At 60.3% G+C, this 230,206-nt stretch carries 201 protein-coding genes, 3 pseudogenes and 1 riboswitch (1 of these 205 running past the window's edge); of the genes and pseudogenes, 90 read left to right on the top strand and 114 right to left on the bottom strand.

The window, feature by feature from the left end:
- Positions 1 to 307: 307 nt before the first annotated feature.
- Both OKW98_RS09325 and OKW98_RS09320 read right to left on the bottom strand, forming a co-directional pair.
- On the bottom strand, positions 308 to 1,555 hold the full coding sequence (locus OKW98_RS09325) for a winged helix-turn-helix domain-containing protein (RefSeq protein WP_265388899.1): 1,248 nt from the start codon (positions 1,553 to 1,555) through the stop codon (positions 308 to 310).
- A gap of 49 nt (positions 1,556 to 1,604) precedes the next feature.
- The gene (locus OKW98_RS09320; protein WP_265388898.1) at positions 1,605 to 1,838 is read right to left on the bottom strand and encodes a DUF1127 domain-containing protein; all 234 of its coding nucleotides are present in this window, start codon (positions 1,836 to 1,838) and stop codon (positions 1,605 to 1,607) included.
- A 96-nt stretch (positions 1,839 to 1,934) separates the two neighbouring features.
- On the opposite strand from OKW98_RS09320, the gene OKW98_RS09315 reads away from it, so the two are divergent.
- Positions 1,935 to 2,789, top strand: a complete 855-nt coding sequence (locus OKW98_RS09315; RefSeq protein WP_065993052.1) for a LysR substrate-binding domain-containing protein — start codon at positions 1,935 to 1,937, stop codon at positions 2,787 to 2,789.
- A 24-nt stretch (positions 2,790 to 2,813) separates the two neighbouring features.
- Here the strand turns inward: OKW98_RS09315 and OKW98_RS09310 are convergent, their stop codons facing one another.
- On the bottom strand, positions 2,814 to 3,521 hold the full coding sequence (locus tag OKW98_RS09310; RefSeq protein ID WP_416148446.1) for a sulfite exporter TauE/SafE family protein: 708 nt from the start codon (positions 3,519 to 3,521) through the stop codon (positions 2,814 to 2,816).
- Between the two features lie 252 nt (positions 3,522 to 3,773).
- On the opposite strand from OKW98_RS09310, the gene OKW98_RS09305 reads away from it, so the two are divergent.
- The 3 genes from OKW98_RS09305 (at position 3,774) to OKW98_RS09295 (ending at position 5,904) form a co-directional block, all read left to right on the top strand.
- Entirely contained in the window at positions 3,774 to 4,247 is a 474-nt protein-coding gene (locus OKW98_RS09305; protein WP_265388897.1) for a MarR family winged helix-turn-helix transcriptional regulator, read from the top strand.
- A gap of 167 nt (positions 4,248 to 4,414) precedes the next feature.
- Positions 4,415 to 4,834 carry an organic hydroperoxide resistance protein gene (locus OKW98_RS09300; protein WP_265388896.1) on the top strand — a complete coding sequence of 140 codons (420 nt, stop codon included), beginning with the start codon at positions 4,415 to 4,417 and terminating at the stop codon, positions 4,832 to 4,834.
- Between the two features lie 50 nt (positions 4,835 to 4,884).
- On the top strand, positions 4,885 to 5,904 hold the full coding sequence (locus tag OKW98_RS09295; protein ID WP_265388895.1) for an alpha/beta hydrolase: 1,020 nt from the start codon (positions 4,885 to 4,887) through the stop codon (positions 5,902 to 5,904).
- Between the two features lie 291 nt (positions 5,905 to 6,195).
- Here OKW98_RS09295 and OKW98_RS09290 read toward each other — a convergent pair whose 3' ends face one another.
- Together OKW98_RS09290 and earP are read right to left on the bottom strand one after the other, a co-directional pair.
- Positions 6,196 to 6,765, bottom strand: coding sequence for an elongation factor P (locus OKW98_RS09290; protein ID WP_265388894.1), 570 nt, complete (start codon positions 6,763 to 6,765; stop codon positions 6,196 to 6,198).
- 87 nt (positions 6,766 to 6,852) lie between these two features.
- Positions 6,853 to 7,998 (bottom strand): elongation factor P maturation arginine rhamnosyltransferase EarP, encoded by a 1,146-nt coding sequence (gene earP / locus OKW98_RS09285; RefSeq protein WP_265388893.1) that lies wholly within the window; start codon positions 7,996 to 7,998, stop codon positions 6,853 to 6,855.
- Between the two features lie 123 nt (positions 7,999 to 8,121).
- Here earP and OKW98_RS09280 point away from each other — a divergent pair, with 123 nt between their 5' ends.
- The 12 genes from OKW98_RS09280 to OKW98_RS09225 all read left to right on the top strand — a co-directional run bounded on the left by OKW98_RS09280 (position 8,122) and on the right by OKW98_RS09225 (position 19,922).
- Positions 8,122 to 8,517: a hypothetical protein gene (locus OKW98_RS09280; protein WP_265388892.1), complete on the top strand. Its 396-nt coding sequence runs from the start codon at positions 8,122 to 8,124 to the stop codon at positions 8,515 to 8,517.
- A 54-nt stretch (positions 8,518 to 8,571) separates the two neighbouring features.
- Positions 8,572 to 9,054, top strand: a complete 483-nt coding sequence (locus OKW98_RS09275) for a GreA/GreB family elongation factor (RefSeq protein ID WP_265389690.1) — start codon at positions 8,572 to 8,574, stop codon at positions 9,052 to 9,054.
- Positions 9,055 to 9,178: 124 nt separating this feature from the next.
- On the top strand, positions 9,179 to 9,385 hold the full coding sequence (locus tag OKW98_RS09270; protein WP_065993044.1) for a hypothetical protein: 207 nt from the start codon (positions 9,179 to 9,181) through the stop codon (positions 9,383 to 9,385).
- Positions 9,386 to 9,487: 102 nt separating this feature from the next.
- A complete protein-coding gene (locus OKW98_RS09265) occupies positions 9,488 to 10,042 on the top strand; it encodes a DUF1003 domain-containing protein (RefSeq protein ID WP_265388891.1) in 555 nt (184 codons plus the stop codon).
- An 818-nt stretch (positions 10,043 to 10,860) separates the two neighbouring features.
- On the top strand, positions 10,861 to 11,664 hold the full coding sequence (gene dkgB / locus OKW98_RS09260; RefSeq protein ID WP_265388890.1) for a 2,5-didehydrogluconate reductase DkgB: 804 nt from the start codon (positions 10,861 to 10,863) through the stop codon (positions 11,662 to 11,664).
- 330 nt (positions 11,665 to 11,994) lie between these two features.
- Positions 11,995 to 12,732, top strand: a complete 738-nt coding sequence (locus OKW98_RS09255; RefSeq protein WP_074888288.1) for a FadR/GntR family transcriptional regulator — start codon at positions 11,995 to 11,997, stop codon at positions 12,730 to 12,732.
- A complete protein-coding gene (locus OKW98_RS09250) occupies positions 12,729 to 13,733 on the top strand; it encodes an ABC transporter ATP-binding protein (RefSeq protein WP_074888291.1) in 1,005 nt (334 codons plus the stop codon). Before OKW98_RS09255 ends, OKW98_RS09250 begins: the two co-directional genes overlap by 4 nt.
- Positions 13,730 to 14,863 carry an ABC transporter ATP-binding protein gene (locus OKW98_RS09245; protein WP_265388889.1) on the top strand — a complete coding sequence of 378 codons (1,134 nt, stop codon included), beginning with the start codon at positions 13,730 to 13,732 and terminating at the stop codon, positions 14,861 to 14,863. Before OKW98_RS09250 ends, OKW98_RS09245 begins: the two co-directional genes overlap by 4 nt.
- The gene (locus OKW98_RS09240; RefSeq protein ID WP_265388888.1) at positions 14,860 to 16,359 is read left to right on the top strand and encodes an ABC transporter substrate-binding protein; all 1,500 of its coding nucleotides are present in this window, start codon (positions 14,860 to 14,862) and stop codon (positions 16,357 to 16,359) included. The genes OKW98_RS09245 and OKW98_RS09240 overlap by 4 nt, the downstream gene beginning before the upstream one ends.
- A gap of 43 nt (positions 16,360 to 16,402) precedes the next feature.
- On the top strand, positions 16,403 to 17,347 hold the full coding sequence (locus OKW98_RS09235) for an ABC transporter permease (RefSeq protein ID WP_037011865.1): 945 nt from the start codon (positions 16,403 to 16,405) through the stop codon (positions 17,345 to 17,347).
- Complete coding sequence (locus tag OKW98_RS09230) at positions 17,347 to 18,255, top strand: ABC transporter permease (RefSeq protein ID WP_265388887.1); 909 nt, start codon at positions 17,347 to 17,349, stop codon at positions 18,253 to 18,255. The genes OKW98_RS09235 and OKW98_RS09230 overlap by 1 nt, the downstream gene beginning before the upstream one ends.
- A gap of 71 nt (positions 18,256 to 18,326) precedes the next feature.
- Entirely contained in the window at positions 18,327 to 19,922 is a 1,596-nt protein-coding gene (locus tag OKW98_RS09225) for a gamma-glutamyltransferase family protein (RefSeq protein WP_265388886.1), read from the top strand.
- A 1,060-nt stretch (positions 19,923 to 20,982) separates the two neighbouring features.
- Here the strand turns inward: OKW98_RS09225 and OKW98_RS09220 are convergent.
- The 3 genes from OKW98_RS09220 to OKW98_RS09210 all read right to left on the bottom strand — a co-directional run bounded on the left by OKW98_RS09220 (position 20,983) and on the right by OKW98_RS09210 (position 23,314).
- Positions 20,983 to 21,333, bottom strand: a complete 351-nt coding sequence (locus OKW98_RS09220) for a DUF202 domain-containing protein (RefSeq protein WP_265388885.1) — start codon at positions 21,331 to 21,333, stop codon at positions 20,983 to 20,985.
- Positions 21,330 to 21,758, bottom strand: coding sequence for a YidH family protein (locus tag OKW98_RS09215; RefSeq protein ID WP_416148229.1), 429 nt, complete (start codon positions 21,756 to 21,758; stop codon positions 21,330 to 21,332). Before OKW98_RS09215 ends, OKW98_RS09220 begins: the two co-directional genes overlap by 4 nt.
- A 245-nt stretch (positions 21,759 to 22,003) precedes the next feature.
- Positions 22,004 to 23,314 (bottom strand): L-fuconate dehydratase, encoded by a 1,311-nt coding sequence (locus tag OKW98_RS09210; protein ID WP_265388884.1) that lies wholly within the window; start codon positions 23,312 to 23,314, stop codon positions 22,004 to 22,006.
- Positions 23,315 to 23,421: 107 nt separating this feature from the next.
- Here OKW98_RS09210 and OKW98_RS09205 point away from each other — a divergent pair, with 107 nt between their 5' ends.
- From OKW98_RS09205 to OKW98_RS09190, 4 genes are all read left to right on the top strand, one after another.
- Positions 23,422 to 24,384 carry a LysR family transcriptional regulator gene (locus OKW98_RS09205; RefSeq protein WP_265388883.1) on the top strand — a complete coding sequence of 321 codons (963 nt, stop codon included), beginning with the start codon at positions 23,422 to 23,424 and terminating at the stop codon, positions 24,382 to 24,384.
- Positions 24,385 to 24,679: 295 nt separating this feature from the next.
- Positions 24,680 to 26,233 (top strand): UxaA family hydrolase, encoded by a 1,554-nt coding sequence (locus OKW98_RS09200; RefSeq protein WP_265388882.1) that lies wholly within the window; start codon positions 24,680 to 24,682, stop codon positions 26,231 to 26,233.
- A 612-nt stretch (positions 26,234 to 26,845) separates the two neighbouring features.
- Positions 26,846 to 28,171, top strand: a complete 1,326-nt coding sequence (locus OKW98_RS09195) for an MFS transporter (protein ID WP_265388881.1) — start codon at positions 26,846 to 26,848, stop codon at positions 28,169 to 28,171.
- A gap of 442 nt (positions 28,172 to 28,613) precedes the next feature.
- A complete protein-coding gene (locus OKW98_RS09190; RefSeq protein ID WP_265388880.1) occupies positions 28,614 to 30,125 on the top strand; it encodes a diguanylate cyclase in 1,512 nt (503 codons plus the stop codon).
- Here OKW98_RS09190 and OKW98_RS09185 read toward each other — a convergent pair.
- The 3 genes from OKW98_RS09185 to OKW98_RS09175 all read right to left on the bottom strand — a co-directional run bounded on the left by OKW98_RS09185 (position 30,103) and on the right by OKW98_RS09175 (position 33,117).
- Positions 30,103 to 30,885 (bottom strand): DeoR/GlpR family DNA-binding transcription regulator, encoded by a 783-nt coding sequence (locus OKW98_RS09185; RefSeq protein WP_265388879.1) that lies wholly within the window; start codon positions 30,883 to 30,885, stop codon positions 30,103 to 30,105. The genes OKW98_RS09190 and OKW98_RS09185 overlap by 23 nt on opposite strands.
- A gap of 67 nt (positions 30,886 to 30,952) precedes the next feature.
- Positions 30,953 to 31,516, bottom strand: a complete 564-nt coding sequence (locus tag OKW98_RS09180) for a GNAT family N-acetyltransferase (protein ID WP_265388878.1) — start codon at positions 31,514 to 31,516, stop codon at positions 30,953 to 30,955.
- 323 nt (positions 31,517 to 31,839) lie between these two features.
- On the bottom strand, positions 31,840 to 33,117 hold the full coding sequence (locus OKW98_RS09175) for a serine/threonine transporter (RefSeq protein ID WP_265388877.1): 1,278 nt from the start codon (positions 33,115 to 33,117) through the stop codon (positions 31,840 to 31,842).
- A gap of 355 nt (positions 33,118 to 33,472) precedes the next feature.
- Between OKW98_RS09175 and OKW98_RS09170 the strand changes: the two genes are divergently transcribed.
- Positions 33,473 to 33,922 (top strand): SgcJ/EcaC family oxidoreductase, encoded by a 450-nt coding sequence (locus tag OKW98_RS09170; protein WP_265388876.1) that lies wholly within the window; start codon positions 33,473 to 33,475, stop codon positions 33,920 to 33,922.
- 71 nt (positions 33,923 to 33,993) lie between these two features.
- On the opposite strand, the gene OKW98_RS09165 is transcribed toward OKW98_RS09170, so the two are convergent.
- Together OKW98_RS09165 and OKW98_RS09160 are read right to left on the bottom strand one after the other, a co-directional pair.
- The gene (locus tag OKW98_RS09165) at positions 33,994 to 35,328 is read right to left on the bottom strand and encodes an ATP-binding protein (RefSeq protein WP_265388875.1); all 1,335 of its coding nucleotides are present in this window, start codon (positions 35,326 to 35,328) and stop codon (positions 33,994 to 33,996) included.
- Positions 35,325 to 36,008: a response regulator gene (locus OKW98_RS09160; protein WP_265388874.1), complete on the bottom strand. Its 684-nt coding sequence runs from the start codon at positions 36,006 to 36,008 to the stop codon at positions 35,325 to 35,327. The genes OKW98_RS09165 and OKW98_RS09160 overlap by 4 nt, the downstream gene beginning before the upstream one ends.
- A 153-nt stretch (positions 36,009 to 36,161) precedes the next feature.
- On the opposite strand from OKW98_RS09160, the gene dsbD reads away from it, so the two are divergent.
- The 4 genes from dsbD (at position 36,162) to OKW98_RS09140 (ending at position 40,289) form a co-directional block, all read left to right on the top strand.
- On the top strand, positions 36,162 to 37,937 hold the full coding sequence (gene dsbD, locus OKW98_RS09155) for a protein-disulfide reductase DsbD (RefSeq protein ID WP_265388873.1): 1,776 nt from the start codon (positions 36,162 to 36,164) through the stop codon (positions 37,935 to 37,937).
- Entirely contained in the window at positions 37,937 to 38,797 is an 861-nt protein-coding gene (locus OKW98_RS09150; protein ID WP_265388872.1) for a TlpA family protein disulfide reductase, read from the top strand. The genes dsbD and OKW98_RS09150 overlap by 1 nt, the downstream gene beginning before the upstream one ends.
- 11 nt (positions 38,798 to 38,808) lie before the next feature.
- On the top strand, positions 38,809 to 39,576 hold the full coding sequence (dsbG, locus tag OKW98_RS09145; protein WP_265388871.1) for a thiol:disulfide interchange protein DsbG: 768 nt from the start codon (positions 38,809 to 38,811) through the stop codon (positions 39,574 to 39,576).
- A 149-nt stretch (positions 39,577 to 39,725) separates the two neighbouring features.
- Positions 39,726 to 40,289 (top strand): TetR/AcrR family transcriptional regulator, encoded by a 564-nt coding sequence (locus tag OKW98_RS09140; RefSeq protein ID WP_265388870.1) that lies wholly within the window; start codon positions 39,726 to 39,728, stop codon positions 40,287 to 40,289.
- A gap of 84 nt (positions 40,290 to 40,373) precedes the next feature.
- Here OKW98_RS09140 and fabF read toward each other — a convergent pair whose 3' ends face one another.
- From fabF to mtnA, 16 genes are all read right to left on the bottom strand, one after another.
- On the bottom strand, positions 40,374 to 41,648 hold the full coding sequence (gene fabF / locus OKW98_RS09135) for a beta-ketoacyl-ACP synthase II (RefSeq protein WP_265388869.1): 1,275 nt from the start codon (positions 41,646 to 41,648) through the stop codon (positions 40,374 to 40,376).
- Positions 41,649 to 41,853: 205 nt separating this feature from the next.
- Positions 41,854 to 42,198: a ComEA family DNA-binding protein gene (locus tag OKW98_RS09130; RefSeq protein ID WP_265388868.1), complete on the bottom strand. Its 345-nt coding sequence runs from the start codon at positions 42,196 to 42,198 to the stop codon at positions 41,854 to 41,856.
- A 197-nt stretch (positions 42,199 to 42,395) separates the two neighbouring features.
- Positions 42,396 to 44,390, bottom strand: a complete 1,995-nt coding sequence (locus OKW98_RS09125) for a polysaccharide biosynthesis protein (RefSeq protein ID WP_265389688.1) — start codon at positions 44,388 to 44,390, stop codon at positions 42,396 to 42,398.
- A gap of 109 nt (positions 44,391 to 44,499) precedes the next feature.
- Positions 44,500 to 45,516, bottom strand: coding sequence for an MraY family glycosyltransferase (locus tag OKW98_RS09120; protein WP_265388867.1), 1,017 nt, complete (start codon positions 45,514 to 45,516; stop codon positions 44,500 to 44,502).
- Positions 45,513 to 46,481: a UDP-glucose 4-epimerase family protein gene (locus OKW98_RS09115; RefSeq protein WP_265388866.1), complete on the bottom strand. Its 969-nt coding sequence runs from the start codon at positions 46,479 to 46,481 to the stop codon at positions 45,513 to 45,515. The genes OKW98_RS09120 and OKW98_RS09115 overlap by 4 nt, the downstream gene beginning before the upstream one ends.
- A 123-nt stretch (positions 46,482 to 46,604) precedes the next feature.
- A complete protein-coding gene (locus OKW98_RS09110) occupies positions 46,605 to 47,978 on the bottom strand; it encodes a phosphomannomutase (protein WP_265388865.1) in 1,374 nt (457 codons plus the stop codon).
- Positions 47,979 to 48,174: 196 nt separating this feature from the next.
- Positions 48,175 to 48,414: a LapA family protein gene (locus OKW98_RS09105; protein ID WP_265388864.1), complete on the bottom strand. Its 240-nt coding sequence runs from the start codon at positions 48,412 to 48,414 to the stop codon at positions 48,175 to 48,177.
- Between the two features lie 17 nt (positions 48,415 to 48,431).
- On the bottom strand, positions 48,432 to 48,731 hold the full coding sequence (ihfB, locus tag OKW98_RS09100) for an integration host factor subunit beta (RefSeq protein WP_037011901.1): 300 nt from the start codon (positions 48,729 to 48,731) through the stop codon (positions 48,432 to 48,434).
- A gap of 202 nt (positions 48,732 to 48,933) precedes the next feature.
- Positions 48,934 to 50,625: a 30S ribosomal protein S1 gene (gene rpsA, locus OKW98_RS09095; RefSeq protein ID WP_065992985.1), complete on the bottom strand. Its 1,692-nt coding sequence runs from the start codon at positions 50,623 to 50,625 to the stop codon at positions 48,934 to 48,936.
- Positions 50,626 to 50,746: 121 nt separating this feature from the next.
- Positions 50,747 to 51,436: a (d)CMP kinase gene (gene cmk, locus OKW98_RS09090; protein ID WP_265388863.1), complete on the bottom strand. Its 690-nt coding sequence runs from the start codon at positions 51,434 to 51,436 to the stop codon at positions 50,747 to 50,749.
- Positions 51,433 to 53,640, bottom strand: coding sequence for a bifunctional prephenate dehydrogenase/3-phosphoshikimate 1-carboxyvinyltransferase (locus OKW98_RS09085; RefSeq protein WP_265389687.1), 2,208 nt, complete (start codon positions 53,638 to 53,640; stop codon positions 51,433 to 51,435). Before OKW98_RS09085 ends, cmk begins: the two co-directional genes overlap by 4 nt.
- A gap of 28 nt (positions 53,641 to 53,668) precedes the next feature.
- A complete protein-coding gene (gene hisC / locus OKW98_RS09080) occupies positions 53,669 to 54,781 on the bottom strand; it encodes a histidinol-phosphate transaminase (protein ID WP_265388862.1) in 1,113 nt (370 codons plus the stop codon).
- 54 nt (positions 54,782 to 54,835) lie between these two features.
- Positions 54,836 to 55,930, bottom strand: a complete 1,095-nt coding sequence (pheA, locus tag OKW98_RS09075; RefSeq protein ID WP_265388861.1) for a prephenate dehydratase — start codon at positions 55,928 to 55,930, stop codon at positions 54,836 to 54,838.
- Positions 55,930 to 57,015 carry a 3-phosphoserine/phosphohydroxythreonine transaminase gene (serC, locus tag OKW98_RS09070; RefSeq protein WP_265388860.1) on the bottom strand — a complete coding sequence of 362 codons (1,086 nt, stop codon included), beginning with the start codon at positions 57,013 to 57,015 and terminating at the stop codon, positions 55,930 to 55,932. Before serC ends, pheA begins: the two co-directional genes overlap by 1 nt.
- A gap of 258 nt (positions 57,016 to 57,273) precedes the next feature.
- Positions 57,274 to 60,084: a DNA gyrase subunit A gene (gene gyrA / locus OKW98_RS09065; protein WP_265388859.1), complete on the bottom strand. Its 2,811-nt coding sequence runs from the start codon at positions 60,082 to 60,084 to the stop codon at positions 57,274 to 57,276.
- Positions 60,085 to 60,389: 305 nt separating this feature from the next.
- Positions 60,390 to 61,466, bottom strand: a complete 1,077-nt coding sequence (gene mtnA, locus OKW98_RS09060) for an S-methyl-5-thioribose-1-phosphate isomerase (protein ID WP_265388858.1) — start codon at positions 61,464 to 61,466, stop codon at positions 60,390 to 60,392.
- Between the two features lie 164 nt (positions 61,467 to 61,630).
- On the opposite strand from mtnA, the gene OKW98_RS09055 reads away from it, so the two are divergent.
- The 5 genes from OKW98_RS09055 (at position 61,631) to OKW98_RS09035 (ending at position 66,431) form a co-directional block, all read left to right on the top strand.
- Positions 61,631 to 62,971: a TRZ/ATZ family hydrolase gene (locus OKW98_RS09055; RefSeq protein WP_265388857.1), complete on the top strand. Its 1,341-nt coding sequence runs from the start codon at positions 61,631 to 61,633 to the stop codon at positions 62,969 to 62,971.
- A gap of 59 nt (positions 62,972 to 63,030) precedes the next feature.
- Positions 63,031 to 63,729, top strand: a complete 699-nt coding sequence (ubiG, locus tag OKW98_RS09050) for a bifunctional 2-polyprenyl-6-hydroxyphenol methylase/3-demethylubiquinol 3-O-methyltransferase UbiG (protein ID WP_265388856.1) — start codon at positions 63,031 to 63,033, stop codon at positions 63,727 to 63,729.
- Between the two features lie 3 nt (positions 63,730 to 63,732).
- Positions 63,733 to 64,404, top strand: coding sequence for an N-acetylmuramic acid 6-phosphate phosphatase MupP (mupP, locus tag OKW98_RS09045; protein WP_265388855.1), 672 nt, complete (start codon positions 63,733 to 63,735; stop codon positions 64,402 to 64,404).
- A gap of 59 nt (positions 64,405 to 64,463) precedes the next feature.
- Positions 64,464 to 65,210 carry a YciK family oxidoreductase gene (locus OKW98_RS09040; protein WP_265388854.1) on the top strand — a complete coding sequence of 249 codons (747 nt, stop codon included), beginning with the start codon at positions 64,464 to 64,466 and terminating at the stop codon, positions 65,208 to 65,210.
- A gap of 294 nt (positions 65,211 to 65,504) precedes the next feature.
- Positions 65,505 to 66,431, top strand: coding sequence for a GGDEF domain-containing protein (locus OKW98_RS09035; protein WP_265388853.1), 927 nt, complete (start codon positions 65,505 to 65,507; stop codon positions 66,429 to 66,431).
- A 4-nt stretch (positions 66,432 to 66,435) separates the two neighbouring features.
- Here the strand turns inward: OKW98_RS09035 and OKW98_RS09030 are convergent, their stop codons facing one another.
- The 7 genes from OKW98_RS09030 to OKW98_RS09000 form a co-directional block, all read right to left on the bottom strand.
- The gene (locus tag OKW98_RS09030) at positions 66,436 to 67,233 is read right to left on the bottom strand and encodes a TenA family transcriptional regulator (protein WP_265388852.1); all 798 of its coding nucleotides are present in this window, start codon (positions 67,231 to 67,233) and stop codon (positions 66,436 to 66,438) included.
- A gap of 35 nt (positions 67,234 to 67,268) precedes the next feature.
- Positions 67,269 to 69,734 carry an EAL domain-containing protein gene (locus OKW98_RS09025; RefSeq protein WP_265388851.1) on the bottom strand — a complete coding sequence of 822 codons (2,466 nt, stop codon included), beginning with the start codon at positions 69,732 to 69,734 and terminating at the stop codon, positions 67,269 to 67,271.
- A 271-nt stretch (positions 69,735 to 70,005) separates the two neighbouring features.
- Positions 70,006 to 71,892: an ABC transporter ATP-binding protein gene (locus OKW98_RS09020; RefSeq protein ID WP_265388850.1), complete on the bottom strand. Its 1,887-nt coding sequence runs from the start codon at positions 71,890 to 71,892 to the stop codon at positions 70,006 to 70,008.
- Positions 71,840 to 72,475, bottom strand: coding sequence for a DsbA family protein (locus OKW98_RS09015; protein WP_265388849.1), 636 nt, complete (start codon positions 72,473 to 72,475; stop codon positions 71,840 to 71,842). The genes OKW98_RS09020 and OKW98_RS09015 overlap by 53 nt, the downstream gene beginning before the upstream one ends.
- Before the next feature lie 3 nt (positions 72,476 to 72,478).
- The gene (locus tag OKW98_RS09010; RefSeq protein WP_265388848.1) at positions 72,479 to 73,450 is read right to left on the bottom strand and encodes a rhodanese-related sulfurtransferase; all 972 of its coding nucleotides are present in this window, start codon (positions 73,448 to 73,450) and stop codon (positions 72,479 to 72,481) included.
- 277 nt (positions 73,451 to 73,727) lie between these two features.
- Positions 73,728 to 74,024, bottom strand: a complete 297-nt coding sequence (locus tag OKW98_RS09005) for a BolA family protein (RefSeq protein ID WP_065992949.1) — start codon at positions 74,022 to 74,024, stop codon at positions 73,728 to 73,730.
- Positions 74,025 to 74,036: 12 nt separating this feature from the next.
- A complete protein-coding gene (locus tag OKW98_RS09000) occupies positions 74,037 to 74,573 on the bottom strand; it encodes a DUF2059 domain-containing protein (RefSeq protein WP_265388847.1) in 537 nt (178 codons plus the stop codon).
- A gap of 261 nt (positions 74,574 to 74,834) precedes the next feature.
- Here OKW98_RS09000 and OKW98_RS08995 point away from each other — a divergent pair, with 261 nt between their 5' ends.
- From OKW98_RS08995 to OKW98_RS08985, 3 genes are all read left to right on the top strand, one after another.
- The gene (locus OKW98_RS08995; protein ID WP_265388846.1) at positions 74,835 to 76,229 is read left to right on the top strand and encodes a class II fumarate hydratase; all 1,395 of its coding nucleotides are present in this window, start codon (positions 74,835 to 74,837) and stop codon (positions 76,227 to 76,229) included.
- Complete coding sequence (locus tag OKW98_RS08990; RefSeq protein ID WP_265388845.1) at positions 76,222 to 76,836, top strand: NAD(P)H-dependent oxidoreductase; 615 nt, start codon at positions 76,222 to 76,224, stop codon at positions 76,834 to 76,836. The genes OKW98_RS08995 and OKW98_RS08990 overlap by 8 nt, the downstream gene beginning before the upstream one ends.
- Positions 76,837 to 77,126: 290 nt before the next feature.
- Positions 77,127 to 77,348 (top strand): DUF6316 family protein, encoded by a 222-nt coding sequence (locus tag OKW98_RS08985; RefSeq protein WP_265388844.1) that lies wholly within the window; start codon positions 77,127 to 77,129, stop codon positions 77,346 to 77,348.
- A gap of 12 nt (positions 77,349 to 77,360) precedes the next feature.
- Here OKW98_RS08985 and OKW98_RS08980 read toward each other — a convergent pair whose 3' ends face one another.
- Complete coding sequence (locus OKW98_RS08980; protein ID WP_265388843.1) at positions 77,361 to 77,951, bottom strand: tRNA-uridine aminocarboxypropyltransferase; 591 nt, start codon at positions 77,949 to 77,951, stop codon at positions 77,361 to 77,363.
- Positions 77,952 to 77,961: 10 nt separating this feature from the next.
- On the bottom strand, positions 77,962 to 78,855 hold the full coding sequence (locus tag OKW98_RS08975) for a LysR family transcriptional regulator (protein ID WP_265388842.1): 894 nt from the start codon (positions 78,853 to 78,855) through the stop codon (positions 77,962 to 77,964).
- A gap of 166 nt (positions 78,856 to 79,021) precedes the next feature.
- On the opposite strand from OKW98_RS08975, the gene speB reads away from it, so the two are divergent.
- A complete protein-coding gene (gene speB, locus OKW98_RS08970; protein ID WP_265388841.1) occupies positions 79,022 to 79,972 on the top strand; it encodes an agmatinase in 951 nt (316 codons plus the stop codon).
- A gap of 560 nt (positions 79,973 to 80,532) precedes the next feature.
- On the top strand, positions 80,533 to 80,796 hold the full coding sequence (locus OKW98_RS08965) for a hypothetical protein (protein WP_265388840.1): 264 nt from the start codon (positions 80,533 to 80,535) through the stop codon (positions 80,794 to 80,796).
- Between the two features lie 124 nt (positions 80,797 to 80,920).
- On the opposite strand, the gene OKW98_RS08960 is transcribed toward OKW98_RS08965, so the two are convergent.
- From OKW98_RS08960 to rmuC, 3 genes are all read right to left on the bottom strand, one after another.
- Positions 80,921 to 81,046 (bottom strand): PA1414 family protein, encoded by a 126-nt coding sequence (locus tag OKW98_RS08960; protein WP_265388839.1) that lies wholly within the window; start codon positions 81,044 to 81,046, stop codon positions 80,921 to 80,923.
- Positions 81,047 to 81,228: 182 nt separating this feature from the next.
- Positions 81,229 to 82,680, bottom strand: a complete 1,452-nt coding sequence (locus OKW98_RS08955) for an NCS1 family nucleobase:cation symporter-1 (RefSeq protein ID WP_265388838.1) — start codon at positions 82,678 to 82,680, stop codon at positions 81,229 to 81,231.
- A 362-nt stretch (positions 82,681 to 83,042) separates the two neighbouring features.
- The gene (gene rmuC, locus OKW98_RS08950) at positions 83,043 to 84,407 is read right to left on the bottom strand and encodes a DNA recombination protein RmuC (RefSeq protein WP_265389686.1); all 1,365 of its coding nucleotides are present in this window, start codon (positions 84,405 to 84,407) and stop codon (positions 83,043 to 83,045) included.
- A gap of 1,079 nt (positions 84,408 to 85,486) precedes the next feature.
- Between rmuC and OKW98_RS08945 the strand changes: the two genes are divergently transcribed.
- From OKW98_RS08945 to OKW98_RS08935, 3 genes are all read left to right on the top strand, one after another.
- Positions 85,487 to 85,711, top strand: coding sequence for a hypothetical protein (locus OKW98_RS08945; protein ID WP_065992924.1), 225 nt, complete (start codon positions 85,487 to 85,489; stop codon positions 85,709 to 85,711).
- Positions 85,712 to 86,002: 291 nt separating this feature from the next.
- Entirely contained in the window at positions 86,003 to 86,494 is a 492-nt protein-coding gene (locus tag OKW98_RS08940) for a hypothetical protein (protein ID WP_265388837.1), read from the top strand.
- A 138-nt stretch (positions 86,495 to 86,632) separates the two neighbouring features.
- Positions 86,633 to 87,925, top strand: a complete 1,293-nt coding sequence (locus OKW98_RS08935; RefSeq protein WP_265388836.1) for an OmpP1/FadL family transporter — start codon at positions 86,633 to 86,635, stop codon at positions 87,923 to 87,925.
- Between the two features lie 110 nt (positions 87,926 to 88,035).
- On the opposite strand, the gene OKW98_RS08930 is transcribed toward OKW98_RS08935, so the two are convergent.
- From OKW98_RS08930 to OKW98_RS08845, 18 genes are all read right to left on the bottom strand, one after another.
- Positions 88,036 to 88,587: a glutathione peroxidase gene (locus OKW98_RS08930; RefSeq protein ID WP_265388835.1), complete on the bottom strand. Its 552-nt coding sequence runs from the start codon at positions 88,585 to 88,587 to the stop codon at positions 88,036 to 88,038.
- Between the two features lie 96 nt (positions 88,588 to 88,683).
- A complete protein-coding gene (locus OKW98_RS08925) occupies positions 88,684 to 89,631 on the bottom strand; it encodes a GlxA family transcriptional regulator (RefSeq protein WP_265388834.1) in 948 nt (315 codons plus the stop codon).
- Between the two features lie 226 nt (positions 89,632 to 89,857).
- Complete coding sequence (locus OKW98_RS08920) at positions 89,858 to 90,595, bottom strand: adenosylcobinamide-GDP ribazoletransferase (RefSeq protein WP_265388833.1); 738 nt, start codon at positions 90,593 to 90,595, stop codon at positions 89,858 to 89,860.
- The gene (gene cobC / locus OKW98_RS08915; RefSeq protein WP_133776356.1) at positions 90,596 to 91,168 is read right to left on the bottom strand and encodes an alpha-ribazole phosphatase family protein; all 573 of its coding nucleotides are present in this window, start codon (positions 91,166 to 91,168) and stop codon (positions 90,596 to 90,598) included.
- Positions 91,165 to 92,217 (bottom strand): nicotinate-nucleotide--dimethylbenzimidazole phosphoribosyltransferase, encoded by a 1,053-nt coding sequence (gene cobT / locus OKW98_RS08910; protein WP_265388832.1) that lies wholly within the window; start codon positions 92,215 to 92,217, stop codon positions 91,165 to 91,167. The genes cobC and cobT overlap by 4 nt, the downstream gene beginning before the upstream one ends.
- Entirely contained in the window at positions 92,214 to 92,735 is a 522-nt protein-coding gene (gene cobU / locus OKW98_RS08905; RefSeq protein ID WP_265388831.1) for a bifunctional adenosylcobinamide kinase/adenosylcobinamide-phosphate guanylyltransferase, read from the bottom strand. The genes cobT and cobU overlap by 4 nt, the downstream gene beginning before the upstream one ends.
- Positions 92,735 to 94,204 carry a cobyric acid synthase gene (locus tag OKW98_RS08900; protein ID WP_265388830.1) on the bottom strand — a complete coding sequence of 490 codons (1,470 nt, stop codon included), beginning with the start codon at positions 94,202 to 94,204 and terminating at the stop codon, positions 92,735 to 92,737. Before OKW98_RS08900 ends, cobU begins: the two co-directional genes overlap by 1 nt.
- Positions 94,201 to 95,193: a threonine-phosphate decarboxylase CobD gene (gene cobD / locus OKW98_RS08895; RefSeq protein WP_265388829.1), complete on the bottom strand. Its 993-nt coding sequence runs from the start codon at positions 95,191 to 95,193 to the stop codon at positions 94,201 to 94,203. The genes OKW98_RS08900 and cobD overlap by 4 nt, the downstream gene beginning before the upstream one ends.
- Positions 95,186 to 96,094, bottom strand: a complete 909-nt coding sequence (gene cbiB, locus OKW98_RS08890; protein ID WP_265388828.1) for an adenosylcobinamide-phosphate synthase CbiB — start codon at positions 96,092 to 96,094, stop codon at positions 95,186 to 95,188. The genes cobD and cbiB overlap by 8 nt, the downstream gene beginning before the upstream one ends.
- Positions 96,091 to 96,741, bottom strand: a complete 651-nt coding sequence (gene bluB / locus OKW98_RS08885) for a 5,6-dimethylbenzimidazole synthase (protein ID WP_265388827.1) — start codon at positions 96,739 to 96,741, stop codon at positions 96,091 to 96,093. The genes cbiB and bluB overlap by 4 nt, the downstream gene beginning before the upstream one ends.
- Positions 96,742 to 96,751: 10 nt before the next feature.
- A complete protein-coding gene (locus OKW98_RS08880; RefSeq protein ID WP_265388826.1) occupies positions 96,752 to 98,053 on the bottom strand; it encodes a cobyrinate a,c-diamide synthase in 1,302 nt (433 codons plus the stop codon).
- Positions 98,050 to 98,661, bottom strand: a complete 612-nt coding sequence (gene cobO / locus OKW98_RS08875) for a cob(I)yrinic acid a,c-diamide adenosyltransferase (RefSeq protein WP_265388825.1) — start codon at positions 98,659 to 98,661, stop codon at positions 98,050 to 98,052. The genes OKW98_RS08880 and cobO overlap by 4 nt, the downstream gene beginning before the upstream one ends.
- 106 nt (positions 98,662 to 98,767) lie before the next feature.
- Positions 98,768 to 98,994: riboswitch (cobalamin riboswitch) on the bottom strand.
- Positions 98,995 to 99,522: 528 nt separating this feature from the next.
- A complete protein-coding gene (locus OKW98_RS08870; protein ID WP_265388824.1) occupies positions 99,523 to 100,059 on the bottom strand; it encodes a C40 family peptidase in 537 nt (178 codons plus the stop codon).
- 88 nt (positions 100,060 to 100,147) lie between these two features.
- Positions 100,148 to 100,861 (bottom strand): C40 family peptidase, encoded by a 714-nt coding sequence (locus tag OKW98_RS08865; RefSeq protein ID WP_265388823.1) that lies wholly within the window; start codon positions 100,859 to 100,861, stop codon positions 100,148 to 100,150.
- Positions 100,862 to 100,927: 66 nt separating this feature from the next.
- The gene (locus tag OKW98_RS08860) at positions 100,928 to 101,701 is read right to left on the bottom strand and encodes an NAD-dependent deacylase (protein ID WP_265388822.1); all 774 of its coding nucleotides are present in this window, start codon (positions 101,699 to 101,701) and stop codon (positions 100,928 to 100,930) included.
- An 8-nt stretch (positions 101,702 to 101,709) separates the two neighbouring features.
- Positions 101,710 to 102,414 (bottom strand): DnaA regulatory inactivator Hda, encoded by a 705-nt coding sequence (gene hda / locus OKW98_RS08855; protein ID WP_133776345.1) that lies wholly within the window; start codon positions 102,412 to 102,414, stop codon positions 101,710 to 101,712.
- Between the two features lie 333 nt (positions 102,415 to 102,747).
- Entirely contained in the window at positions 102,748 to 103,821 is a 1,074-nt protein-coding gene (locus tag OKW98_RS08850) for an AI-2E family transporter (RefSeq protein ID WP_265388821.1), read from the bottom strand.
- Between the two features lie 54 nt (positions 103,822 to 103,875).
- Positions 103,876 to 104,937, bottom strand: coding sequence for a DUF2066 domain-containing protein (locus OKW98_RS08845; RefSeq protein WP_265389685.1), 1,062 nt, complete (start codon positions 104,935 to 104,937; stop codon positions 103,876 to 103,878).
- A 332-nt stretch (positions 104,938 to 105,269) separates the two neighbouring features.
- Here OKW98_RS08845 and purM point away from each other — a divergent pair, with 332 nt between their 5' ends.
- From purM to OKW98_RS08825, 4 genes are all read left to right on the top strand, one after another.
- Complete coding sequence (gene purM / locus OKW98_RS08840; RefSeq protein ID WP_265388820.1) at positions 105,270 to 106,328, top strand: phosphoribosylformylglycinamidine cyclo-ligase; 1,059 nt, start codon at positions 105,270 to 105,272, stop codon at positions 106,326 to 106,328.
- Positions 106,329 to 106,336: 8 nt separating this feature from the next.
- Positions 106,337 to 106,987: a phosphoribosylglycinamide formyltransferase gene (purN, locus tag OKW98_RS08835; RefSeq protein WP_265389684.1), complete on the top strand. Its 651-nt coding sequence runs from the start codon at positions 106,337 to 106,339 to the stop codon at positions 106,985 to 106,987.
- A gap of 8 nt (positions 106,988 to 106,995) precedes the next feature.
- A complete protein-coding gene (locus OKW98_RS08830; protein WP_265388819.1) occupies positions 106,996 to 107,712 on the top strand; it encodes a DUF3108 domain-containing protein in 717 nt (238 codons plus the stop codon).
- 783 nt (positions 107,713 to 108,495) lie between these two features.
- Positions 108,496 to 108,684, top strand: a complete 189-nt coding sequence (locus OKW98_RS08825) for a hypothetical protein (protein ID WP_108120469.1) — start codon at positions 108,496 to 108,498, stop codon at positions 108,682 to 108,684.
- A 283-nt stretch (positions 108,685 to 108,967) separates the two neighbouring features.
- Here the strand turns inward: OKW98_RS08825 and OKW98_RS08820 are convergent, their stop codons facing one another.
- The 8 genes and pseudogenes from OKW98_RS08820 to OKW98_RS08785 all read right to left on the bottom strand — a co-directional run bounded on the left by OKW98_RS08820 (position 108,968) and on the right by OKW98_RS08785 (position 119,226).
- On the bottom strand, positions 108,968 to 109,510 hold the full coding sequence (locus OKW98_RS08820) for a DUF2058 domain-containing protein (RefSeq protein ID WP_265388818.1): 543 nt from the start codon (positions 109,508 to 109,510) through the stop codon (positions 108,968 to 108,970).
- 26 nt (positions 109,511 to 109,536) lie between these two features.
- The gene (mazG, locus tag OKW98_RS08815) at positions 109,537 to 110,370 is read right to left on the bottom strand and encodes a nucleoside triphosphate pyrophosphohydrolase (RefSeq protein WP_265388817.1); all 834 of its coding nucleotides are present in this window, start codon (positions 110,368 to 110,370) and stop codon (positions 109,537 to 109,539) included.
- 92 nt (positions 110,371 to 110,462) lie between these two features.
- Positions 110,463 to 112,706 (bottom strand): GTP diphosphokinase, encoded by a 2,244-nt coding sequence (gene relA, locus OKW98_RS08810; protein ID WP_265388816.1) that lies wholly within the window; start codon positions 112,704 to 112,706, stop codon positions 110,463 to 110,465.
- A gap of 156 nt (positions 112,707 to 112,862) precedes the next feature.
- Positions 112,863 to 114,218 carry a 23S rRNA (uracil(1939)-C(5))-methyltransferase RlmD gene (gene rlmD, locus OKW98_RS08805; RefSeq protein WP_265388814.1) on the bottom strand — a complete coding sequence of 452 codons (1,356 nt, stop codon included), beginning with the start codon at positions 114,216 to 114,218 and terminating at the stop codon, positions 112,863 to 112,865.
- Positions 114,218 to 115,120 carry a cysteine synthase CysM gene (cysM, locus tag OKW98_RS08800; protein ID WP_265388813.1) on the bottom strand — a complete coding sequence of 301 codons (903 nt, stop codon included), beginning with the start codon at positions 115,118 to 115,120 and terminating at the stop codon, positions 114,218 to 114,220. Before cysM ends, rlmD begins: the two co-directional genes overlap by 1 nt.
- Before the next feature lie 234 nt (positions 115,121 to 115,354).
- On the bottom strand, positions 115,355 to 116,734 hold the full coding sequence (locus OKW98_RS08795) for a sensor histidine kinase (protein ID WP_265388812.1): 1,380 nt from the start codon (positions 116,732 to 116,734) through the stop codon (positions 115,355 to 115,357).
- Between the two features lie 8 nt (positions 116,735 to 116,742).
- Entirely contained in the window at positions 116,743 to 117,489 is a 747-nt protein-coding gene (locus OKW98_RS08790; RefSeq protein WP_265388811.1) for a response regulator transcription factor, read from the bottom strand.
- A 634-nt stretch (positions 117,490 to 118,123) separates the two neighbouring features.
- A pseudogene (locus OKW98_RS08785) lies at positions 118,124 to 119,226 on the bottom strand (IS110 family transposase).
- A gap of 287 nt (positions 119,227 to 119,513) precedes the next feature.
- Here OKW98_RS08785 and OKW98_RS08780 point away from each other — a divergent pair.
- From OKW98_RS08780 to OKW98_RS08760, 5 genes are all read left to right on the top strand, one after another.
- A complete protein-coding gene (locus OKW98_RS08780) occupies positions 119,514 to 122,267 on the top strand; it encodes a response regulator (RefSeq protein WP_265389683.1) in 2,754 nt (917 codons plus the stop codon).
- A gap of 211 nt (positions 122,268 to 122,478) precedes the next feature.
- Positions 122,479 to 123,465 carry a 2-hydroxyacid dehydrogenase gene (locus tag OKW98_RS08775; protein WP_265388810.1) on the top strand — a complete coding sequence of 329 codons (987 nt, stop codon included), beginning with the start codon at positions 122,479 to 122,481 and terminating at the stop codon, positions 123,463 to 123,465.
- Positions 123,466 to 123,550: 85 nt separating this feature from the next.
- Positions 123,551 to 123,988, top strand: a complete 438-nt coding sequence (locus OKW98_RS08770; RefSeq protein ID WP_265388809.1) for a hypothetical protein — start codon at positions 123,551 to 123,553, stop codon at positions 123,986 to 123,988.
- A complete protein-coding gene (locus OKW98_RS08765) occupies positions 123,985 to 124,389 on the top strand; it encodes an META domain-containing protein (protein WP_265388808.1) in 405 nt (134 codons plus the stop codon). The genes OKW98_RS08770 and OKW98_RS08765 overlap by 4 nt, the downstream gene beginning before the upstream one ends.
- Before the next feature lie 234 nt (positions 124,390 to 124,623).
- On the top strand, positions 124,624 to 126,543 hold the full coding sequence (locus tag OKW98_RS08760) for an ATP-binding protein (protein WP_265388807.1): 1,920 nt from the start codon (positions 124,624 to 124,626) through the stop codon (positions 126,541 to 126,543).
- Between the two features lie 29 nt (positions 126,544 to 126,572).
- Here OKW98_RS08760 and OKW98_RS08755 read toward each other — a convergent pair whose 3' ends face one another.
- The 3 genes from OKW98_RS08755 to OKW98_RS08745 all read right to left on the bottom strand — a co-directional run bounded on the left by OKW98_RS08755 (position 126,573) and on the right by OKW98_RS08745 (position 130,035).
- Positions 126,573 to 127,127, bottom strand: coding sequence for an ankyrin repeat domain-containing protein (locus OKW98_RS08755; protein ID WP_265388806.1), 555 nt, complete (start codon positions 127,125 to 127,127; stop codon positions 126,573 to 126,575).
- A gap of 70 nt (positions 127,128 to 127,197) precedes the next feature.
- On the bottom strand, positions 127,198 to 128,673 hold the full coding sequence (katB, locus tag OKW98_RS08750) for a catalase KatB (protein WP_265389682.1): 1,476 nt from the start codon (positions 128,671 to 128,673) through the stop codon (positions 127,198 to 127,200).
- Positions 128,674 to 128,907: 234 nt separating this feature from the next.
- Positions 128,908 to 130,035 (bottom strand): acyltransferase family protein, encoded by a 1,128-nt coding sequence (locus tag OKW98_RS08745; protein WP_265388805.1) that lies wholly within the window; start codon positions 130,033 to 130,035, stop codon positions 128,908 to 128,910.
- Between the two features lie 283 nt (positions 130,036 to 130,318).
- On the opposite strand from OKW98_RS08745, the gene OKW98_RS08740 reads away from it, so the two are divergent.
- Together OKW98_RS08740 and OKW98_RS08735 are read left to right on the top strand one after the other, a co-directional pair.
- Positions 130,319 to 130,534, top strand: a complete 216-nt coding sequence (locus tag OKW98_RS08740) for a hypothetical protein (RefSeq protein WP_265388804.1) — start codon at positions 130,319 to 130,321, stop codon at positions 130,532 to 130,534.
- Positions 130,531 to 130,716 (top strand): hypothetical protein, encoded by a 186-nt coding sequence (locus OKW98_RS08735; protein WP_265388803.1) that lies wholly within the window; start codon positions 130,531 to 130,533, stop codon positions 130,714 to 130,716. Before OKW98_RS08740 ends, OKW98_RS08735 begins: the two co-directional genes overlap by 4 nt.
- A gap of 46 nt (positions 130,717 to 130,762) precedes the next feature.
- Here the strand turns inward: OKW98_RS08735 and OKW98_RS08730 are convergent, their stop codons facing one another.
- On the bottom strand, positions 130,763 to 132,574 hold the full coding sequence (locus tag OKW98_RS08730) for an ABC transporter ATP-binding protein (protein WP_265388802.1): 1,812 nt from the start codon (positions 132,572 to 132,574) through the stop codon (positions 130,763 to 130,765).
- A gap of 246 nt (positions 132,575 to 132,820) precedes the next feature.
- On the opposite strand from OKW98_RS08730, the gene OKW98_RS27465 reads away from it, so the two are divergent.
- Positions 132,821 to 133,198, top strand: coding sequence for a response regulator (locus OKW98_RS27465; RefSeq protein WP_416148206.1), 378 nt, complete (start codon positions 132,821 to 132,823; stop codon positions 133,196 to 133,198).
- Positions 133,199 to 133,311: 113 nt separating this feature from the next.
- Here OKW98_RS27465 and OKW98_RS27460 read toward each other — a convergent pair.
- The 5 genes and pseudogenes from OKW98_RS27460 to OKW98_RS08705 all read right to left on the bottom strand — a co-directional run.
- Positions 133,312 to 133,548, bottom strand: a pseudogene (locus OKW98_RS27460) (methyl-accepting chemotaxis protein); the annotation flags it as partial.
- Positions 133,549 to 133,596: 48 nt separating this feature from the next.
- A pseudogene (locus OKW98_RS27455) lies at positions 133,597 to 134,316 on the bottom strand (PAS domain-containing protein); the annotation flags it as partial.
- A 568-nt stretch (positions 134,317 to 134,884) separates the two neighbouring features.
- Positions 134,885 to 135,325, bottom strand: coding sequence for a DUF421 domain-containing protein (locus OKW98_RS08715; protein WP_265388801.1), 441 nt, complete (start codon positions 135,323 to 135,325; stop codon positions 134,885 to 134,887).
- 7 nt (positions 135,326 to 135,332) lie between these two features.
- A complete protein-coding gene (locus tag OKW98_RS08710; RefSeq protein WP_265388800.1) occupies positions 135,333 to 135,845 on the bottom strand; it encodes a hypothetical protein in 513 nt (170 codons plus the stop codon).
- A gap of 199 nt (positions 135,846 to 136,044) precedes the next feature.
- Complete coding sequence (locus OKW98_RS08705) at positions 136,045 to 136,656, bottom strand: glutathione S-transferase (protein ID WP_265388799.1); 612 nt, start codon at positions 136,654 to 136,656, stop codon at positions 136,045 to 136,047.
- 802 nt (positions 136,657 to 137,458) lie between these two features.
- Between OKW98_RS08705 and OKW98_RS08700 the strand changes: the two genes are divergently transcribed.
- Entirely contained in the window at positions 137,459 to 139,054 is a 1,596-nt protein-coding gene (locus tag OKW98_RS08700) for an AAA family ATPase (protein WP_416148443.1), read from the top strand.
- Entirely contained in the window at positions 139,051 to 140,319 is a 1,269-nt protein-coding gene (locus OKW98_RS08695) for an McrC family protein (RefSeq protein WP_265388798.1), read from the top strand. Before OKW98_RS08700 ends, OKW98_RS08695 begins: the two co-directional genes overlap by 4 nt.
- Positions 140,320 to 140,956: 637 nt before the next feature.
- On the opposite strand, the gene OKW98_RS08690 is transcribed toward OKW98_RS08695, so the two are convergent.
- Positions 140,957 to 141,577: a tyrosine-type recombinase/integrase gene (locus tag OKW98_RS08690; RefSeq protein ID WP_265388797.1), complete on the bottom strand. Its 621-nt coding sequence runs from the start codon at positions 141,575 to 141,577 to the stop codon at positions 140,957 to 140,959.
- A 207-nt stretch (positions 141,578 to 141,784) separates the two neighbouring features.
- On the opposite strand from OKW98_RS08690, the gene OKW98_RS08685 reads away from it, so the two are divergent.
- Positions 141,785 to 142,102, top strand: a complete 318-nt coding sequence (locus tag OKW98_RS08685) for a hypothetical protein (RefSeq protein WP_416148203.1) — start codon at positions 141,785 to 141,787, stop codon at positions 142,100 to 142,102.
- An 816-nt stretch (positions 142,103 to 142,918) separates the two neighbouring features.
- On the opposite strand, the gene OKW98_RS08680 is transcribed toward OKW98_RS08685, so the two are convergent.
- The 5 genes from OKW98_RS08680 to OKW98_RS08660 all read right to left on the bottom strand — a co-directional run bounded on the left by OKW98_RS08680 (position 142,919) and on the right by OKW98_RS08660 (position 146,044).
- Positions 142,919 to 143,185 carry a hypothetical protein gene (locus OKW98_RS08680; RefSeq protein ID WP_265388795.1) on the bottom strand — a complete coding sequence of 89 codons (267 nt, stop codon included), beginning with the start codon at positions 143,183 to 143,185 and terminating at the stop codon, positions 142,919 to 142,921.
- A gap of 316 nt (positions 143,186 to 143,501) precedes the next feature.
- The gene (locus OKW98_RS08675; protein ID WP_265388794.1) at positions 143,502 to 143,930 is read right to left on the bottom strand and encodes a TOBE domain-containing protein; all 429 of its coding nucleotides are present in this window, start codon (positions 143,928 to 143,930) and stop codon (positions 143,502 to 143,504) included.
- A 91-nt stretch (positions 143,931 to 144,021) separates the two neighbouring features.
- Complete coding sequence (locus OKW98_RS08670; RefSeq protein WP_265388793.1) at positions 144,022 to 144,375, bottom strand: gamma-glutamylcyclotransferase family protein; 354 nt, start codon at positions 144,373 to 144,375, stop codon at positions 144,022 to 144,024.
- A gap of 27 nt (positions 144,376 to 144,402) precedes the next feature.
- Complete coding sequence (locus tag OKW98_RS08665) at positions 144,403 to 145,062, bottom strand: M24 family metallopeptidase (protein WP_265388792.1); 660 nt, start codon at positions 145,060 to 145,062, stop codon at positions 144,403 to 144,405.
- A 94-nt stretch (positions 145,063 to 145,156) separates the two neighbouring features.
- Positions 145,157 to 146,044 (bottom strand): LysR family transcriptional regulator, encoded by an 888-nt coding sequence (locus OKW98_RS08660; RefSeq protein WP_265388791.1) that lies wholly within the window; start codon positions 146,042 to 146,044, stop codon positions 145,157 to 145,159.
- Positions 146,045 to 146,198: 154 nt separating this feature from the next.
- Here OKW98_RS08660 and OKW98_RS08655 point away from each other — a divergent pair, with 154 nt between their 5' ends.
- Positions 146,199 to 147,245: an aromatic ring-hydroxylating dioxygenase subunit alpha gene (locus OKW98_RS08655; RefSeq protein ID WP_322114171.1), complete on the top strand. Its 1,047-nt coding sequence runs from the start codon at positions 146,199 to 146,201 to the stop codon at positions 147,243 to 147,245.
- A gap of 244 nt (positions 147,246 to 147,489) precedes the next feature.
- Positions 147,490 to 148,215, top strand: coding sequence for a PDR/VanB family oxidoreductase (locus OKW98_RS08650; protein ID WP_265388790.1), 726 nt, complete (start codon positions 147,490 to 147,492; stop codon positions 148,213 to 148,215).
- A gap of 153 nt (positions 148,216 to 148,368) precedes the next feature.
- Here OKW98_RS08650 and lysA read toward each other — a convergent pair whose 3' ends face one another.
- From lysA to OKW98_RS08635, 3 genes are read right to left on the bottom strand one after another with little or no spacing between them, the layout of a single operon-like run.
- Complete coding sequence (gene lysA, locus OKW98_RS08645; protein ID WP_265388789.1) at positions 148,369 to 149,607, bottom strand: diaminopimelate decarboxylase; 1,239 nt, start codon at positions 149,605 to 149,607, stop codon at positions 148,369 to 148,371.
- Position 149,608: 1 nt separating this feature from the next.
- On the bottom strand, positions 149,609 to 150,484 hold the full coding sequence (locus tag OKW98_RS08640; protein ID WP_265388788.1) for a DMT family transporter: 876 nt from the start codon (positions 150,482 to 150,484) through the stop codon (positions 149,609 to 149,611).
- Positions 150,484 to 151,767 (bottom strand): lysine N(6)-hydroxylase/L-ornithine N(5)-oxygenase family protein, encoded by a 1,284-nt coding sequence (locus OKW98_RS08635; RefSeq protein WP_265388787.1) that lies wholly within the window; start codon positions 151,765 to 151,767, stop codon positions 150,484 to 150,486. Before OKW98_RS08635 ends, OKW98_RS08640 begins: the two co-directional genes overlap by 1 nt.
- Before the next feature lie 155 nt (positions 151,768 to 151,922).
- On the opposite strand from OKW98_RS08635, the gene OKW98_RS08630 reads away from it, so the two are divergent.
- Positions 151,923 to 152,906 carry a LysR family transcriptional regulator gene (locus OKW98_RS08630; protein WP_003419163.1) on the top strand — a complete coding sequence of 328 codons (984 nt, stop codon included), beginning with the start codon at positions 151,923 to 151,925 and terminating at the stop codon, positions 152,904 to 152,906.
- A 368-nt stretch (positions 152,907 to 153,274) separates the two neighbouring features.
- Here OKW98_RS08630 and OKW98_RS08625 read toward each other — a convergent pair.
- Positions 153,275 to 154,830, bottom strand: a protein-coding gene (locus OKW98_RS08625) for an IS3 family transposase (protein WP_265387146.1) whose coding sequence is annotated in 2 segments (ribosomal slippage) — positions 153,275 to 154,368 and positions 154,368 to 154,830 — 1,557 coding nt in all. Because the reading frame shifts where the segments join, the coding sequence is not laid out codon by codon here.
- 501 nt (positions 154,831 to 155,331) lie between these two features.
- Between OKW98_RS08625 and OKW98_RS08620 the strand changes: the two genes are divergently transcribed.
- Complete coding sequence (locus OKW98_RS08620; protein ID WP_265388786.1) at positions 155,332 to 155,544, top strand: GNAT family N-acetyltransferase; 213 nt, start codon at positions 155,332 to 155,334, stop codon at positions 155,542 to 155,544.
- A gap of 44 nt (positions 155,545 to 155,588) precedes the next feature.
- Here OKW98_RS08620 and OKW98_RS08615 read toward each other — a convergent pair whose 3' ends face one another.
- Positions 155,589 to 156,056 carry a TlpA family protein disulfide reductase gene (locus OKW98_RS08615; RefSeq protein ID WP_265388785.1) on the bottom strand — a complete coding sequence of 156 codons (468 nt, stop codon included), beginning with the start codon at positions 156,054 to 156,056 and terminating at the stop codon, positions 155,589 to 155,591.
- A gap of 135 nt (positions 156,057 to 156,191) precedes the next feature.
- On the opposite strand from OKW98_RS08615, the gene arsC reads away from it, so the two are divergent.
- The 16 genes from arsC to OKW98_RS08535 all read left to right on the top strand — a co-directional run bounded on the left by arsC (position 156,192) and on the right by OKW98_RS08535 (position 171,638).
- A complete protein-coding gene (arsC, locus tag OKW98_RS08610; protein ID WP_265388784.1) occupies positions 156,192 to 156,545 on the top strand; it encodes an arsenate reductase (glutaredoxin) in 354 nt (117 codons plus the stop codon).
- A complete protein-coding gene (gene wrbA / locus OKW98_RS08605) occupies positions 156,542 to 157,147 on the top strand; it encodes an NAD(P)H:quinone oxidoreductase (RefSeq protein WP_265388783.1) in 606 nt (201 codons plus the stop codon). The genes arsC and wrbA overlap by 4 nt, the downstream gene beginning before the upstream one ends.
- A gap of 258 nt (positions 157,148 to 157,405) precedes the next feature.
- Positions 157,406 to 158,077, top strand: a complete 672-nt coding sequence (locus OKW98_RS08600; protein ID WP_065992830.1) for a DNA-3-methyladenine glycosylase I — start codon at positions 157,406 to 157,408, stop codon at positions 158,075 to 158,077.
- A gap of 99 nt (positions 158,078 to 158,176) precedes the next feature.
- Positions 158,177 to 158,851, top strand: coding sequence for a GntR family transcriptional regulator (locus OKW98_RS08595; RefSeq protein ID WP_265389679.1), 675 nt, complete (start codon positions 158,177 to 158,179; stop codon positions 158,849 to 158,851).
- Between the two features lie 410 nt (positions 158,852 to 159,261).
- Positions 159,262 to 160,212, top strand: coding sequence for a 4-hydroxyproline epimerase (locus OKW98_RS08590; protein ID WP_265388782.1), 951 nt, complete (start codon positions 159,262 to 159,264; stop codon positions 160,210 to 160,212).
- Positions 160,209 to 161,345 (top strand): NAD(P)/FAD-dependent oxidoreductase, encoded by a 1,137-nt coding sequence (locus OKW98_RS08585; protein WP_265388781.1) that lies wholly within the window; start codon positions 160,209 to 160,211, stop codon positions 161,343 to 161,345. The genes OKW98_RS08590 and OKW98_RS08585 overlap by 4 nt, the downstream gene beginning before the upstream one ends.
- The gene (locus tag OKW98_RS08580; protein WP_237254670.1) at positions 161,338 to 161,574 is read left to right on the top strand and encodes a (2Fe-2S)-binding protein; all 237 of its coding nucleotides are present in this window, start codon (positions 161,338 to 161,340) and stop codon (positions 161,572 to 161,574) included. The genes OKW98_RS08585 and OKW98_RS08580 overlap by 8 nt, the downstream gene beginning before the upstream one ends.
- 8 nt (positions 161,575 to 161,582) lie before the next feature.
- Positions 161,583 to 162,848: an NAD(P)/FAD-dependent oxidoreductase gene (locus OKW98_RS08575; protein ID WP_265389678.1), complete on the top strand. Its 1,266-nt coding sequence runs from the start codon at positions 161,583 to 161,585 to the stop codon at positions 162,846 to 162,848.
- A 75-nt stretch (positions 162,849 to 162,923) separates the two neighbouring features.
- Positions 162,924 to 163,679 carry an AraC family transcriptional regulator gene (locus OKW98_RS08570; protein WP_265388780.1) on the top strand — a complete coding sequence of 252 codons (756 nt, stop codon included), beginning with the start codon at positions 162,924 to 162,926 and terminating at the stop codon, positions 163,677 to 163,679.
- Positions 163,680 to 164,095: 416 nt separating this feature from the next.
- Positions 164,096 to 164,905, top strand: coding sequence for a transporter substrate-binding domain-containing protein (locus OKW98_RS08565; protein WP_265388779.1), 810 nt, complete (start codon positions 164,096 to 164,098; stop codon positions 164,903 to 164,905).
- A gap of 376 nt (positions 164,906 to 165,281) precedes the next feature.
- Positions 165,282 to 167,054, top strand: a complete 1,773-nt coding sequence (locus tag OKW98_RS08560; protein ID WP_265388778.1) for an aconitase X — start codon at positions 165,282 to 165,284, stop codon at positions 167,052 to 167,054.
- Positions 167,047 to 167,712, top strand: coding sequence for an amino acid ABC transporter permease (locus OKW98_RS08555; protein WP_133777001.1), 666 nt, complete (start codon positions 167,047 to 167,049; stop codon positions 167,710 to 167,712). Before OKW98_RS08560 ends, OKW98_RS08555 begins: the two co-directional genes overlap by 8 nt.
- 10 nt (positions 167,713 to 167,722) lie before the next feature.
- On the top strand, positions 167,723 to 168,373 hold the full coding sequence (locus OKW98_RS08550) for an amino acid ABC transporter permease (protein WP_265388777.1): 651 nt from the start codon (positions 167,723 to 167,725) through the stop codon (positions 168,371 to 168,373).
- On the top strand, positions 168,366 to 169,088 hold the full coding sequence (locus OKW98_RS08545; RefSeq protein WP_265388776.1) for an amino acid ABC transporter ATP-binding protein: 723 nt from the start codon (positions 168,366 to 168,368) through the stop codon (positions 169,086 to 169,088). The genes OKW98_RS08550 and OKW98_RS08545 overlap by 8 nt, the downstream gene beginning before the upstream one ends.
- A gap of 348 nt (positions 169,089 to 169,436) precedes the next feature.
- Positions 169,437 to 170,474: a trans-3-hydroxy-L-proline dehydratase gene (locus tag OKW98_RS08540; RefSeq protein ID WP_265388775.1), complete on the top strand. Its 1,038-nt coding sequence runs from the start codon at positions 169,437 to 169,439 to the stop codon at positions 170,472 to 170,474.
- 246 nt (positions 170,475 to 170,720) lie between these two features.
- A complete protein-coding gene (locus OKW98_RS08535; protein ID WP_265388774.1) occupies positions 170,721 to 171,638 on the top strand; it encodes a dihydrodipicolinate synthase family protein in 918 nt (305 codons plus the stop codon).
- A gap of 171 nt (positions 171,639 to 171,809) precedes the next feature.
- Here OKW98_RS08535 and ttcA read toward each other — a convergent pair whose 3' ends face one another.
- Complete coding sequence (gene ttcA, locus OKW98_RS08530; RefSeq protein ID WP_265388773.1) at positions 171,810 to 172,634, bottom strand: tRNA 2-thiocytidine(32) synthetase TtcA; 825 nt, start codon at positions 172,632 to 172,634, stop codon at positions 171,810 to 171,812.
- Between the two features lie 427 nt (positions 172,635 to 173,061).
- Between ttcA and OKW98_RS08525 the strand changes: the two genes are divergently transcribed.
- On the top strand, positions 173,062 to 173,664 hold the full coding sequence (locus OKW98_RS08525) for a Yip1 family protein (RefSeq protein WP_265388772.1): 603 nt from the start codon (positions 173,062 to 173,064) through the stop codon (positions 173,662 to 173,664).
- 83 nt (positions 173,665 to 173,747) lie between these two features.
- Entirely contained in the window at positions 173,748 to 174,242 is a 495-nt protein-coding gene (locus OKW98_RS08520; protein ID WP_265388771.1) for a SprT family zinc-dependent metalloprotease, read from the top strand.
- A gap of 865 nt (positions 174,243 to 175,107) precedes the next feature.
- On the opposite strand, the gene OKW98_RS08515 is transcribed toward OKW98_RS08520, so the two are convergent.
- The 4 genes from OKW98_RS08515 to OKW98_RS08500 all read right to left on the bottom strand — a co-directional run bounded on the left by OKW98_RS08515 (position 175,108) and on the right by OKW98_RS08500 (position 179,333).
- A complete protein-coding gene (locus tag OKW98_RS08515) occupies positions 175,108 to 176,445 on the bottom strand; it encodes a dicarboxylate/amino acid:cation symporter (RefSeq protein ID WP_265388770.1) in 1,338 nt (445 codons plus the stop codon).
- A gap of 298 nt (positions 176,446 to 176,743) precedes the next feature.
- A complete protein-coding gene (locus OKW98_RS08510; RefSeq protein ID WP_265388769.1) occupies positions 176,744 to 178,087 on the bottom strand; it encodes an ATP-binding protein in 1,344 nt (447 codons plus the stop codon).
- Complete coding sequence (locus OKW98_RS08505; RefSeq protein ID WP_133777011.1) at positions 178,084 to 178,761, bottom strand: response regulator transcription factor; 678 nt, start codon at positions 178,759 to 178,761, stop codon at positions 178,084 to 178,086. The genes OKW98_RS08510 and OKW98_RS08505 overlap by 4 nt, the downstream gene beginning before the upstream one ends.
- Before the next feature lie 143 nt (positions 178,762 to 178,904).
- The gene (locus OKW98_RS08500) at positions 178,905 to 179,333 is read right to left on the bottom strand and encodes a hypothetical protein (protein ID WP_265389865.1); all 429 of its coding nucleotides are present in this window, start codon (positions 179,331 to 179,333) and stop codon (positions 178,905 to 178,907) included.
- 1,433 nt (positions 179,334 to 180,766) lie between these two features.
- Here OKW98_RS08500 and OKW98_RS08495 point away from each other — a divergent pair.
- The 5 genes from OKW98_RS08495 (at position 180,767) to OKW98_RS08480 (ending at position 184,887) form a co-directional block, all read left to right on the top strand.
- Positions 180,767 to 181,069 carry a transposase gene (locus tag OKW98_RS08495; RefSeq protein ID WP_241090298.1) on the top strand — a complete coding sequence of 101 codons (303 nt, stop codon included), beginning with the start codon at positions 180,767 to 180,769 and terminating at the stop codon, positions 181,067 to 181,069.
- 47 nt (positions 181,070 to 181,116) lie between these two features.
- Positions 181,117 to 181,488 (top strand): IS3 family transposase, encoded by a 372-nt coding sequence (locus OKW98_RS27450; RefSeq protein WP_416148196.1) that lies wholly within the window; start codon positions 181,117 to 181,119, stop codon positions 181,486 to 181,488.
- Positions 181,469 to 183,024 (top strand): IS3 family transposase gene (locus tag OKW98_RS08490; RefSeq protein ID WP_265387146.1). Its coding sequence is split into 2 segments (ribosomal slippage): positions 181,469 to 181,931 and positions 181,931 to 183,024, totalling 1,557 coding nucleotides; the frame shifts between segments, so codons are not numbered across the junction. Before OKW98_RS27450 ends, OKW98_RS08490 begins: the two co-directional genes overlap by 20 nt.
- 61 nt (positions 183,025 to 183,085) lie before the next feature.
- The gene (locus OKW98_RS08485; protein ID WP_265388768.1) at positions 183,086 to 183,574 is read left to right on the top strand and encodes an IS3 family transposase; all 489 of its coding nucleotides are present in this window, start codon (positions 183,086 to 183,088) and stop codon (positions 183,572 to 183,574) included.
- A gap of 587 nt (positions 183,575 to 184,161) precedes the next feature.
- The gene (locus OKW98_RS08480; protein WP_265388767.1) at positions 184,162 to 184,887 is read left to right on the top strand and encodes a 4'-phosphopantetheinyl transferase family protein; all 726 of its coding nucleotides are present in this window, start codon (positions 184,162 to 184,164) and stop codon (positions 184,885 to 184,887) included.
- Here the strand turns inward: OKW98_RS08480 and fhuF are convergent.
- Genes fhuF through OKW98_RS08465 form a run of 3 tightly spaced genes read right to left on the bottom strand, consistent with a single transcriptional unit; the run spans position 184,838 to position 187,950 of the window.
- Complete coding sequence (gene fhuF, locus OKW98_RS08475) at positions 184,838 to 185,611, bottom strand: siderophore-iron reductase FhuF (protein WP_416148194.1); 774 nt, start codon at positions 185,609 to 185,611, stop codon at positions 184,838 to 184,840. The two genes, OKW98_RS08480 and fhuF, sit on opposite strands and share 50 nt — an antisense overlap.
- Positions 185,569 to 187,209 (bottom strand): ATP-binding protein, encoded by a 1,641-nt coding sequence (locus OKW98_RS08470; RefSeq protein WP_265388765.1) that lies wholly within the window; start codon positions 187,207 to 187,209, stop codon positions 185,569 to 185,571. The genes fhuF and OKW98_RS08470 overlap by 43 nt, the downstream gene beginning before the upstream one ends.
- Before the next feature lie 3 nt (positions 187,210 to 187,212).
- Complete coding sequence (locus OKW98_RS08465; RefSeq protein ID WP_265388764.1) at positions 187,213 to 187,950, bottom strand: response regulator; 738 nt, start codon at positions 187,948 to 187,950, stop codon at positions 187,213 to 187,215.
- Between the two features lie 2,362 nt (positions 187,951 to 190,312).
- On the opposite strand from OKW98_RS08465, the gene OKW98_RS08460 reads away from it, so the two are divergent.
- The 4 genes from OKW98_RS08460 (at position 190,313) to OKW98_RS08445 (ending at position 196,088) form a co-directional block, all read left to right on the top strand.
- A complete protein-coding gene (locus OKW98_RS08460; RefSeq protein WP_265388763.1) occupies positions 190,313 to 193,228 on the top strand; it encodes a ribonucleoside-diphosphate reductase subunit alpha in 2,916 nt (971 codons plus the stop codon).
- Between the two features lie 152 nt (positions 193,229 to 193,380).
- A complete protein-coding gene (locus OKW98_RS08455) occupies positions 193,381 to 193,551 on the top strand; it encodes a YhfG family protein (RefSeq protein WP_265388762.1) in 171 nt (56 codons plus the stop codon).
- Positions 193,551 to 194,165 (top strand): putative adenosine monophosphate-protein transferase Fic, encoded by a 615-nt coding sequence (locus OKW98_RS08450; RefSeq protein WP_265388761.1) that lies wholly within the window; start codon positions 193,551 to 193,553, stop codon positions 194,163 to 194,165. Before OKW98_RS08455 ends, OKW98_RS08450 begins: the two co-directional genes overlap by 1 nt.
- A gap of 675 nt (positions 194,166 to 194,840) precedes the next feature.
- Positions 194,841 to 196,088: a ribonucleotide-diphosphate reductase subunit beta gene (locus OKW98_RS08445; RefSeq protein ID WP_133777019.1), complete on the top strand. Its 1,248-nt coding sequence runs from the start codon at positions 194,841 to 194,843 to the stop codon at positions 196,086 to 196,088.
- A 67-nt stretch (positions 196,089 to 196,155) separates the two neighbouring features.
- Here OKW98_RS08445 and OKW98_RS08440 read toward each other — a convergent pair whose 3' ends face one another.
- The 9 genes from OKW98_RS08440 to dcm form a co-directional block, all read right to left on the bottom strand.
- Positions 196,156 to 197,607, bottom strand: a complete 1,452-nt coding sequence (locus tag OKW98_RS08440) for an MvaI/BcnI family restriction endonuclease (protein WP_265388760.1) — start codon at positions 197,605 to 197,607, stop codon at positions 196,156 to 196,158.
- Positions 197,608 to 198,117: 510 nt separating this feature from the next.
- Positions 198,118 to 199,095, bottom strand: a complete 978-nt coding sequence (locus OKW98_RS08435) for an IS5 family transposase (RefSeq protein ID WP_265385849.1) — start codon at positions 199,093 to 199,095, stop codon at positions 198,118 to 198,120.
- A 564-nt stretch (positions 199,096 to 199,659) separates the two neighbouring features.
- A complete protein-coding gene (locus OKW98_RS08430) occupies positions 199,660 to 200,421 on the bottom strand; it encodes a DUF6339 family protein (protein ID WP_265388759.1) in 762 nt (253 codons plus the stop codon).
- Positions 200,421 to 201,329 carry a hypothetical protein gene (locus OKW98_RS08425; RefSeq protein ID WP_265388758.1) on the bottom strand — a complete coding sequence of 303 codons (909 nt, stop codon included), beginning with the start codon at positions 201,327 to 201,329 and terminating at the stop codon, positions 200,421 to 200,423. The genes OKW98_RS08430 and OKW98_RS08425 overlap by 1 nt, the downstream gene beginning before the upstream one ends.
- Positions 201,326 to 203,176 carry a hypothetical protein gene (locus tag OKW98_RS08420; RefSeq protein ID WP_265388757.1) on the bottom strand — a complete coding sequence of 617 codons (1,851 nt, stop codon included), beginning with the start codon at positions 203,174 to 203,176 and terminating at the stop codon, positions 201,326 to 201,328. Before OKW98_RS08420 ends, OKW98_RS08425 begins: the two co-directional genes overlap by 4 nt.
- Positions 203,173 to 204,165 (bottom strand): PD-(D/E)XK motif protein, encoded by a 993-nt coding sequence (locus OKW98_RS08415; protein WP_265388756.1) that lies wholly within the window; start codon positions 204,163 to 204,165, stop codon positions 203,173 to 203,175. The genes OKW98_RS08420 and OKW98_RS08415 overlap by 4 nt, the downstream gene beginning before the upstream one ends.
- On the bottom strand, positions 204,158 to 206,788 hold the full coding sequence (locus tag OKW98_RS08410; protein WP_265388755.1) for a Z1 domain-containing protein: 2,631 nt from the start codon (positions 206,786 to 206,788) through the stop codon (positions 204,158 to 204,160). The genes OKW98_RS08415 and OKW98_RS08410 overlap by 8 nt, the downstream gene beginning before the upstream one ends.
- A gap of 553 nt (positions 206,789 to 207,341) precedes the next feature.
- Entirely contained in the window at positions 207,342 to 207,821 is a 480-nt protein-coding gene (locus OKW98_RS08405) for a very short patch repair endonuclease (RefSeq protein WP_265388754.1), read from the bottom strand.
- 58 nt (positions 207,822 to 207,879) lie between these two features.
- On the bottom strand, positions 207,880 to 209,307 hold the full coding sequence (gene dcm, locus OKW98_RS08400; RefSeq protein WP_322114181.1) for a DNA (cytosine-5-)-methyltransferase: 1,428 nt from the start codon (positions 209,305 to 209,307) through the stop codon (positions 207,880 to 207,882).
- Positions 209,308 to 209,726: 419 nt separating this feature from the next.
- Between dcm and OKW98_RS08395 the strand changes: the two genes are divergently transcribed.
- Positions 209,727 to 210,713 carry a restriction endonuclease gene (locus tag OKW98_RS08395; RefSeq protein ID WP_265388753.1) on the top strand — a complete coding sequence of 329 codons (987 nt, stop codon included), beginning with the start codon at positions 209,727 to 209,729 and terminating at the stop codon, positions 210,711 to 210,713.
- A gap of 490 nt (positions 210,714 to 211,203) precedes the next feature.
- Here the strand turns inward: OKW98_RS08395 and OKW98_RS08390 are convergent, their stop codons facing one another.
- Together OKW98_RS08390 and OKW98_RS08385 are read right to left on the bottom strand one after the other, a co-directional pair.
- Positions 211,204 to 212,457: a glycine hydroxymethyltransferase gene (locus OKW98_RS08390; RefSeq protein WP_265388752.1), complete on the bottom strand. Its 1,254-nt coding sequence runs from the start codon at positions 212,455 to 212,457 to the stop codon at positions 211,204 to 211,206.
- Positions 212,458 to 212,493: 36 nt separating this feature from the next.
- Entirely contained in the window at positions 212,494 to 213,231 is a 738-nt protein-coding gene (locus OKW98_RS08385) for a GntR family transcriptional regulator (RefSeq protein ID WP_265388751.1), read from the bottom strand.
- Positions 213,232 to 213,391: 160 nt separating this feature from the next.
- Between OKW98_RS08385 and OKW98_RS08380 the strand changes: the two genes are divergently transcribed.
- From OKW98_RS08380 to OKW98_RS08370, 3 genes are all read left to right on the top strand, one after another.
- The gene (locus OKW98_RS08380) at positions 213,392 to 214,603 is read left to right on the top strand and encodes a pyridoxal-phosphate-dependent aminotransferase family protein (protein ID WP_265388750.1); all 1,212 of its coding nucleotides are present in this window, start codon (positions 213,392 to 213,394) and stop codon (positions 214,601 to 214,603) included.
- Positions 214,604 to 214,704: 101 nt separating this feature from the next.
- Positions 214,705 to 216,003 carry an MFS transporter gene (locus OKW98_RS08375; RefSeq protein WP_265388749.1) on the top strand — a complete coding sequence of 433 codons (1,299 nt, stop codon included), beginning with the start codon at positions 214,705 to 214,707 and terminating at the stop codon, positions 216,001 to 216,003.
- Between the two features lie 77 nt (positions 216,004 to 216,080).
- Positions 216,081 to 216,845: a 2-keto-4-pentenoate hydratase gene (locus OKW98_RS08370; protein WP_265388748.1), complete on the top strand. Its 765-nt coding sequence runs from the start codon at positions 216,081 to 216,083 to the stop codon at positions 216,843 to 216,845.
- A gap of 64 nt (positions 216,846 to 216,909) precedes the next feature.
- Here the strand turns inward: OKW98_RS08370 and OKW98_RS08365 are convergent, their stop codons facing one another.
- Positions 216,910 to 218,586 carry an NAD-dependent malic enzyme gene (locus tag OKW98_RS08365; RefSeq protein ID WP_265388747.1) on the bottom strand — a complete coding sequence of 559 codons (1,677 nt, stop codon included), beginning with the start codon at positions 218,584 to 218,586 and terminating at the stop codon, positions 216,910 to 216,912.
- 692 nt (positions 218,587 to 219,278) lie between these two features.
- Here OKW98_RS08365 and OKW98_RS08360 point away from each other — a divergent pair.
- Positions 219,279 to 219,863 (top strand): polyribonucleotide nucleotidyltransferase, encoded by a 585-nt coding sequence (locus OKW98_RS08360; RefSeq protein WP_265388746.1) that lies wholly within the window; start codon positions 219,279 to 219,281, stop codon positions 219,861 to 219,863.
- A gap of 94 nt (positions 219,864 to 219,957) precedes the next feature.
- On the opposite strand, the gene OKW98_RS08355 is transcribed toward OKW98_RS08360, so the two are convergent.
- Both OKW98_RS08355 and OKW98_RS08350 read right to left on the bottom strand, forming a co-directional pair.
- On the bottom strand, positions 219,958 to 221,127 hold the full coding sequence (locus OKW98_RS08355) for an RsiV family protein (RefSeq protein WP_265388745.1): 1,170 nt from the start codon (positions 221,125 to 221,127) through the stop codon (positions 219,958 to 219,960).
- 105 nt (positions 221,128 to 221,232) lie between these two features.
- Positions 221,233 to 221,868 (bottom strand): LysE family translocator, encoded by a 636-nt coding sequence (locus OKW98_RS08350; protein WP_265388744.1) that lies wholly within the window; start codon positions 221,866 to 221,868, stop codon positions 221,233 to 221,235.
- 305 nt (positions 221,869 to 222,173) lie between these two features.
- Here OKW98_RS08350 and OKW98_RS08345 point away from each other — a divergent pair, with 305 nt between their 5' ends.
- On the top strand, positions 222,174 to 223,253 hold the full coding sequence (locus tag OKW98_RS08345; RefSeq protein ID WP_265388743.1) for a diguanylate cyclase: 1,080 nt from the start codon (positions 222,174 to 222,176) through the stop codon (positions 223,251 to 223,253).
- A gap of 32 nt (positions 223,254 to 223,285) precedes the next feature.
- Here the strand turns inward: OKW98_RS08345 and OKW98_RS08340 are convergent, their stop codons facing one another.
- The 5 genes from OKW98_RS08340 to OKW98_RS08320 all read right to left on the bottom strand — a co-directional run.
- Positions 223,286 to 224,005 carry a hypothetical protein gene (locus OKW98_RS08340; protein ID WP_265388742.1) on the bottom strand — a complete coding sequence of 240 codons (720 nt, stop codon included), beginning with the start codon at positions 224,003 to 224,005 and terminating at the stop codon, positions 223,286 to 223,288.
- Between the two features lie 189 nt (positions 224,006 to 224,194).
- A complete protein-coding gene (locus tag OKW98_RS08335) occupies positions 224,195 to 224,467 on the bottom strand; it encodes a helix-turn-helix domain-containing protein (RefSeq protein WP_265388741.1) in 273 nt (90 codons plus the stop codon).
- Positions 224,468 to 224,860: 393 nt separating this feature from the next.
- Positions 224,861 to 226,180 carry an MFS transporter gene (locus OKW98_RS08330; protein WP_265388740.1) on the bottom strand — a complete coding sequence of 440 codons (1,320 nt, stop codon included), beginning with the start codon at positions 226,178 to 226,180 and terminating at the stop codon, positions 224,861 to 224,863.
- 115 nt (positions 226,181 to 226,295) lie between these two features.
- Positions 226,296 to 228,467, bottom strand: coding sequence for a TonB-dependent siderophore receptor (locus OKW98_RS08325; protein WP_265388739.1), 2,172 nt, complete (start codon positions 228,465 to 228,467; stop codon positions 226,296 to 226,298).
- 673 nt (positions 228,468 to 229,140) lie between these two features.
- On the bottom strand, positions 229,141 to 230,206 hold the 3' portion of the coding sequence (locus tag OKW98_RS08320) for a PQQ-dependent sugar dehydrogenase (RefSeq protein WP_265388738.1). The gene runs 116 nt beyond the window's last position; only the last 1,066 of its 1,182 coding nucleotides appear in the window; its start codon lies off the right edge, out of view; it ends in the stop codon at positions 229,141 to 229,143.

Genomic DNA, 230,206 nt, shown 5'->3' with positions numbered 1-230,206 from the left:
TTGGCTGAATGCTGCATCGAATCTGTAGGAGCCGGCTTGCTGGCGAAAAGGGACTGTCAGGCAGAGCTGCAGCGCCGGAAAGTTTTTTCGCGGGCAAGCGCGCTCCTACAGTCGCCGGCGAGGCGTGCGTCCAGTCAGCGGGGCCGGCGGCGGAATCCCCGGCGCGTTCCCGGCTAAAGCCGGTCCCACTAACGGCGCGCTGTTTTCTGTAGGACTGGCTTTAGCCGGGAAAGCGCCGGATGTCACACCATAGAATTGAGGGTGCCCGCGCTGGCCCGTTCCCGGCTAAAGCCGGTCCTACGTTCCGTTACAGGTGGTCAAGACCGTTAGCGGCGAACGCCTCCCGCAAGCGTGCCGCACTGGTGCGCTGGCAGTTGATCAGCACGTGTGGCAGTTCCAGCCAGTTCGCCAGTTGCCGAAGGTGCAACGCGAGGGCGTGCATGCCTTCGTCATCCAGTCCGGGCTGCTCTTCGTGCACCCCATGAACCGCCAAACGCCCCGCCGCCCTTTCGGCACGCAGGTCGATGCGCGCGGCGATGCGTTCGTTGTGCAGAAACGGCAGCACGTAATAGCCGTAAACCCGTTTGTGCGCCGGGGTGTAGATCTCCAGCCGGTAGTGAAATTCGAACAGCCGCTCCGTCCGCGCCCGCTCCCAGATCAGGGAATCGAAGGGTGACAGCAACGCGCTGGCCAAAACCTTGCGCGGCACCGTCAGCCCGGGAAGTGTGTACGCCGGCTGCTTCCAGCCCTGCACCTGCACGAGCTGAACCGCGCCCTCCTCCACCAGTTCCGCCAACCCGCGCTTCGCCGGTGCCGGGTCCTGTCGAAAATAATCGCGCACGTCCTTTTCGGTACCGACACCCAGCGCCTTTACGGCGTGCAGCAGCAAGCTGCGCTGGGCATCGGTTTCGCCGATCACGGGGTGATTGACGATCGCCGACGGCAGAACGCGCTCGGGCAAATCGTACAGCCGCTCGAAACCGCGACGGCCGGCGACCGTGACCTCACCCGCTGCAAACAACCATTCCAGCGCATGCTTTTCGGCGCTCCAGTCCCACCAGGGTCCGGCGCGATCCTGACGGGTGCTGATACTGCCCGCACCCAACGCACCCTGTTCGCGAACGGTCTGCAACACGCGGGCGATAGTGCTCTGCTGCTCGCGGCCGAACTTCGCCAGTTGCTGATAAATGCCCTCGCCCCGAGCCGCGCGCTGCATCCGCCAGCGCATCAACGGGTACAGTTCGACGGGCAGCAACGACGCCTCATGCCCCCAATACTCGAACAGCTTGCGTTGCCGACCCTGGCTCCACGCCGCCTGCTCCAGCAATGTGCGCGGGTAAGGGCCGAGCCGGGAAAAGAGTGGCAAGTAGTGCGATCGCACCAGCGCGTTGACCGAGTCAATCTGCAGCACGCCGAGCCGTTCGATCAGTTGCGTGACGTGCGCCGCCTTGATCGTCGCAGGCGGCTGGCGATTGTTGAAGCCCTGGGCCACCAGCGACAGCTGGCGCGCGTGCTTGAGGGAAAGTGGCGGGTGGATCGGCGGTTCGACGGGCATTACGACCTCCATGGCAGTGCCCAACGCTAACCGATCACCCGCTGCGCTGTCAGCGCTTCATCGGGTCATCCCAGAAAGGACGCTCCACTTCTTCGTAGACATCCGCCCGACTCAGGCCCATGTCCTTCAGCGCGTCTTCGCTCATCGTGGCCAGTTCGACACGCTGCCGATGCAGCGTGCGCCAGCGAGCCACCTGTGCCACAAACGCTTTCCACCAACGTTCCGGCGCGGCTTCCCGCGACAGAGGTTTTGCGACCAGCACGTAACCTTTTTGACCTTTCATCGTCTTGCCCTCCTGTGGGGATGGGCAGATTCTCTCGCCGCGCCTAAGATCAATCCAACGAATGTTTCTTATGCACTGCATCTGGGAGATTGATGCATGACCACCTATCCGAGTATCGACAGCGAGCTGCTGCGCACCTTTGTCGCGATCGCCGATGAAGGCGGTTACACCAAGGCCGGCGAAGTGGTGAACCGCACGCAGTCGGCCGTGAGCATGCAGATGAAGCGGCTGGAGGAGGACGTGGTGCGGCGCCCGTTGTTTCTGAAAGACGGCCGCACCATCAGCTTCACGGCGGAAGGCCAGGTGTTGCTGGGCTACGCGCGACGGATCCTGAAACTGCACAGCGAAGTTTTCAATACCCTGCGCGAGCCGCACATGGTCGGCACGGTGAAGATCGGCACGCCGGACGATTACGTGATGCGCTTTCTGCCGGGAATTTTGCAGCGCTTTGCCCAGGCCTATCCGCTGGTGCAGGTGGAAGTGCATTGCGAGTCTTCGTCGCAGTTGCTGCAACGCCAGGACCTGGACCTGAGTATTGTCACCCGTGAACCCGGCAAGGAAATTGGCCAGATCCTGCGCCAGGAAAGGTTTGTCTGGGCAGTCGGCGCAGGCTTTTGCCCACAGGAGCAAACGCCGATGCCGCTGGCGATGTTCAACACCGACTGCTTTTGCCGGCAGTGGGCAATCAACGCGCTGCAGGCGTCCGGCCGCGAGTTCCGGGTGGCCTACACCAGCGCGAGCCTGTCAGCGATCATGGCGGTGGTCAGCGCCGGGCTGGCGGTGACGGCGCAGCTGCAAAGCCTGATCACTTCGGACCTGGAAGTGCTGGGGGAACAGCACGGGCTGCCGCAATTGCCGTCGGCGAGCATCGTGCTGCTGCGCAACCCCAACAATCCGTCGCCGATCACCGAGTGCCTGGCCGATCACATTGCCGAAGGGTTCAGGCTATAACGGGAGCTACAAGCAGCTCACAGCTCACAGCTTGAAGCACAGCATGATCGCGCAGATCACCAGAAAGCCGCAGAACAGCGAGCGCAACACGCGCTCCGGCAAACTGTGCGCCAGGGCGACGCCCCAACTGATGCTGGCCAGCCCGCCGATGGCCAGGGGAATGCCCATCAGCCAGTCGACGTGACCGTGCAAGGCGTAGGTCGCCAGGGTGATCGCCGTGCTCGGCGCCGCCAGTGCCAGCGCAAGGCCCTGGGCCGCCACCTGGGTCGCGCCGAACAGGCCGGTCAGAATGGGCGTCGCGATCACCCCGCCGCCGACGCCGAACAGCCCGGCGGTGACGCCCGAGCCCAGGCCCAGTAGCCACAACCATTGGGTGTGGCGCAGCTCGGCGCCTACCGTGCCTTTGCGCCAGACCATCTGGATCAGGTTGAACAGCGTCAGCACGATGAGAAAGCCGACGAAGCCCAGGCGCATGCTTTGCGGGTCGACGCGCACCGCCCACAGTGAGGTCAGCCAGGACATCGTGAAACTGGGCACGATGAGCATCAGCGCATGACGCACCGACACCCGATTGCGCTGGTTATAACGCCACAGCGCCAGCAGCACGTTGGGTAGCACCATCAATAACGCCGTGCCCTGGGCCAGTTGCTGGTCGAGCCCGAACAACACGCCCAGCGCCGGAATGGCAACCAGCCCGCCGCCAATGCCGAACAGTCCGCCCAGCGTGCCCATCGCGGCGCCCAGCAGCAGGTAAATCAATACATCGACAATCACGGGCGATCCTCTGATCCGATTTCAGCGCGCATGCTACGCAGTCAGTGCCGTCGAGGAAATCCGCTTTGACGACATCCGGGATGTAGAGACGACCCACGGATGACGCGGCCGATAGAAAACCCCATGCCCGGCGATTACCGAAATTATCTGGTGCATTAAACATCAGGGCACTAAATTACCGGGCATTACTGACTGAGCGAAGGACACCCCATGAACGACAACGAGCCCACCCACAAGGCTGGCGCTGGCAGCTGCGACGCGTTGCTGCTGGATAACCAGCTGTGTTTCGCCCTGTACTCGACGTCGCTGATGATGACCAAGGTGTACAAGCCGCTGCTTCAGGAACTGAATCTGACCTACCCGCAATACCTGGCGATGATGGTGCTGTGGGAACGCGACGGGCTCACCGTCGGGGAAGTCAGCACCCGCCTGCTGACCGATCCGGGCTCGCTGACGCCGCTGCTCAAGCGGCTGGAAGCTGAAGGCCTGATCCGCCGGACCCGCAGCAAGGAAGATGAACGCGTTGTGCTGCTGACCCTGACCGAGCAAGGCAAGGCGCTGCATACCAAGGCCCAGAGCGTGCCGCAATGCATTCTGGCCGCCAGCGGCATTAACCTTGAGCAGCTCAAATCGCTGCAGAAAGACCTGCTCGCCCTGCGTGGAAATCTGCACGAAAGCCTCTGATCAGGCCCTCGTAATCGACCCATCTAAAAAATCCCGAAAATTTATCTTGCGCGCTAAACATTAGCGCAGTACATTCCATCTCACTTGCTTGGCGCACAAAACTTTAGCGTCAAGTAGACCCTGATTCAGTCATCCCTATTCAACCCATCAACACGTGAGGAATTACCATGGAAGCTCTCTACACTGCAGTCGCAACCGCAACCGGTGGCCGTGATGGCCGCGCTGTTTCCGACAACAAAATCCTCGACGTCAAACTGGCCACCCCGAAAGAACTGGGCGGCGCTGGCGGCGAAGCAACCAACCCTGAGCAATTGTTCGCTGCCGGTTACTCCGCCTGCTTCATCGGCGCACTGAAATTTGTCGCCGGTCAGAGCAAGAAAACCATCCCGGCTGACGCCTCGATCACGGCTCACGTCGGCATCGGCCAGATCCCTGGCGGTTTCGGTCTGGACATCGACCTGCACATCAGCCTGCCGGGCCTTGAACAAGCCGAAGCCCAGGCGCTGGTCGATGCAGCGCACCAGGTCTGCCCTTACTCCAACGCCACACGCGGCAACGTTGATGTCCGTCTGCACGTGACCGTGTAAGCGCTCGTCCCAAGACCTCATCCCACACCTCGTCTGACCGGGAGAAGAACATGAACACGTTTGGCAAGATTCTGGCTGGCTCGCTCCTCGCACTGTCCGTCGGCAACGCTTTCGCGGCGACCGACACGGGCGTCGAGCACAACACGCAGGCTTTTCTGGACGCGCTGAATTCGGGAAGCGGCAAGCCGATCGAACAGCTTTCGCCCAAAGATGCCCGTGCTGTCCTGACCGGTGCCCAGGCCGGGGTCAAGCTGACCCTGCCCAAGGCCGATGTCAGCCAGAAGACCCTCTCGGTGGACGGCCAGAACATCAGCCTGACGATCGTTCGTCCGGCGGGCGTCAAGGGCACCTTGCCCGTGTTCATGTACTTCCACGGCGGCGGCTGGGTGCTCGGCGATTACCCGACCCACGAACGTCTGGTGCGGGATCTGGTAGAAGGTTCGGGGGCCGTGGCGGTGTTCGTCAACTACACGCCTTCACCTGAAGCGCACTACCCGACGGCGATCAACCAGGCCTATGCGGCGACCAAGTGGGTCGCCGAGCATGGCAAGGAAATCAACGTCGACGGCAAGCGTCTCGCGGTGGCCGGCAACAGCGTCGGCGGCAACATGGCTGCGGTCGTCAGCCTGATGGCCAAAGACAAAGGCACCCCGGCCATCCGTTACCAGGTGCTGTTGTGGCCGGTGACTGACGCCAACTTCGATACCGGTTCGTACGATCAGTTTGCCGAGGGTCACTTCCTCACCCGCAACATGATGAAGTGGTTCTGGGACAACTACACCACTGACCCGAAACAGCGCGCCGAGATCTATGCCTCGCCGCTCCGGGCCACGACCGAACAGTTGAAAGGTCTGCCGCCTGCCCTGGTGCAGACGGCAGGTGCTGACGTGCTGCGCGATGAAGGTGAAGCCTACGCTCGCAAGCTGGACCAGGCCGGTGTGCCGGTGACGGCGGTGCGTTACAACGGCATGATCCACGATTACGGGCTGTTGAACGTCGTTAGCCAGGTGCCGGAAGTGCGCTCGGCACTGCTGCAGGCTTCCCAAGAGCTGAAGGTTCATTTGAAGTAAGTCCGCACGAACTGTAGGAGCCGGCTTGCTGGCGAACCCGGTAGTCAGTCGCAACCGTATTGGCTCGTCTCACGCATTCGCCAGCAAGCCGGCTCCTACAAAATCCAGGCCTGTCAGTTTCTCATGCAGTGGCCGGGAGACCCTTCGCGGGCAAGCGCGCTCCTACACGGAACCGCGTCGCGTCAGTACTGTCTGGAAACGCTGACGAGACAGCAGCCACAAAAAAGCCCGACTCGATGGTCGGGCTTTTTCGTATCCGGCATTACATCTCCGGCATGACAAGAGCAGTGCTTATTTGGCACGGCCTTTGTAGGAACCGCCTTCACGGGTGTCGATTTCGATCTTGTCACCGATTTCGATGAAGTCAGCCACCTGCAGTTCGGTGCCGTTGGCCAGTTTGGCCGGCTTCATGACCTTGCCCGACGTGTCGCCACGCGCCGAACCTTCGGTGTAGTCAACGACGCGCACGATGGTGGTCGGCAGCTCTACGGAAACCAGACGCTCTTCGAAGAAGATCGCTTCGCAGACGTCGGTCATGCCTTCTTCAACGAAGGGCAGAACGGCTTCGATGTCTTCAGCGTTCAGCTCGTACATGGTGTAGTCGGTGGTGTCCATGAACGTGTAAGTGTCGCCGCTGATGAAAGACAGCGTGGCCTCTTTACGGTCCAGGATCACGTCGTCCAGCTTGTCGTCGGCGCTGTAGACGATTTCAGTCTTGTAGCCGGTCAGCAGGTTCTTCAGCTTGGTCTTCATGATCGCGCTGTTACGGCCCGACTTGGTGAATTCAGCTTTCTGAACCAGCCAAGGATCGCCTTCCAGCTTGATCACGGTACCGGGTTTGAGCTCTTTACCAGTTTTCATTACGAGTATCCGAATTTGGATTGAAGTTCTTTCTAAGCCCTGTACGAAAAGCCTCTTTTCGTACAGGGCTTAATACAGGGCCGCGTATCATATCCAACTTTGGTAAAACCTTACCAGCGCAGTCGTCAGATCCTCCTGCAAGGCCTGTTCCAGACACCAGCGCTCGGAGTGGGCGGCCAGCTCATCGGTGTGCTGGTCCAGCGCATTCCAGCCCTGAGTCATGTCTTTTCCGCCATTCCAGCTGTGCCAGACCTCGGTCAGCGCCTGCCGCGCCGCCTCCGACAACCCGACCCGATACAACTCCATAAACGCATCGAGCTTGGCCCAGTGGGCGTCGTCATCCTGCTCGTAGATGTGCCAGATCAGCGGCCGCCCCGCCCATTGCGCACGGACAAACGAATCTTCGCCGCGCACCACGTTGAACTCACAGCACCACAACAACAGGTCGTAGTCTTCCTGACGCACGAACGGCAACACCTGAATCGTCAGGGCGTCGCGCCCATGCACGGCGCCCGCCTTCAATTCGTCTACGCCCAACCAACGCTGAACGTCGCCGAGAATGCGCCCTTCCGGCACCAGCAAATGGGTCCGGCGATCAGCCTGGGCCAGGCAATCGAGCCAGCTGCCGAGCCCGGCGTGTTCGTAGGCGAACAGCGACATCAGCCGCGCATCGGCGTGGGGCGCGATGTTCAGGCGCTGGAGGAAGGACTGCCGCGCGGCAGGATCCGCCTGAAAGGCCTGCCGCTGTTCGATCAAGCCCGCTTCACGCAACAACCCGCCGGTCTTTTGGGTAAAGCCGGGGAAGAAGAAATACTTGCGCAGGCCCGAAGACTGAATCGACGGCAGGCCGTGGCAACCCGAGACCCAGTCCTCGGCGCTGAGGTATTCGAGGTTGAACCACAGCGGCCGCTTGTCCCGTGCGAGCATGGCCTCGATGTAGTCCGGAGGCAGGCGGCAGGCGAAGGCCTCGACCACGACGTCTGGCAGCTCGACCGGTTGCCACGTTTTGGGCCATTCCTTTGGCCAGCGACAGACGGTCACGCCATCGCGTATTTGCTCTTGCGCCAGCGGATCGGCACCCGGGCACAGCCGGGCGAAGGCGTTCAGATCATCGATCCAGAGGCGGACCTTCAGGTCGTGTTCGGCGACCAGTTGTCGGGCCAGGCGAAAGGTCACGCCGACGTCGCCGAAATTATCGACAACGCTGCAGAAAATATCCCAAGAGGCTTTCATCCGGGCTCCCTGAGGATGTTCAAAAAAACCGATTGTCCTTCATTGCGGCGCAGAATCACCAGCCCCGGTCGTGCGACAATCGCCGCCACTGCTGGCCACATGCATACAAGTCTGGAGTCTGTCATGTACGTCAACCACCGCGAACTGTCCGTCACGCTGCGCCCGCTCAAGCTGATCCTGTCGATTGCCGCCGGCATCTGGCTGGGGTTTCTCGCTGTCCTGCTGAGCCTGTGGCTGATCTATAAACTGCTCCCCGCCGAGCAGACCCAGGCCCTGAACAATGCGGCCACACAGATGACCAACCCACCTGCGGCCAAGCCGAAGCCCGAAACTGACAACCCGATGTTCGATCAGTACCGGCAGATCCTGCGCGACAGCGAAGCGCGGCAGACGCAAGAGGCCGAGCAAGCGGAGCGGCAACGCAGCTTCAACGGGCCGAAATGCCAGTTCTGGATGCAGCAGAACCAGACCGCCCCCAGCGAGAAAAGCCGTGCGAGCGTGTATCAGTTCTGCGGTTGAACCCCCTTTGTCGAGTCACTCCATGCCCCCGAATACGCCATGTCCGCCATGCCCGTGAACAAGCAAACCGTCCTGCAGTGCATCGTCGAGAAGCTGCAGGTCGATCTCGACGTGGCCGCGCGGGCCGCGCAAACGGCGTACGAAACCGCGACCCACGAAGAGAACATCGCCGAGAACAAGTACGACACCCTTGGGCTTGAGGCGTCGTACCTGGCGGCGGGTCAGGCGCGGCGCGTGGAAGAAATCCGCCAGTCGCTGAACCTCTGCCGCCACCTCGTGCTAAAGCCCTTCGATGACCAGCGCGGCATTCAGACCGGCGATCTCATTGCGCTGCAGGCAGGCAACGGCGCAGGGCAGCTGCTGTTTCTCGGGCCAGACGCGGCGGGGCTGAAAGTCACGGCCGACGAGCAGGTGATTACGGTGATCACGGCGCGCTCGCCACTGGGTCAGAGCCTGCTTGGCAAGCTGGATGGCGATGAGGTGGAGGTGGTGGTGAACGGCAGCCGCCAATCGTTCGAAATCACGCAAATCCTGTGATCCACTGATCATTTGCAGGGTTGTAGCGTCCGACTTTTTGTGGGTAAGGTGCACAGTCGCACCACAAAAGGGTGAACCCCGGAACACGGAGCCGGGGACACGGATTTAACCAAGGAGATATTTCATGACGAACGTCATCACTTTCCCTGACGCCCATGAACGTGATCGCCTCAAGTCCAGTGACCACCACGGGTTGAGATACCTGAACAAGAAAGAGCGACAACTGATCGACCGCCTGCGCATGACCAGTCATGCCGGCCGCCAATACGTTTACGACTACGCCAGCATCATGCAGCGCTCCAAGCCGCTCTACCCGGAACCGGTGGACTGACGCGGCTCGTCCGGGACACGCGGCGGTTCAGCAGAGGTTCAGTACAACGCCAGGAGGCGTGGGCCTATAGTGGGCAGATGTTTCTGTCTTCAGGAAAGCATCATGCCCACTGCCACGCCTCTCCCTTCGCCCGCCGAACCGAGCGCTGCCGCTGTGCCGGTCGATCATCTGCGCTTTCACAAACGCCACGCGCACCTGGCGCCGACCTTTGGCACTGACGCTTTCGCCCTCAAGGCCGAGGCGTTTGCGCGCTTCTTCGGTACCCCTGCCTTTCTCGGCGCACAGACGTTTCTGGTGCTGCTGTGGGTGGGCGCAAACCTGAGCGGGCTGGTGTCGTTCGATCTTTACCCGTTCATCCTGCTGAATCTGGCGTTCAGCCTGCAATCGGCTTACGCCGCGCCGTTGATTCTATTGGCGCAAACACGGCAGGCTGCCCGCGACAAAGCCAGCGCCGATGCCGACGCGGAGCATCGAGAGGCGCTGGCGACGGCCAACGAAGAACGCATGGCCCGCGCGGCGCAAAACACGGCGCAGATGCTGGAACTGCTGGAACAGAACACCCGCCTCACCGAAATGACCAAAGTGCTGACCGAGCGCGTGGAAGCGCTGACGGCAGACATGCATAAGCATTTCGTAAAACGCGATGGACATGTTTGACCGTTCTCCGCGCGCGACGAACCTGTTTCGCTCGCCGCAAACCGATGTTGCGCACGACCGCGATTTTTAATCCGGCGCAGGTCCACTCTAGGAGCGCGCTTGCCCGCGAATGCGATCTGCCTGTGCCATCAAATCCGCCTGACACACCGCATTCGCCAGCAAGCCGGCTCGGAGTCGGGGGTGTCAGTTGCCCATTCGTTGGCCGCAAGATCTTTCGCGGGCAAGCGCGCTCCTACAGTGATTTGCGTTCAGCGCGGGATATGCGCCATGCGCAATATCCGGTAAGAGCCGGCCCGCGAATGCGATCTGCCTGTGCCATCAAATCCGCCTGACACAGCGCATTCGCCAGCAAGCCGGCTCCCACAGATCCTGTACACGACGCTGAAATCCCGGCAAACGCCGATCCACTGTAGGAGCGCGCTTGCCCGCGAATGCGATCTGCCTGTGTCATCCATTTCGCCTGACTCACCGCATTCGCCAGCAAGCCGGCTCGGAATCAGGGGTGTCAGTTGCTCATTCGTTGGCCGCAAGGTCTTTCGCGGGCAAGCGCGCTCCTACAGTGATTTGTGTTAAGCGCGCGATATACGTCATGCAATACCCGGTAGGAGCCGGCTTGCTGGCGAATGCGGTGGTTCAGGCGCTGCAGTAACGACATTCCACTGAACGATCACGACCCGGCGCTGCCCCAAACTCAATGGCATTCATGATCCCCCGTCAAAAGTCCCGTGCCCGCGCTGTGGTTTTTCCCTGCCAGCCGGCGCGGGATACTGGAGATCTGCTTCGTTCATCCCCTTCCCCTCGAACTCTGGAGTCTTCCCATGACAGTTCCCGCATTTGGCCTCGGCACCTTCCGTTTGAAAGATCATGTCGTCATCGACTCGGTCAGCAACGGCCTGGACCTGGGCTATCGCGTCATCGACACCGCGCAGATCTACGGCAATGAAGCTGAAGTCGGCCAGGCCATCGAGCAGAGCGGCGTGCCCCGTGACGAGCTGTACATCACCACCAAGATCTGGACCGACAATTTCGCCGCCGACAAGCTGATCCCCAGCCTGAAGGAAAGCCTGGCCAAGCTGAAAACCGATCACGTCGACCTGACGCTGATCCACTGGCCCTCGCCAAAGGGCCAGGTGCCCGTCGCCGAGTTCATGGGCGCACTGCTGGAAGCCAAGCAGCAAGGCCTGACCCGCGAGATCGGCATTTCCAACTTCACTGTGGCGCTCATGGGAGAAGCCATCGCCGCGGTCGGTGCCGAGAACATCGCCACCAACCAGATCGAACTGCACCCGTACCTGCAAAACCGTACTGTGGCCGCTTTCGCTCAACAGCACGGGATCAAGATCACGTCCTACATGACCCTGGCCTACGGCGAAGTGCTGAAGGACCCGGTGATCGAGCAGATCGCCCAGCGCCACAATGCAACGCCTGCCCAAGTGACGCTGGCGTGGGCCATGCAGTTGGGTTACGCGGTGATTCCGTCGTCGACCAAACGCGCGAACCTGGAAAGCAACCTGAAAGCCGTCGATCTTAAGCTCAGCGAAGATGACATGGCACAGATTGCCCAACTGGACCGCGGCCATCGCCTGACCAGCCCGGCCAGCCTCGCGCCGCAGTGGGATTGATGCAGCCCTGATTCTGGCTTCGGCCAGAATCACCCCAATCAGCGCCCTCAAATAACGCACCCGAACCATAAACAGGCGCCCTGCCTGACTCATTCCTGAAATTGGTTCGCTTAGCCCCTGAACCAACTCCTCCTCGCCTCGCGAACCAGACTTCCGAACCTTTGCCGATTGGCCCGAACGAGCGGGATCACGCCTGCACGCTTGCCCGGCCATCGCCCCAGTCAAGCGAACCAATTTCCATTGGCATCGCTATTGCACTCGTCCTCTGTAGCCAGGCTTTGCCTCATCAAGCCCCTGGCCTCCGGTTCACCCCCGTGACGAGAGACGCAGATGGACAGCATCGACACCGACGCAACCCACGACACTTCGTCCAAGATGGCCCTCGACGCGCTGCGCCAGATGGTCGCGCAGCAGGCGGCCTTTCCGCAGCGGCCGTTGCCGACCGAGCGCGACCTGGCGGTGGATTTCGGCGTCAGTCGCCGGGCCATTCGCCGCGCGCTGGCGGTGCTTGAAGCCGAGGGGCACATCTGGCGGCGGCAGGGCAAAGGCACTTTCGTCGGCCCTACCCCGCCGAGCGCGGCGATGAGCTTTGCCAAGCTGTCGAGCCGGACCAATTTCAGCGAGGTCATGGAAGCGCGCATCTATCTGGAACCCGCACTCGCTTCACTGGCGGCCCTGCGCGCCAGCGGCGAACAGATGGCGATCCTGCGCCGGCTCGCCGAGCGCACCACCCATCAGCAACACGCCAGCGAACCCGACGCCGAAGGCATCGAGCTGTGGGACAGCGCACTGCATCGCGGCATCGCCGAAGCGGCGGGCAACCGCCTGATGCTCGATATTTTCGAAATGCTCGACGCCATTCGTCTTGACCCGGCGTGGCGCGACCTGCGCCAACGCGCCCGCAACACCGACCGCCTGAGCACTTACAGCCACGATCACCACGACATCGTCGGCGCCATCGAAAGCCGCGATCCGGCCAAGGCTGCCACCGCCATGCGCGGTCACCTGCGTGCGCTGCAACAGGCGCTCGATCACGTCATTCAGCAAGACCTTGAGGCCAGCGTATGAGTGCTTCACCCGCGAACACCCCATCGGTATTGAGCGTCAGCGACCTCACCGTGCGCTTCAAGGATGCCCCGGCCAATGTCGTCGACGGCGTGTCGTTCGCCATTCAGCCGGGCAAGACCCTGGCCATCGTTGGCGAGTCCGGCTGCGGCAAAAGCGTGACGTCCATGGCGTTGATGGGTTTGCTGCCCGACACCGCGACGGTGCAGGCCAGCGCCTCGAACCTGCTGGGCGAACCCTTGCTCGGTATGTCCGACGAGCGCCTGCTGGACGTGCGCGGCAATCGCATGGCGATGATCTTTCAGGAGCCCATGACCTCGCTGAATCCGGTGTTCACTATTGGCGATCAGATTGCCGAGAGCGTGATTCGCCATCAGGGCCTGTCGGCCAGCGCCGCCCGCCAGCGCGCGCTGGAAATGCTGGAAAAGGTCCGCGTGCCAGACGCCCTTCAGCGCCTTGATGCTTACCCCCACGAGCTGTCCGGCGGCATGCGTCAGCGCGCGATGATCGCCATGGCGCTGGCCAACGACCCTGCGCTGATCATCGCCGACGAACCCACCACCGCCCTGGATGTGACCATTCAGGCGCAGATTCTTTCGCTGGTCGCCAGCCTCCAGGCCGAAACCGGCACCTCGATGATGCTCATCACTCACGACCTCGGCGTGGTCGCCGAAGTGGCCGACGAGGTCATCGTGATGTACGCCGGCCGCGTCGTCGAAAGCGGTTCGGTGAAAACCCTGTTCGATGATCCGCAGCACCCTTACACCATTGGCCTGATGGGCTCGATGCCCTCGGTCGGCCCTCGCGAAGGGCGCCTGGCGACGATCAACGGACGCGTCCCGACGCCGGCTGAAATGCCCAGCGGTTGCCGCTTTGCCAGCCGTTGCCCGTTCGTCATCGCCGCCTGCCGCGAAGCCCGTCCGCCGTTGCTGGAAGTCTCCGCCGGGCATTTCGCCGCGTGCATTCGTGTGCCACTTGAACAGCATCTGGGAGTCAGCGCATGAGCCTGTCCGGACAACCCATCGTCGATGCCGGGAGTGCTGATTCGGCCCTCGAAAAGCCGATTCTGGAAAGCATCGCGGTGAGCAAGCATTTTCACAGTGAAGCCGGTCTGTTCCAGCGCAAAAAGCCGCCGGTGCAGGCGGTCAATGAGGTGTCCCTGGCCGTGCGCCGGGGCGAAACCCTGGCGCTGGTGGGTGAGTCCGGCTCGGGTAAATCGACTCTGGGCCGGGTGCTGCTCAACCTGCTCAAACCGACGGCGGGCGACGTTATTTATGAGGGCCGCAACCTGGGCAATCTGCCCGCCGACAAGCTGCGTCAGGTGCGCCGGGATCTGCAGATCATCTTCCAGGACCCGTTCGCCTCGCTGAACCCGCGCATGAGTGTCGAATCGATCATCGGCGAGCCGATCTGGCTGCACCGCGACGACAGCCGCAGCGCGCGCCAGGACAAGGTCGCCGAACTGCTGCGCACGGTGGGTCTGGCGCCGGAGCACGGCAGCCGCTTCCCCCATGAGTTTTCCGGCGGCCAGCGTCAGCGCATCGGCATCGCCCGCGCGCTGGCGTCGGAGCCACGGCTGATCCTCGGCGACGAACCGGTGTCGGCGCTGGACGTCTCGGTGCAGGCGCAGGTCGTTAATTTGCTGGAAGACCTCAAGCACCGGTTCGGCCTGACCCTGCTGATCGTCGCCCACGGCCTCGCGGTGATCCGCCACATGAGCGACCGCGTGGCGGTGATGTACCTCGGCGAGATCGTCGAACTGGCGCCGGTCAACGCGCTGTTCGAGACGCCCTTTCATCCTTATACGCAAGCGCTGATGGCCGCCGTGCCGGTCAGCCACCCGGACCTGCGCCGCCCGCGGCCGCTGCTTGGCGGTGACATGCCAAGCCCGAGCAAGCCGCCGGCCGGTTGCCGCTTTCACACCCGTTGCCCCCACGCCAAGCCGCTGTGCCGCGAAGTGAAGCCGCTTTTCGAAACCGTTGAGCCCGAGCGTCAGGTGGCCTGCCACTACTGGCGCGAAATCGCCAATGCCGGCGCCGGTTCGCTGATCGTGCCCACGCCCAGCGCCGCCTACAGCCAACGCCTGAACCTGTTCAAAAGCCATCAAGCCCTTTCTCTGGAGAGTCAGCCATGAAATTCGCCCACCTGATGACAACCACGTTGTTGCTGCTCGCTGCGAATGCGGCTGTTGCCGAAACCACCCTGCGCATCGGCATTCAGGACGACCCTGACATGCTGGACCCGCACCGCTCGCGTACCTACTCGGGGCGTCTGGTCTACACCGCGCTGTGCGACAAGCTGGTCGACGTCAACCCGGACCTGACCTACGCGCCGCAACTGGCCACCGCCTGGAACTGGAGCGAGGACGGCAAGACGCTGACCATGACCCTGCGCGACGGCGTGACCTTCCACGACGGCGAGGTGTTTGACGCCGCCGCCGTGAAGTTCAACCTCGACCGCGCGCGCACCCTGCCCGACTCCCTGCGCAAGAGCGAACTGGCCTCGGTGGAAAGCGTTGAGGTGATCGATGCGAAGACCGTGGCGATCAAGGTCAAGCAGCCCGACGCGACGCTGATCTCGCAATTGTCGGACCGCGCCGGGATGATGCTCGCGCCCAAGGCTTCGGCCACCGACGTCGCCTCAAAACCGGTGTGTTCCGGGCCGTACAAATTCGTTCAGCGGGTGCAGCAGGACCGCATCGTGTTGGAGCGCTTCGACAATTACTGGAACAAGCAGGCGTACCACTTCGACAAGGTGATTTTCCTGCCGATTCCGGATACCTCGGTGCGCCTGGCGAACCTGCGTTCCGGCGACCTGGACATCATCGAGCGTGTCGCGCCCACCGACGTGAAGACCGCCAAGGCCGACAGTCACGTGCAGGTGTTCAGTACGCCGGGCCTGGGCTACATGCAGCTGATGTACAACACCAACAACGGCGACAAGGCCAACACCCCGATGGGCAAGGACAAGCGCGTGCGCAAGGCCTTCGAGCTGGCGATCGACCGTGACGCGATCAATCAGGTGGTGTTCGAGGGTCTGTACGCACCGAGCGCCCAGCCGTTCCCGAAAAACAGCCCGTATTACGACAAGGATTTGCCGGTTCCGACCCGCGACGTCGAAGCCAGCAAAAAACTGCTCGCCGAAGCCGGGGTGAAGACGCCCCTCAGCGTCGAGCTGAAAGTGGCCAACAACCCCATCGCGCAGCAGGTCGGCCAGATCATTCAGGCGATGGCGGAAGAAGCCGGTTTCAAAGTCAATCTGATTGCCACCGAATACGCCACGCTGCTCAGCGAGCAACAGGCCGGCAACTTCCAGATCGGCATGAGCGCCTGGTCGGGGCGCCCTGATCCGGATGGCGACATTCATCAGTTCGTAACCTGCAAAGGCGGCCAGAACGACGGGCATTTCTGTGACCCGAAACTCGACGAGCTGCTGAACAAGGCGCGCACCGTGAACGATCAGGCCCAGCGCCAGGCCATCTATTTCGAGGCCCTGCGCCTGCTCGCCGAAGACGTGCCGACCAGCTACCTGTACTTCGATCCGCGAATCATCGCGATGCGCAGCAACATCACCGGTTTCGTGCCCAATCCCGATGGCTTGATTCGCCTGACCAACGTCGCTTTCAAATGACAGCGGCGCCCGTGGACAACCGCTTCGGCCGCGAGGATTCGTCATGCTGACTTTCATCCTGCGACGCCTGCTCAGTGCCATTCCGACGCTGATCCTGGTTTCGCTGTTCGTCTTCACCCTGCAAAAGCTGCTGCCCGGTGATCCGGTCCAGGCCATGGCGGGTGAAGAGCGCGACCCGGCGGTGATGGAATACCTGCGCGAGAAATACCGGCTCAACGACCCGCTGCCGCTGCAATACGTGCACTGGGTCGGCAACGTCCTGCAGGGCGACTTCGGCACGTCACTGCGCACCGAGCAACCGGTCACCGTGCTGCTGGCATCGAAGCTGCCGGTGACCATCGAGCTGGCGGTGCTGGCGCTGATCATCGCGTTGGTGATCGGCATTCCCACCGGGGTGATTTCGGCGGTGCGCAAGGGCACGTCGGTGGATTACGCGGCCAACGTGTTCGCGCTTTCGGGTATCTCGATCCCGCACTTCTGGCTGGGGATTCTGTTGATCATGATCTTCGCCGTGAAGTTGCAATGGCTGCCGGCCTCGGGCTTTGTGCCGCTGGGTGAAGACGTCGGGCAGAACCTGAAAACCCTGATCCTGCCGGCGTTCGTGTTGGGCGCCGGGCTGTCGGGGGTGCTCATGCGCCACACCCGCAGCGCGATGCTCGAAGTGCTGCGCGCCGACTACGTGCGCACGGCCCGGGCCAAAGGTCTGTTCCCGCGCACGGTGATTCTCAAGCACGCCCTGCGCAACGCGCTGATGCCCATCGTCACGCTCACTACGCTGCTGTTCGGCGAATTGCTCGGCGGCGCGGTGCTGACCGAGCAGGTGTTCAGCATTCCCGGCTTCGGCAAGATGATTGTCGACGCCGTGTTCAACCGCGATTACGCCGTGGTGCAAGGCGTGGTGCTGTGCGTTGCGATTGGCTTTTTGCTCCTGAATCTGCTGGCCGACGTGCTCTATCGCCTGATCAATCCGCGTCTGAGGACTGCCTGATGACTTCGATTGCGACCCATCCTTCAGCGCCGCTCAACGCGCCGACCCAGGCGCCGTTGAGAGAACCACTGCGGCCGCGCACCCGCTCGCCGTTCGTGAAGAAATTCCTCGCCAACAAGGGCGCGGTGGTCGGCGCGGTGGTGCTGATCATCTTCATTCTTGCGGCGCTGCTGGCGCCGTGGATTGCGCCCCATGATCCGCTGAAAGCCAACTTCCTCGCCGTGCGCAAAGCGCCTTCGCTGATCTACTGGCTGGGCACCGACGAGCTGGGCCGTGACCTGTTTTCCCGCCTGCTCTGGGGCGCGCGCAGTTCGTTGCTGGCCGGCGGGGTTTCGGTGGCTATTGCCATGGTCATCGGCGTGCCATTGGGCCTGTTGGCCGGTTACTTCGGCGGCAAGCTCGACGCGGTGATTTCGCGCATCATGGAAGCGCTGCTGTCGTGTCCGTTTCTGGTGCTGGCGATTGCCCTGGGCGCGTTTCTCGGCCCGAGCCTGAGCAACGCGATGATTGCCATCGGGCTGTCGGCGATGCCGATTTTCTCGCGCCTGACCCGCGGTCAGGTGCTGGCGATCCGTCATGAAGATTACCTGGAGGGCGCCCGCGCCATTGGGCTGCCGGATCGCTGGATCATCCTGCGCTACGTGCTGCCGAACGTGCTCTCGCCGCTGGTGGTGCAAGCGACGCTGACCATCGCTTCGGCGATTCTGGCGGAAGCGAGCCTGTCGTTCCTCGGCCTGGGCCAGCAACCGCCCTCGCCGTCCTGGGGCTCGATGCTCAACACCGCGAAGAACTTCATGGAACAGGCGCCGTGGATGTCCATCGCCCCGGGCGTGGCGATCTACATCACGGTGCTGTGTTTCAACCTGCTGGGCGACGGGCTGCGTGATGCCCTCGATCCGAAAAGCTGACGGCTTTTATGCCCGTAGGCTCGAAAGCTGCGCCTCTATAACCGATCAACTGCCAAGAAGAGAACGACTGCATGTTCGATGATCTGGATTACAGCCAACCCTACGCCTCCGCCCGCTCGCCGGTGATGGGCAACAACATGGTCGCCTGCTCGCAACCGCTGGCCGCACAGGCCGGGCTGGACATGCTGCGTCAGGGCGGCAACGCCGTTGATGCCGCCATCGCCGCCGCCATGGTGCTGACCGTGGTCGAACCCACCGGCTGCGGCATTGGCAGCGACGCCTTCGCCATCGTATGGGACGGTAAGACGTTGCAAGGCCTGAACGCCTCGGGCCGCTCGCCGAAAGCCTGGACGCCGGAGCACTTCGCCGGTCAGCAGGAAATGCCCCAGCGCGGCTGGGCCTCGGTGACAGTGCCGGGCGCGGTGTCGGCCTGGGTCGCGTTGTCCGAGCGCTATGGCAAGCTGCCCTTCGCCACCCTCGCCGCAGCCGCCATAGGCTATGCGCGCGACGGTTATCAGGTCACGCCGATCATTGCCGAACTGTGGCGTCGCGGCGCCGGGCTGTTGAAGGATCAGCCAGGCTTTGCTGAGTGCTTCCTGCAGGGCGGCAAAGCGCCGAAGGCCGGGGAGAAAGTCACGCTGAAGGATCACGCGAAGACGCTTGAGCTGATTGCTGACACCAAGGGCGAGGCGTTCTATCTCGGCGAACTGGCTCAGGCGATGATCACTCACGCCAACGCCAATGGCAGCGTCATGAGCCTTGAGGATCTGGCGAACCATCGGGTGGACTGGATCGATACCTTGTCGGTGCCGTACGCCGGCGCCGTGGTCCACGAGCTGCCGCCGAATGGTCAGGGCATCGCCACGCTGGCAGGCCTTGGAATACTGGAAGCGCTGGGCGTGGGCGAGCAGCCGGTGGACAGCGTCGACACCGTGCACCCGGTGCTGGAAGCGATGAAGCTGGCGCTGGCCGACCTCAACCAGCACGTCACCGACAACGACCACATGCGCGTCGCCGCTGAACACATGCTGGACCCGGCGTACCTGCGCGATCGCGCGGCGTTGGTCGGCGAACAGGCAGAAGACCCGCTGCATGGCGCGCCCAAGGCTGGCGGCACGGTGTACCTGTCGGCGGCGGACGAGAGCGGCATGATGGTCTCGTTCATCCAGTCGAATTACATGGGGTTTGGTTCCGGCGTGGTGGTACCGGGCACGGGCATCAGCCTGCAGAATCGCGGCGCGGGTTTTACCCTGGACCCTGATCACGTCAATACCGTTGCGCCGGGCAAGCGGCCGTTTCACACCATCATTCCGGGCTTTGTGATGAACGCCGACGGCACGCCGTTGATGTCGTTCGGCCTGATGGGCGGGCCGATGCAGGCCCAGGGGCATTTGCAGATGATGCTGCGCATCCTGCGCTTCAAGCAGAACCCTCAGGCCGCTGCCGACGCGCCGCGCTGGCGCATCGAGTCAGGCCTGAAGGTTGCGGTAGAGCGCTCGTTTGATCCGCAGGTGATCGAAGCGCTGCGCGCCAAAGGCCACGACGTGGAAGTTGAAGACCCTAGCGGCGTATTCGCCTTCGGCGGCGCGCAAATCATCCAGCGCACGGCCCATGGGTACGTGGGCGGGACCGATCCGAGGAAAGATGGGTTGGTGGCGGCGTATTGAGTGAGCCGACACTTGAAACTGTAGGAGTGATCGGAGTGGCGCCCCACCTTGCCCGCGATCGCAGTGTGTCAGCCACGCATAGGTCGGCTGACACAACCGGTTCGCGAGCAAGCTCACCCCTACAATATTTGTACCCGCCTCCAGATCCGCGTCGAACGCAAATCCCCAGTAGGAGCAATCGGAGGTTACGACGGTCGCGAAGGCGGCGGGTCTGTTACATCACTGTCGACTGACACACCGCCTTCGCGGGCAAGCGCGCTCCTACAGTTGATTTGCGCTGTCCACCAATCTGCGATCCCTCAGATAATCCGCGTTCGATGACCATCCCACAGGTCTCAAGTCCCGATATGAAATGGATGGATCACGGTCTGCCTCTGCCCGCAGGGCGTAGGAGCCCGCTTGCCCGCGAAGGCATTTTCCGGCGCGCCGGCCTCCATGTCTGACACAACGCCTATTGATCAACCACGCAAATCCGGAGCCAGCTTGCTGGCGAACGCGTCCTGTCAGTCGACAGAAAAGTGACTGAAACACCGCTTCGCGAGCAAGCTCACTCCTACAATTTTTGTACCCGCCTCCAGATCCGCAGCGAACGGTTTTATGTACCCGCCTCCAAATCCGCGTCGAACGCAAATCCCCAGTAGGAGCAATCGGAGGTTACGACGGTCGCGAAAGCGGCGGGTCTGTTACATCACTGTCGACTGACACACCGCCTTCGCGGGCAAGCGCGCTCCTACAGTTGATTTGCGCCGTCCATCAATCTGCGTTCCCTCAGGTAATCCGCGTTTGATGACCATCCCACAGGTCTCAAGTCCCAAGATGAAATGGCAGGGATCGCGATCTGCCTCTGCCCGCAGGGCGTAGGAGCGCGCTTGCCCGCGAAGACGTTTTCCGGCGCGCCGGCCTCCACGCCTGACACGACGCCTATTGATCAACCACGCAAATCGGTAGGAGCCGGCTTGCTGGCGAACGCGGTAGGCCAGCCACTGCAGATGTCGGCTGACACAATCTGTTCGCCAGCAAGCCGGCTCCTACGAATCGGGTGTATGCCTTGCCTGCCAGGTTAGCCAGACACCACCGCAACAATCCCCACCACACTCAACACCATCACCGTGCAACCCAGCACCACTACTTCACGCAATGGCGCCGGAATACGCTCCTGGGTCATACCCCGGGCGCTTTTGCGGTAACGGGCGTTGAGGCCGATCTGGATCAAGATGCCCGCGATCAGCGAAAGGATGACGGGCAGCAGCGCCATCAAACCGAACGGCGGAATCCAGCGCAAAAACAGAGTGCATACCCCGATCAACGTCAGCAGCGTCCGGCGCCAGGCCAGCAGCGTGCGTTCGGGTTGCAGGCCGGGGTCATCATGGCGCACCGGCGTCGACGACACAGCATGACTGCGCCGGTTCACGACGCGCCGGAGATCAGAAAGACGATCAGCCCCGCCGCCACCAACGCGCCCCCCAATGACAGAATCGGCACCAGCACCGGCAACGGCAGCGGCTTGCGTTGACGCATCGCCCGCTCGACTTTCAGCCAGCGCACGCAGGCACTGGCGCTCACCAGCAAGGCCAGTACCAGCAACGACAAAGCCACGGCCCGACGCAGACCGGGGCTGAACACGTCGCTGGTGAAGGCTTCGACCGCAATGCCACCGGCCAGAAACGCCAGCGCCGTGCGGATCCAGGCGAGAAACGTGCGTTCGTTGGCGAGGGTAAAGCGCGGGTCGGGTTCGCAGCCGCCGCCGAGCAGCGAAGCCGACAGGCGATCACGCTCAGGCGGCGTAACGGAGGTATTGGCGGGAGGCATGACGTTGCGGGGCTCAGGGGAATTCATGTCGCACCGTGGTCGGGTAGATGCGACGGATCATACCGGTCACGCCCGGGAAAGGCCCGTGTCCACAGCGACATGGGGTTGTCTGTTGCCGCAGCGTGCGTAACCGGTAGGAGCGTGGCTTGTCCCGCGATCGGGGACGCAGTCCCCGTAAACCTTGCCAACGCGCTGTGTCTGGAAAAACGCGTTCACCGGGTCACGACGGGTTCCCCGCCGATCGCGGGACAAGCCACGCTCCCACAGTCGGATTATCGGTTCGCCAGCTCCAACCACACCGCGCCATCGGGATATTGATACCGCTCCAGCGTCTCGGCGTGCATTTCGATGCTGTACCCCGGGCGTTGCGGCGGCAGGTAGCGGCCGCGGCGGATCACCACCGGATCAAGGAAGTGTTCGTGCAAGTGATCGACGTATTCCAGCACGCGTTTGTCCAGGGAGCCGGACACGGCGATGTAATCGAACATCGAAATGTTCTGCACATATTCGCACAATCCCACGCCGCCACCGTGCGGGCACACCGGGATGTCGAATTTCGCCGCCATCAGCAGCACGATCAGCACTTCGTTCAGCCCGCCCAGCCGGGCCGCGTCGAGCTGGCAGAAATCCAGCGCGCCGGCCTGGAACATCTGTTTGAACATCACCCGGTTGTGGCAATGCTCGCCGGTCGCCACGCCAATCGGCGCGATGCGCTGACGAATCGTCGCGTGGCCGAGGATGTCATCGGGGTGGGTCGGCTCTTCGATCCACCACGGCTCGAACGCCGCCAGCCGGCGCATGTTGCTGATCGACTGCTCGACGCTCCAGACCTGATTGGCGTCCATCATCAGGGTGCGTTCCCAGCCCATTTCGTCGCGCAGGATCGCGGCGCGGCGCATGTCTTCTTCGATGTCCGAGCCGATCTTCTGCTTGATGTGGGTCCAGCCTTCGGCCACGGCTTCGCGGGCCAACCGCCGCATCTTTTCCTCCGAGTAGCCCAGCCAGCCCGGCGCGGTGGTGTAGCCCGGATAGCCCTCCTCCAGCAGCTGCGCCTCACGCTTTGCTTTGCCCGGCACTTGCCGACGGAGCAGCGCGATGGCTTCTTCGGGGGTGATGGCGTCGGTGACGTAGCTGAAGTCCAGGCATTTCACCAACTGCTCGGGGGTCATGTCGGCCAGCAACTTCCAGACCGGCTTGCCCTCGACCTTGGCCCACAGGTCCCACACGGCATTGACCAGCGCGGCGGTGGCCAGATGGATCACGCCTTTTTCCGGCCCCAGCCAGCGCAACTGGCTGTCGCCGGCCGTGAGGGTGTGCCAGAACGCGCCCATGTCCGCAGTGATCGATTCCAGGCTCAGCCCCACCACGCAGGGCGCTAAGGAGTGGATCGCAGCGGCGCAGATTTCGTTACCCCGGCCGATGGTGAACGTCAGGCCGTGGCCTTCCAGCCCGTCGGACGAATCGGTGTGCAGCACGACATAGGCGGCGGAATAATCCGGGGCGCTGTTCATTGCGTCGGAGCCGTCGAGGGACAGGGACGTGGGGAAGCGGATGTCGCGGACGGAAATGGACGTGATCTGCATGGTGGGCTCTTGTTATGGGTGGCAACGCATACCTGTAGGAGTGACTGTAGGCCGATCCGCGATACAGGCATAATCGCCAGATCTTAATCATTGATACCAAATCCGATATGTCAGACACAGCCCCTGCCGCCGATCTGCCTGGCACCTTCCCGACGCTGAAAATCTCCAGCCGGCAGATCGCGTTGCTAAACGCCTTGGCCGAACTGGGCAATCTGCGCAAGGCCGCCGCCGCCATTCACACCACCCAGCCCGCTGCCAGCCTGTTGCTGCAACAGCTGGAAGAACGTCTCGGCGTGCAGTTGTTCGAGCGCCTGCCGCGCGGCATGCGGCCCACACTGGCCGGCGAGGTGATGATTCGCTACGCCCAGGGCGCGCTGCATGAATTCGAATACGCCGAAGCGCAGCTGGCTGAGCTGGCACGCGGGGCGACGGGGATGGTGCGCATCGGCACGGTGATGGGCCCGGTGCCGACGCTGCTGACCCGCGGCGTGCTGGCGTTCAAGGCCGCGCACCCGAAAGTACGCATCGCCCTGGAAGTCGGCACCAGTGATGAGCTGCTGCCGGCGCTGATTCGCGGGGATTTCGATGTGGTACTGGGCAGGCTGCCTGATCAGCTCGACGGCCAGAGCCTTGATATCCAGCTGTTCGAACAGGGCGAACGCATGCGCATCATCGCCCGGCCGCAGCACCCGCTGGTGGATCACGCTGGCCCCACCCAGACGGGCCTGACCCTGGCGGAGCTGGCGCCGCTGACCTGGATCCTCCACCCCATCGGCAGCCCCATGCGGCGCCAGGTTGAAAACGCCTTGCTGGCCGCTCAATTGATTGAGCCGCTGGACATCATCGAAACCCATTCGATTCTGGCGACCACTTCAATGCTCGAATCCTCGGACATGATCGCCGTGGTGCCCAATGACGTCGCCCAGCACTACGCGCGCTACGGCATGATCGCCATCCTGCCGGTCGAGCTGCCGCTGAGCATGGCCAATCTTGGGCTGATGACGTCGAAGGCCAGGCCGATGTCGGCGGCGGTGAAGGCACTGCTCGCGTTTCTACGCGTTCGCTTCTAAGCCCGCGTCCCTAAGCTCACGTTTCCGGGCTGACGTTTCCGGGCTAACGTTTCCAAAGTCTCAGGCGGCCTGATAAATCGATAACCCTGCGTTATCGCTCAATCGAAACCTTTCATTGGGAAATTTCCCACCGGCTTCATAGAGTGGCTGAAAATCGGCTCACAACGTCCGCGCTTATGAAGCGGCCGCCTGTTACGTCGTGAATAACAATAACCGGCCAGCCAGGGTGCCGCTTCCTGATGGAAGCCGTCGTCTTGCACCGCTGACCCAGGCCGCAACCGTCATGAGAGGCCGCATGGAACTCATCGCCAAAACCGCCGCGTTCGACAGCAGTGCGCTGTTCATCCGTCTGAACCCCCTTGATAACGTGCTGATAGCGCGCCAGGCGCTAAGCGAAGGCATGTACCTGGACGACGAAAACGTCACGGTTTCGCAGCCGATCCCTTCCGGGCACAAGGTCGCGGCAGTGCGGGTCGAGCAGGGTCAGCCGCTAAGGCGTTACGGCCAGATCATCGGCTTCGCTTCACAGCCCATCGACGCCGGCCAGCACGTGCATGTGCACAACGTCGAGATGGGTGACTTCTCCCGTGACTACGCTTTTGGCGTCGACGCCCACGAAACGCCGAAAACCGAGGCGTTCTTTCAGGGCATCGTGCGCGCCGACGGCCGCGTTGCGACACGCAATTACATCGGCATTCTCACTTCGGTGAACTGCTCGGCCACCGTCGCGCGGGCCATCGCCGACCGTTTCCGTCGCGATATTTTTCCGGAAGCCCTCGCGGACTACCCCAACATCGACGGCGTGGTCGCGCTGACCCACGGCTCCGGCTGCGCCATCGACTCCAAGGGCGAGGCCATCGACCTGCTGCGCCGCACCCTGGCGGGTTACGCGGTGCACCCGAACTTTGCGGCGGTGCTGGTGGTGGGTCTCGGCTGCGAGACCAATCAGATTCAAGACATGCTCGACAGCCAGGACTTGAAAGCCAGTGACCAGTTGCGGGCCTTTACCATTCAAGGCACCGGTGGCACCTCGAAGACCATCGCCAGCGGCATCGCTCAAGTGCAATCGCTTCTGCCCCAGGCCAACAAGATCACCCGCGAAACCGTCAGCGCCCGGCACCTGATCGTCGGTCTGCAATGTGGCGGCTCCGACGGCTATTCCGGCATCACCGCCAACCCGGCGCTGGGCAATGCGGTGGACCGGCTGGTGGCGGCGGGCGGCACGGCAATTCTGTCCGAGACCCCAGAGATTTACGGGGCCGAGCATTTGCTGACGCGGCGGGCGGCGACTCAGGCGATCGGCGAAAAACTGGTACAGCGCATTCACTGGTGGGAAGACTACTGCCAGCGCATGAACGCCGAGCTGAACAACAACCCGTCCGCTGGTAACAAGGCAGGCGGGCTGACGACCATTCTGGAGAAGTCGCTGGGCGCGGTGGCCAAGGCCGGCTCGACCAACCTGATGGGCGTGTATGAATACGCCGAAGCCGTCCGCGCCCAGGGCCTGGTGTTCATGGACACCCCCGGTTACGACCCGGTCTCCGCGACGGGGCAAGTGGCCGGCGGCGCCAACCTGATCGCATTCACCACCGGACGGGGTTCGGCCTACGGTTGCGCGCCGACGCCGTCGATCAAACTGGCAACCAATAACCGCGTGTTCGAATTTCAGCAGGAGGACATGGACGTGAATTGCGGCGGCATCGCCGACGGCACCACGACGATTGAAGAACGCGGCGCTTACATATTCCAGATGATGCTGGACATCGCCTCCGGCGCCCGCAGCAAAAGCGAGCAGCACGGTTATGGGCAAAACGAGTTCGTCCCCTGGCACATCGGTGCGGTGACTTAAAATTTTGCCGAGCGACGCATGCTTTTTGTAGCACCGGCTTTAGCCGGGAAGCTTTTCAAACGTCACACCGCAATATGGATGGCGCCCACACGGGCCTCTTCCCGGCTGAAGCCGGTCCCACAGGAGAAATGCGTCGTCTGCTCGACTGCGTTCGCCTGGTAGGACCGGCTTTAGCCGGGAAGCTTTTCAAACGTCACACCGCAATATGAATGGCGCCCACACGGGCCTCTTCCCGGCTGAAGCCGGTCCCACAGGAGAAATGCGTCGTCTGCTCGACTGCGTTCGCCTGGTAGGACCGGCTTTAGCCGGGAAGCTTTTCAAACGTCACACCGCAATATGAATGGCGCCCACACTGGCCTCTTCCCGGCTGAAGCCGGTCCCACTGGTGAAATGCGTTCGCCTGCTGGACCGCGTTTTCCTTGTAGGACCGGCTTCAGCCGGGAAGCTTTTCAAACGTCACACCGCAATATGGATGGCGCCCACACGGGCCTCTTCCCGGCTGAAGCCGGTCCCACTGGTGAAATGCGTTCGCCTGCTGGACCGCGTTTTCCTTGTAGGACCGGCTTCAGCCGGGAAGCTTTCAAGCCCTTACAACAATAAAAAAGGTGCGCAATGAAATCCCTCAAGACCTACCAGACGATCACCATCGTCTTTCTGATGCTGTTCGGCGTGGTCAATTATCTGGACCGCAGCGCGCTGTCCATCGCCAACACGACGATCCAGAAAGACATGCTCATCAGCCCTTCGGAGATGGGCATCTTGTTGTCGGCGTTCTCGCTGGCCTATGCCTTCGCGCAGTTGCCGATGGGCATGCTCATCGACAAGCTCGGCACCAAGATTGCGTTGGGCGGCGCGCTGATGGTGTGGTCCATCGCGCAGACGGCGTCGGGCTTCGTCAACAGCTTCAGCGGCTTCTTCGCCCTGCGCGTGTTGTTGGGAATCGGCGAGGCACCGATGTTTCCGTCAGCCGCCAAAACCCTCAACGAGTGGTTCGAAGAGCACGAGCGCGGCACCCCGACGGGCATCGTCTGGTCGGCGACCTGCATCGGGCCGTGCCTGGCGCCGCCGCTGCTGACGCTGTTCATGGTCAACTTCAGCTGGCGCGGCATGTTCATCATCACCGGTGTGCTCGGCATCGTCCTGTCGCTGTGCTGGCTGATGTTCTACAAAAGCCGTGCGCAGTACCTGAAGGAGCTGGCGGCTGAGGGTCGCGCACCCACCGTGCAGGTGGTTCAGGCCGATGCTGCGCCGAAGGCTTCGTTCTTCGCCGGCTGGCTGGACCTGTTCAAGCACCGCAGCACCTGGGGCACGTTCCTCGGTTTCATGGGCGTGATCTACATGCTCTGGCTGCACCTGACCTGGCTGCCCGGCTACTTCCAGCGCGAACACGGCCTTGATCCCTATCAAACCGCCTGGGTGGTGTCGTTTGCTTATGTGTTCGGCGCGATTGGCACCATCGCCGCCGGGCGGATCTGCGATCGACTGGTCAAGCGCGGCGTCGGCGTGCTCAATAGCCGCAAATACACGGTGATTGGCGGACTGGTGTTCGCCGCCGTGTTCACCCTGCCGCTGACTTTCGTCACCGGCCTGAGCGGTTGCGTCGCCCTGCTGTGCCTGGCGCTGTTCGGCATCAACCTGTCCAGCGCCACGGCGTGGATGGTCGTCAATACCGTGGTCGACAGCAAACGCGTGGCGTCGCTGGGTTCTATCCAGAATTTCGGTGGCTACATCGCAGGCTCCATCGCGCCGATCGTCACCGGGTTCAGCGTGCAATATTCCGGCACCTTTGCCACCGCCTTCGCGGTCAGCGCCATCGTCGCGCTGCTCTCGGCGGTCGCCTACTTCGTGCTGCTCAAAGCGCCGATCCCCGAACACACCACCACGGCGCAGAAGGACTGGCAGGCGAATGCGGATGAGGTGCAAGGGCGTCGGGTTTGATTGATAACCTGCAACGTATTGTTGGGAGATAGCACTGGGTCCGGGCCTCCGCGATCCTGTGGGAGTGAGCTTGCTCACTAAGACGGCATTCCAGCCGCTGAAGATTTAGCGGATGTACTGGCCTCTTCGCGAGCAAGGTGGAGCGCCACCCCGGTCGCTCCCACAACGCTTACAGCGGCAGCACGTTGGAGACGTCCAGAACAACCTGCTATCCAAAGCGCACCCAATCACCACTATGATTTATAAGCCTTAATTTTCCCTTCAAAATCCCGCACTTGTCCTACGCTGTGAGTCAGACGTGTCGCTGTTGCGATGCTGCGTGCTCGAACGAGTGGATTGTTCGTCACAGTGGCGGGTCTGAAATCGTGGCAGTCAGCGAGGGTGGGGTTTGAGACAGGTAGAAGGATCGGAGTTCGACGTCAGAAACCGTCGACTCAAACGCATGCCCGTTTTGTGGCTGGCGGGGCTGTTTACCTTGTTGGTGTGCATCTCCATCACGAGCATCAACGTCTGGCAATTGCGCCAGACGCGCATTCACGAGCTGGAAATCGCCAACACCAACGTCACCAACCTCTCGCGCTCAATGGCGCAGCACGCCGATGACGCCTTCGATCAGGCGCACATCGCCGTGTCGTCGGTGGTCGAGCGGCTTTCGTTCGACGGCTTCGGCGCCGCCAGTGGTTCGCGCATGCACGATTATCTGCGCGCCACTGCCGCCAGCGTCGAGCAGATCCAGGGCCTGTTCATCTACGACAAGGACGGCAACTGGGCTGCCACCTCCCTCAACCACATGCCGGCCAACGCCAACAATGCAGACCGCGAGTATTTCCGCTTCCACCAGTCCATCGCCAGCAGCCTGCCCCACGTCGGCCCCGCCATACAGAGTCGCACCACCGGCGACTGGATCATCCCGGTGTCGCGACGGGTGGACGATGAGATGGGCAACTTCGCCGGCGTGGTGCTGGCCACCGTCGAACTGAATTACTTCGAACGGTTTTTCGAGCGCTTCGACATCGGCAAGCATGGCGTCATCACCCTGGCAATGGCCGATGGCACAGTGCTCGCTCGGCGCCCGCTCCTCGACAACGTGCGCGGCATTTCCATCGCCGACGGCGAATTGTTCCGTCTTCACGTCAGGGAACACTACGAAGGCACGGCAAACGTCGTGTCGATGCTCGACCACGAACAGCGACTGTACGGCTACAAAAAACTGGACCGCTACCCCATGGTGGTGCTCGCCGGCCTGTCCCAGCGCGAAGTGCTCGACGAGTGGCGGCAATACGCGTGGCGCTCGCTGGCGATCATCATCTGCGTGGTGGTTGCCAACCTGCTGTTTGGCGTCTTGCTCTTCCAGCAAATTCGCTTCGGCCTCAACGCCGAATCACAGCTGCGTATTGCCAGCCACTCGCTGGAAAAGCTCGCGCTGCAAGACAGTCTGACCGGGCTGGCCAATCGTCGGCATTTTCAGGAGATTCTCGGTCTGGAGTTTGGCAACGGGCAGCCGAACCTGCATCCGCTGAGCCTGATCATGATCGACATCGATTTGTTCAAGAGCTACAACGACAACTACGGCCACGTCGCCGGCGACAAATGCATCGTCGCCGTCGCCGAGTGCATTCGCAGCACCCTCAACCGCACCGGCGACCTTGCGGTGCGCTACGGCGGGGAAGAAATGGCCGTTTTCCTGCCCTACAGTGAAATGCACGGCGCGGTGAGTCTGGCGGAGAAGATCCGGCTGGCCGTGCTCACGCGAGCCCTGGAGCATCAGGGCAATCCGATCGGCATCGTCAGCATCAGCCTGGGGGTTTATGGCTGTAAAGCGCAGGAATGCCAGACCCTGGACGACTTCGTCAAACGCGCGGATGCGGCGCTGTATGCCGCCAAGCATCAGGGCCGCAATCGAACCGTGGCCTGGCAGGAATCCACTGTGATCAGTGCGCTGCCCGCGCCGTGACGATCTGCGCGACCTTGCCGCGAAACAGCTCCAGCCGGTCAGCCGGCGCGTCGTGTTCAACCACTAGCGCGCCGACTTCCTCGCAGTGCGCGACCTGATAATGGGCGATACTGGAAAGCTTCTCGTTGATCACCGCCACCGCCACCTGACCGCTGCGCGCCACCACGGCGCGCTTGAACTCGGCGACATCCATGTCGAACGCGGTCACGCCTTTCAGCGCATCCAGCGCACAGGCGCCGAGAAAGCACAGATCGAAATTGAAGTGGGCCAGTTGCTGAATCGTGGTGAAACCGTAGGTGCTCCCCGCGACAGGACTCAGACGCCCGCCGAGCAGAATCACTTCCACCGAGGGCAGCTTCATCAGCTCGACGGCGATCAGCGGCGCGTTGGTGGTCACGGTCAACGGCATGTGCGGATCAAGGGCTTTGGCGATTGCCAGATTGGTCGAACCGCCGTCGATAAACACGTGCTGCCCGGCGCTGATCAATGCCGCTGCCGCAATGCCCAACTGACGCTTGCGTCCGGGCTCATGCTCGACACGCGCAGCGATCGGCCCGTCCGACGCCAGGGAAATCGCCCCGCCGTACACCCGTTTGCACAGTCCGGCGGCCGCCAGGGTGCCCAGATCGCGGCGAATGGAATGCTCGGACACATTGAATTCGGCCGCCAGCTCCGCCGCAATCACACGACCGTGCATGGCCAGACGCTCGATGATCAAACGCTGACGCTCGCCGGGAAATGCTTCAGGGTTGGCAGACATGAGGCCTCGGTAATGGGCTGAATCGATCACAAACGAGCAGGATCATGGGGCGCGCCGGGCCGCGATGTCAAACCACAGGCTGGACAGGTCCTGAAGGGTTGAGTGATTTGCAGAAAAACACGTTCGGGTGGGATTCAGCCTGCAGGCGATGTACCGCTAACCCCGTGTTTTCGTAGCCCTGTCGAGGGTAAAACTGCAAGGCACGGGCATTCCTCGCCCACACCGTCACCCATAATGTTGATGTACCACGAGCCGATGCTTCATTTTCAGCCCTGCGAAGCAACTGCCATCCCACCCCATGCCCCGCAAATCGCTCCTGCACGTAGAGCCGCTTGAGCTCGGCGGCATACGGGTCGCTGACCAAAGGGTGAAGGGTTTTCAGGCATATCTGCGCAAATCCGACCAGATGCTCATCGGCTTCCGCCAGCAAAAATATGGAGTCAGGGCGCTCGATCATCGCGCAAATGGTCTCGGGCGCGAAGGACTCCAGCGCCTCGCGGGCGATGGCGTCACGCACGCCCTCGGTCGCATAGGTATCCATAAATACCTGAATGCCCAACGCCGCAATGCTCAGCACATCCGATGGCGTGGCAGTCCGCAGGGTGAAATCGAGTTTGTCGCTGTTGGCCATGTTCGCCGCTTCCTTGAGTGCGAGTGATGAATGTCGGGATTGCGCAGAAGTAAACGCGTCACGCATTCAACCCAAATCACCGGGTTGACCGCAATCAACGCAAATCCCCATGCTGACCCCAATCAACTGTGGGAGCGCTTGCCCGCGAAAGCAGTGTGTCAGGCAAACGATTTGTTGGAGTCAGAATGCCTTCGCGGGCAAGCGCGCTCCTACACCGTCCGCGCCAGCCCGTATTTCTTCCGTGTTGCCCGCGAGGTACGAGTGGAGGTCCGCCCCAGCGGCGGTACATATCGCGCACCGTCCCGCATTGCCCCGTCTCGGCATTACTGCATCAACGAATACACCAGCGCCGAGATCGAGATCAACCCGATCACCACGACGAACACGTTCGACAGTTTGCCCGCATAGCGGCGCATGGCAGGCACTTTGCGCACGGCGTACATGGGCATGAGGAACAACAGCGCGGCAATGACCGGGCCGCCGAGGGTTTCGATCATGCCCAGAATGCTTGGGTTGAGCGTCGCCACCAGCCAGCAGACCACCAGCATGAAGCCCGCGGTCAGGCGGTCGAGCGTGCGCGGCGAAGGACGACGACCGGTCTTCATCACCAGACCTTTAAGGCCTTCACTGGCGCCGATGTAGTGGCCCAGAAACGACTTGGTGATCGCGACGAACGCAATCAGCGGCGCCGCAAACGCGATGGTCGGGTTGCTGAAGTGGTTGGCCAGATAAGACAGGATCGACAGGTTCTGCGCCTTGGCCTCCGCCAGTTGTTCGGGTGCCAGGGTCAGCACGCAGCTGAAGACGAAGAAGAGCACCATGACCACCATCAGCAGATGAGCACGGGCCAGGATCTGCGCGCTGCGCGGTTCGGCCTGCGCGCCATACTGACGCTTCTGGTCCACGGCGAAAGCCGAAATGATCGGCGAATGGTTGAACGAAAAGACCATCACCGGAATCGCCAGCCACAGCGTGTGCAGCAGCGCCGACGGTGCCGGAAGGCTGCTCGCGGTGGTGAGAATGCCGCCGTTCCAGTGGGGAATCAGAAACACCGCGAGGAAAAGCAAGGCCACGATGAACGGATACACCATCAGGCTCATCGCCTTGACGATGATCTGCTCACCGCAACGCACCACAGCCAGCAAGCCGAGGATCAGCACGAACGCCAGCAGTGCCCGGGGAGGCGGCTGCACATGCAGCTGGTGCTCCATGAAACTGCCCACTGTGTTGGTCAGCGCCACGCTGTAGATCAGCAGGATCGGAAACACGGCGAAGAAATACAGCAGCGTAATCAAGGCACCGGCTTTTTTGCCGAAATGCTGCTCGACCACCTCGGTGATGTCCGCGCCATCGCGACCCGAGAGCACGAAACGGGTCAGCCCGCGGTGCGCATAGAAGGTCATCGGGAAGGCCAGCACGGCCAGAATCACCAGCGGCCAGAACCCGCCGATACCTGCGTTGATCGGCAGAAACAACGTGCCCGCGCCGATGGCGGTGCCGAACAGCCCGAGCATCCAGGTGGTGTCGTTGCGGTTCCAGGTCGTCACGCTCGCGGGTGCGGTGTCGACGGTGTGTTCGACGCTGTTGGCCTGATCATTCATCCGGTCGATTCTCCGTTGCCGGTGATAGCTACATGGTCAAAAGCGCGTCGAAAAACGTGGCAGTCGGCGCCCCTGACCGGTTCTCTACAGGGAAAGGGGCGCGATTGTCCGGGATTAGAGAGCAGAATCAAAGGCTTGTCGGACCAAAAGCCTGCGGCCCCGGATGATGAAAGCGTTTGGCTGGCGTAACGTCGTGCGCAAACCAGCAGGGCTTCTTACTTAAAGAACCGGATAATTCCTACAACGAAGACGGATTAATTAGTTCGCGAAACGTATTGTAAATCCACGGCAGTACAGCTCTAAGTCGTCCTCCCTTAGGCTCTCGCCACATTCAACCGCCCATGGAAGGTAACGCATGTTCAAGACTTTCGCCGTCATCACCTTGCTCGCTGCCAGCACTTACGCGAGCGCAAACAACGCTTCCCCTCAATGCGCAACACTTGATAAACAACAGGCGAAAATCCTGTTCGAGCGCTGGAATAGCGCATTGCAAAGCGGCGACTCAAGCCAGGTGGCTGCGAACTACACGGCCGATGCCGTGCTGCTGCCGACCCTCTCCAACCAGCCCAGAACAGACCTCGCCGGCAAACTTGATTACTTCAACAAGTTTCTCAAAAACAAACCGGTCGGCACCGTCGATAGCAGCACTGTTATGACAAGTTGCAACAGCGCAATCGATACCGGCACTTACACGTTCCGTTTCCGCGATAACTCAGCCGTCAGCGCGCGTTACACCTTCACTTATGCCTTCGTCGACAACCAGTGGTTGATTACATCGCACCACTCTTCAGCCATGCCGGAGTAACGGACATTCAGCCAACAGTCGGCCTGACGTCCAACGCCGGGCCGACTCAACTTTCAGACCCGTCCCACACGTCACTCGCCTGCGACATCGCGCCGCAACGGCATGCTCAGCTCCACCCGCAAACCGTCCTGACGGCTGTCAAAGCGCAGCGAACACGCGCAGCGTTGAACGATGGCCTGAACAATCGCCAGCCCCAGGCCGGCGCCGGGGCTCTTGCCGTTGCGCCAGAAACGCTGGGTGAGCTTGTCCAGGTCCGGCTCGGGAATGCCGGGGCCATGATCGCGAACGCGGAAATGCGCCTGCCCGTCGAAGGTTTCGACACTCAGCTCCACCCGCGCATCGGCCTGGCTGTGGCGCAGGGCGTTGTCCAGCAGATTGCGTAGCGCGGCCACCGCCAACGCCGCCGGCATCTGCACGGCGGCGCTGGACAACTGCGACGGCAGGATCAGTTCGATGCGCTGCTCGTCGCCGTGACTGGCGTCATGTATGGCCAGCCGCGCGACCTGCTCGGCGTCGCACTGCACACCGTCATCGAACGACAGGCTGCCCTCGACCCGCGCCAACAGCAGCAGCTGTTCTAGGGTGCGGTGCATGCGGTCAGCGCCCTCCTCCGCATGGGCCAGCGCCGTGTCGCGCTTCTGGCCGTCGGTCATGCGCGCGACTTGCAGATGGGTCTTGATGGCGGTGAGCGGGCTGCGCAGCTCATGGGCGGCGTCGCCGGTCAGCCGACGCTCGCGCTCCAGGGTCTGGGCGATGCGCTGAAACAGCTGGTTCTGGCTTTTCAGCAGCGGCTGCAACTCGCTGGGCAGATGGGGCACATCCAGCGGCTCGACCGAATCGGCGCTGTGGCGATTCAAGGCATCGCGCATGCGGTTGAGCGGCGCCAGCCCCCGGCCGATGCCGAACCAGACCAGCGCCAGGCTGCCGAACAGCGCCACCAGCACCGGCACCGACGCCGCCAACAGCACCGAGTGCCCGAGCACGTCGCGTTCAATCTGCCGGTCAGCGGTGCTCACCCGCACGTTGTCATGCATCATCGTGTACACCCGCCAGTGGTCGCCGTCGATCATCTGGTCATGGAAGCCGCTGGCGTCAGCCTTCAGCGGTTCGCTCGGCGAGCTGTCGGTGCGCGCCAGCACCTGCCCGCGCAGGGAACTCAACTGACACGCCATGCCGTTGGGCAACGCCGGATCGTCGGCCCGCAGCGAGCGGGTTTCGCTGCCGGTGGGCATCTGCATCTGTTCGAGCAGCCCGGCCACCATTCGCGCCGATGCTTCAAGGCGTTGATCGAGGGACTGCATCATCTGCGTGCGCAAGTCGCGCAGCATCCACGCCGCCGCGAGCACCCAGATCACAATGAACGCCGAGCCCAGGATCAGACTCAGCCGCGTGCGCAGGCTCATCATGGCGAGGGCTCCGAATCAAGGCCGGCCGGGCCGAGGCGATAGCCCAGACCGCGCACGGTTTCGATGATGCCGCCGCCCAGTTTGCGCCGAAGATGGTGGATGTGAACGTTGAGGGCGTTGCTCTCGACTTCGTCGCCGAAGCCGTACACGCAATCCTTCAACTGCTCGCCCGAAAGCACGCGGCCGTTGTTGTTCAGCAGCGCTTGCAGCAATGCCTGTTCACGACGCGACAGATCGACCGGCTGACCGGCAAGGCGGGTTTCCCGGCTGCTGGGGTCGTAGCTGAGCACGCCGTGCTCGATCACGTTGACGCTGCGCCCGGCCATGCGTCGGACCAGGGTGTGCAGGCGCGCGCTGAGTTCACGCAGGTCGAAGGGCTTGAGCAGGTAATCGTCCGCCCCGGCCTGCAAGCCGTCGACGCGGTCGGTGACGGTGTCGCGAGCGGTGAGGATCAGCACCGGGATCTCGACGCCCAGCTGGCGCAAGTGGCGCAACAGCTTCAGGCCATCTTCATCGGGCAGGCCGAGGTCGAGAATCATCACGTCGAAATGCGCGGCCGACAGCATCGCCCGCGCGGAGGAGGCCGTGGCCACGCGATCCACCGTCAGGCCCTGGGCATCAAGGCCTGCGACGATGCCGCTGGCGATCAGGTCGTCGTCTTCACAAAGCAGTACGTGCATGGTCGGCCCCGAAAAAAAGGCGATTGAAGCGCAGAGGGATTAACGGCGGATTATGCACGAGCCGCCGCAGACACGACGCGCCCCATAGCGTTAATCGACTGTTAATCGCCACTGCGCAGGCTTCGCCCCATTGAAGAGGTTTGGAAGGTGCGCATGCGTAAGGTGTGGTGGATGATTCTGATGCTGATCCCGTTGCTGGCGCAGGCAGTGCCCGGCGGTGATCCCTTCCCGGCCAGGTCCGGCCCCTCACTCCTCAGCGAGAAGGCGGATTTTCTGTCGGCGAAAGACGCTTTCATCTTCACCTCGGAACGCCTGGCGTCCGGCGAAACCCGCCTGTACTGGCAGATCGCGGACGGATATTACCTGTATCAGCAACGGCTCAGGTTCGAAGGGCTCAGCCAGGGACAGCAGCCCGTACTGCCGACCGGTGAAGACCATAACGATGAGTATTTCGGCCAGCAGCAGGTCTATCGGCGGGGCCTTGAACTGACAATCCCGGCCTCGGCCAACGGTCAGATAAAAGTGAGCTGGCAGGGCTGCGCCGATGCCGGGTTGTGTTATCCCCCGCAAAGCCAGCGCGTTACGGTGGGCAGCGGCGACGCGCAACCAGCCAGCGCTCAAGTCGGCAATCAAGCCGAGGATCAAGCGTTGGCGAGCGGCCTGGCGCAACGGTCTCTTGGCCTGAGCCTGCTGGCGTTTTTCGGGCTGGGTCTGCTGCTGGCGTTCACGCCGTGCTCACTGCCGATGCTGCCGATCCTTGCCGGCGTGGTGGTCGGCAGCGGCGCAAGACCCGCACGGGGCTTGGCGCTGGCCAGCGTTTACGTGCTGAGCATGGCGCTGATCTACGCCGGGCTGGGGGTGGTCGCCGCGCTGTTGGGCAGCAACCTGCAATCGACCCTGCAGCAACCCTGGCTGCTGGGCAGTTTCGCGACCCTGTTTGTGGTGCTGGCGCTGCCGATGTTTGGCTTCTTCGAGCTGCAATTGCCGGGTTTCCTGCGCGACCGTCTGGAGAAGGCCGGGCGTCAGCGCCACGGCGGCAGTCTGCTGGGCGCTTCGGCGCTCGGCGCGCTGTCGGGACTGATGATCGGCCCGTGCATGACCGCGCCACTGGCCGGCGCACTGCTGTATATCGCCCAGAGCGGTAACGCGCTGCACGGCGCGCTGGTGTTGTTCGTCATGGGGCTGGGCATGGGCCTGCCGTTGTTGCTGCTGGTCACGGTCGGCACGCGTTTGCTACCAAAACCGGGGGCCTGGATGAACCTGGTCAAAGGCCTCTTCGGCTTCCTGTTACTGGGCACCGCGTTGGTGATGATTCGGCCGCTGCTCGCCGGCGTGCTGTGGCTGGCGCTGTTCGGTGCACTGCTGATCATCTTTGCCTACAGCGCCATCGTGCAGACCCGGTCGCTGCCACGCGCCTCACTCATTAGCGCTCCCTTCGGCCTGGTCGCGGGCCTGTGGGGCGTGATGATGGTGATCGGCGCGGCGGCGGGCGGCGAGGATCCCTGGCAGCCGCTCGATGTCTTCAGCGGAGCGAAGCCATCCAACGCAAGCGAAGCACACGCCGCGTTCACCACGATCAAGGACCCGCAGGTCCTGAACCGGGAACTCGCCGCTGCCACTGGCGCCGGGCAGTGGGTGCTGGTCGACTACTACGCTGACTGGTGCGTGTCCTGCAAGATCATGGAAAAGACTGTGTTCGCCAACGCTGAAACCCTGCAGGCATTGAACGGCGTGCGCCTGCTGCGCCTAGATGTCACGGCCGACAACGACGCCAGCCACGCGCTGCTCGGTCGTTTCAACGTGCCAGGCCCGCCGACCCTGGTGTGGATCGCGCCGGACGGCAGCGAAAGGCGCGACCGGCGTATCACCGGTGAAGTGGACCTTGAAGCCTTTTTGCAGCACTGGCAAACCACCCTGGAGCGTGGCTGATGCTGAGTTTCTCCGTGGGGCCGTTCGCCCTGTCGCTCAATCATCTGCTGCTGCTCGTTGCTCTCGCGCTGGCGACTCTGGTCGGCTGGATCACTGGCCGCAGCCAGCGGATAAACCCGGAACGCGCCGTCTTCGGCCTGTTCATGTTCGGGCTGCTGGTGGCGCGTCTGGCATTCGTCACGCGCTACTGGCCGCAATATGAAGGCGATCTGCTGCGCATCGTTGATATTCGCGACGGCGGCTTCAGTGCCTGGCCCGGTGTCGTGGCCGTTGGGGCCGGCGCCGCCATCATGGCGTTGCGGCGGCCGTTGCAGCGCAGGCCCCTGGGGTGGGGCGTCGCCAGCGGGTTGCTGTTCTGGTGGCTCAGTACTCTGGCGGTGGAAAGCGTTCGTCAGGATGTCCCGCTGCCGGATCTGGCGCTGCGCAATGGCGCGGGCGAACGCGTGCAAGTACGCGATTACGCAGGCCGCAAACTGGTGATCAACCTGTGGGCGACGTGGTGCCCGCCGTGCCGGCGGGAAATGCCCGTTCTGCAAGCCGCGCAAATGGCCAATTCCGACGTCGTGTTTCTGTTCGTCAATCAGGGAGAAAGCCCACGTGAAGTGGCGACGTTTCTCGGCAGCCAGGGGTTGCAACTGGACAACGTGCTGTTCGATCAGAGCGGTGAGTTGGGTCGACTTGCCGGCTCAGCCGCCCTGCCCACCACCCTGTTTTACGGCGTGAACGGCCGACAGCAGGACGGGCATCTGGGCGAACTGTCCAGCGCCAGCCTCACCCATTATCTGGACGGTTTGAGCCAGCCGCCGAACGCTTCTTCGCCGACTTCTTTCCCGCCGTCCTCACAGCCTTCTTCAAAATAAGGGACCACCCCATGAACTTCATCCGCCCTGCGCTCATCGCCGCCGCCGTTTCGCTCTCCCTGCCAGGCGCGCTGGTCCACGCAGAAGATCTGCCCGCCCCGATCAAGGCGCTGGAAGCCAAGGGCGCAACCATCAAAGGCAGCTTCGACGCACCGGGCGGGCTGAAGGGCTACGCCGCCGAGTACCAGAATCAAGGCATGGCCCTGTACCTGACCCCGGACGGCAAGCATGTGCTGGCCGGCAATCTGTTCGATGAAAAGGGCGAGGACCTGAGCACCGCGCCCCTGCAGAAACTGGTCTATGGGCCGATGGCCGAGGCGATGTGGAGCCGCATGGAAAACAGCACCTGGATCGCCGACGGCGCCAAAACTGCGCCGAAGGTCATCTACCTGTTCAGCGACGCCAACTGCCCGTACTGCAACCTGTTCTGGGAACAGGCGCGGCCCTGGGTCAAATCCGGGAAAGTACAGTTGCGCCACATCATGGTTGGCGTGATCCGCGAGGACAGCGCCGCCAAAGCCGCGAGCCTGCTGGCCGACGCAAACCCGGAACTGGCCCTGCAGAACCATGAACAGGCGGGCAAAGGCAGCACGCTCAAGGCCATGCAGAACATCCCCAAAGACATTCAGGCAAAACTCGACGCCAACATGAAGTTAATGAAAGACCTGGGCCTGTCCGCCACACCTTCCATCTTCTACAAGGACGAGGCCGGACACCTTCAGCAGCAACAAGGCGCGCCCCGGCCTGAGGCGCTGGCGAAAATGATGGGCCCGAAATAGCCGGGGTTCTGCTGGCGTAGCCGGCCGGTGGTGGACGCAGCGCTCTGACCAATGGCGACAGGGGGTACAACGCGGGTACTGCGCCGGCGTGTCATCCGTGTAAAAATGTCGACCACCATTTCAAGAGCCACAATCGGGAGGCTCGCTCCATGCGTTACGCCGAAGATCACAAAGCCCAGACCCACCAGCGCATCCTTCAGGAAGCCGCCGCGCGCTTTCGCCGTGACGGCATCGGCGCCACCGGCTTACAGCCGTTGATGAAGGCATTGGGCCTGACCCACGGTGGTTTTTATGCCCACTTCAAATCCAAGGACGACCTGGTCGAGAAATCCCTGCGCTGCGCCGTCGACCAGCTGCTCGCCTCAGTCACAGAGAAACTGGCCGAAGACAGCTCGACCCAGGCGTTCATCGACATTTACCTGTCGACCGCCCATCGCGATCACCCGGAAGCGGGCTGCCCGTTGCCGACCATGGCGTCCGAACTGGGCCAGCGTGGGCAAGCGAGCGAGATTACCGACGAGTTGATCAACCACATGCTCGCCACCCTCGAAGCGGGAATTCCGGCCGATGGGCAAAGCCGCGACAAGAGCGTGATGCTCATGTCCGGGCTGGTGGGGGCGATGGTGTTGGCGCGCAGCGCTAAAGATCCGGCGCTGGCCGAGCGAATTCTGGAAACCACCCGCGATCAGCTCAAGCAGCTGATCGAGGGCTGACGCTCACTTCCCTGCCCTTTTCGGGCACGAAAGTGCATGGCTTATTCAGCATCGCTCCTCAAGGATGGCCATCAGGGATGTCCATCAGGAATGCCAGCGACGAAACAGCACGCTGGCGTTCACCCCGCCGAAGCCGAAACCATTCGACAGCGCGTACTCGATGTTCATCGGGCGCGCTTTGCCGTGGACGATGTCGATGCCCGCCGCCGCTTCATCGGGGTTCTCCAGATTCAGCGTCATTGGGGCTATCTGATCGCGGATCGCCAACGCCGTGAAAATGGCCTCAATGCCGCCTGCTGCGCCGAGCAAGTGCCCGGTGGCTGATTTGGTCGACGTCACCGCAACGCCATTCTGGTCACCGAACACCGTCTTGATCGCCGCCATTTCGCCCCTGTCGCCCACCGGGGTGGACGTGGCGTGGGCGTTGACATGCTGGACGTCGGCAGGCTGGATACCGGCTTGGCGAATCGCCGCCTGCATCGCCCGACGCGCGCCACTGCCATCCTCCGGCCCTGCCGTCAGGTGATAGGCGTCCGCGCTGGTGCCGTAACCGACCAGTTCGACGATGGGCGTTGCACCGCGGGCAAGTGCGTGTTCCAGGGTTTCGATGACGATGATCCCCGCGCCCTCGCCCATGACAAAGCCGTCGCGGTCACGGTCGAACGGACGTGAGGCTCGCTCCGGCGTTTCATTGAAGCCATGGGAGAGCGCACGGGCGGCAGCGAAACCACCCAGGGCGACGCGATCGATACAGGCTTCGGCACCACCGCAGATGGCCACGTCCGCTTCTCCGTTGCGAATCAGACGCGCGGCATCGCCGATCGCCTGAACGCCCGCCGCACACGCAGTGACCGGAGCGCCCAGCGGGCCTTTGAAACCGTGCTGGATCGACACATGCCCGGCCGCTAGATTGACCAGAAACGAAGGAATGGTGAACGGCGACAAGCGCCGCGGCCCACGGGTATCGGTGATGCGCACCGCCTCGGCGATGGCACCAAAACCGCCCACGCCGGCGCCGATGATGGTCGCGGTACGCTCGCGCTCCTCTTCGGTGGAGGGCGCCCAGCCTGCCTGCTTGACGGCCTGTTGCGCAGCACCCAGGGCGAACAGGATGAAGCGGTCCATCTTCTTCTGCTCTTTGGGGGGCGCCGCGGCGTCAGCATCGAACCCGGCTTCAGGGTCTTGCTCCAGGGTCGGCACCGGGCCGCCGACCTTGCCGGCCAGATCAGCCACCGTCTGCTCAGGCAATTGCACGATGCCGGAGCGGCCTTCCAGCAATCGCTTCCATACCACTTCGACGCCGGTGCCCAATGGCGTTACCAGCCCCATACCCGTCACTACAATGCGACGCTCGCTCATGGGTTCACCTTTCCTCATTCTTGGCAGTCGCCGGCACCCTAGGGCGCCAGCCGTTCAGTAAGATTGCGCGAACAGATATTACGCCCGTCATCTGACAATTAATATGTCAGTCGACATTTTTCCGTCCACCGCCCTCAGAGTGATCACAGATTTATCGCAGGCATAAAAAAGGCCGATCTGGGATCGGCCTTACGCTCGTGGGGTTTCAATCAATCGACAGCGTGTCGCGGTTCTTGTCCAGCAGCGCCTTGCCGATGCCCTTTACTTCGATCAGCTCGTCCACGGCCGTGAAACCGCCGTGTTCTTCACGGTACGCGACGATGGCATTGGCCTTCGCGGCGCCAATGCCGGACAGCTCTTTCTGAAGGGTTTCGGCACTGGCGGCGTTGAGATTGACCTTGGCGCCTTGCACGCCCGCCGGCGCGGAGATGGCAGGTTTGGTGGCGTCTGCCGGGGTGGCGGCAGGGGCGGCAGACGTCGCGGCGGTCACGGCAAGGGACGTACTCGCCAGCAGCGCGAAGATCAGGGAGGACAGATAAGAAGTACGCATGAGTCATGCTCCATGGGCATCGTAAGTGGAAGCAGCATTCCTGAGCTGCTTCCCAAACCTAGCCGATGGCGGCAGTGCGTCAACGCAGGGATCGGTGACCGGATATGTACCGACTCGCAGGCCCTGTGGATACGGGCTTCGCGCCCGTTTAAGCGTCCATTTGGCTGCGTAAGAAAAGGTTTCCGAGGTGCGTGCGCTCAGGGTTCCCGACGACGCTGCTGATGAATCCAGTCGACGATATCGCCCTCAGGCGCATAGCCACTGACGGTGTCGCCGAGGATCTGACGGACGCGGGTGTAGTCGTCGTCGTCCAGTGCCTTGAGCAGCTGCGAGAGGCTTTGCTTGAAGACGTCCCACGCCAGGAAGTCTTCCTGTGCGCTCATGATCATCGGGTGGCGAGTCGCCGCCACGTTGTTGCCGATCAGCAGCTCCTCGTAAAGCTTCTCGCCAGGCCGCAACCCGGTGAACTCGATAGCAATGTCGCCCTGGGGGTTGTGTTCCGAGCGGATGCTCAGGCCCGACAGATGCACCATTTTCTCGGCCAGCTCGATGATGCGCACCGGCTCGCCCATGTCGAGCACGAACACGTCGCCGCCCTGCCCCATGGAGCCGGCCTGAATGACCAACTGAGCGGCTTCCGGAATGGTCATGAAGTAGCGGGTGATTTTCGGGTGCGTGACTGTCAGCGGTCCGCCGGATTTGATCTGCTGGTGGAACAGCGGGATCACCGAGCCCGACGAGCCCAGCACGTTGCCGAATCGCACCATGATGAATCGTGTCTTGTTGACCTGATGCACATTGGAGCGGTCGCCGAACATCACTGGCGCGGTTTCCCGGCTCAGTGCCTGCAACGTCAGCTCGGCCAGGCGCTTGGTGCTGCCCATCACATTGGTCGGGCGCACGGCCTTGTCGGTGGAGATCAACACAAAGTTGGCCACGCCTGCCTGCAGCGCCGCCTGGGCGGCATTCAGCGTACCGACCACGTTGTTGAGCACGCCCTCGGCGATGTTGTGCTCGACCATCGGCACATGCTTGTAGGCCGCCGCGTGGTAGACAGTATTGACCTGCCAGGTCTTCATCACGTCCAGCAGCTTGGCATGATTGCGGATCGAACCCAGAATCGGCAGCACCTTGACCTTGAGCGACTCGCGAGCCACGCGGCGCTCCAGCTCGGTAAGGATCGTGTACAGGTTGAATTCGCTGTGATCGAACAGCAACAGCGTGGTCGGCTTCAGCAGCAGGATCTGCCGGCACAACTCCGAACCAATAGAGCCACCCGCCCCGGTCACCAGCACGCACTGATGCTTGATGCAGTGTTCGAGCAGTTCTTCCTGGGCAGGTACGGCGTCGCGGCCGAGCAGGTCGGCGATGTCGACTTCCTGAAGATCGTCGACCTTCACACGGCCTGCGGCCAGATCAGAGAAATTCGGCACGCTGCGAACATGCAGCGGGAAGCCTTCGAGAAAGCCGAGGATTTCCCGGCGCCGGGTGCGGGCGGAAGACGGTACCGCCAGCAGGATTTCCTGCGCGCCGGTGACGTTGATCATCTGCTGGATGTGCTTGGGTTTGTAGACCTGCAGCCCGGAAATGACCCTGTTGGAGATCGAATCATCGTCATCGATGAATGCCACCGGACGCATTGACCGGCCCATGCGCAACGCGGCAACCAATTGATTACCCGCCGCGCCCGCACCGTAGATGGCGACTTTGGGCAGCCCATCGTCCCGGGTCGCAAAAGGAACATGGCGAACGGCGGAGAACCAGTCCCCGAGGAAATACTGACGCATGGCCAGGCGCAGGCCGCCAATCATGACCATGCTCAGCCACCAGTAATTGAACATCACTGATCGCGGCACCACATGTTGGTGGTTGCTGTAGAGGTAGACGATGAACCCGAGAATCAGGGCAGACAGGCTGACAGCCTTGATGATCGCGATCAGGGCATCGTTGCCGAAATAGCGCATGACGGCACGGTACATGCCGAAACGAATGAACAGCGGGATGGCAACAACGGGCGCACATGCGAACAGCCAGGTGTGGATTTCCAGGGGATTGATCAGTTCGTCGATGCCCAGACGGACGACAAACGCCATCCACAACGCGAACCAGATCAGACAGACGTCTGCAGCGACCTGCAAGATCCGCTTGTGCCGGCGAGGCAACCCCAGCAGCGAAGTGCGAATTTTCCCCATTGTCCCCTCAAACACGCGTTCAAACTCCTTTCAGTCGACCTTTGCACCAGCCATTGATTCCTGACCCGCAAGGGAATCGGATCAACAGCGTCAGCGCCACTGTCCACGCTCAGCTTTTTTCAAGCGCCCCTGCCTTGAAGATGACTGCCAGGGCGAGCAATGGAGCGTAAGCAATGATCACGCCGAGTGCGCCGTCCAGCCCGAAACGGGTGACACACACAGCGACCGGCAACAGCCAGCACAGATTGATTACACCGACTGCGGACGTCACCGGAAGGTGCTTGCCAAAACGTCGCGAGGCGAATTGATAAGCATGACTTCTGTGAGCCTCATAGACCTTGTCGCCCCGAACGAGCCGACGGATGAGGGTTGCTGTAGCGTCTACGATGAAAACCCCGAGGAGAATAAGCCATACCCACAAGAACTGCGAGGAAATCCATGCGCCCTGCAGCGACAGGCATCCAAGCATGATGCCGAGAAATCCGCTGCCGGCGTCGCCCATGAAGATCTTCGCCGGTGGGAAATTCCACAACAGAAAGCCCGAAACTGCGCACGCCAGCAGGACCGGCAGCCACACCAGAGTGGCGTAACCGCTCAGCGTGTAGATGATTGCCGCGCCGACGCAGACACAGATCGCCTCTACGCTGGCAATACCGTCGATGCCGTCCATGAAGTTGTACAGATTGAGCAGCCACACCAGGTAGAACGCCGTCAGCACGTTAACGATCAGGCCCGGGGCGAGCGTCATGCCGAACACGTTGATCGCCGGAAGCCCACCCAGCCAGAACAACGCCCACGCCGCAGCGAAGAAATGCCCCAACAAGCGCCATCGCGCCGCAATGTGGCCGTGATCGTCGAGAAATCCCAGCGCCGCGATCAATGTGCCCGCGCCGAATAGCGCGAGGAACGGATCGAGCCCGATCAGCCCTGCAAACAGCATCCAGAGCAGCGCCACCAGGTAACTGATGACAATCGCCACGCCGCCGCCCCGTGGCGTCGGTATCGTATGGGAGCTTCTGCCGTTGGGAATATCGAGCAGGCTCTTGTGCAGCGCATACCGGCGCAATACATGCGTCAGCGCAAATGAAAACACGACAACAGCAACCGCGACCCACCAATAATTCATGCTCGATCCGTAACCAGAAAATGCTCGACGGTCTTCTTCAGGCCGTCCTCAACCGACTGCGGGGGCTGCCACTGCAGCCGCTCGCGGTTTTTGCTGATGTCCACCCGCAGCGAACCCAGCACCCGTTGTGCTGCCGATTTGCGCCCCAACAGCGTGGCGCCTAGCATGATAAGGGATTCGGGGACGGGAATAAGCCACCCCGATGCAGCCATCTGCGCCTTGAGGCGGCCGGCCAGTTCGGTCGTTGACAGGTCCCGGCCATCACTGACCAGAAAGACCTGGTTCGCGGCGGCAGGGTGATCGATGCACACATGGATAAGGTCGACCAGGTTGTCCAGCGAAACCAGACTGCGCGCATTGTTCACCGCTCCGAGCGGCAACGGTACGCCTTTGCGCAACGTGCGCATCAATTGCAGGAAGTTGGCTTTAACCCCGGGCCCGTAGACCAGCACCGGGCGGATGATCACCACTTCCATCGCAGAGGTCCTGGCCAGCGCCAGAAGGCCCTGTTCTGCTTCGTGCTTGGAGATGGCGTAGGGATCGCCCGGATCGCAAGCGTCGTCCGCACGAAAGCATTCGCCCGGGCCGGTCGATTCGCCGTTGACCTTGATCGTGCTGATGAAGATGAAACGCCGGACACCGGCTGCAGCAGCCTGCTCAGCCAGATTCAGTGTGCCGAGGGTGTTGACCTCCCGGTACAGCGAAAGCGGGTCAGCCGCGGAGTCGTGCATGACATGCACCCGCGCTGCGGCGTGAACGACCGTGTCGACGTCGTGCAGAACGGCCTGCCACGGGGTGTCGGCAGTCAGCCCGGCAACGGTGGCCGTCGTGACGGCGGGAGAAGAATGGGGCGTCGCCCGTCTGCTGACTGCGACAATGTGTGCGTCAGGCAGGTGTGCAAGGTGGTCAACCAGCGCTGTTCCTACAAATCCCGAACTCCCCGTTACCAGGATTTTTCTGGTCATACCCGATCCATGCACATAAGAATTCGCCGTCAATCATGACGGCCGCTGCGAGGCAGCGGCGCCATTGTAGACGATTGGCTCGCGGCCCTGCCATTCAGTCAGCAGGACCGCACGCCAGGTGCATCACTTGCCGTTGATCAGCGCTTCGATCTCTTTGACCTTGGCGTCTACAAGGGCTGGATCACGACGGCTCTCGACGTTCAGACGCAGCAAAGGCTCGGTGTTCGAACCGCGCAGGTTGAAGCGCCACTCAGCGAATTCAAGGCTGATGCCGTCGGTTCTATCGATGTTCGAGCAAGACGGCGTGTAGTGTTCCAGGATCTTGGCGATGATGGATTTGACGTCTTCGACCTTGTAGTTGATTTCGCCGCTGCACGGGTACGCCGCCATGCGCTCATCAACCAGTTGCGAGAACTTCTTGCCCGACACGGACATCAGCGCGGCGACCAACAGCCACGGGATCATGCCGCTGTCGCAGTAGGCGAAATCGCGGAAATAGTGGTGCGCACTCATTTCGCCGCCATACACGGCGTCTTCCAGGCGCATGCGTTCCTTGATGAACGCGTGGCCGGTCTTGCACAGCACCGGCGTACCGCCCGCCTGCTCGACCTGATCGATGGTGTTCCAGGTCAGGCGCGGGTCGTGAATAATTTTCGAGCCCGGGTGTTGCTTGAGCAGCATTTCTGCCAGCAGGCCCACCAGGTAGTAGCCCTCGACAAAACGCCCTTGCTCGTCAAAGAAGAAGCAGCGGTCGAAATCGCCGTCCCACGCCAGGCCCAGGTCGCAACCGTGCTTGAGCAGCGCGTCGCGGGTGATGCTGCGGTTTTCTGGCAACAGCGGGTTCGGCACGCCGTTAGGGAAGTTGCCATCCGGTTCAGCGTTGATGATCACCCACTCGAACGGCAGCTGGGAGCGAATCGCATCCAGTGCAGGACCGACAGCGCCATTGCCCGGGTCGGCGAGGATCTTCAGCGGACGAAGATCGGCGTCTTTGACATAGGTCAGCAGGTGCTGAATGTAGGCCGTCTTGTCCGGCTTGGACTGAACGCTACCGTGCTGAGCGGCAACCTGACCGAAATCGCCCGCATCGACGCGCTGGCGAATGGCATCGAGGCCGGTGTCACCGCTGATGGGACGGGACGATTTCTGGACCAGCTTCATGCCGTTATAACCCTTCGGGTTATGACTGGCCGTGACCATCACGCCGCCGTCTGCTTCGTAATGGCTGGTAGCGAAGTAGACTTCTTCGGTGCCGCACAGGCCGATGTCGATGACATCCGCGCCGGCTTCCTGAATGCCTTTGATCAACGCCTGGGCCAACGCGGGGCTTTCAAGACGCATGTCTCGACCCACGACGATGTTTTTGGCACCCAGTTCAACCACCATGGACCGCCCGATGCGGTACGCGATGTCATCGTCCAGGTCATTGGGCACTTGGCCACGGATGTCGTAGGCCTTGAAGCAGCGAGTCTGAAGAGCGGGATAGTCGGAATTCATGTGTAAAAACCTATGCGACGGAAAAACCCGAAGGTTCCTCTGTTCAGTAGAAGCAGCTCGAATGACGAACTGCACGCAACCCTCGCGCCTGAAAGCTTGAGGCGTGGGTTAGGCATTGAAAAAGGAGATTAGTTATAGGTGCGCTTGTAATTATCTTCAACGCAAGCGTTGAGGTGTCTGACGCGCGGGGATTCTATCAGGGCAGACGTGACGCTTTGGGCTTCCTGCGCAGACGCGCGATTGAAACCAGCAACGGGCCAATCAGCATGCCCACCAGCAGTGCAAAGATCACCGGCACGGCGACAGGCAGCTCGGGCGCATTCCAGCCAAAGAACACCAGTGCGACGGCCTGCTGGTTTTCCAGCACAAATACGACAATCACCGCTGCGATCAACAGGGCGATAGCTAAAAAGATCAGACGCTTCACATTTCCCATGAGAACTCCTCAAAGAGCTATTGGAGCTCATGCTCCTCTTCTTCGTTCACCCGGTCGCGGAGCTCTTTGCCTGGCTTGAAGTGAGGGACGAACTTGCCGTCGAGACTGACAGACTGACCTGTCTTTGGATTGCGGCCCACGCGAGGCGCGCGATAGTGCAGGGAGAAGCTGCCGAAGCCGCGTATTTCAATACGGTCGCCCGTCGCAAGGCACTGCGACATCTGCTCAAGCATGGTCTTGATGGCCAACTCCACATCTTTGGATGAGAGCAGTCCTTGATGGGTGACAATTCGTTCGATCAACTCCGACTTCGTCATATTTTTCCCTTCTTTTTCAAGCAGCTAGGTAAAGCGCTTTGAAGGTTTTAGCATGACCTGAAGCATTTGAACAGAGTATGCCCAGACTTAAATGAGCCGAGCTTGAAGATCGTCAACAGGGCATTGGCCGGCCGCGCTGCAAAAACACACGCCCACAAAAAAGGGCGACCGAAGTCGCCCTTTTTCAATGGTCAGACAGAACTCAGTTCTGTTTTTCCATTTGAGCACGCAGCAGGTCACCCAGAGTGGTTGGACCAGTGCTTTCAGCGGTTTCAGGCTTGCTACGCAGGCTCTGAATCGCTTCTTTCTCGTCTTCAACGTCTTTCGACTTGATGGACAAGCTGATCACGCGGCTCTTGCGGTCAACGCTGATGATCTTAGCTTCGATCTCTTCGCCTTCTTTCAGAACGTTACGCGCGTCTTCAACGCGGTCACGGCTGATTTCGGAGGCTTTGAGGGTCGCTTCGATGTCGTCGGCCAGAGTGATGATGGCGCCTTTGGCGTCAACTTCTTTAACGATACCGCGAACGATAGCGCCTTTGTCATTGACAGTGACGTACTCGGAGAACGGATCGCTTTCCAGCTGCTTGATACCCAGCGAGATGCGCTCACGCTCTGGATCAACCGACAGGATCACGGTGTCAAGCTCGTCGCCCTTCTTGAAACGACGTACGGCTTCTTCGCCCACTTCGTTCCAGGAGATGTCGGACAGGTGAACCAGGCCGTCGATGCCGCCGTCCAGACCAATGAAGATACCGAAATCGGTGATCGACTTGATGGTGCCGGAGATCTTGTCGCCCTTGTTGAACTGGCCAGAGAAATCTTCCCACGGGTTAGATTTGCACTGCTTGATGCCCAGGGAGATACGACGACGCTCTTCGTCGATGTCCAGAACCATGACTTCCACTTCGTCGCCAACCTGAACGACTTTAGACGGGTGGATGTTCTTGTTGGTCCAGTCCATTTCGGAAACGTGTACCAGGCCTTCCACGCCTTCTTCCAGCTCTGCGAAGCAGCCGTAGTCGGTCAGGTTGGTAACACGCGCGGTAACGCGAGTGCCTTCCGGGTAACGAGCCTTGATAGCAACCCATGGATCTTCACCCAGTTGCTTCAGACCCAGGGAAACACGATTGCGCTCGCGATCGTACTTCAGGACCTTTACATCAATCTCATCGCCAACGTTGACGATTTCCGATGGATGCTTGATGCGCTTCCAGGCCATGTCGGTGATGTGCAGCAGGCCATCGACGCCACCCAGATCGACGAATGCGCCGTAATCGGTGAGGTTCTTGACGATACCCTTGACCTGCTGGCCTTCCTGCAGCGATTCCAGCAGAGCTTCGCGCTCGGCGCTGTTTTCGGCTTCCAGGACACTGCGACGGGAAACGACAACGTTGTTGCGCTTCTGGTCCAGCTTGATGACCTTGAATTCCAGCTCTTTGCCTTCCAGGTGCGTGGTGTCGCGCACTGGACGGACGTCAACCAGAGAACCTGGCAGGAACGCACGGATGCCGTTAACGTCGACTGTGAAGCCGCCTTTAACCTTACCGTTGATAACGCCCTTGACCACTTCCTCAGCTGCGAAAGCCGCTTCCAGAACGATCCAGCACTCAGCACGCTTGGCTTTTTCGCGGGACAGCTTGGTTTCGCCAAAGCCGTCTTCGACCGCGTCCAGCGCAACGTGGACTTCATCGCCGATCTTGATCGTCAGCTCGCCAGCATCGTTGTGGAACTGCTCCAGCGGGATGAGGCCTTCGGACTTCAGACCAGCGTGAACGGTGACCCAACCAGCCTGGTAATCGATATCGACGATGATCGCGGTGATGATCGAACCGGCCTGAAGGTTAAGAGTCTTTAGGCTTTCTTCGAAAAGTTCAGCAAAGCTTTCGCTCATTTTAATTCCTGTTGATAAGGGCGAAGAATACGCCCATCTGCCACGTTCCAGACAACGTGGGTTTCGTTCATATGAAAGAAAGCCTGCGGGACTATGACTGGTCTCCCACATGGCTTTCTGGTCATCCGGCGAGATCGCGGAGTGCGACTTCACTCAGGATGCGTTCAAGCACCTGCTCGATGGACAATTCGGTGGAATCCAGCTGAATGGCGTCATGCGCCGGCTTGAGCGGGGCTACCGCTCGCTGGGTGTCGCGCTCGTCGCGGACACGGATCTCATCTAGCAGACTCGGCAGACTAACATCGTCACCCTTGGCCTTCAACTGCAAATATCGCCGACGGGCACGCTCGTCGACGCTGGCCGTCAGAAAAATCTTCAATGGCGCGCCGGGAAAGACCACCGTGCCCATGTCGCGGCCATCGGCAACCAGGCCTGGAAACTCCTGAAACGCCCGCTGGCGCTGCAGCAATGCTTCGCGAACAGCCGGCAACGAAGCCACCTGGGACGCGCCACTGCCAACATGCTCATTGCGGATGGCCGACGTCACGTCTTCCCCTTCCAGAATAATGCGCTGACCGTGGTCGTCGGTCGCTGCCATGAACTGCACGTCCAGATGCGCAGCCAGCAGCTTCAATGCTTCTTCATTGGTCAGGTCGACGCCATGGTTGACGGCCGCGAAGGCCAGCAGCCGATACAGCGCACCGGAATCCAGCAGGGACCAGCCCAGACGTTTGGCCAGCTTGCCGGCCACCGTGCCCTTCCCGGAACCGCTGGGTCCGTCGATCGTAATGACCGGAGCTTGAACTTTCACGATTGCCCCTCTTGCGTTACACGAATACCCACCTGAGCACACAGCGTCAGGAAACTGGGAAATGAAGTCGCCACATTGGCGCAGTCCCGGATGTGAATCGGGCTGGCCGCGCGCAGCGACGCGATACTGAATGCCATGGCGATGCGGTGATCACCCTGCGCATTGATTTCACCACCGCCGACGGTTCCACCATCAATAATGATGCCATCTGCAGTCGATTCAACGTTTATGCCGAGCGTCGCCAGGCCGTCGGCCATCGCCTGAAGGCGGTCGGATTCCTTGAAGCGCAAGGCCTGAGCGCCCGGAAGCACCGTTCGCCCTTCGGCGCAGGCAGCGGCAATGAAGAGCGCCGGCAACTCGTCGGTTGCCAGCGGCAGCAGCGCCTGGGGGATGTCGATCCCCCTGAGACGGGCATGGCGCACGTGCAGATCAGCCACCGGCTCCCCGCCCGCATCGCGCGGGTTGTGCAGCGTGATGTCCGCGCCCATCAGGCGCAGGATATCGACAACGCCCGAGCGCGTCGGGTTGACACCCACGCTTTCGAGGATCAAGTCGGAGCCCTCGGCGATGGACGCTGCCACCAGGAAGAACGCCGCCGAGGACATATCGGCAGGTACTTCGATGCATGCCGCCTTGAGCGAACCCCCTGACTGCAGCGCCACGGTCCCGTCATGAGCGGAAAGCGAATGACCGAAGCCTTTCAGCATACGCTCGGTGTGGTCCCGGGTCGGCGCCGGCTCGTGCACCATCGTTGTGCCATTTGCGTAGAGACCGGCGAGCAACAGCGCGGATTTCACCTGAGCGCTGGGCAACGGCATGTCGTAGCGGATGGCCTGAAGACCCTGCCCACCGCGAAGGGTCAGCGGCGGCCGGCCGTCTTCCGCGGTTTCGATCACGGCGCCCATCTGGCGTAGCGGCTCGACGACACTGGTCATCGAACGCCGGGACAGTGAGGCGTCGCCGGTCAGCACGCTGTCAAAGCGCTGCGCAGCCAACAGGCCGCAGAGCAAGCGCATCGACGTGCCCGAGTTGCCCAGATAAAGCGGCCCCGGCGCAGGTTGCAGCCCGTTAAGGCCAACGCCATGTATGGTCAGGCGACCGTGGTGCGGCCCTTCGATGACGACGCCCATGTCACGGAATGCCTGCAATGTCGCCAGCGCGTCCTCGCTTTCGAGAACACCTTCGACGACGCTGATGCCTTGAGCCAGTGACCCGAGCATGATCGCCCGGTGGGAAATCGACTTGTCACCCGGCACGCGAATCTGCCCCAGGACAACGCCGCCCGGCCGTGCAATAAAGCTGAAGTCGGCGCCTGAGGTTTTTTCAACATAGGCACGACGGGCGAGAATCTTGCCGAAATGCTCCCGGGCGACCCGCGCCCGGGTGAACACACCGAGCAACTGGTGGCCATCGCCTGCATCCACCGCGTCGCGCAGCGCATCAAGGTCGCTGCGGAAGGTGTCGAGGGTGCGCAACACGGCCTCGCGGTTCGCCAGGAAGATGTCATGCCACATCACCGGATCACTGCCGGCGATACGTGTGAAGTCGCGGAAGCCGCCCGCCGCATAACGGAAGATGTCGAGGTTTTCGTTGCGCTTGGCCAGCGAATCCACCAGACCGAACGCCAGGAGGTGCGGCAGGTGACTGGTCGCCGCCAGCACTTCATCGTGGCGCTCGACCTGCATGTGCTCGACGTCCGCGCCCAATGCCGACCAGAGACGGTCGACCAGCGCCAGCGCCGACGGATCGGTTTCGGCCAGCGGCGTAAGGATGACTTTGTGCCGCTTGAACAGCTCGGCGTTGGAGGCCTCCACCCCACTCTGCTCGGAGCCGGCAATCGGGTGGCCGGGCACGAAGCGCGCCGGCATCACGCCGAACGCTTCGCGCGCGGCACGGACCACATTGCCTTTGGCGCTGCCGACGTCGGTCAGCACGGCATTGCCCAGGTCCAGTTTCGCCAGGACGCCGAGGAGCTTCTCCATCGCCAGAATCGGCACGGCCAATTGAATGACGTCAGCCCCCACGCAGGCGGCAGCGAGAGTGTCTTCACAGCGATCAACCACGCCCAGTTCAACGGCCAGTGTGCGCGATTGCGGGTCGAGATCGACGCCGACGACTTCGCGGCACAGGCCACTTTCCTTCAAGCCTTTGGCGAACGAGCCTCCGATCAATCCGAGTCCGACCACCACCAGGCGGCCGATCATAGGCGCAGCGGGTTGCAGCGGCATGACATCAACCACGTGCCAGAACCTTGCTCAACGCTTCGAGGAAACGACTGTTCTCACCCGGCAAACCGATGCTCACCCGCAGGTGATTGGGCAGACCGTAACCACCAATCGGGCGAACGATCACGCCTTCGCGCAGCAGGCCGTCGTAAATCGACGCGGCCTCGCGGCCCAGGTCAACGGCGATGAAGTTGGCTTTGGAGGGAATCCAGCTCAGGCCCATCCGACCCAGCCCTGCTTCCAGCTGCTGCATGCCGGCTTCATTGAGCTGACGGCTTTGCGCAACATAGTCAACGTCGTCCAGCGCGGCGCAGGCAGCGGCCAGCGCGAGGCTGTTGACGTTGAACGGCTGACGCACGCGGTTCAACACGTCGGCCACGACCGGCGATGACAATGCATAGCCGAGGCGCAGCGACGCCAGGCCATAGGCCTTGGAGAACGTCCGCGACACCAGCAGGTTTGGGTAAGCACTCAGAAACTCAAGCCCGTCAGGCAGGTCGGCGCCTTCGGCGTATTCGATGTAGGCCTCGTCCAGTACAACCAGCACGTCCTTGGGCACATGGGCGAGAAAATCCGCCAGGGCGCTCGGCCCGAACCAGGTCCCGGTGGGGTTGTTCGGGTTGGCGATGAAGACGACCCGCGTGTTGCTGTCGATGGCGGCAAGCATGGCCGGCAGGTCGTGTCCCCAATCCCTGGCCTGCGCGACATGGGCAACAGCGCCGACGGCCTGGGTGACGATCGGATAAATCGCAAACGCGTGTTCGCTGAACACCGCATTGAGCCCCGGCGCCAGATAGGCATGGGCGACGATTTCCAGAATGTCGTTGGAGCCGTTGCCCAGCGTCACTTGCTCGGGCTGCACGCCGCAGGCTTTCGACAACCGCTGCTTGAGCTCGAAACCGTTGCCGTCGGGGTAACGGGTCAATTCCGCCAGCGCGTCTTTGATCGCCTGCAACGCCTTGGGGCTGGCGCCCATCGGGTTTTCGTTGCTCGCCAGCTTGATGATGCGCGCCGGATCGATATCCAGCTCACGCGCCAGCTCGTCCACCGGTTTGCCGGGAACGTAAGGCGATAGTTTTTGCACGCCGGGCTGTGCCAGCGCGAGGAAGTCGCCGCTCATGTACCGCTTTACCTCTTCAGTGAAACCCGTAGGGCTACAAGTCCGGACGCAGGGTCAAAGCACTGCTTTCGGATAGGAGCCCAACACCTTGAGCGCCACGGCTTCCTGGCTGATCTGCTCGAGAACGGCCTTGATCAGCGGGTCGCGGTGGTGGCCGACGAAATCGATGAAGAACACGTAGGTCCATTTACCGCTTCGCGAGGGACGCGTCTCGATGCGCGTCAGGTCGATGCCGTTCTCGTGGAAAGGCACCAGCAGTTCATGCAGCGCGCCAGGCTTGTTGCTCATCGACACGATGATCGACGTCTTGTCGTCGCCGGTCGGCGGCACTTCCTGATTGCCGATCATGAGGAAACGTGTGGAGTTGTCCGGACGGTCTTCGATCTTCTCGGCAATGCGCGTCAGGCCATAAAGGCCCGCCGCCATATCACCGGCAATCGCCGCCGAGTTCCACTCACCCTTGACCCGCTTGGCCGCCTCGGCATTGCTGGCGACGGCGACGCGCTCAACGTTCGGGTAGTGCGCGTCCAGCCACTTGCGGCATTGCGCCAGGGACTGGGCGTGGGAATAGATGCGGCTGATGCTGTCGGTTTTGGTGCTTTCGCCCACCAGCAGATGATGGTGAATACGCAGCTCGACTTCGCCGCAGATGACCATGTCGTGCTCAAGGAAGCTGTCCAGTGTGTGGTTGACCGCACCCTCGGTGGAGTTCTCCACCGGGACGACGCCGAAGTTCACCGCACCGGCGACCACTTCACGGAACACTTCGTCGATCGCAGCCATGGGCTTGCTGATCACCGCGTGGCCGAAATGCTTCAGCGCCGCCGCCTGAGTGAACGTGCCTTCAGGGCCGAGGTAAGCGACCTTGAGCGGCTGTTCCAGCGCCAGACAGGAGGACATGATCTCGCGGAACAGCCGCGCCATTTCCTCGTTGCTCAACGGGCCACGGTTGCGCTCCATGACACGCCTGAGCACCGCCGCTTCACGCTCAGGCCGGTAGAAGACAGGCACTTCACCTGCCGGCAGTTCGGCCATTTTGACCCGCGCGACTTCCTGGGCGCAGCGGGCACGCTCGCTGATCAGTTCCAGGACCTTTTCGTCCAGGCTGTCGATGCGGACCCGCAGTGCCTTGAGCTCTTGTTCAGACATTAGCCGTGTTCCTTCTCGAACTCTGCCATGTAAGCGGTCAGGGCGTTGACCGCATTGATGTCGATGGCGTTGTAGATGGAGGCGCGCATGCCGCCCACTGAACGGTGACCCTTGAGGTTCAGCAGATTGCGCGCTTCGGCACCCGCGAGGAACGGCTTGTCCAGGCGATCATCGGCCAGACGGAACGGCACGTTCATCCACGAGCGGTCGGAGGGGCTGATCGGGTTGCTGTACAGGCCGCTGGCGTCGATGAAGTCATACAGCGTGCGCTGCTTGAGTTCATTGCGCGTGGCTATGGCTTCGACACCGCCCTGCTCTTTCAGCCATTCGAAGACCAGACCGGAGAGGTACCAGGCCAGTGTTGGCGGCGTGTTGTACATCGAACCGTTGTCGGCGGCGACCTTGTAGTTGAGCATCGTCGGGCAGAGCGCACGCGCGTGACCCAGCAGGTCCTCGCGAATGATTGCCACGACGATTCCGCTCGGGCCGATGTTCTTCTGGGCGCCGGCGAAGATCATGCCGAAACGCGAGACGTCGACAGGGCGCGACAGGATGTCCGAAGACATGTCGGCGACCAGAGGCACGTCGCCCGCTTCCGGAATCCAGTTGAATTGCAGACCGCCAATGGTCTCATTGGGGACGTAGTGAACGTAGGCCGCGTCTTTCGACAGCTTCCACTCGTTCTGGCCGGGAATGGCGAAGTAATCGGAGGGTTTGGCGCTGGCCGCGACATTGATGTTGCCGTAGCGCGAGGCTTCTTCAATGGCTTTCTGCGACCAGATGCCGGTGTCGATGTAGTCGGCCGTGCCGTTTTCCGGCAGCAGGTTCAGCGGAACCTGAGCGAATTGCTGGCTGCCGCCACCTTGAAGAAACAGCACTTTGTAATGAGACGGGACGGACAGCAGATCGCGAAAATCCTGCTCAGCCTTGGTGGCGATAGAGACGAACTCGTCGCTGCGATGGCTCATTTCCATGACCGACAGGCCTTTGCCATGCCAGTCCAGGAGTTCGGCCTGGGCACGCAGCAGAACAGCTTCAGGGAGCGCGGCAGGACCTGCGCAGAAGTTAAAGGCTCGCTTGCTCATATCCACTCTCGTCGTGTCACTGAATTAATTTGGAACGGGTGAAGTGCGGGGAAGTGCGGAACAGGGACTGCATTGTGCCAGAGGAACCGAATCGCGACCGTCGTTACCTCCGATTGCTCCTACAGATGTTATGTACTCTGTCGCAGAGATCGACTGTAGGAGCAATCGGAGTTTACGACGGTCGCGAAAGCGGCCTGCCTGACTACATCTATCCCGTCACTCTAAGGAAGGGGCCGAATCACCAGCCCCCTTTTAGCGTTACTCCTGGGGCTCTTCTTCGTCAGCCGCGGGATCCGCTTGCACATCGTCAGTGGACTCGTCGGTGTCGACGGCGTCAATCACGTCAGCATCCACTGCTTCACCTTCAAAAGCTTCGCCTTCGAACGCTTCGCCTTCCAGCTCTTCGCCCTCGACTTCGGATGGCTCCTGGACGCGTTCCAGACCGACCAGTTTCTCGTCCTTCGCCAGTTTGATCAGGGTCACGCCCTGGGTGTTACGGCCCAGACTCGATACTTCGCCAACGCGGGTACGCACCAGCGTGCCCTGGTCGGAAATCAGCATGATTTCCTCGCCTTCCTGCACCTGAACCGCGCCGACCAGGCGGCCGTTACGATCGTTGCTGACCATGGCGATGACGCCCTGACCGCCACGTTTGTACTCAGGGAACTCGGTGATCGCGGTGCGCTTGCCGTAGCCACGCTCGGAAGCGGTGAGGATCTGGCTGCCCTGCTCTGGAATCAGCATGGAAATCAGCTTCTGCCCTTCCGGCAGACGCATACCGCGCACACCGCGAGCCGTACGGCCCATGGCGCGCACTTCGGATTCCTTGAAGCGGGTGACCTTGCCGCCGTCGGAGAACAGCATGATTTCCTGTTCGCCATCGGTGACGGCCGCCGAAATCAGGATGTCGCCTTCGTCCAGTTCCAGCGCAATCAGGCCGACGCTGCGTTGACGACTGAACGCCACCAGCGGGGTCTTCTTGACGGTACCGTTGGCGGTCGACATGAAGATGAACGGCGCCTTCTTCTTGTCGGCGGCCTTGATGCGCGCCTTGCGCTCTTCTTCGGTCTCGTTGCTGTTTTCGAGGTCTTCGGCGTCGGCTTCCACGCCTTCGGCTTCTTCTTCGTCAGCACGCTTGCGCATGGCTTCGAGGTCGACCGGCAGCATGGTGGTGATGTACTCGCCTTCGCTCAGCGGTAACAGGTTGACCAACGGACGACCACGGGCAGCGCGTGAGGCTTCCGGGATCTCGTAGGTCTTGAGCCAGTACACCTTGCCTTTGCTGGAGAACATCAGCAGCGTGGTGTGGCTGTTGGCGACCAGCAGGTGAGCGATGTAGTCCTCATCCTTGACGCCGGTGGCCGATTTGCCTTTGCCGCCGCGACGCTGGGCCTGATAGACGGCCAGCGGTTGAGTCTTGGCGTAGCCACCGTGGGAGATGGTCACGACGCGCTCTTCTTCCGGAATCATGTCGCCGAGGGTCAGGTCCAGGCGCGCATCGAGGATCTCGGTGCGACGCACATCGCCGTATTCAGCGCGGATCAGCTCGAGTTCTTCGCGGATGACTTCCATCAGGCGCGTGGCACTGTTGAGGATGCGCAGCAGCTCGCCGATCTGAGTCAGGATTTCCTGGTACTCGGTCAGCAGCTTTTCGTGCTCCAGACCGGTCAGGCGGTGCAGACGCAGCTCGAGGATCGCCTGGGCCTGTTCCGGCGACAGGAAATACTTGCCGTCACGCATGCCGTACTGAGGATCGAGGTTTTCCGGGCGGGACGATTCGGCGCCTGCGCGCTCGACCATCTCGACCACGGCGCTCGATTCCCACGGCGTGCTGATCAGGCCTTCCTTGGCTTCAGCCGGGGTCGGCGAAGCTTTGATAAGGGCGATGACCGGGTCGATGTTCGACAGGGCAACGGCCTGACCTTCGAGAATGTGACCACGCTCGCGGGCCTTGCGCAGTTCGAACACGGTGCGACGGGTAACGACTTCGCGACGGTGACGAATGAAAGCTTCCAGCAGGTCCTTGAGGTTCAGGATGCGTGGACGGCCGTCGATCAGCGCGACGATGTTGATACCAAACACGCTTTGCAGCTGGGTCTGGGCGTAGAGATTGTTGAGGATGACCTCAGGCACTTCGCCGCGACGCAGTTCGATGACCACGCGCATGCCGTCCTTGTCGGACTCGTCGCGCAGTTCGGTGATGCCTTCAAGCTTCTTCTCTTTGACCAGCTCGGCGATCTTCTCGATCAGACGCGCCTTGTTCAGCTGGTACGGCAGCTCGGTGATGACGATCTGCTGGCGACCACCGACCTTGTCGATGTCTTCGACCATGGAACGGGCGCGCATGTAAATGCGGCCACGGCCGGTCTTGTAGGCTTCGACGATGCCGGCACGGCCGTTGATGATCGCGGCGGTCGGGAAGTCGGGGCCGGGGATGTACTGCATCAACTCGTCGACGGTGAGCTCGCCGTTGTCGATGAGCGCCAGACAGCCGTCGATGACTTCACCGAGGTTGTGCGGCGGGATGTTGGTCGCCATGCCCACGGCGATACCGCTGGAGCCGTTGACGAGCAAGTTGGGAATACGGGTCGGCATGACCGCAGGAATCTGTTCGGTGCCGTCGTAGTTCGGCACCCAGTCCACGGTTTCCTTGTGCAGGTCGGCCAGCAGCTCGTGGGCCAGCTTGGTCATGCGCACTTCGGTGTATCGCATGGCGGCGGCGTTGTCGCCGTCCACCGAACCGAAGTTGCCCTGGCCGTCTACCAGCAGGTAGCGCAGGGAAAAGGGTTGGGCCATACGAACGATGGTGTCGTAGACCGCGGTGTCGCCATGCGGGTGGTACTTACCGATAACGTCACCGACCACACGGGCGGATTTCTTGTACGGCTTGTTCCAGTCGTTACCCAGTTCGCTCATCGCGAACAGTACCCGCCGGTGCACGGGCTTCAAGCCGTCGCGCGCATCGGGCAGAGCTCGTCCGACGATGACGCTCATCGCGTAGTCGAGGTAGGACTGCTTCAGCTCGTCTTCGATATTGACCGGGAGGATTTCTTTGGCCAGTTCGCCCATGAGAAGCCTGATTCCTTTTTCTGGTGAAACCTCGCTCAGCCATCCGGGATGAACAAGGCTTGCCGCTGCCGACGATTGTCAGGCAACGACTTACGACAAATCAGCGAGTTATGCCATGAATATGCGCAGTCATAAGGGTCGCCATGCGCCCCTTTGGAAACCGCCGGATGGTACCACAATCGCCGTCAGGCACGAAGTGTTTGCAGGCGCCGTGAACACGCCATTTCCCCAGCAGACGCCTGAGACGCGCTCACAGAGCCCGATAGCGCGTTTGGGGACGAATGGCATTACCGGCTGCAAGCTGATCAATGAAGGCGTTTGCGGCACATCAACAGGGCCATTTTGGCCGTGTCGGGGCGCTCGACGATGCCCTTCTCGGTGACGATGGCGTCAATGAGATCGGCAGGCGTCACGTCGAATACGGGGTTGAATGCTTCGACGTCGGCGCCCACGCGCCTGCCGCCGACTTCCAGCAATTCGCGGCCGTCGCGCTCTTCGATGGGAATGTCGTCGCCACTGGCCAGGTTCATATCGATGGTCGAGCTCGGCGCGACGACCATGAAGCGCACGCCGTGGTGCATCGCCGCGACCGCCAGCTGGTAGGTGCCGATCTTGTTGGCGACGTCGCCGTTGGCGGTAATGCGGTCGGCGCCAACGATGACCCAGGTGATGCCTTTGGTTTTCATCAGGTGCGCGGCCGCAGAGTCGGCATTGAGGGTGACCGGAATACCTTCGTTGACCAGTTCCCACGCCGTCAGACGTGAGCCCTGCAGCCAGGGCCGGGTTTCATCGGCATACACGCGCTCGATCATGCCTTCCAGGTGTGCCGCGCGAATGACGCCAAGCGCGGTACCGAAGCCGCCGGTGGCCAGCGCGCCAGTGTTGCAGTGGGTCAGCACGGTCTGCAGATTGCCCTGATGCTTGCGAATCAGCTCGGCACCCAGTTGCGCCATGGTCAGGTTGGCTTCGCGGTCGCTCAAGTGAATGGCCACGGCTTCGGCTTCCATGACCTTCAGCGGATCTTCATGATCCTTGAGGCGATACAGGCGCTCGCGCATGCGGTTCAGCGCCCAGAACAGGTTGACCGCCGTGGGCCGGGAATTGGCCAGCAGGTCGAAATCCTCTTCCAGCGCCATCTGCCAGTCGCCGCCTTCGGCCAGACGATCAATGACCGCCAGGACGATGCCGTAGGCCGCACTTATGCCGATGGCCGGTGCGCCGCGAACAACCATGGTGCGAATGGCCTCGGCCACGCCTTCAGCACTGGTGTAGGGATGCCAGGTTTCTTCGAAGGGCAACACCCGCTGATCCAGCAGAAACAACGTGCCGTCCCGCCAATCGATGGCCTTTACCTTCTCCGCAGCCAGTAATCGATCGCGCATTGCACACCCCACTTGATGAATTTTTGAAAAGCTTGCCGCCACAGCGACGGTGCAAAGAAGCAAATCGCCAGCACCTTAAAAAGCCGCCGATTATAGCGAGCCGCCTGCGAAGACGCTCGGGTATACTTCGCCGTCCCCGTAATAAGCCATTGGATGCCCGCCCCATGCCCCATTCCGCTGCCCCGCTCGACCTGTTGTTGCTGCCGGACTGGCTGGTACCGGTCGAACCCGCCGGCGTCGTGTTGCAGCAGCACGGGATCGGGATTCGCGATGGCCTGATCGTTTACATCGGCCCGCGCGCCGAAGCCCTGCGTCAGCCCGCTATCGAAGTGCGCGAGTTGCCGGGCATGCTGCTTAGCCCCGGGCTGATCAACGCCCACGGCCATGCTGCAATGACACTGTTCCGCGGTCTGGCCGACGATCTGCCGCTGATGACCTGGCTGCAGGATCATATCTGGCCGTCCGAGGCGAAATGGGTCGATGAGGAGTTCGTCCGCGACGGCACCGATCTGGCCATCGCCGAGCAGCTCAAAGGCGGCATCACCTGCTTCTCCGACATGTACTTCTTCCCGAAGGTCGCCTGCGAGCGGGTGCACAACAGTGGCATACGCGCACAGATCACCGTGCCGGTGCTGGACTTCCCGATACCCGGCGCGCGCAACAGCGACGAATCCCTGCACATCGGCATTGAGCTGTTCAACGATCTCGCCCACCACGATCGCATCAAGATCGCCATGGGGCCCCACGCGCCTTATACCGTCAGCGACGAGAACCTGGAGAAGATCCGGGTCATCGCCGATGAACTGGACGCTATGATCCAGATGCACGTTCACGAAACCGCTTTTGAAGTGCATGAGGCCGTTCAGCAACGCCAGGAACGCCCCCTTGCGCGACTGCAACGCCTGGGCCTGCTGGGCCCGCGCTTCCAGGCGGTGCACATGACCCAGATCAGCGATGACGACCTCGCGATGCTGGTCGAAAGCAACTCCAGCGTCATTCACTGCCCCGAGTCGAACCTGAAACTGGCCAGCGGCTTCTGCCCGGTCGAGCGCCTGTGGCAGGCCGGGGTCAACGTCGCCATCGGCACCGACGGCGCAGCCAGCAATAATGATCTGGACCTGCTCGGCGAAACCCGCACCGCTGCGCTGCTGGCGAAAGCCGTTGCCGGCTCGGCCACCGCGCTGGACGCCCACCGTGCGCTGCGCATGGCCACGCTGAACGGCGCCCGCGCCCTGGGCATCGACGATCACACCGGCTCGCTGCAAATCGGCAAGGCCGCCGACATGGTCGCGTTCGACCTCTCCGGCCTTGCGCAACAGCCGGTTTACGACCCGGTGTCACAACTTATATATGCAACGGGTCGCGATTGTGTGACCCACGTCTGGGTCGCCGGCAAACAGCTGCTGCAGGACAAGCGCCTGACCCGCATGGACGAAAAAGCGTTGACCCGAACCGCCAAAGCCTGGGGCCACCGCATCGCGGCAGACAAAAGCCTGACCCATTGAGCGCCGCCACGGTCAGATACCGTGGCCGGACACCGAATTCAAGTTTTAGAGGATCACACATGAGCAACGTCGACCACGCCGAAATCGCCAAATTCGAGGCCCTCGCCCATCGCTGGTGGGACCGCAACAGCGAGTTCAAGCCGCTTCACGACATCAATCCGCTGCGGGTGAACTGGATTGACGAACGCGTGAATCTGGCCGGCAAGAAGGTGCTCGACGTCGGCTGCGGCGGCGGCATTCTGAGCGAGGCCATGGCCTTGCGCGGCGCTACCGTGACCGGCATCGACATGGGCGAAGCGCCGCTGGCCGTGGCGCGACTGCATCAGCTTGAGTCTGGGGTCAGCGTCGAGTACCGGCAGATCACCGCCGAAGCGCTGGCCGAAGAAATGCCCGAGCAGTTCGATGTCGTGACCTGCCTGGAAATGCTGGAGCACGTGCCGGACCCGTCGTCGGTGATTCGTGCCTGCTACGAGATGGTCAAGCCGGGCGGGCAGGTGTTTTTCTCCACCATCAACCGCAACCCGAAGGCGTACCTGTTCGCGATCATCGGCGCCGAGTACATCATGAACCTGCTGCCGCGCGGCACCCATGACTTCAAGAAATTCATCCGCCCTTCCGAACTGGGCGCGTGGAGCCGCGATGCCGGGCTGCAGGTCAAGGACATCACCGGCCTGACCTACAACCCGCTGACCAAGCACTACAAGCTGGCGTCCGACGTCGACGTCAATTACATGATCCAGACACTGCGGGGAGTCTGAGCCATGGGCTTGAGGGCAGTTCTCTTCGACATGGACGGCACGCTGCTCGACACCGCGCCGGACTTCATCGCGATCTGCCAGGCGATGCTGGCCGAACGCGGCTTCCCGCATGTGGACGACAAATTGATTCGCGACGAAGTCTCCGGCGGTGCCAAGGCGATGGTCTCGGCGGCGTTTGCCATGTCCCCCGAGGCGCCGGAATTCGAGGCGCTGCGCCTGGAATTCCTGGCGCGCTATCAGACCGATTGCGCGGTGCACAGCACGCTGTTCGACGGCATGGCCGAGTTGCTGGCCGACATCGAGAAAGCCAACCTGATCTGGGGCGTGGTGACCAACAAGCCGGTACGTTTCGCACAGCCGATCATGGAGCAACTGGGCTTGTCGGAGCGTTCGGCGGTGCTGATCTGCCCGGACCACGTAACTAAAAGCAAGCCCGATCCGGAGCCGCTGCTGCTGGCCTGCAAGATGCTCGATCTGGACCCGGCCAGCGTGCTGTTCGTGGGCGATGACCTGCGCGACATCGAATCCGGTCGCGACGCCGGCACCAAGACCGCCGCCGTGCGCTACGGCTACATCCATCCCCAGGACAACCCCGATCACTGGGGCGCCGACGTGGTGGTGAATCACCCGCTGGAGCTGCGCCGGGTGCTGGACGATGCGTTGTGCAGTTGCTGAAGAGCCAGTCCGCGACACAATCCTGCGCTGTGCCCGTTACACGTCGAAAAGGAGCCCCCATGTTCAATTACTCCGCCCGCCCCGACCTGCTCAAGGACCGGGTGATTCTGGTCACCGGCGCCGGCCGTGGCATTGGCGCCGCTGCCGCGAGAACCTACGCGGCCCACGGCGCGACGGTCTTGCTGCTGGGCCGGACCGAATCGAACCTCAGCGCGCTGTATGACGAGATCGAGGCCGCCGGGCATCCTCAGCCCGTGGTCATCCCGCTCGATCTAGAGACCGCCCTGCCCCATCAATACGACGAACTCGCCGCGATGATCGAAGGGGAGTTCGGCCGGCTTGACGGCGTACTGCACAACGCCTCGATCATCGGGCCGCGCACGCCGATCGAGCAGCTCACCGGCGAGCAGTTCATGCAGGTGATGCACGTAAACGTCAACGCCACCTTCATGCTGACCACCGCGCTGCTGCCGCTGCTCAAGCTGTCGGGTGACGCGTCCATCGCCTTCACCTCCAGCAGCGTCGGGCGCAAAGGCCGCGCGTATTGGGGCGCCTATGGCGTGTCCAAGTTCGCCACCGAAGGGCTGATGCAGACGCTGGCCGACGAGTTCGATGGCCTTGGGTCGCTACGCGCCAACAGTATCAATCCGGGCGCAACCCGCACGGACATGCGCGCTCAGGCATACCCGGCGGAAGATCCGACCCGCAACCCGACGCCGGAAGAGATCATGCCGGTGTACCTGTACCTCATGGGGCCGGACAGCAAAGGCGTCAACGGACAGGCACTGGATGCCCAGACCCGCTGAACCCTGCGGGTCCTTCGGTGTTGGCTCATTAAAGGCGAGCGCACTGAACAGTGCGCTCCCTCAACTGAATATCTGACCGCTCCGGGCACCCTCCACTCGGCAGTTTTCCGGCGTCCTCTGTATCGCAATGCTGTTGGATCCGATACGTTAGTCAAATCCAAGGCGCGAAAAGGTATCGGACCTGTCACAATCCGCCGCAACTTGTTGATTGACAATACGTTTACCGCAGGCAGTCGACTTGGCACGAGTTTCGCTCTCTCCATTTCAAGCCCGTAGAGGCGAAGGAGCGAAACCATGAGTTTTCCAACTACCACCAATGCCATTGATTTCGACAGCGCCCGGCTGCAACGCCATGGTTTCGCGCCGCAGCACAGCCTCGTCCGGCCTGCCCTCGATTACGAGCAGCTCCGGCGTCAGCTCGATCTGCAACTGCAAACCAGCCTCGAAGCGGACAAGATCCTGTCGATGCTTTTCCAGAGTGTTCAGCAGCTCATCCCGCTGAATGCCCTCAGCTATAAACATCTGCCCACCGATCTGCGCCTGGAACTGGGCGAGCGCGCCCGACATAACGTCACCTACAGCATGACCCACGAAGGCGAGCAGTTGGGCGAGCTGTCGTTCCAGCGCGATCACCGTTTCGCCGAGCATGAGCTGGAGCAACTCGAGTCGTTGCTGTCGAGCCTGTTGTATCCCCTGCGCAATGCCCTGCTGTACCGCCACGCCAGCTTGAGTGCGCTGCGTGATCCGCTGACCGGCGCCGGCAACCGGATTGCCATGGAGCAGTCGCTCATTCGCGAGTTCGAGATTGCACGCCGCCAGCAGCAACCGCTGTCGGTGCTAATGCTCGACATCGACCACTTCAAGGGCATCAACGACACCCACGGCCACGCCACGGGCGACGAGGTGCTGCGGGCCGTGACCAACGTGGTCAAGGATCGCCTGCGCAACATCGATCAAGTGTTCAGGTTTGGCGGTGAGGAGTTTCTCATCGTGCTGACCAACACCAGCCGTGAGTCAGCCGCGCTGGTGGGCGAACGCCTGCGCAGCGCCGCACTGCAACTCACTTATCCGGTGAACGGACGGGCGGTGGACCTGACGGTCAGCCTGGGTTGCTCGACGCTGCTGCCGGGCGAATCGTCCGACAGCATGTTGCGCCGTGCCGACACAGCCCTGTACGCCGCCAAGCGCAAGGGCCGCAACCGCCTGGAAATGGCGGGCTGATGGATCAGGCGCGGGCAGGGATCCGGTGTTCACGTACCGGGCCGTTGCCTTCCTGGGATCGCTCCAGCGTCATGCACCGCTCAAGGAACAGGAACATGTACTCGTAGCTCTTGCAGACCGCCATTCGCAGGTCGCTCTGCAATTGCTCGCTGGGGTTGTTGCCGGCCAGGGTGCAGATGATTTCCAGCGCTTCCCAAGGGTGGGAATCGTCGTACTGGGCATGCATCTTCAGCCACTTCATCGCCCGCTTTCGTGTGTCCGGCGGGAACATGTCCGCGTAGGTGTCCTGAGAGCAGACAACGGCCGACCATTCACCGGTGGCACCTTCAATAGCGTAGTTGGTCGCCGCGATGGCCACCACCAGCGCATCCGACGAACAGCTGTGCCAGCACCAGTGATTCAATGCATGGAGTTCCGAGGGCACCAACTGCGCCTGCAAGTCTTCCAGGGTCACGCCGTGGGCGGCGCTCCAGTTGACCCAGTAATCGGCGTGGTTGAGTTCGACCCGAATGTTGCGCATCAACCATCGTCGCGCCATGTCTTCACCCGGGTGTCGGGCGAATCGGGTTTTGGTGAGGTTATGCGCCATATAGACCGCGAACTGTTCGACGACCGGCCAGCCACCAATCAGGTACTGACGCATGGTCTTAGAACTGAGCCGCCCGTCACGCATGCGTTGATAAAGTTCATGCCCTACCACCTTGGCCTTGGCATCACTGCAATCATCAATCAATTGCTGTGCCCAAGCGGGGTAACTGCTGGCATCCATCAGCGGACCGGTTCTAATGAACATATCGATCACTGTGTAGCTCCTTATGTGAGTTGCATAGGGTGTGTTCAGCGAAAAGTCCCGGGAGCGCTGAACAGCAGTGGGGTCTGCCTCGCGGGCCGTGCGTGCAGACATTCACAGGTGAATAATTGCGGTCGCTCGATGACGTAACCCTGAGCGTAGTCCACACCGATTTCCAATAACGCCTGCTCTATCTGGGGGCTCTCGACGAACTCCGCGATCGTCTGTTTGCCCATCACGTGCCCGATATGGTTGATCACTTCCACCATCGCCCGGTTGACCGGGTCATCGAGCATGTCTTTTACGAAACTGCCATCAATCTTCAGGAAGTCCACAGGCAAGTGCTTCAAGTACGCGAATGACGACATGCCTGCACAGAAGTCATCCAGAGAGAAACGGCATCCCAGACTTTTAAGTTCATTGATGAACCGAATGGCGCTGCCCAGATTGGCAATCGCACTGGTTTCGGTGATTTCAAAACAGATAAGTTCAGGCGGAATTGCGTAGATCTGGAACTGCTGTCGCAAATACTCGAGAAAGGCGTCGTCGCCAATGCTGGTCCCGGACAGGTTGATCGCACACACCGCCATCGGGCCTTTGCCGTGTCCGGACTTGAGACAGTCGGCGATGATCATGAAGACGTGCTGCACGACCCAGCGATCCAGGGTTGTCATCATGCCGTAGCGCTCGGCGGCGGGGATGAAACTGTCAGGCAGAATCATGCGCCCGGACTCGTCGCGCAGCCGCAGCAGGATTTCGATATGGCGGTGACTTTGCCCGGCGTTGCGGCCCAGCGCTGCGATCTCTTGGGAATACAGGCAAAAGCGGTTGTCTTCGAGGGCCATGTGCAGGCGCTGAATCCAGGCCATTTCACCAAAGCGGGTGGACAGATCGGAGTCGTCGTCGTGGTAGACCTGAACCCGGTTGCGGCCTTTTTCCTTGGCCATGTAGCAGGCCATGTCGGCGGCGCGCAGCGATGATTCGAGGGTGGTCGGCGCCTCGTCGATGTGCACCAGGCCAATGCTGACGGTGGTGACAAACGGCCGGCCTTTCCAGACAAAATGCAGGCTTTCCACGGTTTGGCGCAGGCTCTCGGCCACCCGTTCGGCGTCCTCCGGCGCGCAATGTTCAAGGAGGATGCCGAACTCGTCGCCGCCCAGACGCGCCAAGGTGTCGCCTTCGCGCACGCCTTGTTGCAGCAGCGTACAGATGTGCCGCAGCAGTTCGTCGCCTGCGGCGTGACCACTGGTGTCGTTGACCAGCTTGAACTGATCCAGATCCAGGAACAACAACCCATGCCGCGCGGGCTGCTCGGCCAGGTTGTTGAGGGCCAGTTCCAGGCGGTATTCGAACTCGCGGCGGTTGGCCAGTCCGGTCAGCGCATCGTGGGTCGCCTGCCAGGACAGGTTGGCGATGTACTGCCGCTCCTGGGTCATGTCATGCAACACCAGCACCGCGCCACTGACCTTGCCTTCGGTGCGGATCGGCGAGCCGACCAGGGCGACCGACACCGTGCTGCCGTCCAGGCGCTGAATCATTCTGGAGCTTTCGCTGCCGCCGCCCATATTGCCGCTGAGCATGCGCTCGATCAGGGTCGAGGTGTCTTTCTGGTCATTCTCGTCGAGCAGGCTGAACAGCGCGGCCAGCGGCAGCCCGGCCGCCTGTTCGTTCTTCCAGTGGGTCATGAGCTCGGCGGCGGGGTTCATGTAGACGATCGAACCGTCGACATCGGTGGTGATGACGCCGTCACCGATGGACTCGAGGGTCACCTGCGCACGCTCTTTTTCCATCTGCAGCGCAACTGCAAAGCCATGGCGCTGCTCCAGCAGTTTGTGGGTGCGCAGCAGTGCAAGGATGATCAGGCACACCGCGGTGGCGAGGTTGACCACCAAGAGAATCCGCAGAATAAGCCGCGAGCCCTCCCCCAGCGCGTCGCTGAAGGCCATGGCCGCCGGAGTGACGCCTTCGTTGATGGCGCTGATGCGCTGGCGCCAGCCCAGGACATCGCTGTGGGTGACTTCCCCTTCCTGAATCCGCGCGTGCATTTCCCGGGCGACCTCATCGAGCTGCACCAGGTAGTTGTCACCCACCTTCCACAGGTCGACGGCCTTTTCCAGGTAGCTGAAGTGCTGGAAGTTCAGGTAGAGCCAGATGATGCTTTGCGCATCGTCAGGATGGTTACCACCCTGCAGAATCCCCGCAGTGGCGCGCGCGATGTCGGGCACCGGCTGATCCATCGCCAGGCGCAAGTCATGGCCGCCCTGGGGAATGGCGATCGCTTTCTGGTATTTCTGGTAATTGATGTCGTCGCGGCTGTTGGCGTAGAGGTTCAGGTAATAAATCGCGTCCTTCTGACCCTTCGACCACAGGCTCTCGCCGCCAATGTAGCTGCGCACCGCCGACATCATGTACAGGCTGACGCAGCCCAGCAGTGCCTGTAACAGCACGACGGCGATAAATGGCCAGACGATGCCCAGAAGACGAGGCTTCTCGAGGATCCGCTTTTGCTTCATGGTGTCCCTTTCATCAGCACTGCCAGATACTCAGCCTCCCCACGCCAGGCAACCTTCCTGGAGCCTGAGAGACTTCGCTAATTTCCACGATGCAGCAGACAATCTCTCACATCTATTACAAGACGTAACCAGCCAATTGGATGAAGAGACGTAAATATGACGCTTTTCACATTTCCAGTCAGCGCCGAGGCAAAGCATAGCCCAAGAATTGACGTGCTCCAGGGGCGGTACGCCATTACAGCATGGCGTCCTGAAAACCCGACAGTGTGTCTCACACCTGTTGCAGGTGTCCGTAGAGCCTAGCGTACAGCCCGCCATCTGCAATCAATTGCTGATGATCACCGTCCTCGGCGATGCGACCGCCATCGAACACCAGCACGCGGTCAGCCTGTTTTACCGCCGACAGTCGGTGGGCAATGATCAGGGTGGTACGGCCACTGAGAAAACGGTTAAGGGCCTGGTGCAGGTTGTACTCGGTGGCAGCGTCCAGCGCGGACGTGGCCTCGTCGAGAATCACCACCTTGGGGTCGGCCAAGACCATGCGCGCGATGGCCAGGCGTTGTCGCTGTCCACCGGACAGGCGAACACCCGAGCGCCCGACCACGCTGTCCAGCCCTAGGGGCAGCGCGCGGATCGTGGCATCCATCTGGGCGATTTCCAGCGCCTGCCAGCAGGCGTTGTCATCCTGCTCGCGGCCCATCAGCAGGTTGGCACGGACGGTGTCGTTGAACAGCGCCGGGTGTTGCAACACCACCGCGACGTTCTCGCGCACGGTGTCCAGGCCGATCTCCTGCAAACTTGAACCACCGAAACGAATGACCCCGGATTTGGCGGTGTACAGGCCGAGCAGTAACTGCACCAGTGTGCTTTTGCCGCCGCCGCTGGCACCCACGATCGCGACTTTTTCCCCCGGATTGATCGACAGATCCAGTTGATCGAGGACCCGCTCGTCGTTGTAGCCGAAACTCAATCCGTGCACCTCGATGCCCACTGTCTGGCGACCCGCGAACGGATTGATTTGCCCCGGGTACTGAGGCTCATCCGCACGGGCCAGCAGCTCGTTGATCCGGGTCAGTGCGCCGCCCGCCGCATAGTAGGCGTACTGAAGATTCAGCAGTTGCTCGACCGGACCGATCATGAACCACAGGTAGCTGAACACCGCGAGCATGTGGCCGATGGACAGGTCGGAGAACAGCACCGTGAGCATCGCCGCAGCGCGGAAGATGTCGATGCCGAACTGAAACACCAAACCGCTGGCCCGGCCCGAGGCATCGGTCTTCCACTGGGATGACACCGCGTAATCACGCACTTCCCGGGCACGCAGGCCGAGCAATCCGAGGAAATAGCCCTGACGGTTGCTGGCGCGGATCTCCTGGATAGCGTCGAGGGTTTCAGTGAGCGCCTGGGTGAAGCGCGAAGTGCTGTCGTTTTCCAGTTTCTTGAGGTGTTTGACGCGCTTGCCGAGCTTCACCGTGGCGAATACCACCAGCGGGTTGAACAGCAGAATCAGCAGCGCCAGCTGCCAGTGCATCCACATCAGGATCGCAGCGGTCCCCGTGAGGGTGAGCATCGCCACAAGAAACTTGCTCAGCGTCTCGCCGACGAACTTGTCGACGGTGTCCAGATCAGTCACCAGATGAGCGGTGACGGTGCCGCTGCCCAGGCTTTCGTATTCGCTCAGCGAGATGCGCTTGAGCCGCTCGATCAGTCGGGTGCGGATGCGATAGACGATGTCCTTGGCCAGCCCGGCGAACAAACGCGCCTGAATCACGTTGAACACCAGCGCGCCCAGACGCAGGCAAAGTGTCGCCAACAGCATCAGGGCGATGTAGCCGACAGGCTTGTGCAGGCTTTCAGGCAAGAACTGATTCATGAAAATCAGCGCCGAATTGCCTTTGCCCAGCAGCACTTCATCGACCAGCAAGGGCAGCAACAGAGGGATCGGCACCGAGCAGAGCACGGCCAGAACCGCGACGCCATTGGCGACCCACAGCGACTTCCTGTGCTGCAGGGCAAGGCGGCGGATTTGCGCCCAGTTCAGGCGATCAGCGGCAAGACGCTCTTGAGTTGATGCAGCGCCATTGCGATGCTCCAGGTCGGGGACGTCAGGCACTGGCGTTGCGCTCCAACCAGCGACCCAGCAAAGGCCCGAGGACATCAAGAGACTGATAGCCGTTGGTCAGCAGCGCCAGTTGGCCGTTGCGCTCGGCGAGCATCGTCGGGAAGCCCGCGATGCCCAAGTCCTGAACCCAGGAAAAATCCGACGCGGTCGCGTTGTGCTGTTCGACGCTGTCGAAGGCTTCGGCGAACTCGATGCGCGGCAGACCGGCTTTTTCCGCCAGCTCGGCCAGCACCGAGCCATGGGTGACGTCGCGGCCGTGAAGGTAAAAGGCCTGCTGGATTTCTTTGACCAGCCGCCAGGCAACGTCTGGCGCCAGACTGCGCGCCGCGACAATGGCCCGGCAGGCGGGCGCGGTGTCGTAGACGAAACCGTCGGGCAAGGCGCCGTCAAAACGGAACGCCTGACCCGTGGCCTCGTGCACCGCTTGCCAGTGTTCGAGGATGTAGCGTTTGGTCGCCGGTTCCAGCGCCGCGCCACTGCCGGTGCGCAATCCGCCCACCACCAGATGCAACGGCACTCCCGCCGCTCCCGCCTGCTCGACCAATGCTTCGGCCACCGGAGAGAACCCCCAGCACCACGAACACATCGGGTCCATCACATACAGCAGGCGGGTGGACATGGCTCAGGCCTCGTTGCTTTGGTTTTCAGTCGTCTGACCGTCAAGCGCACGGTAGTTGCGACCGATCGGGTGCGGCTGATTGCGTGCTTTCGCCAGGTCGATCTGCTTCTGCCGATCGATGGCGCTGCGGCGGGTTTTCTCGCTCAGCGAATTCCAGCAATGCGGGCAACTGACGCCGGGCAAATAATGCTCGCTGGCACGGTCTTCTGCGCTGATCGGCGTGCGGCAGGCATGGCATTGATCGTAGTCGCCTTCGGTCAGGTCGTGACGCACGGTGACGCGATTGTCGAAAACGAAGCAGTCGCCCTGCCAGCGGGTTTCTTCCTTGGGCACTTCCTCAAGGTATTTGAGAATGCCGCCCTTGAGGTGATAGACCTCTTCAAAGCCTTCGCCGAGCATGTAGCTGGATGCCTTCTCACAGCGAATGCCGCCGGTGCAGAACATCGCGACCTTCTTGTGCTTCGTCGGATCGAAATGGGCTTTGATGTAGTCCGGAAACTCACGGAATGAAGTGGTCTTGGGGTCAACCGCGCCTTCGAAGGTGCCGATTGACACTTCGTAATCGTTGCGGGTGTCGATCAGCAGCACTTCAGGGTCGGCGATCAGCGCGTTCCAGTCCTTGGGGTCCACGTAGGTGCCCACGGCCTTGTTCGGATCAACGCCCGGCACGCCGAGGGTCACGATCTCTTTCTTGAGTTTGACCTTGGTGCGATAGAACGGCTGGTCGTCGCAGTACGATTCTTTGTGATCGATGTCGACCATGCGCGGATCGTTCTTCAGCCAGGCCATCAAGCCGTCGATGCCCTCGCGGCTACCGGAGACCGTGCCGTTGATGCCTTCTTCAGCGATCAGCAGCGTGCCTCTGATGCCATTGTCGACCATCGCCTGCAGCAGTGGCTCGCGCAGTGCGACGTAATCGGAAAGGGTGACGAATTTGTACAGCGCCGCGACGACGATGGGTGCGGTTTGGGTCATGTGGCGTCTCCAGGTGGTGACCCTCGCAAAGGGCCTACCGGGTGAGTGATTCAGATGAACGCGCGCCGAACGGGCAACGCGGCGCGGATTCTAACAAGAATCGACGACGGGCAGGCAGGGTGGTTGATCAGCGGGGGTGAGGTGGGGTCATCAAGCAGTTAGCAGCGACAACCAACCTGTAGGAGCTTGCTTGCCCGCGATCACAGCGCGTCAGACATCGAGATGTACCAGACAACATCGCATTCGCGGGCAAGCGCGCTCCTACAAAGGTCGCGCTTCAGTCATGCCCACCCGCACAGGTCGGGGAAGACGGCGCAGCGCCGAGCTTCGCCCATTCTTCCGGGGTGTAGGTGTGAAGCGCCAGAGCGTGGAACTCCCCCATCAAACCACCGAGCAGGCCATAGACCTTCTGGTGACGCTTGACCGCGTTGAGGCCGGCGAACTGCTCGCTGACCACCACCGCCTTGTAGTGAGTGTCCGTGCCGCGACTGTGCATGTGGCTTTCATTGAGCACCTGAAGGTACTCGGGCTGAAAGACCGTCAACGCGGATTCGATTCGCTGTTGCATGCTCATGTCAGGCTTCGCTTATGGCTTCTTGGCAGGAGCGGCCGGTACAGCAGGCTTGGCGCCGGCCGGGGTCAGTTCCTTGGTCATGTCGGCGAGCAGCTTGTTGACCACAGGCACCGCGCTTTCCAGTTTGCTCTGGGTCAGCTGGAACGACTGCTGGCTGATCTGCGGCATCTTGGCCTGGACTTTCTGGCCCAGTGGAGACTGGTAGAAGGCAACCAGGTCTTTCAGCTCGCTTTCAGTGAAGTTGGAGGTGTACAGCTTGACCATGTCAGGCTGCAGTTTTGGCCAGCTGATCACCTGATCCAGCGCGGCATTGGCCTTGCCCTGATAGGTTTCGAGGGTGGCTTGCTTGGACGCAGGTGCTTTGGTTTCAGCGAAACGCTGAGCGAACATCTGCTGGACCTGCATGTAAACCGGCGCACCCAGTTGATCGGCGTGAGCCAGTTTGAGGAACGCTACAGCACTGGCTTCATGGCTGGCGGTATCGGCAAGAACCTGGCCGCTGGCACATACCAGAGCAACCGCAGCACAAATGGCACGAAGACGGGTCATCGAGTTTCCTTATCTAGCAAGCGAGGCAGAACCCCAAGGCCGGCCATTCTGCCCCGCTTTGCGCATTTCCCTCAACCCCTGAACCTACGAGCGGTTATCCCGAGGCCCTGACGGACCCGCCCATACGCAGGTTTAGGGCGACCGGCCCGGGCCTTTTGTCGCACACTGGGCGCACCTGTTCCGACCGCGCAGCAGCTACCGGGAACCCCTCAGGCTTCCCGGTTACTAAACTGCGCACATCGATCTTAAGGAGAGAGTCCAGTGAGCCGTACCGAAACCGACAGCATAGGTCCGATCGAAGTCCCCGAAGACGCTTACTGGGGGGCGCAGACACAACGCTCTCTGATCAATTTCGCCATTGGCCAGGAGCGTATGCCGCTGCCGGTAGTGCACGCGCTGGCACTGATCAAAAAAGCCGCCGCGCGGGTCAACAACCGCAACGGCGACTTGCCCACCGACATCGCCAACCTGATCGAGCAGTCCGCCGACGAAGTGCTGCAAGGCCAGCTCGACGACCAGTTTCCCCTGGTGGTCTGGCAGACCGGCAGCGGCACGCAAAGCAACATGAACGTCAACGAAGTCATCGCCGGTCGTGCCAACGAACTGGCGGGTGGAGTTCGCGGCGGCAAGTCGCCGGTTCACCCCAACGATCACGTCAACCGCTCGCAAAGCTCAAACGACTGCTTCCCCACTGCCATGCACATCGCGGCCGTGCAAGCGGTGAAAGAGCAACTGCTGCCGGCGATCGCCGAACTGTCCAGCGGGCTGTCCGAGCAATCTTCACGGCACATGAAGCTGGTGAAAACCGGCCGCACGCACATGATGGATGCCACGCCGATCACCTTCGGCCAGGAGCTCTCGGCCTACGTCGCTCAGCTCGACTACGCCGAAAAGAGCATCCGCGCCGCGCTGCCGGCCGTGTGTGAGCTGGCCCAGGGCGGCACCGCCGTCGGCACCGGCCTCAACTCGCCCCACGGATTCGCTGAAGCAGTCGCCGCCGAACTGGCTGCGCTGTCCGGCCTGCCCTTCGTTACCGCGCCGAACAAGTTTGCCGCGCTGGCCGGGCATGAGCCGCTGACCGCGCTGTCCGGCGCGCTGAAAACCCTTGCCGTGACCCTGATGAAGATCGCCAACGACCTGCGCCTGCTGGGTTCCGGCCCCCGTGCGGGCTTGGCCGAAGTCAGGCTACCGGCCAACGAGCCGGGCAGTTCGATCATGCCGGGCAAGGTCAACCCGACCCAGTGCGAGGCGCTGTCGATGCTGGCGTGTCAGGTCATGGGCAACGACACCACGATCACCTTCGCCGCCAGCCAGGGCCACCTGCAACTGAACGTGTTCAAGCCGGTGATCATCCACAACCTGCTGCAATCGATCCGCTTGCTGGGCGATGGCTGCCGCAACTTCAACGAGCACTGCATTGCCGGCATGGAACCGGATGCCGCCAAGATGGCCGAGCATCTGGAACGCGGCCTGATGCTGGTGACCGCGCTGAACCCGCACATCGGCTACGACAAGTCGGCGCAGATCGCCAAGAAAGCCTACAGCGAAGGCCTGACCCTGCGCGAAGCGGCGCTGCAACTGGGCTTGCTCACCGACGCCGAGTTCGACGCCTGGGTGCGCCCGGAAAAAATGCTCGAGGCCGGCAGCAATGGCTGAACCCATCAGCGGCGCCACGCCACTGGAAGGCTATGGCAAACGCATTCTGCTGATCATCGGCACTCCCAAAAGCATCAGCCTCGGCCACGCGTTGGCCGAGGCTTATGCCCAGGGCGCGCGCAGCAAGGGCCATGTGGTGCGGGTGCTCAAGCTGGGGGAAATGGATTTCGACCCGGTGCTGCGCGGCGGCTACGAGTCCGCCCAGACGCTGGAGCACGACCTGCTTGAAGCCCAGCGCGAGGTGCACTGGGCGCAGCATCTGGTGTTCGTTTACCCGGTCTGGTGGGGCGGCTTGCCAAGCCTGCTCGGTGGGTTCTTCGACCGGGTGTTCATGCCCGGTTTTGCCTTCAAGGTCCACGGCAGGCACCACCCCTCCAATGAGCTACTGAAGGGCCGGACAGCCGAACTGCTGGTGACGATGGACACGCCGTCGAGATACTTCCGCTGGGTCTTCAAAGCCCCGGCCCATCGCCAGATGGTCAGAACGATCCTCGAATTCTGCGGGATCAAGACCACGCGACTGACCGAGTTTTCGCCGGTGCGCAGCTCTACCGAAGAGCAGCGCCAACAGTGGATTCGCGACGCTGAGGCGCTGGGCAAACGCTGAGGCGCAACCGTTGAAGCGCGGTGACTCAGTGGGGCCGTCGCCGGGAATTTGGCGCAGCAACGCGGTGCAGCGGCGTAAATTAATGGAACGCTTGTGAAACACTCCCTTCAAACCCTGTAACGTGGCGGCAGCAGGGCTAATGCCTCTTCAGCAGGCCATGCCATTCGGCTTAAAGGGTCAGTCGGCCAGCAGGACGTTTCTGCTTTTACTGCGGAAGATTTTCTTCACCGCCGCCGACATCCACTGCCGTTCATATGCCCAGCGTACTAACCCAGAGCCCGGAGAAGGCCATGTTAAGCAAGCGTGAACAAGATCCAGCACCCACCGTACGTTTCCGCAGCGACCGTGTTTCCCGTGTCAATGGCCAGTATTTCTTCAGCACGCGGGAAAATACCCTCGAAGGTCCCTTCATGAGCAAGGAAGACGCTGCGCGGGAAACCGAGGCCTACATTCTTCGCATGCAGGCAGCCAGGCCTTATCAGTCGGCCCTGCCCTCTTCGCTCCACAGCTGATCCAGCCCTCCTTTACGAATGATTGCGGCGGAAAGTCTCTTCACCCATTGCCGCAATCTGTCCGTCGATCAGCGCATCGAACGGACGCAACAAGCCTTCGAATGACGTCTCCGGCTCCAGCGTGTGCAGCGCATGGGCGATCGCCTCCAGCGTCGACAATGCGTCGGGACCCGGCGCCTTGCGCAGCCTATAGCGTGACGGCGGCGCGTTTGTCAGCACCACTCTGGGCAGCTCCGCCAACAACGGATTGAGGTGCAGCAGCTTGCGCGCCTTGCGCCAGGTGCCATCGGGTACCACAAGCAGCACGGGCACATCGTTGGCACTGATGGCTGTCAGGGAAACGGCCTCCTCCCCCGGGAATAGCAAACAGGCTCGGTAACCGGGCCGGCTTAGCCACCGGGCCAGATCCTCGAACACCTCTCCTACGTGCAGCTCCGCATTCTTCAAGCCAAGGGCTGCGAGGCGCGCCGTGTTGAGCGCGTGATTGACTTCGCTGGGGTGCTGCAGGATCAACACCCGCGTCCGGCTGCCCAACGAAGGTATCAGCGCACACAGGCAATGATCGGTTGGACGCAGGCAGCGTTCGCAGCGGGCACGGGACATCGTCGGTTTCCTACAGTGGATTGAGCTGCGCTTTCAGCAGATCGCGAAAGGTCTGAATCAGCGGCTCACGGCTGCGCCCGCGACGCAGGATCATCGAAAACGGCGCCTGATAGCCAAAGGTCGCCGGCAGCAAGACCCGCAAGTGCCCGGAATCCACCCACGATTGCGCATAGTGCTCGGGCAAATAACCGATATACGCGCCGGACAGCACCAGAATCAGCTGCGCCTCCATACTCTCGACCGTCGCGGCGCTGTGCTTGAAGCCGTGGCGAGCCAGTTCGGCCTGGCTCCAGTAGCCCCGTCCGACCATGCGTTGTTGGGTGATCACAGGTTCCGGGATGCGCCGTTCGGCATACAGCGTGTGGCGATTGCTGCAGTACAGCCAGTGCTGCTCGCGGTACAGCGGCTGATAGAGCAGGCCGTTCATGCGCGTGGAAAACGACCCGATTGCCAGGTCAAGCCGGTTATCCAGCACGCCCAGCTGCAGTTCGTAGGGACTCATCACTGCAAGGTGCAAATGCACGGCCGGATGCTCCGCACTGTAGGCGCCGATGACTTCCGCAAATGGCAGTGCGCGGTCACTGACCGTCGAGTCCAGCACACCGAGATTGAGCGTGCCGCGCAGCTCGCCCTTGAGCGCGGCGGCGTAGAGTTCGAAGCCTTCCAGCTCGCCGAGCAGGCGCAGGGTTTCCTGATGAAACAGCTCGCCCTTGCTGGTCAGGCTGAACCCGCCGCGCCCCCGATGGCACAGCACGATGCCCAGCGCCGATTCCAGCTGGCTCATGTAGGTGCTGATCGCCGACGTCGACAGGTTAAGTTCCTGCTGGGCACTCGCAAAGCCCTGATGGCGCACGACGCAGGCGAAGATGCGCAGCAATTTGAGGTCGGGGAGCGCGCTGGGCATGGTGGTTCCAGGGAGAATTTGCCGGGCAGCTTACCCGATACTTCAGGAATATCTGAACTAAGTATTTCGCCTGGCCGATTGTTCGCGGGGGGCCCGGTCAACAGAATCGGGGCCATGTCGGAAGCCCGCTTCCGCTCCTTTTGATTACCACCGATGAGGCATTCCCGTGGACAAGATTTTCCATCAACCACTGGGCGGCAACGAAATGCCGCGTTTCGCCGGCATCGCCACCATGATGCGCTTGCCGCACCTGCAAACGCCGGCAGGCCTGGATGCAGCTTTCGTCGGCGTGCCGCTGGACATTGGCACCTCGTTGCGCCCGGGCACCCGTTTTGGTCCTCGGGAAATCCGCGCCGAATCAGTGATGATTCGCCCCTACAACATGGCCACCGGCGCTGCGCCCTTTGATTCGCTGTCAGTGGCGGACATCGGCGACGTGGCGATCAACACGTTCAATCTGCTGGATGCCGTGCGCATTATTGAAGAGGCCTACGACGGTTTTCTCGAGCACGGCATCATCCCGCTGACCCTCGGCGGCGATCACACCATCACGCTGCCGATCCTGCGCGCCATGAAGAAGAAACACGGCAAGGTCGGGCTGGTGCACATCGACGCCCATGCGGACGTCAACGATCACATGTTCGGCGAGAAGATCGCCCACGGCACCACGTTCCGCCGGGCGGTGGAGGAAGGTCTGCTGGATTGCGATCGCGTGGTTCAGATCGGTTTGCGTGCCCAGGGCTATACCGCCGAAGATTTCAACTGGAGCCGCAAGCAAGGGTTCCGCGTGGTGCAGGCCGAGGAATGCTGGCACAAGTCGCTGGCGCCACTGATGGCCGAAGTGCGCGAGAAGGTGGGCGGCGGTCCGGTGTACCTGAGTTTCGACATCGACGGCATTGACCCGGCCTGGGCCCCGGGCACTGGCACACCAGAGATCGGCGGGCTGACCACCATTCAGGCGATCGAGATCATTCGTGGGTGCCAGGGGCTGGATCTGATTGGCTGCGACCTTGTTGAAGTCTCGCCACCCTATGACACCACCGGCAACACCTCGCTGCTGGGCGCCAACCTGCTCTATGAAATGCTCTGTGTGCTGCCGGGCGTGGCGCACCGCTGATAGCGGGGCTGGACGCATTGCTTTTGTAGGACCGGGCGCGCTGTTTTTAGTGGGACCGGCTTCAGCGGGGAAGAGGCCCGTAAGCACACCCTCAGATCTGCGGTGTGACGCCTGACGCCTTCCCGGCTAAAGCCGGTCCTACAATGTGCCCTGTGTGTCAGTGATATCGGGCCCTCTGCTTCTGTTGGGGCTGGATGCATTGCTTTTAGTAGGACCGGCTTCAGCCGGGAAGAGGCCCGTAAGCACACCCTCAGATCTGCGGTGTGACGCCTGACGCCTTCCCGGCTAAAGCCGGTCCGGCCATTTTCGCGCTGAGCCACCATTGCCACGCAGCGATTGCCCGCCGTTACAAAAAATCCCCGCACACCTGTCATTCCAGTCCCGCAAACTTGGGCTAGCCTTAATCCAAGACCGCCGGCGTTGTGCATCGCAGCGCAGGCTTTTCAGGGTGGTTGCTTTTGGGGATTCCTGCCACAACCCTCTGTATTTTGATGTTGGGGTGATTACCACTTGAATCAAATCAGAGGCCTGCCATGAAGCGTAACGATGTCAGACAGCATGTGATCGACACGATCGGGAAGATCCTCGTCGACAAAACCCTGATTCAGGAAGAAGAAGACGTGGTGCTGAATGCGCTTGAGCTGGATGAAGCCGACTTCAAAGAGTTTTTTTCGATTCTGCAAAGCGACTTTGGCATCGTTCTTCCCGACCAGATCAAAGCCGATATTGCAGCTATGTCAGCGCATTCACCTTATGGCCAACTGACGCTGCAGGGTCTGGTTGACCTGATCCTCGTCGAGAAAACGCTCCGAACTCACCACTGAGCCGCAAATGGGATCGATTCAGAAAAGTCGCTGAGGCGAACTGGAAGGTTGACCGAAGGGTCGGGAAAAATGGAGCGGGCTATCGGGCGATAGCGCCGCTTTTCAACGCGTCTGGCGACAGCGCTTAGCGCCGTGGACGACGACGCTCATCATCATTGCTGCGCACGGGAATGGGTTGCAGCTTTGGTGGCTCGATCAACCCGAGCGCGACGCCTACATCGTGAAGCCATTCTTGCAATTTGCTGTTCATATAACGCCCCCTTCAGGGAAATACTCGGCAGCCAATGTCTGAACTGCATGGAGCAGATCATAGTGCTAAGGCGCACTTTACGCCTGCTACCGAGTGTCGCGGCAGGATTTTTTTGCCTTACATGACGTTCTGACACTGCAAATCGCACGTCCGAAGACTTCATGCGACAAACGGCATGCCAGTCAACCTGCCACCACGGGCGTCAACGCCGCGCATTCATGGGCCTGGCGACGTCTGGCGAGCAGATAAAACAAGCCGCCACCGAGGAAACATCCTGTAAACCATGCAAAGTTGGCCATCGGCTGCAACGCCGGGATGAAGGTGATTGCAATGCCCGCCACCGTGGCCAGGATCAGCGCCTTGACCGCCGTGTAGTTCACCCCGCCGGTGTACCAATAGCGCCCGGTCGGCCCATCGTTGAACAGCGCGTCGACGTCGATCTGCTGTTTTTTGATGACGTAGTAGTCCACCAACAAGATGCCGAACAACGGCCCGATGAACGCCGCCAGCACGTCCAGCGTGTAATGGATAACGGCGGGGTTGTTAAACAGATTCCAGGGCGTGATGAAGATCGACGCCACCGCCGCGATCATGCCGCCTGCACCCCAACTGATCTTGCTGGGGGCGACGTTGGCGAAGTCGAACGCCGGCGACACGAAGTTGGCGACGATGTTGATGCCGATTGTTGCGGTCACAAAGGCAAACGCGCCGAGCAGTACCGCGACGTCATTGTCGATGCGCGCCACGGTGGCGATGGGGTCATGCAGCATCTCGCCGAACACCGGCAGTGTCCCCGAAACGATCACGACGGTGACCAGGGAGAACGCCAGAAAGTTGATCGGCAGGCCCCAGAAGTTGCCGCGACGGACTTCGGACATGCTCCGGCAGTAGCGGCTGAAATCGCCAAAGTTGAGCGTAGGACCCGAGAAGTAGGACACCACCAGCGCCGTGGCCATGACCACTTGGGAGAACGCTTCCCAGCCGGTCAGCGATTTCTCGGAGAGGGTGAAGCTGATGTTGGCCCAGCCCGCCTTCCAGACAATCCAGCCTGCGAGGATGAACATCACTGCGTAGACCACGGGGCCGGCGAAGTCGATGAACCGCCGGATCGAGTCCATCCCGGTCCAGAACACTGCAGCCTGTACCACCCAGAGCGCCAGAAAGCCGAACCACCCGAGGTAGGACAACCCTGCAAAGTGCGGGTCTGCGTAGACCGACATCTGCGGGAAGAAGCGCAGCACCACGATGATCAGCGCGCTTGAGGCCAGGTATGTCTGCACTCCGTACCACGCTACCGCGATCAGGCCGCGAATCACCGCAGGAATATTCGCACCGAACACACCGAAGGCCAGACGACAGATCACCGGATACGGCACCGCCGCCTGCTGACTCGGCTTCGCCAGCAGGTTGGCGATCACTTGAATGATGCAGATGCCCACCAACAGCGCGATCAGCACCTGCCAGCTCGCCAGCCCGAGTGCGAACAGGCTGGCGGCGAAGACGTAACCGCCCACGCTGTGCACGTCACTCATCCAGAACGCGAAAATGTTGTACCAGGTCCACTTCTGCGGCACGGGACCCAGATCCTCGTTGTACAGGCGTGGGCTGTAGCCCTTCGGCAATGGCGCGGTCATCGCATTTCTCCCTACTAAGGACGAACCGGCTCCCGACATCACACGTGCACACACTGCGTACGGGAGCGAGTGTGGGTTGTATACGAAGCGAGAGGCAGAATGCGTGCCATTGCCGACCTTACCCTTTGGCAAGGCGGCAAAACAGCGGGTTTCCAGCAACCGAAGAAACCGGAACGTTGGATTTTAAAAGGGAGGCAGTGCAGACGGCGCGCCTGCTGCCAGTGCACCGTGAGCAATGTCGGTGCACTTTGACAGGGCAGGAAACGGCCAAACGGATGAGCCAAATGTGTATACGATAAACGCTAGCTTTGTTTCAACTTATAAGCCCGTGCTGTCGCATCCTTGCGAAAAGCAGTTCCGGATTACTCCGGCAATTGCGCCAGTCCATCTGGGTCGGTCATCGCCCGCTCCAGCAGATCCGCCGGCAGACTCTTACTCGCCCGTGCACCCAGCAGCTTGAGCTGTTCGCTACGGCTGACCAGATTGCCGCGCCCCTCGACGAGCTTGTTGCGCGCGGCGCCGTAGGCCTTGTCCAGCTGCTGAAGGCGGTTGCCGACTTCGTCCAGGTCCTGGATGAACAGCACAAACTTGTCGTAGAGCCACCCTGCCCGCTCGGCGATCTCCCGCGCGTTCTGGCTTTGCCGCTCCTGCTTCCACAGACTGTCGATGACCCGCAGCGTTGCCAGCAGCGTGGTCGGGCTGACGATGACGATGTTGCGATCGAACGCCTCCTGGAACATGTTCGGCTCGGCCTGCAACGCTGCAGAAAACGCCGCTTCGATCGGCACGAACAGCAAAACGAAATCAAGGCTGTGCAGCCCCTCGAGGCGTTTGTAGTCTTTGCCGGACAAGCCTTTGACGTGATTGCGCAACGATAGGACGTGCTGCTTCAGCGCCGCCTGGGAAATCACCTCATCGTCGGCCGACACGTACTGCTGATAGGCCGTCAGGCTGACCTTGGCGTCGACAACCACCTGCTTGTCGCCGGGCAGCATGATCAGCACGTCAGGCTGGAAACGCTCACCATCGGGGCCTTTCAGGCTGACTTGGGTCTGGTACTCGCGTCCCTTTTCCAGACCGGCATGCTCAAGCACCCGCTCCAGAATCAGTTCACCCCAGTTGCCTTGGGTCTTCTGACCCTTCAGCGCACGGGTCAGGTTGTTCGCTTCGTCGCTCAGGCGCAGGTTGAGCTGCTGCAAGCGCTCCAGTTCCTTGCTCAGAGAGAAGCGTTCGCGGGCTTCGTTCTGGTAACTTTCTTCAACGCGCTTTTCAAACGACTGGATGCGTTCCTTAAGCGGGTTGAGCAACTGGCCCAACTGCTGCTGACTGGTTTCGGCAAAGCGCTGCTCGCGCTCATCGAAAATCTTGCCGGCCAGCTCTGCAAACTGTGCACGCAGCTCATCGCGGGAGCCTTGCAGGTCGGTGAGGCGCTGCTGGTGGCTTTCCTGCTGTTCGCGTAGCTCGGCGCCAAGGGATGCGCACTGGGCGTCGAGTCGGCGCAGCTCGGCTTCTCTGGCGGTCCGTTCGCGGCCCCAGTCTTCCTGGGCCTCGCGCGCGCCTTCATGCTGTTGGCGCAGCAGGTCCACTTCCCGGCGCAGCGCCGCAAGGTCCGCCTGCTTGACCGCATTGGCCTGGGCGAGATCGCTGATCTCGTCGCGGCTGGCGTCCAACTGTGCATTGAGCCCCTCCTGCGCCATCTGCGCGTTACTCAAGCGCTCGTCGAGCAACGCGGTGTCCGCCTCGCGCTGCGCCAGACGCCGCTGCAACTGCCACGCCAGCCCCAACAGGGGCACTGCCGCAACCGCCAAACCCAGCAACAGGCTGGTTAACTCAAACACCATAAAATCCAGACTCCGACATTCAGGCAGACAGCATTATGCGCAGAACCGTGCTCGACGTCCGATCCAGGTAAAAAAGCGCCATGTAAAGACAAAAATGCCAGCGAATGCTTCAAGAGCAGCGGGATAGAGCCAGCGCTTGGGACAATCCACAGAACCTGTGGATAACTCAGTGGACAACACACCTTAAGCTCTCGCAAACGCACGTAGAATGGGGCCTGCGTTCAAACTGACGATTTTTTCACCAGCGTAAAAAAACGATGGTTTTCATTGACTTAATAATTCGTTGCATAAAATCAAGCGGTTAGCGGCCGACGTGACAGTGACATGACAGGTACCTTTCGCAATGTGTACAAGTTGATTTCGTCTGCTCACAAGCCTGTTTCAGCAGCCACGGCAGCCACTTAAAATTCGCCGGAATAAGGCACGTGGCCACCCTTTCCGCTCGATTTGATGTAGTCTCTTTCGCCCTGTGTTACAGCACAGCTCCTGTTTGATTGCAAAACAGCGCTTGCTTTGCACCTGCAACTCCATTAGCATCGCCGCCGTTAGTACCAAGCTGAAAGTCAATTCTGATCGAACAAATCCCCCAATCCCGGTTAGCCACTGAGCGAACGGATTGAAAAAAGGGATCGATCACCTCGATGGTTTCCAGACATGAACTCACACGACCTGCCGTCTAAACGGAGGGGTGTGCAGAACACTCATGCTCTTATCAACCAGCCTGCAAATTGATCAGGATCTTCACCTCGAGCATCGAACCTTAGCTCGCGTTGTGTTGCCTGCCCTCCTAAGTACCTACCAGTCAGCCCCGCGCCACATTTTAAATGCGCTCAACTGGCTGCTTTTGTTCCAGACAGGTTCTGCGCCCTGCCCCTGACTCGCATTCGAGCATTGGTCCGCGTTTACTGGAACGTATTTATTTTGCACGCCTCTTATTGCGTGTCGATTCAGGAAACACCTACAACATGACTACTCATATCCAGACTCAAAACGCTATTCGCACACTGACCAACGCATTTGCCCCGATGAACTGCCTGATCATGGCAGCGCGCAAAGGCTGCTTCAGCTTCACCATCGTCAACGAGCACGGTATCGCCCGCCACAGCGAGCGTTTGTACCCGGATCAATACTCCAGCGATGCACCGCTGCAGGCTGTCATCGACCGTACACGTCAGGCCCTGGTTGCCTAATACCAATGCCTGATACCGTCCGTCGGTAAATAACGCTGCGTCGACAAGGCCTCACCCGATAACGGTGGGGCTTTTTTGTATCTGTTTTACTTACATAAAAAGCAACAGGGGCATCCATGAATGCCAGCCACCCTGTTCAAGCTGCACGGGAACTGACCGGAAAACAGACCTTTACACCGTAAATATCACACTACACTTCAAGTCAGCGGCTCAGGTCGCTGCCGGTGGGCCCACTTCATCCCTGCTGCCAAGCGCCAGGGTCCGCCGACTCATCAACTCCCCGAGGGTGTTATGGGAATCGCCGCCAGTGAACTGTGTCGCTACGTCATCCGCCCGACGCTCCTGTACCTCGGCCGAGACAGTCGAGCCGCCGAATCACTGCTGCTGGGCGTCGCCGCCAGCCAGTCCGCGCTGGGCGCCGAGCTGGACAATCCGCGCGGCCACGGGCTTTACAGCATCGCCGACACCCAGCACCGCCAGCTTTGGGACCACTACCTGGCCCGCGATCCGGACCTGGCCAGCCTCGTTCGAGGCCTGGCCAGCCAGCACGCGTTTCTCACAGGGCCCGACCTGGAGCTGACCGTCAACCTGCGTTACTCGACCGCCATCGCCTGGCTGATGGTGGAAGCGAGCCATATTTCGCTGCCGGATGCAGACGATTCTCTGGCCATGGCGCAAATGTGGCGCGAGATATTTCAACCCGGCGGTCAGCTTCAGGATTTCACCTCAGCCTGGCAAACATGGGTCAGCCCTCTGTTTCAGCCCTCAACGGCCATTTCGTGACCGATTGGTATTGAACGAAAAAGCGGCGAACTTTCAGGATTGTCCTACAAGAACCGCTCTAAATCGGCTGATCCAGGCTATAGCGCGAGGACAGAAATATTGGTAATTTCCGCGCGGTGATCAACAGGAGTTCTAACAATGAAAAAAACAATGATCAAATCCAGCCTCAGTCTCGCCATCACTCTTGCCTCCACTCAGATTTTTGCCTCCGGCTTTGCCCTGAACGAGCAAAGCATCAGCGGCATGGGCACAGGTTTTGCGGGTCGTACCTCGTCTGTCGATGACGCCAGCATCGTGTACGGCAACCCGGCCGGCATGTCGCGCATCAAGCGCGCGCAGGCGACCGTGGGGGTCGCCGCAATTGATGCCTCCACCGACATTACCGACACCAGCGGCCGCAGCACCGGTTCCAACAAAGGCGACATGGTGCCGTTCATCGCCGTACCGATGGGCTTCTACGTGAACCCGGTCGACGAGCACTGGGCGTTCGGGTTTGGTGTCTACGCGCCATTCGGCCTGGTCACCGACTACGAAAACAACTTTCAGGGCCGCAACTTCGGCAGCAAGAGCGTCGTCAAGGTCGTGACCTTCCAGCCGACCGTCAGCTACGCATTCAATGACAAGGTGTCGATCGGTTTCGGTCCGACCATCAACCGTATTTCCGGTACGCTGGAATCGGCACTCAATGTCAGCCCGCTGCTGGGTGCTCGCACAGGCGACGGCCGCGTGCAGGTCAAAGGTGATGACGTCGGTTACGGTTTCAACGCCGGTATCCTGGTTCAAGCCACCGACACCACCAGCGTCGGCCTGACCTACCACTCCAAAGTAACCTACAAGCTCGAAGGCCACACCGAAGTCACCCCGGGCGCAGGCGTGCCTGCCCAAGTACTGGGCGCGGGTCGATACGACGCCAAGCTGAGCATCGACACGCCTGAAACCGTGGACTTCTCGGTCACGCAGAAGATGAACGATGCCTGGAAGCTCTACGCGGGGGCCACCTGGACACGCTGGAGCCGTCTGGAAGACATCACCGTGGAGAATTCGGGCGTCACGCGCGCGGGTGGCGTCGCTGCACCAAGCCTGGTCGGCACCATCAGCGAACAGCAGAACTGGCACGACACCTGGGCTTACGCCGTGGGTACGTCGTATCAGTTGAACAAGCAGTGGGTGTTGCGTACCGGCCTGTCGTTCGACCAGTCGCCGACCAACAACGAGAACCGCTCGCCGCGCATCCCGACGGGTGATCGCACGATCTTCAGCCTGGGCGCCGGTTACAGCCCGACCGACGACATCACCATCGATGTGGCCTACTCCTACTTGCAGGAAGAGAAGGTCAAGGTCGCCGACTCGAACGCGCTGGGTCAGAGCTACAACGCCAAGTACGACAACAGCGCCAACGGTTTCGGCGTGGGCATGACGTACCGCTTCTGATGCAGTGGGCGAGACAGGCAGATCACCTGTTCGCCCTACATAAAACCCCGCAGCCAGTGATGGCTGCGGGGTTTTTCGTTGTGGCCGGTCTGCTTCGCGTCAGCGCGTTTTTACGGTTTGGAGGCGATGGCCTTCTCGATGGCTGAAATCAGCTCGGGATCGTCCGGCGCGGTTTTGCTGGAGAAGCTGGCAACGACGTTGCCTTGGCGGTCGACCACGTATTTATAGAAGTTCCAGCGCGGTGGATTGCTTTGCTCGGCGAGGACTTTGAACAGGTTGATGGCGTCGGCGCCACGCACCGGCTGCGGTTCGGTCATGGTGAAGGTGACTCCGTAGTTCACATAACACACCTTGGCGGTCTCGGCGACGTCCTTGGACTCTTGGAGGAAATCATCCGAGGGCACGCCGAGCACTTGCAGGCCCTCGCCCTTGAAGCGCTGGTTGAGCGCCTCAAGCCCTTTGAACTGCGGCGCGAAGCCACAGAAGCTTGCGGTATTGACGACGAGCATCGGCTTTCCGGCAAACTGCTTGCACAGGTCGATATCCTGTTTCGCCCGCAGCTTGGGCAGGTCGCCCTGCAGCAGTGGCGGGCAATCGGCTGCCGCGGCGGCGCCACTGAGGGCAAGCAACAGCAGAGGCGCGTGAATCCAGCGTAGGGCCATGGCGACGTCCATTCATGAGCGGGCAGGAAAGGTGGAGCTGTCGCTACGCTACTCCGCCGCACGCCGAATGCCTAGGGCGCCACGGAAACGGGGCCATTAGCCGGCTTTGTCGGTCGCCGTGAAGGCCCGCTGCATCGCCTGGGGCGGTTCGCCGAAGTTGCGCAGAAACGCCTGGCGCATTCTTTCCCGATCGCCGAAACCGGTCTCACGGGCAACCACCTCAATGGGGTGCCGACTGGTTTCCATCATCGCCCGCGCCATTTCCACCCGCAGGCATTCGATGGCTTTCGCCGGGGTCTGCCCGGTTTCCTCGCGAAAAACCCGGCTGAACTGACGCGGGCTCAACCGGGCAATCGCTGCCAACGCGTCGATGGACAGATCGCTTTTGAGGTTCTCGCGGGCATAGGCCAGCGCCAGTTGCACGCGGTCGGACTTGGGGTCCAGCTCCAGCAACGTCGACAACTGGGAATGCTCGCTGCCGCGACGTTGATAAATCACCAACTTGCGCGCGACCTGCCGGGCGATGTCGGCGCCGAGGTCGTTCTCGACCATCGCCAGTGCGAGATCAAGCCCGGCGCTCATGCCCGCGCCGGTCCAGATGTCACCATCCACGGTGAACAGTTTGTCGTCCTCGACGCGGACGTTGGGGTAGCGCTTGCGAAACTCGGGGGCATGAATCCAGTGCATGGACGCGCGCTTGCCGTCGAGCAGACCCGCTTCGGCCAGCACAAACCCGCCCGTGCACAGCGACGCCACTCGCCGCGACTGAGCCGACGCGGTGCGCACGAACTCAAGCAGGCTGGGTGTCGGCAATTGCAGGTCCAGGTAGCCACTGACGATGATCGTGTCGTAACCCTCGGGCTGCAATGGCGTGGTATTGACCGAAAAACCTTCGGACGATATCACCGCCCCGCCGCTCTCGGACACCAGATGAAAGGAGTACGCCGCCTCGCCCTGCATCAGGTTCGCGCAGGTCAGCACGGACCCGACGGACAGGCTCAGGGACTGAAAATTGGGGTACACCACCAGCGCAACGCTATGCATGACACCTCTCCGGTTGATCCGGAACACCATGGATAAATCTTCGATTAGCTAGCGTAGCGGGTTGTAGGCGCGTGGCTTGTCCCGCGATCTGGCGCGCAGCGGCAGCAAGTCTGCTTACGGACTGTCTGGCACACCGCCGCGCAGGATTTTGCTGCCGGTTCCCGGCAGATCGCGGGACAAGCCACGCTCCTACTCCTACTCCGCACGCCGGCGGCAGGACACTGCATCAATCCCACATCAGCGCCAACGTCACCAGCACCAGTGTTTCCAGCAGTTCGAGCATCGCGCCGGCGGTGTCGCCGGTGCTGCCGCCCAGACGTTGCATCATCACCCGGCGCAGCCAGAAGAAGCCGCCCGCTGCCACCACCAGCACCCAAACCGACGCACCGCCACCGATGAGCACGCAAACCACCGCCACCGCTGCCAATACCCGCACACCGGCCTTTCTTGGCAGGTGGTCGGCCAGCGCCTGTCCCAATCCACCGGCGCGCACATAAGGCGTGTTCAGAAACAGAGCCAGCATCGCCGCACGGCCAATCACCGGCGCCAGCAACAGGCCAACACCAGTGTGCGCTTCAATCAACGCCAGCACGGCGCTGAACTTCAACAGCAAGACCACCACCAGCGTGACCACGGCAATCGGGCCGCTGCGTGGGTCTTTCATAATGAGCAGCGTGCGTTCGCGGTCGCCGAATCCACCGAGCCAGGCATCCGCGCTGTCCGCCAGGCCGTCCAGGTGCAGCCCACCGCTGAGCATCACCCACGCCGCGAGCAGCAAGGCGGCGTGCAACACCATCGGTGCGCCGTCGAGCAGATGATTCAGCGCCATCAACAGCACGCCGAACAGCAACCCCACCAGCGGGTAAAACAGCAGCGAACGCCCCGACTCCTTGGGCGTCGGCATGCCCGGCAGGCGAATCGGCAGGCTGCTGAGGAACTGCAAGGCGATCCAGAACGGCAGCATTTAAACCTCCGTCAACTCACCGTCGGCCTGCACGTCGAGGCCAAACAGACCGCCGTGGGCCACCGTGACCTGCAGCAGTTGCTCACGGGGCAGACCGCGGGCGCGGGCCAACAACAGACGCATCACCCCGCCATGACTGATCAGCAGTACGCGCTGACCGTCATACGCCCGCTGCAACCGCTCAACGGCGGCCAACACGCGGGTGGCAAAAACCTCAACCGGTTCGCCGTTGGGTGGCGTAAACCCGTACGGATCCTCCCAGAAGCGCCCCAACCCGGCAGCATCGGTTTCCATCAATTGCGCGGGGCTGTGGCCTTCCCAGTCACCGAAGTGCAATTCCTGAAGACCGGCTTCCAGCTCCACGGGCAAGCCCAGTCGCTCGGCCAACTCGTCGGCAAAACGCGCGCAGCGTTGCAGCGGCGAGCTGACAATCCGGTCCCAAGGCCCACGGTCAGCCACCGCCGCGCGCATCTGCTGCCAGCCGGTGTCGGTCAGTGCGTCGTCGATGCTGCCGCGCAGGCCGCCGCCGAATTCGGTTTCGCCATGGCGCAGCAGGTCAAGATGCAAGGTCATGCCGGACGGTCCGCCACAGCGGCTTCAGAGAAAGTCGCCATGCCGTTGTGCAGCTCGCAGGCCAGACGCAACAACGGCACCCCAAGCGCCGCGCCGCTGCCTTCGCCCAGACGCAATCCCAGGTCCAGCAACGGCTCGGCCTGCAGCGCGTCCAACACCAGACGATGGCCTGGCTCGGCGCCACGATGGCCGAAGAACAGCCACTCCCGGCACGAAGGATTGAGGCGCACCGCCACCAGCGCCGCCACGGAGCAGATAAACCCATCGACCAGCACCGCAATGCCCACTTGGGCGCAGGCCAGGTACGCACCGACCAGCGCCGCGACTTCAAAACCACCGAGGGCACGCAGACTGGCCAGCGGGTCACCGACGGCGTCGCCATGCAGCCGCAGCGCACGCTCGATCACTTGCGCCTTGTGGCTCACGCCCTCGGCATCCAGGCCGGTACCGGGGCCGACCAGCGAGGCAGCCGGGCAGTCAAGCAACGCGCAGGCCAGCGCACTGGCGACGGTGGTGTTGCCGATGCCCATTTCGCCGCCGATGAACAGCTCGGCGCCTGCGGCCTTGGCGCGCAACACGCTGTCGCGACCGCCCTCAAGGGCAGCGTGCAGTTGCGCCTCGTCCATGGCCGGGCCGTGGGCAAAATTCGCGGTGCCCGGGCCGAGGTTGAGGTGACGCACGCCCGGCAGGTCCAGCGACGCAACCGTGCCCAGATCAACCACGTCCAGCTGCGCGGACAGTTGCCGCGCCAATACGCTGATGGCCGCGCCGCCCATGATGAAGTTGTGCAGCATCTGCCCCGTCACCGCCTGCGGGTACGCCGAGACGCCTTCCGCTACGACGCCATGGTCGCCGGCAAAAATCGCGATCCAGACCTCATCGACCTTGGGTTTCAGGCGACCCTGCAGGCCGGCCAGTTGCACCGCAACGTCTTCCAGTCGGCCCAGCGAGCCGGTCGGTTTGGTCAGTTGCTGCTGACGGGCCAACGCCTCTTCGCGGCTGACATGATTGCTTTCTCGGGAAGGCGCGAGCCACCAGGCGTTGCTCATAGTGCAGGTCCTTTCAGGGTCATGGGCAGTCCGGCGACGGTGAACACCACGCGATGGCAGCGTTCGGCCAGCGCCTGATGCAGCCAGCCGGCTTCATCGACATAACGACGGGTCAGCTCACCGAGGGGCACGACGCCGAGCCCGGTTTCGTTGCTGACAAAAATGATTTCGCCCGGCAGTTCAGCCAGGCCATCGAGCAAGGCTTCGCGCGCCTGCGTCAGGCGCTGCGGGTCGTCGAGCATCAGCAGATTGGTCAGCCACAAAGTCAGGCAATCCACCAACAGGCAGCGGCCCTCGCCTGCGTTTTCCCGCAGAACGCGGGCCAGTTCGACAGGTTCTTCGATCAGCCCCCATACAGGCGGACGACGCTCGCGGTGCAAGGCGACGCGCTGGTTCATTTCGCCGTCGAGTGGCTGACTGGTGGCGATATAGATGACGTCGTGCCCGCTGTCGCTGGCAAGCTTTTCCGCCAGCCGACTTTTGCCGGAGCGCGCCCCGCCGAGGATCAATTGCAGCATCAGGGTTGCTCCAGGCCGCAGAGTTCGCGTAACAATTTGCCGTCCAGGTGGGTTTCCACCAGATCGGCCAGACGTTCGATGTCGCGTTCGCGCAGGGCGTGGTAATCGACCGACTGCACATTCTGCAAGCCGGCCCATCGCAGCAAGGCGCTGCTCGACGCAGGATTCTCGAACAGGCCGTGGAGGTACGTGCCGAGCACTTGGTCGTCAGGGCTGCGCGCGCCATCACAGCGACCGTCCATAAGCTGGACCAGTGGACGTTCCAGCGCTGCGCCGGTGGTCACGCCCGCATGAATCTCATAACCGCTGACGTCAGCGTCTTCGAGGGTCAGCCGCCCGCTCACATTGCGCAGTTGTTTCTCTTCTTCCAGCACCGTGCTCAGGGCCAACAGTCCCAGGCCTGGGCTTGAACCCGCCGCGCCTTCGAGTCCCAGCGGGTCATGCAGCTGCTCGCCGAGCATTTGCAGGCCACCGCAGATGCCCAGCACTTTGCCGCCGTAACGCAGGTGACGGCTGATCGCGGTGTCCCAGCCATTGGCGCGCAGGTAGGCGAGATCGCTGCGCACGCTCTTCGAGCCGGGCAGGATGATCAGATCAGCGCCAGGAATGGCCTGCCCCGGCCCGACGAATTGCAGATTGACCTGCGGGTGCAGGCGCAGCGGGTCGAAGTCGGTGTGATTACTGATCCGTGGCAAGACCGGCACGATGACGTTTAGCACTTGCTCGGCCTTGTCGGTCTGACGCTGGTCGAGGCCGTCTTCGGCTTCGAGGTGCAGGTCCATCACGTAGGGCAGCACGCCGACCACCGGTTTGCCGGTGCGCTGTTCGAGCCAGTCGAGGCCGGGCTGAAGCAGCGCGATGTCACCGCGAAAGCGATTGATGATGAAGCCTTTGACCCGCGCCTGTTCGCTGGGAGAAAGCAATTCCAGCGTGCCGACCAGATGGGCAAAAACCCCGCCGCGATTGATGTCAGCCACCAGCAGCACCGGGCAATCCACCGCTTCGGCAAAGCCCATGTTGGCGATGTCGCCGGCACGCAGGTTGATCTCTGCCGGCGACCCGGCGCCTTCGACCATCACCACCGGCCAGCCTTCGCTGAGGCGACGATGGGAGGCGAGTACGGCCTGCATCGCGATGGCTTTGTAGTCGTGATAAGCGACGGCGTTCATGGTGGTGACGGCACGACCGTGAATGATCACTTGCGCGCCGGTGTCGCTGTTGGGTTTGAGCAGCACCGGGTTCATGTCGGTGTGGGGTTCAAGGCCACAGGCCTGGGCTTGCACGGCCTGGGCGCGGCCGATCTCGCCGCCGTCGGCGGTCACCGCGCTGTTCAGTGCCATGTTCTGCGGTTTGAACGGCACGGTGCGCACGCCTTGGCGGGTCAGCCAGCGGCACAACGCGGTCACCAGCGTACTTTTGCCGGCGTCGGACGTGGTGCCCTGAACCATCAGGGTTTTGCCGAGGGTCATGCGCGCTCCCGTGAGAATTCGCTCAGCGCCTGTTCCAGCCGCTGCCAGTCGGCGTCTTCGCGCGGCAGGCCGAAACGCAGGCTGCTGTTGTGGGTAAAGATACGAAGGAGGATGCCCCGCTGTGCGCAGAACGCGTAAAGCTCCTCCGCCAGCGGCGTGATCAGCCACTGGAACAGCGCGCAGCCGCCCTTGGGCGCGAAACCGTGGCGATTGAGCACGTCCACCAGACGCTGACTGGCCTGCTCGGTGCGCTGACGCTGACGTTGATGCCCGGCCACGTCGTTAAGACACGACTGACCGATGATGCGCGTCGGCCCGCTGACCGACCAGGGCCCGATCTGCCGCGCCATGACTTTGAGAAAGCGCGGCTCCGCCAGCACAAAACCCAGGCGCACACCGGCCAGCCCGAAGAACTTGCCGAACGAGCGCAACACGATCAGGCCCGCGCGTTGGGTGTATGCCGCCAGGCTCAATTCTGGCGTGTTGTCCATAAACGCTTCGTCCACCACCAGCCAGGCGCCGCGCTGGGCCAGACGCGCGTGCCACTCCAGCAGGCGTTCGGGCGGCAGGCTCAGGCCGGTGGGGTTGTTCGGGTTGACCACGACGAGCACATCAAGGGTGTCGATGAAACGCTCCACTTCTTGCTCCAGCACCTCGCGCAACAGAAAGCCGGTGTTGCGCCAGGCCTCGGCGTGCTCGGCGTAGCACGGCGACAGCACGCCGACCTTGCCCGCCTGGCGTAGACGCGGCAGCGCCTGAATCGCCGCTTGCGAACCGGCCACCGGCAGCACGTCCGTAGCACCGTAATAGCGGCGCGCGGCGGCTTCCAGGCCGTCATCGGTCTCCGGAAGGCGCGACCAGGCCGCTTCAGAAATCGCCGGGATCGGCCACGACCACGGCGAAATCCCGCTGGACAGGTCGAGCCAGTCCGCCTCATCAATGCCGTATTTCAGGACTGCGCCACGCAACCGGCCGCCGTGCTCAAGCATAGAATTCTGTCCCCAGACACAAGATCAGCAACCACAGCCACACGCCGCGCTGCACCAGTTGCCAACCGCGATCAATAGAGTCCGCGTCCGCCGGCACACCTTCGCCCAGGGTCGCGCGCTCATGCAGCTCGCCGTGATAAATCGCCGAGCCACCCAGTTCGACGCCCAAGGCGCCGGCGCCGGCAGCCATCACCGGGCCGGCATTGGGGCTGTCCCACTTCGGGGCCTGGGTGCGCCAGCAGCGCAAGGCCAGCCGGGTGTTGCCTAGCAGCGCGTAGGTCAACGCCACCAGCCGGGCCGGGATGTAGTTGAGCAGGTCGTCGATTTTCGCCGCCGCCCAGCCGAAACGTTCGAAGCGCTCGTTGCGATAGCCCCACATGGCATCCAGCGTGTTGCTCAGGCGGTAGAGCACCACGCCCGGCGCGCCCAGCACGACGAACCAGAAAATCGCCGCAAACACCGCGTCGCTGCCGTTCTCCAGTACCGACTCCGTGGCCGCCCGGGCCACTTCGGTGCTGTCCAGTTCCGATGTCTGGCGACTGACCAGATAGCCGACGCGCCGACGCGCTTCGTCCAGATTATCGCTGCGCAGGGCCTGGGCGACCGGCTCGACGTGCTCGCCCAGGCTGCGCATACCCAGCGCGCAGTACAGCGCCAGCACGTCCACCAGCCAGCCGATCATCGGCAGCCAACTGAGCAAGGTGGCGATTAGCGTCAGCGGCACCACAGCAATGAACCATGCGGTCACGCCATGGCTGCGCCAGCCGCGGCCGGCGGCATTCAGGCGCTGTTCGATGCGCTCGGCAAAACGGCCGAACGCCACCAGCGGGTGGTTCCGTTTTGGCTCGCCGAGCAACGCGTCCAGCGCGACCCCGGCGACGCTCAATAACGCCACACTCATGCAATCACTCCCCATGTGTTCTCGTAGACCAGCTCTTGCAGCGCGCGCGGCTGCGCCCAGCCTTCCATCACCAGCATGGGCGCGGGGTAGAACGCCTTGACCGGACCCAGGCACAAAACCGCCAGGGGTTTTGAACCGGCTGGCATCTTCAGCAGATCGGCCAGGGCCTGGGGATCGAACAACGATACCCAGCCCATGCCCAGACCTTCGGCACGCGCTGCCAGCCAGAGGTTTTGAATGGCGCACGACAGCGAGGCCATGTCCATTTCCGGCAAGGTGCGGCGGCCAAAAATGTGTTTCTCGCGGTCGTCCATCAAGGCGGCGACCAGTACTTCGGCGCAGTCACTGATGCCCTCGACCTTCAGTTTCATGAAATCGTCAGACCGTTCGCCCAGGGCTTCGGCGGTGCGAATGCGCTCCTCCTCCACCTGCGCCTGAATCTGCGCGCGCAATTCCTGATCAGTGATGCGCAGGAAGCGCCACGGCTGCATCAGACCAACGCTCGGTGCGTGGTGAGCGGCTTCGAGCAGGCGGGCCAGCAACTCGGGCGCCACCGTGCCACCGCAGAAATGGCGCATGTCGCGACGCTCGGCAATGGCGCGGTAAACGGCCGCGCGTTCCGGGTCGGTGAAGGTGTGGTCAGTCATGGGAGCGGGCTCATGGCAAAAACAGCGCCGCCATCGCCTGGGGATTCGAGGGGAAGTAAAAGTGCACGTACGACGCGGTCATGCGCCCTTCGCGGTACACCGCTTCGGCGCCGCGCCCGCCATTGGGGCTGAGGCCGCGGGCGATCGGCGTCAGTTCGGTGCTGGTCAGGGAGTGGTGATAGGTGTGGCCGCGCAGCGTGCCTTCCGGCAGTTCGACCGATTGCAGGGCCAACGCCGCCAGACGCTTTTGCATCACGGCTTCGCCTTTGAGCAAGCCCACCCCTTCGGCGCGGTGGCCGTCGACATCGGTCAGGGCATCGAGCAGATACAACATGCCGCCACACTCCGCCAGCAGGGGTTTGCCGGCGGCGTGGTGCGCGCGAATGGCGGCGAGCATTCTGTGGTTTTCCGCCAGCGCCGTGTGGTGCAATTCCGGGTAGCCGCCGGGCAGATACAGGCTGTCGGCGTCGGGTAATTCACGGTCGCGGATCGGCGAAAAGAATGACAGTTCGGCACCCATCTCCCGCAGCAGGTCCAGGCTCGCGCCGTAGAAAAACGCGAACGCTTCGTCATGGGCGATGGCGATTTTCACGCCCGCCAGCAGCGGTTCGGCGGGAACGAACTCGGGCGCGGTGAAGGTCACAACCGGCGGCAATGTGGCGTCGCAGGTGCTGGCCAGCGCGGTGGCGGCAGCGTCGAGGCGCATGTCCAGATCATTCAGCTCGCTGGCCTGAACCAGGCCGAGGTGCCGGCTGGGCAGCTCGATGTCAGTCTCACGCGACAGCGCGCCGTACCAGCGCAGGCCTTCGGTCAGGCTACCTTCCAGCAACTGCGCGTGGCGCACCGTGCCAACCCGATTGGCTAGCACGCCGGCAAACGGCAGATCCGGCTGATACCGCGCCAATCCCAGCGCCAATGCGCCGAAGGTCTGGGCCATGGCCGTGCCGTCGATCACGCCCAGCACCGGCACGCCGAAACGCCGGGCCAGGTCTGCGCTGGAGGGCGTGCCGTCGAACAAGCCCATGACGCCTTCGATGAGGATCAGGTCGGCATCGGCGGCGGCTTCCCACAACAGGCGCCGGCTTTCGTCCTCGCCGATCATCCACATGTCCAGTTGGTACACCGGACGGCCGCTGGCGCGTTCGAGAATCATTGGGTCGAGAAAGTCTGGCCCGCACTTGAACACGCGCACCTTGCGCCCCTGATTGCGGTGCAGACGGGCGAGTGCGGCGGTGACGGTGGTTTTGCCCTGACCGGACGCAGGCGCGGCGATCAGCACTGCCGGGCAGTGGCGGGGTTGACGCTCACTCACAGTTCGATGCCTTTCTGGGCCTTGATACCGGACTGAAAGGCATGCTTGACCACGCCGATTTCGGAAACGGTGTCGGACAGGTCGATCAATTCCTGCTTCGCCCCACGCCCGGTGACAATCACGTGCTGCATCGGCGGACGTGCCTGCAAGTCGATGAGCACCTGCTCCAGGTCCAGATAGCCGTGCTTGAGGGCGATGTTCAGCTCATCGAGCACGACCATGCCGATGGAGGGGTCCTTGAGCATTTCCCGGGTCACGGCCCAGGCGGCTTCGGCGGCGGCGATGTCACGCTGGCGGTCCTGGGTTTCCCAGGTAAAGCCCTCGCCCATGACGTGGTAACGCACCTGTTCGGGGAAGCGACGGAAAAACATCTCTTCGCCGGTGCTGTGGCGGCCTTTGATGAACTGCACGACGCCGCACTGCATGCCATGGCCCATGGCGCGGGCAAGCATGCCGAACGCCGAGCTGCTTTTGCCCTTGCCGTTGCCGGTCAGGACCAGCAGTAACCCGCATTCATTCGGCGCGCTGGAAATGCGCTCGTCCATCACCGCCTTTTTGCGCAGCATGCGCGCCAGGTGGCGTTCGTCACGTTCGGGGGATTCGCTCATCTCAGCTCTCCGCTTGAGGGCAGGTGTGGCAAACGGAGGGCACAGGCAAAGACTGTCGGCAGGCACCGGACAAGGCCCGGCCTGCAGCAGAGCATCGCCCTCCGTGATGCTGTTCGATGGATCAGGCCGGTCTCCGGACTCATGAGTTGCCACAACCGTGGCAGGCCAGGCGCCTTCCCATGTTCAGCGAACACAGTGGCATTGTGCGTGGCCTTGACTCATTTACCGTTGCGGAGGCAGCGCCGGAATTGATCGCACAAGCAATCGCACCGGCTTCCCTGTTTCACCCATTGGACCAACCTAGTCCCGGGCACCTGAAACATGGCGCGAAGGTTAGAGGGTTGACCCCAGAGCGTCAATCAAGGGATCGCACATGCCTCTGCTTGAGTGCGAAACCGTAGAAGCCGGTGCCTGCCTGAAACGCGAGATCGTAGGAGCCGGCTTGCTGGCGAAGGCGTCGGGCCACACGACAGTGCAGCGTCTGCACGAATGCGTTCGACAGCAAGCTTGCTCCCGCAGGTTCAGCGGTCAATGCGGAAGTCGGTAAACCACGCCCCATTGTAGGAGCGCGCTTGCCCGCGAAGGCGGTGGTTCAGGCGACCGATGTGTCACAGGCAAAATCTTTCGCGGGCAAGCGCGCTCCTACAATGATCTCGGTAACGCCCACCATCTGTGGCGTACACACAATCCGTAGATATCGGGTTGCTGGCGAAGGGGTCAAGGCAGTCACATCATCGGCGAGGGATGAATCAGGTTCGCCTGCAAGCCGGCTCCCACGGAGGGGTGTGTTTGCCGCGGGCTTCGCGCCGCTGGTCATGTGTTCGCCCGCCAACAGCGATTGAACACATTGCATCAGGGTGACTATTGCTTGGCCAGGTTCGATGGCTGGATAACGCGCTTGGCATTCAGCCAGGCTTTTTGCCAATACGGCTTGTCGAGGCTGTCGAGCTTGACCGTGCCGCCGGTGGCCGGCGCATGGACAAATCGCCCTTCCCCGACGTAGATGCCGGCATGGCTGACGTTGGAACCGCCGCTGGTGGCGAAGAACACCAGATCACCGGTCTGCAACTGGCTGCGGTCGATGTCGGGGCCACGCAGGGTGATCATTTCCCGCGTCGATCGCGGCAACGTAATACCGGCGGCGTCGTGGTAGACGTAGCCGATCAGGCCGCTGCAATCGAAACCCGAATCAGGCGTGTTGCCGCCCCAGCGATAGGGCGTGCCAACGAGGCCGATCGCGCGCAACAGGACGTCGTCGGCGAGCGGTGAAGGAAACTGGGGAGGAGCGGAAACCACAGGCCGGTAGACGACCTTGCGTGGAGCGGGCGGTGGGGTGCTGGAACATGCGGCCAGCAGCACAGCCAGAGAGGCGACGATCAGGCGAACCGTTAACGACATAAACACGACAACCTGTGCGGGATGCAGCTTACTGTGCCGAGAGCCTGGATTGCGCGCAAGAGGGGGTTAGCCCTTTGCGCGCCCGGGATTAACGGGTTTGGCGCTTGATTGTAGTCGAGGTCATCGCGGTGGTGGTTGCAGGTACCGTTGACGATGCCGTTGCAGGTGTTGTTACAGGTGCCATTGCCAGCGCGCGTTTGGCTTCGATGAACGTCTTGGCCCAGTAGGCATCGTCGAGGCTGTCTACGCGGACACCGCCGCTGCGACGGCTGCTGGAGTGGATGAACTGGTCATCGCCCAGGTAAATGCCCGCGTGGCTGACACGACCGCGACCGGCAGTGCTGAAGAACAGCAGATCGCCCGGCTTGAGGTCGTTGCGTTTAACGAGAGGGGCATCGATATTGATCATTTCGCGGGAAGAACGCGGCAGGCTCATGCCCGCCTCTTCACGGAAGAGGTAACCGATGAAACCGCTGCAGTCGAAACCGGAGGTGGTCGACGTACCGCCGAAGCGATAGCGAGTGCCTATCAGGGATTTGCCGCGTTCAAGGATGCTGTCAGCCAGAACCGGCAGGCGGTACGGCTTGTTGTCGGCAAATTGAGCGAGTTCATCTTCGGTGGCGACTTCGTCATCCAGTACGGAAGATGCGTAGTCAGCGCGCTTGCTGGCGGATTGGGCGGTGGCAGAGTCCCGGAACTGGGGGCTTTGCGACTGCTGTTGCGACGTCGGCATCTGGGCCGCGCAGCCGAACAACAGCGTAACGAGTGCGAGAGGCACGAGGGGTGCGAAGCGGTTTAGCATGTGCACGACCGTGGCTGAAGTGTAAAGAAGCCGAGACTATGCCTTCAATCGTACCCATTTGCAAATTCAATCGAAACAAATGTGACTTACGATGTCGTCCATCACTTCTAAGGCTCTGCACCTCAGAAACGCATCCATGTGCGCGGAATGATCGGTCGGCGAAAGGTTTATCTCGGCAGTAAAGCCTCCCATCACCCGAGCGCGCAGCATAGGCTCATGAATGTACGGGAAGCTGGCGGTGGTTCCGATGCTGAGCACAGCGTCAAAGCCTTTTGCCATTTCTTTCTGAAGCACATTCAGTGCCAACTCCGGCAACACCTCTTCAAACAACACCACCGGCGGCCTCAAAACGCCACTACAGCGGGCGCACAGCGGTGGCAACGGTCGACTGAGGTGCTCGCTCAACAGCGGGTCTTCGGCGCCACAAGATTGACAGTACAGCGGTGCCAGCTGGCCATGGATCTCTATCAGCCGTTCCGGCGGACTGCCCGCCGCGCGATGATAGCCGTCGACATTTTGCGTCAACACCCAGCATTCAGGCTTGCGCCGCTGCAATTCGGCGATGGCGTAGTGCGCCGCATTGGGACGTCCACTCAGGCAAGCGCTGCCCAATTGTGCGATGTACTTCCAGCACAGGGCAGGATCACGACGCAGCATCGGCCCGGACAAGGCCATTTCGATGGGCAGGCCGTCGTCGGTCTCGCCGTTATACAGCCCGCCGACACCGCGATAGGTCGGCAAACCCGAATCCGCCGAAAGGCCGGCACCGGTGATGATCAAAATCCGCGTGGCGTGGCGCAAAGCCGCTGCGGTTTGCAGGACCAGGGCCGGATCGAGCACGGGTGCGCTTACCAACCGAGGGTTTCTTTTAGAAAGGGAATGGTCAGCTTGCGCTGGGCCTGCAGCGACGCTTGATCGAGTTGCTCAAGCAGGTCGAACAGCGCGCTCATGCTGCGCTTGCCGCGGGTGAGGATGAAATGCCCGACTTCATCGGTCAGGTGCAGCCCCCGGCGCGACGCGCGCAATTGCAGGGCGCGGAGTTTTTCTTCGTCGGACAACAGGCGCATCTGGAACACCAGCGCCATGGTCAGCCGGGATTTCAGGTCCGCCAGTTTGACCGGCAGCTCCCGAGGTGAGCATGAAGCAGCGATCAGCAAGCGTCGGCCGCTGTCGCGCAGCCGGTTGAACAGATGAAACAACGCTTCTTCCCACTCAGGCTTGCCGGCCACCACTTGCAAGTCATCGAGACACACCAGTTCGTACTGCTCCAGATGATCGAACAAGCCGATGCCTTGATCGAGCAGCTCGGCCATCGGCAGGTAAACCGCTGGCTCACCCATCTGTTCGAATCGCAGGCAGGCGGCCTGCAACAGGTGCGTGCGCCCTACCCCGTTCTTGCCCCACAGATAAATGAGGCTTTCCGTCCAGCCGGCCTCGGCTTCGCACAGCCGCTCGACATAGCCGAGTGCAGCGGCATTGGCGCCTGGATAGTAATTGATGAAGGTGGCGTCATCACGCAGACGCACACTCAGGGGCAGCTGAACTGGTTTCATGCTGGCTGAACGGTTCGTGACGAACCGCCAAGGGGCCTCTGTGAAAAGTGTGCAAAGTCTATACCCGCAGGGCTGGCCGCACAATGCGGCAGACCGCCAGCAAAATCAAAGGCTTGCGCCGGTGACTGGTATGACGGGGGAATACGAGGAAAACCCGCCGGAAAGCTTCGTCCCCTGGACGCGGTCGGTCGGACGGTAGGAGCCGGCTTGCTGGCGAACGCGTCGTGTCAGGCAACACAATGCATATGATCGATCGGGTTCGCCAGCAAGCCGGCTCCTACAGAAGCAGTATCCATCGATTCACCATGGTCACTGCCCACTGCAGGAACGGGATCAGAGATCGGGGTCGTCCAGACCGCCGTAGATGTCCGAATCCTTGTACAGGTCATGAACATGGCGCACCAGGACCATGATCACCGCCGCCACCGGCAAAGCCAGCAGGATGCCGGTGAACCCGAACAGCTCGCCGCCTGCCAGGATCGCGAAGATCACCGCGACCGGGTGCAGGCCGATGCGATCACCTACCAGCAGCGGCGTCAGCACCATGCCTTCCAGCGCCTGACCGACCATGAACACCGCAACGATGCCCATCATCGGGTACAGATCGCCGCCGAACTGGAAGAAGCCCGCCAGAATCGCCGAGCCGATGCCGATGACGAAACCCATGTACGGCACGATGGCCGCCAGACCTGCGATGACACCGATCAACAGCCCCAGCTCCAGCCCGACCAGCATCAGCCCGGCGGCGTAGATCACACCCAACGCGACCATCACCAGCAACTGGCCGCGAATGAACGCGCCCAGCACTTCATGGCACTCGTCCGCCAGGGCGACGATCTTCTTCTCGCGGTGACGCGGCAACAGGCTGCGCACCTTGGCGGTCATCACGTCCCAGTCACGCAGCAGGTAGAAGCAGACCACCGGGATCAGCACCAGGTTGGTCAGCCAGCCGATCAGCGCCAGGGTCGAAGTGGTGGCCTGGGACAGGACGATGCCGACGATGTCGCCGGTCTGGCCCATGTGCTCCGAGATCGCCGCCTTGACCTTGTCGAACTTCCAGAACCCTTCTGCCAGACCCAGCTTGGCCTGCGCCCACGGCATGGCAGTGTGTTGCAGCCAGTCGAGGATCTGCGGCGCCAGTTCGTACAGGCGATAAAGCTGCTTGGCCAGCATCGGTACCAGCACCAAGAGCAAGCCCATGAAGATCAGGGTGAACAACAGGAATACCGTCACCACACTCATGGTGCGGGACATCTTCAGTTTTTCCAGCCGGTCTGCCAGCGGATCGCCCATGTACGCCAGCAGCAGCGCCACCAGAAACGGCGTCAGAATCGAATGCAGCAGCCAGACGAACAAACAGACCAGGACAACCCCGCCCAGCCAGAACCAACGACGCGTATCAGTCATTACTGCCTCTTTCCCCAGGATGATGTGCTTCGTGCAACGTCGTTATGAACCTGTTCACCAACGGAAGTGCAATGCGCTGTCAGAAACAGCGGGCGGCTGCGGTGCTGCCGGCGTGCCGTCCGCAGCAACGGGCGCGGGGTTGACCGGCGCGCTGGCGATTTCACTGGCTGGCACTTCCTGCAATTTCGCCAGCGCGAGCTGCGAACGCAACTGATCGGGGCTGCCGCTGACGTCGAAAGCGATGCGATCACCGTCGGCTGATTTCAGGCGACCACCGAAAGGTTCGAGCAGGTGCAGCAGCTGCGCGTAACGCTCAAGATTCATGCCCTGCACATCCAGCACCATGCCCGTCGAGGCGCCCGGTTTGACCACGAAGCGCGGCGCCAGACGCTGACTCACCGCCAACAGCACCGCGTCGGCCAGTTCCGCCGAGCTGGCGCCGCTGGCACTGCCCTGCTCCATCTTGTCGCGCAGCCACAGGTGCCATTTGCCCTGCCACTGCCCGCCGTTTTCCTGGGCGTGAACCGCCAGAATCGCGTCCGAGCCGTAGCGTTCGGACGCTTCTTTGAGCGGGGCGACGTTGGTGCCGTCGAGGGTTTTGGCGTTGCCGATGCCTTGTTCGCCAAGGTCCGCCAGCGGCAGACGCAACGGCAGCCCGCGATGCTGAGCGGCGCGACGCAGAGGTTCGGCAGACGCTTGGCCATCGCCGACCAGATTGGCGCCGTCAGTCGCATCGTTCAGCCACCACGCCATGATGACCGGGCGATTGGAGCCCCACAACGACAGCCCCGCCTGACGCATCACGCGTTCGGTGCTCGCCGGGTCGAAATCGACCTGCAGGGTTTCGGGCGGGCCGGCGTCATAACCGTACTGGCTGATGATTTGCTGAGGGTCCTTGCGCACCTCGGCAAGGCCGCCGTTCTGCACGGCCTTGGGATCGCCGGTCAGGCGGATGACCAGGGTTTCCAGGGCGGCCTGGGTGGCGCGGGTTTTCTCGTCCGCGGTCTGACCGCTGACAGGTTCGCGCACCTGATAAAGATTGTTCACCGTCTCGGCGAGCGCCGGCAGACTCATCAATGAGAGGCAACCCACGAACAGGCAGTTTTTTAGGCGCATGAATGAAGGTGGACGCATGAAAGATTCCCACTGGGTAAAAAGGCAACGCTATAAATAGCTGCATGAACTGGAGTGACCCGACTCTGACCGCAGACGCGCCCGAATCGCTCACTCAGGCGCCAACGTTACACCGGATCCCTCCAGCGACGAACGGGTGCGGCGGTATAAACCGGGTTATTTTTTCTTCACCATCGTCCTGCCCGTCGGCCCAAGGATGGCCGCTTGCGCCCAACCCTGATAAAATCGCGCGCCTTCGCAGACCGGCGATGACAAGGCCCCGCGTCGTTGCCACTCGGTCGTTACCCCGAATCCCCCCCCTAAAGGCCTGGATCATGAGCAAGCAACCCTCCCTGAGCTACAAAGACGCCGGTGTAGACATCGACGCCGGTGAAGCGCTGGTCGAACGCATCAAGAGCGTCGCCAAGCGCACCAAGCGCCCGGAAGTGATGGGCGGCCTCGGGGGCTTCGGCGCTCTGTGCGAAATCCCGGCCGGCTACAAGCAGCCTGTTCTGGTCAGCGGCACCGACGGCGTCGGCACCAAGCTGCGCCTGGCACTGAACCTGAACAAACACGACACCATCGGCATCGACCTGGTCGCCATGTGCGTCAACGATCTGGTGGTCTGCGGCGCTGAGCCGCTGTTCTTCCTCGACTACTACGCCACCGGCAAACTTAACGTCGACACCGCCGCTCAAGTGGTCACCGGCATCGGCGCGGGCTGCGAACTGGCCGGCTGCTCGCTGGTCGGCGGCGAAACCGCTGAAATGCCCGGCATGTACGAAGGCGAAGACTACGATCTGGCCGGTTTCTGCGTCGGCGTCGTGGAGAAAGCTGACATCATCGACGGCTCCAAGGTTGCCGCCGGTGACGCGCTGATCGCCCTGCCGTCTTCCGGTCCGCACTCCAACGGCTACTCGCTGATCCGCAAGATCATCGAAGTGTCGGGTGCAGACATCGACACCATCCAGCTCGACGGCAAGCCGCTGACCGAACTGCTGATGGCGCCGACCCGCATTTACGTCAAGCAGTTGCTCAAGCTGATCAAAGACACCGGCGCGGTAAAAGCCATGGCCCACATCACCGGCGGTGGCCTGCTGGACAATATTCCTCGCGTGCTGCCTGAAGGCGCACAGGCCATCGTCGACGTGGCGAGCTGGACCCGTCCGGCGGTCTTCGACTGGCTGCAGGAAAAAGGCAACGTTGATGAGCATGAAATGCACCGCGTGCTGAACTGCGGCGTCGGCATGGTCATCTGTGTCGCCCAGGAGCACGTTGAAGTCTCCCTCAATACCCTGCGCGAAGCCGGCGAGCAGCCTTGGGTGATCGGCCAGATCGGCACCGCTGCCGAAGGCGCTGCACAAGTCGAGCTGAAGAACGTCAAGGCTCATTAATGCCTGACATGCCCCAACCCTGTGACGTGGTGGTGCTGCTGTCCGGCACCGGCGGTAACCTGCAGGCGATGATCGACAGCTTTCAGGACAGCGCGGGCCCTGCTCGCATCCGTGCGGTGATTTCCAACCGCGCCGATGCCTTCGGGCTCGAACGGGCCGCCCGCGCAGGGATCGACACCTGCGTGCTTGATCACACCGGCTACGAAGGTCGCGAGGCCTTCGACGCCGCGCTGATCAAGGCCATCGATTCGTTTCAGCCGTCGCTGGTGGTGCTCGCCGGATTCATGCGCATCCTCACGCCCGGGTTCGTGCGCCACTACCATGGCCGACTGCTGAACATTCACCCTTCCCTGCTTCCGCGGTATAAAGGCCTGCACACCCATCAACGCGTGCTGGACGCCGGCGACGCCGAACATGGCTGCAGCGTGCACTTTGTCACCGAGGAACTCGATGGGGGGCCTCTGGTCGTACAGGCAGTTGTTTCTGTAGAGTTGCACGACACGCCCGCCACGCTGGCACAGAGGGTTCACGCCCAGGAACACCTGATATATCCCCTGGCCATTCGCTGGTTCGCCGAAGGACGATTGACCCTCGACGAACACGGCGCCTCACTGGACGGCCAGCCCTTAGGGCCCAGCGGCCACTTGATCCGACATTAGGAGATATTATGCGTCGCGCTTTGCTCTTCGCTTTCGCCCTGTTCGCACTTCCCGCCGTCAACGCGGCCGACCTTCAACCTTTCTCCGCCAGCTACACCGCTGACTGGAAACAGTTGCCCATGAGCGGTGGCAGCGCCAGCCGCAGCCTCGAGAAGAACGCCAACGGCACCTGGACCCTGAGTTTCAAGGCCTCGATGATGATCGCCAGCCTGACCGAAGTCAGCACGATCAAAGTCGACAAGGACCAGCTGCTGCCACAGACCTACCACTTCGAACGTGGCGGCCTGGGCAAGAGCAAGACAGTCGATCTGGTGTTCGACTGGCCGACCAAGTTCATCACCGGTTCGGACCGTGGCAATGCAGTGAAAATCCCGCTGAATGCCGGTGTTCTCGACAAGTCCACCTACCAGCTCGCGCTGCAGCATGACGTGGCGGCAGGCAAGAAGAGCATGACGTATCAGGTGGTCGACGGTGACGAAGTCGACACCTACGACTTCCGCGTGCTGGGCACCGAGAAGGTAGACACTAAAGTCGGTTCGGTCGACGCCATCAAGGTCGAGCGCGTGCGTGATCCGACGCAGAACAAGCGCATCACCGTGATGTGGTTCGCCAAGGACTACGACTACCTGCTGGTTCGCCTGCAACAGGTCGAAACCGACGGCAAGGAATACAACATCATGCTGCAGGACGGCACGGTGAACGGTAAGTCGGTCAAGGGCAGTTAACTCAGCCAGCTGATTCACGCCTACATCGAACGCAACATCGAACCCCGCCTACATGGCGGGGTTTTTTTGGCCGTAAAACCAGTACTCCCAGGCGAGCATTGATCTGACGGACCTCATTCACCTGGTTGCTGGCGCTTCGCGCCAGATCGCGGGCAAGCGCGCTCCTACATTTAAACTGCGGCGTGGCGAGGCTGCTGCCACACCTCGAACGTCGTAGGAGCGTGGCTTGTCCCGCGATCGGCTGCACAGCAGTCGTAAATCTGGCAACCCGACTTTGTCTGATGAACCGCGTTTCCCCGGGCTTGCTGGCGCTTCGCGCCAGATCGCGGGCAAGCGCGCTCCTACATTTGAACTGCGGCGTGGCGAGGCTGCTGCCACACCTCGAACGTCGTAGGAGCGTGGCTTGTCCCGCGATCGGCTGCACAGCAGTCGTAAATCTGGCAACCCGACTTTGTCTGATGAACCGCGTTTCCCCGGGCTTGCTGGCGCTTCGCGCCAGATCGCGGGCAAGCGCGCTCCTACATTTGAACTGCGGCGTGGCGAGGTTTTGTGCCGACCAACAAGCGCGCTGGCTGCGAACGACAAAATGAAACATTCTTCATGGCCTTCAACCGAGTGTGACAAAGCGCCGCACACCCTTCGAATACAAGCATTTAGCGCACTGTTACGGATTCGGTAAATAACTGTTGCCAGATGTACACATTTACTTAGCCGGCTACCAAAAACTATAAAGAAGACCTGCGACGTCCTGCCGCAGATATCCAAGAGTCAGGAGTTTGCACTATGACCGTAACTGTTACTGAACGCGACGACGCCCATATCTCCCACGAAACCATCGCCGATGGCATCCAGATCTGGGATGTTCGCCAGCAAGACCAATTGGTAGGGATGTTTCATTACGAATCGGACGCACAGCGTTACGCAGCAGAGCTTGCCGAGCAAGAAGCCAAGCAGCAGGCCAGTCATTCTTAATTTCGGAATCGCAGCAAAACAAAACCCGCCTCTTGGCGGGTTTTGTTGTGTGTGGGTCCGGCTCTGTCGCCGATGGCCAATCGTGTAGGCCGGTTGCGAACCTTTGTAGGAGCCGGCTTGCTGGCGAACGCAGCGTGTGAGTCTCCATCGAGGGCGGCTGGCACAACGGGTTCGCCAGCAAGCCGGCTCCTACAGACGCGGCGTCGTATCAGTCACATCGAGATGCCCATCAGAACCGCTTCGCCAGCTAGGGCTACAGGAGGTAGAGAGCCACCAACGGCTGTTACCACATCAGATCATCCGGGATTTTGTACGCGGCGTACGGATCGTCGCCATCCGGCTCTTCGGTCGGGGCGCTGAGCATGACGATGCGGCGCGGGTCGCGCTCCTGCACTTTGAGGGCGGCTTCTCGGGGGATCACCTCGTAGGTTCCGCCGTGGTGCACGATGGCCAGCGCGCCGCTGCTGAGTTTGCTGCGCATCAGGGTGTTGACCGACAGGCGCTTGACCTTCTTGTCGTCGACGAAGTTGTAGTAGTCCTCGGTGGTCAGCTTTGGCAGGCGCGTGGCTTCGATCAGTTGCTTGACCTGGGCGGCACGGGCTTTCTGCTCGATCTTTTCCTGCTGCTGACGATTCAATTCCTGGTCACGCTTGGCTTTCTCGGCCATCGCTTCCTGGGCCGCGCGCTGGCTGGTGTCGTCCGCCACGGCCTGGCCCTTGTGCACCAGGCGCTGCTCCTTCTGCTTGCTCTTGCTGGCCTGCTTGGCCTGCTTCTCATTGACCAGGCCGGCTTTCAGCAACTGGTCACGAAGGGAAATACCCGCCATCTGTCTTCTCTCTCTAAATAGTCAACTCAACCGCAGTTGGGCGTGATCTTTTCCTGACGCTTGGCTTCGCCCCAGAGCGCATCCATCTCTTCGAGGCTGCAATCTTCGATGGGCCGCCGGGTATCGCGCAAGGCCTGTTCGATAAATCTGAAGCGCCGCTCGAATTTGGCATTGGCGGCGCGCAGGGCATCTTCCGGATCGACCTTGAGGTGCCGGGCCAGATTGACGGCGGCAAACAGCAGATCGCCTACCTCTTCGGTGATGGCTGCGCTGTCGTTGTCGGCCATGGCTTCAAGGACTTCGTCGAGTTCTTCACGCACGTTGTCGACCACCGGCAACGCGTCCGGCCAGTCGAACCCGACCTGTGACGCACGCTTTTGCAACTTCGCCGCCCGCGACAACGCCGGCAGTACATTTGGCACGTCGTCGAGCAGGGATAGCTGCTCGGGCGCGCTGGCCTTTTCCGCGCGCTCCTCGGCCTTGATCTGTTCCCAGCGATGCTTGACCTGATCTTCACTGAGACGCGGGGTTTCCAGCGGTGCGTACAGATCGCCGGTCGGGAACACATGGGGATGACGACGAATCAGTTTGCGGGTGATGCCGTCGACCACGCCGTCGAACTCGAACCGCCCTTCTTCCCGCGCCAGCTGGCAGTAATACACCACTTGAAACAGCAGATCGCCGAGCTCACCGCGCAGGTCATCGAAGTCTCCGCGCTCAATGGCGTCGGCCACTTCATAGGCTTCTTCGAGGGTGTGCGGCACGATGCTCGCGTAATGCTGCTTCACGTCCCACGGGCAACCGAATTGCGGATCGCGCAGACGGGCCATGAGCGTGAGGAGGTCTTGGAGGTTGTACATGGGGGTCTCTCTTCGTTCGCAGCGGTAAGCTACAAGCCACAAGCTTCAAGTTATCCGCGTACGGCTTGTAGCTTGTAGCTTGCAGCCACGCCTCACGGCGTTCTGTTACGCCGCGTTTCGATGATGTTCGGCAGTTGCGAGATGCGCCCCAGCAGCCGTCCCAGCGCGTCCAGGCCCGGGATCTCGATGGTCAGCGACATCAGCGCGGTGTTGTCTTCCTTGTTCGAGCGGGTGTTGACCGCCAGGACGTTGATGCGCTCGTTGAGCAATATCTGCGAGACGTCGCGCAGCAGGCCGGACCGGTCGTAGGCGCGGATGATGATGTCCACCGGGTAGGTGAGCACCGGCACCGGGCCCCAGCTGACCTGGATGATCCGCTCGGGTTCGCGCCCGCCCAGTTGCAGCACCGAGGCGCAGTCCTGACGGTGGATGCTCACGCCGCGGCCCTGGGTGATATAACCGACGATGGCGTCGCCCGGCAGCGGCTGGCAGCAGCCGGCCATCTGCGTCATCAGGTTGCCGACGCCCTGGATCTGAATATCCCCGCGCTTGCCCGGCTTGTAGCCCGTGGCCTTGCGCGGAATCAGCTCCAGTTGCTCGTTGCCCCGCTCCGGCTCGACCAGTTGCTGAGCCAGATTGACCAGCTGCGCAATGCGCAGGTCGCCGGCACCGAGGGCTGCGAACATGTCTTCGGCGATCTTCATGTTGGCCTTCTCGGCCAACTTGTCGAAATCCACCTGGGGCAGCGCCAGACGCGCCAACTCGCGCTCCAGCAGCACCTTGCCGGCGGCGACGTTCTGGTCGCGCGCCTGCAGCTTGAACCAATGCACGATCTTCGCCCGCGCCCGGGAAGTGGTGATGTAACCCAGGTTCGAGTTCAGCCAGTCGCGGCTCGGTGTGCCGTGCTTGCTGGTGATGATCTCGACCTGCTCGCCGGTCTGCAGGCTGTAGTTGAGCGGCACGATGCGCCCGTTGATCTTGGCGCCACGGCAGTTGTGGCCGATCTCGGTGTGCACGCGATAGGCGAAGTCCAGCGGCGTCGCGCCCTTGGGCAGGTCGATCGCGTGGCCGTCCGGGGTGAACACGTAGACGCGGTCGGGTTCGATGTCGACGCGCAGCTGTTCCGCCAGCCCGCCGATGTCGCCCAGTTCTTCATGCCACTCGAGGACCTGACGCAGCCAGGAGATTTTCTCTTCGTAGTGATTGGAGCCGGATTTGACGTCGGTGCCCTTGTACTTCCAGTGCGCGCAGACGCCCAGTTCGGCTTCTTCGTGCATGGCGTGGGTGCGGATCTGCACTTCCAGCACCTTGCCTTCCGGACCGATCACCGCTGTGTGCAGCGAGCGATAGCCGTTTTCCTTGGGGTTGGCGATGTAGTCGTCGAACTCCTTGGGAATGTGCCGCCACAGGGTGTGGACGATGCCAAGCGCGGTATAGCAATCGCGCATCTCCGGCACCAGCACGCGAACGGCGCGAACGTCGTAGATCTGGCTGAACTCCAGGCCTTTACGCTGCATCTTTCGCCAGATCGAGTAAATGTGCTTGGCCCGGCCGCTGATGTCGGCCTTGACGCCGGTGGCCAACAGCTCGTTCGACAGCTGCGACATCACGTCGGTGATAAAGCGCTCGCGGTCGAGGCGACGCTCGTGCAGCAGCTTGGCGATCTGCTTGTACTGCTCGGGCTCCAGGTAGCGGAAGGACAAGTCCTCCAGCTCCCATTTAATGTGACCGATGCCCAGCCGGTGGGCCAGCGGCGCGTAGATGTCGAAGACTTCCCGGGCGACGCGGTTGCGCTTTTCATCGTCGGTGTTTTTCACCGCGCGGATGGCGCAGGTCCGTTCCGCCAGCTTGATCAGCGCGACGCGCACGTCGTCGACCATGGCCACCAGCATCTTGCGCAGGTTTTCGACCTGGGCCTGAGTGCCGAGCACCAGCGACTGGCGCGGACTGAGACTGGCGCTGATCGCCGCCATGCGCAGCACGCCGTCGATAAGTTTGGTCACGGTGGGGCCGAAGCGCTGATTGACGTCGGGCAGCGAGATCTTGCCTTCGCGCACGCCGCGGTAAATCACGCCGGCGACGAGTGAGTCCTGGTCGAGCTTGAGGTCGGCCAGGATTTCAGCAATTTCCAGGCCCGTCTGAAAACTCGACGTGCCCTCCGCCCAGAGGTTTTTGGCGGCGTTGTCCTGTTGCTCGGCGTGCCGGGCAAATTCACAGGCCTCTTTCAAGGCCTGTCGGTCCACTGCGAGGTCGACGCTGACCACGTGATCCAGCCACGCGTCGAGGTTGATACTGCCGTCTGTGTTGATCGGCTGGTGTGGTCTCACCTGTACCATGTTGCTTACCTTCCCTACGGCGCGATGAAATGCGCCATCAGTCGCCGGCCTTCTTGAGCGCGTGCGCCTTGCGGGCCATGCAAGGTCGTTTACGCGCGGGCCAGTCGGATTAAACGAGACTCCGTGTAAGGCATCGGCATTTCCTGAGCCGCTGCCTCACTTGCTCGCTTCAAATAACGCCATCGCCTCGACATGCGCTGTCTGCGGGAACATATCGAGGATTCCGGCACGTTTTAAACGGTAGCCCTGCTTGATCAATTCAACCGTGTCGCGCGCCAGCGTTGCCGGGTTGCACGACACATAAAGGACGCGCTGAGCGCCCAGCGACTTGAGTTTGCCCACTGCTTCGAACGCACCGTCACGCGGCGGATCGAGCAGCACTGCGGCGAAACCTTCCGCCACCCAGGCCGCCTTGTCCAGTGGCTGCGACAGATCGGCCTGATAAAACTTCACGTTGCTTAAACCGTTGCTGGCGGCATTGACCGTCGCACGCTGAACCATGGCGTCGACGCCCTCGACCGCCACCACGTCGCGCGTCATCTGCGCCAGCGGCAGCGCGAAGTTACCAAGCCCGCAGAACAAGTCCAGCACTCGTTCGTCCTTGCGCGGTGCGAGCCAGGCCAGGGCCTGCTCGATCATCGCGGTGTTGACCTGAGCGTTGACCTGCACGAAGTCGCCAGGGCGATAGGCCAGGGACAGATTCCACGGTTCCAGGCGGTAGCCCAGTTGCGCGCAGGGGTCGACCGGCTGTGGCTCGCCTTCGCCGTGCAACCACAGCTGCGCGTCATGGGTGTCGCAAAATGCCTTGAGGATTGCCAGATCGCTTTCAGGCAGCGGCGCGGTGTGCCGCAACAGCACGGCAGTGGCCGACCCGCTGAACAGCTCGACATGCCCCAGCGCCTGAGGCTTGCCCAGGCTGCGAAGCATGGGCGCCAGCCCTGTCATGATCGGTTGCAAGGCCTGTACCAGCACCGGGCATTGTTCGATGGCGATGATGTCCTGGCTCGCTGCGGCGCGGAATCCGACGTCCAGCCGCTTGGCGCGGACGTCCCAGCGCACGGCGACGCGGGCACGGCGGCGATAGGCAAATTCTTCACCCGTCAGCGGCGCTGACCATTCCTCCGGCTCGACCCCGGCGATGCGGCTCAATTGCTCGGCGAGCATGCTCTGTTTCAGGGCGAGCTGTTCGGCGTGGGGCATGTGCTGGGTGCTGCAACCGCCGCAACGGCCGAAATGCGGGCACGCGGCCGGCCGGCGCACAGGGCTGGCCTGGAACACCCGCTCGGTGCGGGCTTCGACGACTTTACCGTGGGCATTGAGCACGCGGGCCTCGACCTCTTCGCCGGCCAGACTGCCCATGACAAACCAGGTGCGGCCGTCGACGAAACCGATGCCGCGACCGTCATTGGCCAGTCGCTCGATGGTCAGGCGTTGTTTTTTACCGGTGGGGACCTGCGCGGTCCGGGTGCCGCCGCTGGGCTGGAAACGCAGGCCTGCATCACGCTTGGCCATCAGTTGGGCGCATCGTAGACGCCGGTCGACAGGTAACGGTCGCCTCGGTCACAAATGATCGCGACCATCACCGCGTTTTCGACTTCCCGAGACAGCCGCAACATGGCGGCAACCGAACCGCCTGACGAGACGCCACAGAAAATGCCTTCTTCCCGCGCCAGACGACGCATGACGTCCTCGGCTTCGGCCTGGCCCATGTCCATGATCCGGTCGACGCGGTCGGCTTGGTAAATGCTCGGCAGGTATTCTTGAGGCCAGCGGCGAATCCCCGGAATCGACGCGCCGTCCATAGGCTGGAGGCCGACGATCTGGATGTTCGGGTTCTGCTCTTTAAGGAAACGCGAGGTGCCCATGATGGTGCCGGTGGTGCCCATGGAACTGATGAAATGGGTGACGGTGCCGCCGGTCTGCCGCCAGATTTCCGGGCCGGTGCCGACGTAATGAGCCTGAGGGTTGTCGCCGTTGGCGAACTGGTCGAGCACCTTGCCGCGGCCTTCAGCCTGCATGCGCTCGGCCATGTCACGGGCGCCTTCCATGCCGTCTTCCTTGCTGACCAGAATCAGCTCGGCGCCATAAGCGGTCATCGCCGCCTTGCGCTCGGCGCTGGAGTTGTCCGGCATGATCAGGATCATGCGATAGCCCTTGATCGCCGCAGCCATGGCCAGGGCGATGCCGGTGTTGCCGGAGGTGGCTTCGATCAGGGTGTCACCGGGGTGGATCTGCCCGCGCTCTTCGGCACGGGTAATCATCGACAGCGCCGGGCGGTCCTTCACGGAACCGGCCGGGTTATTGCCTTCGAGCTTGAGCAGCAACGTGTTGCTGGTGTTCCCGGCCATGCGTTGCAGACGCACCAGCGGGGTGTTGCCGACGCAATCGGCGATGGTTTGATACTGCAGGGTCATGGCGTGTTCGCGATCCAGACGTGCGGGGGTCGCCTATCATACCGGCAATCGCTGTCAGCCCATATCACGCAAAGTGAGGTGGTTATCGCTGAATGGAATAAGGACCCGAAGAACCAGTAAAGCGAACTGTAGGAGCGCGCTTGCCCGCGAACGCGACAGGCCTGTGCCATCGACCTCAACTGACCCACCCCTTTCGCGGGCAAGCGCGCTCCTACAATTTCGATATAGGCCGGTTCAAACAGCGGCTTCCGTGTGTCGGGCCGGCAACCGCATGATCATCTTCAAGCCCTGCCCGGTATTCTCCGCCCACAGGTCCCCGCCCTGCAGACGCAGCGAGTTGCGCGCAATGCTCAAACCCAGCCCGAAACCCCCGTCGCCGGGGCGGGCGCCGTCCAGGCGGATGAACGGGGCGAAGATCCGATCGAGATCGCCCTCGTCAATCCCGCCGCCCTGATCTTCCAGCCACAACAGCCAGTCATCGCCATCCCGCCGACCGTCCAGCCGCACGATGCCCTCGGGCGGCGAATGGCGGATGGCGTTGCGCAGAATGTTCTCCAGCGCCTGGGCCAAGGTGTTGAGATGGCCACTGACCCAGCATTCGCTGTCCAGATCGCAGCGCAACTGACGGGACGGCCAGCAGGTTTCGAAACAGGCGTCGTCCACCAGCATCTCCCACAGCGCCACCACCTGAATGTCCTCGCCGGGCAGTTTTTCGCGCTCGGTGTCGAGCCAGGCCAGCTGCAAGGTGTCGTCCACCAGCCGGCGCATGCCATCCACTTCCCGGCTCAGGCGCTCGCGCAGTTCGGGCAGGCTTTGCTCGCTGTCGCAGGCCACCCGCAGGCGACTCAGGGGCGTGCGCAGTTCGTGGGAAAGATCGCGCAACAACTGCTGCTGGACCTGCACCGTCGAATGCAGGCGCGCAGCCATGTGATCGAAGGCGCGGTTCAGCTCGCCCAGCTCATCGCGGCGCTCGGTCATGTGCGGCGACAGTCGGCTGGTCAGCCGATCGGCTCGCCATGCGTTGGCCTGCTCGCGCAGCTGGTTGAGTGGACGAATCAACAAGCGATACAGCCCGACGCACAGCAGCAGCGTGAATAACGCGGGAATCAACACGTTGGTCAGCATCTGCCCGATCAGCGCATAACGCCCCGGTTTGTAGCGCTCGGGCAATTCGATCACCAGACTGCCGGCGTCCGGGTTGCCGGGAAACGCAATCTTCAGCCAAGGCACGGTCTTCTGCCGCGTGCTCATGGGCCAGTCGATGCCGCGCATGAAGGTCAGGCGCCGGGACTGCTCGCGGGTCAGCGGCGCACTGCCGAGTGATTGCAAATCGCTGCCAATCACCCCGACCCAGCCGCTTTCCTGCTGACGGACCTGCTTCAGCCATTCGTCGATGCCGCCCTGGCCGCCCCTGCTCCACGCTCGTTCGGCCTGCGCCGCATAGTCGTTCATTACCTGATGGGCCTCGGCGTTCAGATAGGCGTTACGGGTCTCGATGTAGCGACCCCAATACCAACTGAGCCAGATCATCAACAGGCAGAAACCGACCAGCAGGACGGCCAGTTTCCAGAACAGCGAATGCCGGCCGGGCAGTCTTTTGCGTGGCTCAACCATTCAACACCTCAGCCATCCAGCACCGCCGCTGTCAGCACGTAGCCCTTGCCCCAGACCGTGCGCAGCTGCCGCGCCTGATAGCCGACGGCCTTGAGCTTGCGGCGAATCTGGCTGATGTGCATGTCCAGGCTGCGGTCGTGCTGGGAATAGCCGCGCTGCAAAACGTGCTGATAAAGGAAGGCCTTGCTGAGGACGTCTTCGGGGTTGCGCCACAGGGTTTCCAGCAGGCGGTATTCGCTGCCGGTCAATTGCGCCGGGGTGCCCGCGAAGGAAACGTCGCAGCGGCCCTCATCGAAGGTCAGACCGTCTTCTTCGGGTTTCTCGGTGCTGGCCTCGGGCTCGCTCGCCGTGAGGGCGTGGAAGCGTCTTTCCAAATCCACCCTGCGCAGGATCGCCTCGATGCGCACGCGCAGTTCATCGACGCTGAAGGGTTTGGGCAGGTAATCGTCGGCGCCGTTCTGGAAGCCGGTGATGCGGTCGGCCTCGGCGCCCAGGGCGGACATGAGGATGATCGGCACGGTGTGACGACGGCGCAGATGGGTGAGGATGTCGAGGCCGTTCATCCCCGGCAAGAGGATGTCCATGAGCACGACATCGAACGGCTCGCGTTGCGCGCAGGCCAGCCCTTCGGCGCCGTTCTGGCACCAGGTCACCTGAAACCCGCAGCGATCGAGCTGATCGTGGACAAAAGCGCCGAGCACGACATCGTCCTCGATGGCAAGTATGTGAGGGCGGTGGATGCTGGCGGGATTCATTGGCGTCTGCGACTGATTCTCAAGACGCGGATTATTCAAGATTGCGCGCGGCGGAGCAATGCTGGCCTGGCGGAGCGATGGGCATATTGCGTATACCAGAATGAACTGTAGGAGCGCGCTTGCCCGCGAAGGCGGTGGGTCAGGCAATCGATTCGTCACAGGCAGAATGCCTTCGCGGGCAAGCGCGCTCCTACATTGGATCTCGGCAACGCAGGCAATCTTCGGCGTACACAATCCGCTGGATCTCGGCAACGCAGGCAATTTACGGCGTACACAAAATCCGTAGGAGCCGGCTTGCTGCGGGCCGCGATCGGACGAACGCGGTGGATCTGAAAAGAAGATGTCGACTGACCCAGTGGGTTCGCCAGCAAGCCGGCTCCTATGTATGGACTCGCCTCCACTGTCTACCCGCTTTTCAACACCGCCACCCGGTTGCATCTATGTATAAGGCCTGTTCGAGGAAGCCGCTCTGGGCTTCTGGCCAACATTGGTTGAGCTCGCGGTATGCCTATTACAGTCAGGCCTCAAGGGCCAGTAGGAGCCAAGGCATCTATCCGCGACGGTCTTACCTGGGGTCAATGTTTTCTAGCAGGGGCAGGAGCGCTTTTGCGCCCCGGTGGCAGAACGCTTTGGATCAGTGACTCATCGCCGCCGCCTGCCTATTGGACGGCTCACGACGATAAGTCTGATCATTCTGTAAAAGCGACCAGATGATGCGCAGGTTGCGGTTCGCCAGCCGTACGGCGGCTTTTTTGCTTCCCAGACGGCTCAGCCACTGCAACAGCCGACGGTCATCCGGCTGCTCGGAGTCGTGCCGCAGCTGCCTCAACACTGCATGAGCACCCTGTATCGCCAGGCTGCGGATGTACCCATCACCACGCTTGGTCATTCGACCCAGGCGAACCCGCTCTCCTGAGCTGTTTTGATCGGGCACCAGGCCGAAGTAGGCCGCAAACATGCGCGCGTCAGCGAATCGCTCAGGCCGGGTTTGCTTGGCTACTATCGCGGTGGCAATGATCGGCCCGACACCGCGTATGGTCATCAGCCGCACGGCGGTCTTGTCCCGTTTCGCAGCAACCTCCAGACGCCCGGTCAATACACTGACTCGCTCGCCCAAATGGCGCCATTCGCCCAGCAACTCGTCGATCAGTTCGCGCAACATCTCCGGCAACGGCTGGGTAGCGTCTTCCAGTACCCGAGGTACTTTCTGGCTGATCGCCACCTCGCCTTGCGCCATGGCGACGCCGTGCTCGAGCAGCAAACCGCGCATCTGGTTACCCACTGCTGTGCGCCGACGCACGTAACCTTGGCGAATACGGTGCAATGCCTGCATGGCCAACTCCGCGGCACTTTTGATGGGCACTGCCGAAATTCTGCTGTCGCGGCCCGCGCGCAATATTGCGAGCGCATGTTGCGATCATTCTTGGCGCCGCTGCGATGATCAGCGACGCGCCCGGCTGGAAGTATGCGTGCCAGATTGCCCTGATCTTGCAGCTGCCGCGCCCAGGCTTGAGCGCCCGGACCGGTTTCCATGAGAACGATAACGTGCGGTTCGAGCTTGCACAAAAATGCGTAGAAGGCTTCTCGTGACTTGATCCGCTCCTCATAGAGCACCTGGCCCAAGGCATCTTCACCAGCGATCTGAAAGACCCGCTTGGCAAGATCAATCGCCACGGTGGTGCATGCCGGGAGATCGGATGAAGACAGAGACTGATTAACCGTCGTATGCTTTTTCATGGACTCGCCCTCGCTGTCGTTGGCTGTTTAGACTGCCACCGTGGCGCATTGACGCCTCGGCCTGGGCGAGTCCATCCAATTACGCGTTCCACGACAGCCGTGGCATCCAGATTCGACGACGGATCAGCAGCCATCCGACAGCAGTGCGCAGCCATCGGACACCCATGCACAGGCATCCGGCCCACCCGATCGAAGCGCAAATGACTACACTGCGCAGTGATTGCGCGTCACACGCTGCGTTGGCGCAGCAATTGCCTGAATTCGTGCCGGGTTGGTGGAGAAGAAGTGTGCTGAAAAAAGTGGGCATCAAAGGCCGCGTCATGCTGCTGACCCTGCTGCCGGCCTGCCTGATGGCGGCGCTGCTGGGCGGGTATTTCACCTGGATGCAGCTGACCGAGTTGCAGACTCAGCTGCTAAAGCGTGGCGAGATGATTGCCAACGAGCTGGCGCCGCTGTCCGCCGGCGCGCTGGCCAGTGGCGACCAGCCGATGCTAGAACGCATCGCCGGCCAAGTGCTGGAACAGGCCGACGTGCGCGCGGTGTCGTTCCTTGATGCCGGCCGCGCGATGTTGGCCCACGCCGGGCCGAGCATGATCAACCAGGCCCCCGTCGGCAACAGCACGCACATGCTGCAGCGCTCGGAAAACGACGCCACGCGCTATCTGATGCCGGTGTTCGGGCGCAGCCGTCATCTGACCGGCGATGTGGTTCCCGCCGAAGCCGATCGCCTGCTCGGTTGGGTCGAGCTGGAGCTGTCGCACAACGGCACGCTGTTGCGCGGTTATCGCAGCCTGTTCGCCAGCCTCATACTGATTGTCCTTGGCCTCGGTCTGACCGCCATGCTGTCGCTGCGCATGAGCCGCACCATCAACGGCCCGATCACCCAGATCAAACACGTCGTCGCGCAACTCAAGGACGGCAATCTGGAAGCGCGACTGCCGCCCATGGGCAGTTACGAGCTGGATGAGCTGGGTTCGGGCATCAACCGCATGGCGGCGACGTTGCAGAACGCCCAGGAAGAATTACAGCACAGCATCGAGCAGGCCACCGAAGACGTGCGCCAGAACCTGGAAACCATCGAGATTCAGAACATCGAGCTGGACCTGGCGCGCAAAGAAGCCCTGGAGGCCAGCCGGATCAAGTCCGAGTTTCTGGCGAACATGAGCCATGAGATCCGGACGCCGCTCAACGGCATCCTCGGGTTCACCCACCTGTTGCAGAAAAGCGAGCTGACGCCGCGTCAGTACGATTACCTGGGCACCATCGAAAAATCCGCCGACAACCTGTTGAGCATCATCAATGAGATTCTGGATTTCTCGAAGATCGAGGCCGGCAAGCTGGTCCTCGACGCGATTCCGTTCAACCTGCGCGACTTGTTGCAGGACACCCTGACCATCCTCGCCCCCGCCGCCCACGCCAAACAGCTGGAACTGGTAAGTCTGGTCTATCGCGACACGCCGCTGTCGCTGGTGGGCGATCCGTTGCGGCTGCGGCAGATCCTGACCAACCTCGTCAGCAACGCCATCAAGTTCACCCGCGAGGGCACCATCGTGGCGCGGGCGATGCTGGAGGAGGAACACGACACCACCGTGCAACTGCGCATCAGCGTGCAGGACACCGGCATCGGCCTGTCCAGCCAGGACGTGCGCGCGCTGTTTCAGGCGTTCAGCCAGGCAGACAATTCCCTGTCGCGGCACTCGGGCGGCACCGGGCTGGGGCTGGTGATTTCCAAGCGGCTGGTCGAGCAGATGGGCGGCGAGATCGGCGTCCAGAGCACGCCGGGTGAAGGCTCGGAGTTCTGGATCAGCCTGACGCTGCCGAAAACCCGCGACGACCTCGAAGACCTGCCCGCCCCGCCGCTGCTGGGCCGTCGCGTGGCGGTGCTGGAGCATCACGATCTGTCGCGCCAGGCGCTGGAACATCAACTGGAAGACTGCGGCCTGCAGCCGATGGTCTTCAACAACCTGGAAAACCTCATCAATGGCGTGACGGTGGTGCATCAGACGCCCCACGCCATCGACATGGCCGTGCTCGGCGTGACCGCCCACGAGCTGCCGCCCGAGCGCCTGCGCCAGCAGATCTGGGACCTGGAAAACCTCAACTGCAAAGTGCTGGTGCTGTGCCCGACCACCGAGCAGGCGCTGTATCAACTTTCCGTGCCCGACGCCTATAACCAGTTGCAGGCCAAGCCGGCGTGTACGCGCAAATTGCGCCGCGCGCTGTCGGAGCTGATCCAGCCCAAGCAACTGCGCAACGAGGTGCAGGAGCCGCTGTCGAGCCGGCCGCCGCGCATTCTCTGCGTGGACGACAACCCGGCCAATCTTTTGCTGGTGCAGACCTTGCTCGAAGACATGGGTGCCAGGGTCAAGGCCGTCGACAGTGGTTATGCCGCGGTGCAAGCGGTGCAGGATGAACCCTTCGATCTGGTGCTGATGGACGTGCAGATGCCGGGCATGGACGGGCGTCAGGCCACCGAAGAAATTCGCAGCTGGGAGAGCGAGCGTCAGGCCACGTCGCTGCCCATCGTCGCCCTCACCGCCCACGCTATGGCCAACGAGAAGCGCGCGCTGTTGCAGAGCGGCATGGACGATTACCTGACCAAGCCGATCAGCGAGCGTCAACTGGCGCAGGTGGTGCTGAAGTGGACCGGGCTGGCGCTGCGCAATCAGGCGCCGGAACGGCACGTCGAAATCGCCCAGGGCGGCATCAATCTGCAGGTGCTCGATCACGAAGAAGGGCTGCGGCTGGCGGCGGGCAAAGCCGACCTGGCCGCGGACATGCTGGCGATGCTGCTGGCTTCCCTCGCCACCGACCGCGAAGCCATCCTCACTGCCCGCGAGGCCAAGGATAACGTCGCGCTGATCGAACGCGTCCACCGCCTCCACGGCGCCACCCGTTACTGCGGCGTCCCGCAATTGCGCGCGGCGTGTCAGCGCAGTGAAACCCTGCTCAAGCAAGAATCGGCGGACAGCGACAAGGCACTGGATGAATTGGAGAAGGCCATCAGCCGACTGGAAACCGAGGCGCGTGTGACGGCTTGATCTGGGTCTAAGGCCTTTGTTCTGTGGTGGATAAGCTGCAGTGCCGCATGACCTGTAGACGCCGGCTTGCTGGCGAACGCGGTGGGTCAGGCTAAATTGATGGCGCTGACCGATCCCGTTCGCCAGCAAGCCGGCTCCTACGGTGGATTGGCGTCAGGCCCAACACCCACGTTCGATGCGACACTCCAGGCCCATCTATAAAGGAGCACCCATGCGCACGCTTATCTTCAGCAGCCAGACCTACGACCGCGAGAGCTTTCTTGGCGCGCAGGTCGCGCCGGACATCGATCTGCATTTCCAGCCCGCGCGGTTGACGCTGGACACCGTGGCGCTGGCCGATCAGTACGAGGTGGTCTGTGCCTTCATCAACGACGACCTGAGCGCGCCGGTCCTGGAGCAACTGGCCGCAGGCGGCACCCGACTCATCGCGCTGCGCTCGGCCGGTTTCAATCACGTCGACCTCGCCGTCGCCAAGCGGCTGGGCCTCAGCGTCGTCCGGGTGCCGGCCTACTCGCCCCATGCCGTCGCCGAACACGCGGTGGCGTTGATCCTCTCGCTCAACCGCCATCTGCACCGCGCCTACAACCGCACCCGCGACGGCGACTTCAGCCTGCACGGCCTGACCGGTTTCGATCTGGTGGGCAAGACCGTCGGCGTGGTCGGCACCGGGCAGATCGGTGCGACGTTCGCGCGGATCATGGCGGGCTTCGGCTGCCGACTGCTGGCCTACGATCCCTACCCGAACCCGCTGGTTGAAGCACTGGGCGCCCGCTATCTGCCCCTCGACGACCTGCTCGCCGAAGCGCAGATCATCAGCCTGCATTGCCCGCTCAATGATCACACCCGGCACCTGATCAACCCGGACTCGCTGACGCGCATGCAGCGCGGCGCGATGCTGATCAATACCGGTCGCGGCGCGCTGGTGAACACGCCGGCGCTGATCGACGCACTCAAGAGCGGCCAACTGGGCTACCTCGGGCTGGACGTTTATGAAGAGGAAGCGCAGCTGTTTTTCGAGGACCGCTCGGACCTGCCGCTGCAGGACGATGTGCTGGCGCGCCTGCTGACGTTCCCCAATGTGATAATCACCGCCCATCAGGCGTTTCTGACCAAAGAAGCCCTCGGCGCCATCGCCCAGACGACGCTGGATAACATCATCCATTGGGCAGCGGGCAGCCCGCAGAATCTGGTGCAGTAAGCACGCGTGCTGCCGGTTACAGGGTCGTCGGACGCGAGAATTCATCCTCTAAAGTGTTAGCATGCGCGCCTATTTGGAGACCCCCATGGCCGAACACGATTTCCGTTACAGCATGCTCACCCCGCAACACACCTTGATCGAATGCCGCAGCCTGGCGGTCGGTCGCTATCAAGTGACCGGCAACGGCGGCTCGATCAAGCCCGAGGACGTGCTGCTGGTCACCGTCAAAGGCAGCAAAGAGCTGTTCATGCGCCTGAACGTGGAAAAAGTCCGCCACCTGATCAACCCGACCGGTCAGTGGGTGGCCGTTGCCAACGGCCCGGCGTTCACCGAGCTGGCGATCCATCAGTGGAAAGTCAACTGCAACGACTGCGGCAAAGAGCGCGACATCGAGTTCATGGTCGATGGCAAGGACGGCAAAAAAGCTCTCAAGCCTGCCGCCACCGCGCGCATCGAGGAGCTGGGCTGGAAGGTCGTTGGCGAGAACCACCTCTGCCCTGCCTGCGCAAAGAAAGCCGCATGAAACCGCTTTTGCTGACACTGCTGGCGGCCACACTGCTGGCGGGATGCGCCACCGAAGCCCCTGCTCTCAAGCAAGACCACGGCTACGTGCTGGAATGGATCGGTGAACGGCCGTTGATCGACAACAGCCACCTGACCATGACCCTGGGCAACGACGGCCGCGCCTACGGCAATGCCGGCTGCAACCACTGGTTTGCGTCGTACCAGTTGCAGGGCGATGCCATCACCTTCGGACCGGTCGGCAGCACCCGCAAACTGTGCGCGCCGGCGCTGATGGAGCAGGAACATCGCTTCCTTGAAGCGATGGGCAAGGTGCAGCGGTGGGATGTGTCGCCCATCGAGCAATTGCGGCTCTGGCCTGCCCAGGGCAAACCGCTGCGGTTCTGGCTGGAAGAGGGCTGAGTCCGTCGGCCCGCGGGCATTGCCATCTTGCGCGACAACTGCTGCTCGCCCACAGCCTGCCTTCTAAGCTCGCCATAGTGATAATCCGAGTGGCCCACTGCTCATAGAGACGGATGCCATAGGCCACTCAAGCAGCCCGCGCGTTGGCCGATAAGCCTTACATCGCAGTCCCTCCCTTTTATGCTGTACTGCCTTAGCGTACCCGAGCGTCCGGAGCTGACCCATGGAGCCCACTTGATCAGTATTTTGTCATCGCGCCTTGAGTCAGTTCGACGCTTTGCCCGCGCTCGGCGGAGCAAACCGGCTCGTTATGCGGGCGCACTCTTGATCGTTACGCTGTGTTGCGCGCTTCGCTCGCTGCTTCCCTTCACCGCCCTGCCCTACCTGTTTTTCATTCCCGGACTGATGTTCGTCGGGTTCTGCTTCGGGGTCGGACCATCCGCTTTTGGGTGCGTGCTGGCGGTTCTCGCTGCGCAATATTTTTTCATCGGCGAGATCGGTTTCAGCGATGGGTTTTCGACCTGGGCCAGCAGCGCGAGCTTCGCATTGGTGACCTTCGGCATGTCAGTCATCTGCGCATTGTTCCAGAAGAGCTTGAACGCGCTTTCCGATCTCAATGATCATCTGGAGTTTGAAGTTGAGCGACGCACCCTGGAGCGGGATGGCATCTGGAATGTCTCCCCCGACCTGATCTGCATGCTGTCCGAACACGGCGAAGTCGTTGCGATGAATCCCTCCTGGCAAATCGAGACGGGACACGCTGAACATGCACTCAAAGACGGGGCATTTTTCAGCTTTATCTCGCCTTCGCAGCTGTCCGATGCCTTGCGCAGACTCAGCGAGGTGCCGGTAGCTGAGCTCGATAGCCAGGGTCCCCGCAGCAATGGAACGCTATTGCACCTGAACTGGCGAATTGCGCGTCGCGAGGGGCATTACTTCGCGGTAGCCCGTGACATCTCTCTTCAAAAAGAACGCGAGGAAGCGTTCGAAGAGGTCAGGTCGCAATTACAGCAAAGTCAAAAAATGGAGGCGGTCGGTCAGTTGACCGGCGGTTTGGCGCACGACTTCAATAACCTGCTGACGGTGATCACCAGTAGCCTGGACATGCTCGAACAACGACTTGCTCAAGGTAAGCACGGTGAACTTCCACGGTACGTTGGACTGGCCCGCACTGCATCCGATCGCGCCGCCTCCCTCACCCATCGTCTGTTGGCCTATGCAAGGCGCCAGACGCTGGCAAGTACGGTAATCGATCCGGCCTTGCTGGTTCAGGAAATGGAGGACCTGATCAGCAGGACGCTGACCCCTCGTATAGAGCTGGAGGTACTGGCGGGCAAGGACGCGGTGCTGTGCTTGTGCGACGCGCATCAGTTGGAAAACGCGCTATTGAACCTGTGCATCAATGCGCGCGACGCCATGCCCCAAGGTGGCCGGCTACAGATTGAGGTCACCGCTGTGCGCATCGAGCCGGCGCAAGCAACCGGGACACTCAGCGCAGGTGGATATGCACGCTTCAGTGTCAGGGATTCCGGCACAGGTATGCCGCGCAGCGTGCTCGAACGTGCATTCGATCCGTTCTTCACGACCAAGCCACTGGGTTCAGGCACTGGCCTGGGGCTTTCGATGGTCCACGGCTTTGCCCGACAATCGTCCGGGGACGTCCAGATTGAATCGCAGGTCGGTAAAGGCACTACGGTGAACCTGTTTCTGCCCTTGCATCAAGGCCAGGCACCGGCACCCGGCGTCGTCTCGCCAGCGGCGGCGGAGGACAAGGCTCACACGCTGAGCGGGTCCATATTGGTGGTCGACGATGAGGACGCCATCCGCGATCTGATCAGCGAAACATTGTTGGACATGGGCTACCAGGTCGCCAAGGCTGCCACCGCTGCGCAGGCGCTACAGCAGCTAGAGCGACTGCCTGATGTCAGTTTGCTCATCACCGATATCGGTCTGGCGGGCGGCATGAGTGGCGATGAATTAGCCGTAGCCGCGCTGGATGCGCGACCCACGCTCAAGGTCTTGTTCATCTCCGGTTTCGCCGAAAACAGCATCCCTGCGATCGCCTTGAAAAGCGGCCAGACTGAATTGCTGCTCAAACCTTTCGCTATGAAACATCTCAAGCTGCTGACTCAGCAATTACTCACGCCGAGCTGAAGACACTCACCTTTAGAGCCTGCGAGCAGTCATCTGGTCGCCGGCAACGGCTGAAACTCGCCGCGCTCCAGGTTTTGCACCCGGTTGCCCATGGCGTCCGTCGCATTGAGATCCGCGCCTTTGGCGGCCAGTGCGTCAAGAACATCCTTGCGATGGAACAACGCCGCGTACATGGCCGCCGTCTGACCCGCGTTATTGCGTTGATCGAGCGCACAGTTAGCGGCGACCAGTTGCCGAGCGATGCTGAGTTCGCCTTTGAAGATCGCCCCCATCAATGCCGTGTTGCCCCTTAGATCCTTGGCGCAGGGATCCGCGCCCGCGTTCAACAGTTGGGTGACGGTAGGTTGCTGGCCGTGGTAAGCGGCGAGAATGAGGGCGGTATAGCCTTTTTCGTCCTGTACGTTCAGGTCGAATTTGGCATTGATGAACTCGTTGAGCATGTCCTGGCGTCCGTCTCGGGCGGCCTGAAAAAACAGCTCTTTAAGTTGTGCCTGGGTATCGGCAGTGCTGCCGGTATCTGACGGGCCGGCGTCGACCACGCCCGCCGTTAGACACAGCAACAGCGCATAAAAGGTTCTGCGCATGTGTTGTCCTCCAAAAGGTCATGTCCTCCTAAAGCCTCGGCCCGCCGTGCAAACGGGCCGAGGTGGTCGGTCAGTCTTTCAGTGCAGCGGCCAGTTGCTTGACCTTGGCCAGATCGCCATTGGCAACCTTGGTCACGCCGGTGCCGTATTCCGGATCCGCCTTGTAGAGGAACGACAGCATGATGTTCTTGCTTTCGGTATCGGTGGTCGCCAGGGATTCACCAAAACTCTGGATCAGATCCTTGCGGTCCTTCTCGCTGTAGGAACGGTACAAGTCGCCCGCCTGCTTGAAGTTTTGCTCTTTCTGGATCTTGGCCTGCTGTGTGCTGCCGGACAGTGGCAGCTGGCTGTAGCGCGCTTCTTCAGCCGCTGGACGCGGATTGAGTCGGCTTGGCTCGTAGTTCACGCCGGTGGTGGTGTGGCCAGTGTTGAGCGGGCCGTCCTGGTTGCCGTTGTTGACCTTGACCCGTGGCGCGTTGATCGGGAGGCTCAACACGTTAGGGCCCACGCGATAGAGCTGGGTGTCCGCGTAGGAAAATACCCGGCCCTGCAGCAGGCGATCTTCCGAAGGCTCGATACCCGGCACCACGTTGGCTGGCGCCATGGCGACCTGCTCGGTTTCCTGGAAGTAGTTATCCACATTCTTGTTCAGGACCATCTGGCCGATTTTGCGCTCGGGGATATTTGGCCAGATCTTGGTGGCGTCCAGCGGGTCGAAGTCGAACTTCGCCAGGTCTTCAGGCTTGACCACCTGGACGTACAGGTCCCACTTCGGAAAATCGCCCTTGTTGATAGCGGCAACCAGATCGTGGGTCAGGTGGCTGTAGTCCTTGGATTGCACTTCAGCGACCTGCTTGGGATCGAGGTTCTTCAGGCCCTGCAGACTCTTCCAGTGAAACTTCACATAGTTGACTTCGCCCTTGGCGTTCACCAGTTTGTAGGCATGTACGCCGTTGCCATCCATGGTGCGATAGCTGGCGGGCGTGCCTTCGTTGGAGTACAGCAAGGTCAACGTCCGCGTGGCTTCCGGGACGTGGGAGAAGAAGTCGAAACGTCGGGAGTCGTCATCCAGGTTGGTGCGCGGGTCAGGCTTGAAGGCGTGGACCATGTCCGGGAACTTGATCGCGTCGCGGATGAAAAACGTCGGGAAGTTGTTACCGACCAGGTCCCAATTGCCGTCGGCGGTGTAGAACTTGGTGGCAAAGCCGCGGGGGTCACGCAGGGTTTCAGGGGAGTGGTTGCCGTGGACAACGGCTGAAAACCGCACGAACACCGGGGTGTGCTCGCCTTTGCTGAAGACCTTGGCTTTGCTCAGATCAGAGGCGTCGTCGGAAGCCACGAATTCGCCGTGTACGCCCGTACCGCGAGCATGCACGACACGCTCCGGAATGCGTTCACGATCAAAGCGCTGGAGCTTTTGCAGCAACTGCACATCTTGCAGGAGGACCGGGCCGGTTGGGCCGGCGGTCTGGGAGTTCTGGTTGTCGCCGACGGCGGCGCCGTTGTCGCGGGTCAGGGTGTCTGCGTACGCGGCAGAACTGACCATCAGGCTCGCGCCAATCAGGCTGGCTGCGATAGGGGAGCGGGGTAAATACATCGCGGACTCTCTCTGTTTTTGGTTGTTCTGAGAGTGAAAGCCTACGGCTAGAGCCCGCGAATGCTGAATTAGTTCTGACTATGTGTTTGATAAATTTAAAAATATTGACGTGAGGCGACTGGCTTGGCCGGTTCGGCAAGCGCCGTATTCGTTGCGGTTCTGGCTGGGGGAGGACTGACCGCGTCAGCCCACGGGCATCGCCATCCTGCGCCGCAACAACTGCTTGCCCACCCTTTGCCCTCTTAGCTCGACATAGTGATAAGTCGCGCTGGAAATCGTCACGACCACCGCAAGAATAAGCAGTAGCACCAGGTTATTCAGCCAGACATGCCCGGTGTCCAGGTAGCGGATATTGCTCAGCATCGGCGCGGCTTCAAAGCCGGTTTTTTTCTGCACCACCATAAACGCCGAAATCACGAAGAACAGCACGGCCAGATGGGTCAGGTAGATCGAGTAGGACCACCGCCCCAGACGAGCGAAGCATTCATGCTTGAGCACGCGGGACAACGCCCCGCCATCAAAGGCAAACAGCACGATGGTCACGCAGAACACCGCGCTGGCCGCCAATATCTTTTGCGGCAACTCAGAGGTCAGCACCCACCAGATGGCGATTACTGCCAGGGCTTCCAACACGCTGAGCAATGCAAAGCCAGGCGCAATCCAGCGTCTTAGGCGGTTGAAAACGGCGTAAGCCAACGCACCGGCAAAGAAACAGCCCAAGCCTTTTTGCGCGTAGACGGTCAGTACATCGATCTGGCGGTAAAGCAGAGCAAATCCGCCGACCGCAAGAACTGTCCACAGCAGGTATCGACGAGTAGCAGCCATGAACAGGGTTGCGGCGAAGACCATGTAGGTCCAGTACTCGATGCTGATGCTCCAGGCCGCCGTGTTGAATGACATGTTTTCCGTCAGGTGCGTCCAGCTGTGCAGCAGCAGGAGATTGGGCAGGATCTGCGACGGGGCGTATGCGCCGGTAAAGGGTGTCTGATTGAAGGAAAAACCCTGTTTGTAGGCGGCGTACTTGAGGCATTCCAGGCCGATGAATACCGCGAGCATGAACACATGCAGAGGTAACAGGCGGAAAGTGCGCGAAATCAGGAAGTGGCTGACGTCCAGTTGGCCCTTGCTGCCGTAGGCGTGCGCCATGACGAAGCCGCTGAGGACAAAGAAAAACTCGACGAACAGGTCGGCGTTGGAGAAGAAGGTCCACTCCGTGATACTGCCGACGAGATGGGTGTGATAGAGGACAACCGCGATTGCGCAGATACCGCGCAGGCTGTCCAGCGCGTGAAACCGTGTCGCTTCTTGCATGTAAACCCCCGATAAGATGCCATCGCTCGAAAGCGCCTAAAGCAACCCATCGGGGTTCGGTCGCGTTACTACCTAAGGCAGAACCATAGTGCAGGGACGGTTTTGTGCAAGGGGCGGTGGTCGAAGACTTATTGTGGCGTGAGGTTTAGAGAAAAGCGAATGTGGCTACCAAGGGCGTGTATGTATTTTGGACACACCCATTCCGGGTGACTACGATAGCAACCCGACCGATCGAGACCGCCTGCGGGTTGTGCAATAACCACTTTGCCAAGGAAGACAACAGATGTCCGAGCTTTACCGGTACTTCAAAGAAAACATGGATGCGCTCGGGCTTGCCGCCCCGGAAACGCTATTCGCCAACGCAACCACTGCGCTTGCGACCGCCACAGCCCTGGCAACCCAGATCGACAAATTTGGTTCCAGGGTCACCGTCATGGAAATCATTGATTCGGACCACCCGGGGAAGATGTTGGATCGACACTGGCAGCAGACCGCATGAGAGATTCTGTCCTGCTGCTGATTTGCGCCCTGGGTGTTTCGCTGCTCGCGTGGGCGATCCTGCATTATCTGGGCGATGACGCGTTTTCGGTGCTGAGCGGCGTGCTGCTCATCTCGCTGGGGGTGGATAACTTCCGCCTGCGTCGCGCTCTGGCCGGGCATCGTGGCCCCACGACGAAATAACCCTCACGACGATTGCCGGCTCCGGGCGCAAGACGTAGCCGTGCCGTTACCGATACCCACGCGCCTGGATGTCGAACAGGCTGGCATAGCGCCCGGCGCCCGCCGTCAGTTGCGCGTGGGTGCCTTGTTCCAGAATCCGGCCCTGATCCAGCACGATGATGTGATCGGCGTTGCGCACGCTGGAGAATCGGTGGGAAATCAGCAACGTCATGCGCCCCTTGGCGTACTCGCGAAAGTGCTCGAATACGGCAGCCTCGGCCGCAGCGTCGAGGGCGGCCGTCGGTTCGTCCAGAATCAGCAGGTCGGCCTCACGGCGCATGTAGGCTCGCGACAGCGCCAGCTTTTGCCATTGCCCACCGGACAATTCCTGCCCACCGGCGAACCAGCGCCCCAACTGTGTGTGATAGCCGTTGCTCAAGCGTTCGATGAATTCGGCGGCGATTCCTTGAGTGGCCGCATCGCGCCAACGGTCCTGGTCATCGAACGCGTCGACGTCACCCACACCAAGGTTTTCCCCGACCGTCATCTGGTAACGGATGTAGTCCTGAAAGATCACCCCGATGCGCTGCTGCAAGGCCTGTCCGTCCCAGTCCTGCAAATCGCTGCCGTCCAGCAGGATCCGGCCTTCGTCAGGCGTATAGAGTCGGGTCAGCAGTTTGATCAATGTGGTTTTGCCCGAGCCGTTTTCGCCCACCAGCGCCAGGCTCATGCCAGGCGTCAGGTGCAGGCTGATGTCGCTGAGCGTGGGCTGCGCGGCACCCGGGTAGCGGAACCCCAAGCGCTCGCAGCGCAGGCCGTCGCCTGGGCGTGCACCGGCCTTCAGCGTGCCGCGTCTGGGTGCCACCGGCACGCCAAGGTATTCGTAGAGGTCAGACAGGTACAGGCCGTCCTCGTACAACCCGGCAATCGCACTGAGGCTGGCAGTGATGGCGACCTGGCCTTGCTTGAACAGCACCAGGTACATCGTCATCTGCCCCAGCGTGGTCTGGCCGCGCACGGTGTCCATGACCACCCAGGCGTAGGCCACGTAGAACGCGGCAGTGCCCAATAGCCCGAGGACAAAGCCCCAGGCGTCGCGCCGCACGGTGAGTCGGCGGTCTTCGGCGTACAGGCGCGTGAAATTGTCGCGATAGCGTTGCAGCAACAACGGCGCCATGCCGAACAGCTTCACTTCTTTGGTGTGCGACTCATGGGACAGCAAGGCTTCCAGGTAATTTTGATGGCGGGTTTCCGGGGCGCGACGCTGGAACAGGCGGAAGGCATTACCGGAAAAATGCGTCTCGGCGAAGAACACCGGCAGCGCGCCAAGCACCAGGATCAGCAGCGCCCAAGGAGAAAAATGCACCAGCAGCACCGCGAAGCTGACCAGCGAGATGAGGTTTTGCGTAAGCCCCAGCCCTTTTGTGACGAGGCCCAGTGGCCGGGTCGATGCATCCCGGCGCACGCGCACCAACTTGTCGTAAAAGGCCGAGTCTTCGAACTGCAGCAGCGAAAGGGTCTGGGCTTTTTCGAGGATCATCAGGTTGACCTTCTGCCCCAACTGCACCCGCAGCAGCGCTTGCTGCATTGAAAGCGCCCGTTGCGCCGCGGCCAGCAACGCCAATACGCCCGCCTCGGCCAACACGTAACGCAGGACAGGCCATACCGGCGCCTGGCTGCCAGTGCCATGGATCTGCATCGCCTGAACCACCGCATCGACGATCTGCTGGCCGATCCAGGCGGCAAGTGCGGGCAAAATGCCGGCGATCAGCGTTGCCACGACCAAGCCGCTGAACAAGGGGCGGGACGTCGCCCAGACAAGGCTGACCGCCCTGCCGCTCTGGGTTGAAAATGCAGTCAAACGATTGAACAACGACATTAAAGGCGCAGGCTCCGGGTGGTCAGCGACAGGGGATTGTACCGGCTAGTTCGCCACGCTCCGCCGGTATTATTGATAGCTATCCAGATAATCAAGGGCGATTCAGGCTTTGCATAGAACGATACCCCACTCAATTAGAGCGGTATAAACGTGCAAACACACCTGAACTAAGGCTATATGGGAAGTGGGAACCCCCAGACACTGGCCTAGTCCAACTTTACGACAAACAAGCATGGGCACATCACAGTGTTATCAACCGTATTAGTGGTGGAAGATGACTGGCTCATCCGCAGTTTAATCCATGAAATTTTAGAGACGGAAGGCTTCGAGGTCGTAACAGCAGAGACGGGCGACGACGCTTGGGACTGGTTGTGCGAGACCTCGGGAGGGGCAGATCTCATCCTGTCCGACATCCATATGCCGGGTGGGCTGAGCGGTATCGGGCTGGCAAATCGGGTGCAAGCGCACTGGCCCCGCATCCCTGTGATCTTGTCCTCCGGGGGACGAGGGCAACAAATCCTGGAGTCTGGATATGCTCCACTTTTCATCCCTAAACCTTGGCATTCCATGGATATAGGGACAATTTGTCGGCGCGCATTAGCCTTGGCGATAAATCGGCAGTGATCCTGCCGATCCCAGGGCGTTTGCGTTGGAGAGTCTTCTTCCGAACTACTGTTTTTCGGACCTCGACCTGATTCAAGGAACCAGGGGGTTGAAGGAAGTGGGGTCTAGCGGGCAATCATGCCGGCTGCCTGCTCAGTGGCTTCAGTGGTGCGCGTTGCCAACTTGCGAACCTCGTCGGCAACCACTGCGAAGCCCCGACCCGCCTCCCCCGCACGTGCAGCCTCAATAGCCGCATTCAGGGCTAAAAGGTTGGTCTGGCTGGCGATGCTCTGGATCGTCCCCACGATCTGGGACAACTGAGCGATGTTGTGCTCAAGCGTTTGCTGATGCTTGACCTCTGTTTCCCTCAGCACTTCCTGCTCGTGCTGCAAGTTGACGTCCACCAAAGCACCGACTACTCGCAGAGGCGAGCCGGCGGGATCACGCCTGGTCTGGCCTCGCGCACGAAACCACCGATATTCGCCGCTTTTCATCCTCAGCCGGTACTCGATATCAAAAGGTGTCTTGCCAGATCTGTCATTCAAATGGGCCCCGAAAGCGCTGAGGCTTCTGTCCTTGTCATCCGGGTGTAATCTGGATGCCCAGCTGTCCAACACATCTGGAAACTCCTCAACCGTTTCGAAACCCAGCAACCGACGGAACTGAGGTGACCACCAGAACGGGTTTTTAGGGTTTACCGGGTCTCCGGCAATGACCTCCATATCCCAAAGCCCATCCGAGAGCATTTCCCGCGCCAGCTCGAATCTCGTGATGATGACGTCGTGCTCCTGATCCCGCTCCAGTTGGTCATGGATATCCCGAAGCGAGCCAGCGACCCGGACTGGCGTGCCTCGCTCGTCTCGGAGTGTCTCACCCTGTGCGTAAAACCAGCGATACGAACCGTCTTTCATGGCGAGCCGATTTTTGACTTTGTAGGGAGTCATTCCGGACTTGTCGTTGAGGTGGCGAGCGAAGGCGTCGAGTGTTGCCTGCTTGTCCTGCGGATGGAGCCGATCCGCCCAACTGGCGAGCACGTTTGGAAAATCTCTTTCGTCCTTGAATCCCAAAAGGCTGCGAAACTGCTGCGACCACCAAAAGCGATTTCCGGGGTTAACCGGATCGCCGGCCACGACCTCCATGTCCCAAAGACCTTCACTGGACGCGAGATTGACCAGATCGAACCTGATCTCATGGGCTGACGCGGAGGCTGCCGATTCGCGGAGCAACTCGCGGGCATCCTCAAGCTCTCTTTCGAGCTGGCCTATGCGCGATTGGTATTGTTCATTGGAGGACTGGATCAAGCGCCAGGCATCCAGAACTGCTGGACCTTCTTTGCACTGGGCGACCTCAGGATTTTCGCCGCTCATGATCGACGTCAGCAGTTGCTTCAGGGCGCGACGATCACGGCGAAGAAGTAAAAAATTGGGCATGTGGTACAAACTCGAAATGCGTGACGGGCCTCCTCCATGGCACCTTGCCATTCATATCGTCTTGAGCGAAAAAAACTTTATCGGTCTGGCTGAATAAATGGCCGTCAACTCGCTGAAATTGTTCAGTAATAGGGGCTACGCTTGCGAGGTGTGTTTCAAACGAGCTACGCGGAGGGAGCAACGGCCAGATCTGATATCCAGCCTTGGCAAGCCCCTGCTGACCAAGCTGTTTGCGAAGCTGGGTGGCACCCCCATCAGGCCGTGTCGGGGCAGACGATCAGGCAGGAATGATCGAGATCTTGCCGTTTCGCTCCAGGATCGCGTACTTGATCTGCTCCACTCGTTCGAAGCCCTGCTCTATCCTTGCGGCCTCCAGGATGTCGTCTTCCTGAACGCGGGCCTCGTGCATGCGATGACGCAGGAAAGCACCGTTTTCAACGATGATCGTCGGGCCCCCATCGATCAGCTTGGCCAGGCGTTTGGAGCGTCGCTTGACGAGGGAAAGTCCGATGTCGATCACCATCAAGGTCACAATGACCAGAATCGCATTGGTTACGGAGAAGTCATCGCCCAGCAGCGCCTGCTGGGTGGCTTCGCCAATGACCATCAGCAGCACGAAATCAAACGACGTCAGTTCGCCCAATGATCGTCGGCCAGAAATCTTGAAGAGCACCATCAGTGCCAAATAAATCGCACCCGTGCGTAGTACGGCATCCATTGAGCACCTATGGGTAGATGAACTGAGTGACGGGAATGTGGCCGCCGCCCACGACACTGATCTGACTTTTAAACAACCCGATGCCGTTGCTGCGCCATGAGATGAAGAGCGTGACGTGACCGCTCTTGTCGGTGGGGAAAGTAAAACTCAAACCTTGGGGACTGCCCATGGAGCTGACCGGCTGCGGCTGGATAGACTCGATGCTGAAGCCATCCAGCATAGGCTTGCCAATCGACAGAGTGACCTCTTTGCCCGGCTGCCCCGTGGCCTGAACGATCATTGGATTGGTCCCGCCAGCTCGGTGGAAACGCTCGTACTGCACCGTCAGATCACCCTGCTCACTCACCGTTTCGAGCGTGCTGAGCGGGCCTCTGGAAAACAAGCCGAGCAATGTCAGAATGACAATCGCCATCAGCACGAACCAGCCAACCCTCTGGAACCTCCAGACTTTGCGCTGCAGCGTCATGTCCTCGGCTACGGGGTATTCACGGTCCTGCATTTCCTGCTCTAAGAGGCTCATACGCATCACTCGTCTGGACTAGCGATGTGACCTCTTTGATCTGTGTGAAGTTCTGGTGTGGTAAGCGTGTGCTGCTGATTTCGTGGGGCGTTTGAGACGCTGAACTCGTCTTTGGGTTTAGCGCTACGAACAGGCTAGCGGCCGCTTTGGGTCGAATTCAGCGATCGAGCCGACCGCCCTGCCGCTCTGGGTTGGGCAATCAACCTTGGGGGTAGCGTTTAAATAGCTCGGTAGCTTCCCAGCGTGCCGCATGTGCCTGCAACGCCGGGAACGCATCCGCCCTGACCACATCAGCGACCATCAACTGAATGAACGACCAAGCGACGGCGCTGGTGATGTCGACCTGCCCCGGGCTATCTGGCGCAACCGGTTGCTGTCCCGACATTAGGGCATCCCATGCGCGACAAGCAGCCAACAACTGCTGGGTTACCCGCTCCAGCCAGGGCTGATGTCGTTTTTCCTCAGGCCGCAGTTTGTATTCGTAAACGATCTGCACTGCTTTTTCGCAGGCTGCCAACGCCAGCCCCAGGATCCGCAGCGATGCCGCCAGAGGCAAGGCCTGGTGTGGCATCAATTTTTGCTTAGCCGGGCTGAGCGCCTCGAAGTAGTCGATGATCAGCGTCGAATCCATCAACACGCTACCGTCATCCAGCACCAAACTCGGTGCCTTCACCACCGGGTTGATCGCACCAAACGCTTCGTACTCGCTGAATACCGAAAGCGCTGCGTGCTCGAACGACACACCCATGACCTCCAGCGAAATCGCCACACGGCGAACATAGGGGGAGTCCAGCATTCCAATCAGTTTCATAAAGCGCACTCCTTTCCAGTGGGATCAATCCTATTTATTGGCTTTGCGGCAGAAAAGCGGAATTTGGGTTTCCAGCGAATAAAGGGGATGTCGTTAGCTTAAGAGCGTCGGTTGGCTGTAGCGAAGGTACGCCAGACGGTCGGGGTAGATACCCCGAATGTCACGCAGTCGGCCGCATTCGGCCAGAAGAAGACGGTGGACATTACCTGCTACCAGGAGAAAGCATCGCCCATTCAATTCGAGGGCTGTAGCGCCGTGTAGACATAATCGTGATTCGAACAAGATTACCCCCTCCCAATTTCTCAGGTTATAGACAAGCTAGGTGCCCAAGCTTAGTGTGAAGCGTTTTGATATCACCCAAGGAAGCACCGTGGTCATGCATAGGGATTTACCGCTGGCATATGTGCTCAAGCATTTTCAGCGAAGTAACAAGCTGAGGGCCCTCGAAGCATCAGGTTGGCCGCAAGAGGCGCAAGAAAGTTTTGCCCATTTCGTACTCGATGCCCACGACTTGGGCCTGGATTTCTGGACCATTGGAGATGGCCAGATCCGCCTTGGCATTCGCAGCGGCGGAGGCCGCGCCGAGGCCTGCTTCGCTTGGGTGGTACCTAATGGCTCGGGCTTGAACATCAGTTTCTCGCGCCGCGTCACCGCCGATGCTCGCGATTCCGAATGGGAAACCCTACTGCCGGCTACACGTATACGTCTCCAGGAAAGCAGCTTTACGAAGGCTTTACCCTCTACGAGACGCACCGGTAAATGGCCGGATGAATATCCTACCACTCAGATCATGGACGATGAAATGCCTCCTCCCAACCAGCAGCCAGCAGCCAGTGTAGTCAACGCAGATATCCCCCTTAACCAGATACTCTTTGGTCCGCCCGGCACCGGTAAAACCTTCCACACTGTCAATGCTGCATTGCAGATCCTGGCACCGGAAGTCCTTGCGGATAAGACCCAAAAAAGGTCAGACCTGAAACGCCGTTTTGATGAATTCGTTGCCAACGGGCAAATCAACTTTGTCACCTTCCACCAAAGTTTCAGCTATGAAGACTTCGTCGAGGGACTGCGCGCCGACATCGTGGAAGGCGGCCTTGGTTACACCATCGAAGCTGGTGTTTTCAAACGTGTATGCGAAGCAGCGGCAGGGCAACCCGAACTGCTCGATATCGAGATTTCGCCCACCGCCAGGGTATGGAAGGTTTCAATTGATGGCTCGGGCAACAACCGCTCCAAAACCTATTGCCTGGACCACGGCGAGATGCGCATCGGGTGGGGAGCGACCGGGTCTTTGAATGAACCCGAACGCAACGAATACTTCAGGGGCCTACGCGAGGGTAACCAAGGCACCCTGAGCTATTTCGAGAAGGACATGAAGAAAGGCGACGTGGTGGTTTGCCTCCACTCAGCAACCTCCATCGCTGCGGTGGGTGTAATTACCAGCGACTACCGCTACGACCCAGGCACGCCGGCCGGCATCGAGAGTAACTACAATCATGTGCGCTCGGTGCACTGGCTGTACCGCGATCTCAACCTCTCGATATTGCCTATCAACGCTGGTCGCAGGTTGACCCAAAAGACGGTCTATCAACTGGAGCGCATTAACTGGGGCAGCCTGCTGAGCTACCTCGACTCGGAAGGTGCCAAGCCTCTCGCAGGGAATTTCGAGGCGGCAACACCCTTGCCCCATGTGTTAATCATTGATGAGATCAACCGGGGCAATGTTTCGCGGATCTTTGGTGAGCTAATCACCCTGATCGAGTCTTCCAAGCGTATTGGTGCCGCGGAGGCGTTGCGGGTCAACTTGCCTTATTCCAAGTTGCCGTTTGGCGTGCCGGATAACGTCTACCTGATCGGTACCATGAACACCACCGACCGGTCGCTCGCCGGTCTCGATATCGCCCTACGCCGCCGCTTCTCATTCACTGAAATGCCGCCCGAGCCGGAACTGCTTGATGGGATCAATGTTGCAGGCATTAATATCGGTCATTTGCTACGAGTCATGAACGAGCGTATTGAGGTACTGCTCGACCGCGACCACTGCCTAGGGCATGCCTACTTCATGGCCCTGACCAATGATTCAACTCTCCCGCAACTGGCGAGCATCTTCCGCACACAAGTGTTGCCTTTGCTACAAGAGTATTTTTTCGAAGATTGGCAGCGCATCCAGTGGGTCCTCAACGATCACAACAAGCACGAAGATGAGCGTTTTGTGCAGAGAAAGTCGCGGGACATAAGCGACCTGTTCGGTACCACTGTCGAGTTGCCCAGTGAGGGCGGGAGTTGGGAAATCAACAGGCATGCCTTTGCCCGTATAACGGCCTTCCGGGGGATTATCCGCGTAGAGGCAGAATCGCCTGCAAAGGTAACTGAGGATAACGTCGGTGCCTTGTCGTGATCAAAAATATCGTCGTGCGCGAATACGCGCGGCTGACAACCGATGAGGTAGAGAACAGCCTTGACCGCGCCTGCATCAGTGCGAGCGCGTTCGATTGGCTATGCAAGATAAACGCGTCCTTCACCAAGGCAGGCTCCACCTTGGTTCAGGTCGAGGGGCGGCGCTGGCTGAAGCTTGACAGCTACGTTGGCGTCGTCGAGACACCTTGCGGCACGCGCATAGAGATCCTACCCAAAAACACCGACCGAACCGATTGCCTGGACGAGAGCCGCCAGTTGCTGCGCAAGATGCTACAGCGGGCGTTGAAACTACCCACCCGGGAACTTGGCCCGACCTCCATTTCGGATTTCAAGTCACCACTGACCGAATGGGTAATCGGCCAATTTCTCGCGCACCTCGACCACCTGATCAAACGCGGAGTGCGCTTCGACTATCGGAGGGTAGAGGAGGAGCAAAGCTATTTACGGGGCCAACTCAACGTCGTTGCTCAACTACGCCAGCCCCCTGGGCGCCAGCACCATTTCCAGATTCGCCACGACCTGTTTAGCGCAGACCGTGCCGAAAACCGTCTGCTCCAGAATGCGTTGCATCTGGTATGCAAAACCACACAACACCCCGCCAATTGGCGCCTCGCCCATGAGCTGCGTGAGCAGTTCAACGAAGTCCCCCTCAGCCGCGACCTCAAGGCCGACTTCAAAGCCTGGCGTACTGATCGCCTGATGACTCACTACCAACCGATTCGCCCATGGTGCGAGTTGATCCTCAGACAGCAAATGCCTATGGCTGTTGCGGGGAAGTGGCATGGCATCAGTTTGCTGTTTCCCATGGAGAAACTCTTTGAACACTACGTGGGGGCCTGGTTGAAGAGTGCATTGGCGCCAGGTGCGCAAATCGAGAACCAGGCTCGGCGTCACCACTTGTGCGAACAGGGTGGGGAAAAAATGTTCGAGTTACGGCCGGACTTTCTAATCACTAAGGCAGAGAAAACCTGGGTGCTGGATACTAAGTGGAAGCTCTTGAACGCCTCTGATCGCGGTAACAAATACGGTTTGCGACAGAGTGATTTTTATCAAATGTATGCTTACGGAAAGACTTACTTAGGCGTAAGCGGCGACATGATGCTGATTTATCCGAAACGGGCTGCATTTCAAGAGGCGCTGGTGCCGTTTGAGTTTGGTGGAGTTACGCTTCAGGTGGTGCCATTCGACCTATTGAATGATCAACTGGTGGGTGTCAGAGGGGATTGGGAGCGGGCCCCATCTTGAGTTTTTGCATGACAGGGGAGCTTACTCTCTCTGGACAGCCTATCGGACTTAACAAGTCGGGAGCAGACCACGGGTATGTGCAACTGAAATTGTCGCCTGCCTCTGACTCCCTTATTGCTGAGACTGTTTCTGGCCGGTTTCTGTCTCTGCTGACCGACTGCTTTGGGTCGAAAGCGGCCGGTCGTGGCTTGCCGCTTTCGACCCGAAGCAGACCTCCATTAAGGGCTGCTAACGGCCAAAAGCTGCCGGTGGCGGCGACAGGCAACGATTGGCCGTCAGCCGCCACTCTGTAGAGCCCCCCCTCAAACGAGGTAACCCGATTGAGCGTTTACACACCGCTGCAAAAGAGTACGTTGAAGAGGTTCACCGGAGCGAGAGGATGGCGCCATGGATATAGAGCACAAGCTACTTCAGTGGAACTCTTCGTTTCAGATTGCAGACGGTAAACTGGTCTGCCGTGGTTGTTTGGAAGAACAGCGGTTGATGGATGCGGAACAGGAGTTTCTACACACCGAGCGCTGCCCAGACCATCGGTCGGAGTCCGAGTTTCCTTGGATAACGCTACACGAGATCGTAGATAGCTTCAGGGGGTAGCTCTTCAAGGACGGCAGCGGTTGACACCACCGTCCTTGTCTAGTCATACCTCTGTTTGCTCTGCCATCTCAAGCGCGTCGTCTACTTCAATACCGAGATACCTGACGGTGCTTTCCAGCTTCGTGTGGCCCAGTAGTATCTGTACAGCCCGGATATTTTTGGTTCGACGATATATCAACGATGCCTTGGTCCGCCGCATTGAGTGGGTCCCATATGACACGGGGTCAAGGTCGATGGACGCTACCCAGGATTTCACGATCCGCGCGTATTGACGCGTAGATAAATGTGGAGATGCACCTTGGCGACTAGGGAAAAGGTAGTCTTCATTCTTCAGCCGCGCTTGTTTCAACCACGCGTCGAGGGCTGCTCGGGTCTGAGCCGTGATTTCAAACTGCACAGGTCGGTGAGTTTTTTGCTGCATGATGATGGCACGTGAAGATACATTGGCTCCGTGCGCGACATCTCGAACTCGCAGCTTGGTCAGGTCGCATGCTCGCAGCTTGCTATCGATCGCCAGATCGAAGAGTGCTAGGTCCCTAACCTTCGCGGCAAGCTCCAGCCTGATACGGATGCCCCAGATGTCTCGCAGGCGCAGTGGCGACTTCTGACCGACTAGCTTCCCCTTGTTCCACGGTAAGCTATTCGTTGGTTTTACAGTTTTCATGGAAAAGCCTCCTATCTGTAGGAGGTTCAAGGATTGCTGAGTCCGATCGTAAAAGATGCGGAGTATCCAATCGAATTAGCTAGCCTTGGCTGTATACGGATTTCGTATCTGTTCGAATCCCCATGGCAGCCACTTTTTGGCCAGGACTAGCTGGTAGAATCCCGTCGGTTTTACTATGAAACTCTGAGAAGTCACATGGACAGAGAAATGACCGAAGAAGAGATGCGTCAAGCGTTGTTCGGGAACGTTCACATATCCGCGCGAGTAAGCCCGCCATCCTTGACAGAGGTCGAGGCGGAAATTATTGCTGCGCCCATCTCAAAGGCGGCAAAAAAGAAGCCTGCCAAGACCTTCACCCCGAGGCTGCTGGTTACACTCCGGGTAAGCAACGAGTTTGAAGGCAAGACCTATGAAATCCTACATGAGGCCGATACCCTGAGTACTCTACTGGCGGAACAGGAAGCCACAAAGGCAGCCAGGAGGAAATACCGCTACGTGGAAGTTGTATCGGTCAAGTCGACGTAACGGAAATACACTACACACCGTCATGACTGGTCGCTGTTGGCTAGAGACCTTCGGTGCGCATCGCGCTTGATATGATGCAATCCGGCCGAGAATCCGTTGCATCCGCAAACCAGTGCTCTTGCTAGCAGAGCGCCTAAGAAAATGGACGATTCTAGGTCTTCAAGGACGTGTCGGAGAATGGATATGAAAGCCGACATCAGCGATGCCCCTGAGCGAATCATCCGAGGGCATCACAAACATAACGTCCTCTATATGACGATCTGTCTGCTAATCGCGAGCTTGGGGACGGTAGCCACACTTCAGTTGATTGGCCGTGCCCCAAGCTTCGACTCGGCATACAAGCGGACGGAGAGCCCGACTGGACGAGAAGAACAACTGACTGTCGTAAATCCGACGCCGCCGAGGCAGGACCTCGATTCATCATGGCTTCGAGCATCATCGGAAATCCGCTTACCAGACAATGCGCCTAGGCAAACGGTTTTCAATGATCAGAACTTCATTCCTAGAGGCGCTGACAATGTGGTCGCTTTTCGAGTTAACTCCGATCTTTCGCCACGGCCAGAGGCTCCGCAGAAACCGAAGCTGACGATCGTCCGGCAGTCGCCGAGCATGAAAGAACGTGCGTGCTGGCCTTACAGACAAGGAAGTATCGAATCGCGAAATTGCCACGCCTCAATCGGCCTCAAACATCGTGACTAAATGACCAAGCGCAGCGAAACCATGTTCTGTCTCCTCACAGACGGCTGCGGGTCGATCGCAGCCCTTCACGATAGGCGGCTATCGACCCGGACCAGACGGCCTCTGAGAAAGCGAATTTCATTTGCACCTCTGCAACTCCAACCGTCGCTTTAGCAGTCCTTCCTGACGTCTCTCCAGCTCCCCGGCAAGCGCTGCAAGCTTGGCCTCACCGAAAGCAACGGCTTCAGCCTTCGTGAGGAAAAGCTCGTCAACGTGGTAGTTACGGCCTTTATCAGTGCGGTCATATGCGCTGTTAGCAAATCCTTGGCCCACGAGTTCGACTTCCAGCAACTGGAAATTCCGTGTCAGCAGCCATGCGCTGTACGGGTAGCTTCTGTCACTCATCAAAATCCTGCTCAGCTCAATTGATCGCTATATAGATAACAACATAGCGAAAGGCATTGCGACAACAGCCTGTTGATTTCTTGCCTGAAATCAATGTGTTCAGAGACCGTTGCCGAGACGATGCACACCTCAAGGAGCACGGGTGCTAACCGGGCAAGAGTCACCGTGTGAACGTGAGCTCTACGGGAATGGAAGGATGTCGCTCGTGGTGCATCGACGCTCTCGATGAGCGCCGCAACAAGGCATCAGAAAACCGAAACCACGTATTAAGGGGAGTTGATTCACCGGTACGGGTAAACCGGCGAATCACAGACAATCAGGCGGGTACACCCAGCACGACGTGAGATGCCTTAATCACTGCCGTGGCACTGACACCAGGCTTAAGTCCCAGCTCGTCGACCGCTTCGCGGGTGACAATGGAAAACACCTCCGTGCCTCCCGACAATTGAACAACCACTTCGGAGTTGACCGAACCCTCGCTGACTCGGCTGACCTTCCCTTCCAGGCAATTACGCGCTGAAAGGCGAATATCGCTGGACTCAGTCATTAGCATTACCCAAGGTGCCTTTATCAGCGCAATGGCTTCCTTGCCGACCGCAATACCCAAGCTCTTGATGCTTGCTAAAGTGACCACAGCCACTAATGTTTCGCCGCCGGCGAGGGTCAGCACCACTTCAGCATTGACGGTGCCATTCTGAACTTCACTGACCGTACCCTTGAAAACGTTGCGTGCACTGACCTTCATTGACCGATTACCTTTTTATCGAGGAGAACTTAAAAGCTGCTCGTCATAATCAGGAAGCGCGTAGGGTGAATGCAACCATAGCGCTTAAGAATTACGCCTGGATGTATACCCAAGCCTTCAATCCCGATGCCAATGCCACCGACACCCTTTTGTAATCCGCCACTTCATAGGCGTCAGCAGCTGCAAGCTCTAGCTCCGTAATCTGGAATACGGTCCCCGCCACCTGGTCCTCGACATTAAGACTGGGCGCGATGATCGGATGGTGAGTCTTACCACTCGCCGCCAGCACCTCGGCGTCTGTGATTTCGACCCAGGATTGCGAATAGCCGAGCATATGGTCGGCATGGCCGATCAGTTCACGACCAAAGTTCGCAATCTGGACCGCTTTGTCTTGCAGCGTGCCGTAGGAAAACAAAAGCACGGGACATGCAGTGGAATCGTTCATTGATCTCTCTTCATTGGACACAAATAGTTAAGCAAGCAGGTCTTCATAGAATGCGCCATAGGGCTTGCTTGGATGGGCAATCTGGATCTCCAGAATCCACAATCCAGCATTCGGACAATGCTCCAGATCACCCAGGTCGCCGCCACGGTGAATGGCATGTGGAAAATCGCTCACGCGGTGGCCCTTGATACTGAGGTTTAACTGCCAGCCCATGTCCTTCGCCTGTTGCTCGGCGTATCGGTACAGTTCAAGTCCTGCGATGCGATCATTTTTCCAACGCGCTTGAATCCGGTCGAACAAGGTTTTGGCCGCTGCGGCGCAGGCCTTCATTTCCGGATCATCCCCTGCAGTGAAGGTTTCACCCGCATCGCCCTCGTGTCCCTGCCAGACAGCGCCCATATCAATGAAAAAAATATCGTTTTCGCCCAGAACCGGGTCAACCTCGGAGCGCTGCTTGAACGTCTTGAGCGTATTGACACCGAAACGAACCAGTAACGGATGCCAGATACGCTGCATTTCAAGCTGCGCGAGAACCTCTTTGCCAAGTTCTCTTGCTTCGGACTCCCGCATCCCTGGCTGGATACGCATCGACAGCAAACGAATAGCTTCCCAGGTCATGGCCTGCGCGTGGCACATGGCCTCGATGCTATAGGCTAAACCGACAGCCTCTTTAGATGGTGCACTCACGGCCTGTTCCTCTGCTGGCTGACATCATTTGCTATGTTATTAAATATATAGCGATCATCTCCAATGCAAATACCTCAAACTGGCCGTCACCCGATCAATTGTTCGCCTGAAGCATCGCCAGACTCTTAATTCTTTCGGTCAAATCCCCCAGCGCCAACAGCGCTGCTTTGGACAGCTGTCGATGTGGCGCAACGCAAATAGACAGCACCGGATGACTCACATGGATGCCTGTCAGCGGCACGAATGCAATGGTGCCTTCTGCCACCTCACTGGCGACATCAAGCCATGACAGCATGCCGATACCCACACCTTGGCGAATCAGCGAACGCATCATGCGTAAGTCGTTGCAGGCGACTCTCTGCCTGACATCAAGATGCAACAGGCTGTGCAGCGCTCTTACATGCTTGTGCACGACCAAGGGCTCGGCCGGGAATATGACGGTTTCATGCTGTGTCTCGCTGAGCCGAATGTTTTTCTTGCCTGCCAGTGGATGGGTGATCGGCATGGCAATGCCCATTTTGATTTCGGTACTGGCACTGACGGCCAACTCTGCGTTGCTCTCCGCATCCAGTACGAAGCCGAAATCGACCTCAGCTGACGCGATCATCTGCGCTACTTTCTGGTTGTCGGCCACCTTCATCCCGAAGGTCAGACCAGGGTATTGCTTCATTAACACTGAAACGGCCTGCACGACGATACCTTCGCTCAGCGCATCAATCAGTCCGATCTCTACATGACCTCTGCGCAACCCCTGCATCTCGTCGATTTGCTCGCGGGTACGGACGTAGTCTTTCTGCCAGTGGCGGGTATTGGACAACAGAAGTTCGCCTGCCGCTGTGAGCCTCAAGCCACTTGGCAAGCGCTCGAATAGCGGCACTCCGAGCTCTTGCTCCACCTTCAGAATTTGTCGATCGATGGCTGATGCCGATACATGCAGTACCTCGGCAGCCCGTCGAATGCTGCGATGGTTAACGACTTCCATGAAGTATCGGGTAAAGCGAGAGAAGGGAAACATGCGTTGTCTTTTTTGCACCGCGATAGTGAAAAAACGGTGTTTGAGTTCATCACGTGGGCCTTCTAAAGTCCATCGCTAAAGCGCCTCAGACCGCTTTGAATCGGACCGTGCACAGCAACTGATGAGACTTATCAAAATGATAAAAGACCGGACACTCCCACTGAACTGCACATTCATAGAAAGCGACTGGCGTATTCTGGCCGCGCACTGGTATCCCATCGCACAGAGCCTTGCTGTGGGTGCGGAGCCGATCAAAGCCATGTTGCTGGACGAGCCGTTAGTGATTTATCGAATAGGCGATGAGTTGATCGTGGCGCGGGATGTTTGCCCACACCGTGGCGTGCCGTTAAGCATGGGGAAAAGCGATGGGCAAGGGGTGATCTGTCCCTACCATGGTCTGCGTTTCGGTAATGGCGGTCGTTGCAATAAAGTGCCCGCCAGCCCAAATACTGCCATTCCTACTCGTATGCAGCTCTACACCTATCCGACAGTTGAGCGCTACGGCCTAATCTGGACCTGTCTCGACCCGCAGGATGACGTTGTCGACATTCCGAATATGCCGCATTGGGATGAGCCGGAGTTTCAGCAGATAATTTGCCCGACTATCGATATCCAGGCATTCGCAGGGCGCCAGTTGGAGGGATTCCTCGATGTAGCGCACTTCGGCTTTGTTCACACTGACACCTTCGGTGATCCCAACAACACGGAAATCACCCCTTATCGTCCTGTAGAAACGGCGAAAGGCTTCGAGGCCCACTACCGAAGTACCGTGGGCAACTATCCCATCGGGGTAGATGGCAAAGCACCTGAAGGCTTTAACTGGTTGCGCCATTTCGAAGTACACCTGCCGTTCACTGCAACGCTTACCGTCCACTTTCCAGAGGATGGACGCTTGGTGATCATGAACGCCGCGTCCCCGGTCTCAGCAAAGGTGACACGGATGTTTGCCCCAATAGCACGGAACTTCGACAAAGAACTCTCGGTGAAAGACGTATACGCATTCAACCTGCGCGTATTCGAAGAAGACCGCCTGATTGTCGAGTCGCAGAAACCGGAACGCCTACCGCTTGATCCGACGCTAGAAGTTCATATCCCCGCCGATATGAGCTCCATTGCTTATCGCAGAGGTCTGCGGAGCCAAGGCCTTAGCCAATTCTTTTTGAGTTGAGGAGCTAGTCATGACACGACAAAGGGTCAGAGTGGCTCGTAAGACAGCGCAAGGCTTATCGAACATAGGTGTTCGTCTTGAGCCTATGCCGGGTGACACGCTACCACCTTTTGAGGCTGGGGCACACATTGACGTGTTTCTACCCAGCGGCTTGATTCGACAGTACTCCATCGCCAGCGCACCCTTCATCAAAGACCACTATGAGTTGTGTATCAAGCGAGAACCAAGGTCGCGTGGCGGGTCGTTGTTCATACATGAATACCTGGCTGAAGGCGACGAACTGGAAATCTCGCAACCGCGCAACCTTTTTACCCTCAAGCCTGCCGAGCACTATGTGCTGATCGCTGCGGGAATTGGCATTACGCCGTTGGCGTCGATGGCGGCAGAGTTATTCAGCAAGCAGCTATCATTCTCGCTGCACTACTACACCCGCACAGCAGCGGACGTTGCCTTCAGAGAACGACTGGAAATGCTTTATGGCAAGACCCACGTTCACCTCCATCATAGCGATGCCGGCCGTAGTCCTCGCCAGTATTTACCAGAGGAACTGAGTCATCCTGGCCCTGGCCAACGCGTTTACCTGTGCGGCCCTGGCGAGTTTATGAATCATGTAGAGGGCCGAGTCAGCCAGCTCGGCTGGGCGGCCGATTGCGTTCACAAAGAGGCATTTTCGGCAGCCCCATTGGTTGCTCAGTACAACCTGGGCGCATTCGAAATAGAGCTGAAATCCACTGGCGCGGTCTATCGAATTCCGAAGGATCGTTCCATCGCTAACGTACTGATCGACGCAGGGGTAGATGTGCCCGTTTCCTGCGAGCAGGGCATGTGCGGCGCTTGCATCACCGGGGTTCTATCGGGTCAGCCGGAACACCTGGACATGGTGCTAAGTGACGCAGAACGAGCGTTGGGCAACCAAATGACGCTTTGCTGTTCAAGAAGTTTATCAGCTCTACTGGTTCTGGATCTCTAGCCAATACAGACATCATCGCCCTGGGAACGGCTTTCTTGAAAAACGTCCTTCGGGCCTCCAGAAGCGAATCGTCAGTAAAAAGCTGGCACTGAGGATTCGCTGAAAGGCTGTCTATCACAACGGTGCTGACGATCGTATTACTGCCTTACGCGCTTAACTGCCTTCTTCAAGCTCCAATAAGGCACTTAATGGCTGGCGTTTTCTGATCAGGCGCTCCTCATCGCCATAAACCAACACTTCAGCCGCATGGGTCCGGCTGTTGTAGTTTGAGGACATAGATGCGCCGTAAGCCCCCGTATCATGCAGCACTAGATAGTCACCTACCTGAGCAACGGGTAACAGCCGTGACTCCACTATCCCTCCCTCTGACTGAGTGAAAACGTCACCCGACTCGCAAAGAGGACCCGCAACCACGGTCTCCTGAATGGGTAATGGCCTATCACGTGAGGAAATCAAAGAAATTTCGTGATAGCTGCCGTAAAGCGAGGGGCGCATCAGATCATTAAATCCCGCATCAACCAGCGTGAAGTGGTTGCTGCCCATCTGTTTGGTTGCGCGTACCTCTGACACGAGTACACCAGCATCGGCAACCAGAAAGCGTCCTGGCTCGATTTCAAGGCGCACCGGGTGCCCTAGATGGCGCTCAATTTGCCTCCTGGCGTAATCCCACTGGGCAAAGTAGTGATCAGCATTGACTGGTTGTTCGCCCGGACGGTATGGGACTGACAAGCCTCCTCCGGCTGATATGGCTTCAATGTCATGATCCATGCCGACTATCAGTTCCGCCATAGTGCTGCAGACCTGATTCAGATGCTGGTAATCAACGCCCGAACCGATGTGCATGTGCAGACCGACAAGATGCAGATTGAAGCTACGGACCAGAGTCAGCGCTTCATCCAACTGGGTATGCCATATCCCATGTTTGCTGTTTTCGCCGCCGGTGTTGGTCTTGCGACTGTGCCCATGACCGAAGCCTGGATTGATACGTAGCCATACGCGGTGGCCGGGTGAAAGCGGTCCCAACTGACGTAGCATGTCGAGTGAACCAACATTAACTTCCACTTGCGCCTCGACCACTCGCTGTATTGTAGCTCGATCAAAAACGTCGGCAGTGAATACGACGCCGGAAGCTCCCTGCGCAGTCCCGGCGGCGAAACCGGCAAGTAGCGCACGCTCAATTTCGCCGAGCGACACTGCATCCACCAGCGCCCCGGCGTCGCGTATCAATTTCAGGATATGAAGATTGGAGCAGGCCTTCTGAGCAAAGCGAACGGTATCGAAGGCAGCTAACTGCTTAATACGCTCTTGGATCATCTGGCCGTCGTAAACCCACAAAGGGGTGCCATATTGAGCCGCCAGTTTAGATAAAAGACTATCGGAGAATGATTTCATATCAGCAAGCCTCAGGTGAACGGCGTGCCTGAAGCACAGGCAGGAAAGAGATAACAAACACCGGGAGCACAACGAGACCGATACCCGCAAGGGTTGTTGTGCTCAAGGGTTCATACAGAAGAGCGACCGCAAATATGACTCCGAAAACAGGCTCCAGCGCTAAAAACATGCCGCCTGAGTCTGCTGGAATAGACCGGATCCCCATGTTCCAAAGCCAGCCAGCCCCCAAACTGCAACCAATGCCCAGGTAGAGCAACGCTGCAACCCCTTGAGAGGAAAAGTTGACCTGCCAATCGTTAGTCATGAGCAAGGCAAACGGAATGAGCATTACGGTCCCTGACACAGTTGTCAGCGCAGTAAAGGCATTGACCGAAAGCCCCTGCATCCAACTCTTTGACCAACGAACCCAGATAGCAACCACCACCGTCGAGATCAAGACCAGGAGGCAGCCCACGAAGTTGGCTCCATCAGGCCAGCCCATCACCAGCAGAACGCCTATCAAGGCGACAGCAGCAAGCATTAGGTTGAGCAAGGTCATCTGCTCTCGCCAGATCAACCACCCGAACAGCATCACCATCAAGGGTTCAAAGCCGATCATCAGCGTTGCGCTGGTAGCACTTGTGTATCGCAGCCCGATGAACTGCAGCAGGAAGGTTGCTGGAATCATCAAAAATGACAGCAGCAACAGCGCTCCCCATCTTGCCCGGGGAATACTGCCAAGAGCTGAGCGAAATACCGGCAGCCAGAAAATGCTTGCCATCGTAAAGCGCGCTAAAACAATGAGCGGGGCATCAGCCACGCCAAAGGCCATTTTTCCGGCGACGAACGAAGTCCCCCATAAAAAAGCGGCCGCCAAGACATATAAGTAAGGGGCCATCAGGAAACGCCTACTCTATTGGTGAAATGTCCGAGCTCAAGCATTGAATGAGTATGAGGGCTCGCATAGTGCTCATAGCCAACGATAGCGTTGACGATGGTGGCAGCACGCCAAGAATTCAAAGACAAATTCGGCTCACTGACTCCGTGGCTGTGCCTAGCGGCATTGAGCAAAAAAATCTTCCCAGCCCCCCGGTACCCGAGCGAAAAGTCCAGGTGAACGACCGGTTCATCGTCTGAAAACTCGATGTCATCCAGTAAGTTTTCCAGGACTGCAGGTACAGCGTCTTGTCTGTACCCCGTGGCCAATACAATGCGCTCTACACCAAGAACCTCCGTGCGTTCGGTGTCCAATTCTCTTACATCCAGTAGATATGCGCCGTCGGCAGGCCTTATGTTTTCTACTCTGCGTGAGTGCATCAATCGACAGGGTGCGCCGTGATCTACGAATCGAAGTTGGTAGAGTCTTTGATAAAGCGCTTCCAGGGTCTCTGGAGAAATACCGTCACTCGTTAACGTATGTTGCGCGAGCAACTGGTGTTTTTTTGATTTCTCCAAACTCCAAAAATATTCCACATAGGCAGGGGTAAACAGCTCATTGGCAAAGTGAGACTCATCTAGCGGAGCAAGATTCGGACGCGAACTCAACCAGACGATTTCGCTGGGTGTTTCGCTCTGTCCCAGCAGATCGAGTACGATTTCAGCCCCGCTTTGGCCACCGCCGATGACCGCAATCCGTCGTCCACTCAGCGACTGTCGATTGAACAGGTAGTCGCTGCTATGAAAGACCTGCTCCCCCAAGAAAGGTCTTGCCATGACAGGTACCGATGGACGCGGTCCGGTGCCGACAATCAAGTTGCGGGCGATGTATGTATGAGTTTCAGTGAAAACCTCAAATCCCAAAGAATGGGACTTCACCATTTTCACCTCTTCGCCCCACTGCACCGCTGGTAGGCATCGGGCCGCCCACTGCAGATATTGGTTGAACTCTCGGCGAGCAGTTCTTTGAAAACCAGCGTTCACATACTGGTAGAGGCGCTTGTGTTCATGAAGAAAAGCCAGGAAAGAAAAGGCGCTTGTTGGATCAGCAAAGCTGACGAGATCTTTGAGGAAACTGTTCTGAACAGTTGTGTCTGGTAAAAGCATCCCGGCGTGCCAAGAAAATTCGGTCTGCTTTTCGAGAAAGCAATTACGAACAGTTTTTATCGGATGAAGAAGCGCTGCAACGCTGAGATTGAACGGACCCGCACCTACTCCTAGGGCATCGAATACTTGATTGTCCATCGGTCTTCCCTACCTTGGTTAGCGCGTGTGCATCGACTGTGCTATCGCGCGGTAGGCGGCATGATGGAGAAAGACAAATCCCCCATAAAATATCAATATTCACCAACTCTATTCATTTATGATATGGGATTATCAGAATCCGCGAGTTCCAGCTCATGTCAGCCACGTTGCGCCACATAGAGGTTTTCCGAGCAGTCATGACTTCAGGCAGCGTGACAGAAGCCGCTGCGATGCTGCATACCTCCCAGCCTACTGTGAGCCGGGAGCTGGCTCGCTTCGAGCAGTTGACCCAACTTAAACTGTTCGATCGCGTGCGTGGTCGTTTGCGACCTACGGCTCAAGCCCTTTCTCTTTTCGAAGAGGTGCAACGAGCCTACTTTGGCTTGGGGCGGATTCTGAATGCAGCGGCGTCGTTGAGGGAGTTCGAGCACGGGCAGTTGTCGATCGCATGCCTACCGGTGTTCTCTCAATCCTTGCTGCCTAGAGCCTGCCAGCGCTTCTTCGCACAGTTCCCTAAAGCCAGCATGAGTATCACGCCGCAAGAATCACCATTGCTGGAAGAATGGCTGTCGGCTCAGCGCTATGACCTTGGGCTGACTGAAGCGGCAACGGCTCCCCCAGGGACAGAGTTAGTACCCTTGATGGTCGTTGATGAAGTTTGCGTCTTGCCGGTAGGTCACCCACTTCTGGAGAAACATACATTGGAACCTAAGGACTTCGACTCCCAGCCATTCGTCAGCTTGTCTAACCTTGACAGCTACAGACAGCAGATCGACGAAATATTCCTTCAGGCTCAGGTGGAGCGGCAGATGGTGCTGGATACCCACAGTGCAGCGTCAGTCTGCGCGATGGTTCGTGAGCACGTCGGTTTGGCCATCGTCAACCCGTTGACCGCACTTGAATTCGTTGGGCAAGGCTTGGAAATCAGGCAGTTCACAGCATCAATACCGTTCACAGTCAGCCTCGTAAAGCCCCTGTACCGCCCGGCATCTCCACTGGTGAGCTTGTTTGAAGATGCATTGCGGGAGCAGGCAGCGTTAGTTGATGTCCGACTGGCAGCGATAGATAAGAGACACTCATCTGCTCAATCTCCACATCTGAAAAAAGGAGCCGATTTATCTGATGCGCGTCCAAGCTAACGTCCAACGCTCGAAGCGAAAATCCACTTCGTACGATGGTGAATCAGCAGTGCATCCATGTCTTACAATCCCTGCCGCAGCGCCCATTTTTTGACTCTTGATGAGCCTTCGACCAGAGGGGGCTTGAGCATCAACTTGTCCAACCCAAAAATTCGCTCGACTCATCATCGGTGAAATTGAGGCCAAGAAACCAATTAGATGACCTCATTATGGACTTTTTTACCCTGCTGACATCTAGTAGGAACTAGACGAGCTGGCAACGATACTGAACTCATTCGGAAAGTTTCTTGGGTAGTCCTATCCGCAGCGAGCGATTGCGTTTGGCAGGAAGCGGCGTTTTTCAAGGTAGTTGTCGCGTCACCGTCTAACTATGCTGCTCTTTTCTCGACCTGTTGCTCTCGATCCGGATTCAGCAGCACGGTGCCGATCGGTTCCCAGTTACGCGTCCGGCCTGACCACCGTTCCGGTCTTTTTTCCTTGGCTCGTTCGTACAGCTCATGTCGCTGGGCCAAGACTTTATGATCCAGTCCTCGATGCCGCTCAGCCGGTGTGACGAACCGGATACGGCTATGTCGGTGCTCGTTGTTGTACCACCGTATGAAGTCCCTCACCCAGCTGCGTGCGGCGTCCAAACTGGCAAAACCATCCTGCGGCCATTGCGGGCAGTATTTCAGTGTTCTAAACAACGACTCCGAGTACGGATTGTCGTTGCTGACACGCGGTCGGCCACGTGACGGGGTGATACCCAGGTCGTACATTTTGCTCAGCAGTGTCACCGATTTCATCGGCGCGCCGTTATCCGAGTGCAGCACCAGCGGGTCTTGTAAACACTGCTCACCGATCACGCTGCGTTGCAGCAGCGCAGCGGCTTTCTCGCCACTTTCCGCCTCATAGACTTCCCAGCCCACGGCCTTGCGGCTGTAAATATCCTCGATCAGATAGAGGTAATAAAACTGGCCGCGTATCGGCGACGGCAGGTACGTGATGTCCCACGACCACACTTGGTTCGGCGCTTTGGCCGCATGCGTCGTTGGTGCGGCGTACCGTCTGGGGCGCTGACTACGGCCTCGATGTTGCTGTTGCCCCGTCGCTCGCAAGACACGATAGATCGTCGCCTCCGACGCCAGATAGCGCCCTTGATCGGCCAGGCGCGGCACGATCTGGCTTGGCGGCAAGTGGGCATACTGCGGGCTGTTACACAGCGTCACAATGGCCTGTCGCTCTGCCTCGGTCAGCGCATTTCGTGGCGTTGGCCGTGTGACCGTCGTACGGGCGTCGGTCTGGATAGCGTCTGTTTGAGTCCACCGTTGCAAGGTGCGCAGCGACAGACCAACTTCCCGACAGGCCCTGATTTTTCTGGCTCCCGCCGCGACCGCTTCGCCCAGCCAGGCCACGAGTAACTGCCGCTCTGGCAGAGACGTTAGTTGGCCTCGTCGTCGGTCGTTCCCCAGTAGTCGTTGAGCTTTTTTCGCAGCACCAATAACGCGGCTGTTTCAGCGAGCGCCTTGTCTTTGCGGCGCAGTTCGCGCTCAAGTTCCTGGATGCGTTTCTTGTCTTTGCGCGCCTGGTCTCGTTCTTCTTTTTGCAGGGCCTTTTCCGATTTCTGGCCGGTGATGAAGGCTTGTCGCCAGGCCGTGATTTGCTCGGGGTAAAGGCCTTTGCGGCGGCAGTATTCACCCAGGTCGATCTCGGACAAACCGGCGGCTTCAAGCACGACAGCAAACTTGGTTTCGGCTGACCAGTTCTCGGTCAACGGCTTGTTTTCGGACACTGCACTTCCTTCAGAACTGAGCTGTTTGCGCCAGTTGGACAAAGACATTTCGCTGACCCCTTCGCGCCGGGAAACCTCGGCCATCGACAGGTTCAGCGGGGGAAGCAGCATTTTGAGTAATGCGGCTCTGCGTTCAGGTGAATAGTACGGCACGACCAGTCTCTTTCCGCCCCCGATATACTTTTTTAGGAAAAACCGGAGAGGCGACAACTATCCTGACACCGGGGGTCTGACTGGACTCAGTGTGGTTTCGTCTTCATCATAAAATCACAGGTTGGCAGCACACATGACCCCGGGGACAAAAGCGTCAGCAATCCGGAGAGCCATCGGGAAAGCAAGTAACGAGAGAATAGTATGGAAATGTCAAACGTTAAGCTCGCCCGGGTAACACGCACCGATCTAGACGAGCTTCTACACGCGAATCGAGAAAGCCCGGATTACCACGGTCGTTGGGTACAGCCCTTCACAACCGCTTCAGGGTTCGAGGAGTGGTATTCCGCTCAAACCACAGGCGCTAGCGTTGGGCTACTGGCTCGCGACAGAGAATCGGGTCAGATTGTTGGAGTGACAAACCTGAGCTAGATTTTCTATAAAGGCTTTCAGAACGCCTACCTCAGCTACTGGGGCATGGTCTCGTTTGCCGGGACGGGAAGAATGTCCCGGGCGGTAGAACTGACGACGAGGTATGCCTTTGAAGAGCTGGGTCTTCACCGTATTGAGGCCAATATTCAACCTGAAAATGTGCGTTCAATCGCGCTGGTCAAACGTCTCGGATTTCGGAAAGAGGGGTTCTCCCCGAAATACCTTCAGATCGCCGGAGTGTGGTGCGATCACGAGCGCTGGGCGCTTCTGGCCGATGAGTGTTAATCAGCGAGCAATGCCGTGGCGCAACTAAGCTGACTTGATCTGCCTCAGCCCTTCCCCTTCAACTCCGTCAGCTTCTGCACCACCCCCTCCGCCGTCTGTTCGCCCATCAATTGCTCACGCACTTTGCCCTTGTCGTCGATGATGTAGGTCACCGGCAGGGCTTCGCTTTTCGGCAGGTCGTAGTGATCGGCGGGGTCTTGGGCCAGCACGGTGAAGGTGATGCCCAGCGCCTTGCTAGCGCTTTTCAGGTCTTCGCCCTGGAGGTTGTCGAAGTTGACGCCGAACACGCTGACGTTCTGGTCTTTGACCTGCTCGGATAACTTGTTCAGTTCGGGGATTTCAGTTCGGCACGGGCCGCACCATTCGGCCCAGTAATTGACCACCAGCCAGTGTTTGTCGACGCGGCTGCTGGCGACTTTTTCGCCGTTCTGGTCCGTGCCCAGGTCCACGCCGCACCCGCTGAGCAACAGACTTCCAATCAGTGCTGCCGCCGCTGCCAATCGCCTTGCCATGATGCTGTTTCCTTCTGGATGCTCTTTCTTTCTAGAGAGACGCGACGCCGGCTGCGCATCGCTCACCGCGTGTTACCGGTCGTTACCGTGACGCGGGTAGAATAGCCGCCACCTCAGGCAAGATGCGACCCGCAAATGACCGATCTCACGCTTTATCACAACCCGCGTTGCACCAAATCCCGCGGCACGCTGGAATTGCTTGAAGCCCGCGGCCTGACGCCGACCATCATTTATTACCTCGAGACCCCGCCCGATGCCGCGCAACTGCGCGACCTGCTGGGCAAGCTCGGCATCGGTGCTCGCGGACTGCTGCGCACCGGTGAAGACGAGTACAAAACCCTGAACCTGGCCGACACCGGCCTGAGCGACGAGCAGCTGATCGCCGCCATGGCGGCGCATCCCAAGTTGATCGAACGCCCGATTCTCGTCGTCGGCGACAAGGCTGTGATTGGCCGTCCGCCGGAAAACATCCTGGAGATCCTGCCATGAGCGCGCCGTACATTCTGGTTCTGTTTTACAGCCGTAACGGCGCGACGGCCGAGATGGCCCGGCAGATCGCCCGTGGTGTCGAGATGACGGGCATGGAAGCGCGCCTGCGCACGGTGCCGGCGGTGTCCACTGACTGCGAAGCCGTGGCGCCGAGCATTCCGGAGGCGGGCGCCTTGTACGCCACCCTCGACGACCTGAAAAACTGCGCAGGCCTGGCCCTCGGCAGCCCGACGCGCTTCGGCAACATGGCGGCGCCGTTGAAGTACTTCCTCGACGGCACCAGCAACCTGTGGCTGACCGGCGCACTGGTGGGCAAACCGGCCAGCGTGTTCACATCCACCGCCAGCCTGCACGGCGGCCAGGAAACCACCTTGTTGTCGATGCTGCTGCCGTTGCTGCACCACGGCATGCTCATCAGCGGCCTGCCCTACAGCGAAGCGGCGTTGATCGAAACCCGTGGTGGTGGCACGCCTTACGGCGCCAGTCATCACGCCGGGGCGGACGGCAAGCGCGCGCTGGATGAGCATGAGACGGCGTTGTGCCGCGCGCTGGGTCAGCGGCTGGCGAAGACTGCGTTGTTGCTTGATCCGCCCAAGGGCTAGAACGCCCAAGGTGTCGCTCGCGCGCGATTGCTGGAACCCCTTGCTCAAACCGGGTCAAACACAGGGCGCTGTAGGGGCGCGCCTGGTCTGGGTTGCATCCGGTCGATTGCGATCTGTCTGAGACGTCGTTATCGACTGACGCAACGATTCGTCCGGATGCGGCCCAGACCAAGCGCGCTCCTACAGGGGAACGGCGTCAACATTCGGCAACGGGTTTTGGTCAGCAATCGCGTACATGAATTTTGTTTTGGAGAGGGCATGCAAGACTACAAATGGCTCCATGAATACTGTCTCAACCGCTTTGGTTCCGTCGCCGCCCTCGAGGCGCATTTGCCGACCCCCGCCACGCCGAAAAAACTGAAAGCCCTCAGCGACGACCGTTACCTGTCGACCATGGCGCTACGGGTGTTTCGTGCTGGCCTCAAGCACAGCCTGGTGGACGCCAAATGGCCGGCTTTCGAGCAGGCCTTCTTCGGCTTCGATCCGGAAAAGGTCACGCTGATGGGCGGCGATCACCTTGAACGCCTGATGCAGGACGCGCGGATCATCCGCCACCTGGGCAAGCTCAAGAGCGTGCCGCGCAACGCGCAGTTGATCCTCGACATCGCCCACGAACACGGCAGCTTCGGCAATTTCATCGCCGAATGGCCGGTCACCGATATCGTCGGGTTGTGGCGTTACCTGTTCAAGCACGGCAATCAGATGGGCGGGTTGTCGTCGCCGCGTTTTCTGCGGATGGTCGGCAAGGACACCTTTATCCCCAGCAATGACGTGGTAGCTGCGCTCAATGCGCAGAAGATCGTCGATCGGGTGCCCAGCAGTCAGCGCGATCAGGCGGCGGTGCAAGCGGCGTTCAATCAGTGGCATGCGGACAGCGGCCGGCCGATGTGTCAGCTGTCGATGATGCTGTCGTACACCGCCAACCATTGATCGTTTAGCCGGCGGACAGAAAAGACACAGCGCGTAACAAATCGGAGGTCGTATACAATATTCGGCATCCGCCCCTTTCGAGTCATTCGCGTGCCTTTTCTGCTTCCTGACGCCCCCAACCTCGGTGTCGCGCCCTCCGCGTCCGAGGTGATTGCCAAGCACCTGCGCGAGTCGATCATTTCCGGCCAGTTCGCCGAGGACGAACCGATTCGTCAGGACGACATCGCCCGCGTGTTCAACGTCAGCAAGATCCCCGTGCGTGAAGCCCTCAAGCGTCTGGAAGCCGAAGGGCTGGTGCAGTTCCAGCGCAACAAAGGTGCCGTGGTCACGCGGATTTCCGAGCCGGAGCTGGCGCAGATTTTCGAAGTTAGGGTGCTGCTGGAAGTGCAAGCCATCCGCCTCGCCGTGCCGAGAATGACCACTGCTCAGCTGGATCGGGCCCGGGCCATCTGTGACGAGTTCATGCGCGACGACGACATCGGGCGCTGGGCCGAGCTGAACTGGGCGTTCCACACCTGTCTGTATGAAGCGGCGCAGCGGCCGTTTTTGCTGAACATGATTCGTTCGATCCACGACAAGGTTGAACGCTACCTGCGGGTGCAGATGAGCTTCGACGAGGGCAAAGAGCGCGCCGACCTGGAACACCGCGAGATCCTCAACGCCTGTGCCGATCGTGACGTGGACAAAGCCGCCGAACTGATCGAGCACCACATCATCGGCGTCTGCCGAACCCTCTACGCCCACCTGCCCCACGCGGTTCTCAGCGAGATCTGAGCGACGGGCCACTGTGCCGATTTCGTCATTGACGAGGGTGAAATCGGTCAAGACCCCGGTCGTCGTTCGCGGCACCCTGACATGCAATCGTGACCGCGCCGTGCTGATCTCTGCGGGACCGGCTTTAGCCGGGAAGAGGCCAGTGTGAACACCATAAATCTTGCAGCGTGACGACCGACGCCTTCCCGGCTGAAGCCGGTCCTACAGGGATCGGGGTAGCACATCGGGTGTACGCAGCGGTTTTTGTGGGGCTGGCTTTAGCTGGTAAGAGGCCAGCGTTAACACCGCAAAACTTGCAACGTGGCGACCAACGCTTTCCCGGCTGGAGGCGGTCCTACAGGGATCGGGGTAGCCAGTGACATCGGGTGTACGCAATAGCCAGTTCCAGACACAGTCCGACAGGGGAATACATGAAACGCATCCAGATCCTCGATTCTCACACCGGCGGCGAGCCGACGCGGCTGGTGCTCGACGGGTTTCCCGATCTTGGGCGGGGCAGCATGGCTGAGAGGCGTCAGCTTCTGGCTGAACAGTTCGATGACTGGCGGGCGACGACGGTGCTCGAACCGCGTGGCAGCGATGTGCTGGTGGGTGCGCTGTTGTGTGAGCCGGTCGATCCCGAGGCCTGCGCCGGGGTGATCTTTTTCAACAACAGCGGCTACCTGGGCATGTGCGGCCACGGCACCATCGGGCTTGTGGTGTCGCTGGCGCATCTGGGCAAGATCGGCCCCGGCGTGCACCGCATCGAAACCCCGGTCGGCACGGTTCAGGCCACGCTGCACGACGACCGCTCGGTCAGCGTCGACAACGTGCCCTCCTACCGCTACCGCAAACAGTTCGTCGTCGAGGTGCCTGAACTGGGCAGCGTGACCGGCGACATCGCCTGGGGCGGCAACTGGTTTTTCCTGATCGCCGACCACGGCCTGAGCGTCGCCGCCGACAACCTCGACGCCCTCACCGATTACACCTGGAAGGTCCGGCAGGCGCTGGAAAGCCAGGGCATTCGCGGTGAAGACGGCGGCGTCATCGACCACATCGAGCTGTTCGCCGACGACGACCACGCCGACAGCCGAAACTTCGTGCTCTGCCCCGGCAAAGCCTACGACCGCTCGCCCTGCGGCACCGGCACCAGCGCCAAACTGGCGTGCCTGGCGGCGGACGGCAAACTTCAGCCCAATACACTGTGGCAACAGGCCAGCGTGATCGGCAGTCAATTTGAAGGCAGTTTCGTCTGGGAACACGGCGAGCGGCAGACGGGCGACCGCATCGTGCCGACCATTCGCGGCCGCGCCTACATCAGCGCCGAGGCCACTTTGCTGCTGGACGACGAAGATCCATTCGCCTGGGGCATTCGCTCATGACTGAAGCACCGACGCTGCAAGGCCATGCCGCTGATGTGATCGTCATCGGTGGCGGCATCGTCGGCGCTGCGTGTGCGGAGGAGCTGGCGTCCCAAGGTTTGCATGTGCTGGTGCTGGATTGTCAGCGCCCCGCCGCGACTGCTGCGGGAATGGGCCATCTGGTGGTGCTGGACCATAGCGCTGCCGAGCTGGCGCTGGGGGAATATTCGGTCAGGGCCTGGCGCGAATTGACGCCGCAGATGCCGGACGACTGCGCAATGCGTACCAACGGCACCCTGTGGCTGGCCTGCAACGAGGAAGAAATGGCCGAAGCCGAGCGCAAGCATGCGGCGTTAAGCGAATACGGACTGGCGTGCGAGTTGCTGTCCGGCGCCGAACTGGCGAACGCCGAGCCGTCCTTGCGATCTGGCCTGCTCGGCGCATTGAAGGTCAGTGGCGACGGTATTCTGTACGCGCCCAACGCCGCCCGCTGGCTGTTGCAGCGGCAGTCTTCCCGGGTGGTTCAGCGTCAGGCCGAAGTCGTGGAAGTCCAGGGCAATCGTGTGCGGCTGGCGAGTGGTGAATGGCTGCAAGCCCCGGCCGTCGTGTTGGCCAGCGGCATCTACGCCCGCGAACTCTGTCCTGATTTACCGTTGCAAGCGAAGAAAGGCCACCTGTTGATCACCGACCGTTACCCCGCGCAGATCACCCACACGCTGGTTGAGTTGGGCTACGTCACCAGCGCCCACAAGGGCAACGGCCCGTCGGTAGCGTTCAATGTGCAGCAGCGCCCGACCGGCCAGCTGTTCATCGGGTCATCGCGGCAGTTCGACAACCACAACCCGGAGGTCGACGCCGCCATGCTCGGGAGGATGCTGCGCCGGGCGATGGATTTCCTCCCCGGCCTGGGGGACATGAATGGCCTTCGCAGCTGGACCGGCTTTCGCTCCGCCAGCCCCGACGGTCAGCCGCTGATTGGCGAGCACCCGCATCAGCCCGGTCTGTGGCTGGCGGTCGGGCACGAAGGCCTCGGCGTCACCACGGCAACCGGCACCGCCCGCCTGCTCGCCGCGCAAATGCTGCGCACCGCCCCACCCCTCGACCTGGAACCCTATCTGCCGCAACGCTTTATCGGAGCCCGCGCCCATGCCTGAATTGAGCATCGATGGTCAGCCCTTTCGCTTCGCCCAAGGCACCACGGTGGCCGCCGCGCTGATGTCGAGCGGCGATCGCTGCAGCCGAACGTCGGTCAGCGGCCAGCGTCGTGCGCCCTTGTGTGGCATGGGCATCTGTCAGGAATGCCGGGTGAGCATCGACGGCCTGCGCCGGCTGGCCTGCCAGACGATCTGCCGTGACGGCATGCAGGTCGAGACACAGCCATGACCATGAAAATGACCGAGCATGTCGATCTGCTGATCATCGGTGCTGGTCCGGCTGGCATGGCGGCAGCCCTGGCGGCGGCGCCTCGCGGGTTGAGCATCGCCCTCCTCGACGACAACCCGCTGCCGGGTGGGCAGATCTGGCGCGACGGCCCACATGCTCAGGTGCCGAAACAGGCCCGGCACATGCGTGCGCAGTTGCAGGGTTTGAGCAACGTTCGCCTGCACAGCGGCTGCAAGGTGGTCGCGCTGGCGGGTTCGAAAAGACTGCTGCTGGAGGACGCCGAGCGCGGCTGGATCTTGGGTTACGACAGACTGATTCTGTGCACCGGCGCGCGGGAGCGGCTGCTGCCCTTCCCCGGCTGGACACTGCCGGGTGTCACCGGCGCCGGCGGCTTGCAGGCGCTGATCAAAGGCGGCCTGCAGGTGAAAGACGAACGCATCGTCATCGCCGGGACTGGCCCGCTGTTGCTGGCGTCGTCGGCGACTGCGCAAAAGCATGGCGCGGAGGTCGTGCGCGTCGCCGAGCAGGCGCCCTTGAGCGCCGTCGCCGGATTTGCCGCCGGGCTGTGGCGCTGGCCGAACAAGGCGATTCAGGCGATCACCCTGGCGAGTGCCGCCTATCGAACGTCGGCCCATGTCCTGGCCGCGCTGGGCACGGATCGGCTTGAGGGCGTGCGTGTTCAGGTGGGTGACACAATTGAGGAGCTGGCCTGCGAGCGTCTGGCTTGCGGTTTCAGTCTGGTGCCCAACGTCGAGATCGCCCAAGCACTGGGCTGTACCGTGCGGGATCAGGCCATCGTGGTGGATGACTGGCAGGCGACGAGTCTGGCCGATCACTTCGCAGCGGGTGAATGCACCGGTTTCGGCGGCAGCGAACTGGCGCTGGTCGAGGGCCGTATTGCCGGGCTGGTGGCGGTGGGCGAACGGGACAAAGCGCGAGGCTTGTGGGCTGAGCGGCAGCGCTGGCAGGAATTTGCAGATCGGCTGAACAAGGCGTTCAGTCTGAATCCTGCGCTGAAACTCCTGGCGATGCCGGAAACGCTGGTCTGTCGCTGTGAGGACGTGCGTTACGCGGACCTGGCGAAACATGGCAGTTGGACCAGCGCCAAACTCGCCACCCGCTGCGGGATGGGCGCGTGTCAGGGGCGCATCTGCGCAACGGCGGGGCAGACACTGTTCGGCTGGGAACCCCCGTTGTTGCGCCCACCCTTTAGCCCGGCACGGATCTCGACGCTCGCGTGTCTGGATGAAGGCGAATCTGTTGAGGTGAGTTGATGTCTCGGCTAGGCGTCGTACGGAAGATGCCGCATCATCAATCCCGTCTTCCAGCCGGCTAGCACGCCCGTGAACATGATCGACCTCATCCCCACCGCGCCCTTGCACGACCTCGATCAGTTGCTCGCCAGCCTGGAATTGGTCGCGCCGCTGTTTGATGCGATTCCCGGTGTGGTGTTTTTCGTCAAGGACGCCCAGGCCCGCTATGCACTGGTCAACCAGACGCTGGTGCAGCGCTGCGGCTTCAAGGAAAAAAGCCAGATCGTCGGGCTGACCGCCGAGGACGTATTCCCCGCGCGCTTCGGGCCGTTGTACACCGCCCAGGACCGCCGCGTGCTGGCCGATGGCAGGCAACTGAGCGATCAGCTGGAGCTGCACCTTTATTACGGCAATCAGCCGATCTGGTGCCTGACCCACAAGATCGCCCTGCGCGATCGGCACGGCGCAATCATCGGGCTGGCGGGTATTTCCCGGGATCTGCAAATCCTCCAGACGACCCATCCGGCGTATCAAAAGCTGGTCGAGGTGGACGCGTACATTCGCGAACACTTCTCGCGGCCCATCACCCTTGAGCAACTGACCGCCATCGCCGGGCTGTCCATCGCCCAGCTGGAGCGGCACTGCAAGCGCATCTTCCAGCTCACGCCACGGCAGATGATTCACAAGGCGCGGCTGGGTGAAGCGTCGCGGTTGTTGCAGGAAGACCTGTCGATCACCGAGATCGCCCTGCGCTGCGGGTACACCGATCACAGCGCGTTCAGCCGCCAGTTCAAAGCGCTGACCGGCGCGTCGCCGAGTGAGTATCGGGATTCGCGGAAAATAGCTGAGTGAACGCGGTTTTGTAGGACCGGCTTTATCCAATGCCACTGGATGATCGCGGTGCCTTTGTAGGACTGGCTTTAGCCGGGAAGAGGCCTGTGTGTGCGCTGTAGTTTTTGCAGTGTGGCGACTGACGCTTTCCCGGCTGAAGCCGGTCCTACAATGATTGCAGTCCCGCTGGATGATTGCGGTACGGCGCAATCTGCGTCTTTGCCGCACCGCAACGTGCATCAATGAAGCACGCCGCGCATTCATGCTCCTTTATGTAACACCCCTCGCCTCGCTCAAATCACGCTGCAATGACCCACTACGCTGATCCAGAGCCTTCCACGCCGTACTGGCAAAACAGGCACGCTGCGTGCATATCAAATATCGTATACGAAATTACTTATCCGACCGTTTCTCCATCTGCACGCACCGAGGCTTCTATGAAAAACCAAGCTGTCGCCGTCGCCCTCCTCGCCGTCATGGGCGCTTCTATCAACACCGCGTTGGCCGACAAGCTCGATGACATCATCGACTCCGGCAAGCTGCGCTGCGCCGTGACGCTGGACTTCCCGCCGATGGGGTCCCGTGATGACAAGAACAACCCGGTCGGATTTGACGTCGATTACTGCAACGACCTGGCGAAGGTGCTGGGCGTGACGGCCGAGGTGGTGGAAACGCCGTTTCCGGACCGCATTCCTGCGCTGGTTTCAGGCCGTGCCGACGTGATCGTGGCGTCGACCTCGGACACTCTGGAGCGGGCGAAAACGGTGGCGATGACCATCCCGTATTTCGCCTTCCAGATGGTGGTGCTGACCCGCGACGACGCCGGCATCAACAGCTACGACGACCTCAAGGGCAAGGATGTCGGCAACACCAGCGGCACGTTCGAAGCGATCGCGCTGGAGAAGGACCAGAAGAAATGGGGCAGCGGCAGTTTCCGCGCGTACCAGACCCAGAACGACACCATCCTCGCCGTCGCCCAGGGCCACATCAAAGCGTCGGTGGTGACCAACACCGTCGCCGCCGCCACGCTCAAATCCGGCAAATACAAAGGCCTGAAGGTTGCGGGTAATGCGCCCTACACCATCGACTATGTTTCTCTTGCGGCGAAGCGCAACGAGTACGGGCTGATTCACTACCTGAACCTGTTCGTAAACCAGCAAGTGCGCTCGGGTCGCTATGCCGAGCTGTATGAAAAGTGGGTGGGCGGCAAGCCGGTGGACCTGACTGTGCCGGGCGTCTATTACTGAGGGGGACGATCAGAGGGCGCGGACCTTGTAGGAGCGTGGCTTGTCCAGCGATTGGCGGGGAACCCGTCGTGAAACCCGGCAACCCGCTGGATCTGACACACCGCGTTTTCCGGTTTGCTGCCGGTTCCCGGCAGATCGCGGGACAAGCCACGCTCCTACCAGGTGATCGTCCCGCGCCCTGCTGATCGTTCCCACGCTCTGCGTGGTAATGCAGGGCCTGACGCTCTGCGTCAGAAAAGCGCAACGCGGAGCGTTGAAAGCGGCGTTACCACGCGGAGCGTGGGAACGATCAAACAAAAGCGGCATTACCACGCGGAGCGTGGGAACGATCATCGGCGTCATCCCCAGAACCGGTTCATTCACTCAGGAGCCCACGATGTCTGAAGTCTCGTTGAACGGGCGCTGTCTCGTTTCCGGCAGCGCTCAGGGTGAGTTGTTGTACGCCGACGTGGGCCTGAGTTTCTGGGGCGGGGTCGAGCCGTTTACCGGTGAAGTGATCGACCGTCATCACCCCCTCAGCGGCCAGTTCATCAACGGCCGGGTGCTGGCCATTCCCAGCGGGCGCGGTTCCTGTACCGGCAGCAGCGTGTTGCTGGAACTGATCCTCAACGGCCACGCGCCCGCCGCATTGGTCTTCGAGCGCGTGGAAGACATCCTCACCCTCGGCGTGCTGATCGCCGAGCAGATGTTCGGCCATTCGATCCCCGTCATCAGCCTCGGCGAAGCGGGTTTTGCCGCGCTGGGTGAGGTTGCTTTCGTGCGGGTCGAGGATGACCGCGTCAGCGGCTTTGCCAGCCCACCACCGCCACTCCCTCGCGATTACAAAGCCTCGTCGGCACCTCGCTCAATCAGCAAGATCACCCTGACCGAAACCGACCAGGGCTTTCTCGACGGCGCCTACGGCAAAGCCGCGCAGGTGGCGATGGGCATCATCCTGCGCATGGCCGAGCTGCAAGGCGCGACCGAACTGCTGGACATCACCCAGGCGCACATCGACGGCTGCATCTACACCGGGCCGGCCAGCCTGCGTTTCGCCCGGCAACTGGTGGCCTGGGGCGCCAAGGTGCGCGTGCCCACCACCCTCAATTCCATCTCCGTGGACAAGCGACGCTGGCGTGAACTGGGTGTTGATCCGGCCCTCGGCGAGCCGGCCAGTCAGCTGGGCGATGCGTATCTGGAGATGGGCGCGCGCGTGAGTTTTACCTGCGCGCCGTACCTGCTGGACAGCGCGCCGGAGCTGGGCGAGCAAATCGTCTGGGCCGAGTCCAACGCGGTGGTGTACGCCAACAGCGTGATCGGCGCGCGCACCCTGAAGTACCCCGACTACCTCGACATCTGCATCGCCCTCACCGGCCGCGCGCCGAAGATCGGCTGCCACCTGACACAACAACGGCTGGCGACCCTGCGCATCGACGTCCCTGCACTGGACGGCCTCGACGACAGTTTCTACCCGCTGCTCGGTTATCACGTCGGGCTGCTGTGCGGCGCTGCGATCCCGGTGATCTGCGGCCTTGAGCACAAGGCGCCGACGCTGGATGACCTCAAGGCGTTTGGCGCCGCGTTCGCCACCACCTCCGCTGCGCCGATGTTTCATATCGCCGGCGTGACGCCCGAAGCCACCACCGCCGAACTCGCCCTGGACGGGCACGCGCCGGAGAAAACCCTGAGCGTCAGCCCGGCGGACTTGCTGCACAGCTGGCGTGAGTTGAACAGCGCACAGACGCCCGAAGTGGACGCGGTGACACTGGGCAATCCGCATTTTTCCCTGAGCGAATGCGCGACGCTGGCCCAGCTGTGCGGCAGCCAGCGCAAGCATGAAAACGTGGCGATCGTGATCACCTGCGGCCGCGCCACCCTGGAGCGCGCGCAGCAGGCCGGTTATATCGAGACGCTGGAGCGCTTCGGCGTGCAGTTCGTCACCGACACCTGCTGGTGCATGCTCGGCGAGCCGGTCATCCCGCCGACCGCGCGCCACCTGATGACCAACTCCGGCAAATACGCGCACTACGCCCCCGGGCTGGTGGGGCGTCCCGTGCATTTCGCCAGCCTGGCCGAGTGCGTCGACAGCGCCATCACTGGGGTCGCCAGCGGGCGCTTGCCGGCCTGGTTGCAGGCCGCCGCCGTTGTGGAGGCCAGCCCCCATGTTTGACTACAACTTCCACTGGCGCGCGGCGTTCAAGGCCCTGCCCGACATGCTCGACGGCGCGTGGGTGACCTTCGAAACCGCCGCGCTGTCGATGATCCTCGGCGTCACCATCGCGCTGTTTCTGGTGTTCATGCGCCAGGGCAAAAACCGTCTGTTCCGGGGCTTTGCCGCGACCTGGATTTCCATCGCGCGCAACACGCCGTCGCTGTTTCAGGTGTACATCCTGTATTTCGGCCTGGGCTCGTTTGGCCTGCACATCAGCTCGTGGGCGGCGTTGCTCGCCGGCATCACGATTAACAACGCGGGCTATCTGGCGGAGAACTTCCGTGGCGGTCTGAAGGCCGTGCCCGACACCCAATTGCGCGCCGCCCGTTCACTGGGCATGAGCGCACCTCAGGCCTATCGGCTGATCGTCATTCCGCAGTTGCTGCGCATCGTTTTCTATCCGCTGACCAACCAGATGGTCTGGGCCGTGCTGATGACCTCGATGGGGGTGATCGTCGGCCTCAACAACGACCTCACCGGCGTGACCCAGGATTACAACGTCAAGACCTTCCGCACCTTTGAATTCTTCGCCATTGCGGCGGTGCTCTATTACCTGATCGCCAAGCTGATCGTGGCCGTTGCCCGGCTGCTGTCCTGGCGGCTGTTCCGGTACTGAGGAGATGAGCATGTTCGAGAGCACGTTTAGCTGGAATGACCTGCAATTCATGCTTCAAGGGGCCTGGGTCACGATTTTGCTGACCGTGGTGTCGATGATCATCGGCACGCTGGCCGGGGTGGTCTGCGGCATGGCCCGCGCCCTGCTGCCGCGCAGCACGATCCCGCTGGCCTGGCTGCTGGACGTGTTTCGCAGCGTGCCGTTGCTGATTCAGTTTGTGCTGTTCAACGCGCTGAAAAGCATCGTCGGTCTGAACTGGAGCGCCTTCGCCGTCGCCTGTGTGGTGCTGGGTTTGTACGTCACCGCGTACTGCACGGAGATTGTGCGCAGCGGCGTGTTGTCGGTGCCGCTCACCTTGCGCCGCGCCAGCCGTTCGCTGGGCCTGACCTACTGGCAGGACTTGCGCCAGATCGTCATGCCGATGGCCACCCGCGTGGCGTTTCCCGGCTGGATCAACCTGCTCCTTGGGGTGATGAAGGACACCGCGCTGGTGATGTGGATCGGCATCGTCGAACTGCTGCGCGCCTCGCAAACCATCGTCACGCGCATTCAGGAGCCGCTGTTGGTGCTGTGCATCGCCGGCCTGATTTATTACGTCATGAGTCTGGTGGTCGCCCGTTTAGGCGCCCGGCTGGAAACGAGGTGGCAGGAAAATGATTGAGATCGACAACGTGCACAAGTCATTCGGCGAGCTTGAGGTCATCAAGGGCGTGAGCCTGCAGGTGAACAAGGGCGAAGTGGTGTCGATCATCGGCGGTTCGGGCTCGGGCAAGTCGACGCTGCTGATGTGCATCAACGGGCTGGAATCGATCAAGAGCGGCAGCATTCGCGTCGACGGCACCGAGGTGCATGCGCGGGACACAGACATCAACAAGCTGCGGCAGAGGATCGGCATTGTCTTTCAGCAGTGGAACGCGTTCCCCCATCTGACGGTGCTGGAAAACGTCATGCTCGCCCCGCGCACCGTGCTGGGCAAAAGCAAGGCCGAAGCCGAGGCGCTGGCGGTCAAGCAACTGACCCATGTGGGCCTGGGCGACAAGCTCAAGGTGTTTCCCGGCAAGCTGTCGGGCGGTCAGCAACAGCGCATGGCGATTGCCCGGGCGTTGGCGATGTCGCCCGATTACATGCTCTTCGACGAAGCCACGTCTGCCCTCGACCCGCAGCTGGTGGGCGAGGTGCTGGACACCATGCGCATGCTGGCCGAGGACGGCATGACGATGATTCTGGTGACCCACGAAATCCGTTTCGCCCGGGATGTGTCGGACCGCGTGGCGTTTTTCCGCAACGGGCTGGTGCACGAGATCGGCACGCCAGATCAAGTGATCGGCAACCCGCAACGGCCGGAGACGGCGGATTTTTTGCGATCAATCAACTAGAGCCTGCGAATGAGAAAACCGTCGGCGCCGGCTTGCTGGCGAACCGGGTGGGTCATTCGACGCGGTGGTGGCTGACGTCGCACATTTGTAGGAGCCGGCTTGCTGGCGAACCGGGTGGGTCATTCAACGCGTTGGTGGCTGACGTCGCACATTTGTAGGAGCCGGCTTGCTGGCGAACCGGGTGGGTCATTCAACGCGATGGTAGATGACACAACGCGTTCGCCAGCAAGCCGGCTCCTACAGATCGGGTCAGATTGAGCGAATTTGTCAGGTTCAGCGGATCCGGAAGGTCCGGCAGATTCACAGATGCATTGGATTCACCGTATTTTTACAGGAGGGCCTTAGGTCATGCGCTCATCGAAAGTGATTCATGTGGTCAGTTGTCACGCCGAGGGTGAGGTGGGCGATGTGATTGTCGGCGGGGTTGCGCCGCCGCCGGGGGACACGATCTGGGAGCAGTCGCGCTGGATCGAGAAGGACAACGTGCTGCGCAATTTCATGCTCAACGAGCCGCGCGGCGGGGTGTTCCGCCACGTCAATCTGCTGGTACCGCCCAAGCACCCGAAAGCGCAGATGGGCTGGATCATCATGGAACCGGCCGACGTGCCGCCGATGTCCGGCTCCAATTCCCTGTGCGTGGCGACGGTGCTGCTGGACAGCGGAATCCTGCCGATGACCGAGCCGGAAACCCGCCTGATTCTTGAGGCCCCCGGTGGCCTGATCGAGGCGATTGCGCAGTGCCGCGACGGCAAGGTGACGAGCGTCGAGGTGCACAACCACCCTTCGTTCGCCGATCAGCTGGACGTGTGGATCGAGGTGCCGGGGCTGGGTTCGGTTCAAGTCGATACCGCCTATGGCGGCGACAGTTTCGCCATCGTCGATTCGGTGAAGCTGGGCTTTTCCCTGACCGCCGATGAGGCGAAGGACCTGGTGGAAACCGGCCTGAAAATCACCAAGGCGGCCAACGAGCAATTGGGGTTCAGCCATCCATTGAACAGTGACTGGAATCACATTTCGTTTTGCCAGATCGCCGCGCCGGTCAACTTTGACGGCGGTGTGGCCAATGCGGCGAACGCGGTGGTGATCCGTCCCGGCAAGATCGACCGCTCGCCCTGCGGCACCGGGTGTTCGGCGCGGCTGGCGGTGTTGCATGCCAAAGGTCAGCTGAAGGTGGGCGACCGGTTTATCGGGCGTTCGATCATTGGTTCGGAGTTCCACTGCAAGATCCAGAGCGAGACCGACGTGGCCGGGCGCAAGGCGATCATTCCGAGCTTGTCCGGGCGGGCGTGGATCACCGGCACGCACCAGCACATGCTCGACCCGAGCGACCCGTGGCCGGAGGGGTACAAGCTGAGTGACACCTGGCCGGTGGGGTTGAAGTTGTAAATGCTGCGCCGATTTTTCTGAATGAATGCAAAAACCCTGTAGGAGCGCGCTTGGTCTGGGCCGCATCCGGACGAATGAGTTGTATCAGTCAAAACATTCATCGCAGACACACCGCATTCGCGGGCAAGCGCGCTCCTACAGGGATCGGGGGGATCCTGAAATAACGGTTAAACGCAGCAATAACCGGGCGTAATCCGCTCAAAACAGAACGTATACGAAATACCTTTACTCAATCAGGAGTCAATCATGAGCCAGTCCGTATCCTGGAGCGGGGTCTTCCCTGCCGTTACCACGCAATTCAACGCCGATTTTTCCCTCAATCTGGAGGCAACCCACAAGGTCATTTCCAACCTGGTGCGCGATGGCGTGTCGGGGCTGGTGATCTGCGGGACCGTGGGCGAGAACACCTCCCTGAGCGTCGCTGAAAAGATCAGCCTGGTGGAAGCCGCCAAAGACGCCTCGGCCGGGCGCGTGCCGGTGATTTCGGGCATTGCCGAGTTCACCAGCGCCAACGCCAGCGCTGTCGCCAAGCAAGTGCAGAAAGCCGGCGCTGACGGGATCATGCTGATGCCGGCGCTGGTGTACTCGGCCAAACCCTTCGAGACCGCCACGCACTTCCGCACCGTGGCCGCCGCCACCGACCTGCCGATGATGGTTTACAACAACCCGCCGATCTACAAGAACGACGTCACGCCGGACATCCTTATCTCCCTGGCAGACTGCGACACCATCGTGTGTTTCAAGGATTCGTCGGGGAACACCAACCGATTCATCGACGTGCGCAACGAAGTCGGCGATCGTTTCGTGCTGTTTGCCGGGCTTGATGATGTGTTGGTGGAAAGCGTTGCGGTGGGCGCGGTGGGCTGGGTGTCGGGGATGTCAAACGCCTTCCCGAAAGAGGGCGAGACGTTGTTCCGTCTGGCCAAGGCCGGGCGTTTTGCTGAAGCGATGGCGCTGTATGAGTGGTTCATGCCGCTGCTGCACCTGGACGCGCGTCCGGACCTGGTGCAGTGCATCAAGCTCTGCGAAGCAATCATGGAACGCGGCAGCGCTCTCACCCGCCCACCGCGCCTGGCGCTGCCGGACAGTGATCGGGAATATGTCGAGAAATTGATGAAGACCGCGTTGGCGAACAAGCCGGTGTTGCCGGATGTGGGGCTCTGACAGATGCGTGATTGAGGGTGAACGCATCAACCTCATCCGACGCAAGTCAACTGTAGGAGCGCGCTTGCCCGCGATTGCGGTGGATCAGGTTCATATTTGGCGACTGACACTCCGCAATCGTCCGGATGCGGCCCAGACCAAGCGCGCTCCTACAGGGGACAGCGAAAGGTTTTACACATTCACCACATTCACAAACCGCGAGGCAGCGGTTTCGTCGATGCGCAGGTTGGTGAAGTCGAACAGGTTGCGGTCCGCCAGTTGCGACGGCTGGACGTTCTGCAAGCTGCGGAAAATCATGTCGGAGCGGCCCGGGGTTTTGCGGTCCCAGTCCTGCAGCATGTCCTTGACTACCTGACGCTGCAGGTTTTCCTGGGAACCGCACAGGTTGCACGGGATGATCGGGAATTGCTTGATGTCCGAGTACGCCTGAATGTCCTTCTCGGCGCAATACGCCAGCGGACGGATCACCACGTTGCGGCCATCGTCGGCGCGCAGCTTGGGCGGCATGGCCTTGATGCTGCCCTGGAAAAACATGTTCAGGAAAAACGTCTCGATGATGTCGTCGCGGTGGTGACCCAGCGCCATCTTGGTCGCGCCGATTTCATCCGCAAAGGTATACAGCGTGCCCCGGCGCAGCCGCGAACACAGCGAGCACGTCGTCCGGCCCTCGGGCACCAACTCTTTGACCAGCGAATAGGTGTCTTTCTCGACGATGTGATACTCCACGCCCAGCTGCTTCAGGTACGCCGGCAGCACGTGCTCGGGGAAACCCGGCTGTTTCTGGTCCATGTTCACCGCGACGATATCGAAATGGATCGGCGCGACTTTCTGCATATGCAGCAGCACATCCAGCAGGGTGTAACTGTCCTTGCCGCCGGACAGGCAGACCATCACCTTGTCGCCGTCTTCAATCATGTTGTAGTCGGCCACTGCTTCGCCCGCGAGCCGACGCAGACGCTTCTGCAGTTTGTTCTGATTGACTGAAAGGCTGCCCATGGCGCTGGTGTCCGCTCGCTGTGGTGTGAAGAGACGTGGGGAAAGGGTCGGCATTTTACGCAAAAAGCGCAGGTTGGGTAATGCATAGCCATCGTGAGGCTCCCCGCTGTAGGAGCCGGCTTGCTGGCGAATTCGCGCGTCCAGTCGACAAAAAAGTGTCTGCCCTGCCAGGTTCGCCAGCAAGCCGGCTCCTACAAAAGCCCACTCGTGCATCTGTTTGAGTGGGCGGCTGATTACCAACCGCTATTAGCAGCGCGCTTGAACACCTCAATCGCTCTAAGGCATCCGGTTTTCGGGTGCTCAGCTTTCTATACTGGCCTGAGAGGTCGCAGCCAGTTCCCTTGATCGATTGTGGCCTTGTCCTGGCGGCATCTGGCGGTCAGGCGCTTCGTTGGAAGCGGCGGCACACTTCACGGGAGTAACGGACATGATCCATCACGTCTTGGGGCTGTTCACCCACCCCGATCAGGAATGGCAACAGATACGGGGCGAAGGTGAAGAAAGCATCGGCCACCTGTACCTCACCCATACGCTGATCCTGGCGGCGATCCCGGCGGTGTCGGCGTACATCGGCACGACGCAGGTGGGCTGGCAGATCAGCGAACGCGCGCCGGTCATGCTGACCAGCGACAGCGCGGTGTGGATGGCGCTGATGTCCTACATCGCCATGCTTGCCGGGGTCGGCGTCATGGGCGGGTTTATCCACTGGATGGCGCGCACCTATGATGCAACACCCAGCCTGGCGCGCTGCGTGGCCTTCGCGACCTACACGGCGACGCCGCTGTTCCTCGGCGGGCTGGCCGCGCTGTACCCGCACATGTGGCTGGGAATGATGGTCGGGCTGGCGGCGGTCTGCTACACGGTGTACCTGCTGTACGTCGGTTTGCCGGTGTTCATGGACGTACACCCGGACGAAGGCTTCATGTTCTCAAGCTCGGTGCTGGCGGTCGGGCTAGTGGTGTTGGTGGCAATCATGGCGTTTACGGTGGTGCTGTGGGGCGTCGGCATGGGGCCGGAATTCACCAGTTAGTACCCGGTGACCATTCGGCGCTTTGGGTTTTGGCGGGGCAAGCGCTTTGCGGCATACTCGCCTCCTCTGGAGACCGATGAAGCATGCTCGAACCACTCAACACCCGCGTCGAATCCTGCTACCAACAAGCCGAAGATTTCTTCAAACGCCCCTTCAAGCGCCCGGTCGTGAGCGTCAAACTGCGCGGCCAAAAGGCAGGCGTGGCGCACCTGCACGAGAACATGCTGCGCTTCAATCCGCAGCTGTACCTCGAAAACAGCGAAGACTTCCTGCGCCAGACCGTCCCCCACGAGGTGGCGCACCTGGTCGCTCATCAACTGTTCGGCGACACCATCCAGCCCCATGGCGAGGAATGGCAGCTGATCATGCGCGGCGTCTACGAGCTGCCGCCGAACCGCTGCCACACTTACGAAATCCAGCGCCGCAGCGTGACCCGCTATATCTACCGCTGCCCGTGCCCGGAAAGCGATTTCCCGTTCACCGCCCAGCGCCACAAGCTGGTGCGCAAGGGACGCCGGTATTTGTGCAAGCGCTGCCGGGAGATTCTGGTGTTCAGCGGCGAGACGCGGGTGGAGTGATTGCCGCAGACCCAATGTAGGAGCGCGCTTGCCCGCGAACGCGGTCTGCCGGTGGTATCCATCTCGCCTGACCCACCGCATTCGCCAGCAAGCCGGCTCCTACAGGTTGGGCGCATGCCTTCAGATTTTCCCACACGCTGGACGCAGGTTCTCCGCACAACCGCTATTTCCCGGTTCGACGCAGACCCAATGTAGGAGCGCGCTTGCCCGCGAACGCGGTCTGTCTGTGGCATCCATCTCGCCTGACCCACCGCATTCGTCAGCAAGCTGACTCCCACAGGTTGGGCGCAGGCCTTCAGGTTTTCCCACACGCTGGACGCAGGTTCTCCGTACCACCGCTATTTCCCGGTTCGACGCAGACCCAATGTAGGAGCGCGCTTGCCCGCGAACGCGGTCTGTCTGCGGCGTCCATCGCGCCTGACCCACCGCATTCGCCAGCAAGCCGGCTCCCACAGGTTGTGCGCATGACGCCGAATCCCGGCCAACGCAGATCCACTGTAGGAGCGCGCTTGCCCGCGAACGCGATCTGTCTGTGGCGGCCATCTCGTCTGACCCACCGCCTTCGCCAGCAAGCCGGCTCCCACAGGTTATGCGCATGCCTTCAGATTTTCCCACACGCTGGACGCAGGTTCTCTGTACCACCGCTATTTCCCGGTTCGACGCAGACCCAATGTAGGAGCGCGCTTGCCCGCGAATGCGGTTTGCCGGTGGCATCCATCTCGCCTGACCCACCGCATTCGTCAGCAAGCTCACTGCCACGGGGAAATTGCGCCTGCCGAACAGCCAGCGGCCGGCAACAAAAAAGACCCATAAAAAAGCCCGTCCGAAGACAGGCTTTTTCAACAACCTTTACTGCTAAAGGGTGTTACGAACGCACAACAGGGGTCGGCGCAGTTTCAGCCACACCCAGGTCGTCGGTCGGCGCGGTGTTGTCGATGGCACGACCGCCGGAGGCCAGCTCGGCCTGCATCTGCGGAACGTCCAGCTCACCGACCCACTTGGCAACAACCAGGGTTGCCACGGCGTTGCCGCACAGGTTGGTCAGGGCGCGGGCTTCGGACATGAAGCGATCGATGCCCAGGATCAGCGCCAGACCGGCAACCGGCAGAGTACCCACGGCAGAAAGCGTCGCGGCCAGTACGATGAAGCCGGAACCGGTCACGCCTGCCGCGCCTTTGGACGACAGCAGCAGCACCAGCAACAGGGTGACCTGATGGGTGATGTCCATGTGGGTGTTGGTGGCCTGAGCGATGAACACCGCAGCCATGGTCAGGTAGATCGAGGTACCGTCGAGGTTGAACGAGTAACCGGTCGGGATCACCAGACCTACTACAGATTTCTTCGCGCCCAGACGCTCCATCTTGATCAGCATGCGTGGCAGTGCCGACTCGGACGACGAGGTACCCAGCACGATCAACAGCTCTTCGCGGATGTACTTGATCAGCTTGAGGATGCTGAAGCCGTGCGCTTTCGCGATGGAGCCCAGCACCAGCAGCACGAACAGCAGGCAAGTGATGTAGAAGCACAGCATCAACTGACCCAGTTGTACCAGCGAGCTGACGCCGTACGCACCGATGGTGAATGCCATGGCACCCAGCGCGCCCAGCGGGGCGAGCTTCATGATCATGTTGATGATGTTGAACATGATGTGGGCGAAGCGATCAATGAAGTCCAGGATCGGCTTGCCGTAAGCGCCCAGGCGATGCAGGGCGAAACCGAAGATCACCGAGAACATCAGCACTTGCAGGATGTCGCCGTTGGCGAATGCGCCGACGATGGTGTTCGGGATGACGTTGAGGATGAAGCCAACGATGCTCTGGTCTTTACCGGCGGTCACGTAGGCCGCAACTTTGGAAGCGTCGAGGGTGGACACGTCGATGTTCATGCCGGCGCCCGGCTGGACGACGTTGACCACGATCAGGCCGATGATCAGCGAGATGGTCGAGACGATTTCGAAATACAGCAGCGCGTAGCCGCCGGTCTTGCCCACGGATTTCATGCTCTGCATGCCAGCGATACCGCTGACAACGGTGCAGAAGATGATCGGCGCGATGACCATTTTGATCAGTTTGATGAACCCGTCACCCAGCGGTTTGAGCGTTACGGCAGTTTCGGGGTACCAGTGACCAAGCGCGATACCGACGATGATCGCGACGATCACCTGGGCGTAGAGGGATTTATAGATGGGCTGACGAGTCGTCATTGCAGTTTCCTCAAGAGCATCGATCTGCGGCAGTCCGGCTGCAGAGACGCCTAAAGTGCGAACCCTCCTGCTCGGAGGGATTTGTTTTTGTCGAGCTGCGCGCGGCAGACCTCTATCCAGTGCATCGCAAGCACCGTGCCAGAGTTGTTAAATCGTGTGACAGGCCCGGATTCCGTGAACCGTCAGGTTAGCAGTGGACCCATCGGCTCAAAGAGGTGGCGGTTTTCCGCCGTTTTCTGGCAATTCCTCCGCCACACTGGCGGGTATCCGCCTCGACAGAGGTGCGAAGGGGCTCAGGTTAGAGGGCGAACTGAATGCGGAAGGCCGCGCCGCCCAGTTCCGAATCGCCCAGGGTCAGCTGCGCGCCGTAGCTTTCGATGATGTCCTTGACCACCGCCAGACCGATGCCCTGCCCCGCGTTTTGCGTGTCCAGCCGCTCGCCGCGTTCGAGAATCCGTGCGCGCTGGCTTTCCGGAACGCCCGGACCGTCGTCTTCGATGCACAGCTCGTCGCCCATCATCGAAGACCGCCAGCTCACGCGAACCTCGCCGAGACACAGGCGGTAGGCGTTTTCCAGCAGGTTGCCGAGCATTTCCAGCAAGGCGCCCTCCTCCATCTGCACCTGGCCGTTGTCCGGCAGGTCGAGGACCACGTTGACGCGCTTGTCGCGGTAGACCTTTTCCAGCGTGTTGCACAGGCTCTGCACCACGGGTTTGAGGGCCACGTGATAACGCACCAGCCCGCTTTTGCGCAGGCTGGCGCGCTGCAACTGATAGCTGATCTGCTGGCTCATGCGTTCGATCTGCGATTGCAGAATCCGCGCCTGCTCCAGATCCTCCGGCCGTTTGGCGATCTGCTCACTGACGCCCTGCAGCACCGCGAGCGGGGTTTTCAGGCTGTGGGCCAGATCGTCGAGGGAGTCGCGGTAACGGGTGCGTTGTTCACGTTCGCTGCGCAACAGGCGGTTGAGCGAGTCGGTCAGGCGCAGCAGTTCGCTGGGGTGTTCTTCGCTGAGGCTTTCCCGGGAGCCGGCCTCGACCTGATCGAGTTCCTGACTCATGCCCCGCAGCGCGCGCAGGCCCCAGGTCAGCCCGCCCCACAGCAGAATCAGCAGGACCAGCAACGCGCCGCCGAAACCCAGGTAGAGCTTTTCGCGCAGGCCGGAGATGGTTTCCTGGTATTCGCGCACCGGCTGCAAGGCGACGATGCTGAAAGCCGCGTTACGCCCGCCGAGCAGTTTGATTTCGACGTCATAGACGAAGAACTCCTCGCCATTGGGCTGGCGAATCTTGGCGAACTCGTTGCCGCGGCCGTCATAGCGCGGCTGGTAGTCGATGGCTTCGTCTTCGGTGGCCCGGGAGCGCCACACCAGTTTGCCGGCGCGGTTATAGATGTAGCCGAGCAAGCGGCTGTCGGGCAGGCTGAATTGCTCGCCGGGCAGTAATGCCGGCATCAGCAGGTGGTCGTCTTCGACGCGGGCGGCGGAGATCAGCGTGGTGACGTCCGACGCCAGACGTTTTTCGATGGAGCTTTCCAGCGCCAGGCTGAAGGCGCTCTGCAGCGCCGGCAGCATCAGCAGCATGAAGATAACCGCCAGGGTCGCGGCGCCCAGCATAAGACGCAGGCGCAGCGAACGAATCATGTACAGCGCTCGGTAAACAGGTAGCCCAGGCCGCGCACGGTGTCGATCGGTTTGAAGCCGGCAGGCCCTTCGAGTTTGCGCCGCAGGCGGCCGACCAGCACTTCGATCACGTTCGGATCGCGCTCGTCGTCATCGGGGTACAGCTGCTCCATCAGGCGCTCTTTGGGCACCACTTGCTGGTGGTGACGCATGAGGTATTCGAGAATCCGGTATTCGTAGGCGGTCAGCGCCAGCGGCTGTTCATCCAGCGACGCCTGCTTGCGGTTGAGATCCAGGCTCAGCGGGCCGGCGACGATCGTGGAGTGGGTGAAACCGCTGGAGCGTCGCAGCAAGGCGTTGAGGCGCGCTTCGAGCTCTTCGAACTGGAACGGTTTGACCACGTAGTCGTCGGCGCCGGCAGCCAGGCCTTCGACTTTGTCCTGCCAGTTGCCGCGCGCGGTCAGGATGAGGATCGGGAACGCCTTGTTCTGCACGCGCAGTTGACGGATCAGGTCGAGACCGCCGACACCCGGCAAGCCCAGGTCGATGACCGCCAGATCGTGGTTGAACTGGCCCGCCTGATACAACGCTTCCTCAGCGTTGCCCACCGCTTCGACGACGTGACCGCTTTCGGTCAGGCGGGTCTGCAGGTGGTGACGCAGCAGGGCTTCATCTTCGACAACCAGCAATTTCATGACGCTCTCCCAGGCAAAGGCATACCCCTCGTTTCGTGATTCTCTTGCTTAAAGAGTTCTCAACGACGCTGCCGAGCGCGTGCAGTGTGACGAGCCCGGCAGCGATTGTGCAATCCAGACACCGCGAAAAACAGGCTGGCGGCTTACAAAACGTGGTGGACGGGTAAATAAGTGTGCTGACTCTCGCTCAAGCTCAGCGAAGACGGTTGCTGCAGCGTGCGGACCGGTGGGCTGGCCTCGAACAGTCTAGTCGTACTCGGCAAGGACATCTGCGGGGTGTCAGCGGCCGCAAGAGTGCCCGTTTGCACGCTCACACCGTTGACACGGGCGGTGAGATTTCCGTAGCCGGCGGCGTAGGGATCATCCACAGGTTGCTGGCTGAACGTCTGGCTCCAGCTGCCGACCTGAGTGCTGCTGGCAATGCTGCGACGCAGGCCGTTGAGGCGGTCGGCGCGTTCGGTGTTCTTGCCGAAATCGGTGCGGGACACGTCCGCGTTGCCATCAGCCGCTTGCGCCGCCGCGCTGCTGCCAAGAAACGCCAGCGCCAGAAAGAGCTTGTTGAACGTCAGCATGAGCAGGTCCTCCAGCGCCAGGCGCCTTGTTGGGTACGGTTTGGAGCATACGCAGCCAGCGCTGAACCCCTCCTGAACATGTACCGACCCACCGCATTCGCCAGCAAGCTGACGCCAACAGGATTAGATCAGGCCGTTGGATTTTGCGTTCGCCGCAAACCGGCTTCCGCACCACCACGATGTTTGTGAATCGACGCAGATCCACTGTAGGAGCGTGGCTTGTCCCGCGATCTGGCGCGCAGCGGCAGCAACAAAATGAATGCGGTGTGTCAGCAGGCATGGCGTCGTGAGGTTTGCGACTGCTTCGCAGCCGATCGCGGGACAAGCCACGCTCCTACAGGTTTTGCGTGTGCCTGCGCCTTTGCGTTCGCCGCAAACCGGTGTTGCGGATGCCCACGATCTCGCGGTCGCCGCAGATCTACTGTAGGAGCGCGCTTGCCCGCGAATGCGATCTGCCTGTGCCATCAACGTTGCCTGACCCACCGCGTTCGCGGGCAAGCGCGCTCCTACAGGTTTTGCGTGTGCCTGCGCCTTTGCGTCCGGCCGCAAACCGGTTTTGCGTTCGCCGCAAACCGGCTTCCGCACCACCACGATGTTTGTGAATCGACGCAGATCCACTGTGGGAGCGTGGCTTGTCCCGCGATCTGGCGCGCAGCGGCAGCAACACAATGAATGCGGTGTGTCAGCAGGCATGGCGTCGTGAGGTTTACAACTGCTTCGCAGCCGATCGCGGGACAAGCCACGCTCCTACAGGTTTTGCGTGTGCGTGTGCGTGTGCGTGTGCGTGTGCCTGCGCCTTTGCGTTCGGCCGCAAACCGGTGTTGCGGATGCCCACGATCTCGCGGTCGCCGCAGATCTACTGTAGGAGCGCGCTTGCCCGCGAATGCGATTTGCCTGTGCCATCAACGTTGCCTGACCCACCGCGTTCGCGGGCAAGCGCGCTCCTACAGGTTTTGCGTGTGCCCGCACCTTTGCGTCCGGCCGCAATCCGGTTTTGCGCTCGACGCAAACCGGCTTCCGCACCACCACGATGTTTGTGAATCGACGCAGATCCACTGTAGGAGCGTGGCTTGTCCCGCGATCTGGCGCGCAGCGGCAGCAACACAATGAATGCGGTGTGTCAGCAGGCATGGCGTCGTGAGGTTTACAACTGCTTCGCAGCCGATCGCGGGACAAGCCACGCTCCTACAGGTTTTGCGTGTGCGTGTGCGTGTGCCTGCGCCTTTGCGTTCGGCCGCAAACCGGTGTTGCGGATGCCCACGATCTCGCGGTCGCCGCAGATCTGTAGGAGCGCGCTTGCCCGCGAATGCGATTTGCCTGTGCCATCAACGTTGCCTGACCCACCGCGTTCGCGGGCAAGCTGAACTGGCTTAATGATTTTGGACATCTCAATCGGGCGCTAAGATAGCGCCCAAATCCGAGGTGTTATGGGCATGCGTACTTCTTACTCGAACGAATTCAAACTCAAGGCAGCGGCCATGGTGCTGGACGAGGGACAATCGGTCCCTGAAGTCTGCGACAACCTGAGCATTGGCCGAACCGCGCTGCGTCGCTGGGTCGAACAGGTGCGTGCGGAGCGCCAAGGCGCGACGCCTGTGGGTGCCAAGGCGATTACCGCCGAGCAACAGGAAATACAGCGACTCAAGACCTTGCTCAGGCAGAAGGACCGGGATATTGAAATCCTAAAAAAGGCCAGTGCTCTCCTGCTTTCGGACTCCAAAGATCATTCGAACTGATCAGCGAGCTGGGCGAGCACTACGGCGTTCACGATTGTTGCCGCGCGTTGGGAGTCAACCGCAGCAGTTTTTACGCCTGGCGCCAGCGCCAGGGCGTCGCAAACCGCGGCCGTGCGAGGCTTAGGACTTTGTTAGTCAGATTTCACAAGGAGTCGCGGGGATCGGCGGGAGCAAGAACGCTGGCCAGTGACCTTCGCAGCGAAGGGCATCAGGTTGGCCGGTACATGGCCCGCACTCTCATGCGTGAATCAGGGGTCGTGAGCTGTCAGCGTCGCCCGCACAAATACAAATCTTCAGGGGTCGAGGCATTGGTGGCGCCGCATCCCCCCGGTGTCAGGATAGTTGTCGCCTCTCCGGTTTTTCCTAAAAAAGTATATCGGGGGCGGAAAGAGACTGGTCGTGCCGTACTATTCACCTGAACGCAGAGCCGCATTACTCAAAATGCTGCTTCCCCCGCTGAACCTGTCGATGGCCGAGGTTTCCCGGCGCGAAGGGGTCAGCGAAATGTCTTTGTCCAACTGGCGCAAACAGCTCAGTTCTGAAGGAAGTGCAGTGTCCGAAAACAAGCCGCTGACCGAGAACTGGTCAGCCGAAACCAAGTTTGCTGTCGTGCTTGAAGCCGCCGGTTTGTCCGAGATCGACCTGGGTGAATACTGCCGCCGCAAAGGCCTTTACCCCGAGCAAATCACGGCCTGGCGACAAGCCTTCATCACCGGCCAGAAATCGGAAAAGGCCCTGCAAAAAGAAGAACGAGACCAGGCGCGCAAAGACAAGAAACGCATCCAGGAACTTGAGCGCGAACTGCGCCGCAAAGACAAGGCGCTCGCTGAAACAGCCGCGTTATTGGTGCTGCGAAAAAAGCTCAACGACTACTGGGGAACGACCGACGACGAGGCCAACTAACGTCTCTGCCAGAGCGGCAGTTACTCGTGGCCTGGCTGGGCGAAGCGGTCGCGGCGGGAGCCAGAAAAATCAGGGCCTGTCGGGAAGTTGGTCTGTCGCTGCGCACCTTGCAACGGTGGACTCAAACAGACGCTATCCAGACCGACGCCCGTACGACGGTCACACGGCCAACGCCACGAAATGCGCTGACCGAGGCAGAGCGACAGGCCATTGTGACGCTGTGTAACAGCCCGCAGTATGCCCACTTGCCGCCAAGCCAGATCGTGCCGCGCCTGGCCGATCAAGGGCGCTATCTGGCGTCGGAGGCGACGATCTATCGTGTCTTGCGAGCGACGGGGCAACAGCAACATCGAGGCCGTAGTCAGCGCCCCAGACGGTACGCCGCACCAACGACGCATGCGGCCAAAGCGCCGAACCAAGTGTGGTCGTGGGACATCACGTACCTGCCGTCGCCGATACGCGGCCAGTTTTATTACCTCTATCTGATCGAGGATATTTACAGCCGCAAGGCCGTGGGCTGGGAAGTCTATGAGGCGGAAAGTGGCGAGAAAGCCGCTGCGCTGCTGCAACGCAGCGTGATCGGTGAGCAGTGTTTACAAGACCCGCTGGTGCTGCACTCGGATAACGGCGCGCCGATGAAATCGGTGACACTGCTGAGCAAAATGTACGACCTGGGTATCACCCCGTCACGTGGCCGACCGCGTGTCAGCAACGACAATCCGTACTCGGAGTCGTTGTTTAGAACACTGAAATACTGCCCGCAATGGCCGCAGGATGGTTTTGCCAGTTTGGACGCCGCACGCAGCTGGGTGAGGGACTTCATACGGTGGTACAACAACGAGCACCGACATAGCCGTATCCGGTTCGTCACACCGGCTGAGCGGCATCGAGGACTGGATCATAAAGTCTTGGCCCAGCGACATGAGCTGTACGAACGAGCCAAGGAAAAAAGACCGGAACGGTGGTCAGGCCGGACGCGTAACTGGGAACCGATCGGCACCGTGCTGCTGAATCCGGATCGAGAGCAACAGGTCGAGAAAAGAGCAGCATAGTTAGACGGTGACGCGACAACTACCTTGAAAAACGCCGCATCTGCTCAAACGCAAGTTTGATGTGGATGCCCCCAATACTGTTTGGTGCGGGGATGTAACGTACATAAAAGTGGGTAAGCAATGGATGTATTTCGCTGCAGTGCTCGACTTGTTTGCACGCAGGATTGTGGGTTGGTCCTTTTCGATGACGCCCGACGCTTCGCTGACTTGTGAGGCATTGAGAATGGCGGTTGAGCTTCGCGGGCGCCCTAAGGACGTGCTGTTTCACTCGGATCAGGGCTGTCAGTACACCAGCCATAAATTCCGCAATGAGCTGGTGACCCATGGTTTGAGACAGAGCATGAGTCGCAAAGGCGAGTGCTGGGATAACGCCCCGATGGAGCGATTTTTTGGCAGCCTGAAATCGGAATGGGTGCCTAAAGAAGGATATTCGTCAGCGCATGAAGCACAGTTGGACGTGCAGCGTTATGTCATGCGTTACAACAACCGTCGCCCCCACAGCTACAACGGCTACCGGTCGCCTGTAACTGCGGAGCGGGCGGCAGCTTGAAAACCTAGACGGGTGTCCAGAATTACTTGACCAGTTCAAGCGCGCTCCTACAGGTTTTGCGTGTGCCTGCACCTTTGCGTCCGGCCGCAATCCGGTTTTGCGCTCGACGCCAACCGGCTTCCGCACCACCACGATGTTTGTGAATCGACGCAGATCCCCTGTAGGAGCGTGGCTTGTCCCGTGATCTGGCGCGCAGCGGCAGCAATACAATGAATGCGGTGTGTCAGCAGGCATGGCGTCGTGAGGTTTACAACTGCTTCGCAGCCGATCGCGGGACAAGCCACGCTCCTACAGGTTTTGCGTGTGCCTGCGCCTTTGCGTTCGGCCGCAAACCGGTGTTGCGGATGCCCACGATCTCGCGGTCGCCGCGGATCTACTGTAGGAGCGCGCTTGCCCGCGAATGCGATCTGCCTGTGCCATCAACTTTGCCTGACCCACCGCGTTCGCGGGCAAGCGCGCTCCTACATGTTTTGCGTGTGCCTGCACCTTTGCGTTCGGCCGCAAACCGGTGTTACAGAAGGCAGCGCTTCCATTCGGCGGCAATCCGGTTTTGCGCAGCACGCCGCGGTTCCGGCAGAATGCCGGGCATGACTCGATCCCCGACACTGCCCGACTGTTGCCCTGCCCTGACCGCTCACTGGCCCTTGCCCCATGGGCTGGCGGAGGTGCTGTTGGTGAGCAGTCGGTTCGATCCGCAAAAGCTCATCGACGGCGATTTCCAGCGCTGTCTCATTGAACCGCCCGCCTCCATTCAGCGGTCGGTCGCCAAGCGGCAGACGGAGTTTCTCGCCGGTCGTTTGTGCGCGCGGGAGGCGATGCGGCAGTTGGACGGCCGCTCCCACGTCCCGCTGATTGGCGAAGACCGCGCGCCGGTCTGGCCAGCGGACGTCACTGGTTCGATCACCCACAGCACCGGCTGGGCCGCCGCGATTGTTGCGCGCAAGACGGACTGGCGCGGATTGGGCCTGGACGTTGAACAGTTGATGAGCAACGAGCGCGCCGTGCGCCTGGCCGGTGAGATTCTGACGCCTGCGGAAATGCAGCGCCTGAACGCCGGGCCCGAACATGAAGCATCGAAGGTCGTCACCCTGACCTTTTCCCTGAAAGAAAGCCTGTTCAAGGCGCTCTACCCCATCGTGCTCAAGCGCTTTTATTTCGAGGACGCCGAACTGCTGGAATGGTCAGACGACGGCAACGCGCGGCTGCGGCTGAAAATCGATCTGTCGGAGGAATGGCACAACGGCAAGGACCTGGACGCGCAGTTCAGCGTGCAGGACGGGCAGCTGTTGAGTCTGGTGGCGATTCGGGGGTGACGGCCGCGCCCAACGGACAATGTTCACACCGCCCCACCCATTCCACCCGATAACTCAAGCAGCACGTGCGCCTCTGCCGAACCGTCTGCCCGTCCTTCTCTATATAGCTAACGGCGTTGAACAGCGGATTACGCCGCCCATCCGGCCTCAGCCGTTCACGCAACAGCCCATAACCCGCAACAACGGAAACGTCACTCGCCGCTGACAGATCCCGCAAGCAGGTTTCCAGATAATCCCCGGCGTTGCCCCACAGCACCGCCGCCGGTACATCCGCGTAGGCACTCAAGCGGTCGATCACCTGCTGAAGATTCTCCAGCAGCGGCGCAAAACGCTCGAACGGATCGTCCGAAACCGCCACCTGCGTAACAGCGCCCTCAAACCTCACGCCGTCCAGATAGCCACGTGCGTGCAGGGCGAAACTCAGGCGTTCCAGCCCCAGCGGCCACGTCACGCCATGGGCCAGATTCGCCACCACCACCGGCGGAATCAGCTGCATCGCGTAATATTTCATCCATTGCGAGACCAGCACCGGCAATTGACTCCTCACCAAGTCAGGCCCATACACCTTCAGCAGCAAGCGATACAGAGCGTCATCCCGCAGCAACTCGGTCGACGGCAACACAGGCCGGGTTTCATCGACCACCACCGTGCGGGCAAACCCGGCCAGCGTCCCATCGAACATCACGCATCCCCCTGCTGGCGGGGCCAGGCCAGACTGAAACACGCGCCGCCCAGGGTTTGACTGCGCCCGATCAACGCGCGGCCGCCATGCCAATGGATGATGCGACGCACGATCGACAACCCCAGCCCATGGCCGCCCGACGCGCGGGTGCGGCTGTCGTCCAGGCGCATGAACGGCGTGAAGATCCGTTCCCAGGCACTTTCCGGTACGCCGGGGCCGTCATCGTCGACGTCGATGCGGCAGCGCTCCTCACTCAGCTGATAGCCAATGCGCACCTCCGATTCGGCGTGGCGCATGGCGTTGCTCACCAGGTTCTGCAGCGCGCGATGCAAATAGCGCGGTTCCGCCTCGACCCAGTGCTCTTCCCCCGATCCGACACGATGCAGCTCATCAACGCACTCCCCGCGCCTGACACTGATGTGCGGCCGCAGCGGCGCCAGTTCGGCGATCACCTGATCGATCAGGGCGTCGAGGTCGATGCGCTGGAAATTCAGGGTCGGCGCACCCTGCTCCAGGCGCGCGTAGGTGAGCATCTCGTCGACCAGCTTGTCGAGGTCCTGGATATCGCTGTCCATGCCGACCATGTATTTATGCCGCGCTTCCGGGGTCGTGGCGTCGTTGATCATTTCCAGCCCGAAACGCAACCGCGCCACCGGCGTGCGCAACTCGTGGGACACGGCGCGGACCAGTTCGCGCTGGATCATCAACGAACGCTGCAAGTGCTCGGCCATGCCGTTGAATGCCGACGCCAGCCGCCCGACCGAATCCGCGCCCGTTGCGAGCACGCGGGTTTCCAGGCTGCCCTGAGCGATCTGCGTGGCCGCCGCTTCCAGCCCGCGCAGCCGATGCTCGAGCCGACGCACCAGCAGGTAAACCACCAGACCGATCAGGCACAGACCGAGAAACGCGATGAGGATCAGAAGCTCCGGCGGATAGGGGTTCATCTGGAACAGCGGCCCGATCTCCAGCACCCACGGGGTTTCGCCGACGCCGGAAAGCACGCGGATGGAATCGCCGCCCTTGCCCAGCGCCATCACCGTGTCGCCCTCGTCGATGCGCCGACGCTGGTCATCATCGACATCCAGCTTCTCCAGCCGGATCAGCTGCATGTCGAAGCCGAAACCCTTGCTCTGGCGCAACGCTTCAAGACGCGCGGGCTGCTCCTCAACCGGCAGACGCACCAGCTCATCCAGCAACAGAAAGATCGTCGCGCGGGCCAATTGCTCGCTGATCTGCCGCACCTCGCCGGTCAGCAGCAAACCGCTGGACGGATTGCCCGACAGCGCAGGCTCAACCTCCCGAAATACCCGCGCGGCATGGGGCCCGGTCTGTTCGACCACCACCTGCCCGCGACTCAGACGACTGCGCGCGCTGCCGTCCAGATGCGCGTGCTCGGCGGTTTCCAGTGTCAGCGGGATACCCAGCAGCCGTTCCCATACGGCGAGGGCGCGGGTGCGTTCAATGGTGTTCATGCCTTTTAAATTGTCGGCCATAAGGGTGAAGGTGCCGTGGGCCAGTTGCTCGCGGTATTGATCGGCGCGCACGGCGTTGACCAGATGCAGGGTCAGCACGCCGAGCAAGGCCACCAGCACCAGAACGCCGAGCATGCCGCCATAGATGCGCAGGAAGATGGAGTTCATCGATTAGCCATCGTGCTTGAGGGAGGGCAGTTGCGCGGCGGCGTGGGGCACGAACAGGTAACCCTTGTTGCGCACGGTCTTGATCAGGCGTGGGTGGTCGGGGTCGTCACCGATGCGCGGGCGGATTTTCGAGATGCGCACGTCGATGGAGCGGTCCTGGCCGTCGTAGCCGACGCCGCGCAAGGCGGTAAAGATTTCCTCGCGAGAGAGAATGCGCCCGGCGTTGGCGACCAGCAGCCACAAGAGGTCGAATTCGGCGCTGGTCAGTTCGACGGCCTGGTCGTTGAGCCAGGCCTCGCGCAGGGTGTTGTCCACCACCAGCGCGCCGAATTCCAGACGGTGCTGTTCCTGGGCGGGGCTTTCGACGGTTTCGCTGCGCCTTAACAACGCATGAATGCGCGCGAGCAGGACACGGGGATGCACCGGTTTACCGACGTAATCGTCGGCGCCCATGTCCAGCCCCTGAATCTGATCGCTGTCGTCGGTGCGCGCGGTGAGCATCAGGATCGGGCCGTCGTAGTGGCTGCGCACCTTGCGGCAGATGCTCAGGCCGTCTTCGCCGGGCAGCATGAGGTCGAGGATCACCAGATCCGGCTGCTCGTCGATGATTCGCTGGGCCGCCCGCGCGCCGTCCCCTTCCAGGCTCACGCGCAGGCCGTTGTTTTCGAGGTAGTCGCGGGTGAGCTCGGCCAGCCGCTGGTCATCCTCGACGATCAGCACCTGCCAGGGTTGTGGCTGCACGGTGAGGCTCCTGATGTTGTTCTTATTAATAGGCGTCTTGCGATGTGCGTGTGCCGAAGGCGTGGCGCGCTTGTCGGCGATGCGCCCGATCATGGGCAAATCGGGCGGCAGACACAACGCATTCGCCTCGCCTGACCCACCGCATTCGCCAGCAAGCCGGCTCCCACAGATCCATGTCTGCCGCTGAAACCTCAGCCAACGCAGATCCACCGTAGGAGCGTGGCTTGTCCCGCGAACGCGATCTGTCTGCGCCGTCAATCTCGCCTGACCCACCGCATTCGCCAGCAAGCCGGCGCCCACAGATCCTGTGCCTGCCGCTGAAACCTCCGCCAACGCAGACCCACCGTAGGAGCGTGGCTTGTCCCGCGAATGCAATCTCCCTGCTCCATCACTCTCGCCTGACCCACCGCATTCGCCAGCAAGCCGGCGCCCACAGATCCTGTGCTTGCCGCTGAAACCTCAGCCAACGCAGACCCACCGTAGGAGCGTGTCTTGTCCCGCGAATGCGATCTGCCTGCGCCATCCATTTCGCCTGACCCACCGCATTCGTCAGCAAGCCGGCGCCCACAGATCCATGCCTGACGCTGAAACCCTCCGCCAACGCAGATCCACCGTAGGAGCGTGGCTTGTCCCGCGAACGCGATCTGTCTGCGCCGTCAATCTCGCCTGACCCACCGCATTCGCCATCAAGCCGGCGCCCACAGATCCATGCCTGCCGTTGAAACCTCCGCCAACGCAGACCCACCGTAGGAGCGTGGCTTGTCCCGCGAACGCGATCTCCCTGCTCCATCACTCTCGCCTGACCCACCGCATTCGCCAGCAAGCTGGCTCCTACAAATCCCATGCCTGACGCTGAAACCTCCGCCAACGCAGATGCACCGTAGGAGCGTGGCTTGCCCGCGAACGGGATCTGTCTGCGCCGTCCATCTCGCCTGACCCACCGCATTCGCCATCAAGCCGGCGCCCACAGATCCTGTGCCTGCCGCTGAAACCTCCGCCAACGCAGATCCACCGTAGGAGCGTGGCTTGTCCCGCGAATGCAATCTCCCTGCTCCATCACTCTCGCCTGACCCACCGCATTCGCCAGCAAGCCGGCTCCCACAGATCCTGTGCCTGCCGCTGAAACCTCAGCCAACGCAGACCCACCGTAGGAGCGTGGCTTGTCCCGCGAACGCGATCTGCCTGCGCCGTCCATTTCGCCTGACCCACCGCATTCGCCAGCAAGCCGGCGCCTACAGATCCATGCCTGACGCGAAAACCTCAGCCAACACAGATCCACCGTAGGAGCGTGGCTTGTCCCGCGAACGGGATCTGTCTGCGCCGTCCATCACGCCTGACCCACCGCATTCGCCATCAAGCCGGCGCCCACAGATCCTGTGCCTGCCGCTGAAACCTCCGCCAACGCAGATCCACTGTAGGAGCGCGCTTGCCCGCGAACGCGATCTGTCTGCGCCGTCCATCACGCCTGACCCACCGCATTCGCCATCAAGCCGGCGCCCACAGATCCTGTGCTTGCCGCTGAAACCTCAGCCAACGCAGACCCACTGTAGGAGCGCGCTTGTCCCGCGAACGCGATCTGTCTGCGCCGTCAATCTCGCCTGACCCACCGCATTCGCCAGCAAGCCAGCCCCCACAGATTTCGCGTGCGCCGGCGCTTTTGCGTTCACCTCAAACCGATTTTGCGCACGACCTCGATTTTTCGATTCGGTGCAAATCCACTCCGGGATCGCCCTTGCCAAATATGTTTTTTGTGATAGCGTTCGCGCCCTCAAAAAGCAGGGCAATGGTTTTTCACCGGCGTTTTCCATGATGAAAAAACAGTGACCAACGGCCCATCCCAGACGCCATGCGGCCTACACGGGATTTCCCTGTTTCACACACAAATTACACACAGCTTTATCCACAGGTCATGCGTTGCAGTAAGTGTCCGAAACGCATATCTTGTAGCCCTTCGACGGCGGAGACCCTACATGTAGGGTTTTCACTCAAATCCCAAACACAAGTCATGGCGCGATTTCAAGGTTTTTTTCTCGCGCAATACGTGTGTACCAAGGGCTGAATTACCCCCGAATCTACCGCTTTTCTATAGCTCGACCCTGTCCGCGCGAAGGGCAGACCACCCAGCCTTGGGATCTGCGCTCAGCGGCACACGTGTTGCAACATCAGACGCGCATTCTGCAACAGTTTTTCGGGTGACGGACTCAGGTCCGGCGCCCTTTTCGACTTCAACGCCAGGGACGGTGAACCCGCCTTCCCATTCGTCTTGAAGTCATGGCCTGACGTTTGTCAGTTCACTGCCGCAAGACGAAACGGTGGGCGCGCACTTTGCGCCCAAACAAACTTAGAGAACGTGGAGACACCCATGCATACAGACACAACTCGCGAGAATCCGCAGGCCACCGCGCCGCAGACAGGTGCGACCCAGCAAGACCTGTCCGCCACCGCTCCGGGTCAGCTGCGTGTGATCAAGCGTAACGGCACCGTCGTTGCGTACACCGATGACAAGATCACCGTCGCCATCACCAAGGCCTTTCTCGCAGTTGAAGGCGGCAGCGCTGCCGCCTCGTCGCGTATCCACGACACCGTTGCGCGCCTGACCGAACAGGTCTCCGCGACCTTCAAGCGCCGCATGCCGTCGGGTGGCACCATCCACATCGAAGAAATCCAGGATCAGGTCGAACTGGCGCTGATGCGCGCCGGCGAGCAGAAAGTGGCCCGCGACTACGTGATCTACCGCAACGAGCGCTCCAAGGAGCGTGCCGGTCGCACTGCTGGTGAAACCACCGTGCAGGCGCACCCGTCGATTCGCATCACCGCCAAAGACGGCAGCCTCGCGCCGCTGGACATGGGCCGCCTGAACACCATCGTTACCGAAGCGTGCGAAGGCCTGGCCGAGGTTGACGCCAACCTGATCCAGAGCGAAACCCTGAAGAACCTGTACGACGGCGTTGCGCTGACCGACGTCAACACCGCACTGGTGATGACCGCGCGCACCCTGGTTGAGCGTGAGCCGAACTACTCGTTCGTCACCGCGCGCCTGCTGATGGACACCCTGCGTGCCGAAGGCCTGGGTTTCCTCGGTGTCGCCGAAAGCGCCACCCACCACGAAATGGTCGACATGTACGCCAAGGCGCTGCCGGCTTACATCGAGAAAGGCATCCAGTTCGAACTGCTAAACCCTGTGCTGGCCGAATTCGACCTGGAAAAACTGGGCAAGGCGATCAACCACGAGCGCGACCAGCAGTTCACCTACCTGGGCCTGCAAACCCTGTACGACCGTTACTTCATCCACAAAGACGGCATACGTTTCGAACTGCCGCAGATCTTCTTCATGCGTGTGGCCATGGGCCTGGCGATCGAAGAGAAAGCCCGCGAAGACCGCGCCATCGAGTTCTACAACCTGTTGTCGTCCTTCGACTACATGGCCTCGACCCCGACACTGTTCAACGCCGGTACCCTGCGTCCACAGCTGTCGAGCTGCTACCTGACCACCGTTCCGGATGACCTGTCGGGCATTTACCACGCCATCCACGACAACGCCATGCTGTCCAAATTCGCAGGCGGTCTGGGCAACGACTGGACCCCGGTTCGCGCGCTGGGCTCTTACATCAAGGGCACCAACGGCAAATCCCAGGGCGTCGTGCCCTTCCTGAAAGTGGTCAACGACACGGCCGTGGCCGTGAACCAGGGCGGCAAGCGCAAAGGCGCTGTCTGCGCGTACCTGGAAACCTGGCACATGGACATCGAAGAGTTCATCGAGCTGCGCAAGAACACCGGTGATGATCGTCGTCGTACCCACGACATGAACACCGCCAACTGGATCCCTGACCTGTTCATGAAGCGTGTCTTCGACGACGGCAAGTGGACCCTGTTCTCGCCGTCCGAAGTGCCTGATCTGCACGACCTGACCGGTAAAGCCTTCGAAGAGCGCTACGAGTACTACGAAGCGCTGACCGAGTACCCGGGCAAGGTCAAGCTGTTCAAGACCATTCAGGCCAAAGACCTGTGGCGCAAAATGCTGTCCATGCTGTTCGAAACCGGCCACCCATGGCTGACTTTCAAGGACCCGTGCAACCTGCGCAGCCCGCAGCAGCACGTCGGCGTGGTTCACAGCTCGAACCTGTGCACCGAGATCACCCTGAACACCAACAAGGACGAGATCGCGGTCTGCAACCTGGGCTCGATCAACCTGCCGAACCACATCGTCAACGGCAAGCTGGACACCGACAAGCTCAAGCGCACCATCGACGTTGCCGTGCGCATGCTCGATAACGTGATCGACATCAACTACTACTCGGTGCCGCAAGCGAAGAACTCCAACTTCCGTCACCGTCCGGTGGGTCTGGGCATCATGGGCTTCCAGGACGCGCTGTACCTGCAGCACCTTCCTTACGGTTCCGATGCTGCCGTGGAATTCGCCGACCGCTCGATGGAAGCCGTCAGCTACTACGCGATCCAGGCGTCCTGCGATCTGGCGGACGAGCGCGGTGCCTACGAGACGTTCCAGGGTTCGCTGTGGTCCAAAGGCATCCTGCCGCTGGATTCGCAACAGATCCTGATCGAACAGCGTGGCCAGAAGTACATCGACGTCGACCTCAACGAAAGCCTGGACTGGGCGCCTGTGCGTGCTCGCGTTCAGAAAGGCATTCGTAACTCGAACATCATGGCCATCGCACCGACCGCAACCATCGCCAACATCACCGGCGTGTCGCAGTCGATCGAACCCACTTACCAGAACCTGTACGTGAAATCGAACCTCTCGGGCGAATTCACCGTGATCAACCCGTACCTGGTTCGCGACCTGAAAGCCCGCGATCTGTGGGACTCGGTCATGATCAACGACCTGAAGTACTACGACGGTTCGGTGCAGCAGATCGAGCGCATCCCGCAGGAGTTGAAAGACCTCTACGCGACGGCCTTCGAAGTGGACACCAAGTGGATCGTTGACGCGGCCAGCCGTCGTCAGAAGTGGATCGACCAGGCGCAATCGCTGAACCTGTACATCGCCGGCGCATCGGGCAAGAAGCTGGACGTGACCTACCGCATGGCTTGGTACCGTGGTCTGAAAACCACTTACTACCTCCGTGCCCTGGCCGCGACCAGCACCGAGAAGTCGACCATCAACACCGGCAAGCTGAACGCCGTTTCCAGCGGTGGCCACGGCCCGGACGACTCGGCGATCACCGCCCCGCGTCCAGCCGAAGCGGCTCCGGCCGGTCCAGCGCCAGTGCCTAAAGCCTGCGCGATCGACGAGCCGGACTGCGAAGCCTGCCAGTAAAACCCGCTGGCATGCGCGCCCCTTTGTAGGCGCGCTTGCCCGCGAAGCGGTTCAAGCAACACCGCGACCCGGGAGCCCAACCGCTCCCGGCCCTCGCTGCCCCTCCCCCCTTTCAGCTACACTCCCCTCTTGCCAAGCCAGGAGAACGCCCCATGCCAGCTGCCTCGCTAGAATCCAAAAAAGCCTACTGCGCCAAAACGCGCCGCTCCAACTACGCCGCCAGCCTGCGTCTGGAAGGTTTCGAGAGTTCGCCCGCCGACTCCGAACGCCGCCTCCCCTCCCGGGAAGAGCTGCTCATCAGCTACCGTAAAAAACAGGCCTGATGGTCGACAAATACGGCGTCGGACAAGACCCCTACTGTCCGCCCGGCAGCACCGTGCTGCGCAACCGCCTCGACCTCACCGACGCAAACACTTTGGCGCAAGCCGAGCGCGACCTGTCCGAAGTCGCCGCCGAAGCCATCGACTTCTCCCCTCCTCCGTATGACCTGCCCTACCTGCAAGCCATCCACCGCCAGCTGTTCGCCGATCTCTATGACTGGGCGGGCGAACTGCGCACCGTCGACATCTCCAAAGACCAGACCCACTTCTGCGTGACCCACCGCATCGAGCCCGAGGCCAACAAGCTGTTCAAGGTATTGGCCGACGCGAACTGGTTTCAGGAGCTGGATCGCGGGCGCTTGATTGCGGCCAGTGCGGAGCTGTTTGGGGATCTGAACGTGATCCATCCGTTTCGCGAAGGGAATGGGCGTGCCCAGCGGATTCTGTTTGAGCACATCATTGTGAATGCGGGGTTTGAGATCAGTTGGTGGCCGGTGGAGGCGGAGGAATGGATACGGGCGAATGTGGATGCGGTGGGGTGTGATTATGAGGGGATGGTGCGGGTTTTTGAGCGGTGTGTTGGGGGGGCGATTGCAATTGACTGCAAGGAAACTTGAGCGCGATTAAGGCGCATCTGCGTAAAAAAAAGTGGTCGATATCACCTCAATTCAGCCATAAAAGCACGAGCCATTTTTATGGCAGATTCCGTGGTGCGCGGTGAGAGCCTTTAAATACGGATCGCCTCGCTATCCCAGCGCGGAAATCCAATCTAAGGGGGCACTCCCGCACCGGAATATTGACGCCGATTAGCCGATTGCCGCCCGGCCTGACACACTATATGATGTGTCTCGCAACACGAAGACACACTAGATACGTGATCCAGCTGAATTTGGTAGCGCCTTTCCCGACTCACGAATTGGGAATTAACGCAAAGGAAAATGACGGCAAATCGGCCCTCAAATTCCGTCACGGACGAACCTGCGCCGGGCAAAATCTGTATAATCCCGCGCTCATCCAGGGTACTCAAAATGACCGCTTGCACCCGCAAAACCGTCACTCTGAAATCAGCCTCTGTTGACCTGTTTCGCAGGTGCGCCGCAGGCAGCCCTCGCAGGATGTTCGTTGATCGATCCGAAGCAGCGTTTAGCGCCTTCGTCGATCAATCACAGTAAGCACTAAGCACCGCCCAACCTATTCCCGTTGCCAGCCCCGCTAACAGCAACGCTGGCAACGCTGACTTTGAAATCCACAGGCCGCTTAAAAACCGGTCCTCTAGCAGGAGCCTCCTCACCATGCTGAGCTGGGACGAATTCGACAAGACCGACGAAGCTGAACCCGCCAAAGGCGCCAACGCCGGCCATGCTTCCGAAGCCGCGATGGACAAACTCGACAGCGCCGGTGGTGCTGCTGCGCTTGAAGCCCGCGCCGTCAGCGCAAACGACTCCGACGCCATTGCCCGCGCCAAAGCCGCGCTGGACAAGCTTGACGTCGCCGAAGGTCTTGCCGAACTCGAAGGCTCCGCCGCCCGCGTCGCGGTCGACGAAAAGCGCATGATCAACTGCCGCGCCGACCTCAACCAACTCGTGCCATTTAAGTACGACTGGGCCTGGCAGAAATACCTCGACGGCTGCGCCAACCACTGGATGCCGCAAGAGGTCAACATGACCACGGACATCGCCCTCTGGAAAGACCCGGAAGGCCTGACCGACGACGAGCGCCGCATCGTCCTGCGCAATCTGGGCTTCTTCTCCACCGCCGACTCCCTGGTTGCCAACAACCTCGTGCTGGCCGTGTATCGCCTCATCACCAACCCTGAATGCCGCCAGTACATCCTGCGCCAGGCCTTCGAGGAAGCGATCCACACCCACGCCTACCAGTACTGCATCGAATCGCTGGGCATGGACGAAGGCGAGATCTTCAACATGTACCACGAGATCCCGTCGGTCGCCAAAAAGGCAGCCTGGGGCCTCAAATACACCCGTTCGATCTCCGATCCGAAGTTCGAAACCGGCACCGTCGAAACCGACAAAGAACTGCTGCGCAACCTGATCGCCTACTACTGCGTTCTGGAAGGCATCTTCTTCTACTGCGGCTTCACCCAGATCCTCTCCATGGGTCGCCGCAACAAAATGACCGGCGTCGCAGAACAGTTCCAGTACATCCTGCGTGACGAGTCCATGCACCTGAACTTCGGCATCGACGTGATCAACCAGATCAAAATCGAAAACCCACACCTGTGGGACGCCGAAATGAAGGAAGAAGCAACCCAGATGATCCTGCAAGGGACCCAGCTGGAAATCGAATACGCCCGCGACACCATGCCTCGCGGCGTACTGGGCATGAACGCGGCGATGATGGAGGACTACCTCAAGTTCATCGCGAACCGTCGTTTGAGCCAGATTGGTTTGAAGGAAGAGTACCCAGGGACGACTAACCCGTTCCCATGGATGAGCGAGATCATGGACTTAAAGAAAGAGAAGAACTTCTTTGAGACTCGGGTTATTGAGTACCAGACGGGTGGGGCGTTGAGCTGGGATTGATTGCAGGCAAAAGCCAGTTGTAGAGACCGTCAGATATGACGGTCTCCTTGCCCCCCATACACACTCCTCAGTCTCTAATACTTGGCAGAGTGACATGGGAAACGGTCTCATAAAGCGACTCCGCAGCTTTCGAAATGTCATTAACACGCCATTGCGCTCGCCGCTTATGCTTAGAAGCATCTGACGCATGTAACTTTGGCGCTGGGTCTAGAAAAATGACGCCATCATTAATTGCTTTGTATAGCCTTTCTGCAGAGGTTTTTTGGCAAAGCATGACTGTCCGAGAAAATTTAACCCCAACAGTAAATCCCGCGGCAAACTGAGCGGCGTTTCCGTTGACGGCTTTCTCGGCAGGAATGTAAACCACCTCGTTGTGCTTCGCACCCCAGCTGTTCATAAGACGGGCGAAGCTCCAGCCTGCCGCCACAAATCCGTTTGCATCTAACAGAACAACTTGAAGCACGTCCGTTTTCGCAGATAATGCAGAGCTCTCATCATAAGGAAAGCGAATTCTTTCACCTAATTCGTTTCGGAGCCATTCACCATCAGCACCAACGCGAAACTCTGTAACCTTAAGGACTAGCCCAGTTTTTGAACACGGGATGTTAGCTCTATGGAGCCCCGTCAGACGCATATCACCATCCCCATCTACGTAACCGAACAGGTTCATAAAGCCGGCGAAATTTTCCGCGTAAAACCCAAAATCAGGCTCCGGAGTGAAGAGCGTCAGTTTTTTACTAGTGTGAGTTTTGAGTTCGATACCAAAAATATCGCCGTCTTTATCTGAGTTTGAAGAAATCCCCAAACAGTGTTCCAAGGTATATCCGCAAACCTGAGTACCGGTGAATGGTAAAGTAGATCCCATTTTATTTAGTCGGCAACCTGGCAGCTGCACCCCAACAAACGGTATTAGTAAATTTAAAAGGTTATTTATTCCAGGCTTTCCAATTTCTACGATTTTACAGGCCTTGGCCCGATCGTTTGCAGGAAGAGCCTTGACTTCCTCGATGAGAGCATCTGAGATATCTGTATATAGGATTCCGACACATTCTCCACCTGCTCTAACTCCCAACACTAAAAGCCTCTTAGCATTAGGAAATTTTTGGGTGAAAGTTACAGACAACGCACTAGGCATTGAGTTATCGATAGTTAAAAATCCGGAGAGTCTGACTTCAGGGTATTGGGGATAGATAATCGCCTTTACACGCTTAGCCTTGCTGAGAGTACCATCACTTCTTAACCAAGAGAAATCATCAAAAGCAGCTTCTGAGATACTTCGTTCGACGCCGATGGTTGAAGCGTCCTTTTCACTGCTACTCGCCCCACGCTCCTTGTAAGTCAAAGCGAAATCATCAGCCAATACACCAAAGTCAGTTGACAAATACACTTGATTCTTATCATTAGCATTCTTTGGGAGCTGCTTCAGAATCGCACGATGGATTTGATGGTTTGACAATGTGGCCAAGATGTCTGCGACAGAAGAAGCGTGGTGCTCAAATGTTCCGGAATCAGTACTCATGATATTCCCCAGTGGTGGCGTTGTGCCTACAAGATATTCACGAAACATCATGATGTAAAGAAAAAAAATAATGAAAAGCTTCGCAGAGACATGGTATTTAAGGATAAGTACCTGTTTTTAATAGGTAATTATTTTTTCATATTGGTTTTTTCGTAGAGTTTTTATATCTGACCTATTGGAAATTTTCGAACAAGGACCTGCATCCTTCGCGCAGAACAGCAAGCGCAATCCGCGCGAAAGCCCTATCTGACCCACAATGCGTCGCGAGGGCGGCAGAAGGCAGAAGGCAGAAGGCAGAAGGCAGAAGGCAGAAGGCAGAACAGGATTGCTATAGAGTGTATTCTCGACAAGGATTTTCTATCTAGGGAAGGTCTGAAGTAGGCACGCGTTTTTAACAGCCCCGTTGCTTGAGGCTCAAAAAATGTCGACTCAATCGAAAATTAGACCTTTTGCTCTCTCAATCCCCGCTTTTTTCTGCGTACAAGCGCTTTTCAGCACTCATTTTCCGCATTAAAGGCGTACCTCTCCTGCATTGAGTAATCGTTTTCGCATCATCCACAGGTTCGACAGAGCAAACAGCGTGGTCTGCTGCGCAGTGTTTTTCAGCAGGCCTCGGAAGCGTACTTTCGTATAACCAAACTGGCGCTTGATTACTCGAAACGGATGCTCAACCTTGGCGCGCAGTTGAGCTTTCGCGTATTCGATTTTGCGACGCATGCGCCCGATCAGACTCTTCTTTGCATGCTTTTTATAGCTGCTGGGCCGCGCAGCAATCGACCAGATCATTTGGCGATCTTGATGCTCGGGGCGCTTTTCGACGCCGGTGTAACCGGCATCGCCAGAGACGTAAGTTTCTTCTCCGTGCAGTAACTGATCGACCTGGGTTACGTCCGCCACATTCGCCGCAGTGCCCACTACGCTATGCACCAAACCGGATTCGGCATCGACACCGATGTGCGATTTCATCCCGAAATAGTATTGATTTCCCTTCTTGGTTTGATGCATTTCAGGGTCGCGTTTGCCGTCCTTGTTCTTGGTCGAACTCGGCGCATGAATGATCGTCGCATCGACCACGGTGCCTTGGCGCAACAACAAACCACGGTCGCCCAAATAGCCATTGATGACCTGCAAAATCCCACCGGCCAGCTCATGTTTTTCGAGCAATCTGCGGAAGTTGAGGATCGTGGTTTCGTCTGGAATCCGATCCAGATGCAGCCCGGCAAACTGGCGCAGAATCGTAGTTTCGTACAGCGATTCTTCCATAGCTGGGTCGCTATAACCGAACCAGTTCTGCATCAGATGAACCCGCAACATCGCCATCAACGGGTATGCCGGACGACCACCTTCTCCCGTTGGATAGTGCGGCTCGATCAGTTTGACCAAGCCATTCCAGGGCACGACCTGATCCATCTCGATCAGGAAGCGTTCACGGCGGGTTTGTTTGCGTTTGCCAGCGTATTCGGCGTCAGCGAAGGACATCTGCTTCATCGGGACTCAACCGTTCAGTGCTTGGGACTGGCGTATTTCACCAGATTTGGAAGTCTTTTTCAGAGTTTCCCTAGGGAGCGTTATATCAGACACGCTCCAAGCTAGTTATTGGTCAATTACCCTGAGGATAGTCTGAAGCAACCGCCTACTTTTCAATTACTGAGCGGCTGGCGCATTCAGAATGCCAATCGGTAAACTTGCTGAAAACTTTATAGTTATTCGTGCTTCTAGCACTGCGTAGTGGCCATTTTTCTAGCAAGGATGGGCTTCATCCACACCGAAGAGGACATGTCGACGCGCCATTCACAGGTTCGACAAGGCGAACAGTCTCACCATATAAGCAGGCAAACATTCCTCTCGCAGTACAGCAACGCGCGATGAGTAATAGTGCAAACCCGTTGGCACGGGTTATTTAAAATTGACCTCTCCAGCAAATCCGCAACAGTGCTGATGATGGATTTCGCTTGCCTTACCGTTGGCGTGATTGGTCACCACATAAGCGCATGCCCGTTAACGGTACTGTGGCGACATGCAGCCGCCACCTAGCTTATACCCCTATGACTTTCACGAAGCGGATCGAACGGACATCGCATCTTTAAAAATCGTCGTAATAGCTTTCTCAAGCTGCTCAGTATCAAGGTAAGCGAAATCGATGATTTCGCTCCGAATACGAAGAATCTTCATAGCTCTGCGCATGATGTCCTCCATCGTGCCTTTTTCTGCTGCGATTGACGCGCTCACCCAGCACTCAGCGACAGCTGTCGCAAGCCGCTGTGAGCTGGCGATGGAGGGTCTTTCGAAGATCTGCACCATCGCATCTTCGGGCAGTGCTTTAACCAAGCCCCAGCGGTCAGCGTGGTCGCATCCACGATCGAGCCCTTTACCGCGCATCCACAGCCGTTGGAACGTATTTCGGTTTCCACCGGCGAATCGGCTACGGTTTTCACCAGGGAAGCGCCACATCACCAAGTCAGGGATAATCACAGTTGCAATAAATGCCCAAACATCATTTCTGAGCGCTTCGCCACTGAAAAGTTCTGGTGCCTGAGCAAGGTAAATCGCCGCCTCCTGATCGAACTTGGCCTTGGCGCTTTGGCTGCCTATGCGAGGGAATCCTGCGCTTTGTGCGACCTGCTTTAGTCCGTGCCCGATATCCACAGCGGCCTTTCCCGTTTTATAACCGCCGCTGGGAGCAAACGATAATACGTCCGAATAATCTGACAGGATATTTAGAGTAGATCGGGTATTCACGCCTGTTTCATGAAATCGTCCGAGAGCGGTATCCACACCAATTGGCTTCAGACGAGGTAATAGTGCGATGGCCATTATTCTTCGCCCCTTAACTCGGCGGCCGCCAAAATCGATGCATGAAATCGGCCGGGATAATTTCGACGCATGGCGCTAATGCTTTGGCGGTTCTGCCCACTAAAGGCAGTTTCAATCCAAACACGGGTCTGCTGCCCAATGGACCCCTGTTCGAAAGTGACCAAAAAATCATCCTCATTCTCTTGATCAAGCGCGGTCGTAATCATTTGTGTCATGACATCAGCGACGATTGCCTGAAGCAAAATCCGGTCACCATCTACAAAGCGATGCGCGATTTCCTCGTTATCAGAGTTCACGTAGAGACGCACATTGCCACCGAAGTCGGCATGGAAATTGGATGGGTCCCACTGCATATACCAAGGAGCATTCTGCTCAGGCATGCCCTGAAAGCTATCAGTGAAACTCGTGAGTTCGATCGGAAAGCGCGATTCGCCCCCATCCTCTAGGAGGACACGCAGATCTGTTCGCCAAAGCTTCGCGCCTTTGAACCGAGGTGACAACTGACTTCCTGATGCAATGGGCCCATCGAGGAGAATTCTGATTTCAAGATGCAGCTGGGACGATAGTGTGTGCCCTGCAAGCGTCGCTTCGAGACGTACAGAGGTGTTGCCACGATCTATGATTTTTATGCAAGCATAATGGGTTACACGAGGAAGCGACCCTGCACCAGTTCCGACTACGAGCACTGCGGCGAGTTTGAGTGAAGCGGCGTCGAGAGCTAGGTCTAAAGAAGCTTGGTGAAGATCAACAGTGACTTCCACGCCGATCTCCAGATCTTTCTCGTAGTCCCAATCCTCCAGAATTTCCGCAAGAGGGAACCGCGGCTGTCCAAGTTCGCCGATCGTCCATTCACTCAGCGCAACAGAATCATCGGAGAGTGTGAGGAATGGCAGCGCTATTCTTCTCATTGATCACTCACTTTCATAAAGGACAGGCGTACCCCGACGGCCGCGTGAGCCGGACACAACACGCGAATAGTCAGAACACCACATTGTTTGCCCACTTCTAGGATATCGCCACAGACCTCTTTCTGCGTTCCATTTAAATCCATCTTCAATACCTTGGATTCAAACCCAAGCGGAAGGTCTGTACTGTCCGTCATCCCACCATCGGCGATGAGTTTTGACTCAGCGATCAATTTGAGATGCTCATCTCTCTTGTCGTTACGTAGTTCAGCTTCGAAAACCGCGCATGGCTGATCATTCTCGTCAATTTCGAGTCGGAGAAACCTAGGCAAGGAAACGGATAGCTCATCACGCTTGCGGGAAGTGTGAGAATTTGCCGTGATTGATTTGCCTGGCCCTTTACCCGAAACAGCATCCAGAAGATTTCCCAGTTTGGCAGCTGTCTTCGCCAGCGAGGGGCCTTTACTTCCTGCGCACGCAACAGTCGTCGAGATGGGTGCAGCATAGGTTTGGCCATGATGTTCAAGGCGTTTCAGTGCAATCCTGACTATTGACTTCGCGTCTGACCCCGGGAGCATGTCAGGCACCCAGTCATCATGCGCAGGGGGCTCTGCCTTTGCAAAAGCTTCCTCTACGAGCTTCTCATCCGAACAAATGAAAACGCCCGCCCATTCGTAACGCGCATCCGGGAAAGGTGTACCGCTTATATATTTGACGACAAGCTCCACAGGCCGCATTACCGCGATGTGGCTGGCCTGATGAGGTATTTTGGAATTGTCATGAAGGGCTACTGCAGAGCGCGTCGCACGCATACCCCTCTTGAGCGCGAGCGCCCCAAGGACTTTGTGCGGCTTGTCCCGTTGTATCCGGATGATATCGCCTTCAATATTTCGATGCTCGGCAATGGCAGCAGAAAATAAATCAAGCGGTGGAAAGTGCTCCGGCAGGGGGATGGGTACTTCGGTATGCTCTATGAACAACCGAATGTCCAGCTTCCTTTCCACGGGGGTCGTGCGCGTGAGTCGAGGCCAGAAGTTCCAGAGTATCGTCTCGATGATCTCATCAGCGGCCGTTCTTGAACCCTCAGCCACGTAGGGGTCAAGGATCATGACTGTAGTACCGGTCAGGACGTGCCCACGTGCTGGCATGCCTAACGATGCCGCAAGCTCTTCGGCTGTGGCACCGGTAGCTGGGTCGATACCGCCTTCGCTATCTTTGATACCCCACCAGTGACGCCCGGTGAAACGTTTTCTCTTGCCGTTCGGCGCAACGGCGTCAAAAGCACTTCCGAGGTGACAGCCCATGAACCTTCTTGTCGGGGTGCCGCTGGCGGTGGTTTGTGTATCGACAAGAATGCTGGAGCACGCGCTCATGGCATACAAGGAGCTTTTGCCATACCCGTATGTACCACCGCCATTATGGGTATCCCTCGCAACGCCGACATTGCGCATAAAGTTCACGAAATCCAGCGCTTCGCCACCCTCCGCCACGGCATCACCTGACGTCGGCCCGCCTAATCCTGTGGTATTGAAATCGCAAATTTCTAAGACTTTTAGGTCGGTCTTCCCTAGGGTCTCTTGAACGGCAACTGCAGTTTGATCACAAAAGATTTGATCGGATAGAACTTGACTAACGAGAAAGTTCAGCTGCTCCGACGTCAGAGTGCGATAGCGCACATGGATGGCGGGGCCCTTGCCCAGACGGCCCGCATCGATGCTGTTCTGTATCGACTCACGCAGCACTGTCTGCAAAAGATCCTGCGCGGGGCAGCCAAGCAACTTTCTGAAACCGTCGGCCGCGATATTACCAGTACGCGCGAATGGTTCGCTGAAGAGTTCCAACAGGCTCATTTCGAGATTCTCTTAAAGGCATCCACCTGCTCTGTTTCAGAGAGCGCGTATGCGGTGGCATGGGTCAGGTCTACGGCATACGACAGATTGCTCACGCCGGCCGGGAGTGATTTTGACTCGAGTCCCGAACGGGTGATTCGGGGGAAACCAGGCCCAACCTGATATGTCCTGATGGACCAGTCTGAATAAGCGACGCGATTCCATTCCGGAGCGTCGGGGCTTTGGCAACCAATTGCAACCAAGCGCTCATGGAGCGTTGAAGTCTTCACCCCGCAGGATTGCAACAGTTTTGCCAGCTCCGCGACAGACAACTCGCCGTCCTGTGCCTTCTCAATATTGACATGAACCAAGACAAGCGAGCCGTTATCCGGCAGCTCCAGTTGGTCGATGCCGTTGATACTTATCTGCATCGCGTCCAAACGACCGGAAGTCTTCACTTCCAGCGCGTGCCTCCCCCTACGGAAGTCGTGGCGTTGGCCAAGTGGCCCCGACCACGCTTCGACAGCTCCAAGGTCTATCTTCACCAGTTCATGAAGCACCAGCAGTTCGCCAATAAGCCCCGCTATGGCGCTTTCAGGAATTTTCGGGCCGGATGTCTCCCTCAGTAATTCACGGAAATCATGAATCGCGCTTGCGACTGCCGTGTGAGGCGAGTCTCCACTTTCCAAGCGTCTGAGCATTGCTGCCGCCAGCTCTGCAAACACTGCATTCAGCGTTTTATCGAGGCACATAATGTCAATGAACCGGACGCTTTTACCCGCGACTGTAAGACTGACGATGGATACCGAAAGTTTGCTGGTGCAGGTGAGCCCTCTAGAATGGTGCCCGCTCGTTGGGACTAATAGACGGGGTTCGCCATGCAGGCCGATAGCATAACGTACGACTCCGAAGCCAGTGTCGATACCGGAGTCCAACGTAGGAATCTCGACGACGCCATCGCCCTTCTCACTGGAGCGAAGTTGCGTCCACCGCTGAAGAGGATTATGCATCGGCAGCCTGCGCCTCTTCCGCTGCAAATACCTCTTCCAGTGATTCATCAATCTTTTCTTCCGAAGGAACATCCAGCTCCACCGCGTAGTACGCGCCAGCGTAATCCTTGGCACCGGGAAACACGATACCGATTCCGATTAGGTCGTCGGTGGCATCCAGCTTTTCGCGATTCTTCGTACTCGGCATTGGCGGAGACTCTTGATCAATTGCATACAGCAGTAACAATGGTATGGCGGGTCTTCGACTTTTGAAGGATGCCCATGAGTCATCAGCTCCGTCGCTTGCTGGACTTGAGACATCAATGAGAACATCGTTCTTAGACATCAAGGCCTTGATGTCTGCATAGCTTTTCTCCGAAGCCTTCAACTGCGCGCGGCGGTTGGTAGAGATTGGACCCAACTGTCCCAGCGGCTTGCGAGAGAGACTGGATCCGGGTGTGATAAAACCAACGTTCCAGGTTTGCAGCTGTTGCTCTGCCTTGTCGATATAAGCAAGCAGCATTTCTCTTTTCAGATCCATATGCTGGTCGCAGATCTCGTAGATCTTCAAAAACTTTCTGACCAGCGTCAGAGGTATGCCTTGTGCGAGTTTTCGATTTCCCAAATCCTTGATGTTGTCAGCGCCAATATCATCCACGAGCCCGCTCGCAGCCGACCAGTTAACACTGGCCACTCGTTCACTTTGGTGATCAAAGCGAATGGTCTGCACGTGACGCCCTTCAAAACTGATGCTGGTACGAAAGGCGTGGCGCATTTTCGCCGCCGAAGTAATTGCCATCCCGGGAATCGCCCGTACCTTCACTGCGAATTCCGCAGGAGTGGTCTTGTATTCACTATATCGCGCTATGTCGTCGCGGATTTCCTCCTCAATGCGCGCAAGCGCCCTGAAGCTTGAAATCAGCTCAGCCGTTGTCCAGAGACGGGGAAGATCTTCGTAACCTTTGCGGTAGCCGAACCAGCGTCCCATCTGCAGAAGGGTGTCGTACTGCACCGAAGTGCGGAGGAAAAAGGAGACGCAGAGCCCCTCGATCGTCAGCCCGCGAGCGAGCACCGCCCCGCCGATCACTACATAAGTTTTCGGGCCCTTCGAGTAGTCCAGCCGCTTCTCGCTGACCCCGTTTTCGATTGCAACTTCCAACGCTGCAAGCGTCTGCTGGAGATGCGGCAAAAGCTGTTGCAACGTGGGAAGGCTTGCTTCGCCTCCAAACGAGACCGCAGAAGTTTCACGACTAAAAATCGCATCCAATTTCTCAGAAACATATCCGGTACCGTTAGCCAGATCGGTACTATGCGTCTTCAGCCATCCACAGATTACCGCATCCATACCCTCGTGCTGAGAAATAAGCGGCGAGGTGTGGATGAGCATCGACATATGTTCGTGTCCCTGGCCCCGAGTTCGACGTATGCAACACGATATGAGAAACCAAAGGATGGCTTCCTCCAATTCCTCTGTCATCTTAGGTCTGAAGTTTTTATCGCTTGCGCGAGCGGGGCGCAACGTATCCAGCTTCTCGACCGGGATGGTCCGTATCATGTCCCGACCGGCTTCATCTGTACTTTCGTTGTCAGCGTCCTTCGGATCGAAGCCGAATACCTCCCTCGCACCAAAATAATTGTCGGAGCGAGGTAACGCAGTTATGAAATCTTCAGGGTAAAGATCGTCTAGTTCATCCTTGCTGCGCGGATACGGGTCGATAAAGACGTTGGCGAACGGTGTAGCGGTGTAACCAACGTAAGAGACCGCAGGAAGAGCCCGGATGATTTTCCGAATCTCTTCGTTGATTCGAGTCATGTCCTCGTCATTGTTCGAGGAGTTCACTGAGGCCTGATCGCACTCATCATCGATGATGAGTACCTTGAGTTGCGCCAAGACATTCGTCGACGTACTACGCCCCTTGTCGTCGATGATCGTTCGGCGAAACGCTTGCAGCCGTGAGGCAACTTTTTTCATTACGACCAGCTGAGCGCGACCGGGCACAGGCAACGCGAAGTGCCGGTTAGGCGGAATCACGAAGTCACCTTCATCATTAATCTCCGTCCACAGCTGCCATAGGTGACTGTGGCGCTTCACGACGTCACTTTCGATTCGGCTCTGCGTCTGTGACCTGAGCTTATTGGTGACACCTGCGAGAAGAACGATGAGGTTGTAGCCTGCATCCACAGCCTTGGCGATGACGGCAGTCATGTTGGCCGTTTTGCCTGACTGCACGTAACCCACGACAAGGCCGCGATGACGGAATTTGGTCGCGGACGGATTTGCCAATAGCGAGACCACTTCCGACGAGCTTTTGTTTATCGATTTCACAGCGTCCTTGTCCCAACCCTTGACGTTGGTCAAGTAGCCTTCGAGAGCTGGCCAGTGTACGTCGTGGGCACTTGGCCCTGTGTACCACTCCTCTCTGGGCTTGATGAGAGAAGAATGACGTAATACCTCGACACTCCCCAACGACGCAACGACACGCGTAAGTGCGATCGATAGGTTTTGATCCATGTCGGCGGAAAACGTGATGCCAAAAACAGAAGCTTCTCGTTTGATGGCTTCTGCAGCCGTAGCGGGGCTTTCATGCGTCGGAAGTTTTTCGCGGATCTGCTTCTCGAAGATATCAATCTGTGGGGTCGTCATAGAGCTTCCTGCAATTCTTCGGGCCAATGGCAGCAAAGTTGGGCTCCTGACAGCCTTGGCGCATTGTCGGGCCCATCCCTGCCATCCGGTTCACCGTCACAGACGGGGCTGTGCGCTGACTAAACAGGCCTCGTAGCGAGTCCTCAGCGCATCTACTAGCATCGGCTGATAGCACCGTAATATCAATACCTTCTGTAGTACCCTATGACACAGCTTCAGCGGGACGCTGATTTCCAGTTAATAATCCAGTATTTTTATTGATCAGTGTCGGTACCGTATCATTGGCCGTACACTTTTTTGAATACGGCAAAGCTGCGAGTTCAAGAAAGCTGACGTTCACTGTAGCCAAAGATAAAGACTTAAAGTCGCGTTGGAGTGCGATAAGGGCAATCAAACCCTTTCGGGCAAAACCCGATCCGTATTTATCAGCAACAGCTCCTTGTGGGATTGCTTGCGCTGACCGGCGTACTCACCATCGGCGAGGATTTTTTATTTCATAATCAAAGATTTGGCGATGGTGTCCGGAGATTGTGCCTAGTCAAGAAGCGTATCTCTAGGACTTCCCTAGCATTTTCATCAGGGACTTTTCGTCGATCTCAAGGTGTAGATCTCCAGAAGCCAGCCAAGAGCTTACCTGATCAACCAACGCCGATGTTTGATGCTTCTTTATGAATCTAATGGCGCATTCCCAAATAATTAGAACACGCCAACCCAGAGCCCTTAGCTCTAACACCTGAGCTTCATCACGCTTTTGATTATTGGTGATCTTATCAATCCAAAACTCATGACGAGTATTTGGGATCTTGAAATACCGACAACTGTGTCCATGCCAAAAACAACCGTGAACAAAAATAACTGATTTGAACTTTGGCAACACCAAATCCGGCTTGCCAGGCAATCCCTTCACATGCAGCCGAAATCGATAGCCTCGGGCATGCATGGCTTTGCGGATAAGGATCTCTGGAGAAGTATTCCTTCCCTTAATCCCGGACATCATTCGCGATCGGGTTGCAACGTCAACTATGTCAGTCAAATGAGTTCCCTCAAAGCCGGAGCTAAAATGCTCCGGAAATGCAGATAACTCTCTGACGCTACAACGGTAGCGAAAATTCCATCTGGGATTGGTTCGCCGTCGATTTTTCCTTCGCAAGAATAACTCGGTCTTTCATTAATCTCGCCACTGCCTCGAAAACCGGAACTGCTACGGAATTGCCAAACTGCCGATACGCTTGCGTATCCGATACAGGAATTACAAACTTGCTCTCGCCAGGTTTGTCGAATCCCATCAGCCGGGAACACTCGTGCGGAGTGAGTCTTCTGGGCCGATTAAGCTGGTTGAGTTCGCTATGAAAATCGAGATGTTCTATAAATCCCCGATCTACCAAAATTTCGGACCCGTCTTTGTGGTATCTGGCAGATAGCGTCCTTGCGACATCGTTAGGCCGGGTAAGGCCGAACCCGAAGCCGTTCCCTTTCTGCCGATGTTTTTCAGCGTAACGGTACAGATAGTCCCAAAGCTTCGGCGTAAGGATGTATTTGCTATCAACCTCATCATCCAAGAGATCCCCAAAACTCGGACGATGCTTAGGGATTAGCTTATCGATGTCGCGCAGCGTGAAGCCGCCGTGAACGTTCAGATCGCGGCGAAAGCCAACCAAAACAATGCGTTCGCGGTGCTGCGGTACGAAGTGCTTTGCATCGATGACCTTCGGATCTGCACCTTTCGGTGCGTTGACATCCGCTACCTCGTAGCCCAGCTCATCAAGTGCCTCACAGATAATGCGGAATGTATTTCCCTTATCATGGCTCTTCAGATTCTTCACGTTCTCCAGCAAAAACGCTGCCGGACGTTTAGCGGCAATTATCCTGGCAACATCGAAAAACAGGGTGCCCTGCGTCTCACACTCAAAACCATGCTTACGCCCAAGAGAATTCTTTTTTGAGACGCCTGCCAGCGAGAACGGCTGACAAGGAAAACCAGCCAGCAAAACGTCGTGATCAGGGATCTCACGATCAATGTTCACGTACGCCTCGTCTTCACTTACGTCTGGCTTGTCCGACAAAGTGACGGTTCTGATGTCTTGGTTGAATCGATGACGCGCGGGGTCGCAGTAGTGATTTGCCTTGTAAGTCCTGACTGCATACTCGTTCCACTCAGAGGTAAAAACGCATTCGCCGCCGATGGACTCAAATCCCTTTCGAATACCGCCAATGCCTGCGAATAGGTCAATGAAAGTAAAGGTAGGCTTGGCTGTCGGCTTCTTGGGCAGCAACGATTCCAGCCACTTAAATTCTTTGTGAGTCAATCGAGGGGATGCCTTACCTTTGACCCACCGATTTACAGTTTCCCGGCAATGGGGAGAACCCATTTCATTGAGCTTCGCTGCAAGCTGACCCTGGTCGTAGATTTCGAGCAGCTTTTGAAGCAGTGCCATGTCCTCGGCTGGGTGGGGATCCGGGAGCACAACAGGCTGGCCCTGCTGGGCTTCTTGGGTAGGGATGGTTTCAAAAAGGTTCATAGGACCAATAGTCTCTGGGTCAAATCTGTGACGAATGGTCACCATTCTATCCCACAAAAAATGAATGTAAATTCCTCATTCTCGAGGTTTGGAATCCGCGCCACACTGCTGTCTTGTCAGACCTCGAAATACTGTATGGGCAACCAGTATATTCAAAACCCAAAAATGGTCCAGGCCAGATTCCCTTGTGGCGAGCTTCGCTGGCTGCGTCGAGCGCCTTGATAATTCTCCGATGCCCTAGCGTGGGGGTAGAGCCGCACGATTCAGACAAATGATTGAAAACGTAACCAGCTATTGCTACGAGCAACACGGCCGATAGGCTGACATGTGCTACCCCGCATCGCGAGCAAGCTCACTCCTACAGGTCGTGCAGCGCTCACCAACTCTCCACCCTCACGGACCAAACAAAGACCAAGGACATGGCCAAGAAAACCTCCCTCTTAGAAGACCTGTTTCACATCGCCAGCAAACTACCCTGGTGGGTCAGCGCGCTCATTGCGATCAGCTCCGGCGTTTACCTGCACTCGGTAGCGACCGCGCCGATGCCCGTCTACTCCGACCCACAACATTTGCAGTCAGTGGTCTTCAGCACCATGGCGCACACCGGCGCGTTGTTTGGGCAATACCTGCTGCCATTGATCTTCACCGCCGGCGCCATCACCTCAATCATCGGCCGCCGCAAACGCCGCAATCTCCTCGAATCCGCGGCCACCACCAAAGGCAACCCACTGCTGAGCATCTCCTGGCACGAGTTCGAATTACTGGTAGGCGAAGCCTTACGCCGGCGCGGCTACTCAGTACGAGAAACAGGCAAGAACGGCCCGGACGGCGGCATTGATCTGATCGCGCGCAAGGACGGCGAGACGTACGTGGTGCAGTGCAAGCAATGGCGCTCGGTGCAGGTCGGTGTGCCGGTGGTGCGGGAGTTGTATGGCGCGATGGCAGCTGAGGGCGCTGTCGGTGGTTTCGTAGTTACTAGCGGGACGTTCACCAAACCAGCGAGAGATTTTGCGGCGGGCCGCAACGTGCAACTGGTCGACGGATCGGTGTTGAAGCAGTGGATCGCCGAATCGAAGAAGCCCGGGCCACGGCCGACGGTCGAGGTGGTACCCGAGCGTGTCGAGCCAGCAATCGTTGAGCCGGAGGTGGTCGTTACGCCAAGTCCCGCGCCAGCTCCGATTCCCGTTCAAGCGCCAGCTCCAACCGCGACGCCACCCGTCACACGAGAAGCTGAGCCTGAACCTGCTGCCCTGCCCCCGGCGCCTCTTTGCCCGCACTGCCGCAAAACCATGGTGATACGTGTCGCGAGAACCGGCGCCAACGCTGGCGGGAATTTCTGGGGTTGTGTGGCTTATCCAAAATGCCGTGGGATCCGGGCGATTTTCGCGCCGATGATGGTGAAGTAACGCCGCCAGACCAGATGAGCACGTCAGCCAACCCCTGACGTGCTCCGCACAAATCTCGCACCAACAAGCCCCCGCCGCGCAAACACTCCAGCGGCGTTCTGAGATGGCGGTGCGTCAGTGACGAATCAGGTGCTGACACGGTTTTCGCGGGCAAGCGCGCTCCTACAGTGGACGTGTGCGTGGCAGGGACTATCTGGCGGCCCTCATACAAAGCGCCGTGCCGCGAAGCACCACGAAGCCCTGAAAGTTCCCGCCCAAGCCCCCTTCCCCGCATAACATTTTCGCTAACAAATAGTTACCCGGGTTTCATTTGCCCCTGCGTTCGATGCTTCGTAAGGTGGCTTCACCCCATCGAACCCGCCCAGCGCAGGAACGATGGAAACCCACACCAAAGCCGGAGAACGTCAAACGCCTGATCAGCTTTTAGCATTTTGTTTCTGTCGTTTCGCTACGTCGTTGCTCCCGACGTGGTGCCTCCAAGCTCCAAACTTCAGCCGCTTCCCAGCGGCTTTTTTTTGCTCAGCATTTGCTGGATTCGGCCTGCCATCTGCGCCGTATCAGCGACCTGGCGCGCATGAAGCCGACCACAAGCGCCAACGTGCAAAACAGTGCCCAGCAGTCGCGCAACCTCTGTCATGTCCAAGACATCCATCCCTTGCCGCGTGATGAATTGCGTGCCCAGCCGCAGCGCTTGATGCCCGGCGCGGGAAGGATCGACGCAGGTGCCGATGAGAATCCCCTGCACCTGCAAAGCGCGCATCACCGCGCGCGGATCGGCGTCTAGGGAGAGCGGCAGCAAGAGTTGATGGGTATGCACTTCGCCGTCATTGGCGCCTATGACAGGCAAGCCGGCATCGACCAGCTCGCGATGCAGCGCCGCGCTGTTGCTGACAATGCGGGTGGCGTATTCCCGGCCACTGACCTGGGCTTCGGTGAGGGTGACCGCCAGGGAGGGCAGCCGGCCGGCGTCGTAGTTGGCGAGCAGGCGGGTGTTGAGCAGCTTGCGCAGTGGCGTTGCGTCTTCCGGATCGCGGCCGAGCACCAGCCCTTGCGGGCGGCCGGGCAGGGTTTTGTAGGTGGAGCTGCTGATGAGGTCGACGCCGGCGTCAAACGGGTTCGGATAGGTGCCGCCGGCGATCAGGCCCAGCACGTGGGAGGCGTCGAACAGTGTTTTGGCGCCCACCGCGCGGGCCGCGGTGACCACTAGGGCGATGTCGTCGGCCTTGATCATGACGCTGCGTCCAAGCACCACCAGCCTGGGGCGGGTGTGCGTGATCATCTCTGCCGCGCGCGCTGCGTCCAGCTGGCAGTTGCTACGATCGAACGGCAAGTCTTCAACGATGAGACCTGCCAATTCTGCGGTGCCGCCACGGCGTTGGCTCAGATGCCCGCCGTGCTCGGCAGCGGGTGCCAGCACCGTGTCGCCCGGTCGGCAATACGCATGGAAGATCGCCAGGTTGGCCAGGGTGCAACTGGCCAGGCGGACTTCGGCCCAGGCCGCGCCGAACAGGGTCATGGCGGCCTGGCTGGCGAAGGTTTCAAGCTCGCTGACCAGTTCGGTGTCTGGCTGTTCTTTGTGGCCGGTCGGGCCCATGGCCGGGTAGGCACTGAGCGCGGGGTTGTAGGCGGCCATGGCGCGGGCGCTGGGGAGGTTGGCGCCGGCATAGAGCATCAGGCGCTGGGTCTCCAGTTGCGGCAATCGGTCGGCACAGGCGGCCAGTAATGCATCGAGATCACGGGGCATCGTCGGCAGCCTCCTTAATGGCTAATCAACAATCAGTCAACGGCGAATGGAATCCGGGTGCTCGGATTCATCCCTGACGAGGAGCATCAGGGCATCGCGTTTTTCCAGCAGGTGGTGGCGCAGGATGCTGCTCAGCCGCTTGCCGTCCCGGGCTTGCAGGGCCTCGATCATTTCTTCGTGGTCATGCAGCGCGCGGTCCCACTTTGGGGCCTGGTGGTTGGAGAGAAAGCGTAATGCGTGGATGCGCCGGTTCAGCGACAGGTAGACCTGTCGCAGCGCCGAGTTGCGCGCGGCCAGGTTGATCAGGTCGTGGATGGCGCGGTTGCGCTGGTAGTAACCCGGTAGGTCGTTCTGGTTTTTGCTGACCACCATGGCGTAGTGCAGCGCTTTGATGTCGTCGATTTCCTGGGCAGTGATGCGCTCACAGGCCAGCTCCCCGGCGAAGGCTTCGATGCCGCTCATCAGTTCGAAGGTTTCGCGGATCTCCAGCTCGGACATGCGCGCGACGCTGGCGCCACGGTTCGGGTTGATTTCGATCAGCCCTTCCATGGCCAGCACTTTCAGCGCTTCACGCAATGGCGTGCGGGAGATGCCGAGTGTTTCGCACAGCTCTCGCTCGTTGAGCTTGGTACCCGGCGCGAGTACGCCTTCGGTAATAAAGCCGCGCAGGTGATCGATGACGATGTCGTGCAGGCGCTGGCGTTCGACCTTTGGAATTAGTCGTGCAGCCGGTTGGTCGCCCGTTTGATTGTATAGCCCGTCGAAATTTTGCATACAAAATCCTTATCGGACTCGCTCTGGCACCGAGTCCTTATTCGAAAATGCTCCAGTTCGCTGGGGAGATTAGCGTAATTAGGCCGTTTGACACAGCATTGCCCTGTGCTAAGTTAATTTTGAATTCAAAATACAAAACTATAAAAACAAGGAGACACCGATGCTGAAGCTCGATTTCCACCCTGCCGGTCGCCACTTCCTTCAGATTCCAGGGCCTAGCCCGGTGCCGGATCGCATCCTTCGCGCGATGAGTTACCCCACCATTGACCACCGCGGCCCGGAGTTCGGCGAGCTGGGGCTCAAGGTGCTGGAAGGCATCAAGCAGATCTTCAAGACCGTGCATCCGGTGGTGATTTATCCGGCGTCGGGCACCGGTGCCTGGGAAGCGGCGCTGTGCAACACCCTGAGTTCGGGCGACGAAGTGTTGATGTTCGAGACCGGCCATTTCGCGACGCTGTGGCAGAAGATGGCCCTGAGTCTCGGCCTCAAGCCGCAGTTCATCGGTCGGCCCGGCATTGAAGGCTGGCGCGGTGGCGTCGATGCGCAAATGATCGAAGACCACTTGCGGGCAGACAGCTCGCATCGCATCAAAGCCGTCTGCGTCGTACACAACGAGACCAGCACCGGCGTGACGTCGGACATCGCTTCCGTGCGCAAGGCCATTGATGCGGCGGGCCACCCTGCCCTGCTGCTGGTCGACACCATCTCCGGTTTGGCGTCCGCCGACTATCGTCATGATGAGTGGGGCGTGGACGTGACAGTTTCCGGCTCGCAGAAAGGCCTGATGTTGCCGCCGGGCATCAGCTTCAACGCCCTGTCGCCCAAAGCCATCGAGGCCAGCAAGCGTGCCGGTTTGCCCCGCAGTTTCTGGGCGTGGGACGACATCATCGAGATGAACAAGACCGGTTACTGGCCGTACACGCCGAACACCAACTTGTTGTACGGCTTGTCCGAAGCGCTGGACATGATCCTCGGCGAAGGCCTGGACAATGTGTTCATCCGTCATAACCGTCTGGCAAAAGCCTGCCGCACCGCCGTGACGGCTTGGGGCCTGGAAATCCAGTGCGCCGACCCGAGCGTTTACAGCCCCGTGCTCACCGGCGTGATGACGCCAGAAGGCATCGACGCCGACCAGGTGCGCAAGACCATTTACGAGCGTTTCGATATGTCCCTCGGTACAGGCCTGGGCAAGATGAAAGGCCGCATGTTCCGCATCGGCCACTTGGGCGACTGCAACGACCTGATGCTGATGGCCACCCTGACCGGCTGCGAAATGGGCCTGCAAATGGCCGGGGTGAAACTGCAGTCCAGCGGCGTGCTGGCGGCCATGGATTACCTGGGAGGGCAATCGGTGCCGCTGCGACGCGACTGACGCTACACCTGGCTGCGGCACGCCCGCAGCTTGTTTGACACATCTCACTATCCCGAATCATCGCGTTGTCAGCGAACACAATAAGAAACTGGAGATAGCACATGAAGTTTTTACGTCTGCGCCCCACCACGGTGGTGCTGTTCATGTTGTGCGCCATGTATTTCATTACGTACCTGGACCGCGTCAATGTCAGCACCGCCGCAGTCGGTTTCGGTAAAGAATTCAATCTGAGCAAAACCGAGATCGGCATCGTCTTCTCGGCCTTCGCGTACCCCTACCTGATCTTTCAAATCATCGGCGGCTGGGTCAGCGACCGATTCGGCGCCAAGCGAACGCTGGTGGTGTGCGGGCTGATCTGGGCCAGCGCCACGGTGCTGACCGGTCTGGCCGGCGGCTTCGTTTCGCTGATCGTCGCGCGGATCCTCCTCGGCCTCGGTGAAGGCGCCACGTTCCCCGCAGCAACAGCGGCAATGTCCCGCTGGATCCCCAAGGAAAAACGCGGCTTCGCCCAGGGAATTACCCATGCCTTCGCCCGTCTCGGTAACGCGTTGGCGCCGGCAGCGATGATCGCGGTAATGGCCACCTACGGCTGGCGCGAATCGTTTTATGTCTGCGCGGCCACCAGTTTTGTCTGGGTCATCCTGTGGATGTTTGTATTTACCGAGCACCCGAAAGACCACCCGCGCATCTCGAAGCAGGAACTGGACACCCTGCCGCCGCCGAAAGTGAAATCCAGCGTCGTGCTGCCGTGGGGTCGCCTGTTCAAGCGCATGGCCCCGGTCACGATCGTTTATTTCTGCTATGGCTGGACGCTGTGGCTGCTGCTCAGTTGGGTGCCGATGTACTTCATGAACATGGGCCTGGATTTGAAGGGCACGGCGATTTTTGCGTCGACGGTGTTCTTCGGCGGGGTGGTCGGTGACACTCTGGGCGGCATCGTCAGCGACCGCATTTATGCGCGCACCAAGGATCTGAACAAGGCGCGCAGCCTGATGGTTGCCGTGTGCCTGGGGCTGACGCTGCTGTCGCTGGTGCCGTTGATGTTCACCAAGGACATCCACGTGTCCCTGGCCTGCCTGGCGATCGGTTTTTTCTTCTCCGAGATGACCATCGGCCCGATGTGGGCGATTCCGATGGACATCGCGCCGGACCACTGCGGTACCGCGAGCGGCATGATGAACACCGGATCGGCCATGGCCGCCATCGTCAGCCCAGTGGCCGCTGGTCTGTTGATCGACAAGTTTGGCAACTGGCAGCTGCCGTTTCTGGTCAGCATTATTCTGCTGGCGATTGGTGTCGTGCTTTCGTTCCGTATGAAGCCGCAGAACAAGTTTGAATATGGGCAGCCGGCTGCGCCGCTGACACCGGGCGCGGAACCTGCTTCGGTGGTCAGTAAATAAAGCCACAACGGGGGCCGCCTTCGGGTGGCGCTTCCGTCCTGTAAGTTGCAATCGAGCCCACTCAATGGAGCACCCTTTTGGACACTGACACCCAACCTTCGCGCCTGGCGCAGCTGATCGTCGATGCGCAGAACAAGCATGACCTGTTGGGCGAGCTGGATGTCGACCTGAACCCGCCTGACCGTGAAGCGGCGTACCTCACGCAACAGAAAATCCTGCGTTTGCGTGGCGTAGAAGCTGGCGGCTGGAAGATCGGTTCGAAGTCCACGGACGGGCCGATTCAGGGTTCGCCGCTGCCCCGGGACTGCCTGTTCCCGTCGACCGGCACACTGGACCGCAGCGTCTATCCGCCGGTGGGTCTGGAGTTGGAAATCGCCTTCCGCTTCAACCGCGACTTCAGCCCTCGGGATGAGGCGTACAGCGACGAGGAAGTCATGGCGGGCATCGGCGAAATGGCGGCGTCCATCGAGGTGGTTTCCAGCCGGTTTTCGGCCTGGCCGAAGATCGAGCCGCTGACGCAATTGGCCGACTTGCTTAACCACGGCGCCTTGGTGGTGGGTGATTTCGTACCTTATGACGCGTCATTTCCCTTCGTTCAACCGACGCTGACCTTCACGGTGAATGGCGAGAGCATTGTGCCGTCGACAGTCGCCAATCCGGCGGGCGATCCGCGTCGGCTGTTGCCGTGGCTGGTCAACCATCACACCCTTAATGGACTGCCGTTGCCCGAGGATTTCGTGATCACCACGGGGTCTTACACCGGCATGCATTTCGTGCAGGGCATGGCTGAGGTGCTGGGGCAGATCAACGGGCTGCCGTCGGTATCTCTCACGCTGGCCTAACGCTTTACCTCGCTGTCATAAAAAAACCCGCCGATTTGGCGGGTTCTTTTTGGGCGCGAGGATGTTAGTCAGGACGACGGACGTACGACCGATACACGGGCTGCCAGAAGTCTTTTTCAATCGCCGCTGACAGTTCATCTTCCGATTGCGGCGGCGCCACACTGTCGCGCTGGGCCGCCATGCCGACGGCGAACGCGATGCGCTTGCTGACCGCCTGAACATCCCGCAACGGCGGCAGCATCTGCCCTGCCGCTGCGCACTCAGCCAGCGCCTGGGCCGACGCCATCAGCATGCCGTCGGTGACGCGGGTCGCCTTGCTGGCGATGGCGCCGAGGCCGATACCGGGGAAGATGTAGGAGTTATTGCACTGCGCGATGGGAAAGGTTTTACCCAGCACCTCAATGGGCAGAAACGGACTGCCTGTGGCCACCAACGCCTGCCCGTCGGTCCATTGCAGAATGTCCTTGGGGTGCGCTTCGATCTGCGAGGTCGGGTTGGAGAGCGGCATGATGATCGGCTGCGGGCAGTGGCTGTGCATGGTCTCGACGATCTGCTGGGTGAACAGTCCGGCTTTGCCCGACACGCCGATCAGCACGGTGGGTTTGGCGTTGCTGACCACCTCATGCAGCGAGGGCCAGTGCGCGCTGAACTCCCAGTCGTTGAGTGAATCGCTGGAGTGGGCCAGCCGCTGTTGAAAATCGTAGAGGCCCGGCTGGCGATCGGTCAGCAGCCCTTTGCTGTTGAGCAGAAACACCTGGCTGCGCGCCTGGGCTTCGGACAATCCTTCGAGCTGCATGGCGGCGATGATCTGCTCGGCGATCCCACAACCCGCCGACCCGGCGCCGACAAAGGCGACTCTCTGTTCGGACAAGCGCTGGCCCTTCATCTTGCAAGCGGCCAGCAAGGTGCCCACGGTGACGGCGGCAGTGCCCTGAATGTCATCGTTGAAGCAGCAAAGCTGATCGCGAAAGCGCGCCAGCAACGGCATGGCATTGGTCAGCGCGAAGTCTTCGAACTGCAGAATGGCTTCCGGCCAACGGCGCTGGACGCCCTCCACGAATGCCTGCACGAACGCATCATATTCAGCGCCGCGAACGCGCTCTTGGCCACGGCCGAAATACAGCGGATCCGCCAGCAGCGCCGGATTGTTGGTGCCCACGTCGAGCACCACCGGCAGCGTGTAGGCCGGGCTGATGCCGCCGCACGCCGTGTACAGCGACAGCTTGCCGATGGGGATGCCCATGCCGCCGACTCCCTGATCGCCAAGGCCGAGAATGCGCTCGCAGTCGCTGACGACGATGACTTTGACGTTGTCCTTGGTGACGTTGTTGAGGATCTCGTCGATGCGGTCCTTGTCGGCGATGCTGATGAACAGGCCGCGATGGCTGCGGTAGATGCGGGAAAATTCCTGGCAGACCTTGCCAACGGTGGGGGTGTAGATGATCGGCAGCATCTCGTCGAGGTGGTCGTCGACGACGCGGTAGAAGAGTGTTTCGTTGGAATCCTGGATCGAGCGCAGGAGGATGTGTTTATCGAGATCCGTCGTGCAGGCCTGGTATTGGTGATACGCGCGGCTCGCCTGCTGTTCGATGGTTTCGACACGTTCAGGGAGCAGGCCTTGCAGGGCCAAGGCTTCACGCTCTTGGAGGCTGAACGCCGTGCCTTTGTTAAGCAGTGGGGTGCCCAGCAACGTGGGCCCGGCGAAAGGGACTTGCAAGGTGCGATCAGTGGCATGGGTCATGTCTGTCTCCTGTGCTTATTGTATTTTGAATTCAATGTACACCTTTGGCCTGGAAAGCCAATGCGCGGATGGAAATCTGCGGCGCTGGAACTGGCCTCTTCCCGGCTAAAGCCAGTCCTACAACACGCCGCGATCATCCAGTAGGACCGGCTTTAGCCGGGAGACGTCAGCCATCACGCTGCGAATCTTGTGTTGACCATGCCGGCCTCTTCCCGGCTGAAGCCAGTCCTACAACACGCCGCGATCATCCAGTAGGACCGGCTTTAGCCGGGAAGACGTCAGCCAACACGCTGCAAATCTTGTGTTGACCATGCCGGCCTCTTCCCGGCTGAAGCCAGTCCTACAACACGCCGCGATCATCCAGTAGGACCGGCTTTAGCCGGGAAGGCGTCGGGCGTCACGCTGCAAATCTTATTTTGCCCATGCCGGCCCATTCCCGGCTGAAGCCAGTCCCACTAAACACCGCGTACACCCATTGGGACCGGCTTTAGCCGGGAAGGCATCAGGCGTCACGCTGCAAATCTCGTGGCGTACACACTGGCCTATTCCCGGCTGAAGCCGGTCCCACTAAAGCATTGCGTACACCCAGTGGGACCGGCTAAGGCCAGCATTGCCCTCACGACTATCAACCTGCCATCACCCTCAGGCAAAATGCCGGACCTTTGTATGAATCATCCCCAGGAGTGGTCGGAATGCGCTTGTTCAGTTTAAGAACCCTGCTGGTCTGCACCGCTTTAGCGTCATGCCTGGGCATGGTCGGCGCACAAGCCGCGACCAAAGCCAAACCCGCGCCGAAGCCTTCCGGGCAAAAAGTCGCGATGCTCGGCGGCAAGTTCGCTTTCACCCTGCCGAAGGACTACGTCAAGGGGCCGATGGAAGAGATCGACGCCAAGGCCCGGGCCGCAGGTGTGACCGGCTCGCTGTACATGAACAAGCCCGCCAAGCGCGCGGTCATCATCACCGAAGCGCCACTGCTCAATGACCAGAAGGTCGGCGCCAACGACAAGCAAACCCTCGACGGCATCATCGCCGACACGCTGCAACAGCAGCAGTCGAGCTACAAGGACTTCAAGAAGCTGGGCGAGAAGAAGATCGTACGAAAAGGCCTCGGCATGCGTCAGCTGGATATCTCAGGGAGCGTAGACGGCGGCCGGGTGTTGAGCACGACGATTACTGCTGCCTATGGCAAACGCACGGCGATGGTGAACGTGATCTCGCTGGCGAAAGACGCCAAGGCCCACGCCGAGGTGGTAAAGGGCGTGACCGGCGGGAAGTGAGGGTTGCTGCCTTTTCGGCAGCGATTGCAGCCGGAAAAGCAGCGATTTCAGATCCACCTTCGTCAGACGCCGGCAGGCAGCAACTCGCGTTGATTTACTCCGGCAACGTCAGTTTCGTCCCACCCGGATGCGCCTTGATCACGCTGTAAGGCAAGACTGACCATTCCGGGCTTTCGCACGAGCGCATTACCCGGGCGAAGGACGGGCCGAAAACGATGCCTTTTTCGGTGAAGTACCACGACGGAAATTCCCAGACCGATGGGTCGGTGTAGTCGCAGTCGTCTTCGGTAGCAGGCTTCACCATGTCTGCAGGGTGCGCAGCTTTTAACTGGGCGACGAGCCAGGGGGCCAAGGTTTTGCCCCGGTAGTCGGAATAGGTGTCGAAACTCGTGCCACCTTCTTCATCACGTTCGTAGTGAAACGGCGCGCCTTTGCCGACCCACAACACATCTTCCAGCGTTAAGCCTTTCCCCGTGCTGACATCCAGATTCAGCGGCGAATCGCCGAAGTCCGGGTGCGCGCCGCCGCAATCGTAATCGGTGAAAACGCTCAGGCTGACGATGCCAGGCGTCAGTAAGTGCGGCGTGACCGTCTGGGCAAAATCACCGCCGTTGCGGCTGGCGTTGAGCATGCACTGGTGGTAGCTGACAACCTCTTGCCACAGGCGCGAGCGCAGTTGCTGATTGATACGTGCGGCCTGATCCGGCGCGTAACCCGACGTGACTTCAAACATCGAGACGCCCGACTCCGGCTCGACCCACCATTGCAGCCCGTGGCCCATAAACGTAGCGTTTTTATCCGCCTTGAGGTTCAGGTGCGTGAGCCGCAGATAGTCGTACGCCGACTGTTTGTAGATGTCTTGCCAACCCGATTCGGCGGAAGCATCTGGCGCGTTGATGGCGTGTTCGGCCAGTTGCACCTTGTAGGACTTGCCCTTGCTGCTCCAGTCCCCGGTCCAGCTCGCATCCGGATTTTTATGAAGGACCAGCTTCGGCAACTTGGCTTCGTCGTCGTAGCTCAGGCCTTCAGTCAGCGTCAGATCGTTACCCTTGGAGGTGCCGGAAAGCGGCAGGTCCTTGTGGTACTTCTCGTAGAAATACCGGCCCGTCACGTTTTCAGCGCTGGTGAGATCCAGCTCGACGACGATGGGCGATTTACCCAAGGTGCCTGTCAGCACATGGACCGCGTTCTCGGCGTGCAGGGTGAATGGCGCGATCAGCGCGGTGAGGCAAGTGATACGCAAAACGGAGAGAGATACAGGCATCAGACGTCCCTTGTGATGATGCTAACGAGTCGGGGCGGTAATCTCGCGAATCGCGGAGCGTCTGGCAAGTGTTTGCCAGGTGTCCCTCGACACATGACCGCACCATCAGCGCCTGCCTTCAACCGCCATGCGCACCGCAAACCCGAATAACACCGTGCCCATCAGCCAGCGCTGCACTGCCGCCCAAGCGGGCTTCTGCGTCAGAAACACTGCGATGGAACCTGCTGCCATCGCGACCATGGCGTTGACGCTGATGCTGACCACAATCTGTGCGCTGCCCAAGATCAGCGACTGGCTCAGCACGCTGCTGCCGTCGCCGACGGTGATGAACTGCGGCAACAGCGACAGGTAAAGCACCGCCACCTTGGGATTGAACAGGTTGGTCATCAGGCCCATGAGAAACAGCTGCCTGTTGCTGTCCTGGGGCAAATCCTTCACTTGAAACGGCGAGCGACCGCCTGGCTTTACCGCCTGCCAGGCGAGGTACAGCAAATACACGGCACCGGCCATGCGCAACGTGTCGTAGGCATAGGGCACCGCCATCACCAACCCGGTGATGCCAAACGCCGCGCACAGCATGTAGAAGATGAAGCCGACTGCCACGCCGCCGAGGGAGATCAGACCCGCCTTGCGCCCTTGTGAGATGGATCGCGAAATGACGTAAATCATGTTAGGCCCCGGCGTTAGCACCATGCCGAGGGCGATCAGGGAAAAAGCGATGAGGTTTGAGAGTTCGGGCATCGTGGGCTCCTGCCGGCGTGACGGAATACGCAGCCGGACAGCGCCGAACTGCAGCGACATTTCAGCCAATCTGCGCAGAACGGTCTATACACAGATGGCCGGAAAACACGCCATGACAGATGACCCCCATCACTTATCCAAACGGCACCTGCATCACCGCACCCTCCGGCGGCAACCGGCGAGAATTATTTAACCAATAGTGGCCAAATGCTCTTCCCAGCGTCCCGCCAGCGGGGGACACTCGGAGTCGTTGGTCGTGACCGATGTATCAGTCGGGATGCTGCGTTATAACCCGGTGAAGCGCTATGAACACTTCGGTCCACAAAGGTCTCTCCTTCGCCAGACGCATGTACTTGCCGCGCAGCATCGGCCTGGGCATCGGGTTCTTCGCGGTGGCTGCAGCGCTGTACCCTTCCCATCCGCCGGTCTGGGTGTGGATCGCGATGATCCTTCACGGCTACGGCTGGCCGCACCTGGCCTATCAATTGGCCAAGCGCTCACGGCAGCCGTATGCGGCCGAACGCCGCAACCTCATTTATGATTCGCTGGGCGGCGGCTTTTGGGCGGGAGCGATGGGCATCAGTCCGCTGCCGACTGTGACGGTGCTGTCGATGATGGCGATGAACAACATCGCCGCCGGTGGTTTGCGTCTGTTTATCATGGGCTCGCTGGCGCAAGCGACGGGCGCGCTGGTGGCGTACAAGATATTCCTGCCGGCATTGTTTCCCCATGTCACTCAACTGCAGGTATTCGCCTGCCTGCCCACGCTGGTTATCTACCCGATGGCCATTGGGCTGGTCTGTTACCGCGTCGCGGTGCAGCTGTCCAGAAGCAAGAAAGCACTGGAAAAACTCAGCGCCACCGACAGCCTCACCGGCCTCATGAACCACGGCGCGTGGAAGGATCGACTGGCGCTGGAATTCGATAAATGCCAGATGCTCAATCGTCACCACAGCGTGGCATTGATCGACATCGACCACTTCAAAACCATCAACGACACCTACGGCCATATCACCGGCGATAACGTGCTCAAGCAACTGGCCAACGCGCTGTCGGCGAGTCTGCGACAGACCGATCTGGCCGGCCGTTACGGCGGCGACGAATTCTGCGTCATCCTGCCCGACACCACCCTGACCCAGGCGATCGAGATACTCGAACGCCTGCGCCGCACGGTCCACGACCATGCCCATTCCGCCCTCCCCGATCTGACGCTGAGCCTGAGCATCGGCGTCGCGGCGTACGGCGCGCACCAGACCGACGCCGGCCTGTGGCTGCACGAAGCCGACATGGCGCTGTATGACGCAAAAAGCGCGGGGCGAAATCGGGTCACTCCGGCGCAGCCATCCAGTAAGGTTTGCACGCACGAGGGTGCAGCGCTGGGGTGAGTCAACGACCTAATTAGCCTTTTGAGGGTTCGCTATTCGCTGCAGGCCATGGCGTCGGTCGGCACCTGAACCTGCTTGAGCAGATCAAGGGGCGTCATGCGTGTCAGCAAGTTGTGCAGGCTGTCACCCAATATCAGCGGCCCATACAACCCTTCTTCCCGATCCAGATGTGTTTGCTGCACCTCGCGGTAAGCCTCGGGGTAGATGCTTTTTTCGATCGGCAGCAGCCGGTCATAATGCTCCAGCAAACCGCGAAAGACGATGCGCCGCTCGGTGACGCCGCGCGTGGTGGCGATCAGTTTGATGAAGAAATCCGAGTCGCTCTGGCGCATGGCTTCATACGCGGCGTATCGCTCCGCCATCGTGTACGCGCGGGACTCGTCGAACACCACGCAGCACAGGCCCTGACGCGAGCGTGAGCCGAAGGGATTGTTGGCCGCGCGCCGGCGATTGCTCTGCGCCAGCGCGAAGGCCACCGCTCGTTCGGCTTCGTTCATACGCTCCGCGCTGCCCAGACTGGAGAGGTCATCCAGCGCGGGGGCCTGACGCCCGAGTCGCTCGACCTCCGCGCTGAAGGTGGCAAACACGCCGTGGGGCCCGAGCCATTGCTTGTGCAGCTCGCTCAACTGGTCTCGGGACAGTTGGTTTTGCTCATCGACCAATTGCTGAAACGCGGTTGGGACGTCCACATTAAAGTCTGCATCGATGCACGGTTGCTTCAAGGGCTCAGACGTTGCGATTTGAAGGGTCATCGATTTCATCCTTATTATTGATCGTTATTGTGGGTGCATCATCGCGAACACGTTGACAGGACACATCGAAGTGCTAAAACAGGGTCACAACTCAAAAGGACCGTTTATTAAGACGCAAGCATCATCACAGCAAAAAAGGGCCGACGACGGCTTTAAAAGTGCAGTCATTAAATCGAGTTAATTATGCACTTACCGCTCGGCGTAACAATCCGTCAGATGTAGGGGTGCTGCCAGTTTTTTCTTGCGTGGTGCCGAAACGTGCAGAGCGATGAGCTGCGCGCGATTGTTGACTTCGTTCTTCCTGAGCAAGGCCGACACATGGTCGCGAGCCGTGTAATCGCTGATCCCCAGCCGCTGGGCGATCGCCTTGTTGGTGTGCCCCTGGAGCACTAAATGAAGGACTTCCTGCTCTCTGGGGGTGGCTTTTTTCTGTGGTTTACGCTTGCGCTGCTCTTCTATCATTGGCCCTCAACAGTCTCCGCGACTTGCCGACCCCGGCGTTAAATCAGCCCTGGCCGTAACAGTGTTGTTATTGATTTATAACTCTCCAACCATTAGAGAATTTCCACAGTCAAGCCCGGTTAATAACCGAACAATGATAAGTAAAGTTTCCTACAAATATTAGCGAAGCATCCCTACTGAGCCCGCAGGCCATTTATCCAGGCACAACCTCAGTGCGGGGTCATGTGGATATATAACAGCGGCTCAGTTGTATAGACGGGGACAATAAACGCTGCAAATGATAATTACAATCATCTGTTACAAATCAGCGGATCAATCGTTTCAAATACAGCGGATTGCGAATCCGTGCAATTGAGTCATAAGAGGGGACGCCATTGCGGCGCCCCCGCCCTTTCAGTTTCCAGCCTGTGCCACCCGCGGATCATCGACCTGCATGCCCTTGCGCAGGCCAAAGAACAGGGCCGTCACCAGACCGACCGCGCCCATGATCACGCAATAGCCGACGCACACCCACGGGCTCCACGGCATCAAGGCGATCAGCGCCAGCGGCGTGGTGCTTGCCCACAGCGCGTAGCTGATGTTGTAGGTCAACGAGATGCCGGAGACGCGAATGTTCGCCGGAAACAGTCCGACCATGACCGAAGGCACGACGCCGACAATGCCGCAGGCCAGACCCGCCACCGCGTAAGCGAGGCTCAACGGCAGCCAGTGACTGACCAGACTGGCGTAAAGCACGCCGACGCCGACGGGCAGCAACAGGCTGTAAAGCACCACGCCACGCCAGGCGCCAATGCGATCGACCAGCATGCCGGCCAACACGCAGCCGATGTTGAGGAACACGATGCCGACGCTGCTCAGGGCGAAGGTGTCGCTGGGGCTCATGCCGAAGCGCTGCTGCATCACCGTAGGCGTGATGACCACCAGCGTCACGACAGCGGACGTCAGCACGCAGGTCAGCAACGCCGCCGGCAACAGAGATTGCCGGTGCTGGCGTAGGACAGCGCGCAGTGGCAGTTCAGTCATGCCTTCACGTTGAGCATGCATCGCCATGAACACTGGCGTCTCGCTGAGCCAGCGCCGCAGCCACACGCCGATGACGCCAAACACACCGCCCAGCAGAAACGGGATGCGCCAGGCGTAATCGAGGATTTCCGCGTGGCTGAACACTTTCGCCAGCCAGGTCGCCGTCAGTGCACCAATGAGGTAGCCGAAGGTCAGCCCGGCTTGCAGAAGGCCCAACGCATAACCGCGATGACCTTTCGGCGCGTGCTCGGCGACGAAGACCCAGGCGCTCGGCACTTCGCCGCCGACGGCCGCACCCTGAAGGATGCGCAGCGCCAACAGGATCAGCGGTGCCCAGTAGCCGATTTCGGCGTACGTCGGCATCACGCCGATCAGCAGACAGGGCAGCGCCATCATCAGAATGCTAAGGCTGAACACCCGCTTGCGACCCAGTTTGTCGGCGAAGTGCGCCATCAGAATCCCGCCCAGCGGGCGCGCCAGGTAGCCGGTGACGAAGATGCCGAAGCTTTGCAGCAGGCGCAGCCACTCGGGCATTTCCGGCGGAAAGAACAGCTGACTGAGCGTCAGGGCGAAAAATACGAAGATGATGAAATCGTAGATTTCCAGCGCCCCACCCAGTGCCGCCAGACCCAGGGTTTTGTAGTCTCCCCGGCTGATGGGTTGTGGGCGTGGTCGAAGAATGGCTGTCATGAAAGACCCCAAATCACAGGTTGAAACGCACTCGGGTGCGACAAAGGCGCGCAGGATAACAAAGCTGACGGCTTGCGGGCGGATCGCTGACGGCTGACGCGTTTCAGCAGCTGATTTAAAAATTCACCGTCGCCGAAACCCGCGCCGTACGTGGTGCGCCGAGGAACAGGTAATCGTCCCCCAGGTATTCGCCTGCGTCGCGCCAGTAGCGCTTGTCGAACAGGTTGTCGACGGTCAGGCGCAAGACCGTGTCGTAGCCCTCCATTTTCGTGCTGTAGCGACTGCCCGCGTTAAATACAGCGTAGTCATCGACTTTCACCGAGCCTTCGCGGTTGGCGAACTTGCTGGCGCTGTATTGCACGCCGCCCAACAGCGCCAGCCCCTGAATCGGCAGCGCGTAATCGGCTGACAGGCTGCTGCGGAACTTGGGCACGTTGATCGCCTGATGATCTTCGTAAGCCGCGGTGCCGCTGTCTTCAACCCGCGCGCGAATGGCCGCGACGCTGGCCGACATCTGCAGCTTCGAGGTCACGTAGCCATTGGCGCTCAGCTCGACGCCGGTGTTTTTCTGTTGGCCCTGCTGGACGAAGGTCAGGCTGCCGTCGTCGTTGGGTTTCGAATACTGATAAGCCTGACGGGTCTGGAATACGGCAGCGGTGAAACTCATGCGGCGCCAGTCGTATTTGACCCCGGCTTCCAGTTGACGAGAGATCGTCGGCGCGAGGATTTCCCCGATATTACTGTCGAACACCGACGCCGTGCCGCCCAGAGACAGCCCTTTGCTGTAGCTGGTGTAGAGCGAAACGTTGTCGATCGGTTTGTAGATCAGCGCGGCCTGGGGCAGGAAGATCGACTGCTCGGTGTGACGGTTCTCGCTGCCGTCCTCGTTGTAGGCCTTTTCGTCGAGCTTCACTTCACGCCCGCCGATCAACGTCTGCCAATGTTCGTTGAAGCTGATGCGGTCGGTGGCGAAGAGCCCGTACTGGCGGCTGTCCAGGCGCCGTTCGGTGTGGCCCACGGAAAGGTCCGATGGCGCGAAGGTGTCCGGCGTCTCGTGAATGTTGCCGGAACCGACGTATTCGCTGAAATACGGCCGGGTGTCGACCGTGCGCCGGAACGCACTGGTGCCGAAGGTCAGCTCATGCTTGAGCGAGCCGGTGTCGAACAGACCGGTCATCGACGCTTCGACTTCATCGTTGCGCCGCGTGTCGTCCGGGCTGCGGAAATCGTAGATGTCGTAACCGCCGCTGGGCGTGAAGTGCCCGGTCAGCGGCTCGGCAGGGCAGTCGCTCTGGAAATAGCAGCCGTAGGCGAACGCGCTGTAATCGTCGATGACCACGCGGCTGCGTGATGCGCTGAGGCTGGCTTTCCAGTCGTCGCTGAGGCGGTATTCGTAGCGGCCGGTCATGTTCAGCGAGTCGATGCCCACCGGGTTGGAGCCGCTCTGATAGCCCAGCAGTTTGCGCGGCGAGGCGTCATGGGGCAGCTCAGTACCGCCCAGCAGTTGATAGCCCGGCACCGAGCGCTGTTCTTTGGTCTGGTATTCGACGTCGAGTTGCAGGGTGGACTGGTCGTTGATGTTCCAGTCGAAGGCCAGGGAGGCGAAATCCCGCTGGCCATTGGCGTGCTCGACGTAAGAGCGAATGTCCTCATGGGCAAAGTTGGCGCGCAGGCCGAATTGCTTCTCGCTGCCGAACCAGCCGCCGACGTCCGTGGCGATGTAGCGCTCGCCGTGCTCGTTGGTCGAAACCGTCACCGAGCGCACGTCTTCCGGGCGTTTGGTCTTGTAATTGATCACGCCCGCAGGCTCCGACACGCCGCTTTGCAGGCCCGAGAGCCCCTTGAGCAGCTCGACCTGTTCCTTGTTTTCCAGCGCCACGTTCTGCTCGCCGGTGATGCTGCGCCCGTTGATGCGGTAGCTGTTGGCTGCGTTGAGCGAGAAACCGCGCACAACGAAATTCTCGTAATAGCCCACCGGCGCATAACTGTCGCCCACCGAGGCGTCATTGCGCAGGACATCGCTGAGCAGCCTGGCCTGCTGGTCCTTGAGCCGCTCGGCGGTAAACACCGATATCGACGCCGGCGTATCGCGCAGCGGCGCTTCGCTGAAGCCGCCCACCGACGCGCTGCTCGCCTGATAAATCGACTCCTGCTCCCCGGTCACCCGCAGCGCGTCCAGGGTCACTGGCTCGGCTTCCTGGGCCGACAGCCACGGCGAAGCGAAGGCGATACTCAGCGGCAACAACCGACGGGTGAAACCGGCAGCGGGACGGGACGAGGTGATCATCGGCGGGTGAATTCCTGGTGAGGGGCAGTCGGGCAACGAGAAACGCAGGCCAGTTCGGCGGCGCCTCTTTTACGTTCTGCGCGGCGTTTTTACAACCGGGATTGGTGCGGAATTCGGTGTGCAGGTGACTTTTGTATGACCGGCTTCAGCCGGGAAGGCTGTGGCACTGACCAAACAAATGCGTCGGATGTGCCAGCCCCTTCCCGGCTGAAGCCGGTCCTACAGTCCCTTTCTGGACGACATAGCAATTTCGAATGAGACGAGCTTTTGTGGGACCGGCTTCAGCCGGGAAGACTGCGGCATTGGCGAAACAAATGCGTTGAATGTACCGACCCCTTCCCGGCTGAAGCCGGTCCTACATCCCTTTCTGGCCGACATAGCAATTTCGAATCAGACGAGCTTTTGTGGGACCGGCTTCAGCCGGGAAGGCTGTGGCACTGACCAAACAAATGCGTCGGATGTGCCAGCCCCTTCCCGGCTGAAGCCGGTCCTACATCCCTTTCTGGCCGACATAGCAATTTCGAATCAGGCGAGCTTTTGTGGGACCGGCTTCAGCCGGGAAGGCTGTGGCACTGACCAAACAAATGCGTCGGATGTGCCAGCCCCTTCCCGGCTGAAGCCGGTCCCACCGCTGCAGTTAACAAGGCATTGGGGTGACCGTTTCAAAGCGAGCCTATTGCTCCACCTTCAACCCGACCTTCAACAGCTTTCCGTTATCCTCGTCCGTCAGCACATACACATACCCATCCGGCCCCTGCCGCACATCGCGAATGCGGGACTTGAGCTCACCGAGCAAGCGCTCTTCGTGCACCACCTTGTCGTCCTTCAGCTCCAGGCGAATCAGCTCTTCCGACGCCAGAGCGCCGATGAAGACGTTGTGGTCCCACGCCTTGAACGTGCTTGAGTCGTAGAACGCCATGCCGCTGACGCCCGGGGATTTCTCCCACACGTGGAACGGGTTTTTCACGCCCTCGACTATCTTGCCCTTTGACTCGGAAATGGGCTCGCCGCTGTAGTCGATGCCGAAGGTCGAGATCGGCCAGCCATAGTTGGCGGCGCGTTCGATGATGTTGATTTCGTCCCCGCCACGTGGGCCGTGCTCGTTGGTCCACAGCGTGCCGGTCCAGGGATTGAGCGCGGCGCCCTGTTGATTGCGGTGACCGTAGCTCCAGATTTCCGGGCGCACGTTTTGCTGGCCGACAAAGGGGTTGTCCTTGGGCACGGTGCCGTCGGGGTACAGGCGCACGACCTTGCCCTGCAGTTTGTCGAGGTCTTGAGCCGTGGCCCGGTCGTTGTTTTCGCCCAGTGCGATGAACATGTAACCGTCGCGATCAAAGACGATGCGCGAACCGAAGTGGTTGCCTACCGATAGTTTCGGCTGCTGCTGGAAGATGCGGGTGAAGCCTTCCAGCTTTGTCATGTCTTCCGAAAGCCTTGCGCGCCCCGCCGCCGTGCCGCCGGTTTTTCCGTCGCTCGCGGCCTCGGAGTAGGTCAGGTAAACCATGCGGTCTTTGGCGAAATCCGGCGACAGTTCGACATCCAGCAAACCGCCCTGCCCTTGCACCCAGACCTTCGGCACGCCGGAGATCGGCGCCGACAGTTTGCCGTCAGGCGTTACCCGGCGCAGGTTGCCGGTGCGCTCGGTGACCAGCATGCCTTGGGAGTCCGGCAGAAACGCCACGGCCCACGGATGCTGCAACCCACCGACGACCTCATCGACTGTCAGCGTGCCGCTTTCG

The organism is Pseudomonas sp. KU26590, from assembly GCF_026153515.1.
Lineage (GTDB): Bacteria > Pseudomonadota > Gammaproteobacteria > Pseudomonadales > Pseudomonadaceae > Aquipseudomonas.
This window is presented reverse-complemented; position numbering and strand designations above follow the sequence as displayed.

Excerpts from the sequence above, each read along its gene's own strand:
- cobT (WP_265388832.1), bottom strand. The coding sequence starts at position 92,217 with ATGAGCAACGCCTGGTGGCTCGCGCCTTCCCGAGAAAGCAATCATGTC.
- OKW98_RS08590 (WP_265388782.1), top strand. The coding sequence starts at position 159,262 with ATGAAACGCATCCAGATCCTCGATTCTCACACCGGCGGCGAGCCGACG.
- OKW98_RS08960 (WP_265388839.1), bottom strand. The coding sequence starts at position 81,046 with ATGAACAGCAAATTGCAAGAATGGCTTCACGATGTAGGCGTCGCGCTC.
- bluB (WP_265388827.1), bottom strand. The coding sequence starts at position 96,741 with ATGACTGACCACACCTTCACCGACCCGGAACGCGCGGCCGTTTACCGC.
- lysA (WP_265388789.1), bottom strand. The coding sequence starts at position 149,607 with ATGAAATCATTCTCCGATAGTCTTTTATCTAAACTGGCGGCTCAATAT.
- OKW98_RS09215 (WP_416148229.1), bottom strand. The coding sequence starts at position 21,758 with ATGAATTCCCCTGAGCCCCGCAACGTCATGCCTCCCGCCAATACCTCC.
- OKW98_RS08705 (WP_265388799.1), bottom strand. The coding sequence starts at position 136,656 with ATGAAACTGATTGGAATGCTGGACTCCCCCTATGTTCGCCGTGTGGCG.
- OKW98_RS08325 (WP_265388739.1), bottom strand. The coding sequence starts at position 228,467 with ATGATCACCTCGTCCCGTCCCGCTGCCGGTTTCACCCGTCGGTTGTTG.
- OKW98_RS08925 (WP_265388834.1), bottom strand. The coding sequence starts at position 89,631 with ATGCATAGCGTTGCGCTGGTGGTGTACCCCAATTTTCAGTCCCTGAGC.
- OKW98_RS09160 (WP_265388874.1), bottom strand. The coding sequence starts at position 36,008 with ATGCACGTACTGCTTTGTGAAGACGACGACCTGATCGCCAGCGGCATC.
- rlmD (WP_265388814.1), bottom strand. The coding sequence starts at position 114,218 with ATGGCCAAGCGTGATGCAGGCCTGCGTTTCCAGCCCAGCGGCGGCACC.
- OKW98_RS08495 (WP_241090298.1), top strand. The coding sequence starts at position 180,767 with ATGCGTACTTCTTACTCGAACGAATTCAAACTCAAGGCAGCGGCCATG.
- OKW98_RS08870 (WP_265388824.1), bottom strand. The coding sequence starts at position 100,059 with ATGTCGTTAACGGTTCGCCTGATCGTCGCCTCTCTGGCTGTGCTGCTG.
- OKW98_RS08440 (WP_265388760.1), bottom strand. The coding sequence starts at position 197,607 with ATGAGTACTGATTCCGGAACATTTGAGCACCACGCTTCTTCTGTCGCA.
- OKW98_RS08920 (WP_265388833.1), bottom strand. The coding sequence starts at position 90,595 with ATGCTGCCGTTCTGGATCGCCTTGCAGTTCCTCAGCAGCCTGCCGATT.
- OKW98_RS08770 (WP_265388809.1), top strand. The coding sequence starts at position 123,551 with ATGGCCGAACACGATTTCCGTTACAGCATGCTCACCCCGCAACACACC.
- OKW98_RS09295 (WP_265388895.1), top strand. The coding sequence starts at position 4,885 with ATGAACACGTTTGGCAAGATTCTGGCTGGCTCGCTCCTCGCACTGTCC.
- OKW98_RS08520 (WP_265388771.1), top strand. The coding sequence starts at position 173,748 with ATGCTCGAACCACTCAACACCCGCGTCGAATCCTGCTACCAACAAGCC.
- OKW98_RS08660 (WP_265388791.1), bottom strand. The coding sequence starts at position 146,044 with ATGGAAGTCGTTAACCATCGCAGCATTCGACGGGCTGCCGAGGTACTG.
- dsbD (WP_265388873.1), top strand. The coding sequence starts at position 36,162 with ATGCGTAAGGTGTGGTGGATGATTCTGATGCTGATCCCGTTGCTGGCG.
- OKW98_RS09010 (WP_265388848.1), bottom strand. The coding sequence starts at position 73,450 with ATGACCCAAACCGCACCCATCGTCGTCGCGGCGCTGTACAAATTCGTC.
- OKW98_RS09310 (WP_416148446.1), bottom strand. The coding sequence starts at position 3,521 with ATGGGCACGCTGGGCGGACTGTTCGGCATTGGCGGCGGGCTGGTTGCC.
- cysM (WP_265388813.1), bottom strand. The coding sequence starts at position 115,120 with ATGACCCTGCAGTATCAAACCATCGCCGATTGCGTCGGCAACACCCCG.
- OKW98_RS08480 (WP_265388767.1), top strand. The coding sequence starts at position 184,162 with ATGACTCGATCCCCGACACTGCCCGACTGTTGCCCTGCCCTGACCGCT.
- OKW98_RS08975 (WP_265388842.1), bottom strand. The coding sequence starts at position 78,855 with ATGCCCAGCGCGCTCCCCGACCTCAAATTGCTGCGCATCTTCGCCTGC.
- OKW98_RS08735 (WP_265388803.1), top strand. The coding sequence starts at position 130,531 with ATGAGAGATTCTGTCCTGCTGCTGATTTGCGCCCTGGGTGTTTCGCTG.
- OKW98_RS09205 (WP_265388883.1), top strand. The coding sequence starts at position 23,422 with ATGTCAGACACAGCCCCTGCCGCCGATCTGCCTGGCACCTTCCCGACG.
- OKW98_RS08790 (WP_265388811.1), bottom strand. The coding sequence starts at position 117,489 with ATGAATCCCGCCAGCATCCACCGCCCTCACATACTTGCCATCGAGGAC.
- OKW98_RS09315 (WP_065993052.1), top strand. The coding sequence starts at position 1,935 with ATGACCACCTATCCGAGTATCGACAGCGAGCTGCTGCGCACCTTTGTC.
- OKW98_RS08775 (WP_265388810.1), top strand. The coding sequence starts at position 122,479 with ATGCGCACGCTTATCTTCAGCAGCCAGACCTACGACCGCGAGAGCTTT.
- OKW98_RS08355 (WP_265388745.1), bottom strand. The coding sequence starts at position 221,127 with ATGCCTGTATCTCTCTCCGTTTTGCGTATCACTTGCCTCACCGCGCTG.
- arsC (WP_265388784.1), top strand. The coding sequence starts at position 156,192 with ATGACCGATCTCACGCTTTATCACAACCCGCGTTGCACCAAATCCCGC.
- OKW98_RS09250 (WP_074888291.1), top strand. The coding sequence starts at position 12,729 with ATGAGTGCTTCACCCGCGAACACCCCATCGGTATTGAGCGTCAGCGAC.
- OKW98_RS08710 (WP_265388800.1), bottom strand. The coding sequence starts at position 135,845 with ATGAGCCTCTTAGAGCAGGAAATGCAGGACCGTGAATACCCCGTAGCC.
- purM (WP_265388820.1), top strand. The coding sequence starts at position 105,270 with ATGAGCAAGCAACCCTCCCTGAGCTACAAAGACGCCGGTGTAGACATC.
- OKW98_RS08820 (WP_265388818.1), bottom strand. The coding sequence starts at position 109,510 with ATGGCGGGTATTTCCCTTCGTGACCAGTTGCTGAAAGCCGGCCTGGTC.
- cobO (WP_265388825.1), bottom strand. The coding sequence starts at position 98,661 with ATGAGCGAATCCCCCGAACGTGACGAACGCCACCTGGCGCGCATGCTG.
- OKW98_RS08375 (WP_265388749.1), top strand. The coding sequence starts at position 214,705 with ATGAAGTTTTTACGTCTGCGCCCCACCACGGTGGTGCTGTTCATGTTG.
- OKW98_RS08410 (WP_265388755.1), bottom strand. The coding sequence starts at position 206,788 with ATGACGACCCCACAGATTGATATCTTCGAGAAGCAGATCCGCGAAAAA.
- serC (WP_265388860.1), bottom strand. The coding sequence starts at position 57,015 with ATGAGCAAGCGAGCCTTTAACTTCTGCGCAGGTCCTGCCGCGCTCCCT.
- earP (WP_265388893.1), bottom strand. The coding sequence starts at position 7,998 with ATGAAAGCCTCTTGGGATATTTTCTGCAGCGTTGTCGATAATTTCGGC.
- OKW98_RS08460 (WP_265388763.1), top strand. The coding sequence starts at position 190,313 with ATGCATACAGACACAACTCGCGAGAATCCGCAGGCCACCGCGCCGCAG.
- OKW98_RS08865 (WP_265388823.1), bottom strand. The coding sequence starts at position 100,861 with ATGCTAAACCGCTTCGCACCCCTCGTGCCTCTCGCACTCGTTACGCTG.
- gyrA (WP_265388859.1), bottom strand. The coding sequence starts at position 60,084 with ATGGGCGAACTGGCCAAAGAAATCCTCCCGGTCAATATCGAAGACGAG.
- OKW98_RS09035 (WP_265388853.1), top strand. The coding sequence starts at position 65,505 with ATGAGTTTTCCAACTACCACCAATGCCATTGATTTCGACAGCGCCCGG.
- katB (WP_265389682.1), bottom strand. The coding sequence starts at position 128,673 with ATGGTCAGTTCTGCCGCGTACGCAGACACCCTGACCCGCGACAACGGC.
- OKW98_RS08930 (WP_265388835.1), bottom strand. The coding sequence starts at position 88,587 with ATGGCCCTACGCTGGATTCACGCGCCTCTGCTGTTGCTTGCCCTCAGT.
- OKW98_RS09225 (WP_265388886.1), top strand. The coding sequence starts at position 18,327 with ATGTTCGATGATCTGGATTACAGCCAACCCTACGCCTCCGCCCGCTCG.
- OKW98_RS08980 (WP_265388843.1), bottom strand. The coding sequence starts at position 77,951 with ATGTCCCGTGCCCGCTGCGAACGCTGCCTGCGTCCAACCGATCATTGC.
- hda (WP_133776345.1), bottom strand. The coding sequence starts at position 102,414 with ATGAAACCAGTTCAGCTGCCCCTGAGTGTGCGTCTGCGTGATGACGCC.
- OKW98_RS09085 (WP_265389687.1), bottom strand. The coding sequence starts at position 53,640 with ATGATCGGCCGCCTGGTGGTGGTCGGACTCGGATTGATCGGAGGCTCG.
- OKW98_RS08525 (WP_265388772.1), top strand. The coding sequence starts at position 173,062 with ATGATCCATCACGTCTTGGGGCTGTTCACCCACCCCGATCAGGAATGG.
- OKW98_RS09025 (WP_265388851.1), bottom strand. The coding sequence starts at position 69,734 with ATGAAGCAAAAGCGGATCCTCGAGAAGCCTCGTCTTCTGGGCATCGTC.
- OKW98_RS09270 (WP_065993044.1), top strand. The coding sequence starts at position 9,179 with ATGACGAACGTCATCACTTTCCCTGACGCCCATGAACGTGATCGCCTC.
- OKW98_RS08635 (WP_265388787.1), bottom strand. The coding sequence starts at position 151,767 with ATGGACAATCAAGTATTCGATGCCCTAGGAGTAGGTGCGGGTCCGTTC.
- OKW98_RS09175 (WP_265388877.1), bottom strand. The coding sequence starts at position 33,117 with ATGAATGATCAGGCCAACAGCGTCGAACACACCGTCGACACCGCACCC.
- OKW98_RS08505 (WP_133777011.1), bottom strand. The coding sequence starts at position 178,761 with ATGAAATTGCTGGTTGTCGAAGATGAAGCCCTGCTGCGTCACCACCTG.
- OKW98_RS08955 (WP_265388838.1), bottom strand. The coding sequence starts at position 82,680 with ATGACCGCGCCATTGCCGAAGGGCTACAGCCCACGCCTGTACAACGAG.
- OKW98_RS08675 (WP_265388794.1), bottom strand. The coding sequence starts at position 143,930 with ATGAAGGTCAGTGCACGCAACGTTTTCAAGGGTACGGTCAGTGAAGTT.
- OKW98_RS09185 (WP_265388879.1), bottom strand. The coding sequence starts at position 30,885 with ATGTCTGCCAACCCTGAAGCATTTCCCGGCGAGCGTCAGCGTTTGATC.
- ttcA (WP_265388773.1), bottom strand. The coding sequence starts at position 172,634 with ATGGGCAGCCTTTCAGTCAATCAGAACAAACTGCAGAAGCGTCTGCGT.
- OKW98_RS09300 (WP_265388896.1), top strand. The coding sequence starts at position 4,415 with ATGGAAGCTCTCTACACTGCAGTCGCAACCGCAACCGGTGGCCGTGAT.
- OKW98_RS08420 (WP_265388757.1), bottom strand. The coding sequence starts at position 203,176 with ATGAGCCTGTTGGAACTCTTCAGCGAACCATTCGCGCGTACTGGTAAT.
- OKW98_RS08845 (WP_265389685.1), bottom strand. The coding sequence starts at position 104,937 with ATGCGCCTAAAAAACTGCCTGTTCGTGGGTTGCCTCTCATTGATGAGT.
- mazG (WP_265388817.1), bottom strand. The coding sequence starts at position 110,370 with ATGTACAACCTCCAAGACCTCCTCACGCTCATGGCCCGTCTGCGCGAT.
- cobU (WP_265388831.1), bottom strand. The coding sequence starts at position 92,735 with ATGCTGCAATTGATCCTCGGCGGGGCGCGCTCCGGCAAAAGTCGGCTG.
- OKW98_RS08765 (WP_265388808.1), top strand. The coding sequence starts at position 123,985 with ATGAAACCGCTTTTGCTGACACTGCTGGCGGCCACACTGCTGGCGGGA.
- ubiG (WP_265388856.1), top strand. The coding sequence starts at position 63,031 with ATGAGCAACGTCGACCACGCCGAAATCGCCAAATTCGAGGCCCTCGCC.
- OKW98_RS08515 (WP_265388770.1), bottom strand. The coding sequence starts at position 176,445 with ATGACGACTCGTCAGCCCATCTATAAATCCCTCTACGCCCAGGTGATC.
- OKW98_RS09325 (WP_265388899.1), bottom strand. The coding sequence starts at position 1,555 with ATGCCCGTCGAACCGCCGATCCACCCGCCACTTTCCCTCAAGCACGCG.
- OKW98_RS09180 (WP_265388878.1), bottom strand. The coding sequence starts at position 31,516 with ATGGCCAACAGCGACAAACTCGATTTCACCCTGCGGACTGCCACGCCA.
- OKW98_RS08555 (WP_133777001.1), top strand. The coding sequence starts at position 167,047 with ATGTTTGACTACAACTTCCACTGGCGCGCGGCGTTCAAGGCCCTGCCC.
- OKW98_RS08360 (WP_265388746.1), top strand. The coding sequence starts at position 219,279 with ATGCGCTTGTTCAGTTTAAGAACCCTGCTGGTCTGCACCGCTTTAGCG.
- wrbA (WP_265388783.1), top strand. The coding sequence starts at position 156,542 with ATGAGCGCGCCGTACATTCTGGTTCTGTTTTACAGCCGTAACGGCGCG.
- OKW98_RS08670 (WP_265388793.1), bottom strand. The coding sequence starts at position 144,375 with ATGAACGATTCCACTGCATGTCCCGTGCTTTTGTTTTCCTACGGCACG.
- OKW98_RS09015 (WP_265388849.1), bottom strand. The coding sequence starts at position 72,475 with ATGTCCACCCGCCTGCTGTATGTGATGGACCCGATGTGTTCGTGGTGC.
- OKW98_RS08540 (WP_265388775.1), top strand. The coding sequence starts at position 169,437 with ATGCGCTCATCGAAAGTGATTCATGTGGTCAGTTGTCACGCCGAGGGT.
- OKW98_RS08740 (WP_265388804.1), top strand. The coding sequence starts at position 130,319 with ATGTCCGAGCTTTACCGGTACTTCAAAGAAAACATGGATGCGCTCGGG.
- OKW98_RS08640 (WP_265388788.1), bottom strand. The coding sequence starts at position 150,484 with ATGGCCCCTTACTTATATGTCTTGGCGGCCGCTTTTTTATGGGGGACT.
- OKW98_RS08470 (WP_265388765.1), bottom strand. The coding sequence starts at position 187,209 with ATGAACTCCATCTTCCTGCGCATCTATGGCGGCATGCTCGGCGTTCTG.
- cobC (WP_133776356.1), bottom strand. The coding sequence starts at position 91,168 with ATGACCTTGCATCTTGACCTGCTGCGCCATGGCGAAACCGAATTCGGC.
- hisC (WP_265388862.1), bottom strand. The coding sequence starts at position 54,781 with ATGAGCGGCGACTTCCTCGCGCTGGCACAGCCCGGCGTGCAAAAACTA.
- OKW98_RS08565 (WP_265388779.1), top strand. The coding sequence starts at position 164,096 with ATGAAAAACCAAGCTGTCGCCGTCGCCCTCCTCGCCGTCATGGGCGCT.
- OKW98_RS09240 (WP_265388888.1), top strand. The coding sequence starts at position 14,860 with ATGAAATTCGCCCACCTGATGACAACCACGTTGTTGCTGCTCGCTGCG.
- OKW98_RS09115 (WP_265388866.1), bottom strand. The coding sequence starts at position 46,481 with ATGACCAGAAAAATCCTGGTAACGGGGAGTTCGGGATTTGTAGGAACA.
- OKW98_RS08380 (WP_265388750.1), top strand. The coding sequence starts at position 213,392 with ATGCTGAAGCTCGATTTCCACCCTGCCGGTCGCCACTTCCTTCAGATT.
- OKW98_RS09005 (WP_065992949.1), bottom strand. The coding sequence starts at position 74,024 with ATGAGCATGCAACAGCGAATCGAATCCGCGTTGACGGTCTTTCAGCCC.
- OKW98_RS08620 (WP_265388786.1), top strand. The coding sequence starts at position 155,332 with ATGTCCCGGGCGGTAGAACTGACGACGAGGTATGCCTTTGAAGAGCTG.
- OKW98_RS08510 (WP_265388769.1), bottom strand. The coding sequence starts at position 178,087 with ATGATTCGTTCGCTGCGCCTGCGTCTTATGCTGGGCGCCGCGACCCTG.
- OKW98_RS08335 (WP_265388741.1), bottom strand. The coding sequence starts at position 224,467 with ATGATAGAAGAGCAGCGCAAGCGTAAACCACAGAAAAAAGCCACCCCC.
- OKW98_RS08680 (WP_265388795.1), bottom strand. The coding sequence starts at position 143,185 with ATGAGTGACAGAAGCTACCCGTACAGCGCATGGCTGCTGACACGGAAT.
- OKW98_RS08580 (WP_237254670.1), top strand. The coding sequence starts at position 161,338 with ATGCCTGAATTGAGCATCGATGGTCAGCCCTTTCGCTTCGCCCAAGGC.
- OKW98_RS09140 (WP_265388870.1), top strand. The coding sequence starts at position 39,726 with ATGCGTTACGCCGAAGATCACAAAGCCCAGACCCACCAGCGCATCCTT.
- OKW98_RS08940 (WP_265388837.1), top strand. The coding sequence starts at position 86,003 with ATGGGAATCGCCGCCAGTGAACTGTGTCGCTACGTCATCCGCCCGACG.
- OKW98_RS09125 (WP_265389688.1), bottom strand. The coding sequence starts at position 44,390 with ATGGGGAAAATTCGCACTTCGCTGCTGGGGTTGCCTCGCCGGCACAAG.
- OKW98_RS08700 (WP_416148443.1), top strand. The coding sequence starts at position 137,459 with ATGCCTCCTCCCAACCAGCAGCCAGCAGCCAGTGTAGTCAACGCAGAT.
- OKW98_RS08435 (WP_265385849.1), bottom strand. The coding sequence starts at position 199,095 with ATGAAGCAGATGTCCTTCGCTGACGCCGAATACGCTGGCAAACGCAAA.
- OKW98_RS08560 (WP_265388778.1), top strand. The coding sequence starts at position 165,282 with ATGTCTGAAGTCTCGTTGAACGGGCGCTGTCTCGTTTCCGGCAGCGCT.
- OKW98_RS09165 (WP_265388875.1), bottom strand. The coding sequence starts at position 35,328 with ATGATGAGCCTGCGCACGCGGCTGAGTCTGATCCTGGGCTCGGCGTTC.
- OKW98_RS08585 (WP_265388781.1), top strand. The coding sequence starts at position 160,209 with ATGACTGAAGCACCGACGCTGCAAGGCCATGCCGCTGATGTGATCGTC.
- OKW98_RS08395 (WP_265388753.1), top strand. The coding sequence starts at position 209,727 with ATGGCCAAGAAAACCTCCCTCTTAGAAGACCTGTTTCACATCGCCAGC.
- OKW98_RS08690 (WP_265388797.1), bottom strand. The coding sequence starts at position 141,577 with ATGAAAACTGTAAAACCAACGAATAGCTTACCGTGGAACAAGGGGAAG.
- OKW98_RS08935 (WP_265388836.1), top strand. The coding sequence starts at position 86,633 with ATGAAAAAAACAATGATCAAATCCAGCCTCAGTCTCGCCATCACTCTT.
- OKW98_RS09120 (WP_265388867.1), bottom strand. The coding sequence starts at position 45,516 with ATGAATTATTGGTGGGTCGCGGTTGCTGTTGTCGTGTTTTCATTTGCG.
- rpsA (WP_065992985.1), bottom strand. The coding sequence starts at position 50,625 with ATGAGCGAAAGCTTTGCTGAACTTTTCGAAGAAAGCCTAAAGACTCTT.
- OKW98_RS09280 (WP_265388892.1), top strand. The coding sequence starts at position 8,122 with ATGTACGTCAACCACCGCGAACTGTCCGTCACGCTGCGCCCGCTCAAG.
- OKW98_RS08655 (WP_322114171.1), top strand. The coding sequence starts at position 146,199 with ATGAGACTTATCAAAATGATAAAAGACCGGACACTCCCACTGAACTGC.
- OKW98_RS08685 (WP_416148203.1), top strand. The coding sequence starts at position 141,785 with ATGACCGAAGAAGAGATGCGTCAAGCGTTGTTCGGGAACGTTCACATA.
- OKW98_RS08385 (WP_265388751.1), bottom strand. The coding sequence starts at position 213,231 with ATGCAAAATTTCGACGGGCTATACAATCAAACGGGCGACCAACCGGCT.
- OKW98_RS08945 (WP_065992924.1), top strand. The coding sequence starts at position 85,487 with ATGACTACTCATATCCAGACTCAAAACGCTATTCGCACACTGACCAAC.
- OKW98_RS09000 (WP_265388847.1), bottom strand. The coding sequence starts at position 74,573 with ATGACCCGTCTTCGTGCCATTTGTGCTGCGGTTGCTCTGGTATGTGCC.
- OKW98_RS09200 (WP_265388882.1), top strand. The coding sequence starts at position 24,680 with ATGGAACTCATCGCCAAAACCGCCGCGTTCGACAGCAGTGCGCTGTTC.
- fabF (WP_265388869.1), bottom strand. The coding sequence starts at position 41,648 with ATGAGCGAGCGTCGCATTGTAGTGACGGGTATGGGGCTGGTAACGCCA.
- ihfB (WP_037011901.1), bottom strand. The coding sequence starts at position 48,731 with ATGACGAAGTCGGAGTTGATCGAACGAATTGTCACCCATCAAGGACTG.
- OKW98_RS08715 (WP_265388801.1), bottom strand. The coding sequence starts at position 135,325 with ATGGATGCCGTACTACGCACGGGTGCGATTTATTTGGCACTGATGGTG.
- dsbG (WP_265388871.1), top strand. The coding sequence starts at position 38,809 with ATGAACTTCATCCGCCCTGCGCTCATCGCCGCCGCCGTTTCGCTCTCC.
- OKW98_RS08755 (WP_265388806.1), bottom strand. The coding sequence starts at position 127,127 with ATGCGCAGAACCTTTTATGCGCTGTTGCTGTGTCTAACGGCGGGCGTG.
- OKW98_RS09245 (WP_265388889.1), top strand. The coding sequence starts at position 13,730 with ATGAGCCTGTCCGGACAACCCATCGTCGATGCCGGGAGTGCTGATTCG.
- OKW98_RS08345 (WP_265388743.1), top strand. The coding sequence starts at position 222,174 with ATGAACACTTCGGTCCACAAAGGTCTCTCCTTCGCCAGACGCATGTAC.
- OKW98_RS08745 (WP_265388805.1), bottom strand. The coding sequence starts at position 130,035 with ATGCAAGAAGCGACACGGTTTCACGCGCTGGACAGCCTGCGCGGTATC.
- OKW98_RS08550 (WP_265388777.1), top strand. The coding sequence starts at position 167,723 with ATGTTCGAGAGCACGTTTAGCTGGAATGACCTGCAATTCATGCTTCAA.
- OKW98_RS08570 (WP_265388780.1), top strand. The coding sequence starts at position 162,924 with ATGATCGACCTCATCCCCACCGCGCCCTTGCACGACCTCGATCAGTTG.
- OKW98_RS09290 (WP_265388894.1), bottom strand. The coding sequence starts at position 6,765 with ATGAAAACTGGTAAAGAGCTCAAACCCGGTACCGTGATCAAGCTGGAA.
- OKW98_RS08795 (WP_265388812.1), bottom strand. The coding sequence starts at position 116,734 with ATGGTTGAGCCACGCAAAAGACTGCCCGGCCGGCATTCGCTGTTCTGG.
- cobD (WP_265388829.1), bottom strand. The coding sequence starts at position 95,193 with ATGCTTGAGCACGGCGGCCGGTTGCGTGGCGCAGTCCTGAAATACGGC.
- mupP (WP_265388855.1), top strand. The coding sequence starts at position 63,733 with ATGGGCTTGAGGGCAGTTCTCTTCGACATGGACGGCACGCTGCTCGAC.
- OKW98_RS09265 (WP_265388891.1), top strand. The coding sequence starts at position 9,488 with ATGCCCACTGCCACGCCTCTCCCTTCGCCCGCCGAACCGAGCGCTGCC.
- OKW98_RS08430 (WP_265388759.1), bottom strand. The coding sequence starts at position 200,421 with ATGGCCATCGCACTATTACCTCGTCTGAAGCCAATTGGTGTGGATACC.
- OKW98_RS09190 (WP_265388880.1), top strand. The coding sequence starts at position 28,614 with ATGCCCGTTTTGTGGCTGGCGGGGCTGTTTACCTTGTTGGTGTGCATC.
- OKW98_RS09105 (WP_265388864.1), bottom strand. The coding sequence starts at position 48,414 with ATGGGAAATGTGAAGCGTCTGATCTTTTTAGCTATCGCCCTGTTGATC.
- OKW98_RS08350 (WP_265388744.1), bottom strand. The coding sequence starts at position 221,868 with ATGCCCGAACTCTCAAACCTCATCGCTTTTTCCCTGATCGCCCTCGGC.
- OKW98_RS09235 (WP_037011865.1), top strand. The coding sequence starts at position 16,403 with ATGCTGACTTTCATCCTGCGACGCCTGCTCAGTGCCATTCCGACGCTG.
- OKW98_RS08450 (WP_265388761.1), top strand. The coding sequence starts at position 193,551 with ATGGTCGACAAATACGGCGTCGGACAAGACCCCTACTGTCCGCCCGGC.
- OKW98_RS09195 (WP_265388881.1), top strand. The coding sequence starts at position 26,846 with ATGAAATCCCTCAAGACCTACCAGACGATCACCATCGTCTTTCTGATG.
- OKW98_RS09210 (WP_265388884.1), bottom strand. The coding sequence starts at position 23,314 with ATGCAGATCACGTCCATTTCCGTCCGCGACATCCGCTTCCCCACGTCC.
- OKW98_RS08630 (WP_003419163.1), top strand. The coding sequence starts at position 151,923 with ATGTCAGCCACGTTGCGCCACATAGAGGTTTTCCGAGCAGTCATGACT.
- OKW98_RS08445 (WP_133777019.1), top strand. The coding sequence starts at position 194,841 with ATGCTGAGCTGGGACGAATTCGACAAGACCGACGAAGCTGAACCCGCC.
- OKW98_RS08425 (WP_265388758.1), bottom strand. The coding sequence starts at position 201,329 with ATGAGAAGAATAGCGCTGCCATTCCTCACACTCTCCGATGATTCTGTT.
- OKW98_RS08455 (WP_265388762.1), top strand. The coding sequence starts at position 193,381 with ATGCCAGCTGCCTCGCTAGAATCCAAAAAAGCCTACTGCGCCAAAACG.
- purN (WP_265389684.1), top strand. The coding sequence starts at position 106,337 with ATGCCCCAACCCTGTGACGTGGTGGTGCTGCTGTCCGGCACCGGCGGT.
- OKW98_RS08900 (WP_265388830.1), bottom strand. The coding sequence starts at position 94,204 with ATGACCCTCGGCAAAACCCTGATGGTTCAGGGCACCACGTCCGACGCC.
- OKW98_RS09040 (WP_265388854.1), top strand. The coding sequence starts at position 64,464 with ATGTTCAATTACTCCGCCCGCCCCGACCTGCTCAAGGACCGGGTGATT.
- mtnA (WP_265388858.1), bottom strand. The coding sequence starts at position 61,466 with ATGCGCGATCGATTACTGGCTGCGGAGAAGGTAAAGGCCATCGATTGG.
- OKW98_RS09255 (WP_074888288.1), top strand. The coding sequence starts at position 11,995 with ATGGACAGCATCGACACCGACGCAACCCACGACACTTCGTCCAAGATG.
- dcm (WP_322114181.1), bottom strand. The coding sequence starts at position 209,307 with ATGAACCTTTTTGAAACCATCCCTACCCAAGAAGCCCAGCAGGGCCAG.
- OKW98_RS08730 (WP_265388802.1), bottom strand. The coding sequence starts at position 132,574 with ATGTCGTTGTTCAATCGTTTGACTGCATTTTCAACCCAGAGCGGCAGG.
- OKW98_RS08535 (WP_265388774.1), top strand. The coding sequence starts at position 170,721 with ATGAGCCAGTCCGTATCCTGGAGCGGGGTCTTCCCTGCCGTTACCACG.
- OKW98_RS09320 (WP_265388898.1), bottom strand. The coding sequence starts at position 1,838 with ATGAAAGGTCAAAAAGGTTACGTGCTGGTCGCAAAACCTCTGTCGCGG.
- cbiB (WP_265388828.1), bottom strand. The coding sequence starts at position 96,094 with ATGAGTGTGGCGTTATTGAGCGTCGCCGGGGTCGCGCTGGACGCGTTG.
- pheA (WP_265388861.1), bottom strand. The coding sequence starts at position 55,930 with ATGTCTGAACAAGAGCTCAAGGCACTGCGGGTCCGCATCGACAGCCTG.
- OKW98_RS08990 (WP_265388845.1), top strand. The coding sequence starts at position 76,222 with ATGGCTGAACCCATCAGCGGCGCCACGCCACTGGAAGGCTATGGCAAA.
- OKW98_RS08985 (WP_265388844.1), top strand. The coding sequence starts at position 77,127 with ATGTTAAGCAAGCGTGAACAAGATCCAGCACCCACCGTACGTTTCCGC.
- OKW98_RS09170 (WP_265388876.1), top strand. The coding sequence starts at position 33,473 with ATGTTCAAGACTTTCGCCGTCATCACCTTGCTCGCTGCCAGCACTTAC.
- OKW98_RS09110 (WP_265388865.1), bottom strand. The coding sequence starts at position 47,978 with ATGAATTCCGACTATCCCGCTCTTCAGACTCGCTGCTTCAAGGCCTAC.
- OKW98_RS09020 (WP_265388850.1), bottom strand. The coding sequence starts at position 71,892 with ATGTCCTCGGGCCTTTGCTGGGTCGCTGGTTGGAGCGCAACGCCAGTG.
- OKW98_RS08415 (WP_265388756.1), bottom strand. The coding sequence starts at position 204,165 with ATGCATAATCCTCTTCAGCGGTGGACGCAACTTCGCTCCAGTGAGAAG.
- OKW98_RS09055 (WP_265388857.1), top strand. The coding sequence starts at position 61,631 with ATGCCCCATTCCGCTGCCCCGCTCGACCTGTTGTTGCTGCCGGACTGG.
- relA (WP_265388816.1), bottom strand. The coding sequence starts at position 112,706 with ATGGTACAGGTGAGACCACACCAGCCGATCAACACAGACGGCAGTATC.
- OKW98_RS08330 (WP_265388740.1), bottom strand. The coding sequence starts at position 226,180 with ATGACAGCCATTCTTCGACCACGCCCACAACCCATCAGCCGGGGAGAC.
- OKW98_RS08615 (WP_265388785.1), bottom strand. The coding sequence starts at position 156,056 with ATGGCAAGGCGATTGGCAGCGGCGGCAGCACTGATTGGAAGTCTGTTG.
- OKW98_RS09130 (WP_265388868.1), bottom strand. The coding sequence starts at position 42,198 with ATGCGTACTTCTTATCTGTCCTCCCTGATCTTCGCGCTGCTGGCGAGT.
- OKW98_RS08825 (WP_108120469.1), top strand. The coding sequence starts at position 108,496 with ATGACCGTAACTGTTACTGAACGCGACGACGCCCATATCTCCCACGAA.
- OKW98_RS08600 (WP_065992830.1), top strand. The coding sequence starts at position 157,406 with ATGCAAGACTACAAATGGCTCCATGAATACTGTCTCAACCGCTTTGGT.
- OKW98_RS08500 (WP_265389865.1), bottom strand. The coding sequence starts at position 179,333 with ATGCTGACGTTCAACAAGCTCTTTCTGGCGCTGGCGTTTCTTGGCAGC.
- OKW98_RS08545 (WP_265388776.1), top strand. The coding sequence starts at position 168,366 with ATGATTGAGATCGACAACGTGCACAAGTCATTCGGCGAGCTTGAGGTC.
- OKW98_RS08850 (WP_265388821.1), bottom strand. The coding sequence starts at position 103,821 with ATGACTGATACGCGTCGTTGGTTCTGGCTGGGCGGGGTTGTCCTGGTC.
- OKW98_RS08340 (WP_265388742.1), bottom strand. The coding sequence starts at position 224,005 with ATGACCCTTCAAATCGCAACGTCTGAGCCCTTGAAGCAACCGTGCATC.
- OKW98_RS08575 (WP_265389678.1), top strand. The coding sequence starts at position 161,583 with ATGACCGAGCATGTCGATCTGCTGATCATCGGTGCTGGTCCGGCTGGC.
- OKW98_RS09150 (WP_265388872.1), top strand. The coding sequence starts at position 37,937 with ATGCTGAGTTTCTCCGTGGGGCCGTTCGCCCTGTCGCTCAATCATCTG.
- OKW98_RS09305 (WP_265388897.1), top strand. The coding sequence starts at position 3,774 with ATGAACGACAACGAGCCCACCCACAAGGCTGGCGCTGGCAGCTGCGAC.
- OKW98_RS08830 (WP_265388819.1), top strand. The coding sequence starts at position 106,996 with ATGCGTCGCGCTTTGCTCTTCGCTTTCGCCCTGTTCGCACTTCCCGCC.
- OKW98_RS08365 (WP_265388747.1), bottom strand. The coding sequence starts at position 218,586 with ATGACCCATGCCACTGATCGCACCTTGCAAGTCCCTTTCGCCGGGCCC.
- OKW98_RS09230 (WP_265388887.1), top strand. The coding sequence starts at position 17,347 with ATGACTTCGATTGCGACCCATCCTTCAGCGCCGCTCAACGCGCCGACC.
- OKW98_RS08390 (WP_265388752.1), bottom strand. The coding sequence starts at position 212,457 with ATGCCCCGTGATCTCGATGCATTACTGGCCGCCTGTGCCGACCGATTG.
- dkgB (WP_265388890.1), top strand. The coding sequence starts at position 10,861 with ATGACAGTTCCCGCATTTGGCCTCGGCACCTTCCGTTTGAAAGATCAT.